This is a genomic window from Paenibacillus sp. FSL R5-0744, from assembly GCF_037972555.1.
Taxonomy (GTDB): domain Bacteria; phylum Bacillota; class Bacilli; order Paenibacillales; family Paenibacillaceae; genus Paenibacillus_AQ.
This window is the reverse complement of sequence record NZ_CP150228.1, coordinates 1,787,814-2,018,499: the sequence shown is the minus strand read 5'-3', so window position 1 is coordinate 2,018,499 and position 230,686 is coordinate 1,787,814. Positions and strand designations below refer to the sequence as shown.

Here is a 230,686-nt window from a genome sequence, read left to right as displayed (position 1 = left end):
CCCCTAAACGGGGTATACCTCCGTAGCTGTGATTCCATTTTTCGTACCTCCTTTGTTCCTGTTCCTTGTTTATTACTCCCTTAGCTAACTTATGACAGCAGGACACATTATAAAACGTTATTTATAAAAAAAGCACTGGAGCAAGATTTGTCATGCAATTGCACAACAAATAAGCTGCCTTCGGAAAAGTACCGAAAACAGCATAAAACTTGGATCTTATTGAATATTAAGATCTAGACTTCACTTTTTTGACGAATCTTCGCGGGTAATCTCAAGGATATCCAACATAAAAACAAAGATGGGAATGCCAAGAAGAAGTCCCCAGACACCTATATAATGCTCAGAAAACAACAACACGATAAAGGTGTAGAACATCGGCAAATTCATTTTTGTGGACATCAACTTGGGATTCAAGAAATAGCCTTCTATAAAATGTAATATCGCAATAATCGCCAGCACATAAGTGACTGTTGTCAGACCGCCGATGTTGTAGCCGATGATTAAGAGCGGAATGAGCGAAATCAAAAAACCAACCACCGGAATGAGACTGAGCAGAAAAATCAAGATCGATAAGGCAAATAAATATGGGAAGTTAAGCAGCCACAAGCCAATAATAGTAAGACAGGTGTTGAATAAGGCAATGAGAATTTGCGCTTCAATTACTTTCCCAAAGGAAATGATGAATTTTCGGCTGAAATACTCCAGATCTATATAAAACCAGGCAATTCGGCTCTCTTTCATTCTAGAAGTGAAACTGACGACCCGGTTCTTCTCCAGAATAAACACAAAACTTAGAATGGTCGATATAACGAAAGTCGCACCCCAGTTGCTAACCTTCAGCACATAATCGATGCCTCTTTTGATGTAGGACTGATAGTTAAGGTCCCTGAGCATATCATACAAATACAATGTAATCTTGTTCTGCGGGAGATCTTCTGGTTTAAGATTGGTAAGGAAGATGGTTAATTGCTTAATCTGTTCCAATACTTTAGGGAGATACTTAGCAAGGGCCAGTACAATCACTGCGATTAAAGCGAGGTATAAAATAACAATAATCACCTTACTGTTAACCTTCATAAATTTACCAATTCGTTTACTAAGCAATGTCTGAAAGCTGTTCATGACAAAAGCAATCAAAAACGTCAGTAACACCAGATTAAGCATCCCTCGAATACTGAACAGCAGCAACCCGATAAGTGCGAGAATAAAAAAACGCCTGGTGGTTATATTCGCGTAGAATCGCTTCAATACATTCATAGATCTTGCTCCATTCGATTGCGATTAATATTGCTGATCATCCATTGGCTATAAAAAGGAAAACTTAGCCCCCACAAAAAAGCCGATGGAAACAAAAAGGAGTGACCAGGTTAGCGCTCCTGCAGTCGTTATGAGTATATATTTTTTGAAAGACATAGCACTGATTCCAGAGATATAGCTTGATACATGCCTCAGACCGGGAATGAAATAGGCAATGAAAATCGCCCAGTTGCCGAACCGCAAAAACCATCTTTTCATACTGGCAAAACGCTTGGGTGTAAGGCCAACCCACTTGCCGAATTTTTCTACCACAGGTTGCCCTAGTCTTAAACCAATGGTATAGCTGATAAGCATTCCGGTGATAGATCCCATGAAACAAACCAATACCGAAAGTGAAAAGTCCAAAACCATAACGGAGGATAAATAGCCTACAAACAGCATTAACACCTCATCCGGTACAGGAAGTCCGATAATCCCAAGTGCCATAAGGGCAAATATGGCTAAATATCCGTACTGCGAAATGATCTCAATAATCCAAGGCATGGGTGTATCACTTCCTGTTGAAGGATTTTTTAAGTGACGGAAATGGGATACGACTGACCATCATTACGGACAGTATTGCCATTAATACGATGACTAGTCCTGGTTTCATGCGTTCATCTAGTAAAGAAATCATCGACAGAATGACTCCAGCAGCAGTAATGGGCATCCCCACGAACCCTTTGGAAGGTGCCGATAGATTAAATCTGGCCAAACGAAGTGCACCACAGATCAAAAAGAATACTGAAGCTGCAGGTCCAATCCAGTGAGCATCTTCTAACCTATACAATAAGATAAGGAAGGTTGGCGCTAAACCAAATGATATAATATCCGCCAATGAGTCCAATTGTTTACCGAATTCACTGGTACATTGCAGTATCCTTGCCAGTAATCCATCGAGTACATCGCATATTGCCGCAAGCAATATCATAAATAAAGCCAGGCTGTATCGTTCTTGAATCGTGAAATACAAAGATAGTGATCCGAGTCCCAAGTTTGCAAGTGTGCACATTGAAGGCAACCAATTCAATTTCATACGATTTCACCCCTTTCATTGTAGTATTTTTGTTGATCCGTTTAACCTTCAAAGGTCACAGTAAAGCTGACGCCGTTCTCCGTATTTTTCACAGAATAAAGACAAGCGTGCATATCTAATATTCGCTTCGCAATGGAAAGCCCCAGACCTGTACCGCCCGTCATTCGACTGCGAGATGGCTCAGACCGATAGAACCGTTCCCAGATTTGCTCTAGCTGATCTTCGGGGATGGATTCTCCTATATTTTGAACAGTGAACACAATAGTCTGGGCATGACTCTCAATATTGACGGTGATAGAACTTCTTTCTTCTGCATGTCTGATAGCATTAGTCATAAAATTCAGCAGAACTTGTTCGATCCAGTTCACATCAGCATATATCGGTAATTCGTTTGCAGGAATAATGATGACCTCCAAATGTTTTTCACTCAGCAAGTGAACCAGCTTGTCCGTCACCTTTTCCGTCAGTTCACTTAACATAAAGGAAGTTTTCCGAAGTTTAATCGTGCCCGACTCCAACCGCGCTAGATCTAGCATATTTTTAACAAGAAACTCCATTTTATCTGCTTCCTCAATAATCACCTTAATGTAGTGATCCTGCTTGCCGGCGCTAACGCCGTCTTCTAATCCCTCGGCAAAACCTTTGATAATACTGAGCGGTGTCTTCAATTCATGGGAGGCATTAGCAAAAAAGTCCTGCTGCATGATCTCCATTCTTTGTTTCTGCTCCATATCCTCAACTAGCTGCTGATTGGCCTCTCTTAACTCTCGTAAAGCAGAATCCAGACTTAGTGATAAGGTGAACATGCTATTAGAAAGACTGCCTAGCTCATCCTTCTGCCGAATCGATGTGTCCCCTGTAAAGTCCAGAGAAACCATCCGTTTGGCTATGTTGTTTAACTTAATTAGCGGACGTGTTACCATTTTCGAAAAAAAGAGAGAAAGAACCAAAATCAGAACAATGCCGCCTATTCCCAGATATAAAAAGAACCAACGCAACGCCTCGTTCGAATCCTTGACTTCCTGTAATGAGGTGACTGTGAATAGTAGTTCAATTTCTCCGGTACTTTGTTTAAGGGGTAAAATAATCACCGAATTGCGACTCCCACTCCAGGGAGCAATCCAGTCTTGCTTCTGTATTTTCAAATTCTTGAAGTCGTTTATCTGCGCCGGTGTCAAAGGAAACCATTCCTCTAGAGCTTCAAACAGTATTCCCTGGCGTGGATTCCATATTTTCAAATCAGGCAATACAATTTCTGTAACAGTACCTGAAGCGTGAATCATCCCAGTCTCTTCCGTATCCCCTATTGTTCCGGTCTCTTTTTTTGTAATACTTATAGGGTAGATTATAGCGGGTGAAGAACTGTCTTCATCCAGTAGTTCGCCTTCGATGCTGAGCTGATCATCTACTTTAATGTTCGCTGCTCTAAGCGCATCTCCGTACTGATTCATGAATAGGGATAAAGAAACAACCATACTCTTTCCGTCATCATCAATTAACTTTATATGAAATGGATCTTCCGAATTCATTTTTCCATCCAGCTTCAAAATAACCATTTGTGTTTTATTCCGCAGCATAAACCGAACGAGCTCCTGGGAGGTTCGAGTGCTTCCCCACGGCTCGCTTATATATCTTGCAGCAAAGCTCTTAAGATGTTTCTCCACGCGGTTCTCTTTTTGCTTCTGATAGAAATTGTCAAACAACAGCAATTGGCTTAGAATGACCATGCCATAAAAGCAGAGGAAAAAGATAACGGTCATCACAAACAGTTTAAAAGTAATTCCCCGTCTTCTCATGCCTCTTCCTCGAACATGTACCCTGTGCCAATCACCGTACGAATAAACCGAGATTCATAACCCAATTTACTTCGCAGCTTCTTAATATGACTGTCCACAACTCTAGAATCTCCTTCAAATTCAATTCCCCAGATCCGACTAAGGATCGTATCTCTTGAAATGACAATCCCTTTATTTCGTATTAAAAGCCATAAAAGATCATATTCCTTAGGGGTAAGCTCCACTTCCGCATCTTCTACCTCTAAGCGATGAGCTAAGGTGTTAAACATCGCGGAACCAAATCTTATTATGCTGGATTCAGGCTGATGGGAGCCTTCAACACGCTTCATAAGTGCATTTGCCCGGGCTACCAGCACCTTTGGACTAAATGGCTTTGTAACATAATCATCCGCTCCTAATTCAAAGCCGTAGATTTTGTCGTCATCTGTAGACTTGGCGGTTAACAAAATGATAGGTACCGCTGATTTTTCACGAACTTCACGGCAGACTTCATAGCCATTCATAGCAGGCATCATGATATCCAAAATCAGCAGATCCGGCAGCAGTGAGTCAAACCAAACCAATGCATCTATTCCATTATCGGCTTCGAGTACTTCCCAATCATTCTGTATGAAGTAATCAGACACCAGTTCACGAATACGAATTTCATCCTCAACGAGAAGAAGCTTCTTTTTCAATCTAGACCCCGCTTTCAAACCATTTATAAATATTAGCATAGTCGAGTGTTATGTCCTTTATGTGTCCACAAAAAAACTCCCCCTGTCATGAGCCATGCAGCTCTAGCAGGAGGAGTTCATTTTATCCCTGATCACTCGGAACAATACGCACAATTTTCAATAGGTTATTCTTTATTTCCGTCCGGCTCTGATGGATTTTCTTCGTTCTCAATGGGGGGTTCCCGATGGATATTAATTCGAGTGATCCGCAATCTTGTCGATTCCTCGACTTCAAATATCACATCTTCTACTTTAACCCGTTTTCCTTTGGTTGGATTCCCCTCCAGCTCCTTAAACAACCAGCCACCAATGGAATCCACTTCATCATCCTCGATCACAACACCTGTAAGATCGTTGACATCTTCAATCAGCATCCGGCCTTCAACGGAAATATAATCACCATTACGCTCCACACTCGGACGCTCATCTTCGAATTCGTCATGCAGATCGCCTACGATTTCTTCCAGAATTTCTTCTGCTGTCAGTAGCCCGGCTGTACCACCGTATTCATCGACAACTAGCGTTAGCTGAGCTTTATTCTTCTGCATAAAACGAAGCGTATGGCTAATCTCCATCGATTCCGGCACGTTAAGGATTGGTCGAACCAGCGTCGTAAGATCATTCTGCTGCTCAGGTGGAGCAAACAGCAGGTCGGTAATATGAATAAAACCAATAATACGGTCCTTATCTTCAAAAGCAACCGGATAACGTGAATGTCTTGTTTCGGTAATAATCTTCATATTTTCTTCGAGCGAAAGATTGCTGTACAGCACATCCATATCCGTACGAGGCAACATGACTTCACGAGCGAGAAGATCAGAGAATTCAAAGATGTTATCCATCAGCTTCATCTCATCTTTATCAATGACACCACTCTTAGCACTCTGATTCATCAGGATACGAATTTCCTCTTCCGAATGAGCTGCCTCACTCTCATTCGCGGGCTCAACACCCACTAAACGAAGCAATGCGTTCGCCGATGCATTCAGTATCCAGATAAAAGGCATAAAGAGATTATAGAAGAACATCAGCGGTGCCGAGAGCAGTAGCGCAGATCCTTCTGTTCTTTGAATCGCAAGTGATTTCGGTGCAAGCTCACCAAGTACAATATGTAAAAATGTAATAATCGAAAATCCGATAACAACAGAAACAGTAGAAATCAGAGTACCGTCGGTAATCCCCATTTTATACATTAACGGTTCAACGAGCAGCTCTGAAATGGCCGGCTCACCGACCCAGCCTAATCCCAGTGACGCGAGTGTAATCCCAAACTGGGTGGCAGATAAGTAAGAATCCAGTCTCTTATTTACCTTGAGTGCATATCCAGCCATTTTATTACCTTCACTGACAAGTTGGGTCAGACGAGACTGCCTGACCTTAACTAATGAGAACTCCGCTGCTACAAAAATACCGTTCAATAATACGAGCACCAGAACAAGCAAAAGATTAAGCATTAATCTCCCTACTTCAAATTCCGTATGCGCCACTTTAACAACGCCTCATTTCTACAGATTGATCGCTTTTCTAGTTTTGAAATCAACTTCCGGATAATACATATCCGCTACTAACAGGTTAGGTCCGCAACAACCTGCTGCATCGCAGTAACAATTCACCTTCTGGTTCAGCGGATGCTTCGTCTGCCAATCGATAAATATATCATCCAGTTTTTGGTTGTCTATGTTACCAAAGGCTGCGATATCAGCGAAATCTGTAACGAAAACATCTCCAGTAAACATATTAACGTTCACACGATTCCGACCATCCGGATCGTTACGAAGCGTAACATTCTTCTCTGCGCGCATTCTACTTAGCAATTTCTGATCTTCTTCAAGGAAGCTGCAAGCAAAAAACGGAAGCGTGCCGAACAACATCCATACCTCTGGATCACGCTGGTCCAGTAACGAATGGATCGCTGTCCGCATTTCATTTAAAGATAACACTGGCAAAGCGGAAGCAAAGCTCGAATTGTACATCGGATGAACTTCATGGCGTTTTGCTCCCATGTCGAGAATCAGCTTATGAATTTCAGGCAGCTTAGTGTGGGTACGGTAATTAATCATAGTTTCCGCAGAAATTAACATACCATCCTCACTTAGTTGGCGAGAGTTCTCAATCATTGTATTATATAGCCGGTAAGCGGCTTCCTTGGCAACCGCATGACCACTGTTCGCAAAACCGACTTCATGAAAATCGTCACCGTTCACATAATTAAATGAAATATGCATAACGTCCAGATATGGAAGCAGCTTCTCATAACGGGAATACGGCATCGTCAGATTAGAATTAATTTGGGATCTGATTCCCCGCTCTTTGGCGTATTTCAACAATGGCACAATGATATTATCCACCGTTCCGGCGCGGAACATGGGCTCTCCGCCCGTAATACTAATAGTTTCTAGATGCTCAACTTCCTCTAAACGGTCTAGCATGTTCTTAAGCGGTAGCATATCTCCTTCTTTGGAGGTTAGACTATCACCAACAGCACAGTGCTCACACCGCATATTGCATAAATTGGTTACAGTGAATTCCACACTCGTTAGCACATGGCGGCCATGCTTACGTAGAGAAGTGATTGGATCCCATGGATCGTAACTTGGCGACAGCTCCCTCGGTGAAGATGTTAATGGTCTTAAAACATTCATTTGTACTAGCTCCTTTAAATCTTATTCCTATTATTAACCCAAAATCATGAAGAAAGAACGATGACTTACCCTATATCATACCACGTTAGTCAAAAAAACTGCACTTATGATGTCTTTCTGGCCTTCTATACTTGCCCTACATTTCAAAAAAATAAAAGCAGCGAGACGAAAAATAGGCTTCCGATATATCTTCGGACAAGCCTAATCTTCTCTCCACGCTGCTATAAATAATCAATTTGGCGTTTCCAGAGAACCGCCTTGTTCTGCGACGTCAATAATAACAACGGAGAGGGCTTTACTAAGATCTCGTTCAAACGGTACGACTTTCTCTCCTTCAGGACCCGTAAGCACACGTACGGCGGGTCTGTGAGGCGTACTTGGATCTATTTTGACCACAACCCCGCTCTCCCCCGTACTGAGCTTCACCGTAAGCCCCAGCGGATAGATAGCTACGCGATCTCTAAACAACTCTAAATGCTTCTGCTCATATAAAGTACCGGAACCAACATAGAGCGCCTCAACGGCTTGATGTGGCAGCATAGCCTTTTTGTAGACCCTATTGGAGGTCATGGCATCGTAGGAGTCCGCTACACCCAGCCACTTGGCATATTCATGGATTTGGGGTCCTGTTAATCCGCGAGGATATCCGGAACCATCAATGCGTTCATGATGCTGCAAGGCACAATGTGCTGCGAGCAGCGGGATATTCGGCTCCTCCTTTAGAATCTGAAACCCAATCTCGGTATGAGCCTGCATGTGGCGGAATTCTTCATCACTGAGCCTGCCGGGTTTCTGTACGATTTTTATCGGGATTTGTGTCTTCCCAATATCATGCAGCAGTGCGCCTAGCCCAATCACTCGAAGTTCCTCTTTACTATACCCGTGAGCAATACCAAGCACTAAAGTGTACAAGCAGACATTCAGGGAATGGACATATAAATAGTTATCAGCAGTGTGCATATCCATCAGCATGATCATCGGATCTTCTTGTAAAGACATATCGTCTAAAATGTTATCCATGATCTTAGAAAATTTTTTGTCCAGATGATACAGACCCTTGGTAATTCCTGAAGCCCCAGACATTTGCTGAAATTGATTACGAATCACCTTTAGGGCCTGATTGCGCGTCTCATCCTGTAGAATACCAGTAATCACAATATCGTCCGTGACAGAATCCTCTATGTAGATATAGCCGATATCAATTCTTGCAAGACGCTTGATCAATGCATCCGTAAGCTCTACCCCGTCCGCGAGTAGAGTTAGACCTTCATCATTATATATTTTTTTACCTAATTTCATGCCTGCTTGAAGCTGATTCACGGATACTAAACGCACTAAACTCACTCCTGCCTTTAACGGTAAAATGCTATTCTGTATTGAAATCCTTGGGTCACACGCTTTGTCTATACCGTTTCTATGGAAATTCAGACAGGTGTACCTTAAAGAAAATCAGATGTGTCTAGGTCTATGCCAATGGGCATTAACGCATAATAAACAACCAGAATACAGCAGCAAGAATAAATCGATAGATCGCGAAATGCGTTAATCGAATCTTTTGAATCCATTTCATAAACAAAATGACCACTAAATATGCCACTACAAAAGAAATCAGAAAACCAATTACAAAATAACCAATCGTCTCACTTGTGAAGTTTTTATACGAATCCAGCAGTTCATACCCGGAAGCCGCACACATAATAGGAATGGCTATGAGGAAGGAGAAATCCGCAGAAGCCTTATAGCTGACCCCGCTTAACATCCCCCCGGAAATAGTAGACCCGGAACGGGAGAAGCCCGGCCAAAGTACCGAAATAATCTGATACAATCCAATCGCGAGCGCCTGTCCGTAAGACAAATCATCCAGTTCGTGAGCAGTAATTCGTATTTTGCGTCTGTTCACCCATTCTGCAACAATCATTAGAATCCCTCCGGCCACAAGTGCCCAGAGTACAGTCGAAGCTCCAAAAAGACTTTTGATAAAATCGCGGGCAAAAAATGCCACAGCAAGTGCTGGGGCAATCCCGAGAATCACATGAATTAAGTTCAGACGGGATGCCGGCATAACGCCTCCTCTACCTGAACTACTACGTCCAATCCCTAGCAAATTGAGTACTCGCTTGCGGTAAACAAGTGCAATCGCCAAAATCGCCCCTAGTTGAATTACAATTTCATAAGTCTTCATAATCGAATCTTGCTCAGCGAAACCTAATAGCTTCGTGGTCAAGATCATGTGTCCGGTCGAAGATACAGGAATAAATTCAGTGATTCCTTCGACAATTGCTAAAATAATAGCTGTAATCGTGTCCATAATGTCCTCCTATTTTTGGGAATCTAGCACTTTTAAATGGAGTCTATAAGTGTAGATTATGAGCTGTCGGCCTTATTCAGACTTAGCCTCCCAGCGAGTGAGCATGCATTCATCGAGGCTGTTTGGACGCTGTAACTCCATCCGCAAGAGATCGCGCAAAAAATGTGGCAATAGAAACAAAGCATCCTTCCCATTCGCGATCGTCTCATAGCCGGCCCTGAAAGTAAACATGTCCAGCGTACCAACATTATACTCTCTTTCATCCTCCAGTGGGTTTCCTTCGACAAAAACTGCAACACTCTTATCATACGGTATCATTAGTGGGTCGTACAAGATTTTTAATCCATCTACTGCCAAGCTGCCCAGATGATTCCCGCGGAAACCGTACCCGTAAATGACCTTACTATAAAACTCCTCTGTAAGGCTCTGTTCCAAAGCTGTGCGAATATCTATACCCTTCAGCTTAATGATGCAAGTATTGATGGGAGAAGGACAAAGTGCGTGCAGCATCCCTGTCGTAACCTCGCCTTCGGGCAATGGTCCTAGCAGCTGACCCGTGTTAACTAATGACATACTAGTTCCTGTAAATCTACGTACTGCTTGTGCCAAAAGATTGCCAAAGGGGGACTCTCCCCGTAAGTTCAAAGGAAGCTCACGGTCAGTAATCGCAGCGATCGTCTGAAGAGATTCTTGGCCATGCTTCAAATGAATAGCGACTGCAGGACCTATAACCTCCTCCTTTAGAAGGGGGTCAATAGGAATACATCCACCCGTCACTAAGCTGAAATCAGACTGAGGATCTAGTCGCTCAAATTGTAGACGCCCGAGATACCGACCGAATTTCCCAGCACCGCATACGGCAGTACCATTAATCATAATAGGCTCTTCTAACAGATGATGCGTATGTCCACCAAGAATGGCATGTACGCCCTCTAACCGTTCTGCCAGAATTTTATCCGTAGGAAGTCCGAGATGAGATAGAACGATTAAAATATCCACCTGTGACGCTAAAAGTAGGCATTGTTCCCGGAGTGCTGTCTCAGGATCTAAAGCATCCCAGCCCAAAAGGGAATAGAACGAAGTAAATGCCGCTGTTGCTCCGGTCACTCCAATTCTAATTCCATCCTTCTCCAAAACTGCATGACGCTTCATCCAGCTTGGTGGCTCTCCTGTCGAAGACTCTACAAAATTACAGCATACTACCGGACACTGTAACCCGGAAAAAATAGATGACAACATCTCCTGAGAGAAGGTGAGCCCCTCATTATTGCCAATGGTTACAGCATCATATCCTGTTAAGTTTAATACGTCGATGTTAGCCTGACCCATAGTGCCTTCTGTCTCAACAGCTGCACGATCCATATGATCACCAATATCCAGCAGCAGTACAGGCTCTTCTCCCGCTGCAGCCCTTTGTGCGGCGATTTCCGCTGCCACCGGACTTACCATTTCAAAATGGCTATGTATATCATTGGTATGAAGTATGGTCAGTCTTTGTGGCACATGCCCCATAAGCAACATTCCTCCTACCCTTGGGCTGCTCTTTAATGAAGCAGTCGGTGCGTGATCTTATAGAGCCTAGCATAACATTTTCAGACACATTATGGTATATTGAAGACATCAGATCATACATCAGAGGAGAATAAAAATGCATATTACTATCCGACTATTCGCGGGTCTGGCTGAGACAATCGGCTCTTCTTCTCTGTCCTTCCAAGCGACTGAGATTACCTTAACAGCTGGCAAGCTGAAGGAGCTTCTATCTGCCTCTTATCCTAATGCAGCATCCCAAATTGGGGCTTCTTTAATTGCCATTGACCGGGAGTATGCTCCTGATGATTCTATCATCACAGCGTCTTCCGAAGTCGCACTTATTCCTCCAGTTTCCGGGGGAGAGAATGGCACAATATATGAAGCTACTACTGATGGTCTCTATAGCATAACGGACCAGCCTTTAAATGCAGAGAAGCTTCTAGATGCCGTTCTTGACGTCAATCACGGAGCATCCTTATTATTTATCGGCACTACACGTGAAATGACCGGAGAACAACGTACAACCGCACTTCATTATGATGCCTATATTCCTATGGCCTTAAGTAAACTAGAGGAGATTGGTAAAGAAGTGAAGAACCGCTGGAACGCAAACTGCGCCATATCTCACCGCATTGGGCTTGTAGGTTTAAAGGAAGCAAGTGTTATCATTGCCGTCTCCACACCTCATCGCGATACCTGCTACGAAGCCAGTCGCTTTGCCATTGAACAATTGAAACAGACGGTTCCCGTTTGGAAAAAAGACATTAATGAATCGGGCCAACATTGGGTGAACTCTGATCAAAAAGCCAGCGATACAATCCACAAATAATCTTTTCTCCTTTTTGATTGAAAAATCTGAACTTTGTTGATATTCTGGATAAAATCGGATAAAAGGTGGCATAGGCATTGAGAGTACACGTCTCGGATCTAAAACCTGGTAATCACCTTAACGCGGACGCATATAGTTCTAGGGGTTTACATGTACTACCAAAAGGATCACTGCTCCAAATAAATGATATCGCCAAGCTGATGCAGCTTGGAGTTGATTATGTTGATATCGAGACGTTAGAAGAAGAGGTATCACCCCTCAGCAGACCTTCAATTATTCAGACGGTGACCACTAGTTTTGATACCATGATTGACGGCTTCGAGTCTCTTTATATGGAAGCGTTATTAAAAGGAAGCTTCAACCAATCCGTGGTAAACGACATTCTTCAGCCTTCGCTTCAAACTTTGGACAAGCATAAAGATGTAGTGTCCCTCCTGCTTTTGCTAGATCGGGAAGATAACTATACCTATAATCACTCCCTTCAGGTAGGCATGCTCTCTTATTATATTGCGATATGGCTTGGTTATTCCAAACAAGAATGCTATGAAATTGGTCGTGCAGGTTATTTGATTGATATTGGAAAATGCCGAATTTCACCCTCTCTCTTGAATAAACCAGGGAAGCTAACGCCAGATGAGTTCGAGGAAATCAAACTACATACTAAGTACGGCTACGAAATTATACGTAATTCCATGGACGATTCTTACACAGCTTTGGCTGCGCTCCAACATCATGAGCGTGAGGACGGCTCTGGCTATCCGAGCGGTCTAACCAAAACTGATATTCATCCTTATGCACAAATTGCAGCTGTAGCTGACATTTATAGTGCGATGACTTCTAAACGAGTCTATCAGTCGAAGCAAGAGCTTATTTCCGTCCTGCGTGAAATTAACAATCTAAGTTTCGGTAAACTGAACGCTAAAACCGTTCAAGCCTTTATCCAGCATTTAATGCCCAACTTCATCGGCAAGCGTGTGTTGCTGAACACAGGTGATATTGGCGTAATTATTATGAACAATCTGGTCGATATTTTCCGACCACTGGTAAAGGTTGACGGAATGTTCGTGGATCTTTCCCGCGAACGGAACGTTGCCATTGTAGAAATTTACATGGACTAAGGCATTTCGATCTCTCCCAAACCCTCCCTTCCAAGGGAGGGCCCCAAGGGCTCCGCCCTCTGGACACCCGGAAGTTTGATGTATACTTGTGGCGATGGTGGATAGAAGGAACGCCTTGTGTAACCTCACCTTGAGGCTCCTGCTTTGCTGGCGCAAAGATCGGGGCCTCAAAGCTATCTTTCGAAATCCATGATCCCCCATTTTCTTTCGGGGGATTTTTTCTGTTGTATTTTGCACAACAGAATTTATGAACGTAGAGCTGGATTGTAGTTCTGTTGTATTTTATGCAATCAAAAATAAAGAAAACGTCTTTTATAAGCACATTTTCCTAATACTGTTGCACAAAGTGCAGTAGATGCTATTTTATGAGTGGATTCGGAGCTTTCTATTGTAAATACTGCAATAGAAAGCTCCGAATCCAGGTTCCTTATTCCTTACCTTCTTTAATCTGTACCTACCTAAATTCTTCCTTCCTACAAATCCCCAACAAATCCTCCCATTGCCCATAATCCTTAGTCAGTTGTACCCCTCCTATCATTAATCTCTTGATGATTGAATTACACTTTTCTTGGCGAGACTAATATGTGGTTTAAATATTTCTAGGAGGTAAAAAGTATGCTTCCAGTCCATGAACGTCTTGCCGAGCTGTTCACTCTAAGTCGTCTACGCCAGCTTACAGCCTCCGAAGAAACGGAACAACAGCAATGCCTTCAGGTGAATGCCACTTACTGTTGGGAGATGGCACGACTACAGAATGAAATACTGTTAGCGGAACAAACAACGGATACACAGTGGCATCAGGATATTTGTGCCCAAATGTTTGAGCTACGTATAACAGGTAGATTACCTAAACGCCCGAAATAATTGGACGTACGATATAAAACAGCCCACTCCTCATTTGCTTTCGCAAGGGGAATGGGCTGTTGTTCTTTGCTATAGAAAGCGGAACTGCGCTTCTATTAATCCGTTATACACACCATCACGTGATGTCAGTTCTCGGTGGGTTCCTTCTTCTTTAATCTCACCATGGTCCAGAACGACTATTTTATCCGCATGGCGAATGGTAGATAGTCTATGAGCGACGATAAAGGAGGTCCTGCCCTGAAGTAAGATTTTGAGTGCCTCTTGAATCTTCAGCTCCGTCTCTGTATCAATACTTGCCGTAGCTTCATCAAGGATCAGAATTCGTGGATTCGCCAATAGTGCACGGGCAAAGGAGAGCAGCTGACGCTGTCCCATGGACAAGGCACTACCACGCTCTTCTACCTCTGTCTCATACCCTCCAGGAAGCTTCATAATAAAGTCATGGGCATCTACTGCTTTCGCGGCATTTTCCACTTCTTCATCGGTAGCATCCAGTCGACCAAATCGGATATTATCGCGAATCGTTCCTGAGAAAATGAAGGTGTCCTGCAGCACGATTCCGATCTGCCTTCTCAGACTATCTAGAGTAACTTCACGGATATCTTCACCGTCAATCGTAATTCTTCCGCTCTTAATATCATAGAACCGGCCAATCAGGTTAATAATCGTACTTTTCCCCGAGCCAGTATGACCCACCAGCGCGATCGATTGCCCAGCTTTTACATCCAGATCGATGCCCTTTAAAGCCGCCCGACCTTTTTCATATTCAAAAACAACCTTATTAAAGTTAATATCTCCACGAATCGTTCCTAGTGGTTTAGCCCCTGGATTATCTTGAACCGAAGGCTGCTCATCCAAATATTCAAAGATCCGTTCTGAGGAAGCCATCGCTACCAGCAGTTGGTTATACATCTGCCCCAGACGGTTGATCGGGTCCCAGAAGTTGCTGACATAAGAACTAAACGCTACCAACAAACCGACAGTAAGCTCGCCAGATTGGATGAGATACGCCCCTAACCAAAAGAGGATCATCGTTCCAAAACCACCAGTGATCTCGATCATCGGCCCGAAAGCTTGGTTCATCGCAGAAGCTTTATTCCAGGACTTTTTGCTATCTGTATTCATAAAATCGAAATAATTCATGTTTTCACGTTCTTGTGTATAGGCCTGTGTGACTCTGATCCCCTGAATCGATTCATTCAAGTGAGAATTAATTCTAGAGTTCTTCATCCGCACATCCTGCCAAGCGATCCGAATCTTCTGCCGTAGCTTAGTAGAAATAAAGAACATGATCGGAACCGTAACCATTACTGCAAGACCAAGTTTCCAGTTGATCAATAACAGAATAATGGTAATCCCTAAAAGCTGTACACAGTCAATCATCAGATTGACTACCCCGTTCGTGAACAAATCCTGCAGTGAGTTGATATCATTCGTCACACGTACTAATACCGAACCTGCTGGGCGTTTATCGAAGAAGTTAAAAGAGAGCTTCTGAATATGCTTGAACAAGTCAGAACGCAAGTCATAAATGACTCTTTGTCCAATGATGTTCGTGTACTTAATCCGGTACACACCTGCAATCCATTGAATGAGATATAAGACAATGACACCTGCCGTAAGCGAATAAAGAAGTGTTAAGCTTGGATTCCCAACCTTAGGCGCTATAGCACGGTCGATAGCTAAACTTGTCAAGAAAGGAACGGTCAGCTTCGTAATGGTTCCCAGAATCATCATGATAGAAACCAGTGGAAGCATCTGTTTGGCGTAAGGCTTCATATAGCTGAATAATCTGGTGAACTGCTTCCAGTCAAACGCTTTGTCGATCACATCATCATCTTTGTACACGAAACGTTCATCAAGTGTCTTCTGCTCGGCTGCTTTACGCTTTGCTCCCGAAGCGGTGTTCTGTTTGGCTTCAAGTTTCATATGCCTCACTCCTCCCCTCTTCCGGTAGCTCTGGCCAGATAGTCAGCATATTGTATCCGGTATACATCTTGGTATGGACCCGGAACTTCAATTAGCTCCTGATGAGTACCACGCTGCTGAACATGACCTTCGTTCATAACAATGATCTGATCCGCATGTCGCAAGGAGGATATCCGATGGGCAATTATAAGTGTTGTACGCCCATTCATGACCTCCTGGAATCCCGCTTGAATCTCATGTTCCGTTTCCATATCGACCGCACTGGTCGCATCGTCGAGGATGAGGATACGCGGATTCTTAAGCAGGGCTCTTGCGATCGCAATCCGCTGCTTTTGTCCGCCAGAGAGACCCATCCCGCGTTCACCCACTACAGTGTCATAGCCGTCTGCCATCTCCATAATGAAATCATGCGCCTTTGCCAGCTGTGCAGCACGGATAATCTCCTCCATGCTTACATTTTTCAAGCCATATGAAATATTGTTGCGGATGGATGAGGAGAACAGGAATGTTTCCTGGAATACAGTGGCAATCTGTGACCGCAGGCTGCGCACACTGTACTCTCTAATATCAATGCCATCCAGCGTAATACTCCCTTCATTGACATCATAAGCACGCATCATCAGTTGAGTAATAGTGGATTTACCTGAACCTGTGCCTCCAAGAAATCCGATAATTTCACCTGATTTAGCTTCAAAATGGATGTCAGTAACAGCAGGCATTTTGTTCCCGTACGCAAAGGTGACATGATTAAAGGCAACGTCCCCCTTAACCTCGGAAGGTACCAGTTCACGGGCATCCTCTTTATCCTTAACATCAATTTTTTGATTAAGTACTTCAAGTACACGTTCTCCCGAAGCTTTGGACTGTGTATAGTTATTAATATGAAAGCCTAGACCCCATACCGGTCCAATGATGTACCAAATCAAACTGAAGAAGGCAACCAATTCACCTAGTGACATTTTCCCGTTAATGACGAGTGTACCACCTACGCCTAACAGGATAGCTATACTTACCGATGCTAAAAGCTCCATGACCGGAAAAAACTTACTCCAGAGCTCAGCGGCAAAAATCTGATTATTCTTATAACGTTCATTACGGTGTGAGAACTTTTCAACTTCGTGAGCCTCTCTAGCAAACGATTTGACAGTTCGCACACCCGTGATATTCTCCTGTACAGCCGTTGTCAGAGAACTCAGCGCAAGGCGCATCTCTTGGAAGGCCGGATGAATCTTGGACTCAAATCTTAAAGCTACTGCTGCCAGAAATGGCATAGTAATCAAAGTAACCAATGTTAGCTGCCAATTAATGGTGAACATCATGATAGAACCAAAGAGCACCATAAAAAACACATTTAGCAACTGAGCAAAACCAAAGCCGATAAAGTTCCGAATCGCTTCCAAATCCCCGGTCAGCCGGGACATCAGATCTCCTGTTTTCGCGGTATCATAATAACGGAAAGATAGAAATTGTAATTTCTCATAACAAGCGTTACGTAGCCGATATGCTAGAAAATTACCTAACCGCCCTCCAAAAAAACCATGTGCAAATTGCAGGCATGCTTTTACGATTACTACAGCTAACACACTGAGAGCCAACACGGGCACCTCTTTAAACTTGAGTGGAACAATTACTTCATCGATCAGCTTCCTTAACAAATTGGGGGTAATTAGCCCCACTGCAGTTGCGGCGGCCAAGCATACAATCGAAAGAATCAAATAATGTAGCTTCTCTCGGTAATAGCCTCGCAGTTGCCTGAGAACATCCATATCTCTCCTCCTTAAAGCTTTACGAAGTAAAGCTGCTTCGTAAGCATAGACTTAGCTTTACAAAATAAAGCTATTTTTTAGCGCTTTCAATTTTAGTGACTTTAAGCAGTGTATCATCCCTAATTTAAAGCGGCAAAGGGTAGAATTGAGCGTTTATCCTGTTATTTCGGAAAAAAGACCCATATATAGGTGATAAACGACCATCATTGTCTTAAAATACTCGAGTTTCCTCCTTAATGCTGTTGAATTAAGAAACATCATGATCCTTGATCTGATCACCCTCTCCAAAATAAACTTTTATCAAGCTTTTTTGCATAAAATTTGGATTTAACCTTCTAGAATGAAAACCCCCATCTCAATTTCCAATAAAAAATACGTATTCGAGTGACTTGAGCATAAAAGCATCAAGATCACTGCGAATACGTATTTTGTATTACTTATTAGAATGAAGCCGGAACCTTGAAGATCAAGGTTAACCGATACTTCCTTCCATTTCGAATTTTATCAAACGGTTCATTTCAACCGCATATTCCATCGGCAGTTCTTTGGTGAACGGTTCGATGAAGCCCATAACGATCATTTGAGTTGCCTCAGCTTCTGTTAGGCCGCGGCTCATTAGATAGAACAGCTGCTCCTCAGAAACTTTGGATACCGTTGCTTCGTGCTCAAGCACGATGTTATCGTTCATGATTTCATTGTAAGGAATCGTATCCGAAGTGGATTCGTTATCCAAAATGAGTGTATCACATTTAATGTTCGATTTCGCACCTTCTGCCTGACGGCCAAAGGAAGCAAGACCACGATAAGTTACTTTACCGCCGTGCTTACTGATCGATTTCGATACAATAGTGGATGTTGTGTCTGGAGCCAAATGGATCATCTTGGCACCAGCATCCTGATGCTGGCCTTTACCCGCTACCGCGATGGACAGTACTGAACCTTTAGCTCCACGGCCTTTAAGAACAACCGCAGGGTATTTCATAGTCAGCTTGGAACCGATGTTGCCATCGACCCATTCCATCGTAGCATTCTCTTCTGCAACCGCACGTTTAGTAACGAGGTTGTAGATGTTTGGAGCCCAGTTCTGAATCGTAGTATAACGAACGCGTGAGTTCTTCATACACAAGATTTCAACAACCGCACTGTGCAGAGAATTCGTGCTGTAGATTGGCGCTGTACAGCCTTCTACATAATGCACGAAGCTATCTTCGTCAGCGAGGATCAAGGTACGCTCAAATTGTCCCATGTTCTCGGAGTTAATACGGAAGTAAGCCTGCAAAGGAACTTCACATTTCACACCTTTAGGAACGTAGATGAAGCTTCCGCCTGACCAAACTGCACTGTTAAGTGCTGCAAATTTATTATCGGTTGGAGGGATGATCGTCCCGAAGAACTTCTTAAGAAGTTCTGGATGTTCACGCAGTGCAGTATCGGTATCTGTAAAAATAACCCCTTGATCTTCAAGGCTCTTCTGCATGCTGTGGTATACAACCTCAGATTCATATTGTGCCGATACGCCGGCGAGGAACTTCTGTTCCGCTTCAGGAATACCCAGCTTATCAAAGGTTTCCTTGATTTCGGAAGGAACTTCTTCCCAAGTCTTCCCTTGTTTTTCGGAAGGTCTTACATAATATTGAATATCCTCAAAATCTAAATCATCCATATTGCCGCCCCATGTAGGCATCGGCATTTTACGGAACTGTTCAAGGGATTTTAAGCGGAAATCAAGCATCCACTGTGGTTCATTTTTGATTGCTGAAATTTCTTTAACAATTTCGGCCGTCAAACCTTTACCAGACTGGAATATCGACTTATGCTCATCACGGAACCCGTATTGGTACTCTTCCATATCAGGCGCTTTCTTAGCCATGGTGTCAGCCTCCTTGTTCTACTGTTATTTATGTTGCTCTTCTTCGTCAATTCCTTTACGAAGCGCGTTCCAAGCCAGTGTTGCACATTTGATCCGCGCAGGGAATTTATTCACACCCGATAGGGCTTCAATGTCTTCATAATCTCCAAAATCCACGTCTTCACCCTTCATCAGTAAGGAGAAGTTATCAGCTAGTTCAAGTGCTCGTTCAACCGTTTGACCTTTGATCGCCTCAGTCATCATCGAAGCCGATGACATACTGATCGAGCAACCTTCACCGTTATAACGGGCATCCTTGACGATTCCATCCTCTACCTTAAGCTGAAGTGTAATACGGTCACCACAAGTTGGGTTATTCAGTTCAATTTTCAGAGCATCATCTTCAAATGAACCACGATTCCTAGGACTTTTATAATGATCCATAATTACGCGTCTGTACAAGTCATCCAAGTTCATAGCCGAAGTACTCCTTTGTCTTGATTAAAGCGTCCACCAGTCGATCTACATCCTGCTCGGTGTTATACAGGTAAAAGCTCGCACGTGCTGTTGAGCTGGCTTCCAGCCAGCGCATCAGCGGCTGACAGCAGTGATGACCAGCACGGATAGCAATTCCCTCCGCATCTAGTACTGTAGCGACATCATGCGGGTGAACGTCACCCAGATTAAAAGTCACAACGCCAACTTCACGATTGCGCGGACCATAAATGGTCAAGCCATCAATTTCAGATAAACGTTGTTCTGCGTATGCGGCAAGCTGCTTCTCATGGCTGTGAATCTCATCCATGCCGATTTCTTGTAAGAAATCTACGGCTGCACCTAATCCAACAGCTCCTGCAATGATCGGCGTACCGCCCTCAAACTTCCAAGGAAGTTCTTTCCATGTCGATTCATAGAGACCCACATCATCGATCATTTCGCCACCGAACTCAATAGGTTCCATGGCTTCAAGGAGTGCTCTTTTCCCGTACAAAGCCCCAATTCCAGTCGGTGCTAGCATTTTATGTCCGGAAAGTGCATAGAAATCACAATCCAGATCCTGCATATCGACCTTCACATGAGGTGTGCTCTGTGCGCCGTCTACGACAATTACCGCACCGTTTCGATGAGCAATCGCCGCAAGCTCTTTAATCGGATGAGTTACTCCCATAACATTAGACACATAAGCGATAGCAACGATCTTGGTTTTATCCGTAATCGTCTTCTCAGCATCTTCAAGCGTAATCGTTCCGTCAGGTTGCAACGGTATATATTTTAAAGTAGCACCTGTCTTCTTAGCTAGCTGCTGCCAGGGGATCAAATTACTATGATGCTCCATCAGGGTGATGACAATTTCATCGCCTTCACCCACTGCAGATGGCCCGTAAGAAGAGGCAACAAGATTTAGGGCAGTGGTTGTGCCGCGCGTAAAGATGATTTCTTTAGTGCTGCGGGCGTTAATAAACTTAGCTAGCTTCTCCCGGGCTCCCTCGTAGGCATCTGTTGCACGGCTGCCTAGAGTATGGACGCCACGGTGTACGTTGGCGTTATCCCACTCATAATACGACTTGACCGCCTCAATCACTTGACGAGGCTTCTGTGAAGTAGCAGCACTGTCAAGATAGACCAGTGGATGGCCGTTCACATTCTGGTTCAGTATGGGAAATTGCTCCCGGATGGCGTTGCTAATCATTGACCTAACTTCCTTTCCACAAGAGATTGGAGCTGATTGCGCAGTCCCTCTAGTGGAATTTGCGACACAACAGGAGCCAAGAAGCCATAGATGATCAGAGTTTCTGCATCATGCCGTGTAATTCCGCGGGACATCAGGTAAAAGACTTGCTCGTGATTGACCTGTCCTACGGAAGCGGCATGGCCTGCTGTAACATCATCTTCATCGATCAGCAGGATCGGATTGGCGTCACCACGGGCTTTTGGACTCAGCATCAATACTTTCTCTGTTTGCTGACCGTCGGCTCTTGTAGCACCTTTCTCGATCTTGGTAATTCCGTTGATGATAGAAGTAGCATTATCACGCATAACCGCACGAGTGATCATGTCACTTGGGGTATTTTTGCCGAAATGCTGAGCTTGAGTAGTGTAATTCAGTTTCTGTGATCCCGTACCTACAGCAATTACTTTAGCATCCGAGCTAGAGCCATTACCTTTGAGCACAGATTTGGTATCACTTGCTGTATCACCATAGTTCATCTCTCCAACAATCCATTCGATCGTTCCGTCATTCTCAACAACAGCGCGGCGGTAAGTCACATCTGTTGTATCCACGCCCAGCTGATGCACTGTAGCATAGCGTACTTTAGCACCTGCACCCACGAATACTTCTACAGCACCATTGTGCAAGCCAGCTTCCTCTTTATCCGACACGTAGTTGTCTACGTATGTCAGGGAGCTGTTAGTATCCGCTACAATCAAAATGTGAGGAACAAATGAAGCTTCCGCATCATCTGTTAACAGCACCGCCTGAAGTGGAGTTTCAACCACTACATTCTTAGGAACATAGAGGAATACTCCCCCGTTCCATAGTGCTGCATGAAGCGCAGCGATAGAATGCTCGTCAGGCTGAATCGCCTTATGAAGGTAACGTTGTACCAAATCTCCGTGCTCTTTAACAGCCGTTTGCAGATCGGTAAAAATAACACCTTGTGCTGCAAGTTCAGGAGCTAGTCGTGTATATACTGCACCAGAGTTACGTTGAATAATCAGACTGCCTTCTTCCTGATCCTTGATCAAGGAGGAAATGGAAGCAGGTGCATCCTTCAATGAAGCAATGGTTTCGCTTGCTTTGTAGCTACCATAATTATTCACATTCCAACGATCAATCCGTGTCTTCTCTAATTTAGGCAGTGTCAGAGTAGCTGCCAGTTCAAGTGCTTTCAAGCGGCTTTCTTTCAGCCAACCCGGTTCGCCGCTACTATGCGATAATTCGCTCAAGCGCTCGGCATCCACCGGAAGAATGGTCTGTGTCGTCATAAGTGTTCTCCTCCTTCCTGGCGTTTCTTACGCGTCTTGCCCTACTGTTTCGTCTTCAATTCCAAGTTCTTCTTTAATCCATTCGTAGCCTTCTGCTTCCAGACGTTGTGCAAGCTCAGGACCACCGGATTTTACAATTCTGCCCTGCATCATAACATGTACAAAATCAGGCTTGATGTAGTTCAAGAGACGTTGATAGTGGGTAATAACCAGGAAACCGCGATCTTCACTCCGCATGGAGTTTACGCCTTCGGCAACAATTTTCAAAGCATCAATATCAAGACCAGAGTCAATTTCGTCCAGAATCACGATTTTTGGATCTAGCATCATCATTTGTAGAATTTCGTTACGTTTCTTCTCACCACCGGAGAAGCCTTCGTTCAGGTAACGGTGTAGGAACTCAGGATTCATGTCCAGTTCTTTCATCTTCGCTTCCATAAGACGGATAAAACGAATCAAAGAAATTTCGCTTCCCTCTTCACGACGGGCATTAATGGCAGAGCGCAAGAAATCGGAGTTTGTTACTCCGGAAATTTCACTTGGGTACTGCATAGCAAGGAAAAGACCTGCACGTGCGCGTTCATCAACCGCCATCTCCAGAAGATCTTCACCTTCAAGTGTTGCTGTTCCTTCAGTTACTTCATATTTAGGGTGACCCATAAGAGCTGACGCCAAGGTACTTTTACCTGTACCGTTTGGTCCCATGATGGCGTGAATTTCGCCACCTTTCATTTGAAGGTTAATCCCCTTCAAAATCTCTTTTCCCTCAATCGTCGCTTTAAGTCCCTCAATGACAAAATCTGCTGCCATAATATTATTCCCTCCATTGATCGATTTGCGAAATCAAAAGTTGTATTGAAACAGGATGATCCTGATTCCCAGCACAATTAGATTTTATATCACATTATAATTATTATAAATTGAATCACAGTGATTATCAATGATTCTCAACAATTTTATAACAAACCCTGTCTTTTTACAAATATCTCTTTTTATTTATCCTTTAATGCACCGCATGTTTCGCTATTTTCCGTAACCACCTAACGCAAAAAATAAGACCTCCCGCAGGAAGCCTTATTTCATATACTTTATCGTTTAGCTAAGGTAGGAACGCAGCATCCATTGATGTTTCTCAAGATCACCACGAATTTTAATAAACATGTCAGAGGTAGGCTGGTCCTTAATTTCCTCAGCAAGCTCAATGCCTTCTGTCAACTCTTCAGAAATAGTAGCGAAGTCTTCAATCAGAGACTGGACCATACCACGTGTGTCCTCTTTACCAGTAGCTTCTTGAATCGTTGCCAATTCCAGATATTCTTTCATCGTTGCAGCGGGACTTCCTTTGATGCTTAGCAGACGCTCTGCAACTTCATCCATTTGAAGCGTCACTTCATTATATAGATCCTCAAATTTCACGTGAAGAGAGAAGAATTGTTCTCCTTTTACGTACCAATGAAAATTATGGATTTTAACATACAATACATTCAAGTTAGCAACCTGACGATTCAAAATTTGTTCCAGTGATGTTGTATTTACTTTATTAGATGCTTTAGCCATGAGATGATCCCATCCTTATCCTTTATATTTACCGGGCTACTTAATCCTTCATCCGGCAGCAACTTGTCTATTCTTAATTTACCCCTTAGCATGTAAGACGAAACAAGGAGAACCCTTCCATAAAATCACTGTTTAAATTATTTACACTAAAGACGCTCTCTATAATGTTCAAATTCTGATTCTTGCAAAAAAACACAAGAGGCCATTGGCCTCTTGTGTTTTGGATTTTGTAAGATTGTTCAGTCAGACCATGAGAAGTAATGCATCCGCACCCGTCATGCCGGGTACGATACCTAGACGCTCCGCTTCTATGGTTACAGACTCCAATGGGGCAGCTAACAGCTGTGACAGCGTACGTACACCAACCGCCCGGGCTGCGATAATATGCCGATCACTGAGCTTCTCATTGAGCAAACCAACATCCAGCGCACCACACATAATATACCCTCGGCTTGTGCTGATTGAGAGCAGCGTTGTTTTCGGAAGCTTAACTTCTACCCCGATCAGCGTATGTTCACCTACGGTAATGGGCTCCATAGTAACCAATAGCAGCACCTCCTTTATTCACCAACCACGATGTATATGTATGCTTCACCGCCTGCTGATGTGCAGTTGGTAGTCCTAGGCTTTTCGTAAAAAACACAGTACCTTGGTCCCATTTTCTCTAGTGTCAGGTATATGATTATTACTTGTTTAATGTTATAGTTTATTTACATTCTTATAATTGTAAAGAAATGTTCAAACGAAAAGCTGGGGGATCTATGGACGAGAAACTACAACACACAGACGGCAACTATTTATTTAATGTCGACATCCTGATTAATGCCCGTACCAACCCGCTTGCATTGCAATATCTGCTTGAAATGTTGAACAATAATGACAAAATCACAGATTTCAACATTAACTCCGGTCTTGAATTGGGGAGAACCATTGACAGCTTGCTTCGTTCTGCCAAACTAGCCTTGAATCAAAGCTCTGCTCCTCCAACTTCATTTAAGCTGCCACCAAAGACCACTAAAAAGCAGCTCGATAAACCGATTGATAAACAGGCAATATTGCCTGCACAACAGTCAGCTATTGAGACGCCAGCTGATGCATACGGGAAAATTCGACAGTATATTCAGAACAACCAATTAGTACGTTTACGAGCGAATCGGTACGGAAAACAAGTGTCCATGCCCTGTCGTATTTTAAATTTTGATGAAGCAGCCAACTCTATTAGTGTCTATCACGTGGATGAGAAACAGGTATACAGCTTTAATTTAAATGAGATCGACGAATTTCTGTAAACGTATACGTTACAGATAAATAAGCATCCGCCCCTTTATGGAACGGATGCTTATTTATCAACTTCTGTAACTTGATTGCTTAGGATGCCTCTTTGCTGCGTGAGAATGCTTCCACAGCCAGACATAACCAGCCTGCTATGAAGCATACACCACCAATAGGTGTTATCGCTCCGAGCACCTTAATCCCGGAAATGCTCAGTACATATAAGCTACCAGAGAACAAAATCGTCCCTGCTATTAATAGCCTTCCTGCCCAGCGTAACCGGGTACTTTCTCCCCATTGACCTACAGCCAGTGCTATCAGAATTACACCCAGCGCATGTACCAAATGATACTGTACACCCGTCTCATATACCTTCATATATTCTTCGCTAATAACAGGTTTTAATAAATGAGCGCCAAAAGCGCCTACTCCTACTGCCAGCATTGCTAGCACAGCCCCCCAGGCCATAAGTTTCCGTTGCATTCGATTACAACTCCTTAATATTAGACTTCTTCTATCATAAACGATTACCGATTGCTTTTTCCAGCAGCCATTTACGAATTAGCCACAATCAGGGGTTGCTTTTTTAGCATCAATATGAAAAAGTGGATATTAACAACATTTCATTCTTATCTCTCAAGGAGTGCAACCTATGGACCTTAATTCTCTCTCAAAATCTGACGCGCCTACAGCAGAGGTAGGAAATACCCAACCTGATCTGAGTCAGCCAAGTGCTGGTTCGTCGTATTCGTACCAGAAAGTAGATCATGACCTGCAACACTCTGGACCTGGTATTGCTTCTTTCATCATCAGCCTCGTGACCATAATGGGTTATGCAGCTCTCTTCGTTTTCATTATTATGAAGGCTTCTTCCATGGTTAACGAGAACTCGAATCTATTAGCCGAATCATCGCAGTCCATCATGCTTCTTGGAATGACTGTTATTATTCTTTCAGCTCTTAATGTAATTGGTGTTGTCATCGGCATTATTGGACTTTCCATCCGGAAGAGACGTAAGGTTTTCGGCGTTATAGGCACTATCATCAACGGTGTGATTATCTTACTCTTTATGCTGCTTATTACTATTTTCTTAGTCAATGCCGGGACGTTATAACGTTCATTTCTAATTCCAAGACAAAAGGGCTGTTCCTGAAATCAATCAGGAGCAGCCCTTTTGTTATTTATAAATGATAGCGTTTCTTTATTTTGCAAGTGACAGCTTCGAAAGTACACGCTGTTTAACTGTAGCATCGCCTTCCACTGCTTTTTCAACATATTCAAAAGCTACAGGATCATCCGTATTTAACTTCTCAATAACGCTCTCCATACCTGCTGTGATCTCAAAAGCCGTAGGACCTTCTTTGGTCTCAATCTCAACAGAATGACTATCTATTTGGCCGACGTAAACGCCTGTTCCTTTAAGAATTTTAGCTTCTGGATTTGCAGTAGGTTTGGGTGCGGGAGTACTTGGATTCTCTGTTGGTGCAGTGGTACTTGTACCTTCTGTAGGTACGGGTGTGCTTGTGGTCTCCTCTGTTGGCACTGGAGAAGCTGTTGCACTTGGTTCTGCAGATGGCTGTGCTGAATTATTAGTAGCACCGCAAGCGGTTAGGGCTAGCGTTAATGCTGCGATTGCAGCTATAGCGGGTAAGGAACGTTGTTTTTTCATGTTGACTGCCTCCTCTATGTTTAGCGGTTGTTTGCAAAGTCATTTTCTATAAGCCTACTCCTATAAACGTATCAACTCTGCTAAGGTTTCATAATACGTTATTTTTAGTAACTTCCAATCTTTAATAGGCATCCGCCGGATGCAGGCTTAAGCGAGATTAATACAATAGTGTTGAGCCTGATTTATCCCTAAGGAGTGGTCCCCTTGAGAATCGATATCGGCTGCGGATCCAATAAAGAAGCAGGTTATCTCGGGATCGATCGCATCGCGGGTCCCAACGTAGATATTGTCTGTGACATTAGCCAAGGCATCCCTTTGCCGGACAATACCGCCGAGTTTGTAATGGCTAGTCGTGTATTACCTTATATCGACGATTTATCCGCGGTTATGTCGGAAATTCACAGAATTAGCACCCACAAAGCCATTGTTTGTATACTGGCCCCGTATGCCCACAGTTTTGTTCATATGTCCAATCCTTCCTTTAAGCAGAAGTTTGATGAATATACTCCGAGGTATTTCACAGGATCCTTTTTCCAGCCCCCATCCGGTCCAGTATGCCCATCGATTCCTGACTATCCCATCCCGGTGCCGCCGTTCGATTATCGATTGCTGCGGATGGAGCTTTTCTATCAATACCCTTATGAAGATCCTCTTTATGAAACAGAAGAACTAGAAATACTAAAGACGCTTCAAGCCAATGTTGTGCATGAAATCATGTACCATTTCACCGTAATCAAAGAAAATATTTCTATTCATGAGCTGGAATTGATGAGTAGAGGGCTTTACGCTGAACCGCGTGTTCTTATGAAACGCAGGCTAAAATCACACGATAGACAAAATTTCCTATAATTTATTGATGGGACATACAATTATACCCGAATTACATCATAGGCTAACATACAGGTATTAACTGTGCCGTCCTGACTATGGGACGGTTCACTTTTTTAAAAGAAAATTAACCTCGAAGGAGGTGAGAATCATTCCACTAGTCGTACGGGCAACGATCAATGCGACCGGTGCTATCACATTTACGGGCAACACACTTGGACTTAGTCGCTCTGATACAGTCGGAGTACCTGGGACACAGGACAGCATCGGTGGCTTTACCACTGTCAATACATCGTCTATTTTTGGAACCTACCCTAACGGAACGACTAGTCTTTATACAAGCAATAGTTCAGCAGCCATACTGGTCCTTCCTTCAGGTAGCACAGTGCTGTATGCAGAGCTGATATGGGGTGGCACCTATATAAATGGAACCGTAAACCTCAGTTCGGCGATAAACAACCCAGTCACCTTCATTACCCCTGCCGGGACTTCATTTAGCGTTACACCTGATTCTGCAACGAGTAACGTAGTCGATTTGGGAGGTGGTGCTTCTGCATATGTCCGTTCCGCCAATGTAACCAGCATTATACAACAAGGTGGTGCCGGTACCTATACTACAGGCGGCGTTGTAGGCACAATTGTAATTCCAGGAGACTCGACAGCCAACCATGCCGGCTGGACTTTAGGTGTTATCTACCAGAATACAGCCCTCCCATTCCGCAATATGTCCCTTCGGGCAGGTGCAATACTAGTACAGGCAACATCAGCCCCGGTTTCAACTACGATAACTGGGTTCGCAACACCAATAACAGGTGCGCTTGGAGGCAGAGCATTATTCAGCGCACAGGAGGGAGATGCAAACCGTTCAGGCGACCAGGCCTTGTTTGGTCCAACTGCTGCTACACTCGTAGCGTTATCTGGCCCAAATAACTTTGCTAACAACTTTTTCGCATCACAAATCAACAATGATACAGGTAATCTCAATACAACTGGAACATTTGGAACACGCAATCAGACGAACGGGAATCCAGGAACCAACATCATCGGTGGCCGACAAGGCTGGGACATTACTAATGTTGACGTGTCAGCCAGACTTGCAAATAATCAGTCTTCAGCGATTTTACAATTAACTACCTCTGGTGACGCTTATGTGCTTAATGGAAATGCCATACAAGTAGATATAAATGCACCCAAAATAAACCTTACTAAAAGTGCCAATGTGTCCGGCCCTATAGTCGGGGATACGGTAACTTATACTGTAACTGTCAGTAACACTGGTACAGCGAGTGCAGCTAGCGTCGTTTTATCAGATGCTCTGCCAGCAGGCTCAACCTTTGTCACTGGAAGTGTAGTAGTAGCCGGTGTTGTAAGACCCACCTTTGATATTACAGCAGGCATCTCCTTGGGGTCATTAGCTTTGAACTCTTCAATAACGGTTACATATCAAGCTAAAGTCACTTCATTACCACCAAGTCCACAAAATATAGCCAATACCGCCAATGCTGCTTTTACGTTTCAAAGTGTAGCAGGAGGCCCTATCATGACCGGGGTTATTCCATCCAATACGGTAACTTTACCCGTATATTCCCCTATTCTTAACATTGTAAAAACTGCCAATACTGCAAATGCGACGGTCGGAGATCAGATCACCTATTCCCTTCAAATCACCAACACTGGAAATATTGGTGCTATAACAACCCTTACCGACAATATTCCTTCAGGTAGCTCATATATTGCGGGTAGCTTTACCGTCAATGGAACACCTGTCGCTGGAAATCCTGCTACAGGTATTGCTATTGGAACGATAGCTGCTGGAGGCAGCTCTACCGTTCAATTCCGCGTAGTGGTGAACAGTCTCCCTTCACCGCCACAACTGGTCGACCAAGCGAGCACCACTTACACCTTTCAAGTTCCAGATGGGCGAACCGTAGCTGGATCAGCCTCATCCAATTCGTTGTCTATTCCAGTTACAACTCCCAACGTAACAGTGCTCAAAAGCGCTGGATTTGCTGACGTTGCTGTAGGAGATACACTGCTCTACACCTCCGTTATCAGCAATAATGGAATTGCAGCAGTTACCAACGTATCGCTTTCAGACATTATCCCTGCTGGGACTTCACTAGTCTCAGGTAGTGTTACGGTAGGTGGAACGCCACAGCCATCTGCTAATCCCGGTACAGGAATTTCTATTGGAACCATCACGCCTGGAGGTTCCGTTGCGGTCACCTTTCAGGTCAACGTGATCTCATTGCCAACTCCCGCTCAACTATTAAACAGATCCTCTACATCCTTCAGCTCAGGATCGTTTACTGGCATTTCACTTTCCAACACGACTACAACTCCTGTATATCAACCTGTAATCCAGATTGTCAAAAGTTCGAACGTTTCCAGTGCCACTGTAGGGGGCAATATTCTCTACACGTTGAATGTTCAGAATTCTGGAAATATCGGGGCATCTGTAGTCCTCAGTGACAATATTCCTTCAGGGAGTTCCTTTGTCTCGGGGAGTGTCACAGTTAATGGAGTTGCTAAACCAACAGACTCTCCACTTACAGGAATTAACTTAGGAACTGTAGCTTCAGGGGCTAGTGTTCCTGTAACCTTTCTTGTCTCTGTGCAATCTTTGCCTTCACCACCTGTTCTGAACAATCAAGGCAGCAGCAGCTACACCTACCAACTACCAAGCGGTAGATCCTTATCCGGAACCAGCCAATCAAACACCGTCAGCATCCCAGTCTCCGCTCCAAATATTACGCTAACCAAATCCGCAAGCCTTGCTGATGTCACAGTCGGTGAGAATCTGACTTACACAGTCCAAGTGTCCAACTCAAGCAGCGTAGCTGTGAATAACGTTGTCGTCTCTGACCCCATTCCTTCGGGAGGCACTTTTGTAGCAGGCAGCGTTATTGTTGGCGGTTCATCGGTACCAGCCGCAAATCCAGGTACAGGAATATCTATCGGTAGTATTGCGGCTGGCAGCTCTATTACAGTCTCTTTTAGAGTGAATGTTTCTTCTTTACCAAATCCATCACAATTTACAAACAGAGCTAGTGCGTCTTTCTCATCCGGTGCCTTCACTGGTTCTTCACTTTCGAACACGGTAGTAACCCCTGTGTATCAACCTATTATTAGTATGGTCAAAAGCGCGAATACCGCTCAGGCATCCGTAGGAGGATCTTTGTCTTTCTCGATTCTTATCAGCAATACCGGGAATATTGCAACCACTCTACTATTAACTGATAATCTTCCACCCCAAGCTTTATTTAACGCGAACAGTGTAATCATCGGGGGAACACCTTTACCCGGATATAATCCAGTAACCGGAATCCCTGTAGGCCCATTGGCACCAGGTGACAGCGTATCTGTGAGCTTTCTGGTTACGATAACAGCGTTACCTCCTTCACAGATGTTACTGAACTCCGCTTCGGCAACATATAGCTTCACCCTCCCGGACGGGCGTCAACTCGGAGGAAACGTAGTATCAAATACGCTCTCTGTCCCTGTATCCGCACCTAACGTCAGTGTCGTAAAAAGTGTGAATGCAGCTACTGCCGTTACGGGAGATATCCTTACATTCACCTCAGTATTGACGAACAACAGCATAGCTACTGTAAGCAACATCATTCTCAGCGATCCTCTGCCTGAGAATGTAGCTTTTATTCCCGGAACCGTAATTGTAGGCGGCATTACTCAGCCGCTAGCAGTTCCGTCCGCCGGCATTCCAATCGGTAGTCTGGGTCCAGGCGCCACAGCTACCGTAACATTCGAGGTGAGGATAACGATGCCGATACCATCACAAATTAATAATCAGTCGTCCGTCAGTTTTACATCCGGTGTATTCTCCGGTTCTTCTTCATCCAACATTACTAGCACACCAGTCATTCAGCCACAGATCTCCTTATTAAAAAGTGCCGTCGATGGAGATGGTGATGCCGATGCTCTCGTTGTAGGTGATACCATCATCTACACAGTGGTTGTAAGTAATGCAGGTAATCTTGCTGCAAATGTAACCTTAACCGACAACGTTCCTACTGGAACTGTCTTCAATCCTAACAGTGTTATTGTAGGAGGCATGCCCCAACCAGGTGCAGCACCCAATACCGGCATAGCTGTAGGAAGTGTAGCTCCGGGAACCAGTGTCCCTGTTAGCTTCTCTGTTAATATCGTTTCCTTACCATCACCACAACAAATCAGCAATCAAGCTTCTGCAAGCTTCACCTATACTCCGCCTGACGGTAGACCCTTAAGCGGAACTGCTGTATCTAATACCGTCACACTACAGGTCTCAGCTCCTAATATCGTGGTAGTCAAAAGCTCCACCTCAACTTCCGTAGCGATCGGAGATACGGTCACTTATAACGTAAATATTTCAAATAACGGTATAGAAGCTGTCAATAGCATAATCCTTAATGATCCAACACCAGCAGGTGCTGCTTTTGTAACGGGTAGCGTATCCGTGAACGGAGTACCTTTCCCAAACCTGAATCCTTCTTCGGGGATATCAATTGGTACCCTGGCGCCTGGAGCTTCAGCTCTGGTTGCTTACAGTGTTACCGTGACCTCTGTTCCTCCTACTGCTACACTTATCAATAAGGCATCCGTAACCTTTACATCAGGTGTTTTTTCCGGTTCGACCTTCTCCAATACCGTTACCATCCCTGTGTACCAGCCGAACATCTCGGTCGTCAAAACAGCAAGTACGAATAACGCTACAACAGGTGACGCTGTCAGCTATACCCTGACCGTGAGTAACACAGGAAACTACCCGGCAAGCTTAATCATTACGGACAATATTCCTGCGGGTACTACCTTCGTTCCGAATAGTGTGCTCATTAATGGACTCCCCTTAGCGCAAGCAGATCCATCTACGGGGATTCCAGCTGGAGTTATTGCACCCGGTGCTACTACTGCAGTAATATTCACTGTTAATATCACCTCACTGCCCAATCCTCAGCAGTTGGTCAATCAGGGTACCGTAGCGTATAGCTTCACTTTGCCTGACGGCCGCACACTTGGTGGTTCCGTCCTATCCAATACAATTTCTATCCCTGTCTCTTCACCAAATCTGGCTGTAGTAAAATCTACGCCTACCACATCAACTACAGTTGGAGACACGATCAACTATTCAGTTACAATTACCAATAACGGAATCGAAACGGTAAATAACGCTGTGTTCACAGACGCACTTCCTGCGGGTACTACATTCGTATCTGGCAGTGTTTTAGTAGATGGCGTACCTCGTCCAGGGGGTAGCCCTTCCACCGGGGTAACCTTGGGCAGTATTGCACCAGGTGTAACTGTAACTGTGGCATTCACAGTGAATACAGTCTCATTGCCACCTTCAGGCCTCCTAAATAACCAGTCAACAGTGAGCTTCACCTCTGGAGTTCTCTCGAATGTTGCCTTCTCTAATATTGTATCAACGCCTATTTACTTACCGATTCTAGCCGCAGCAAAAAGCTCGAATTCAATTCAAGCGACCGTCGGAGATACTATTACCTACACGATTAATGTAACCAATTCAGGGAATTACGGGGCTTTGGCTACTCTGAGTGATACTATCCCATCTGGAACAACATTTGTGCCAAACAGTGTGCTTATTCAAGGTGCCCCAGCTCCGGGAGCAGATCCAGCGGCTGGCATTCCACTCGGTGTCATATCCGCAGGTGCAACACTATCTGTTATGTTCTCAGTACTCATTTCAACATTGCCAGCAAGCCAGCAACTGATTAACCAAGCATCGGTAGCATTTGCTTACACCTTGCCTGATGGGCGGACGTTTAACAGTTCGATCAATTCCAATTCGACAACGATTTCGGTATCCTCACCGAATGTGATCGTAACTAAGTCATCACCAGCAACAGATGCCGTTGTTGGCGATACAATTACTTACAACCTTACAGTTACCAATAGCGGAATCGCCAATATCAGCAATGTAAACATCAGTGATCCAATACCAGCAGGTTCTTCTTTTGTTGCTGGCAGTGTGATCGTTGATGGCACTCCGCATCCTAATGCCAATCCAGCGAATGGCATCTCGCTCGGCACAATTGCACCGGGCGTTTCGGTCAATATCTCGTTCAACACTATCGTCAATGTACTGCCTAATCCTGCCACGCTCACCGATCAAGCTTCCGTCAGCTTCACATCTGGAGCATTCTCGGGATCCTCATTCTCTAATACACTTGTTATTCCTGTGTATCAGCCTATCATCGTTGTAGTCAAAGGGGCAGACAGAACCGCCGCAACTGTCGGAGATACGATTACTTACTCCTTGAATGTGACTAATACTGGTAACCTCATAGCAAATGTAGTCATAACTGACACGATTCCTAGCGGAGCTATCTTCGTTCCAAACAGCGTGCTCATTAATGGGGTGCCACAACCAGGCTCCGACCCGGCTACTGGATTAAATATTGGAGCAGTTGCTCCGGGAAGCACGGTAACAGTGACCATAACCCTGCAGGTTACAGTAGCCTCCCTCCCGTCACCGCAGCAGTTAGTAAATCAGGCTTCAGCAACTTTCTCATTCACACCTCCAGATGGTCGTCTGCTCACCGGAACTTCACTTTCAAATGTCCTAATCATCCCTGTCTCTTCTCCGGATGTAAGTGTCGTTAAGAGCACTACTTCTATTGATGCCGTTGTCGGCGATATCATCACCTATACGATTGTTGTTACCAACTTAGGGATTTCACCAGTCAATAACGTCATCATGGTTGACCCTATCCCAGCAGGCAGCCAGTTTGTAACAGGCAGCATCACTGTAGACGGAACCCCACGACCTAATGGCAGCCCGGCTTCCGGTATTGCCATCGGAACGATTGCTGCTGGCGCTTCCTCAACCATCACCTTCCAGGTTCAGGTAGTAGCGTTATGATTCCCGGCTCACGTACCCAACCTGTCGTAACCAATCAATCTATGGTACTCTTCAACTCGGCAGCGGGTGTTGACGGCATTGTCTATTCCAATACCGTTAACACCCCGGTCGTGGGCCCCGTGCTTTCATTGCTGAAGAGTACAGACAAACTCCATGCCTCGTTAGGTGACACTCTGGTGTATACCATTAAAGCTTCTAATAATGGAAACACAGATGCTTCGCTAACCGTGTATGACATTCTTCCAGAGGGTGTATCCTTTATTTCCAACAGCGTGCTTAGAGACGGAGTGCCTCTCCCAGGGGCTACACCGTCTTCGGGCATACCGCTAGGTTCTATTGCTCCGCAGAGTCAAGTGAGCATCGCCTTTCAAGTGGTTATCATTTCACTTCCCTCTTCACTAGTGCTGCAAAATAAAGCACTGGGCCGTTTTTCTTTTGCCACACCCGAGGGAAGAATCGTTAATGGAGATTTATATTCTAATTCCGTACTAGTTTCTTTACGCTCCTACCAGCTCTCTACCTTGTTGTCTGCAAGCACTCCGACCTCTTTTATAGGTGATGTAATTACCTATACATTACGGCTTACGAACGAAGGTAACAGCCTATTAAACCAAATCATCGCAACGATTTCTATTCCTAACGGATCTGTGTTCATTCCAGGGAGTGTCATTGCAGGTGGCGTCTATTATCCAGAATCAGAGCCTACGCAAGGAATATTAATTGGTCAACTTGATAAAGACCTAAGCATTGATATTACTTTTCGCGTTCGAGTTACTGAGGTCCCCTCATCCTTGGACCTGACTAACCATGCAGCTGTCACTTATACCGTCGACGACGATCCCAATACCACCGAGAGTAACACCCTCGTTGTCTCACTTGTTTTGGCAGGCGTCACCATCAGCAAGAGAGTAGATCATGTTACAGCAGCTCCAGGTGACAACCTAAGATATGAACTAACGGTAACCAACAGCGGGAACTTGGCCGTAAATGCGGTTCTGACCGATGCTATCCCTTCGGGCACTCTTTTCGTATGGGATAGTGTTCTCTTAAACGGAGTGATGCAAAAAGGCGCCCGTCCTGCTGATGGCATTCAGCTAGGCACATTAAGAGGCGGAACTTCAGCGGTCGTGGTCTTTCAAGTGAGCATTCCTGCAGCTATAAACATTCATGCCCACGCAGCTGTCCAAAATCATGGCAGTGTTCAGTATACTTTTGTGCTCCCGGACGGACGGACAGTAAGACAAACCTCTCGTTCCAATATCGTTACTACCTTAATAGTCCTGCCTATCATTTCTCTCGAAACTCATGCAAAGCCTACCCTTGTAGAAGAAGGAGAACATGTCCAATGCTGGATCTCCCTAACGAATAGTGGGAATTGGCCAGCAGAAGTATCCCTTGATCGGCTCACACCGGAGGAATGTCTTATTGATCCTAGCAGCATTGTGATTGATGGGATTCCAAATCCACAATCTTCATTTAACGGTATTTTGTCGCTAGGGACAGTCAAAGCTGCTACCACTGTAAACATCCATTATTTTGTGAGGGTTAGTGAACATGTACTGGGTCGTTTCCTTAAAGGCTTAGTAACCGCTCCATACTTCTTCAATCTGGATGGACGTGAATACACTGGCGAGAGCCAGTCGAACAGTTATATATTGACCGTGGAAGAGATCAGTGAATAAGAAATCACATATCCCCCATCCCCATGAATATACTTTAGTTACAACCCCAAAACATAAATATTTATATTCCATGGGAGGTGGTCATCCTGTCGCAATCATCTGGTCCCTTTTCCTTTGTCGTCTCAAAAGAAGACTGGTCCCTTCATCGCAAAGGCCATCAGGATCAGGAACGTCATCAGCAAAAGGTCAGAGAAGCTATCAAGGATAATTTGCCGGATCTCGTGACCGAAGAAAATATTATTTTGTCAGGCGGTAAGCAGATTGTAAAGGTTCCGATTCGCAGTCTGGATGAATATCGAATTATCTATAACTTTCGTAAGCAAAAGCATGTAGGACAGGGCGACGGGGAAAGTCAGGTCGGTGATGTACTTGGGCGGGATTCACAGTCGGCACAGCCCGGCAAAGGGGAAAAAGCAGGCGATCAACCCGGTCAGGACACCGTGGAAGCAGAGGTCAATCTGGAGGATCTGGAGGACATCTTGTTTCAGGATATGGAGTTGCCACATCTGAAGCCCAAGAATAAGGAAGAGATCGAGGTTAAATCCATCATCTTCAACGATATTCGTAAAAAAGGCATGATGTCCAACATCGATAAGAAACGTACCCTGCTGGAGAATCTTCGGCGTAATGCAAGCAGAGGGAATCCCGGCATTCACAGTATAAGTCCTGATGATCTGCGCTACAAAACATGGGATGACATTCGAACGCCTCACTCCAATGCGGTCATTATTGCGATGATGGATACGTCAGGTTCGATGGGTTCTTTTGAAAAATACTGCGCCCGCAGCTTCTTCTTCTGGATGACACGCTTTCTACGACGCCAGTATGAAAAGGTAGAGATTGTCTTTCTCGCCCACCACACGGAGGCTAAAGAGGTCAGCGAGCATGATTTCTTCACCCGCGGCGAGAGTGGAGGAACCATCTGTTCCTCAGCTTATCAAAAAGCGATTGAGATTATCGACAGCCGATACCCGCCAGCGCAGTACAACATTTATCCGTTTCACTTCTCTGATGGCGATAACCTCACCTCCGACAACGAACGCTGTGTAAAGCTAATTGGAGAACTGCTAAAACGAAGCAATATGTTTGGTTACGGGGAAGTGAATCAGTACAACCGCAGCAGCACACTAATGTCCGCTTATCGTCATCTGAAGCACGAGCAATTCATGCATTATGTCATTAAAGACAAAAAAGAAGTGTACCAGGCGCTAAAGACCTTCTTCAGTCAAAAGGGCACTGTTAATTCATAATTTCTACGTTTAATTATAGCCCACAGCTAGACTGCCTGTTCTATTGTCCTCCCCATATAAAAAAACCTCCATTCCAGAGCTTGGTAGGGGAGGTTTTTTTATTGAAATCTATTCAACTGTCCTAAACCGTTCCACAATACTTTTATTACCACTCAGAAAATAGATGGCAAGAGTCATATTCCAAATGAGTTGTAAACTCTACTACCTATTGAACCTTCTCTCTATCCTTGCCTTTATCAGATTCACCGGCATTTCTATTCGCTGCTTCCCGGTCCTCCATCATCTCGTCCACTGTCTTTACCTTCAGGCGGGCTGCGCCTTCATTGTTGGCATTCGTTGGAATAAGATCTCCTGAAGCTAAGCGTTCCTTCGCTTTTGCAATGGCCTCGCTGTATTGTGACAACCACTGCTCCCCAGCTACAAGCATCTCATCGACCATCTGCCAGATTTCTTTCGGGTTACATACGGCGCCTACCAACGGATCCATCATAAATGCTTGACGTAGCAGCTTGTCATCGCCGTGCACAGCAGCTTCGACGGCTAAACGTTGCACCGAGATACTAACGTTGCACACTGCGGCTGCTCCTAAAGGCAATTCACCTACAAGCGGCATCGATATACCGTTCCGATCCACATACCCTGGTGCTTCGATGATCGCATCATCTGGCAAATTAGAGATCACGCCATTGTTCACAGTGTTAAAGTGACCTCTATACACTCTGCCCGTTTCCAAGCCTTCAATAATAAACGAACCATGTTCTTCTCCGCGATTCTCCACTGTATACTCCAATGCCGAGTCCTTCATCCAATTTGGAAAATCCGTTTCGAACCAATTCCGCCCTTCGGTGCAGACACGTAGATATCCACCAGTCTCACCGTTAATCCAGCTTCCCAGGTCGATCCAATCCATAATTTCATCGCGGCGTTTACGATACCATGGCACATATTCACTTAGGTGACCATTGGATTCTGTACTGTAATATCCAAAGCGTCGCAGCATGTCGATCCGAACTTTTTCTGTGCGACTGAATTCTGGATGACTCTCAAAAGCTTCTAAAAGACCTTCGGTCAAATCTTTGCCCTTATGACTCGCCGAAATATACCAAGTCTGGTGATTGATACCCGCACAAATAATATCGACTTCCGACTTTTTCAGCCCATACACATCTGCAATTTGTCCATGCCCATGCTGCACCCCATGACACAGACCAATCGTCCGTACACCACCGTATTTGTTGCATGCCCAAGTCAGCATAGCCATAGGGTTCGAATAGTTAAGTAGGAGTACATCCGGCGCAGCCATTTCCCTAATATCACGGCAAATATTTAGCATTTCCGCAATCCCGCGCTGACCATACATGATGCCTCCTGCACAAAGGGTATCCCCTACGCACTGATCGACTCCGTATTTCAATGGAATATCCACATCTGTAGCAAATGCTTCCAGTCCACCCATACGAATAGTACAAAATACATACTTCGCATCCTTCAAGGCTTCTCTTCGATCCGTCGTTGCCTGGATTTGAATATTTAATCCATTCTCTTTAATATCACGTTGGCACAGCTCGGTAACCATCTCCAAGTTGTGGCTATTAATATCCATAAATGAAACTTCAATATTATTAAATTCCGGCACGGTTAGTAAGTCCCGCAACAATCCACGGGTAAATCCAATGCTGCCTGCCCCTATAAAAGACACTTTAAATGACATCCTTATCATCCTCCGGTAATGAATTGATTGTTCCTGTCCATTGTAGCAAGGGCGCTAAGGAAAGCGTAACCAATATCATGACCTCTTTTGAAGGAAGGTGTCAAAAATCCTAACTTATCTATTGAACATCCATCTCTTCATAACTCCAAGAATGACGCTCAATGGAATTACGATATTCTACGGGCGTGTTGTCAGTATATTTTTTGAAGAGGAGATGAAAATATTGTCTGCTACTAACCCCTACATAATCGGCAATTTCAGCAATTGGAATATCACTCTGCCCCAGCAGCATCTTTGCTTTCTCCATTCGCAGCATATTCAAATAATCACTGAGTGTCCTACCTGTATGTGACTTAAAAATACGATGCAGATATCCGGGATGCAGATTGACCGCGGCAGCGATATCCTTAACCTGAATACTCTGGTCGTAATTCTGATGCAGGAATTCGATACTACGCCGCACATAGAGCTGCGAAGGCTGTTGACTGACATGAAGCTGATCCTGTCGCAAGCTAGATAATCGAAGCAGAAGCTCACAGAACAATAAGTCAACCATACTTCCGCCTTTCCCGCCACTTTGATCAAGCTCTAGTACAAGTCCTTTTAGAACATGATAAATTTCCTCCGGATCAGGCATAACTAGACTGGAAAAGGGCACCTGTAACCATTCAGCAAGTGCCGCTTCTTTCCGAGCGAGCTTGCCGATAGATGGAGCAACCCCTGTATATTCCATAAATCCAAACTCCACATTCAGCATTCGGCAGGGCGTCCCATCCTCGACAATCAGTCTGTGCGGTACATTTGCATCGAGGATGATCAGTTCTCCCCGCTTCAACCTAAATCTCTCTTCTTCACCTGCTTTTGAACGGACATCCACGACACAGCTTCCTGAGATCAAATACATGATTTCAGTTGAATTATGCTGATGGTAGGTCATATAGTAGTTGTTCCATTGTTTATAATAGTAAGCAAAAAAATGAGGACTATAATCCCCTTCGATTAATGCCTGCTGAAAAAGACTCCCACTAAGACTTAGATGCAATTTCGTCAATCGATCACTCCTTTCTTCTATTAAAATGTTAACCCAAGTGTATCTCTCAAACTACTTCTAAGACAAGAAGAGCTACTTGAAGTCATTAAGTTAGAAAAAACGAGCAAAACTCCATTACACAGGAGAGTTGCTCGTTTTATTGTTTTTACTAATAAGATTTAATTCTCATACTTGAAAAGAAACCATAGATTGCTTAAGATCTGCTGCTAAGCTCTCCAGCTTTTGGGATAAGGAAACTAGCTCCTCACTTACAGTAAATTGCTGTGAAGACATCGAAGCTACCTCCTGCGTCGAAGCCGTCGTCTGCTGCACAATGGAACTGACACTCGCCATGGATTCACCTAATTGACGCTGAAACTCTATCAGTTCATGAATAGAAGCAGAGGATTCACTAAGATGTCCCATGAAGTGTTCCATTTCCTCTTTGACACTCGCAAAAATCGTTGACGACTCACGCACGGAAGAAATCTGCTCACGGAACTTTGGAGCGGTCTCATTGATATCTTTAACCGTGTTCTCAATGTGTAGACCAATCTCTTCCGTAATCTTGGAAACCGATTGGATCGACTCATTCGATTGGTTAGCGAGCTGTCTGATTTCATCAGCAATCACTATAAAGCCTCTGCCTGCTGCACCGGCTCTTACCGCCTCTATAGTGGCATTTAGCGCCAAAATATTGGTCTGCTTATTTACGGCAATCATAGGACTAAGAATACTACGAATTAAATGAGTACTCTCTCTTAGCTTATTGGAGTTCTCTTGTATTCGATTGAACATCTCCACCGTAGATTCACTCTGCTCTACTAGCAGCTTCATCAGCTCTGTCCCCTGATCACTAACCTCAATAACCCGCTCCGCCGAAGCGTCCATTACTGTATTTAGTTCAGTTACTTCACTCATCTTACTGCCAATGATTTCGACATTAGCATGGCTTTTTTCTGCTTCGACAGCAAGGCTTGCTGCTCCAAGTGCAATCTCACCCGTAGCAGATGCAACCTCTCTAGCATGAAGTGATGTTGTACCTGACGCTTTGACTAATTGCTCTGAAGTACCAAGCACTTCATCCGCTGACATTTCACTCTGGCTTGCAAGCAGAGAAATTTGCTCCATCATTTTGTTAAAGCTATGCCCGAGCCGACCAATCTCATCCTTACCCTTAAAATTCGTTCGTACACGAAGGTTTCCTCGCTCACCTTCTTCCATTAAGGTCGCCAGTTTACCTAGTGGACGCCCAACCAAACGAACAAGAACATAACCAATTAGCAGAGCTATCACGGCAGCTGCCAGCACCACAGAGAACGTGATATAAAGAAGCTTATCTGCCGACTTCGTAAAATCACTAACGGGTGCATATCCCATGAGCGTCCACTTTGCAGTCTTTAAAGGCTGATACACGACAAGCTGCGGACTTCCGTTCTCATCGGCTGCTGTAAATGAATGTTTCTTTTCTACATCTTGCCCTTCTGATACTTTTATGTAAGAGGGTTGACCCAGTTTAGCATGATCCGCACCATAAACTATGTTACCTTCTGAGCTCAAAATTCGAATCTCACCTGTAATTCCAATCTGAAGATTAGACAACATTTCGGTCATTGCTTTGCCTTTAACTTCGATCAGCATGTAATACTCCGCTTCAGGATGTACAAGATTGCGAAGCAATCTCCCCATAGTTAAAGTAGGTTCAGTATAAGAATCAAAGAAGCCCTTCTCACGAACTGGAAACCACACTGGCTCCCCTTTAGCATCTGCAATTTGTTTCAGTCTTTCAGCAATACCTTCATCACTACGAAGGCCACTAATTCCTGTAGATTTATACGATTCTGTTTCTTCCAAGCTCTTAGATACCAGTCTGACGCCATACATCCGCTCATCTGATCCTTTAACTAAGTCTAGCTTTCTACGAATCCGATCTTCTGCGGAAACTTTGGCTACCGTTGTAAGTTCTCCACTTTTTATGTTTTCCAAATCACCTTTTAATGTGGAGTCGAGGGCAAACTGCCTTGAGAGCGCTTCGTATTCTGTTAGGACAAAATCCAGCTTGTCCGCTGCTTGAACTATAGACTGTGAGGAGGCCGCGGCAACCTCATCTGTAATGATATCTTTGGCAGCAAAATATGAAGTCAATCCTAGAACAGAGGATAAGAGCACTATGGAGCTGAAAAGAATAACGAACAATTTTATCCCAACTGATCTAAACTGTAGGGTCCATAGCTTTTTCATTAAGTTCACTCCCTATGATGGAAAAAGGGTACAGCCTTCCATTTCTGTACAAAGGCTGTACCCAGTTCATTCTTTAGTATGAAGCGAAATTGTTACCCCTTACTAGCTCCTGCAGTCAATCCATCAACAAGCAGACGTTGCAAGAATACAAACAAAATCATAATCGGGATAGAGATCAGAACAGCACCGGCAGAGAATAAGGTGAAGTTAGTGTTTTGGTTCGTGTTAACCATATCCCACATTCCGACTGCGACGGTCCAGTTCTCCTTTGTCCGCAAAATAAGTCTGGCGAAAATGAAATCGACCCAAGGACCGACAAACTGAGTCAGTGCCATATAAGTGATCATAGGACGTGACAAGGGAAGAATCACTCGCATAAAGATCCCGAAATTACTCGCCCCGTCTATTCGAGCCGCCTCATCCAAAGAACGAGGAATCGTGTCGAGGAAGCCTTTGGCGATAAAGGTTCCCCCCAGCGGCGCCCCGGCTGCATAGACGATAATCAAGGCAATATGCGTATCCAGCAAATTAAACTCCTTAAGGAGCATATAAATGGCAATCATACTCATAAAACCAGGGAACATACCAAGAATCAGAACCGTAGATAACGCTGTTTTACGCGCTTTAAAACGGAATCTGGATACTGCATAACTGGTTAACAAGGTAAGAACTACACCGATAAGCATGGAGAATATAGCTATCTTCAATGTATTCGCATACCAAGTTCCAAACATATAGCTTGGTGACGTGAACAATTCTCTGTAGTGATCAAAGGTGAATTGCTCAGGGATAAACGATTTACTGTACAGTGATTTACCAGGCCGGAAGGAAGCAAACAGAATCCAGAGGGCCGGATAGAGTGCCGCTATCGACAAAGCAATCAAGATGATGTAACTACCACTTAAGCGAATAAAGTTCGCGATCTTTCTGCTCATTGGATCATATCCTCCTCTTTGAATGATTTCGTCCGGCGGTAATTGTACAGGGAGAATGAAGCAACAATGATAAAGATAATAATCCCTATTGCCGAAGCCATGTTGTTTTTATTCTGATCAAGTGTTAATTTGTATAGCCAGGTTACTAGCAAGTCCGTGGAACCGGCATATTGATAATCACCATTTACAGGACTACCGCCTGTCAATAGGAAGATCGCATTAAAGTTGTTAATGTTACCTGCGAATTGCGTAATTAAAGTAGGCGCTGTGGAGAACAATACCATTGGTAACGTAACGATACGGAACTTCTGATAACCTGATGCTCCATCCACCTCAGCGGCTTCATACATATCCCGAGGAATTGTAGTCAGTACGCCCATAATAAGTAACATCGAGACTGGAATACCAACCCACATGTTAACAATAATTACGGTAACCTTAGCCCAGAATGGATCTGTCAACCATGGTAATCCACCCATTCCAAAATACCCAAGGTATTGGTTGATCGGACCGAATTGACCGTTAAATAAATTGCGCATGAGCAGTAAAGAGATTAACTGCGGTACTGCGTAAGGTACAATCAGAATAACTCTCCACATTCCTTTGAAACGAATACCTTTTTGGCTCACCAATAAGGCTACCAATAGTCCTCCGAAATATGTAGTGATCGTCGAAAGAACTGCCCATATAATCGTCCATGTTAATACACCATAAAAAGTGTGGCTCCATGTTTTGAGAACTAATAAATTTCGGAAAGTCTGAAATCCAACCCAGTCAACCAATTTAGCGGGTGGAAGATGATCAGGTGCGGAATAGTTCGTAAACGCCAGCAGGATCATGAAGATGATTGGCATGATCGTAAAGAATAAAACACCAATACCCGGCAAGACCAAGAACGTCTGAGCGAACTTATAATCCAGTATATAGCGAACACTTTGTTTAAAGGTGTTTGCCTGAAGACCGTTATCGCGTTTCTCTCCAGTCTTATAAGCATCTTTAATGTTCAAATACCAAGCGAGGATTATGATGATAAGCATTAAAATGGTGATCAAGCTTTGAATCAAAATATAAATCGAGTGATCCCCAGCTACCATCTTAGCGATGCCTTTTACTTTTACCAAACGGCTAGGGTTTTCTCCTAGTGTAACAAAACCCCATAGAGCAGTAGCAAGATTCTGAATAAAATAATAAACAGCGGCGGCTTCTACAACTAAAAACATGATTCCTTTGATGAATTGGCGGTTATATATTTGTCCCAATCCCATGAAAATCGTCGACAGTACTGCGGCCCTCGTGCGATGTCGCTGCATTTCGCTTCCGTTCTCCTCTCCGAGTGAAAATAAGAAGCTGCCCTCCGCTAAACATGCGACGGGCAGCTTGATTCACTGTATGCTGTTAAGACTGTGATTTATGATCCTTATTGCGATGAACTGTTGTTCAAATCTTTGATTTGTTGAACGGCTTTGTCCATTGCTGCTTTTGGATCTACACCCTTATCCCAAATTTCTGGAAGCGCTGCATTTACAGGGCTCCAAACGTTACCCATTTCAGGGATAGAAGGCATTGGTTGGGAACTCTTAGCTTGTGCTGCAAAAGCGGACACGAATGGATCATTAACGATTTGTGGATCAAGAAGCGCCTCGTTGTTTGTAGGAACAGAACCGATCGTTTTGTTCAGTAACAATTGAGCGTCTTTGCTTGAAGCAAAATGAGCGTACAATTTAGCAGCATTCGGATATTGAGTAAACGAGTTAACTGCGAAAATTTTGATACCAGAGAATGTAATAGCTGTTTTGCCATTTACTGTAGGGATCGGTGCGATACCAAGGTTATCTCCAAGAGCTGCTTTGTATCCTCCAAGCTCCCAAGGACCAGTGATATCCATCGCTACATCACCTGAGTTGAACAAGCTGCGTTTGATATCACTATTGATATCTCCGCTCTTAATTGGCAATGCTTCTTTCATTTTCACAAATTCTTTAAGTCCTGCAACAGCTCCTTCATTAGCAAGTCCGATGTCATCTTTATCTGTACCGTCCTTACCGAATAGATATCCACCATCAGAAGCGATAAACATGTAGTTGAAGTACAGGTTTCCTACTTCCCACATAATTCCGTATCTGTTCTTGGATTTATCTGTGAATGTTTTGCTGAAAGCAAGAACATCGTCGAAAGACTTAGGTGCTTCTTTAACAAGTGATTTATTGTAGAACAATGCATAAGTTTCTGCTGCTCTTGGGTAGCCATACAATTCGCCATCGTACGAAGATCCGATAATTGAAGCTTCAGTATTGCTAGCTTTTGTTTCTTCACCGAAGACGTCATTAGGAAGAACCAAGCTCGCACTTGCCGCTTTACCTAAGTTGTCGTGAGGGATAAGAACAACGTCTGCTGCTAATCCTGAAGGACCATCTTGCGTAAGTTTAGTTACTTGATCTGGTGGTGCCAACTCTTCAATCTTGACTGGAACGTTATATTTTGCTGTGAACTGCTTAGCAATTTCATCTGCGAATGGTCTTTCTTCCTTACTTTCCCATACAACTAGTGTCGCTCCATCTTCAGGTACAATTTCTTCTGTTGCTGCTGCATCTGTGGTCTCTGGCGCTGCAGTCTCTGTAGTGTTGTTAGCAGCATTAGTAGCTTTTGCTGCATTGTTTCCCCCGGCATTCCCATTGTTGCTCGAACCACACGCTGTAACGGACAGTGCCATAGAGACAGCAGCGGTGATAACCATCACTTTTTTTAACTTCATTACTTTAACCCCTCCCAATTTTAAAAAAGCATAAGATGATAAAATAGTAGAGCTAGAAATTTGCGCAAACGATTTCAGAAAAGCTAAAAAAAAAGTTATTCTTTTAGCTCGCTCCTTCTTGAGATGCAATTCGCAGTGCAAGAAAGCGCTTCATTCATGAATACATCATACAACAGTATCGTTTGTTTTTAAAAACGTTTGCACATACCATATTTGACCATTTTCCATTAATTTATAAACACTATAGGCATTTATCTCCATTTTTCACATGATATCTTTTAATTAATCGATAATTCATGTGTTTAAAAATGGAATTGTTATTTTATTTGCCCCTCATATCCCACAAATTCACTTTTCCTATAGATTTACAATTATCTGAGAGTAGAAACGCTCATATACTCAAGTGAAAATTTGTGCAATGGTTTGAACAAGAGTATTGAAAGCCCTTTTATTCCATGCTATAATCCAAATCGTTAAGAGGCAACCCAACATGAATCATTTCATCTATTGTCTGCCTCCTGTTCTATATAACTAAAAGGCAATGTTACTTATGAAAGGTACAACCTCGGACAAGCTACTTCGCGGCGGTTGTGCCTCTTTGTTATGTGCAAGTTTGCCTCATCATTTGCGCATGTTGCATAAAAAATTGTGCAACCAATAACAATAGCGACATTCTAAACCCCACGCGCTGTGGTGAATGGTTCGGGAAAGTATCGCTTACAAAACTTAAGCGTATGCTTTTGAGGTAGTTTTGCCGAAGCTGGTCTTACAAAACTTGAGGAGGACTTATTCATGTTACTGGAAGCTGTGTACCATCGCCCGCGGTTAAATTGGTCTTATGCCTATAATGAGAGTACGATTCACTTGCGTCTCCGCGCTAAAAAAGGGGATTTAACAGAAGTATTTGCTTTTGCAGGGGATAAGTACACTTGGGATACCACGAAAGAGCTAATTCCCATGACCCTCTTCACCTCTGATGCGATGTTCGATTATTGGGAATGTGCTTCAGTTCCCATCTATCGCCGATTGAAATACGGATTCTTACTGCAAAAGGATAACGAGAAGGTTTGGATGACCGAAAATGATTTTCAAACGAACCGGCCAGAAAATCCAAACAAGCTTTTCGAGTTCCCATTTATTAACCCTGTTGATGTGTTCACTCCACCTGCCTGGGTAAAGGATGCTGTATTCTATCAGATCTTCCCTGAACGCTTTGCAAATGGCGACCCTAGCCTTGATCCAAAAGATGTTCAGCCATGGGGAGCAGAGCCAACACCAACCAACTTTTTTGGCGGCGATCTGCAAGGGGTTATTGATCATCTGGATCATCTTAACGAGCTTGGCATCAATGCTATTTATTTCACACCACTCTTCACTGCAACTACTAATCATAAATACGATACAGAAGATTACATGAAAGTTGATCCGCACTTCGGGGATATTGCAACGTTAAAAAAACTCGTCGAACTCTGCCATAAACGTGGTATTCGTGTGCTGTTAGACGCAGTATTCAATCACTCCGGTGGAACCTTCGCTCCATTTTTAGATGTTCAGGAAAAGGGAGAAGACTCCATTTACAAAGACTGGTTCCATATTCGTGAGTTTCCGCTTCAAGTTGTAAACGGGATTCCTACTTATGATACTTTTGCCTTTGAACCACATATGCCAAAGCTTAATACCGAACATCCTGAAGTTAAAGAGTACTTACTGAAGGTCGCTGAATTCTGGATTACAGAAGTTGGAATCGATGGTTGGCGCCTCGACGTAGCCAATGAAGTAGATCATGATTTCTGGCGTGAATTCCGCAAGGTGGTAAAGCGCGCTAATCCGGAGGCCTACATCCTTGGAGAAATCTGGCATGAGTCTGCTCCGTGGCTGGAGGGTGATAAATTCGATGCCGTCATGAACTATCCCTTCACTGATGCTGTCTTAGACTTTTTTGTTCATGGTAACCTTGATGCAGAGGGGTTTGCCAACTCTATTGGTAGACAGTTATCGCGCTACCCACTGCAAGCAAGTGAAGTTGCCTTCAATCTGTTAGATAGTCATGACACTCCACGATTACTTACTCTGGCTGCTGGGGACAAAAATAAAATGCGATTAGCTGCACTATTCCAGTTCACCTTTATGGGTACTCCTTGTATCTATTATGGCGACGAGTTCGGAATGGACGGTGAAGGTGATCCAGGTTGTCGTAAATGCATGGAGTGGAACCCTGAGAAGCAGGATCGTGATCTGTTCGAATTCTACCGTCAGCTCATTCAAATCCGCAATGAGCAACCTGCACTTCGTACGGGGACGTTTACTTTCTTGGAGGCAGGTCGACAAGGCAGTAAGATAGCCTATGAACGCCGATTGGATCTTGAGACTATAGTTGTACTGATCAATAGCGAAGAGACCGCTCAAACGTTCCGTATTGACGTAGACGAGCGAAATTGGGAGAACTTGTTCACGGCCGATACAGTGCGTGCTGAGCGTGGCAAGCTGAACGTGAAGATGCCTGCTTATGGTTTCGCTATACTTAAAGCAATCAACTAAATTTAAATGCCTTTGGCCGTATAAAACATAACAAAACAGGGTATCTCACTAGCTATGATAGCTGTGGGATACCCTGTTTTCTATTAGAGATGACTAAGAATGACTGTCACATTACTAGCCAATTACTAATACTTCGGTGCACTAACAATCAGCACACCGAAGTCCAGTTTACTTGCTCAGTAGTGTATAAATAATCTGTGCGCTTTCGGCGCGGGTCATCCACCCTTTTGGAGCAAATTGATTGTTCTCTCTGCCTTGGAGAAGCCCTAGACCTGCTGCTGTCTTCACGTAGCTATCTGCCCACTTGCTAATGCTAGATGCATCTGCAAATGTCGTGACACCCACTGCTGGTTCGATCTTCTTACCAGACTTCACTTCAAGCGCACGGATCACCATAATAGCCATTTCCTCACGGGTAATGGATGCATTCGGCGCAAAATTATCCTTGCTTCGACCACTAACAATGCCCAGCTTAGACGCTGTTGCTACGTATGATGAATACCATGCATCTGACTTGATATCAGTAAATTGAACCGGCCCTTCCGCATTTAAACCAAGTGCACGAACTAGTAATGCGGTAAATTCCGCACGACTAACATTGCTCTTCGGATTAAATTCGGTTGTCGTAACCCCCGAAACAATTTGTTTTGCAGCAAGAGACTGAATCGCATGGAATGCCCAATAAGTAGTTGGAACATCCTCAAACGACTTCACAATCTCAAGTACGGCATATTTACTAAAGTGCGTGACTTGTGTAGATATCACGTCTCCATTCAGCTGTCCACCTACGTACTCAAGCTCGCCATTATCGCCTAAATAGTAGATGCCCAATAAATCTTTATTCGATTGGCCTTTAATCTTAAACGATATCGTAATTGGCTCATCGAACTTCTTAACTACAATCCGGGTACCATCTTTCTTCAGAATGCTAAGTCTCAGTTCAAACACATCAGAAAGCGAAGTTACGGTCCCCACCTCTTTGTTTAAACCATCGATTAATGCTTTTGTAGCAGACTGGACCAATGGTTTCAGCTCCAACAGGATTTGAGCACCTTCCGCATCCACACCTGAAGCTAAACTTGGTATTGTGCTTAACAGTTTGTTAGGGATAGTAACCAATAGATCCCCCACTTTAAATACTAGATCATTAGATCCCAATGTTTTTGCTGCTTGCAACGGTAACAATACCGCTGTCTTACCTGCAACAATAACAATCTCTACCTTACCCTCTTTCACGTTCTTTAAGCTATCCTCACTGACAACTTGCATATCAGCAGGAGTTGTTGGGCTAACCGCCACGCTTCCAGAAGTTGGTGAATTTGTCACTTCAGGCGACGGCGTTGGTGTTGGTGTTACTTCTGGTGTCACTGTTGGTGTCGGTGTTGCTTCTGGCGACACTGTTGGTGTTGGTGTTGTTTCTGGTGTCTTCGTTGGTGTTGGCGTTGCTTCTGGTGTCTTCGTTGGTGTCGGTGTTGCTTCTGGCGACACTGTTGGTGTCGGAGTTGCCTCTGGTGACGCCGTTGGTGTTGGTGTCGGTGTTACATCCGATGCCTCTACCAGAATAACCGTACCCCCATCATCTCTACCTGGTAGATCAATGATTACTTTTTGATCTTCGGATACCGTGTATGTTTTACCGCTGTACTCATCCTTCACAGATGAATTGGCAGCAAACGGTACCGGAATCGTTGCGGATTCCTCACTTGTCTTAGTGTTAATAACCGTCACGACGTTCTCATTATCGTAAGACTTATTGAAGGCTAAATAACCTAAATCATCTGAACCTGCCAACTTCGTGCGCGTCCCTTTGGAATACACTTTGGAGTATTTTGCACGGATATTCAACAGCTTCTGATAATGATCATGAAGTGGCTTTTCTGCAGTCAACTGATCCCAAGGCATATCTTTACGGTTCTCACTGAACTCACCTTTAGACATGTCTCCTGCATTTTTGCCCGATTTCCCCAGTTCTTCTCCATAGTAAATGACTGGCTGTCCCTTGGCTGTGATTTGCAGAGCGGCTGCGATTTTCAGCTTGCCTTTATCTCCATCCACATAATTAGACAAGAAGCCATCCTCATCATGACTACTCAGGAATTGAGCCATCATCTTCGTGTTATCAATCTTTAACTCTCGTTCCTGCAAATAGGAATCAACACTGTTAACTTTACCATCAGTAAAGTCTTTCGCAGCATCATTAAATCCAAAATCAAGCAGTCCGTCCATCTGGCCTGTTTCAAGCATTCCACCATTGCTATCAATGGTTCCGCCGAAGTATTCACCGGTCATTTTGAAGTTTGGATCAATTGAAGTCAGTGCATTTTTAAATGCTTTCCAAGTTGTATCTTCTACATGTTTGACTGTATCCACACGGAAATAGTCAATCGTATCTCCACGTTCCGTCCGAGCGTTATCTAACCACCCTGTTTGCCAAGCGATAATTTTTTCACGAACGGCTGGATCTTCCGTTTTGAAATCCGGCAATCCTGCAAGCTCGCCTTTGATTGGATCTGTATCCGCGGATACACCATCCGTACGAAGCATTCCTTCAAAACGTGCTTTATCCTCAGCTGTAATCGTCGGCTCTTTATCCTCAACCTTTAAACCGTAGCCCGTATGATTGAGTACAACGTCGACCATGATCTTAATGCCCTTGTCATGTGCCTTTTCGATCAATTCCTTGAAGGTCTCCATATCACCAAGATGCTCGTCGAGCTTTGTAAAGTCCTTGGCCCAATAGCCATGATATCCGTATTGTTTGAATCCATAACCTTTATTAAAATCAATATTATCTACAATTGGCGTAATCCAAAGCGTGTTAATACCAAGTTCTTGCAAATAATCGAGATTGTCGATCATTCCTCGGAAATCACCACCGTGGTATGCTTCCAGTTGATCTTTATCTACATTCTCATTATTTGTTGGATCTCCGTCTTTGAAGCGGTCTGTAAGCGCGAAGTATATACGAGCCTCATCCCAATCAAAATCCAGCTTATCACCTGTGTAGGTTCTCGCTTTTACCTCGAGTTTAGCATTTTCTTTATGTGTATTTCCGTACTGGTCCACGAGCGTAATCGGAATATTTTTAATCCCCGCTGACACCGTGTCCTTCACAGCAACTGTCTGCTTCATCAGCTCCGTATCCAGCTTAACTTTGCTTGGTCCTCCAAGATTGGTTAAATCCATGTATCCCTCTGAATATGTTACCTCTTCTGAAGTCACTACATTGATGGTTACAACCGCATTCTGATTAGATGCAACTGCTTCCGGATTCACGGATGTCGTAATCTTAACGTCAGGAATATGATACACAACAATAGATTCATCATTCACTGTATTCTTAGGATCTGTAAATTCAGTAGTGATTCCGTTTTTCGTGATCAAGAACGTATACTTATACGTACCTTCTACTAAATCAGTCAACGTGTAAGTGAACCACTCGTTAGCGGAATCATAAACCATTGGATATATTTTTCCATTCACTTTTACTTTTGCAGCTGTGATCGCATCCATATTTCCATTACGGAACAAGGCATCATCGCGATATCTAAAAGTAATCGTTCCATCCTTAAGGATAGGACCGCTAATACTTGGTTTGATATCAAACTCCTTCACCCCGCTAGTTACATTCACTTTAGTGAATAATTCACCAGGCGTCAGCGGAATGATACGGTCATCCCCGTAGGGGTCCTTAATCGACCAATCGGTACCTTTACGAAGGACGAACCCTACACTTGTCGCATTCTCAGCAACCTCAATCAAAACACTCGCTGTGCCATTCTTAAAGGTTGTAAAATCAATCTGATCATTTTTAACTCCTGTATTCCAGACCCAGATGTTCCAATCCTTATAATCCTTATCACTACGGGTATAAGTGAACAGAACATATCTCTTATCCGTAACCTTAACTGTAACGGTTGTAGAAATACCGCCATAAGTAATGGTAATTACAGCTGTTCCATTACCAACTGCCTTCACTTGACCTTTATTGGTTACTGTAGCCACTTCAGGCTTATTGGAAGTGTAAGTAGCCAATTGCGTAACATTTCTTCTGCTGTTGTCGTCGTACTTCGCAAAAACAGCTGTTTGATGCGTATTGCCTGCTGCCAGCGTGTAGCTTGTACTATCGGTCTCTATAGAAGTAAGCGTAGCGGCTTCAGCTTCCATTTTGATAATCACTGCAGTCAAAGGATCTAGCTTGATTGAATTAGCAGTTAAAATGAAACCACTCTGTTGACTAACCGCAGTAACACCAGCTTCATCATTGTCAACAAGCACCTGACCACTCGTCAAATCCTCTGATAAAGTAAGAGTTCTAGCTGTGCTATCGCCATTCATGAAGACATAATAGATACCTGTGCCATCAGTAGCTTTGTTTGAATAACCAATGACAAGATCATCAGTCTTCATTTCTGGTGCAGGAATTAGGTTAACATTGGAATCAACCAGATCCTTGTCGCCCAATCGGAATGCATCGGTAGACTTTCTCAATTCCATCAGACCTGACGTATATTTTCTTGTTGTATTCTGTACTGGGAATTGTGATTCATCCGTTGCTTTAGTCCAATCAAACATGTTGACAGCATCCGAAGAATCATACGAATCATGAATAAAATAACCAAAGGATTTGCCTTCACTATCAAACATTTCAGTGTACTTATCCTGAGGAACCGAAGTGCTATTCCATTGCTTGGTACGCCCATATTCCTGGCCTGCATGAATGAAGGCAGTGCCTTGGGAGGTTAGAACAAGCATGTTTCCAAGTCTAATCCGTTTCTGGATTTCAAGCTCATTCTTCTCAATGGCAGGATCTTTCTTGATCGTTTGTGCAATAACATCGTGCAGCGTCAGGTTATCATGCGCTTCGATGTACGGAACGATATCACCTGGATCATCAGCAGGCGTATTTGAGGGCTCCGCCTTAATATTGTTAAAGATTGTCGCTATTGGACGCGCTCCGCCTGTAATAAATCTAGGTTGACCTTCGGAACCATAACCAGATTTCAATTCATTGCGGAATTCGTCAGAGAAAACACCGACGCTATCCGTTTTATCCATCCAGTCCTGATCTGCCCCTTTTCCAGCAAGGGAAGGATCAGCTGCGGCACCACCGAATGTTCTCCAGCCTTCACCGATAAAAAGTGCCTTCGGATTAATTTCTGCCGCGGCATCATAAGCATTCTGAACAGCCTCCGCTGTCGCATCGCCCATCATATCCCAGCGCATTCCATCTATCTTGTACTCTTCAAACCAGTATTTCACGGAATCAACCATCAACTTCTCAGCCATTTTATGGTTAGTGGCCAGATTGTTTCCGAAACCTCCGATAAAGTTGCCATTTGCATCTTGGAACGCGTAGTAATTAGGTACGATGTCGTTTAAGAATTCTTTTTTAGCCATATGTGTGTACACTACATCCAGAATGACACCCATTCCAGTTTCATGTACGGCGTCAATCAAACCTTTTAATTCTTTAATCCGTGCCTCAGGATCAGCAGGTTTCTGCGAATAAGCACCATCTGGAGAGAAGTAGTTGTGAGGATCATATCCCCAGTTGTATTCATTGTTTTTAGCGGAATATTCTGTTTCTCTAGTCCCCATCTTCGTCTCATCCCCGTAATACCAAGCCATTACAGGAAGTAATTGAATATGAGTTACACCGAGAGATTTAATATAATCGAGCTTCTTTTCAAAAGCGCTATAAGAGCCCCATCTTTCGCCACTCAGACTATCTTCGATCGATACATCGGATGTAAAGTCTCTGACGTGGACTTCATAAATGATTGCGTCTTCGCGTTTTTCGTAGCCTTTAATATCAGCATAACCAAAGGTATCCGGGTTCGTCTGGCTTAAATCAACGATAGCCGCTTTACCGACTGTATCCCCGCCAGCACCAGCTGCACCTGTGGTATCCATAGTAAATACCGCCATTGATTTAGCATAAGGATCAAGGACCTTATTGGTTACACCGTCATTCGTCACTTCATATTGATAAAAGAATCCTCTTACATCGTTTGTAGTCGTGCCTGTCAAATCAGTCGGCTTCAAATCAACCGACCAGACCCCTTGATCTCCACTCGTTAAGTCAACACTGCCCACAAGCACGTTGGAGTCATTCTTATCGTACACATTTACGACAACCGAGCTAGCTTTAGGAGCCCACAATTTTAACGTGGCTGTTTTGTCAGCGTTGTACGTAGCCCCTAGATCATCTCCTGTATAATTGTACATTTCATCAAGCATTCTCCAACCACTAGCCGCAGAGACCGTTTTGCCTGAATAAGTAACGCTAAGCGGAACTTTATCCAGATCAAAGGCTTTTGTATCAACTTCAATTGAAGTTTTGCTAGTAATGGTTACAGCCGATACAGGAATAGCAACACCGTCTTTATCTTTAACGGTAATCTCATTCTTCAATGCTGCTGCATCCAAGCCGTCAGTTAACGTGAAACCAAGAAGGATTTTGCTCGTCGACAACACTTCAGCAGATACTAAACCGATAGGTGTTTCACCAAATGGTGAAACATATACATTGTTGTCTCCTTCTTTTATCCACAGCTGGTTGTAACGATCCAGTAGAGTAAATCCTTTGTCACCGCCGTCTTTATTATCGCCATTCAACGGGTTCACTACGAGAAACCCAATTTTTTTTGCAGCTTCTTTCAATGGAATATCAATATAAGCACCAAAGCGACCTACTTGATCGGCTTGGAATGGAATTGCATCTTTAGGCCAATCCTTAAGTGAAACTGCTACATCTTCCCACAACCATAATCCATACTGACTTTGATTGGAATCTGATCTCATATAATGGATCCGAACGGTATTTGCCGGAAGCTTAACCGGTTCATAAGGCGTAACTACATCAGAGCCTTCTGTGATCCATACTTCATTAGTTTGTGGAGTATTAATTGAGAAGTTCTTATCTCCTCCATCTTTAGCACCACTTGCACGCTGAAGTGCGATGAATGAGATTTTCTTAGCCCCATCCTTAATCGGCACATCAACATATGCACCATAGGAATCCATTTGTCCATCAGGAAAAGGGGTCGCACCCATAGCCCAATCAACAGAAGGGCTTACAACATCACCCCATAACCACAATCCCTTATCGGTGTAATCACTAGCTTTGTAGTGAACACGAATGTGCCCTGCTGGAACAGGTGTAACCTCTACAGGTTCAGTAGGGACTTTATATTCTGCGGTCACTCTGTGATCTGCAGTATTGTACTTGAAGGTTACCTTAAGATCTAACGGTAGGCTCAACGCTAGATCGCTTTCTGGATAAGACATATCCTCTGCTTCTGTGGCTCCTGGAACAGAAACCTTATATGTGTAATCTCCCTGAGGCACAGTAACAACTGTACTGTACACACCATCAAAATCAGGATCTGTTAATGTGGACAACGCCTCTGCTGGCAGGTTTCCTGTCAATTTAGGCGTAATTGGCGTGTAATACGTAGAATCAGCTATTTTATGAGTGATGTCATTATAATAAAAGGTTACAGTCGTTTCTTCTTCTAACTTTATGTGGATATTCTCTCCATCATTTTTCCCTTGAGGGTTTGTATACTTTGCAAATCCATAGTTCTCATCCCAACTATCATTCAGAGCAACCTTGTAATTATATTCTTTCGCTGGCAGAGTCCCAGTAAAAGAATACAACCCATCGCCTGAGTAAGTCATTTGGGTGACTACTGATGTCTCATCCCAATCCTTGCCGGGATTTTCCGCCCCAGTAGAAATAAACTGTGATTGCAAATCACCGACCAAAACTACCTTTGTCGTTTCTGCTGAAACCTTAACTGGGTGTAAGCCGAGACTAGAGAACACAAGAGCAACGATCATAAAGATCGCGAACGTCCTCTTACCCCATAAAGTTATTTTCATTTTTGTATAACCTCCCATAATTATGAATTCCCTTTGTGCAAGCGGATACATAATTTCTCGAACCCCGCCAATTATTCTGGGGTTATGAAATCATGCGTCTTCCTTCTGTGGTTGGAGAAGGTCTATGTGTGCGGCTCGTCAAACCGGATTAACAGCATCATCCTCCCATCAAAGTTAAAGATCAACACCAAAATCATGAATTTAGTGCAAACGTTTGCAAATAGTCGTGCACAAACCTAAGTACATAAAATTCATTCCTTAACACAACTGATATCGATCCAAAATCACCCAATGTAAACGCTTGCTATATTTTGATTTACATACTAATGCTGTATTTATGGTATTGTCAACCAGTATTTTTATGTGTTTAACGAACTCAAATTATCATAAAAGTAAAAATAAAGAAAAGTGAACCTGATAATCCCATTTAGGATTTATCCGTTTTTTTGACTGTCACTCTAATTCCATTCCTCGAATCAAATTGTTCCAAAAAATTTAAGCCATACGTTTGCATTTACGAAATGCTCCTCTCGATGAAATTGGATATCTTTTATACATATTAAGATCAATCTTGCTAAATCATTCATACTTTTTTGGTGAAAACAAACAATTTTACACATAAATTTCTAATACTCTTTCCAAAAGTAGCAATATTGCCCTTCCAAATGACTTTATCTATTTACAATTTAGAACTCTTAGATTAATATTACTGTGTAAAGCAAACGGTTCCATAAGGAGGTTTCTATGACAGTTACCATTAAGGATGTGGCCAAGAAAGCGGGAGTATCTCCCTCCACGGTATCCCGGGTATTGTCCAATCACCCCAGAATCAGCCTGGAAACTTCCCGCAAGGTCAAAGCTATTATGGAAGATATGGGCTATACACCTAACATGATGGCTAAGAGTCTAGTGTCGAAAACTACAAATAGCATATGCTTCAGTCTTCCTAAACCAGCTGAAGAGCTGTTCTCAAATTTATTTTTTATGGAATTAATCCGAGGGATCGTTACACAAGCTAGCCGTTCCGGCTACGACGTGTTAATTAGCTCCGGAGCAAACGAGAAGGAAGAATTGGAAGCCGTTTCAAGACTTCTAAAGGGTCGTCGAGTAGATGGTGTTATTCTGCTTTACTCTCGTACAGATGATGCTGTTATTGATTTTCTAGAGAGTAACGATTATCCATTCGTACTGGTAGGCCGAAGTGATCGATATGAGAATATTTTATCTGTCGATAACGATAATGTGATGGCAGCATATGATGCTACAAACCACCTCATTTCAATGGGTCATGAACGTATTGGCTTCGTAAGTGGACCGCCTAATCTAATTGTTTCTCGCGATCGTCTCGCAGGATACCGTAAAGCACTGCTGAATAGCGGTCTTGAAATGCGTGATGAATGGATTGTAGAAGGTGAATTTCTACAGGATAGCGGATATAGAGCGATGTCTTTTTTCATGAATTTGCCTAATCGGCCTACTGCTCTAGTTGCAGTGGATGATATGGTATCGTTCGGAATTTTACGTGGATTGAATGAGCTGAAATACAAAGTGCCTGACGATCTCGCTATTGTGAGCTTTAACAATATTCCATTATCTGAATTATCCAGCCCTCCGATCAGTAGTATTGATATTGGAATTTATCATCTTGGCTACACTGCATCTCAGGTACTTATTCAGAATATCAAGAGTCCGAATCACGATGCTGGTTATACAAACCGATTTGTTATTCCACATCGCTTGATCGTGAGAGAGTCATCCATGTACTCACATGCTAAGAACAAAACCGAATGAATAAGTGAAGCGATCAACGCTTCATTTATTTTTTGAAAATCTGTACAAACGTTTGCGCTAAATTACTAAAACTTCTTGATCCAGTTCTTTTCAGGGTGAATATTCGAATCTGAGGTTAAGATAAACTTAACATCTTTAGCAAAGCTTATACGAATTGAGAGCAAATTCAGATACGATTACCCAATGGATCACGATACTGTCACAAATTTTAGGAGGTACTACAATGACGGAAATTAAAGCCTGCTTGTTCGATTTGGATGGTGTTATCGTTGATACTGCCAAATACCATTATATCGCATGGAAAGAGCTTGCAGATGGATTAGGGTTTCTCTTCACAGAACAAGATAACGAACGTCTTAAAGGAGTCAGCAGAACTGCCTCGCTAAATATTTTGCTGGAAATCGGCGGACTAACTATCGATGAAGAAGAGAAAGCTAAGCTTGCAGAACAGAAGAATAATCGATATGTCGAATATATTGCGAAAATGGACAGCTCAGAGATTTTGCCAGGTGCGCTTGATTTTCTGAAAGAGTGCCGTGAGAATGGCATCAAAGTTGCCCTCGGTTCTGCTAGTAAGAACGCAATGACGATATTAAATAATACCGGATTGACCCCTTACTTTGATGCAATCATCGATGGCACACACACAAGTGCTGCTAAACCTGATCCGGAAGTTTTTCTTTTAGGAGCTAAAGCACTTGGCGCTGATCCTAAACACTGTGTTGTCTTCGAAGATGCAGAAGCAGGAATTGAAGCTGCGTCGCGTGCTGGAATGTTCAGCGTTGGTATTGGTTCACCGGAAACGCTCAATGCGGCGAACATCGTCGTTCCATCGCTCGCTCATATGAGTGTGTCACAACTCAAAAAATCTTTTGCTTAAAGTCTAACGAACATTAATCAACTGAAAGTGTTAATGTGATTCGCCCTGCTACATCTAACCTACAATCAAATGAACTAAGTATTAATCATTAGATTTCTGGTGATGAGGTGACGGAGAGGAATTTTGGAACTGTAGAAGCGTAGCGTTCGCCTTTATAATCAGATTTCATCCGCAAAACGCGGCTAAAATATAGAAATCTGATTATAACAGCGATCGAAAGTCCAAAGATTCCTCGCAGTCGCACATATACCACCGGAATTTTAATGGAAGAATGATTTGTTCATTATATATCCCCACAACATATTTAAAGGAGCCGGTTATCGTGAAACAATATTTAACAATTGATGAATGGTCCATTATTGAAGAATCCTTTGATCCACAGACACAAGAAATCTCTGAAAGTGTATTTAGCCTTGGCAACGGATTTATGGGTGGTCGAGCTAATTTTGAAGAGCAATACAGTGGAAGTAGCCTACAAGGCAGCTACATGGCTGGCGTTTACTATCCTGACAAAACACGGGTCGGCTGGTGGAAGAACGGCTATCCTGAATATTTTGCTAAAGTACTGAACAGCACGAACTGGATCGGTATTAACATCGACATTGAAGGAACTCCTTTAGACCTGGCAAAATGTACGGTTTCCGATTTCCGTCGTGTTCTTAACATGAAGGAAGGTACGCTTTCCCGTTGTTTCACTGCCACACTCGAAGATGGTAAGGAAGTTAAAGTTGAGAGTATCCGATTCGTCAGCATGAATCGTCAAGAAATCGGTGCTATTCGTTACTCCATCATTCCTGTGAATTTCTCAGGCAAGATTACGATCACTCCTTATCTCGACGGTGACGTGAAGAACAAGGATTCCAACTACGACGAGAAATTCTGGAATGAAGTTGAGAAGCAAGCAGGCACTGAAGGTGGACACATCACCCTTAAGACCAAAAAACTCGATTTCCATGTAACCTCTGCTATGGCTTTTGATATCCTTGTCAATGGTGAAAAAGTCAACGCTGATGCTGAAGCTATTGAACAAGAGAAATATGTAGCCAGCAAAATGAATGTATCCGTACAATCTGGCGATCAAGTCGTCATTTATAAATATGTTGCTAACGTAACCTCGCGTAATCACGGTCTTGGACAATTGGTCGATGCCGCTCAAACTGCTTTGCAAGCTGCTAAGGAAGCTGGTTTTGTAACCCTTCTGACAGAACAAATAGAAGCTTGGAGAGAGAAATGGAAAGAAAGCGACATCATTATTGAAGGTGACGTTTCGGCACAGCAAGCGATTCGTTTCAATATTTTCCAGCTAAACCAAACCTACAATGGTGAAGATGACCGTCTGAACATTGGACCTAAAGGCTTTACAGGTGAAAAATACGGCGGCAGCACTTACTGGGATACAGAGGCGTATTGCGTTCCCTTCTATCTCAGTACAGCAGACTCCTCTATTGCTCGCAACCTGTTGATCTACCGTTACAAGCATTTGGAGAAGGCTAAGGAAAATGCTCGTAAGCTTGGTTTCGCAAAAGGCGCATTGTACCCAATGGTTACAATGAATGGCGAAGAGTGTCACAATGAGTGGGAAATTACATTTGAAGAAATTCACCGTAACGGTGCCATTGCTTATGCGATTTACAACTATGTGAACTACACAGGAGACAAAGCTTATCTTGGTCAATATGGCCTTGAAGTTCTGGTGGAAATCTCCCGCTTCTGGGAAGAACGTGTTCACTATGCAAATCGTAAAGACAAATACGTGATGCTTGGCGTAACGGGACCTAATGAATATGAAAATAACGTAAATAATAACTGGTACACCAACCGGATGGCTTCCTGGACTATGGAATATACCTTAGAAGCTCTGGATTATCTGAAAAAGAACGAATCCACACGCTATGCAGAACTAGTTGACAAACTAGGACTCCAAGAGAGCGAAACTGCAAAATGGAATGATATCATTGCCAAAATGTATTATCCTGCAGATGAAGAACTGGGTATCTTCTTGCAACAAGATGGCTTCTTAGATAAAGAGATTATTCAAGTCAAGGATCTGGCAGCTGAGAACCTGCCGCTAAACCAAAAATGGTCTTGGGATCGTATCCTTCGTTCTTGCTTCATTAAACAAGCGGACGTTCTGCAGGGATTATATTTCCTAGGGGACCGTTACGATCTGGATACCAAAAAACTTAATTTCGACTTTTACGAGCCGATCACTGTTCATGAGTCCTCCCTATCCCCTTGTATCCACTCTATTCTAGCCAGCGAACTAGGATATAAGGATAAGGCTTATGAAATGTACTTGCGTACTTCAAGACTGGATCTTGATAACTATAACAATGATACCGAAGACGGCTTACACAGCACTAGTATGGCCGGTACTTGGATGTCAATCGTACATGGCTTCGGCGGATTACGTGTTCATGATGGCAGACTGACTCTAAGCCCATCGAACCCAGGTCACTGGACAGCGTACTCTTTCAAAATCATGTTCCGCGGCTCCCGTCTAAAAGTAAGCGTTTCGGACGCACAGGTTACGGTTACGAATGAAACTGATATTCCAGCTTCTATTACTATCTATGACAAAGAATATACCGTGAACGGACTAAGCAGCATCACTGCTGACAGCAATTCCGTCACAGTATAAACCGACACCACAAGAGACCCTTTGGAGCCAATAGCTTTTTAGGGTCTCTTTATTTTTTTCCTAAATGGATAACTTATATAAGGAGTGATTATTAATGAAAAGAACCTTTTGGAAGGAAGCTGTCGTTTATCAAATCTATCCACGCAGCTTTCAAGATAGTAATGGTGACGGTATTGGAGATCTGCAAGGCATCATTTCACGTCTGGATTATTTGCAGAAGCTCGGTGTCGATGTAGTGTGGTTGTCACCAGTGTATAAATCGCCAAATGATGATAATGGTTATGACATCAGCGATTACGAAGATATTATGGATGAGTTCGGCACGCTAAAAGACTGGGAGGAACTACTGACTGGACTGCATGATCGTGGCATTAAGCTAATGATGGATCTTGTAATCAACCACTCTTCTGATGAACATCAATGGTTCGTAGAGTCCCGTTCGTCAAAGGATAATCCATACCGTGATTACTACATATGGCGTCCAGGTGGACCGAATGGCGAACGTCCAAACAATTGGAGTTCCATATTCAGCGGTCCGGCTTGGGAACTAGATGAGACTACCGGTGAATACTATCTACATCTGTTCTCACGCAAGCAACCGGATCTCAACTGGGACAATCCAAAGCTGCGCGATGAATTATACAAGATGATTACCTTCTGGCTCGACAAGGGTGTGGATGGATTGCGGATGGACGTCATTAATTTGATTTCTAAAGCAGAAGGGCTACCTTCCTTCCAAATCGAGGGCGAGGCGCCAGAGGAACTTGCTTGGGGTGGCGATTACTTTATGAATGGCCCCCGAGTCCATGAGTTTTTACATGAAATGAACCAAAAGGTTCTTTCAAGCTATGACATTATGACCGTCGGGGAAACGCCAGGGGCTTCAGTAGAGGATGCCGTTCTTTACACAGACGAAGATCGTGAAGAACTTCAAATGGTATTCCAATTCGAGCATATGGACGTAGATTCCGGCCCAGGAGGCAAATGGGATGTAGCCCCATGGACATTAACTAAACTGCGCGACATACTTCATAAATGGCAGGTCGGTCTGGCTGACAAGGGTTGGAATAGTCTGTACTTAAACAATCATGACCAGCCGCGTATGGTTTCACGATTTGGTGATGATGGGAAGTATCGCGTAATATCTGCCAAAATGCTCGCTACCTTACTACATACACTTAAAGGCACCCCTTATATTTACCAAGGTGAAGAAATTGGGATGACGAATGTAAAATTCACAACGCTGGAAGATTATAAAGACATCGAAATTCTGAATATGTACCGTGAAAAAGTAACTGAGGGTGGCGCAGATCATGAAACGATTCTGAACGCTATCCATGTCAAAGGCCGAGACAATGCCCGTACCCCAATGCAATGGGATGCATCTGCTAATGCTGGATTTTCAGAAGGAGAACCATGGCTCAAAGTAAATCCGATTTACAAGGAAATTAATGTGGAGCAAGCATTGGCGGATTCTGATTCAATCTTCTACTACTACCAGGAATTAATTGCTTTACGCAAAAAAAATCCGATTATGGTATATGGAGAATATAAGCTGCTACTGCCTGATCATGAGAACCTTTATGTTTATACAAGAACTTTAGAGGATGAACAATGGCTGATCCTGCTGAACTTCAACGAGGCCCCTCAAACCGTTGATCTCTCCGCTGAGCTGAGCACCGTTACTGATTTAATCATTGGAAATTACCCGGATGAATCACCAACACGAGAAATTCTGCGTCCTTACGAAGCAAGAGTGTACAGATTACAAAGCTGACTCTCTCCACCTTCCTGAGTTATACTATATAGGATGATTTTGTTAAGATTATTCTTCCATCAGCAACCTGTCATTAGAGAGCAAGGAATAACAGGATTTGCAAATGGTGGCATGTTAGTATGAACTCAAAGGGAGATGGCAGGCTTGGAATGGCTTATCCGCATGAAAGAAGCTTTAGATTATATGGAGAGCAAAATGGAGGAAACCTTTAATATAGAAGATATAGCAAAGGTTGCTTATTCCTCCCCTTTTCACTTCCAGCGTATGTTCTACATGCTCACCGGAGTATCAGTCAAAGACTATATCCGTAAACGCAAACTAACTCTGGCGGCACAGGAACTCGCTATTTCTAAAGTTAAGGTGCTAGATGTCTCATTAAAATACGGATATGACTCTCCCGAGTCGTTTGCCAAAGCATTCCGCAAAGCACATGGAATTACTCCTTCTGCTGCGCGGGAGTCAGGGGTACAGCTCAAAGCCTTCCCTAGACTCTCCTTCCATCTATCACTGAAGGGAGATAAAGAAATGGACTACAGAATTGAGACAAGAGACGCTTTTAATGTTATCGGACTAGTAGAGGAAATGACAACGAAAGATGGGGAGAATTTACGCCGTATCCCCCAGCTGTGGATTGAAGCTAATGAAAATGGTACGTCGGATAAGCTGATTGAGATCGGTGTTGATAAGGACATCCTTGGTATTTGTAAAGATTTCAATCACGAAAAAGAAACCTTCTCCTATTGGATTGCTGTCGAAGCCTCTCCAGAGACGGACGCTCAGGGCTTTGCTTCTACGACGATACCAGCTGCGAGTTGGGCTGTGTTCACCTCAGTAGGGCCAATGCCGAATGCTATTCAGCAAGCATGGTCACGGATCTTTCAGGAGTGGTTCCCTGCAACAGGCTATGAGCATACAGGAGGACCCGAGTTTGAGTTATACCTTCCGGGAAGACCTGATGCAGAGGATTATCGCTGCGAGATCTGGATACCGGTTATGAAAAAAAATTAATGCTTACTTAGACTATTCGGAATTCCGGATAGTCTTTCTTTCTTTCAGAATTTCTACGATTTCATTTTGAGAATCGGCTTAATCTTGGTATAATAAATAGATTATGTGATTCAATAATGACTATTGTCGTCCGATTATCGGTGAAGGAGAAATTCATGTCTACTGTAAAAATATTTTCAGACAGCACTTCCGATTTGCCTCAAGGCTGGAAGGATACTTTTAATATCGGCATCGTTCCCCTTTACGTAGTGTTTGAAGAAGGAACCTACAAAGATGGTGAAGATATCACACCAGAAGAAGTGTATCGCCGTGTCGCAGCAAGCGGAGTATTGCCAAAGACGGCCGCGCCTTCGCCAGCTGACTTTATCGCCGCTTTTCATCCGGTAATTAGCCGTGGAGATGATATTGTATATATCAGTCTCTCCTCATCATTATCCTCTACATATCAGAATGCACTTTTGGCTGCTGGGGAATTCCCAGAGGGGCGTGTACAGGTTATTGATTCACAGACCTTATGTGGAGGCATCGCTCTTCTCGTTATGAAAGCTGTCAGAGCCGCTGAAAAAGGTTACAGTGCCATTGAGATTGCAGCTATGCTGAAGCAGAGTCGTAATCTTGTAGAAACAGAATTCGTGGTAGATACGCTAGATTACTTATATATGGGTGGACGCTGTTCAGGTATGCAGAATTTCATCGGTAGTCTGCTAAAAATTCGTCCTGTTCTTAGACTTGTAGACGGCAGCATCGTACCTACTAGTAAAATTCGTGGCAAAAAAGAAAAAGCCGTGGAACAAATGCTCCAGAACGCCTTGGTTAACGTCGAGCGGATGGATAAAGAGCTGCTCATCGTTGTTCATACCTTAGCGGAAGAAGATGCTCGCTATCTAGAGACAGCGATACGAGAGAAAACTCAAGTGAATGAGATCGCTATCCTCAACGCAGGTTGTGTTATTGGTAGCCATTGTGGCCCACATACTGTAGGTCTCATGTATATGCTTCAAGATTAATATTCTAACGCAAATCTCCGGTCATTGCTTCGTAAGTCAATGAACCGGGGATTTGTGCGTTTACCCCTCCTGATTTGAAGTTGAATTTAACTCGACCTCTTTTTTTATGAAGGGTAACATAAACCGGAATGTTGAACCTTTATTCTCTTCACTTTCTACAAAGATTGTCCCACCCATCAGCTCAACCAGCTGCTTACAAATAGCGAGTCCCAACCCTGTACCGCCATATTTACGGTTGATGATCGGGTGCAGCTGTGAGAAGGATTGAAATAATAAATTGAGTTTATTATCGGCAATCCCAACACCTGTATCACGGACAGAGAATTCCAATAAATATTCTTTTGAATCCGAAAGTGGAATGTTCTTAACCGATAGTGTTACGCTCCCATGTTCTGTGAATTTCAGAGCATTTCCTACAAGATTGACAATAATCTGTCGCAAACGGATCGGATCAGCCAGTAACGTTGTTGGAACACTCGTATCCGCCCACCACCGCAAGGCCAGCTTCTTCTCTTCGGCTTTAGGCGTAAATAAATCAATAATGTCCGATATCATCTCTCGAAGTTCAAACGATTCGGTTTGCAGTGGCATTTTACCCGCTTCCATCTTGCTGAAATCAAGAATGTCATTCAAGATCTGTAAAAGCGTGTAACTACAGCTTCGTAAAATCTCGACATACCCCCGCTGTTCTTCTCCAAGATCAGTTTCAAGTAAAAGATCTGACATCCCTATCATTCCATTCATCGGTGTCCGAATTTCATGACTCATCATCGCTAAGAAGTCAGATTTGGCTTGCGCCGCCTGTTCTGCAGATTCTTTAGCGCGAATGATTTCTTTCGCATTCGTGATATCACTAAAAGCAATAACTGCTCCTGAGATCATCCCCCCATCCATAAGAGGCGACACCCGATAATTGACAAAAAAGCTGGTTCCATCCTTACGCCAGAAGATCTCATCGTCTTTCCTGCGGATAATTCCATCTGCAATTGTAAGACTAATCTGACAATCAGGGGTTGAATAACGTGAGCCATCGCCTTGGATTTGATGAATATATTCCATCAGCTTCAGGCCAACCAATTCTGTAGGCTGGTAACCTAACATATCTGCTCCCTCACGGTTAATAAAGAGCGTTCGCCCTATATTATCTAGTACGAATATTCCAGCTGAGACGGAGTTCAGAATAAGGTTCGCTCGTTTATCTTCGACTTCAGCAGCAAAAGTAGATTTGAAGTTTGACTCTAGTTCTACCTTATTCGATAATTTAGCATGAAAAGAATCTGCTAATGCGTTTAGCCAGTCATGTAACCCTTCCGAATAATGATGATAGTTGCTGTTATCCACTTGTATGATCGCGAATACCCCAACAATTCCCTCGTCTATCGTTATAGGAATAAAGTTTCCCTTCACAACGTCCGCTTTGGGATTGTTCAGATCTTGCAATTCAAAGCTAGAGGGATTCCCTTGCAGGGCAGCCTCAAAACTAGCTACATCAACAAGGTATATTCTTTTAAGTGCTGTCAGACCTATATCTTGGAACGATGCTTCTGCACTGGATTCTAGATAGAACGTACGATTCGTTCCTACGCAGTGACCTTGCCGATCCAACACAAATATCAAATTAGGATGATGGTCATATAACGATTTATAAGCGCTCTCTTCCGAAAGCAATCGTGTTAGAATGGACGTCCAGTCTTTATCCACAATTCATTTCACCTCAGGCTCTCTCATCCATTATCATTACCCTAAAATGAGCGGAAATCATCTTAAATTTTAAATTCTTCTATTTTGACCATTATAGCAAATATACTTTAATCGGTCGCAGATAAACACTAAATCCCCCTTTAGAACCCGACCACGATGACTTACACATCGTACTGAGATTCTTAAGAGGGATTTCTATAAATATTTTAGGCTATATCTTTATGGTCAATATTGCGAATCGCCATATAGGCAATACCTGCTCCAATCAAGCCAAGCGAGATCGACACCGCCGCTAAATTACCTAAGCGTGCTTGATCAAATCCACCAGAAATTAGGGACGTAACTAACACCGCCGAGACGATGGTGGCAGGAACTGATTTTTTCTTCATTCCAAAGTACAAAGGAATCAGAGCAATACCCGCTGCGTAAAATGCGTTTGCGCCTAACTTGATCAGCTCTGAAGTGATTATAGGAAGGTTTAACTCACCCGGGATAAGCCCTACAAACGAATTAAATCCTATTAGCATAGCTCCAACTACAATGTCTGACACGATGATGGCAACAAATGTGAAGGCGAACACTATCAATATTTTCGCAGTCATTAGCTTTTTACGTGAGATAGGGTACATGAAGAGAAGAGTAATAGTGTTGTTCTTATACTCATCAATCACCAGCTTGCTAATAATAACGGAAGCGAAAATAATATAAGCAGCCTTAACAAAAACGAACACACCTTCAAACATATCTGCGTAAGAAGCGAACGACGGTTCATTCTCATTTCGATCAACGAATAAAACCATAATCATAAACCCAAGAATAGCGAGATTGACGATTGCTGCCCCTGTAAGAAGAGTCTTTAGCTTATTCTTCCGAATCTCCAAAGATATTAATTTAAGCAACGCCTTCACCCCCAATCAATTGTAAAAAATAATCTTCCAGCGTATGTTGTTTCTTGCTGATGCTCTCAATCTCCACGTCTGCTAGCACTAACGCCTTATTCAGATTACGTTGTGAGATACCACCGTCATAAATTCTTACTGTAATATGATCTAGTACTTTGAAGTTATTGAGGCCAAGCTTGTGCTCCAACACGTACACTGCTTTGTTAATCTCATTCGTAACCACTTCGATATATTCTGTATTTTGACCGCGAATGGAATCCATCGCCACCTCTTCTACCAGAGCACCCTGCCGGATCACACCGATAGTATCAGCAATCTGCTCGATTTCCCCCAGAATATGACTAGATACAAGTAACGTCATTCCATATTCACGGCTAAGCATCCGGAACACTTCACGCATCTCTTTGATTCCCACAGGGTCTAGTCCATTAATCGGCTCATCCAGAATGAGTAGCTCCGGTTTCGTCATAAAGGCTCTGGCAATACCAAGGCGCTGCTTCATCCCAAGCGAAAATTGCTTCACCGGCTTTTTATCAATACCCGTAAGCTTTACCAGCTCCAGCGCTTCACCAATCGCTTGCGGATCATAATAGCCCATGTATTCTCCATGCAGGATCAGGTTTTCCTTGGCTGTGAGTTTATCATAGAACACTGGATATTCAATGATGCAGCCCATCCGTTTGAGCATTTCATACGAATGATTTGTCATTTTTTCATTAAAAAATTCAATCTCGCCACTCGTCGGCTTAACGAGGTTCGTGATCATTTTCATGACCGTTGTTTTGCCGGCACCGTTCGGTCCAAGAAAGCCATAAATTTCACCTTGTTTAATATTCATATTCACATTGCTAACGGCTTCTTTGCCTTGGTAGGTTTTCGTTAAATTTCTTGTTCGAAGTATCGTAGTCATTTCCGTGCTCCCCTTTGTTTTCGTCTCGTCTTCCTTAGTTCTTATTGTACACAGCAGAATTTTCTTTTTTATTACTCGATTCTTACAAAAATCTTAAGCTGCACACAATTTCATTCTTTAGAAGCTTAATCTACGAAAAGAAAGGGTAAATACTGTTCTCACAAACGGTTGACTAACCAGTGTAATGGTACCATTCATCTGCTCCGTTAATCTTTTGGTGATCGTCAGACCCAGACCACTCCCTTGATATGATCGATTTCTCGAATCCTCCAGTGTATAGAGCCGTTCGAATACTTTATCCTGGTGAACTTCACTAATGCCTTTTCCCCTGTCCCAAACATCTATGTATACTTTGTTCTTATCACTATAGAGTTTCAAACCTAATACGCCTCCGGCATCCCCGTAAGCAATCGCATTCGATAACAAATTGGTCAATATCCGGTCAAGCGCCTCTTCGTTTCCCATGAAATAAAGCGAGTCATCAGGGATTTCTATCTCCACCTCACTGCCCTTGGCGCTAAGGATATCATAGAAAGAGAGAATATTACGTCTGCACACCTCACCTGCCTCAACACGTGTAAGATTGATTTCCCGATCCCCTGATTCCAGCTTAGCCAAGTCAAAGAACTTGTTCATCAATTGGATCACTTCATTTGCTTTTTGGTGAATCGTATTCATCATACGTTCCCGTTCTTCGGCTGGCATATGTTCATCCTGCTGAATCGTCTCAATATAACCGAGTACTACCGTTAGCGGAGTCTTAAGATCGTGGGAAATGTTCGACAACATATTACGCATGGACTTCTCCAGCTTCACGCGCTCAATGCTTCCTTTATGATTAATGTCGAGCAGCCGATTTAGATCAATCAGCACACTTTGCAGCTCCACATTACTACTGAATAACAGCAGTCTTTCGTGTGAACCTTCAGCCATGATGCTACTTAGCTTGTCATGAATATATTTCAGGTCTCTGGAAGCTTTACGTGAATGCTGATATTGCCATACAATGACGACGAGCAGGAGTACAATGACCACACTAAGCGCCATGCTCATTATAGCTGCTCTCCCAGCTTATATCCGATCCCCCACAACGTCTTGATGTACTCTGGATGCGAGGGGTCATCTTCTATTTTTTCGCGTAATCTTCTCATATGTACATTAATAACGTTCTCATCTCCGAAATAATCATCTGCCCATACGCTAGCATAAATCTGCGCTTTGGTGAAGACCCTGCCCGGATGCGTAACGAACAGCTTAAGAATATGAAATTCCTTAGACGTTAACTTCACCTCTTCCCCGTTCTTTAGCGCAGAGAAATTATCCAAATCTACAGTCAGGCCACCAATGGAAATTTTTTGCTTCGCAGGAATTGGAGCTTCCGGTTGGATGGTGGGGGTAGCATAACCCGCTCTTCGAATCGCAGCCTTCACTCTTGCAGCTAATTCGATCATTGAAAATGGCTTGGTAATATAATCATCCGCCCCAAAGCCAAGTCCAAGCGCTTTATCCACATCGCTGTCCTTGGCTGACATGATCAACACCGGAACTAGACTTGTCGCACGGATCGTCTGGAGAATATCAGTACCGCTGCGCTTGGGCAGCATGAGATCTAATAATACAAGATCAAAAGGATTACTAGTACGGAATGTCCTTTCCGCTACTTCACCATCGAACGCCGTTTCCACTTCATAGCCCTCTTTTACTAAATAGGACCTAACCATTTCACTAATTGCTTCGTCATCTTCAATTAACAATATTCGGTGCATGAATGCTGCCTCCAATGATCTGAGAATAAAAATTAGTTAAAAACTTAAGGTATTTCTTTAAGGTAAACATGACTGCGGTGAATGTTTGGACTTCCGGTCGCTGTTGTCCCCAGATTTCTTGATTATATACCGTGTTTCACGGTTGAAATCCGGTGAGCCTATGCTTCCGGAGCGAGCTTTCCTACGGAAAGCTTTCAGGCGAACGCTATCGCTCCTACAGTTCCAAAATCCCCCTCCGCCACTCTTCCTTTTTAGAATGTTTTAGTTCAACTTATTTAAATTATTCATAATGCCCCTTAACCTCAGGCAGTTCCTTATAAATGCTTCCGGCCTGCACGATCTTAATGATCGCTTGGGCTAGTTCAGTCATCTGACCGTCATCCTCAGTATTCTGGCATTCCGTCCACTGATAATGACGCTCTCCACTATTAATCTGAACCGATAAATCGTAACTTACAACAGGTTTCCGATTACACTCAGTAGATAATTCTTTTTCATCTAAGTAATTCGCTAGAACCATTTCTTTATAGATTTGTCCACGTTCCTGTTCAGAAAGCTCAAAATCGCTAACCTCGACTACTTCCCCATTCTGGAGATCTTTGACCAACTTCTTCTCTATCGTATTAATTTCGTTCTTTTGGTTCACACCATATTTTAAAACAAACTCAAACTTATCTTGTTTCGTGACGTCAAAAGGAATCTGTAGCAGCTCGATCTTTGCTTGTTCGCCCTCGCAGCCCGTTAAGGTATACGACAGAAGTTTATCCGTTTCGTTTCTAACAAGGTTCTGACAAGTGTATGTGGTTACTTGGGGACTACCAAACGTATCTTCGGAATTATCATGCCGCATTTCAATCCCTTGGTCAGTATATTTCAAGTCATTAAAGATCGGATCACCCTCAATTGTGTAATGAACCACACGCTGCTTACCCGCATTATTTTGGATAAAAGCATCCAACTTCTTAAGATTCTTAACAATCATTCCATGGCTGTTTATCACATCTTCTTGTTCATTAATGGTAGTTGTGAATTTGTCTTCTCCATTGGATGGCTGGTTAAAGCAACCGGTTACTATAAGCGCTATAAAAATCAGAAGAATACCGCTCGATCTCATCGATCATAACCTCCTTAAACACTCCATAAGTAGAATCATTTGTTAAAGTATACCAATAATAACGGGGGCTGGGTATCCCTTCAGAGGGATATCTGATGATAGGGAGATTGATAGGAATTTAAACTAGATAGCAAAAAAAGCTGATTGGATATCCAATCAGCTGTGCTTTTGTACCTCAGAAATCTCCTCAATATCTATCGCACTATATGCTTAACCTCTTTGTGAGTCTACGGAAATTCTCCGGCTCTTAATGCAAGAAATGCATCAGGAACGGTGCTGCTACTGCGCCACCTAACATACTAGTCCCAAATATTGCCCAGTCATTTAAAATATGTGCAATGATCGATGTCCAGATATTCTTTGTTTTCATGTAAGCAAGCGTTAGAATAATTCGAGCGATTCCGATTCCCAGAATGGCCTGAGCAAAATTAAAATTGTACGTTTTTAAGTGTAGTACACCAAAAATGAGCGCTGTTACGATTAATGCAATAAACACGGACGCCTTGCGTGACATTTTAAAGCCAATAAAGCAAAGCTGCATAATCGCCAGGAATGGCAAGATCGTTAACAATTCCTCGCCAATTAATTGAAATCCTGAGAAGAACAATGTCCAGAGCTTCTCACCTGTTGAAAGGGTATCCCCATGACCTAGCACCGCATTTACTGTTACAGCTCCCATCGATGAAAGCAGCGCAGCTACCCCCAACGTTACGATGAAATTAATAATAAAGAATAAAATCCCGTATAATACATGACTTACTTCAGGCTTTTTGAAGAGAATTCCTAACTTCCCTTTGGTTGCCCACACTAATGCGATTAACGGAAACAGCGTGAATAGAAACGGAGCAATCTTGCTCTGCACTTCATTAGGCAGAAAAGGAATCTCTACTGTCATTGTTAAATAGCCTACAACGATACTTGCAAGGATCACTACCCATTTGCCAATAGGCATGAAATACGGCTGTCCATTATACAAAGGATAATCTACGGTTTGTTTTACTTTTGTCATGTTGCACGACCTTCCAACGCTTATTATTATACTGTGAATCCTATCACTGGAATATGAACTATAAATGAACCGACAAGTTCATTTATAATCCCTGATGAAATGCTCAATTTCTGGCCGAAGATGGAGCATAAAAATAACACCTTGCAGCACAAGCTATTCCCGTTTCTTGCTTGATCTGCGAGGTCCTTCACGTCCATTCCTTTTTCTAGAGCTCCCATCTGCTCAGCCAGGCGAAGAATTCCGCGACGTGAGAAGGCGTTATCTATGGTGCTCTCCAGGAAAGGTTTATCAAAAAGCCAACCGTCCTTGGGAACACCTGGTCCTTCGTTCAGGATCAATGCACGATCAATAAATGCGGAGCCTAACCCTGTCCCTAAAGTTAACGAAATATATCGTTCATTTGGAAATAATCTGCTTACGCCTAGGGCAAACAGCTTCGCATCATTCTCAAATCGAATATCTGCCTGCAGCAGGTGCTTCGCCCATTCCTTATGTTGTAATATATAATACTTCTCGTATATTCTCACCATACAACGCCTCATATTTACTAAGCCCCTGAATATAACAGATGCCTTGCTGATAATCAAAGGGCCCGGGAAAGGCGAGACCGATGCGCCAAGTACAGTCTGAGGATTTCCCTAGTGTAACGGAATAGAACTGATATTGATCTTCAAATATAGAAATAAATTGGTCTATAATCACATCGGCATCTTGGTCAGCGAAGGAAGGATGTTGCTTGCAGCTAGCCTGTAGCAAATCTCCATCCACGACCAAACCAGACTTAATAAAGGTTCCTCCCACGTCTAAAGCGATCACGACTTTAGGCTTCAAAGGAGACTCACATCCCAGACCTTGGATACGCCAGCTTTCACTACTCGTGCGCCATAACCATTCTATTGTTCTATTGAATTAATAATTCTCCACGATAATTAATATGATGGTATTTTGATAACTGCAAGCTACTTACGAATCACCTTGAGAAAATCATAAAGATATATAACGGATTCTCCCTCCCGTCATATTGCCCCTCCCCTACCCATATACATAATATGAACTACATTGATCGACCCATCTATATGAAGCCAAACCCCATTTCGTGAGGGTTTATTCAGGTTGGATCTACAGAATTATAGGAGGGAGCACAGAATCATGCCAAGCGAAGAAATTAATGCTTTGGAGCGGGCGATTGCTGAAATTACGGAAATAGCTACTGGCTTCGGCTTGGATTTTTATCCCATGCGTTATGAAATATGCCCTGCAGATATTATTTATACATTCGGCGCTTATGGAATGCCGACACGATTTGGTCACTGGAGCTTCGGAAAAACATTTCACAAAATGAAATCCCAATACGATTTCGGGCTGAGTAAAATATACGAGCTCGTCATTAACTCCAACCCTTGTTATGCCTTCCTGCTCGACGGAAACTCGCTGATTCAGAACAAGCTGATCGTAGCTCACGTGCTGGCGCACTGCGATTTTTTCAAAAATAACATGCGTTTCTCCATGTCCAACCGGGATATGGTCGAGAGCATGTCGGCTACAGCGGATCGGATCGCCGGCTATTCAGTAACCTACGGTACCGATGCAGTGGAGCGCTTCATCGATTCCGTGCTGGCCATTCAAGAGCATATAGATCCCAGCCTGATTCAGCCGCGCAAGCTAGGTAAGACCCATCTGCTGGAAGCCAAAATGAAAGAACTCAAGGATGCCCCTCCGGGTGGCTCCAAACCAGCTAATCCGTACGACGAGTTATGGAATCTAGACAAGAGCAATTCTGGACCACAGGAAGCAGCATCCGGAAATCGTGCGTTCCCACCTGAGCCGGAAAAAGATATTGTCTGGTTCATCCAGCAATATTCCACCGTCTTGGAGGATTGGCAGCGCGATATTATGACGATGCTTCATGATGAAATGCTCTACTTCTGGCCACAAATGGAGACGAAGATCATGAACGAAGGCTGGGCTTCCTACTGGCATCAGCGTATCGTCCGCGAACTGGATCTAACCGTTGAGGAAACCGTAGAATACGCTAAACTGAATTCCTCCGTCGTGCAGCCCTCACGGCAAAGCCTGAATCCATACTACCTGGGTTTGAAAATCTTTGAAGACATCGAACGCCGCTGGGACCGCGAGAAAATATTTGAGGTACGCGAGCTGGAATCGGATACCTCTTTTATCCGCAGTTATCTATCCAAGGAGCTAGTAAATGATCTAGATCTCTATGTATTCGAGAAAAAAGGCCCTGAGTGGAAGATCACCGACAAAGCGTGGGAAAATGTACGAGATCAACTGGTTCTTGCCCGCGTCAACGGCGGCTCTCCTTACTTGGTCATAGAGGATGCCGATTTCGAGAAGAATGGGGAGTTATTTATAACCCACCGCTACGAAAGTATCGAGCTTGATCTGAAGTATTTGGAGCGCACGCTCCCGCACATCTATTCGTTATGGGGTCGGACCGTTCATCTACAGACCGTTGTGGAGGACAAAAAGGCTAGGTTTTCGTATGATGGCAAGAAGGTGCAGCGGAAGTTTATTTAAAAGAGGAATGAAATAAGATAACACTTATTAAGACATATAAACGGGAATTCATTACAGAATTTCGAATTATATAATTCAAGGAGAGTCGTCACATTTAGAGGGCTCTCCTTATTGCGCAAAAGAGTTGTGTATAAAAAATCATCTTCATATACTGTGTTAATCTCATGATCTGTAGAACTTTTATTCAACACATCTTTTTTTATTACTTCTCCGCTTATTAAATGCTTCAAAATATCTATCTTTCAAGGGCTCCCATAACTCATGGTAGTCACATTTCACTCTTTCCACTTCAGATATTTCAACAAGATGGCTTAAGTAGGCATCAAATGCTAGATCACTATAAGGTACAATAGATTTGTATTTCTCTATATCTGCTTCGCTCCAACCATAAGAATACAGTTGATCTTTATCCTCATATACGAATGATGCTACCCATAGATATCTAAAAAAAACATTTACTGTTTTGTCACCAACCATCATTTCAGAAATAAACATATTATGCAATTCTTCAATAAAATCATATAATTTATCCCAAGTTGGTAATTGATCTATTTCTTCCCTTGCGTCAGCCGAAGTCTGAATAATTCCCCCGTTAATGCTATTTATCACTATAGTAGGTCGGTAAACTACACGGTCTCGAACATAACAAACTTTTTCATATAAATACAATCTCGGATTTTTTTCTTTTAAAAAATTATCAAAAAAAAGCTCAACCATCATCGATTTATTTTTCAGTGATCGAATAAATTTACAATAATTCTTGATATCCGTATGTGATATCATAGAAGCAATATCTTTTTCTAGATCCCCTTGTTTATTCCACCTTTCAGGAGATTCATCATCTGAATTTAGTTCACTTTCATCAATTTCAAACTGTATAATATCATTTACAATCTTCTTTTTTATCTTAATGTTATAATTCTCATCCATTAACATGCAGAAGGTAATTAAATGATAGATCACATAATATGTGTTTATCGCCTTACTTATCCTAAATCCTCCTGCTATTTCGTTACTACTAAATTTACATAATGCCTTTAGTTCCGATATTCCTATTATAGCTTTATGAAAACTTAAAGACGCAACTTTAAATATGTATACTTGATTCTCCTCCCCCCCTCGTTCAAGTATTATTTCCTTTCCATCTCGCACAAAATTATATCCTCCAGATTGAGATTTTAAATTATCCAAAATTGACCTCCAAGTTAATGTGGAATTCCACCAATTATATTTTATATTCCTAGTAAAAAATTCACCTCGTTATTATTAAGATACAGTATATGGGATTTTGAGTCTATTTCAGATTAGATATTCCCCTTTTAGTTCCTTAGTAATATTAATTATGAACTAGGATTCATTCTAACAAAACAAATCGTGCGCGAGTTAGAATAGATAATTAATACTATTGCCGATGTTTACTCCGCTATAAGCACAGAGTACCCTCAAGTCAAACAATTCATGACTAACATAGAGGACTTTTCGAAAGTCATGGTCACCAAGCTGGATCGGATGAGCCGCCGACTGCTAGATTTGCTTACGTTGATCGATATGTTCCAGCAGCATCAAGTCGCGTTCATCTCAATCAGTGAATCGTTTGATACGAACACACCATCAGGCCGTTTAACGCTTCAAGTGCTTGGTGCTGTCGCGGAATTTGAACGGGAGCGAATTCGAGAACGTGTCCTGGATAATATGTTCCACGCTGCCAACCAGGGCAAATGGCTGACCCAGAGTCCGTACGGATATCGCTTGGAAGATAAAGTACTTATTATCCATGAGCCCGAAGCAAAAATTGTACGACAGATGTATGATCTATACCTCAATCAGGGAATGGGGTTCTTCGCAATTGCCAGACAACTGAACGAAGATGGCATCCCATCCAGGCACAACAAAGAATGGTCCATTCGTTCAGTTAAACTGCTGCTTACCAACCCTGTTTATAAAGGGACTTTCGTATGGAATCGTGTAGATTCAAGCAAGAAGAAACGAACCATAAAGGATGATAAGGATTGGATTGTCATTGATGATTGCCTACCCGTAATTATCGATAAAAACACTTGGGAAAGAGTGCAGATCAAAATGAACAGACCAAGCATCGCCCCCCCGCGCCCAGACCAGCCCGCACCTGCTTGGAGGCATTTTGAAATGTGGAAACTGCGGGTCGGGGATGGTATTGGATGGTCAGGATCACGTGACAGACGTTATCGGGTCTACCGCTGTTCTGCGAATAAGAACAAAGGAACATGCACAAGTAAGCAGTACAAAGCCGACGAAGTGGAATCTTGGTTTTTGCAGGGTTTAGCAGGTTTATCTAATTCACTTAGCCTTGAGTTGGTTCCCCAGCTTGTGGAGAAAGCCCGTAGCAGCCAGAGCAATCGTGGAGATCAACAAATCACAGCAGCTAAAAACCGTTATAAGCGAAAGGTCGAAGCCTATACTGCTGGACTAATTGAATTGCAGGACTTAAACGAGGAGAAGCAGCGAATGGAGAAGATTGTACAGGAGAATCAAAGTTCGAATGAGCAGGGTGAGAAAATACAGGTGGAAGAGCTAAAGGAAATGCTTGAGAGCAAGATGAAGACGGTATTGGATGCGATTAATGTGTTGCCTGTTGAGGAGGCTAAGGTACTGCTGCGGACGTTGGTTGAGAAAGTTACGGTTTTGGGGGAGGGGGAGTTGGATATAGAGCTGAATGGATTATAAACAATTCAACTTCATATTTAGCATTGACATTATCCTTATGTTGTAAATTAAAGGAATTTGGCGAATTTCACCGAATACTTTAAGAATACTGGATTATGTTAAGGGAGTGATTATATTGGCAGAAATTTTATCCTATAACAACGAAAATGATGCTACAATTTTCAAAATGAAGGAATTAAGTTGGCATGCTAGGCTACGAATAATAAAAGAGTTTCATAATGATTACCCCGAACACTACATCGGAAGAAATTACATAAAGCTTATAAATCCAAAGAAAGCAGTACTTGAAATATCTGATAATTTAATTACTTTTTTTCCACAATTATCAGCTGAAATAGCTGAACTTAATAAAAAAAGAATCTATAAATTAATTGCTCAACGATCTGAAATTTATATAAGTAATTCAATAGAAAAAATTGAGCTTTCAACCTCAAGATTATTAGGAAAAGATCTTCGTGCTACTGTTTCTCTTTTATATTATTCATTTCATAACTTCACTACAGGAAAAATGTATCAATTCCTGTCAGAAAAAAATGGTGTTGACGAATACAATGTAACTTTTAATGAAGTAGATCACTTCACAAGCCAACTTTTTTTCAATGATATTTTCAAAAAGAATTTTAGCCTTCCCATTTTTATTACTGATGAAATAAACAAAGAAAATTACACAAATAATTTATGTACAGGACGAAATAAAAATTCTGCAAATCCTTTTAAAATAGTTCCCCTTGTTTTGTTAAATATAGATCCGAGCATTTCAGGTTATCTGAATTCTTACATAAATTATCTATACAAGGAATTATTCGGGGAGAAATTTTCAACTGATAACATTGATACTTTAGAAAACTTTATTAATTCATCCTTAAAAAATAGGACTAAAGATAAGGCATATAAACAAGAATTAGAGGTGAAAGCATCAATAGCATTTGCATATAAATCATTCATTGAAACTACAGCAATGAATGAGCGAATAACTTGGTCGTTTTTTATTATTGCTCTAAGACTATATTGGTTAAGACAAACTGCTGACTATGATTACGATTTTGAAATAAAAACTTCAACAAGAGAAATTAGTTTGCTTTTAAACGCTATCCAACAATATTATAAACTTTGTGAATTCACATCATTTGCCAAGAAAGAAGAAATAATTATTGATGATATAGAATCAAAAAAGAACCTTCAAAATCCCATAAGTCAACAAAGTCCTATTAATCAACATACAGTTACTATAGAAAAGACATATTTTCAATCTGATATCAAAGAACTGTTGAATTCTGAAAATAACTCATACCTTTTTATGACTGCTTTACATTTAGATAGTGATTTTTGCTACGATGATATCATTTCATCAATAAACTTTACTCATAGTATTACAAATAGAGCTGAATACTATATTTATGAACTGCTCGATCCGCTACCAGTAAATGTAAATGTTAAGCTAGACAATGATGGAAGATGGACATTGTGGGTTAATAAAGATTCCGCTAAACACCAAGTGTTATCTGAAAATGATTTAATTGTAGTTTTTGACCGTTTTTGCGATCAAATTTTTAACAATTATCGTGAATATGGAAATCCCAAATACATACCACAGTTGTGCGTTTCTTATCCCAAATATACAATTCGCGCTGAAACCCATGACTCATTAAAAATCGAAACAATATATAAGATGAGTAATTCAATAATGGATCGAAATGCATGGATAATTAAATCTCTTCTAAGCGATATAAACGAAAAATTCAAACTCACAATAAAATTCCCTAATCTTGTTATTGATCAATATAAAATTTATTTTAGAGTTAACTTTGGGTTCGAGTCAACACTCCTTAACTTGCCTTTCTCTATGCAAATCAATTCAGAGGCTTTCAAAGGTAACTCTAACACTTTTATTTTAAATTTTCATGTCGATATTGATGATGAAAAGTCTCCGAGACATGAAGGTTTCGAATTAATGGAAATATTTAAAAATATTAGCAACTTAAATGAAAACGATTTATATAATTTACTGACAGAATCAGATGACTTATCAAAGGCTTTTGATGTTGCGGGTGTAATCGAAATTGAACCAAACTCCTTGAATAGCTATCTTAAAGGCGATAATCATCAACTTTTTTATTCCTTTACTGAATACCTGAATTCAGTTTCCCACACACTTATTGTTAATAATTCTTTTGACGCTTCCATGAAATTTTTAGAGATATGTTTGTCATATGATAAATGTGATTCATTCGCATATGCTACGAAGGGCCTTTGGTATTTTAGAAATACCGACATGGATGTGGAGATATGCGAACAGCAAGGGAAATACTATTACGAAATGGCGTTGGATAAAGTTAATACTGACCATCCTGATTCAGAAATTGATTTAAGGCAACGTTATTACTATGAACTTGCTTTGTTCTATTTTATAAGAAATGTCGACTATGAAATGTATATGAAATATTATAATGATGGTGTGAATCTAGGTGAACATTACAGCTATAATGATTTACTGTTGCTAAATGAAACATTTAATCAAATAGCCTCTTCAAAACAAACTTCCACAAAAAAGACTAACAAAGCACCTTAGCAATACGAAGGCTGGGCTTCGTACTGGCATCAGCGCATCGTCCGTGAACTGGATCTGACCGAAGAAGAAACCGTAGAATACGCTAAACTAAATTCCTCCGTCGTGCAGCCTTCACGGCAAAGCCTGAATCCATACTATCTTGGTCTAAAAATCTTCGAAGACATCGAACGCCGCTGGGACCGCGAGAAAATATTTGAGGTTCGCGAGTTGGAATCCGATACCTCTTTTATCCGCAGCTATCTGTCCAAAGAACTGGTGAACGACCTCGATCTTTATGTTTTTGAGAAAAAAGGTCCGGAATGGAAAATCACCGACAAAGCATGGGAAAATGTACGGGATCAACTGGTGCTCGCTCGAGTCAATGGCGGGTCACCTTACTTGGTCATAGAGGATGCCGACTTCGAGAAGAATGGCGAGTTATTTATCACCCACCGCTATGAAAGTATCGAGCTGGACCTGAAGTACCTGGAGCATACACTCCCGCATATCTACTCATTATGGGGGCGCACCGTTCATCTGCAGACCGTCGTGGAGGACAAAAAGGCGCGGTTCTCGTATGATGGCAAAAAGGTGCAGCGGAAGTTTATTTAAAAGAGGAATAAGTGAAAAGTGCTCTATTGCTTGAAAAATAAAGCGGCAGAACTGGGCGCATAGTACGTCCCTGGTCTGCCGCTCTTTATTTGGTCTGTTGATTATTCGGATTCATTTAACATCTTTGAAAAATATTTCGGAGCCTCAGTAAATCCTTGTCGGGCATAAAATCTATGCGCATCAGTTCTTCTAGAGTGGCAATGAACTTGAATTCGGTCACAGTTTCTTTTTCTAGCTAAATCAGTGCAATATTCCTCAAGCATCCGTCCAATGCCTTTGCTCCTAATCGCATTACTTACCACAAGATAGCTTATAATTGCAGTATCCCCTGTGAGCCCTAATTGAGGTATGTAATGCATGGAAATGCAGGCGACTACTTTATGATCTTCCTCGAAAACTAATAATTCCTCATCCGGATGTAGGACTAGCTTTTCTATTTTTTCTTGCATGAATGCTTCTGTCTCTGGATAACCCAACTGCTCTAATAATTCGGATATGTCTTTCCAGTCCTCTACTTTTGCTTCTCTAATCATCTGTTTCACTCCCCGAGATTATCAAGTTACACGTCTATTTAATCTATTAGACTACGGGAGGGGATAAGCGTCAATCCTCCTGCAATAAATGAGAAAGCCCGCAGCGTATAACCCGCTGCGGACCTTCTTACGTCGACACCCCGTATCGACTGAATAATTGAACTTTGCAAATGCTGCAAAGGTAAAAGTAACGTAGGGGAAGTTTGGAACTGTAGGAGCGTAGCGTTCGCCTTTGTTTCTGGATTTAATCCGCTAAGGAATAATCAATAAATCCAGAGACAACAGCGACCGAAAGTCCAAACATTCCCCGAAGTTACGATCATCACCGAGCAGCATTTGCCCTTACACATCATTCGGTCGATTTTTTCACAGGAACATAGATCTCCATCACCGTATCCGGACGCGAGTGGCAGCGTTCATCATAGAATTCGAAATCCAGTTTACTATCATCATAATCGTAGCCACTATCCTTAAACCATTCTTCGAAGATATACTTCCATGTGCTTTTTATAACCTGTGCAAACTGTATTTGCTCTGTATCCGTTGATGTATCCACTGGCGGCGTTGTGAACACAGCATATTCGGCTTCTGGCACATCCATCGTCAACATATCATCTTCCACCTTGGAGTAGTCCTCTACAATAACACCTAGAAGATAAGTCGCATTACCATTATCTGAGGAAGGAATACATAAGCCGACTTCTCCGTGTTTAGGCGGGTTTAGTATTTTATACATTTTGGACTCCAGATTCTCACCCTCATAATGACTCCAAAAAGATGCAATATCCTTGGTGTACATACTTCCAGCAACATTAGTTTGGATCCCATACCCAGCGACCTTAAATGCAGGCTTGCGAACAATAACAGGGTTCATTATAAAACCTCCGATTTCAATTAGTGTTTTTCCTTTAGTAAATCCGTCCATTCGTGCGGCATACTGTGTCGGGCTATAGCCAAAAGCCTTGCGAAAGGCCTTAGTGAAACCACTTTGTGTCTCAAAACCATAGTCCAGCGCGATATCAATGATTCTTCTACCGGCAAACAATTCAATGGACGCTAAAGATAATTTCCGGCTCCGCACATATTCCATCACGGACATTTCCTTGCATAAGCTGAACACTCGGCAAAAATGATACACCGAATATCCCACCTCAGCGGCTATTTCTTCCACTGTTATATTTTCTTTGATATGAGCTTCAATATATTCAACACACTTCTCTATATCTTTACTGTAATTCAAGTGCAGCACCAGCCTTCCCCCGTACGGTGATTTCATTATATCAACTGCAAGCGAGTAGGATTGTTCCTGTTTTGCTGAGCTGTATGATGCTGTATGATCTAACACTTTCTTTAGTTAGCTATCATAGAAACCTGCAAATATGCAGCTTTTTACATGGATATCGTCCTCATCTAGCTCAAAAGCTGCAAAAATACAGGAATTTTCCCTACTTGGGGTTTGAAAGTGACTTACACCACAAAAAAACTGCAGATTTGCAGGAATTACTAATTTAAAGAGCTTTGCCATATATAATAATGTACATTTGCAGTTTTTTCCTGTAAGGGCGGCTCCCCCTGCTACTTTTCATGGTTCATGCATTACTTTTCGGACGCGCGACCAAAGCCTAATTCCACACAATCTCACGTATTGATACACGTAAAAAATATCTATCACATAAAAAAAGACCACCAAATGGTGGTCCGCAAATTTACTTGTATTCTTTTACCGATTAAGCAGACTGCCCACATACTTCAGCAGCTCATTAGCGCAAATTGGGCAATAGTGATGCCCATCAATAAGTCTAGCGCACACCTCATTGATCCGTTTAAGCTGACTTTCATCCGGCGTTTTGGACGAGGTGGTGATTTTGACGATATCTTTGAGATCTGTGAATAGCTTCTTCTCAATCGCTTCCCGTAGGCGGTCGTGGTTGTTGTACTCGAATTTCTTCCCTTTGCGTGAATACGCGGAAATCCGGATCAGGATCTCTTCCCGGAACGCTTTTTTCGCATTCTCAGAGATACCGATTTGCTCTTCAATCGAACGCATTAACCGCTCATCCGGCTCCATCTCCTCATCCGTCAGCGGATCGCGGATTTTGGACCAATTGCAGAAGGCTTCAATATTATCGAGATAATTCTCAAATAATGTCTTGGCGGACTCCTCAAAGGAGTAGACGAAGGCCTTTTGCACTTCGCTTTTAGCTAAAATGTCATATTCTTTGCGGGCAATGGAGATGAAGTTCAAATAACGCTCCCGCTCCTCTTTTGTAATCGATGGATGCTGATCCAGGCCGTCTTTAATTGCACGCAACACATCCAGTGCGTTCATGCACTGCAGATCACCTTTGATCAAAGCGCTGGAAATCCGGTTGATAACATACCGCGGATCTATTCCGGACATGCCTTCATCCAAATACTCCGTTTGCATCTCCTTGAGATCTGCTTCTTTGTAGCCTTCGACCTCTTCACCATCATACATGCGAAGCTTTTTGATCAGATCCATGCCTTGTTTTTTACTTTCTTTCAGACGGGTCAGGATCGAGAAAATAGCAGCGGCACGCAGCGCATGCGGCGCAATATGCACATGGTTCATATCACTCTGGGCGATCAGCTTCGCGTAGATTTTTTCCTCTTCCGATACTCTGAGGTTATACGGAACAGGCATAACAATCATACGGGACTGGAGCGCTTCATTCTTTTTATTAGAAATAAACGACTTATACTCGGTTTCATTGGTGTGAGCTATGATCATTTCATCCGCACTGATCAGCGCGAACCGGCCAGCCTTGAAATTGCCTTCTTGCGTCAATGACAGCAGGTTCCATAGAAACTTTTCGTCGCATTTGAGCATTTCTTGAAATTCCATCAGCCCACGGTTAGCTTTGTTCAGCTCTCCGTCAAAACGGTAAGCGCGTGGATCGGATTCCGAACCAAATTCAGTAATGGTCGAAAAGTCGATACTTCCTGTCAAATCGGCGATATCTTGCGACTTCGGATCGGATGGACTAAAAGTACCAATCCCTACCCGCTCTTCTTCTGACAAAATGACACGAGCCACTTTAACCTGCTCAATATCTCCGGCATAATCATTTCTCAGCCGCATCTGGCAGGATGGGCACAAGTTGCCCTCAATACGCACACCGAGTTCTTTTTCAATCTCTGGACGAAGCTCCAGGGGGATCAAATGTAGTGGATCCTCATGCATCGGGCAGCCCTCAACCGCATATACCGCACCCGCATCCGTCCGCGAGTATTGTTCCAAACCTCTTTTTAACAGCGTGACTAGGGTCGATTTCCCCCCACTGACAGGTCCCATCAATAACAGAATCCGTTTACGAACATCTAGCCGGCGTGCTGCAGAATGAAAATACTCCTCCACTAACTTTTCGACTGCACGATCAAGTCCAAAAATCTCTTGTTCAAAAAACTTATAACGTTTGCGTCCGTTTATGTCCTCTACGCCATGCGACTTGATCATGTCATAAACGCGGGAGTGAGCGGTTTTTGCGGGAGAGGGGTCTTTTTTCAAAAGTTCTATATATTGCTTGAAGGTCCCGCTCCACGCCAAACGGTCGTTCTCAGCCCGATACGAAGCTATTCGCTCAAAAATATCCATTGCTCGCTGCCTCCTCTTGCGCTCCTACTTGCTCTCCTATAGCGTTAAAAAGTGTATTACATACCTATGCGGCAAGCGCGGAATAGTTGACCTCTTTTTTGCTGTGCTATAATAGAGAATCATAAAATCGCAGTAAAACCTTAATGAGAACCCGAAAAAAAGAGCTACGGGAGTGACACTATGGCGGTACGACATGAAACGGAGCTGTATGCTCCTTTGAAGGTTTTTTTTGAAAAGCAAGGATACAGCATCAAGGGTGAGGTTCGGACTTGTGATTTGGTGGGTATTCGTGAGGATTTAGAGCACCCTCTAATCGTAGAGATGAAAAAATCGTTCAACCTCGCCTTGCTCCTGCAAGGCGTGGAACGGCTAAAGCTCAGTCCTACGGTCTATCTCGCAGTAGAACGTGTCCGTGATAAAAAAGGGGCGGTAAACCAGCGCTGGGGCGAGCTTAGCGGACTGTGCCGCCGCCTTGGTCTCGGGCTGATCACCGTTGTTTTTTATAAGACCAAGGCCCCGCTGGTCGAGGTGCTCGTCGAGCCGGACGAGACGCCACCTGCGCAGCGCAGCAACAAGCGGCGGCGCGAGCGCCTGCTCTATGAGTTCCGCGAGCGCAGCGGAGACTACAACACCGGCGGCAGCACGCGCGTCAAGCTCGTGACGGCCTACCGTGAGAAAGCGCTGCGTGTCGCGCTTTCTCTGCAGGCAGCGGAGGCGGAAGCCGCCGTCGCTGCCGAGAAGGCCGCTGCGAAGGCTTCGCTCGCAGCGGGCAAACGTGCAGCGGCGAGCACCGCTGCACAGGCTCCGGCGCTGAGCGCAGCGCCGGAGGGGCGTGCTGCCGGGGACACGGCAGCACGGGAGGCAGCGGCGGCTGGCACGCGAAGCGGTGCCCCTAGCGCTGCCTCAAGCGCCCGCTCGGCCGGGATCTCTCCGGCCGAGCTGCGGAAGCGTAGCGGCGTACCGAACGCCGCCGCTATGCTGCAGCACAACTACTACGGCTGGTTCCACCGTGTCAGCCGTGGGCGCTATACACTGACCCCAGCCGGTCAGGCCGCGCTAGTAGAATACGCCGCTATAACTGGCGGCGTACCCCATGACAGCAATCATCACAGTAATTAGCTTGCCTATACTAAACAAAAAATTCTTTCAATTTCAAATTTTTGCTGGAGCCTTTATCTTTTTCTCTGCTTTTGATCTTTCACTCGGACTTTAAACTTATTATTCTAATGCACACGTAACGATGTTCAGGTAACGCCAAAAAGCATCCCGTTGATGGGATGCTTTTTGTGTTCCAATCCGTTAAGCCATAGAAACAGAACTAACCTTCGAAGTATTAGTCTCAAGCTGATAAGTTAAATTAAAGGGAAATCATCCCTATAATTACTCAATATATGCACTAAAATCCGATATATAGGGAATTCCTCCCTATAAATGCATAGATTACTCCACAAAAAGGGCTTTTTCTGAAATTTATAGGGAGAGATTCCCTATAATCTCCATTCCAGAATATAAATCAGCCAGTTATAGGGAGAAATCCCCTATAATGACCTCCCTCGCACTCTACTCCTTGCCTAATGCACCTCTCTGTCCCTTATGACTTCCAGGGTGTGTCATACATTATTCTGCCAGTTCATCTGCCCACACATCTACCTGCGCATATGACCGCTCATTAACCTGTTCGTTACTTTTATACGTCCGATCCATCAGATTCCTTGATCAGCCACCTAACTCCGAGCCGTGAACTCCTTAACCGCCTCGCTCATCAGATTCATACCAAGTAGCAGCTCATCCCGGCCGGGATGGCTGAAGTTAAGACGAATGTGATTTCCGCTTCCATCTACGCTACATAACGGTCCTGGCAAAAATGCCACTCCCTTACCTAGCGCACATTTTAGCAGTGCCATAACATCCATTCCCTCCGGTGGAGATACCCATAGAAACATACCTCCTGACGGCAGGTCGTAGGAGCTTCCTTTCCAAGCTGGACGTTTTAGCAGTTCAACCATTAACTTCAGTCGGGTGTTATATTCTCGGTTCAGCTGCGCAATATGCTCACGAAGATCAAAAGCGGTCACATCCAATAAATGATGCAAGAGCCGCTGATTTAATGCGCTCGATTGCCAGTCTGCCATCTGCTTGGCAGCAGCCATCATCCCGATCACTTCCCGGCTACCTGCAGCCCAGCCCGTCCGCAGCGCGGGCGCAACGGTCTTGCTGAACGAACCGATATATAATACGTGTCCGCCATCACTTATATTTTCCAGCGCATACAAGGATGGATATCTTGTGGCCCAATGTTCACCATACTTCTGGAAATGTAAATCACCATAAGAATCATCTTCTACAATCAGGATGTTATACGCGATGCAAAGATCCAACACCTCACGCCGTCTCTCTAAGCTCCATAGGATGCCACTTGGATTCGTAAAGCTTGGTGTTGCGAACAGCATCTTAGGCTTATGCAGTTCAATTTGCCTCCGCAAATGATCTGGATGAAGCCCGTCCAAATCACCCTCTACAGGAATAATGATGGCACCCTGCATCCGAAGAGTTTGCAAGAATCCTGGAGATGTCGGATTTTCTACTAATACACGATCTCCCGGATCAATATACACCCGCGACAACAAATCAATCGCTTGCTGGCTCCCCGTTGTTAGCAGAACTCCACCCTCAGTAACAGTTACCCCTTTTTCTCTGAGCCAATCCCCGGCAAGCCACTCCCGAAGTGGACCATACCCTGCAGGATCACCATATTGAAGTGCTCCTGCATCTGCAGATATCACCGTAGAGGCTGCTTCGGCAAGCAGCGATAATGGGAACAGTTCTTCCGCTGGTAATTCTTCAGCAAGCGATATCATGGAGCTTCTCCGTGTTTGGGTGCGAATACTTAGAAGCGGTGACGATAGCAGTGTGTGCGCGCGAGCAGAAAATTGGTAAAGCATGCGAAATCCCCCTTCCCTAGTACCAAGTAGAAATGGCTAAGTTATCCTCTTTCGAGGACGATTATCCATTTAACGTGATATGCTTTCTTCTATTTCAAGAATATTCCGCCTTTCCCGTCATTATGTCGTATAGCTTGGGTTATGCGTAGATTTGCCTGTTTTGTCTTGAAAAGAGAGCAAATTTCTCAATGGCCTGCGCTCGCGTCGAAACATCAAGCTTCACATAAATTTTGCGCAAGTAATTGTCAATCGAACGACGACTTACTGCAATTTCAAGCGCTATTTTATCATAAGTAATCCCCTGAACGATTCGCTCCATAATAAACATCTCTGTCTGCGTCAATTGAAGAACATCATCCAGTCCTTTAGAAGTCGAAATCGGCCAGGATCCTTTTTCTATCCATTCTAGCGGCATTGAAAGAAAACCCACACGTAAACCCAGGATCAGCTGTAAAAGCTGATGAGGAGAAGCTCCTTTCGAGAATATCCCGCTGGCTCCCAGCTCTATGAGGGGCTGTAGCAGATCCCTGCCATCCTCATCCGTCATCACGACAAAATGTGAGTTTGGTGAGCTTTTTTTCATATTTAACAGCACACTCTCAATATTACCTTCAGGCATATGATAATCTGCCAGCACTAGCTCGGGATTCTTTTCCCTTACGATGGAAGCGCCTTCGTCCCAAGTTGAATACATTCCTAGAACTTTAAGCTCTCCTCCCTCTTCCAAAATCAATTTTGTCCCCAGCATACTTGTAGGATGACACCCCACAATAACCACCTGCCAAACCTTCATCATTAATGCCCAGACCCCCTGCTTTATATAATCATCCAGAAAGGAAAGCGCCGCAGCGTTTCCGGTTTAAACGCAAGCAAGGAAGTATGATGACTTGTTCGTTTATTCTCTCGCTGGTTACCTTGAGTACGTCTATCAGAAATTCCAATCTATAGAAATTGTATCGCAGTAGTTTAATAGGATGCAATTACTTTTTCTAGTTTTCACACTCTCTTACATTTTTGCGAAACTAGTCAAAGTCTGATAGAATGGGGACTTGAAAAAAAGACCAACCCGAGGTGATCAAATGCAACCGCTAGCGGAAACGTCCCCGGTACACTCGCGCCGTGCTGCTGTGAGAAGCGGCCCTTCCGTAAAATGGTTTTTACTGTTCTGGATCGTGATGATTGGAATCGGTGTATATGCTGTATACAGCTACACAAACCATTTGAAGCAGCAAGTGCTGAGCGAACTTAGCAATCAGAGCCAGCAGCAGCTTACCATTCTGAAGACGGACTATGAGTCGAAAATTGCCGTTCTCACTGAAGAAGTGAAGGAATTGCAGAATACAGTGCAAAGTTTTAACGAACTATTAACCTTCACTAAAGATAATGCAAGTGCCAAGACAGACAATAGTAATAAGCTATATACGCAATTGAGCGAAGTTAGCAAACAGTTAGAAGCTTTGAAGAAAGAAATGGATCTGATCAAATGATGACGCCAGTCAAGAGAGTGAACCGTTTCTTTATGCTTCTGACCGCACCTTTTTTAGGTTTACTGATATGTATGTGGTGGTATCGACCTCCGCTCGAGCTGGATCTTGATGTAGGACAATTCGCACCTATCTCAGGGCCTCTGAATGAAACAGCTGTCCTAAAAAAGGATTTAATCTTAGCCGAAGGCACTGCATCCTACACCATAGATGCAGTCAGCGCTAGCGCTAAGCTATATAAAGGAACCACTACTGCTATGAATAAGTTAGTCGAGACAGCGAAGTCTCAAGCGAGCCGTCCTGAGCTTATCTATAACCGCCGGATATCTGCCAAGCTTGGAATACCTTCGGAGGTCCTTACTAGCGACCGGATTAGAATCGAGCTGTATAAGCTGAATCCAGGTAACTATAAGGCCTATGCTTTGAAGATCAAATTGAAGGATCCAACTGCGATGCAGATGAGTCTTGCGAAGGAAGCTACTGGTGGCGCAGAAACCACTATGCACGCTGTACAAAGTCATGGTGCTATTGCAGGTATTAATGCTGGAGGTTTTGCGGATAAAGCCGGAAAACGCTATCCCTTAAGCACTACTGTGGTTGATGGAAAGTATCTCAATGGTTTCGAGCCGACATTCAAGGATCTCAGCTTCGTAGGTCTGAACAAGTCCGGACAGTTAATCGGCGGGAAATTTTACAGTCGCGCACAGCTAGATCAACTCGAACCCGTATTTGGTGCAACCTTTGTGCCTGTTCTACTTAAGAACAACGTCAAAGTACCGATCCCGGAAAAGTGGAAAACATCCCCCAATCGGGCGCCACGTACAGTAATCGGTAATTATAAGGATGATCAGCTTCTCATCTTTGTAGCGGATGGCTATAATGAGCTTGGCAGCTCTGGTGCTCGGCTAGAGGAAATTCAGAACAAGCTATACAACATGGGTGTCATGGATGCTTATAATCTGGATGGTGGAGGATCGTCATCACTCATCTTCAATGGAAGAGTAGTCAACAAGCCATCAGACGGAAATCTTAGAGCTGTACCAACAAATTTCCTGTTTTTTAAATGATTATAGTAAAATGTCTATGCAACATATCACATTTGCGTTTATTTTTATTGATTTGCAGGGTATAATCTTGATAACGAATACATTTGCTAATGGAGGTGCCAGTATGTCGTTCTCATTAACCTTTTGGATCGTAACTATCGTATTTGTGTTATTTATGGTCGGCATTCTTACCTCATCTTACAACGACGACAAAACAAAAGGTCTATAAGCAAGAAATGTCTCAGCAGCCACTTGGCTCTGAGGCATTTTTTATAAGCCTGAAACAAAAAAACTGCCACATAAGTAGAGAAATCTACGAATGGGACAGTTTCTTTATTTAGAAAACTATTGGCTGTCAGAATTCTAAATGTGTAAATATGTACTTCCTAGGCGTGTCTTGGCAATTGCGTCATTTCTGATAGGCATGCAGCGCAAATATAACGATCTTTATATTCACTCACACCTTCCATTGATCCGCAGAAAACACATTTTGGACGGTAACGCTCCAAGATGATATGGTCACCCTGTACTAAAATTTCAACCGGGTCGCCTTCATTCATCTGATACCTTTTACGCAGGGACTTAGGCAGAACAATTCTACCCAGCTGATCCACTTTGCGAACTACACCAGCAGGTTTCATATCTAACGTACACCTCTCCTGTTCAACTAATAATTTGTAGCTACTATATATTTCGGCTCATTCATTATATTTCGTTATTAAAATGTCGAATCCTGCTGAAAAAAACAAAAAAAATGTCTTTTTTCTAAACAAGATTAGGAAAATCCAGCTGTCGAAGCGCTTCATATACAATAATAGCTGCAGAATTCGATAAATTCAGCGATCTCACGGCATCACTCATTGGCATGCGCATTTTTGTTTCTTTACCCGCTTCCAGAATTTCAGCAGAAAGCCCCTTCGTTTCTTTACCAAAGACAAAGAAGTCTCCATCTTGAAAATCAAAATCGCTATATCTCTTCTCCGCTTTCGTCGTTGCGTAAAAGAAACGTCCCTCACTGTACTTCTCAAGTACCTCAGCAAAAGAGTCGTGGTATTCAATGTTAACAGCGTGCCAGTAATCCAATCCTGCTCTTTTCAATGTAGCATCGTCTGTACGGAATCCGAGCGGGCGAACCAGGTGAAGATGAGTGCCTGTTGCTGCGCAGGTACGCGCAATGTTTCCAGTATTGGCCGGTATTTCCGGCTCAACTAATACGATATGGAGTGCCATTATATGGTTCCTTCCTCTCTAAAGGCTTAATAGCCAGATGTTTTACTCTAGTGCATAACCATAGCTTCTCCAAACAAACTGAAAACCTTCCACCCATAGGCGGAAGGTTTACGATAGAGTTCATTAACCTTGAGTTTGCCGGAAATGGTTCATGAAATCAGAAAGTGCTTTAACACTTTCGTAAGGAACTGCATTGTAAATGGAAGCGCGCAAGCCACCCACACTACGATGTCCCTTTAAGCCGACAAAACCTTCCAGTTCAGCAGCTTTAACAAACCGTTTTTCGAGTTCTTCCGATTGCATCCGGAAGGTAACGTTCATAATGGAGCGACTGCTCTTCTCAGCAACACCACTGTAGAAGCCGTCACTTCCATCGATGTGATCATATAATAGACCCGCTTTTTCAAGGTTCTTGGAATGGATACCAGCAAGACCACCTTGCTCCTCAATCCATTTTAATACTTCGTTAACCATATATACAGAGAAAGATGGAGGTGTATTGTAAAGAGAGTTATTTTTGTAATGAGTGCTGTAACGCATGATAGTTGGAATGTTGGAAGGTGATTCTGCGAGCAATTCCTCTTTAGCAATAACTACAGTCACACCGGAAGGACCAAGATTCTTTTGTGCTCCAGCATAGATCATTCCGAATTGGTTGACATCGATTGGCCGGCAAAGGATATCACTGGACATATCTGCGATGAGCGGAATCGAACCAGCATCCGGATATTCTGCATATTGCGTTCCTTCAATGGTCTCATTGGAAGTAACGTGAAGGTAGGCAGCATTTTCCGCAGCTTTAATCGAACTCAATTCAGGTATAGCTAAGAATTTCTTGTCTTCGGAAGAAGCAGCAACATGAGCGCCCCCTACCAATTTAGCTTCTTTATAAGCCTTATCTGCCCAGCTACCTGTCATAACATAGCTACCTACTTGGCCTTCGGAAATCAGGTTCATAGGGATCATAGCAAACTGTGTGCTTGCTCCACCTTGTACGAACAATACCTTATAGCCCTTCGGATTGCCGAGGAGCGAAAGCAGACGTTCCTGCGCTTCATTATGCACGGATTCGTAGATTGCTCCACGGTGCGACATCTCCATGATAGACATTCCACTTTCTCGGAAATCAACAAACTCCGCTTGTGCGCGTTCCAGTACCGTAAGCGGCAACGCTGCCGGTCCGGCATTAAAATTGTATGCTCTCTTATTCAAAACTACTCCCCACCCTTTCTCTCCTATCAATATGGATATCGCTTATGATAGCAATAATCTCACACACCAGCAAGTATAATTATTCACATAAAAGCTTTGATTACTGCTTATCATGATGTGAAAAAATGATAAGTTCGGCTCCAGGACTTGCTTTCATGCGGTAAAAGACTAATGTTCACAAAAACTTCAGGTGAGACCACATGGCGTTCTCCCCATAGCGCCATTCGTGCTACTGGGAAATCTCCGCTCTCGCGTACTCCTGTTCCACTAGGCTTATGAACCAACTCCCAATTGAACTCAGCCTCTGGTCCTCCCCAGCCACTCAGCTTGCAGTAAAATGACCGATCCGGCTCTTCTGACCAAGTAAGGGTATTACCAGATACCTCTAGCAAATTATTCGTGTATTGAGATTCTGGTTCTACTACTTTGAGCCCATTCGAGAGGCGCAACTCAAAATCCGAACCTATATTCAAACCATCAATTCCTACGAAATTGTGGATGTACTCCTCGGTTTGGATTGGCTTATCCCCTTTGTTATGCAATTCATATGCAATTTTCAATTGGTCGTCCTTTATAGAGATCGTTTTGGTCAAAAGCATCGCGTATCCATTACTTTCCATCGGCTGGACAGTATATGTAATCGAATCATCCCTAACCTCCATATCAACAGCAAAGGGGGTTAGTGGATATTTATTATGAAAGCTATAGCTCTGCGAATCCAGCTTTTGTAACAATCCGATTCCGGGCTTTGGAAACCAGCCTCCGATCGGCGCTTCATCATACCCAATTGCCCGGGAAATGCCAAACTCGTTGCATATTCCACTTCCGCCAGTACCCTCGCCTTCCTTCAAGCTCTCTGGCACACAAAATGTATGGTTACCTTTTTCTAACGTAACTTGTGTGATAAACCCCGTCCAGTCAAAACGAGTCCCTTTATAATCTTCTCCAATATCAGCGATATCCACAGATAATACGCCATTTGACAGCCTGTAACCCATCCTACACAAACCCCTTTCAATCATTCAACAAATAAGTAAATTAGCCCCATTATATCATTTATGAAGAACCTTAGTTTTTATAATTTTCAAAAAAACGTCTGCAGCCGCTATTCATAACGGTGCAGACGTTTATAAAAATTTCAGTTAAGATTACGCCAGAGTCACTTCAATCACGTGAAGCTTCTCTGTCTGCAGAGCAAGTAGCTCCTCACGTGGAATAATAGCACTTCCTGAGCCGCGCTGCAGCGTCACCTCGCTGCCGTTCAACGTAACGGAGTGTATTTGGTACTCTCCGTAGTTAAAGCTTCCAGTGGCTTTATAGACCACTTCAAACTCACGATCTGCAAAGATCGTCTTAATTGATGCTTTACCCTCGGAATCAAATTGTTCTTTTACTAATTTAGGTTCTAGCAATAGATCTCCCAGCTTGCCCTTCACACCAAATACTTCAGTGACCATGGTTAGCAAGAGCCAGCTTGCGGAGCCTGTTAGATACGTGTACATCCCTCTGCCTTGCTCGTTAATATATTCAGGAATACCTGGGTAGATGCGAGCTTTTTCGAAATCCGTACTCAAGCTGTAAAGAGATTCAAGGACCTTATGACCTTCTTTTACATAACCACGTTTGTACAATGCATTTCCATACATGATGGTCATGTGACTGAACATGGCCCCATTTTCTTTATGGCCAAAAGCAAAGCCAAAAGCACGACCCAGATTTTGCTGAATCCCACCGAAACGGGAGTTAAGCCTGTATCCTATCTTGTCATCAAACAGATTACGATCTACAGCTGCTATAATGTGTGGAATTTGCTCCGGAGCCGCTGCATGACCCATAAGCGGGAACACTTGACCCGTAAGCGTCATACGAACGCCTTCAGAAAATTCACCCTCTACCTGTTCACCATCGTTATTATAATAACCATTAAACCAGCCATCGCCATTCTCACTCTGTACCCACTCGTTGCTACGCAAATGGTTAAATAACCATTCCGCTTTTTGCTCCAGATCATCAGCTACTTTATCAATATCGAGAGATACACGAACTCCACTCACCTTATTTGGTGCGGCAGCATAATATCGATCCAATCTCTCATGCTTACCTGATACAGAACCATAATCCACAGACTCGTTAAGGGTATCCAGCAGTAGCTGCATTTCTTCGGCTAATTCAACAGTTTCCTGACCTTTAGAAGTCTTAAGGTTACGCAGCACCCGGGAAATATCCAATAGATTGCTAGCATAGAAAGATGTAAATGCTACACTCTCTCCGCGATCCGCCCCCATATCGAGGCCATCATTCCAGTCCGCGCCTTCGAGCAGGATATTATTATGTTCTCCTACATTAAAGAACGGAACTAGATTTTGCAGCAAAATATGTTCCAGAATTGTACCTTTGTAGATTTCCCCAGAAACTGTTCTAAGATCACTGCCTACAGAGGTATTCCATGAAGAATCACGTTCCTTACAACGACTCATAAACGTATCCCGGAAATAAGTCTGTTCTTGCAACAAGAAATCAAGATCACCACTCTGATCCAGATAGAGCATCGTTGTTAAAAATGGCCATGCCCCATGATCCATCCATACACGAGGGATATTGTTACGGTCAGCGATAAATTCACCTGGCTGTTGACCGATAATGGTTGCGTTACTGCCATCAATTCTCACACCAGCGTAATTGTTGAAGAGTAGGCTACGAACTTCGGCAGGCTCCATAATGAGCAGTGCCAGACAGTCTTGCCAAAGATCTCGCCAGCCACGTCCGCCTCTTCCATAATCATGATACGGTAAGAAGGAGTTACCATACAGTCTTCTAAGGACCGGTTGGATGGTTACCCATTTCATCCATTGATCTGCATCCGAGTCGCCGGTATGAAATTCAACCATATTCACTTTGTCTGCCCAGAACGCTTTAGTATCCTCTAGCAGATGATCAAAAGCTTCAGATGTACCATATTTACTCATCAACGCTTCAACGTTAATTCTATCACTATCAATTGCCATAACTACGACATAAGAATGGCTTGCACCAGAAGACAAGGTAATTGAAGCAAAACGAAGACCACCAACGGCTTCATAACCCTCTCTATCCACGCCTCCACCTTTACCAATCTCTGGCGTAGCATTCAGAATAACAGCTTCTGGCCAGTCAAGACTTCCACCTTCACCGATAAATTCTTCTTGAATCGGGAAGAAACCATCAGGCTGTCTACCATCACCTTCTGCACCAAATACACCGTAAGAAGTGTGATTAATGCGATGACCACGCTCATCGAAAGATAGTGCAGGTTGAACCTCAACACCATATGTTGAGGTGTAAATCCGGTTCAGCAGGGAGGTTACATGTCTGTGATCGCGCAGATCATCTGCGGAACGGGCATACAAGGGAACTACAGCCGTTGGTGTAAGAGTAAGCTCCTCTGTTCCCGTATTCGTCAACGTAACTTTCATAAGTTCTACCTTGTCGTTACCGCTAGGTACGAAGCTGGTAATCTCAGCTTTGACACCCATCTCAGAGTTGCTGCGAGTCACACGATGCCATAGGAATCCAGCCTCAAGTACTGCATCATCAGCAGATGGGGTGTAGAACGCTGCATTTTGCTTAGCAGAGTTTCCAGCTGCAGACCAAGCACCCTTGCCTTCGACGTAAACCCAGAAATTACGTGAGGCGCGTGAATTATGCAAATCTTCAACAGATAATGGCGGTGTTAAAAATGTATTATGACCTGTCGTCGCCTGACCATGAAGCTTCGGGGTTACAGTCGACATCATCCCCCCCTCATTTACTAGAGGGAAGTATAAGAAACTACTATGATCCGGTTGCTGAAGCTTGAACTCCCCATCCTTTCCGGTGAATTCAAAGCCTTGAATTTTTTTGCGGTCCATTGTCCCCATCCTCTCATTTACACATCTACTTAAGCTTTAACCGCACCTGCCAATGCACCGTCAACAATATACTTTTGAATGAAGGTGTACAGGACGATAAGAGGTGCAGATACGATCATGATACCGCACGCCAACATAGGCCAGTTGTTTCCGTATTGACCGCGGAATTCTTTAAGCCCGAAGGTAATTGGATAATGTTCCGGACTTGGCAAATACATGATTGGACCTACAAAGTCATTCCAAATGGTAATCGCCGTCAGGATAACACCTGTTGCGATAACAGGTTTCATCAGTGGCATAATGATCTGGAATAAATACCGCATATACCCAGCACCATCCATACCTGCAGCTTCGTCCATCTCACGGCTGATCCCTTTAATATAACCTACGAACATCATGAAGACGATCCCTGTTCCTCCTGTTTTCAGGAGAATATAACCCAGCTTCGTATCATAGCCCACGAATCCAAGCTCTTGTTTCAAGGTAAGCATCAATTTGAACTGTGCAACCATAGGGTTAGGCAAGAACTGTGACATCAAGAAGAACAAATAAATAAACCCGCTCCACTTCACATAATTTCTCGCCACCGGGAAAGCTCCGAATAACGACACGATTAGTGTTAGCACTGTTGCTACAACTGTGTACAGCAAACTGTTAATGAAATAATTAGAGAAATTACCTTTTAACCAAGCTTCCTTGTAATTATCCCATTGAATACTTTTCACAAGTCCGATCGGGTCTAGCAAATAGTCCGAAAAAGACTTGAATGAAATGTTTATTACAAACAATAGTGGCATGATATACAAAACAAGCAATACTGCAATCAGAATATAGGAGAGAGTTTTGGCGGTTTTGGAATCTTTCATTAATACTCCACCTCTCTCTTACGCATTTGTTTAACTGCAAATACAACGAAGACCAGAATCATAAGGAACTGCACCACAGAAAGCGCGGATGGAAGTCCCATCTGTAGAGAACCACGGAACGTCTCTTTATACACGTCATAAGCCATCGTTCTTGTGTTAAAGCGACCGTCCGTAGTTGCGAGAATAATATCAAAGGTCGACATCGCACCGATAATGGACAAAATAATATTAATGGTGAACGATGGAGCAATAAGTGGGAACGTAATGTTCTTAAATGATTGCCACTTCGTGGTTCCATCAATATATCCAGCTTCATACAGATCTTTCGGAACGGATTGAAGACCTGCAAGGAAAATCAGCATGGAGTAACCCATATACATCCAAATTTGCGTGAATATTATATAACCAAACGCATGGGTGAAGCTTCCAAAGAACATATCTTTATAACCGAACAATGAATCATACAGTTGATTTACGGGACCACTTAGCGGATCGAACATCAAGCCCCATACCAGTGCAACTACCGATACACCGAGCACAACCGGCAAAAAGAAAACTGCGCGATAAAAATAATCGCCTTTCAGCTTCTGATTAATCACTACGGCCATAAGGAGACCGACACCGTTTTGTACGATTGTAACAATGACCATGAAATAAACGGTTCGTATAATGGAATCCCATCGTTCGCCTGAATTTCCGGAGTTAAAAACACTGTAATAATTGTCAAGGCCTACGAAATTCAATTTGCTTCCTGGAACGTTAGTAATATCTGTAAATGAATAAATGACCGTCATCATAGAGGGTCCAAAATAAAAAATAACGTACAACGATAATGGAATCATAAGCAGCAGAAGCGGTAAATATCTTTTTATACCTTTTCCGAACGGATACATTTCTCTCACCTACCCAATCCTAATTCAATAAAATGATCGGGGTCTGTACGAACAGACCCCGATGTTGTAGTACATGATGGTGCACAGTATGTTGTAGATGTCTGTTTATTAGGATAACAGCTTATTTAGGAGCTGCCGCTTCCCATTCTTTTTGTTGTACATCTGCAAGTTCTTTAGCGGATTTGAATTCGCCGCCTGGTGCCAGGTATTCAGTGTGAACGCCTTCAGCAGCAATGTGCTCGCCTACATTGTCGCGGTTAATCATTATGATTTCATAAGCAAGTTCAAAGTCTTCTGCCATGTATTGGGCAAGTTCGTTGTCAATGAAGTCACTGCCAGTTGCGATGTTATCTTGTGTTGGTACGAATCCGGCAGCCTTAACATATTCCGTGTAATTTTCTGGTTCAGAGAAGAATTCCAACCATTTCAATGCGCCTTCTTTGTTCGGACCTTTTTCTGCTGCATACCAAGTTACATCGTATTTGCCGACAAGAGAAGCGTTCTTAGCAGCATCTTCAGTAGCTGGGATTGGGAAGTATCCGAATTTCACATCAGGATTTGCCGCAGCGATTGTAGGTGCATCCCAAGTTCCGTCAGCAATCATAGCTGCTTTACCTGTTGCGAAGTACGAAGGTGCTGTTGCATAGTCAATACCCAAGAAACCATCGATGATGTAGTTATCTTGAAGGGTCTTCATTTTATCCAATACTTCTACAGCCTCAGCATCGTTGAACGCCGAAGTGCCTTTCCAAACGCCTTCAATCCATTTTTGTTGGTCGCCGCCACCTAGAATCTTAGCTTGCAAACCGAACACTGGCAGTTTCAAAGGCCATACGTCTTTACCAGCCACTACGATTGGTACAATGCTCTTGGATTTCAAAGTATCTAGAACACTGATGAACTCTGTCCATGTTGTTGGAACAGTCAAACCGTTTTGTTCAAAAATTTCTTTATTATAGAAGAAACCTGACATTGCTACTTTACCGGTTGGGATCGCATACACTTTATCGTTGTAAGTACCCGCTTTGGCAATATCATTCGCATTGTAGTTTTTAACGAAAGCTTCGTTGCTCAGATCAGCAATCAAACCGGAATCAATCCATTGTTGCCAGTCTGGCACTTTCGCACCTGGTGTCCAATCTTTAGGAGACAATCTCATACCGGACAAATCGGCAAGGACGTCTACGTCACCAGCTGTAATTCTTGCTCTTTGTGCTTGTTTAAATTCATCGTCCGGACCTGTCGTCGTGTACTCAATCTTGTATTCTGGATATTTCTCTTCAAACTTCTTATTAATGTCTGTAATGACCTTGTTAATGTTTTCTTGTTTCCAGTGCAAGATTTTAATAACCTTTTTCTCACCGTTTGCGGGCTTGCTTGTTCCGTTGCCCGAAGTAGCCTCACCATTTGTGTTGTTGCCGCTTCCACATGCTGCTAATGAGAGCACTAGCGCTGAGCTCAACAATACCGCAGAAAGCTTCTTTACCATTTTTGTTACCCCCCAGATGATTTGTATGACCTCTTAACGAAACACCATCTTAATTCCTGAAATTACGAAACTTTAGCGATTATAATACAGAAAGCGGTTTCGTTGTTTTTATTATTACATCGTTATTTATCTTTGTAAAGTCTTTTTTTATTCTCTATCTTTGAACTATTTTTGAACTAGAATCCTCCAAAACCCTTTAAAATCAAGGATTTATGTGTTTGATCGCCAAAGATCCCATTGACTATCTACCTATATAATTATAAAATCATTTACGAAAACGTTTCGTAATTCATATTTGAAATCCATAAAAAGTTTAACTCAACTATACTTTTATCATAGATTACGGAGTATTTCGCATTATAAGGAGGACTAAAGTTGGCCTATAACATTAAAGACATAGCGAAAATAGCTGGAGTTTCTGTTTCGACAGTATCTAAAATCATAAATAACTACAGCGATATTTCGGAAGACACCAAGACTAGGGTACAACAAATTATAAAGGAAACTGGATATACTCCCTCCAATTCAGCAAAAACACTAGCTACAAAATCATCGAATCTAATTGGTGTTATTTTTGCAGGAATGCTGAACGTTGACTTTACCCACCCTTTTTTCATCGAAGTTCTAAATTCCTTCAAAAAACAAATGGGACTGTTAGGTTATGACCTGATCTTTTTCTCTAACGAAAAATTTCAAAGTGGCGATACTAATGATTATCTTGCCCGTTGTCTGCATTTTAATGTGGATGGCTGCCTACTTATTACCGGACAAGAGCTAGAAACCTCCATCAGCGAATTGGATAATAGTTCTATCCCATGCATCGGCGTAGATTTAAAGCTGTCGGGCGACAATTCGGGTTATATCATGTCTGATAATTTTAAGTTGTCTACCAAGGTGGTCGAACATTTTTACTTATTAGGCTATCGAGAACTTGGTTATATCGGCAGCTCCTCTGAGTCAGAAATCTCCAATATACGTGAAAGTGGTTTCCGCAAAGCACTTGAAGATTTAGGACTACCGATCAACGAAAACTGGTTCTTAAACGGCAGCAACTTCTTTGAAGCCAGCGGTTATGAGACCATGCGTAGAATGATTTCGAATGGAAACTTGCCCAGAGCGATATTCGCGGCTTCTGATCAGCTTGCTATTGGGGCTATGCGTGCCCTAAAGGAATCTGCTATTGCTGTTCCTGGAACCGTCGCGATTATTGGCTGTGATGATATCGAAGCCTGCAATTACACAACACCACTCTTGACTACGATTAAGCAAAATAAAGATAAGATCGGTCGTCTAGCCGCGTTAATGCTGTATGATCTAATAAACAATCAATCAGGCACGAGCTCTTTCAGCGTCGAGCCAGAGCTCATCATAAGAGAATCCTGCGGAGCTCCTGAGCGGGGTTTAGTATAGATCCCTAAGTGATACCTCTACTTAATTAAAGCGGAACTACTGGGCAGAATATTAAACTATAGAAGCAAAAATGAGGATATCCTTAGCCATATCAATGGCCAAAGATATCCTCATTTTTGTTAGGATCAATACAAAAGGTGTTCCTAAGTCATTTCCATGACTTAGGAACACCTTTATTTGTTAAAGCTTTATATGATTTGAGCAATCTTACAGATCGAAGTACAGAGAATATTCATGTGGATGAACACGAATCGCAACCTCTTGAGCCTCGGAACGTTTCAGAGCAATATAGTTATCAATGAAGTCCTTAGTAAATACGTCGCCTTCTGTAAGGAATTCGTAATCAGCTTCCAAAGAATCAAGTGCTTCGCTCAGGCTACCTGGAACGCTGCGAATCTTTTCTTTGTCTGCATCGGACAATTCGTAGATGTTCTTATCCAGAGGACCGTAACCCAGTTCTTGTGGGTTGATCTTGTTTTTGATTCCGTCCAGACCTGCCATCAGCATTGCGGAGAATGCCAGGTAAGGGTTAGCGGTGGAGTCCGGTGTACGGAACTCGATACGACAGCCCTTCGGTGTCACAGCTGCTACTGGAATACGAACTGCTGCAGAACGATTTCCTTTGGAGTATACCAAGTTAACCGGTGCTTCGTAACCAGGAACCAAACGTTTAAAGGAGTTGGTGCTTGGGTTAGTCAAAGCGATCAAAGCTGGTGCATGATACAAAATACCGCCGATGTAGTGAAGAGCCATTTCGCTCAAGTTAGCATAAGCGCCTTTTTCGTAAAACAAAGGAGTGTCTCCGTCAAAGATCGATTGGTGTACGTGCATTCCGCTGCCATTATCGCCAAACAGTGGTTTTGGCATGAAGGTTGCTACTTTGCCGTACTGACGTGCAGTGTTTTGTACAATATATTTATAAGTCATGAGATTATCAGCAGTTTTCTTTAAGGTATCAAAACGGAAGTTAATTTCCGCTTGGCCTGCAGTTGCTACTTCGTGGTGATGACGCTCAATGCGCAGTCCCACTTCAGCAAGCAGACGACACATTTCACTACGGATATCCTGTTGGGAATCCACAGGTGCTACAGGTACATATCCACCTTTAACGCCAACTTTAAATGCAAGATTGCCGCCCTCTTCTTTACGACCCGTATTCCAAGCCGCTTCTTCAGAGTCTACGAAGAATGAGGAGCTGTTCATACCGCTCTCGTAACGAACATCATCAAAGATAAAAAATTCAGACTCAGGTGCGAAGAATGCTGATGTTCCAACTCCGCTCTTCTGAAGGAATTCTTCTGCTTTCACAGCAATACCGCGAGGATCGCGCTCATAGCGTTCACCATCAGGAGTGAAAATGTCGCACATAACGTTCAGCGTTGGATGAGCTGTAAACGGATCAATGAACACACTGTTCGGATCAGGCATCATAACCATGTCTGATTCTTCAATACCACGGAATCCTTTGATGGAAGAACCGTCGAATGCTACCCCATTTACAAAAGTTTCATCTTCCACTTCAGAAGCAGGCAGAGAAATGTGGTGAGCACGGCCACCTAAATCTACGAATCGAAAATCTACCCACTCGATATTATTTTCTTTAATTGTTTGCAACACTTTTTCAACCGACATGAATTTTTCCTCCCCCAAGTTCCGAACATTAAGCCCCTCACAGTATGCAAATGTTCTTGTTTCATTTTTATTTGCTGTCGTCATTATAAATCTCATACCTAACATCGTCAATGCTTATGTCAGGTATTTCTTTCAGCAATGTAAGATATTCTAACGCTTTCGTGAAATCCATTATTTTCGCTAATATTCATAACATTTCTAACTTATCCAATAGCAAAGAAGCCCTACTATCCCGCTGTACCGCGGGTTTAGAGGACTTCCAAGGTTGTTATATTCTTAAAAATTATAGCGCCGAAACGGTTTCTGGCGAAGTTGAAAACTTACGTCCAACAATCGGAGCAAGCTTTTCTAGATCCTTAAGCAGATTATCGAACTGCTCAGGGAATAACGATTGAACACCGTCACCTGTCATAGAATTGTCCGGATCTGTGTGCATTTCGATGATTAGACCATTTGCACCAGCTGCAACCGAAGCTTTAGCCATAGGTTCAACTAACTCACGACGTCCAGTGCCGTGACTTGGGTCAGAGATTACCGGAAGGTGGCTTAAGCTTTGTAGAACCGGAATAGCCGATAGATCCAGCGTATTGCGTGTGTAAGTCTCAAATGTACGAATACCACGCTCACAGAGCATTACATCCTTATTTCCGCCTGCCAGAATGTACTCCGCTGCATTGAGCAATTCATCATAGGTTGCACTGAAGCCGCGTTTCAGAAGGACAGGTCTTCCACAAGTACCCAGCTTGCGCAATAAATCAAAGTTCTGCATGTTCCGTGTACCGACCTGGAGGATGTCAGCATGCTCTGCACAAATATCCACATACTCTGGTGTCATAACCTCTGTAATGGTTAATAGGCCATGACGCTTTCCTGCTTCAGCCATCATAGTCAAACCTTCTACACCTACGCCTTGGAAGCTGTATGGACCTGTACGGGGCTTAAACGCGCCTCCACGCAGTACCTGAGCACCTGAAGCTTTAACCAGACGGGCAATCTCATCAATCTGCTCTGGAGACTCAACGGCGCATGGTCCGCCCATAATCACCAGATTCTCTCCACCAATCTTCACACCCTTGATATCGATAATGGAATCCTCTGGATGAAAATCACGGCTAGCTAGCTTATAAGACTTGGAGATCTTTACGACGTTCTCCACACCCTTCATTTGCCGCAAATGCTCTGCAAGCTTAGGAGTGACACTTCCTACTAAACCGATAACAGTGTGATCTGCACCTTTAGAGAGATGTACCTGCAGACCCTCTTTTTCGATAACTGCAATAATATCTTTAACCTGCTCTTCTGGCGTTTGATTGGATGTAATGACGATCATTTTAATAACTTCCTCTCTACACTTAAAATTTATAATAATTTCGCTCAACACACTCACACTACGACGCGTGTAAGCTTTTAAGCTTTTAAGCTTTTATGCTTTTAACCGATAAAGCGATTTTACTCTAAAAATCCTTTACCGTCAATCCTATTTCCTGATTTATAAGATGAAACCGCTTTTTCTAAATAGAAAAGCGCGTAACCTCGATAGACGAGGTTACGCGCTTTTGTCCTAACACAAATATATAAGTTCGCTTACAGCGCTTAAGTAGTACTTGCGCTCTTATTCTTAACCGGAGGAAGTAATTTCGCCATATTCACAGTACGTTTGATCTCCCATGTCTCGGGATTCTCGGAATCATACTGCTCCAAATAATTAATAACTTCTTTGGTAATTGGTGTAGGTGTAGACGCGCCAGAGGTAACCCCCACAATATTTACACCCTTCAGCCAGTCGGTGTTTAGTTCTGAGATATCAGAAATCCGATGAGCAGGAACACCTGCGATCTCTTCCGACACCTGTGCCAGACGATTAGAGTTGTTGCTTCGTGGATCGCCAACGACAATCACTAGATCGCATTGACCCGCCTGTTCCGCTACAGCCTCTTGACGCACCTGAGTAGCCATACATATCTCATTATGCACTTCAGCACCTGGGAAGGTCTCTAGTAGCTTTTTCATAATATTTTTAATGTCCCACTGGCTCATAGTGGTCTGATTCGTAATTACAATCCGTGAAGAAGGAATGGATAGAGTTGCAATCTCATCTTCTTTTTCAATTAAATGCACATGCTCTGGCGCAATGCCGACAGCACCTTCCGGTTCCGGATGGCCTTTCTTGCCGATATAAATAACCTCATAACCGTCATCGACTTTCTCCTGAATGAGATCATGCGTCTTTGTCACATCAGGACAGGTAGCATCGACCGTAGTCAATCCTTTATCCCTAGCCATCTTGCGTACCTCAGGTGAAACTCCGTGAGCAGTGAATATAACGGTTCCACTGTCTACTTTATCGAGAATATCCAGACGATTATGACCGTCCAAGGTAATAATGCCATCGTCCTCAAACGAATTCGTAACATGACTATTATGAACAATCATGCCCAGTATATAAATCGGCCGGGGAAGATCGAGATTTTGCGCAGCCTGCCGTGCCATTACCATAGCATCGACTACTCCGTAACAATATCCCCGGGGAGAAATTTTAATGACTTCCATGACTTCACCAACTTTCTGCTTTCGTTGACTTCTGTAATAGGACACACTTTAAATTATACCCTATTCCAGCGGCGGAGCAAAGAGAAGCGGCAACCAGATCACAAAAGTAGTTCCTTCGCCTTGGCGTGTAACAACTTCCACAGACCCACCATGCTCGTCAATAATCCATTTAGCAATGGATAAACCAAGCCCAATTCCTTCTGTAATTCCACGTGATTCATCTGCACGATAGAAACGGTCGAAAATATATGGAACCTCATCTTTATCCATACCTATCCCCGTATCGGTGATCCGAATACCAACCTGATTCTGATAGAAAATCGTATCTAAACTTACCTCGCCAGAAGGCGTGTATTTAAAAGCATTATCAATAAAAATAAATAACATTTGTTGTAAATAATCCTTATTACCCACAACATATTTTCCATTTAAGACGGACATATCCCCTGTAACCCACTCCGCTTGACGAGGCAGGAAGGATGCCCTACGCGCGATCTCAGTCATCATTGGTTCCAGTGCCACCGGCTCTATCTCGAAGGTTCGCCCTGTATCAGCACGAGCGAGCGAGAGCATATCTGCTACAAGTCGGCTCATTCGCTTAGACTCGTCCGCGATATCCTTCACCGATTCCATCGAGAGCTGGCGAATTTCAGCCTCGCTCATCTTCCCTTGGCCCGGCTCCAGCTCCCATACTTTTTGCAGCAGATCGATATTCCCACGAATGGTTGTGAGTGGTGTCCGCAGCTCATGTGAAGCATCCGATACGAAACGACGCTGAGCCGCATACGAATCCTCAAGCTCTGTGTAGAATCCTTCCATACGCCCAAGCATGTTATTGACAGTCTCAATTAGACGACCTATTTCGTCCGGAGGTCCATCATATTCAATTCGGGAGCTTAGATCTGTCCCAGTCTGGATACCGTTTGCAGCTTCAATCACCTTTCCAATAGGACTCATCGCTTTACGGGCCAGGAATAAACCAAAGGTAAATGCCGCGATCAAGGTAGCAAAAGAACCGACAAGCAATATATTTTTCAAACGCTCCAAGAGCTTATTCTGCTCATTCACATAGGCAGCGACTTGTAATACAGCCACTGGATTATTATTATAATGTTCTAGTTCGATAGGCATCTCGTAGATCAAAAACTGATTGCCGTCCACAACAACATTACGAAATCCTTTTGCAATTTTATCTTTAGCAGGATAATCAAACCGTAGGCCAAAGTTAATCATATTGGTCGATTGTGACAAGCTTTTGCTGCCATAAGTATAAATTTGCGTATATAAATTGGAGTTTTCAGGACCGACTCCGCCAAGTTTCAGCTCACCATTATAGCGATCAACGCTAAATAAAAGTTTCGTTTGCTCAGATTGCACTTTCAGACGATCCTTCAAGTCCCCATACGTATTAAAATAGACAAAACCGTAAATTGCGGCTGATAAGGCCAGCAGCATAACGGCCAAAATCCCTGAATACCAAGCAGTCAGCCGCAATCTTATAGACATGTTAGTTGTCACCTCTTAGAATGTAACCGGCACCCCGGATCGTTTGAATGAGGCGTTTACCGCCATGCTCCTCCGTCTTTTGGCGTAGCATAGCTATGTATACCTCAAGTACATTAGATTCACCGCTGTAATCATAACCCCATATTTTATCCATGATCAGATCCCGCGAAAGCACCCGTTTCGGATTCTGCATAAAGAGATGTAGCAGCTCAAATTCCTTCGCTGTCAGCTCCAGTCTCTTGCCGGCGCGTGTCACTTCACGTGAATCCACATCCAAGGTAATATCCTCGTAAGTAACCGCTTGCTCACTGCCGCCATTTTGCTCACTCTTACGCCGTAGTAACGCTCGTACACGTGCAAGTAATTCTTCCAGCGCAAATGGTTTAACTAGATAATCGTCCGCACCCAGATCAAGCCCTTTCACACGATGCTCAATTTCATCCTTGGCCGTAAGCATTAGAACAGGCACATTACTGCCTCCTTCACGCAAACGACGACAGACTTCAAATCCGTCTACCTGTGGCATCATAACATCCAAAATCACCACATCCGGATCGCTGCTTAGGATTGCTCGTAAACCATCCGCTCCATTCACCGCTGTCTTTACATCGTAACCTTCAAAAGCTAACCCCCGGCGCAGCATGGAGATAATTTTTTCATCATCATCAATAATAAGAATATTCGGTCGCATCAAGCAGCCCCCATTGTTCATTTCTATTTATTTATATTGTAGCAGTCACACCATGTTTAGACAAAAAACGGAAGGGTTGCCCCTTCCGCGTTATTCACCGTCCGGTGTTATTGCTGCTGACTTTGCCCAGTAGTCGTATCAAAATCATTTTTGTTGCCGATTGTTACGGAAAGATCCATGTTTTTACCATCGCGCACCACATTCAGCGTTACTTTGTCACCGACTTTTAACGTTTGAATGAAAGCGATCAGATCTTGGTTTGTTGCATATTTTGTTCCATTTGCACCTGTAATGATATCGTAAGGGCGCAAGTCAGCGGCATACGCTGGCGATTTAAAGATAATGTCTGCAACTACAGAACCTTCTTTAATATCCGTGCCCATTTGCTTAGCTACTTCATCTGTAATCGTCATAAGCGTTGCACCAATGAATGGTACGGGTTCTTTTGGAATCGCTTGGTTCGCTTCGAGTTTATCTACGACTTCTTTAATCGTATTCACAGCGATAGCAAAACCTATACCTTGGGAATCTGTGCTAACAGCTACGTTCATACCAATTACCTGTCCATTCATATTGAGCAACGGACCACCGGAGTTACCAGGGTTGATAGAAGCATCCGTTTGCAGCAGGTTTTTGTAGTTGCGTGTTCCACTACCGTCTTCTTCGTTGATATCGATGCTGCGTCCTTTTGCACTAAGAACACCAGAGGTTACTGTATGGTCGAAGCCTTGCGGGTTACCGATAGCAACCACTTCTGAGCCTACTTTCAAGCTATCCGAATCTCCCAGAGCAACTGTAGGAAAATCAGTATCTCCTTCAATCTTCAGTACTGCCAAATCCAGATCTTTGCTAGAACCTAGCAATTTCGCTTCGTATGGTTTGGTCACGCCATCCACTGTAACTTGGATAACATCGGCATTTTCAATGACGTGCTGATTGGTCAAAATATATCCGGATTTCTCATAAATGAAGCCTGTTCCAATTCCATAAGGGATGAGCTGCGATGAAGAATTTGAACCTGACTTCGAGTCCTGCTCATTTTGTGAAGAACCACTTCCACCGTATTGATCCCCGAAGAAAAATTGAGAGAACGGATCACTCAAATTCGGACTGGATGAACTTCCATTACGTGAACCGGATTTCACTAGCGTCTCAATCTTGACTACTGCTGGTCCAACCGCATCAACTACGCCAGTCACATCACGAGATCCTTTCACCAATGATGTAGTGGTAGTATTAGGTGTAGTACTAGCACTCTCATTCGTCGTCTTCGCCGTTCCATTCGATCCTGAGCTTGCAATGGTTGTTGCATCCCCTGTGAACCAGTTGCCTCGATCTGCCATGAACATAGAACCTGAGAGAACGACCATACCCGCTAAGAAGGAAACAAATATAGTTTTCACTGAGCTTTTTGGCTTTTTATTAAACTGCCAGCCACCGCCACCTTCAGAACCACCTCCGCCGTTTCCTCCACGTCCACCGCCATTACCATCGAAGCCTGTACTGCGATATGAACTGTTATATGGGAGTTGTTTTACAGGCTGTGGAGGTGTAATCTCGACCCGCTCCGGCTCCATCCGGTTGTAATGCTGAGCACTTCCGTCTACGTTACTTTCATCTTTGTTCAATGATTTAAATGGTCCATAAGAATAGTAGTATGATGATCCGGATTCGGATGACTGATTATTATTGCTATTATGGTTATTATTGTCCCAATCCCGATCTGGTGCTGGTCCATTGTCTCGATTAAAGTTGTTTTTGTTATCGTCCATGTTTATTTACCTCCTGCATCCTGTCGCCTGACAAGGATTAATTTGTTTTCTTGTTTCTTAATTTTGTACTTTAAACCTTAAGGTCACATTAAAAACAATTTAAGCGGAGATAAAAGATATAGGCAAATAGACGGGATTTGGTTCAAAAGGCGCACGCTGTTGGTCAGGACTGGGTTTCAGGCTACACCGCTGTTGAAATCATGTTCCTATGAATTGACCCTGCAAGTGGAACATGATTTCAAGGACGGACGTAAACTTTTCGCTCTGATACCCAATCCCTAGGCAGGTATGTAAAAAAGAAGCTCGGGCGCAGAAAACAACGCGGCCCGAACTTCCAACATACAACCTAGAACAAAACCCTAGAACGACGTCCATGAACGAAGTCCAAGAACAAGGAACAAACAACGATTATAATTAACCAAAAACCACAAGAAATCAAGATTTAAAGGGAAGTTTTCCCTATAACTTACTTTTAAGCCCCCATAAACTACTCCAAATCATCTTGAACAACAAACCTAACCCTGAGCCCAACCCTTCCGATGAGCATAAATAGCCAACTGGGTTCGATCATCTAGCTCGCATTTCATCAGTAGGTTACTGACATGCGTCTTCACTGTCTTGATGCTGATATGTAGTTCCTCGCCGATATCCTTATTGGTCTTGCCCTCAGCAATGAGCAGTAAGACCTCCTTCTCACGCTCCGTCAAGCCGGAGGAATCACCTTGCACTGTACGCTGGCGAATGCCACGTGTCAACGCTTGCGATACATCACCAGTCATAACTGGCATACCGCGAAATGCGCCTTGCAGTGCGTAGATCAGTTCCTCTGCCGATACGGTTTTGAGCACATAGCTGACTGCTCCAGCTTCTATAGCGTCCACGACGAGGTCATCCTCTAAGAAGCTGGTCAAGATAACGATTTTGAGACCAGAAAATTCCGATAGCACTGCACGAGTAGTCTCCACACCATTCATCACAGGCATCATCAGATCCATTAGCACGAGATCGGGTAAGCCTTCATGTCCGCCAGCACGCAGCATCTCCAGCGCTTCCTGTCCATTTGCTGCTTCTCCTATAACCTCAAACGTCGGCTCCAGCATCAGATATGTTTTAAGACCCATCCGCACCATATCATGATCATCCACGAGCAACACTCTTATGACGCTCATGCTCTATTCCTCCTCGTCCTCTGTATCTGTTCCTAATGCTCTTTTTTCCTCTAACTCAGAGTTCCCTTGCACAAACTTAGGGATATGTACGCGTATGGTCGTTCCCGCACCCTTTCGGCTGATAATCTCCACTTGTCCACCCAGTTTCTCCGCACGTTCGCGCATGGTGGTAAGACCGTATGATCCCTGTTTTTGCTGTATATGTTCAAAACCTTGACCGTCGTCGCTAATACTCAGCACAACCTGTCTTGACCCTTCACGCAGTGATAAACTGACCAGTCTAGCTTCAGCATGCTTGACAATATTCGCCATAGCCTCCTGGATAATCAAGAATAACTGATGTTCAATAGCCTCAGATAATTCTCCTTGCAGCTCAAGCTCCTTCATTCCTTTTAAGCCGTTCTGGCGGCAATAATCTGGGAACCATTTTTCCAGTGCTTCGAAGAGATTCCTGCCTTCCAGCTCCACCGGTCGCAACTGTGCAATAAGTGCTCTCATCTGCTTTTGTGCCATCTGTGACATTGCAATCAACTGATCCATTACCAATTGACCTTGAGCTTCATTAACCTTCAGCACTTTAGGCAGCGAAGAAGCCGACATATGGATGGCAAAAAGCTGTTGGCTCACCGTATCATGCAAATCCCGGGCCATACGTCTTCTTTCCTCCAACACCGCACTCTCCGCTGCCTGTTCCTTCTCAATAACTTCTTGTTCACCTAAACGCTGCAGAAGCTTCATCTTGTTCTCAACCGTATCCATCATGACATTAAATTCATGGTACACTCTCGCAAAAGACTGGTCATCACTCTCTGGCATACGTACGGACAGATTCCCTTTTGCCACCTGCAGCATATTTAGATCCAGATGATCAATCCGGCGCTGAATGCGCTGACCTGCCATATAGCCGATTACAACAGTGAACAACACGATCCCCAGACATAAGTACAGCCACATGCGATAATCCATTACTTCGATATACCCAAGGCAAGTGCCTGCATACATCAACCCCGCGCTTACGGCTCCAGTGAGCAAAAAGTAAAACAACAACAACCATTTGGTATTACTAAAGATTGTTCCCATCTAACCCACCGTTTTAACTTTAATGTCACCTATAAAAGCACTTACGTTAATGCGGACTTTTTTGCCCGCTTCTTTATAATAAGGCGTCTTGCATTGAACACTGCTCATAAATCCACTCCGAGACTGATCCAGAACTTCCATATCGCCGATAAATGAACTACTGTTCACTGAGATTCCAAGATCCATATCATTCGGAATGTACACCTTGATGTCGCCTATAAAAGCGGAGATATTAATCCTCGTCTCTCCATAAGCAATTTGCGCGTTCGTCAGATCCAGTACAGTATCACCTATAAACTGCGAGACATTTGTGTTCTTCAGTTGAAAGTGCTCGCGACCCATGTGAACATCCCCGATAAAAGCAGAGCGATTGGTTGACTCCTTGTTGTTACTCTCTGTCTTATGGAACTCCTCATGCCATTCCCCATGTCTTCTAGCGTGACGCTCGTGACGTTCCTGACGTCTGCGCTCATGACGCTCCTGTTTCTCCTGCCAACGTGATTCAGCGGTGGACTTAAAAGCTCCAGTTCCGTCCTCATCCTCTTCTTCATCTTTTTGCAGATTAATATTCCATTCTCGCCCACCAGAAGGTTTGCCGAATTTCTGCTCGAATTGTTCATCTAGCGTGGAATCCAGCGGTTTTGGCGGCTCCACATCTAGCGAGCTTTTTCCTGGAGGAAAGTAATCAGGTGGTGACGGTGGCGCAGGTGGCACTGGTGGTACTGAACCTCGTGGTTTAAAAATCACATAAAGACCGCCACCAATAAGCATGATTGGAATGAACATTTTGAAAAAATCCCCGGCTGAAATATCGAACCAGTCCAAATTTCGTCCAAGGAAGAATACTCCGATCGCCAGAAAGAAAAAACCGCCGATAGGTGAAGATCCACCTTTTTGATGTTCGTCTCCCGTACCCAGGAGTCGCTTCATCCCCATGAGGATCAAGATAACAGGCCAATAATTTGAGATTAAATACCCTAAGCTGAAATCGGTGTAACCCAACTGTCTAAGTAGAAACATGGCTCCAATCCCTATCAGGATCAAGCCGCCAAAAATCTGACTTGTGAACCTTCTTTTCATATTCCATTTCCCCTTTAAATTAGTGGAACGCTCTCTTCTTCAATCTTATAGCCTTAGTCTACAGGAAGTAAGCGCTCATAAACAGCGGCGAGAGAAGGAACTTCCACTCAGTCTCTAGACCGAGACGAATGGGTTAATATTCTATTTACTTCATTATATATGAAATATAAAAAAAAGACTGTCCCTCAGTTATAAACTGATTTGGGACAGTCTCTTTATTCAGCAGTCTTCTGCTTCAGTAGCGCATTATTGTTGCGGTTTCTGAGCTGGTTTAGAAGTATTTCCACTTTGCTTAGTTGTGCCGTCATTCTCAACAGCAAACTCAGCATTGTATTTTTCATTCGGTGTTTTGTAGTTTTCTTGAACTTTAGACTTTTTATTATTAGCCACGGAATTCACCTCCCTTATCCCTTATGCAGCATAGATAATGCTTACTAAGAGAACATCTCGGATGAGGCTATTGCTCTGCCCCAGTCCGTATTATGGCAAGGTGATGTCACTATTATGCATGACCAAGTGAAATTAAGTTCAATCCACCAAATTCATTGAAATATAACCGCTATATCTTAAATGGATTCTTCCAGCAGGGATTGTGGTACAGCATTGTAAGTCTCAATCGCCTGAGTAAGCTTCTTCAGCATCACTTCTGTACATGTACCGTTTCCTCGCTTAATGAGCTGAACTACAACTGATTTTTTGCCCCATTCCTTATACACCTGTTTCGTAGTAGCAAAATACAAATCAATCTTTCGCCCTTTAATGGCAGATCCTGTATCAGCGACGATGCCGTATCCATAACCAGGTATATAAAGTATACTCCCTAACGGGATTACCTTAGGGTCAGCAGCAATAGTCGAGACTGTGTTCTTATCTCTACGTACTTTAACACCTGAATAGGTAATTCCGTATTCGGGATGTTTAGATGTTTTACCTGTAGATTCATAACCCGCAGTATAACCCGTCGCCATCACTTTCATTGAAGTAATAATTTGGTCAGGAGCTGGCGCAGCTACGGGAATAGAATTCGGCGATTTTGAAGAGCCTGTACCCCCACTCCCTTTGGTAGTTGGAGCTTTAGTGCTCTGTGGTGACTTTGTAGCTACTGGTTTATTTTTTGTTGTCGCAGGAACGATCGGTACGCTGGAATATGGCTCGTTTGATAACAAGGTAGCACGGCCAGTGGTGAGAATAGCTTGTTGATCTTTGGTTCTCATTGAACCTGAGTTAGCCTGAGTATGTTGCAATTCGTTCGAAAGCGTTTTGCTAATATCTGTGTGCTGTAATGTGTCTTCTGTCCCATTGGCCACAACTGCTTGATGCTTGGATTCAGGAATGATACCTGCAGCAGTCAACAGTAGGACTATTGTGACGAAAAGACACCAAAACCTCTGAAATATGCCCATTTTGTTCATGTGATAAACCTCCCCCTTATTAGCGAAGGTTTCCCGATTCACAAAATTTTATACATAAGGATCAATTTTCGATCCTTACGGGCATATGACAGAGGTCGTTATTAGACGTAATTTTGGTGTTGATTATTACAAGTAATTAGGAGATTACACGGTCAGCAATTTCCTGAGCCAGCAGCTCAATAACTTCTTGAAGCGGCTTAGCTCCCATATCGCCTTCTCCACGCTTACGGATGGAAACTGTCTCGGCATTCATCTCATTCTCGCCAACTACGAACATGTATGGTAGCTTCTCCAGCTGAGCTTCACGGATCTTATAGCCAAGCTTCTCATTACGCAAATCTGCCTCAGCAGAGATACCACGGCGACGCAGCTTGTCTGTAACTTCCTTAGCATAATCGTCGAAGGCAGTCGAAACAGGAATAACTTTAACCTGCTGTGGAGACAGCCAAAGCGGCAGTGATCCTGCAAAGTTCTCTAACAAGAAAGCAACAAAGCGCTCCATAGTACCTAAAATACCGCGGTGTAGAACAACTGGACGGTGTTTCTGACCATCGTCACCGATATATTCCAATTCAAAGCGTTCAGGCAGCAAGAAGTCGATCTGTACAGTGGAGAGAGTTTCTTCTTTGCCTAGTACAGTCTTGATCTGCACATCCAGCTTAGGACCGTAGAAAGCAGCTTCGCCTTCTGCTTCGTAGAATGGCAGACCAGCTTCTTCTACAACTTCACGCAACATACGCTGTGCAGTTTCCCACATTTCGTCATTAGCGTAATATTTCTCAGTATCCTTAGGATCACGATAAGACAACCGGAAACGGTAGTCATTAATACCAAAGTCACTGTATACCTGTTTAATCAACTCGATTACACGAATGAACTCGCCTTTAATTTGATCCAGACGGCAGAAAATATGGGAGTCATTAAGAGTCATCGAACGCACACGGTGCAAGCCAGTCAATGCTCCTGACATTTCATAACGGTGCTGGATACCCAGTTCAGCAATACGGATCGGCAGATCACGATAGCTGTGCATGGAGCTCTTATAAATCATCATGTGATGCGGGCAGTTCATTGGGCGGAGAACAAATTCTTCATTATCAATAGTCATTTTAGGGAACATGTCCTCTTGATAGTGCTCCCAGTGTCCAGAAGTTTTATATAGTTCAACATTACCAAGAACCGGAGTATATACATGCTGGTATCCTAGACTTGCTTCCAGATCCACAATGTAACGCTCCAGAATACTGCGCAGTTTAGCACCCTTAGGCAGCCAGATCGGCAAGCCTTGGCCTACTAATTGATTAAATGTGAAGATTTCAAGCTCTTTACCCAGCTTACGGTGATCGCGTTTCTTGGCTTCTTCAAGCAGACGAAGATGCTCATCGAGCTGCGCTTTTTTAATCCAAGCTGTACCGTATACGCGTTGAAGCATTTTATTCTTGCTATCGCCGCGCCAGTAAGCACCAGCTACATTCATCAATTTAAAGACTTTGATCTTAGAAGTCGACGGTAAGTGTGGTCCACGGCACAAGTCGAAGAATTCGCCTTGTTCATAGATCGAAATCACACTATCTTCAGGCAATGCTTCAATTAGTTCAAGTTTGTAAGGATCGCCTAGCTCACCGAATATTTGGAGCGCTTCCTTACGGCTAACTTCCTTACGTACGATTGGAAGGTTCTCAGAGATAATGCGATCCATTTCCTTTTCAATCTTTAGCAGATCCTCAGGATTAAGCGGATGTTCCAAATCCATATCGTAGTAGAAGCCATCTTCGATAACAGGACCTACACCAAGCTTAACTTCCTTTGTTCCATATAAACGTCTTACAGCTTGCGCCATCAAGTGGGCAGTACTGTGACGCATAACTTCCAAGCCTTCAGGTGAATCCAAAGTTACGATTTCTATCAATGCGCCTTCCTCTAGCGGAGTGGACAGATCCACGACAATGCCATTCAATTTCCCTGCCACCGCATTCTTGCGAAGTCCACTACTAATAGAAGCCGCTACATCATCAATATTACTACCTTCTGCGTATTCCCGAACGGAGCCGTCCGGAAGTTTAATACTTACCATTTTAATTTCCTCCTTCATTTCCTTAAGCCAAACAACAATTTTAAATTTTTCGAAACGGAAATATCCACGCATACAAAAAACGCCCGTCCCGCAAAGGGACGAGCGATTGCACCCGTGGTTCCACCCAAATTCGATTCTCTCAATCTGCTCTTAAAGCAGAGTCGAGTCAGAATCCTTCGTAAGCATGGAATAACGACCATGAACCGGCGGTTCTTACTATCCCATTTCAGAGAATTCATAACCGCAGCTACAAAGGGGTAAATCGATAGTAGGATACCGGAGGAAATTACAGCCTATGTTCCCTCTCTCTGATACGGTCCAGAACAATCCATTCATATCTTTGTCAAAGCTGTTAACGTGAATTATGGAGTAATTATAAATCTGTCCTCTCTGACAGTCAAGTCTGTAGAGGGGGCAAAATTTTGTAAACCGCGGAAACAGTCACCTACACGGACAGTTCTGCAGCCAGGAAATAGCGCTAGAACTGTCCTTAACAGGTTACTCTTCTCGGCGTTTCCCAGGTAAGCGGCCTGCACGTTTCAAAGACTCACGCAGCAAGTATTCGATATGTCCGTTTACACTGCGAAATTCCTCTCCCGCCCAACGTTCCAACGCCTCATGCAGATCCGGATCGATCCGCAATGGAAAGCTTTTCTTGGCCGCCATGATGCACCGCCTTAATACAACGAGCCGGCGTTAATGACCGGACTCGCTCCGCGCTCCGACACGATCGCCACCATCAGATTATTAATCATGGCCGCTTTACGTTCTTCATCAAGCTCCACTACACCGCTCTCTTTAAGCTGTTTAATCGCCATATCGACCATGCCAACTGCACCTTCAACAATGATTTGACGAGCAGACAGAATGGCAGAAGCTTGCTGCCGCTGCAACATGGTGCTGGCGATTTCTGTTGAATAAGCTAAATGTGTAAGCCGGGCTTCAATGACTTCTACACCAGATAAGGACAAACGCTCTTGAAGCTCAGTCGCTAATTCTTTAGCAATTTCATCTGCATTGGCACGTAAGGACATCCCAGATTCATTGAAGTTATCATAAGGGTATTTGCTGGCTACATGACGCAGCGCCGTTTCACTCTGAATCTCTACGAAAGCCATGTATTTATCTACATCAAAGAGGGCTTTAGCGGAGTTAATCACCTTAAAGACGATAACTGCAGCAATTTCAATCGGATTACCTTCAACATCATTGACCTTGAGCTTCACACTGTTAAAGTTACGAACGCGTAGGGAAACCGTCTTACGTACGCTGAACGGAATAACTGCGAACAGTCCACTCGTTGCAATAGTCCCTACATATTTGCCGAAAAAGGTGACTACAACCGACTTATTAGGTTGTACAACCGTAATACTCGTACATAGTATTGCTGATACAACGAACAGAATGACCGGTACTGCAATATACTCCTGAACAGCACCATAGATTCCACCAGCCAAACAAACTGCAATTAATGCGATAACCCAAAATCCGCTGACAGGACGAAGCGTCTTCTCCTTCATAAAAAGCACCCCCATAAGATATTCTTTTGATATGATTATGATATCACTTTTGGATAATAATGTGTATACAAAAATGTAATAAAATAATGAATTTATGTTCACAGGTAAAATAAACCTTCGAAATCTTAACCATACAAAAAAACGCTTGCTGCTCAATCATCCACAAAACGGATTAACGAGCAACAAGCGCTGATTTAATTTATATATTAGTTCTGCATGATGAAATCATTATCAATCTTCGCATTAGCATCATCGAACACGCGCAGAATATCGTAGCGTGTATTCCGCTGTGCCGGGATTTTGCCTGCTTCGCGGATCAGCTGAGTAATCGATTCGATATTGACCTTGTAGGTCGCGCCCGCAGAAGATACTACATTTTCTTCAATCATTGTACTGCCGAAATCGTTGCAGCCATATTGAAGGGAAAGCTTGCCGACCTCTGGTCCCATTGTTACCCAAGAGGACTGGAAGTTCTTAATGTTGTCTAGAACAAGGCGACTAATGGCTACCGTCTTCAGATATTCTTCAGGCGTTTGTCTATCCAGCTTCAGGTTAGTATTGTCCGGTTGGAATGTCCAAGAGATAAAGGCCAAGAAACCCTCTGAATCATACTTGTTGGCAATACACTCGTCCTGAGCCTCACGCACACGAAGTAAGTGTAATGCCCGTTCTTCCATACTCTCACCAAGTCCAATGACCATCGTAGCTGTCGTATTCATACCGATCTTATGCGCTGTCTGCATTACGTCCATCCACTCGCGCCATGAGCCTTTAAGTCGGCTGATCTTGCGGCGTGTGCGATCATCGAGAATTTCCGCTCCCCCACCTGGTAGTGAATCCAAGCCAGCAGCATGGATTTCACGCACAACTTCCTCGAGCGATAATCCAGATACTTCTTTCATCTTCATAATCTCAGCAGGAGAGAAGGAATGCATTGTAATCTCAGGAAAACGTTGCTTAATTCCGCGAAGTATATCGGTATAATAGCTGAAAGGAAGATTTGGGTTCGTACCGCCTTGCATCAGTATTTCTGTACCATTTACAGCGATAGTCTCAGCGATTTTTTGGTAAATCGTCTCATCCGGCAATACATAACCCTCATCAGAGCCCGGTCTGCGATAAAATGCGCAGAAACGGCAGTAGACATCACATACATTCGTATAGTTAATATTACGACCAATTACAAACGTGGCCATCGGGTCTGGATGCCAGCGTTCCATTATGGTGTTTGCAGCTGCACCCATTTTCTCAATTTCGTTGCTCTCGAACAGCCGGATGGTATCTTCCAATTGGAGACGTTCACCCCGTAGGGCTTTGTCCAAAATAAGATCTATCGCACTCATCGTTCGCATCCTCCTTCTAAACCCTTAGGGGTATGGTAGAATCACAAAATTACAGGAAGAAAAAATGTTGTCTCTTTTTTCAAGGTGACAACCCTTTCTCATACAATTGAACAGTTCATTTCCTCATCGTATCACAATCTGAACAGCTTGAAAAATGCTTTTACATTCTTCGCAAATTCCTATCCAGAAGAAAAGCAGCATCGCACTAAGCGATACTGCTAGTTATACTCTATTTCTCCACTAACACTCGATTGAACATTTCTTCCTGTTACTTGGACTCAATTTCTGCCCTAGCGGCCTCTAGTGCTTGGCCAAGATCAGCAATCAAATCCTCTGCATGTTCAATACCGACGGAGAAGCGCAGCAAACGATCATCTACACCCACAGCATTTCGAATCTCCACAGGAATATCAGCATGTGTTTGTACAGCCGGATAAGTCATAAGTGACTCTACGCCGCCCAAGCTTTCTGCGAATGCAATAAGACGAATATGACGAAGAAGCGGCTCTACGTATCTGGCATCTTTTAATTTGAAAGAAAAAATACCGGTATTGCCTGAAGATTGACGATTCTGGATTTCATGTCCTGGATGATCAGGCAATCCTGGATGGAACACTTCCGCAATCGCTGGATGCTCTAATAAGTAGTGAGCGATCGCTAGTGCATTGCTTTCGTGACGCTCCATACGCAGCGCCAATGTCTTCAAGCCTCTCATCAACTGATAACTGTCTGTTGGTCCGAGCACGGCGCCAATAGAGTTATGTAGAATAGCTAATTCAGCTGATAATTCTACACCCTTGGATACAATCAGGCCTGCCAGTACATCATTATGACCACCCAAATACTTAGTAGCGCTATGAACTACAATATCCGCACCTAATTCTATAGGCCGTTGGAAGAATGGAGTCAGCAGCGTATTATCTACAATGCTAAGTAACCCATGGTGACGTGCCCAAGTGCATACGGCTTCAATATCCGTGATCATCATAAGTGGGTTCGTTGGCGTTTCAATAAATACAGCTTTCGTATTTGGACGACGCGAAGCTTCCAGTGCATCCAAATCATTCGTGTCTACATAAGAAGCAGTGATTCCAAACTTGGACATAATCCGTTCCAACAAACGATAGGTACCGCCGTAAAGATCCAGCGAAACGATCAGATGGTCGCCTTGAGCGAACAAGGTAAGCACCGTTTGTATCGCTGCCATCCCAGAGCTACAAGCAAATCCTGCATCTCCAGATTCCAGTTCCGCAGCTGCATTCTCAAGCACTGAACGGGTCGGACTTTTGGTGCGGCTATAATCAAACCCTGTGCTTTGACCGAGTTTTGGATGACGAAATGCCGTTGCATTATAAATTGGAAAATTAATTGCTCCTGTGGCAGGATCTTCTTGAGAACCTATTTGAGCCAGTCTACTTTCAATCCTAAGTTTGTCATCCATGATTAATGCCTCCTAATTTATATTGTAGCGCTATTATCAATAAACAATCGGGTCGATATCATAAGGCGTTTCTTGATATACATAGTAATTGAGCCAGTTAGAGAATAATAAATTGGCATGCGCACGCCACACTGCTGGAGGTGTACGTTCTGGATCATCTTTAGGGAAGTAATGTTTCGGCAAAGCCATCTCCATCCCTCTAGACACATCACGGTCATATTCCCATTTCAAGGATAGAGGATCATATTCGGAATGTCCGGTCACAAATATTTGTTTACCGTCGTTTGTAGCCACTAGATACATACCAGCTTCTTCGGATTCAGCCAGAATCTGCAGATCTGGGTTATTCTCAATATCTTCACGGGAGACATCGGTATGACGAGAGTGTGGTACATGGAATACCTCGTCAAAGCCGCGCAACAGTTTAATGTTATTTTGATTAATCGTATGAGAGAAGACGCCAAAACATTTCTCAGGCAATGCCACTTTACGAACACCAAAATGATGATATAAGCCTGCCTGTGCCGCCCAACAAATATGCATGGTTGAAGTCACATTGTCCTTGCTCCATTCAAAAATCTCTTTCAGTTCTTCCCAATACGATACTTCCTCGAACTCCATTTGTTCTACAGGAGCACCTGTAACGATTAAACCATCCAAACGGCGGTGGCTGATCTCGTCAAAGGTTTTGTAAAAGCTCTTCAAATGTTCAGCAGAAGTATTCTTGGAAATATGGGAACGCGGATGCAATAAAGTAACATCAACTTGTAGTGGCGAATTTCCAATTAAACGCAGCAATTGAGTCTCTGTCGTCTCTTTAGTCGGCATGAGGTTCAGAATAGCAATCCGTAGTGGACGGATATCCTGATGGAAAGCCTGACTTTCGTCCATCACAAAAATATTTTCTCCGGATAGTACTTCTTTCGCCGGTAAACTGTCGGGAATTTTAATTGGCATTGTCTTTCCACTCCTTAGCTGAATTTAGTTATTTTGCCGCACTGCGGCTTGCTGAACATAAAAAGACCTTCCTCGGAAATCGAGAAAGGTCATATCTACAGTCATATGTGCCTCTCTCATCTGCCAGAATGTTCCTGAAGACGATTAGACGTCTGCAGAAATTCCGCAAGAATTAGCACCGTGCGTTTACACGCCGGTTGCCGGGTTTCATAGGGCTAGTCCCTCCACCTGCTCTTGATAAGATTTAGCTGTATTCAATTAAATTACTTTAAAATTCACTTTAAATCATGAACCTCCTTTTCGTCAAGTCCATACAATGCTGAAGAAGCCTCAAAATCACAATAAATTTGCTTGAAAGAGGCATACTCCGTTGTTATACTAGACAAGTATTTCATACCTGAACGAAAAGAAGAGGTGAGAAGAAGGATGGAAGGCGACCCGAGCTCGCAAATATGTGTACAGAATGAGCAACCACACAGGATAATCATCAGCTTGCCGGCGGCGGGAGCAGTTCTTCTTCATGCCCTCGAAACGTCATTTGGCCCTATGTATTGATTGTACCGCCGGCCAAGCTGATTTTTTTCTCTGTGCTTAATTTAGCAGTCCCTAGTGAAGACCTGGGGATAGGAGGAGTGAAATCAGATGAAAATCCGGCTGGTAAATGCAGGGGTTTTTACACCTATTGATGAAATTGATGAAACACTAACACCCCCAACGGAAGGGTTCTATTGGATTGACGCCGATGTTGAGGATTTGGAGCTGCTTCAGCCCTTGTTCAACCTACATGATCTTGCTGTTGAGGATTGCCTTAGCGAAGAGGATCAGCGTCCAAAGATCGAAATATACGAAAGTCACTACTTTATAGTTGTAAATAGCATCCGCTTTGACGATGAAGAAATTTTTCTACGGGCGCTCAATGTATTCCTTGGAAGACATTACATCATCACTGTCACGAAACAAAAGATCAATGAACTACGAATCCTGAAGCCTATGCTCTGGGAGCAAGAAGTAAGTGAACCGGATATGTTCCTTTACTTGCTAATTGACCTTGTCGTTGATAACTATTTCTCCGTCGGCGACCGAATTGAAGCTCGGATTGAGAAGCTGGAAGAAGATATCCTCATGCATACCAAGAAGTCACATCTCAGTGAAATTATCGGTCTGCGAAGTGAAATTCTATGGTTGAAGAAAATGCTGGGGCCACAAAAAGAAGTGATCAATACCCTAAATAAAAAAGACCTCCGTCTGATCGATGATCAGCTGCAGAAATATTTTAGCGACATTTATGAAAATGCGGTTAAAATATCTGAAACCTTTGAGACGTATCGCGATCTCATGGGCAACTTACGAGAGGCATACCAATCCAGTATCGCCAACCGCGCGAATGAAATTATGAGAGTATTTACTGCGATTACAACAATATTCATGCCCCTGACCGTAATTACCGGAATCTACGGTATGAACTTTGATCATATGCCCGAGCTTCATACGAAATATGGCTATTATGGCGTTATAGGCGTTATGTTGACTTTAGGCTGTGGGATGCTCTATGTTTTCCGCAAGAAGGAATGGCTATGAAACGAACCGGACGAATAAGCAAGACGAAGGCCCTGTAACCGTAAGGTATAAGGAAGCCTTCGTCTTTTTGGTATGCGCAAATTTAAAAGCTGGTCGCCATGCCCACTTTATGCGTCTGCTCTCGACGGAAACGGATGCGTATCAATCGCAGACGCTCATAATAAATATCCAATCCTTCAGCAGCGGAAAAATCGTCACCATACACCTTATGTAACACCGGTTTTAGGAAAAGATCCCCGAGCTCCACATAGGCATTCCATATCGCATCCTGCTCATTCTGCGGCATATTGCCAAGCTCTACATGGATCAGCTTCTCGACGGAATAACCTTCTCTTTCTAGCTCCTCTACCGCTTCAATCAGTTCACGCCGGTTCACTCCACTATTCACCTTAAGCTGTTCCAAGCCCAACCCATTCTCGATCCCCTGTAGCAAAATCCTCCGCAAGCGCAGTCGTTCTAGCTGCTTCTTATATTTGACTTCTTTCTGTTTATAAAGCCAAGAGACGAAAGACTCCTCTTCAATTACTTCATGCACCCAATTTAGAGGGAAGGAATGCTCCCTTGCCACCGCAGTAGTTATAGCCAGCCAATCAGCCCCAAACTGCGCTATCTTGCCTTCTCCAACACCCGGAATTTGCATCAGTTCCTCTGGCGTATGCGGTAGAAATGTACTTAACAAGCGCAACAGACGATTACTGGCGAGAATATAGGGCGCCTTCCGTTCACTCGAAGCCTTACCACGGCGCCAAGCACATAACTCTTCATAAATGGCTTCATTCCCATAATGTTCGCTGTAATATTGAAGCTTCAGCTGCTCCTGATTACGCCCAGTAAGACTATCCTCCTCGTGGAATATCCCATCGATTAAGGGTCGATAGCCATCTCCCATCTTCACTGCTAGCTCATGCCTGTATACACAGAGCATCTCATTCCATGAACCACCTTCATACCACAAATTCTCAATGTAATTCTCCCCACCTGAAAAATCACGCCAGCCCAAACTCCAGATCCCCTCTTCCTCTCCAATCCACAGCTGGGCGTACACCTCTTGATCCACTCCAGATATTCTGGATAAACGGTTCATAAACACAATTTGCATATTCATCCCTACCTTTCTCAACATTACAGCAAGCACAATAACCTTCCGGGAAGAGCCTCCTTCGGAGCGAACAAATCCTTTCTCAATCCGACCCCGAACGCAAAAAAGCACCTCTCTCACGATAAACGCGAAAGAGGTGCTCCCTCATTAAATGCTATACTGTTAGATCCTAGAATACCATATATTACCGAACAGTCAATGTCTTTTTATACTAGCTTCTAGCTAGAGCTAATGTAGCCAATCCAATCGCTCCAGCAAGCCCTGCATTGTCTCCAAGACCTGGTGAGACAACATAATTATCGATGTCAATATTAAGCGATGGATGCTGAACATATCCGCTCAATAACTCTTGCAGCTTAGTTCGAATTAACGGGAACAGGTGGCTTTGCTTCATAACACCACCGCCCATTACGATTTTTTGAGGAGACAGAATCAGCACATAGTTCATGAGTGCATGTGCAAGATAGTGGGCTTCCATTTCCCAAGCCGGATGGTCCACTGATAGCTCTCCTGCCGGTTGTCCCCAGCGTTTGCCGATCCCCGGACCTGCGGCTAATCCTTCAAGACAATCGCCATGATAAGGACAGTAACCCTCAAACGTATCCTCTGGATGTCTACGAACTAGAATATGTCCCATCTCAGGATGTGACAATCCATGGACCATCTGGCCGCCAACAACCGCTCCTGCTCCAATGCCTGTCCCAACCGTAATATAAAGACAGCTGTCCAGACCTTTAGCCGCTCCCCATTTACTTTCCGCAAGCGCTGCACCATTCACATCCGTGTCAAAGCCGATCGGAACGTTAAATTGCTCAGCCATTGTGCCTACCAGATTATATTGTCCCCAGTGAGGTTTTGGTGTCGTTGTTATGTAACCATAAGTAGGGCTGTCCAGTACGGGATCAATCGGTCCAAAAGATCCGATTCCGAATGCTTCTACATTCTTCTCTTTAAAATAGTCTATTACTAGTCCCATCGTTTCTTCCGGTGTTGTTGTCGGAAAGCTAACTCGGTCAACAATGGTACCATCCTCATAACCAATCCCACATACAAACTTTGTTCCGCCTGCTTCAATCGCTCCCAATAGCTTCACAGCAATTCTCTCCCTTTCTCTAGTTAGAAGTTGAAACGCTACCCATACACAAATGAATAATATCATAAAAAAAGCAATCACCAGCCCTAATTATACGTCGAATGAAGCGCTATCACAACAAGTATAAACGCCTTTTGCGTCCTTATAAGGACGCAAAAGGCGTTTAAGAGAGAAAGATAAGGATAATGTATAGTGTGAAACTTATACGTTCTTATAGTTTAACAAAACACCCTCCATGCATCTTTGCATGAAGGGTGTCTGATCTTAACCCAAATCGCCTAACTCAATCTGTACAATTCCTCGTTCGTCCTGCACCTCAGCAATCAAATGCATCAAGCTGCCGAACTCTAGCTCCTGAAATTTGCGCGCAGCTGTTTCCCGCTGTAGTTGCCACAAGGCTTCCGTCAGCTCGCAGACCACTGGTACATCGCAACGGATTTCCGCTAGCTCTCGCGATAAATGCAGCATATCCAGATCTGCTTCGATTTTGGTACGAACACCTTTAGGGAGCAGATGCAGATTCTCAATTACACCTTCAACTGTTCCGTATTCGGTCAGCAGTTTCAGCGCAGTTTTCTCACCAATCCCTTTTACGCCGGGATAATTATCACTGGTATCGCCCATAAAGCCTTTCAGGTCAATCACCTGTCTAGGCGTTAGACCCTTTTCCTCCAGCAATTCTGCAAGGTCATACACTTTATAGTTAGAGCGTCCCTTTTTCATAATGACGACCTTAACATTCTCATCAATGAGCTGAAGCATATCATGGTCACCCGTCAAAATATATACCTCAGAGTTTTCACTGTAACAAGAAGCCAGCGTACCAATGCAATCATCCGCTTCATAGCCTGCAAGTCCTATATTCGGCACCCCAAGCTCAGCTACTACATCTTTTACTAGATCGAACTGTGGAATCAGCTCTAACGGGGCTTCAATCCGATTCGATTTGTATCCATCGTATTTCTCGGTGCGGAACGTTCCTTTGCCCATATCCCAGCAGCATACGACGTGAGAAGGCTCAAATGTGCTTACCGCATCGAAAAAATACTGCAAAAAACCATACACCGCATTCGTCGGCAATCCAGCTTTTGTCTTGCGAATATATCCTCCATAAGAGGTCGCATAAAAGGCCCGGAACAGCAGAGCCATTCCATCTACAAGCATTACACGGCCCGTTGTTTCTGCTCTCATGTATAAACCTCTCCCTTAATCGTTCATTGTATTATTATTAAGCGCTTGTCCATGTTATTGCACAAAGAGTATTCTATCAGAAAATACATGATCTGATAAGGGATCATATAGTTACACATATGGGAGCTTATTCTTATCCTTTGAAATTAACATAAAAGACCACGCTCTCAAAATGAGAAGCATGGCCTTTTGTTATTTAGCTAGATACGATTATTGCACAGCGGACACATGGTGTGTCTCACCTTCAGCTACTTCAAGTGTAATAAAGCTAATTAGTCCTCTACCATCAGTTAATTCCTGCTTTGCTGTGATGGCAGTGCCGTTATGGTATAACTTACTAACATTTCCAGGGAAGGCCGCTCTCCAGACAAAAGGCTCTCCAGATTGTAACGTAACTACACTTTCTGTGTTGCCATTATGTTTAACCGTGAGAGTACGGTCGAGAATTGGGATCTCCCCCATCTCCGCCCATTTCAGAGAATTTGCAAGGGCAGGCAGTGTGCTGATTAAAGATGCTCCATTCGCCGCAATTCCCATCAATCCGGTAGCTATGGAACCAATCACGCAATAAGACACTTCTGGGTAATCCCGGCGATCCAGAGTAGGGTCAACCAGCTCCTTCAACTCGTTGAAGGCCTCCTCTTTCTCTCCATACCGATAGAAAATATCCGGCAGATAGGTTTTCCCCTCAACATTGGCTACACGATTGACTTTGACATCCTCCAGCGCCATACGCAGTTTTTCCTGATTGCTGATCGAACCGTAATAGAGTGGAAGAAAGTTGCCCTCAGCATGATAGTCCGTTACGAAGGACCGGTCTTGCAGCATCGCACCGTAGAAACGATCTTTTGCTTCATTCCACCAGTCTTTCTCGTAAAGCTGTTCCAGTTCTTTCGCCTTGTCGGCATACTGCTTCGCTTCTCCAGCTTGGCCTCTAAGACTAGCGAGATGAGCAAACGCTCGGTATCCAGAAATCTGTGCACCGATCATATCACCGCCGAGTAGCGGATGAAGTCCAGCTTCATTGAAAGTCGCTAAACCTCTGCGGCCATACTCCGGATAATACTCCAATAGACCATCGCCATCTTTATCCCAAGTCTTCGTATATTCATTTAATGTTAATTCGAAGAACACCAGCAGCTTGCTATCGTTTAAATAATAGTTATCGCCCGTCCATTGGTATTGTCGCCAGCTTGTGTCGATAATATCGAAGTTTGCAGGGAGATTGTACCAGAAGTCCTGGTCATTATCATAATCAACTGGGGCAGGCACATTGTCCTTAGTGATCTCCCAGTATGTACACCAGTCCCGCGATTCCGAAATGTTCTCAGCAAAACGCATGATCATATTCTTAGTATGAAGTCGAAGCCCCAGTACAGCAGCTCCATTGCTATGATGCATAACATCACGAATGCAAAACGCTTCACGTTCAGGCAATGCTGCCTCATACCATAGCCCAACGGCATCTTCACCAAAATGGGCATATGCTAGTGCCTGCTGTTTGGCCCAGACAAAACCTTCGTTCAACTCTTTGTCAGAGGATTGGAAAGTTACTGCACCTGCTTTAGACTTTATTTCATTCAGATGAGTCATCTCAAAGTCACTCCTGTTATTCTGTTTAGCTTTCCTTAGAACCCGAGAAGGTCAGACCCTCCATAAATGCCTTTTGCGATGTAAAGAACAATAGTATACATGGCAGAGTTATTACGACTGCTGCAGCCATCAACAAATTGGTATCTGTGGCATAGGTGCCTTGAAATCCAGCGAGTCCAAGCGTGAGCGTCTTCCATTTATCACTGTTAATATAAATCAGCGGCCCCATGAAGTTGTTCCAGGATCCCATGAAGACCATGACGCCAACAGCCATCAAAGCCGGTTTGGACAGCGGGAGGAAGATCGTCCGCCAAATTTTAAAGTAACCGCATCCGTCGATGATTGCCGCTTCCTCAAGCCCAACAGGCAACCGAGAATAAAACTGGCGCAATAAGAAAATATAGAATGCTGAGCCAAAGAAAGCCGGAACGATCAATGGATAAAGTGTATCGAGCATGCCCAGCTTTTTGAACAAAATGAACTGTGGGATCATCGTTACTTCGCCGGGTAGCAGCATGGTTGAGAGGACGAGTACGAATAGGAATCCGCTTCCTCTAACCTTTAACCGAGCAAACGCGTAGCCGACAAGCGAACAGGACAGCACCGTACCTATAATGGGCAGAACGGTTGTAATCAAGGTATTAAGCAAATATTGCGGGAATGGAAAGGCGGTGAGTGCCTTGGCATAGTTGGCCCAACGCCAGTGCTCCGGCCAAATACTCATCCCCGAAACTGCAAGCTCCTCTAGACTTCGCAATGAGGCAGAGACCATCCAAACAAATGGATACAGGAACGCAACGCTCCCGATTAGCAGCAGAAGATAGGCCAGCCAGTGCCACTTTTTCTTAGCAGAATTACGCTCTTTTTTGACGGACACGACGCTTCCTCCCTCCGGTTTGCTCTGTTTCGTAGTACACCCATAAAGCACTGCTGCGGAATACAATCGCGGTGAACACTAGGATAATTACAAAGAGTACCCAGGCCAGCGCAGAACCGTAGCCCATTTTGAACCACATAAAGGCATTTTGATATAGGTAATAAGCATAGAAAAGCAATGAATTATCTGGCCCTCCGTTGATCATGAAACCTTGGGTAAACGTCTGGAAGGCGCCTATCATACTTGTGACTGTATTGAAGAAAAGGATAGGCGAGATCTGAGGCAGAGTAACATGCCATATTTTTCTCGCGGCAGTGGCACCATCGATTTCGGCCGCTTCATATAAACTTTGCGGAATGTCTGACAAGCCGGCCAGATAAATGATCATATTACCGCCAACGGTCCAAAGGCTCATAATAATTACCGCAGGCATCGACCAATCCGGACTGGAGAACCAACCAGGACCTTCAATGCCAACCAAACGCAGCAGCGAGTTCACGAGACCGACATTCGGATTAAAGATCCAGATGAACAGTACCATTTGTGCAACACCCTGCACCAGGGTAGGGAGATAATAGATCGTACGGAAAATATAAATACCGCGAAGCTTCAGATTCATCAGGATTGCAATAGCAAACGACAAAATGACCTGCAGCGGAACACTTACCAATGTGTAATAAAAAGTAACGGACAACGATTTATAGAAAAGTGTGTCTTTGAACAGCATCCGGTAATTGTCCAGCCCCGTCCACTGCGGATCACTGACCACTTCCCATTTATTGAAGCTGATATAGAACGAGAAGATCATCGGGCCTACCGTAAACAATAGAAAACCGATAATCCAGACCGAAACGAACATATAAAAGCTAGCCGTTTTGGTATGCATAATCTTCTTCTTCACCAGCATTCTCATCAATACAAAAATAACAATGAAGACCAGCGCAATCACGGTCAGAAAAGGGAGAAGCGGCAGTAATTCTGCCGGCATCCCCATTCCTTCATAGAAATTGTAAATCCCTTCTATTATTCCATTCATAGTATTCTCCCGTTAGTTTTGTTGTAGGATCTTATTAATCTTCTCTGCTACCTGCGGGAATACTTCCTTAACATCCTTTTGACCAATTCCGATCGGGGTCGTATCGTCGATAGCTTTCATCTCGTTACCGATCTCATTCGTACGCTTCTGAGCTTCCTGTGCATGCTGCTTCTCCGCAGCAAGAACGAAGGCATTCAGATTCTTATCCGGATAAATGGCTTCAAATGCACTAGTAGCACTGCTCAGAACAGGAATTCCATAGGCATTTTTGTTGCCGCCAATAATTTTTTGAGTTTCTTCATTCTGTGTCAGGTGATTAATGAAAATCTTAGCCGCTTCCGCGTTCTTGCTGTCTTTGCTAAGTGCCAGACCGTTGACTTCCTTAGAACCGCCACCTCCAGGGAACGGTACTAGATCCCATTTAAAGCTTTCTACTTCAGCCATCTGCGGTAGGTACCAAGGACCAAAGTCGGTGAACATACCGATTCTGCCGCCAAGATACCAGTTCATCATGTTCTGACCTTGTTTTTCTGTATCATTCGGTACAATACCCTCTTGCTTGGAAGCAACCATATACTCAGCGGCTTTAATGGCTTCAGGCTCACCCAATGCTGATTGGGTCAGATCATCACTATAGAATTGCCCACCGAACGAATAGATCCAGTTGCCCAGGTATAGCGGTTCAGAACCAAAAACCTTGGTAGCTCCCTCACCAGATGTTAGCTTCTTGGCGATATCATTGAACTCATCAGTCGTCATTGGCTCCGTTTTGCTCGGAAGCGGAATGTCATTCTTCTCAAAAAGGTCCACATTAATTGCCATAACCTTAGGCTTAATAATGAAAGGCGCCGCGTAGGCTTTGCCATCTACACTCATGGAATCAAGCAGTGTAGGTGAGCTGAAGACGGATCCATCCACTTCTAATTCTTGGAAAGCGTTTGCAAAACCAGGTAAATCCCCTCCGGAGATCAGCATCACATCCGGTGCAGTCCCCCCGGCAATCATCGTCTGTAATTTCGTCAGATAATCCTTTTGAATCCATTGACTTTCTACTTGAATATCTGGATAAGTCTTCTTAAAGTTATCTATCGCTTGCTTAATGGCGTCAGCCTCTGACTGGGCCCCCCAATAAGCAAACGTAATTTTCCCTTTAGGAGTCCCACTGTTACCGCCAGAGTTTGAGGAGCTTTGGGCTGTGTTTCCTCCGTTACCGGAGCAAGCGGATAACGCAATTACAACAAGCAGAGATAAAACAATCAAAGACCATTTTTTCATCATGTTGTCCCCCTTTTGAATGTTTAACTACCTTCAGATGAATGGGTTTCTGCACCGCAGCTGCTTCTGATGATCAGTTTAGATGGAAGTACAATCTTTAACGGCACTTCTCTACCACCGATACGTTCCAGCAGCATCTTTACCGCGCTCTGACCCATCTGTTCTGTATAGATTTTCACCGTCGTTAACGGCGGATTGGCATAGGCGGCCATTTCAATATCATCGATACCGACGAGGGCTACATCTTTGGGAACCTTTAAGCCCGCTTCCTTCAGCGCCCTTCCGGCTGCGATAGCCATCGGGTCCGAACCGATCAAAAAGGCCTCCGGCAAGTTTTGCTTCTCAATCGCATCCTTCATGAGCTGATATCCAGTGGACATAGAAAAGTTATTGCCGATGTGGACATGTTCAGGCATGTACAAATTCTTTTGCTTCATATAAGCTTCAAAGCTACTTTGCCGCTGATCCAATGAATCTGTACCGGAATTGGAGCCAAAACGATTAATGAAATCACGCGAGCTGATTAGACCGATCCTCGTATATCCAAGTCCAAGAAGATGATCTAATGCTGTTCGAGTTACTTTATCGAAGTCGTTAACAACGGAATCAAAGCGATTCTCATCCGGTGAGTAGTCCACAAAGACGACATTCTGTATCCGACTAAAAAATAAATTATAAGGATCAAACTCGAATTTCCCAATCACAATAAGTCCATCTAAACCTGACAGGCTTTCATAGGATTCATGGTTTACCCAGCGGATAGTACGAGTAATATGCAGACCAAGCTGATTGAACTCTTTTTCGATTTGCAGTCTGATGGACAAATAATAGGGGTCCTCTGATTCAAATTGCTCCGAACAAAAGGTTACCAACCCAATTTTATAATCTTTCAGATGTGCCGCATGAGTTACTGGACGTCGCTGACTCCCTTTATATTGCAGTTGTTCCGCAGCGGACAGAATCTTTCTCCTTGTTTCCTCCAATACCGATAATGAAGGATCTCCGTTCAACACCCGGGAAACAGTAGATGCAGATACCCCTGCCAGACTTGCGATATCACGAATAGTTGCCAAAACTAATCACCTTTTCACTTCATATTTGGGAAACACCCCTCACAATCATTTTATAGTTTAGCCAATCATTTGCCAATCTAAATTATGTTTGTTTACTAAACATCAGCGAACTTATGCGTGGTTCTAATATAACAGGGATTATTTTGTTTGACAATACTTATATTTAATCGCTTTCATCATTTATTTTCGCTATTAATGAAGCTTTTATCAGATAATAATTTATATTATATATTCTTGTTTACTATATGTTTCGTAAATATTATACTCATAACGAATGGTAAACAGTAAATATCTATTTTTTGAACTAGGAGGCATTATGAAAACTTTAATCAACAACGACTGTCCCCATGTAACTCTTATTAGCGACAACCCTTTCTTTGAGAGCACTACCACTGTTGAGACCATCGAGGAGAATCTTTTTCTGATTCATATCCGGTTAACAGCCTTGCAAAAAGATTATCCACCCGTGTGCCGTATAGAGTGGTCTATCCCCGCAGTTGACATCCATTCCCTGTGGCATCCGGGAACGGACCGAAATAAAGCTTTTCAGGTAGATTGGGGCGATGGCTTCCAATCCAAAAGTACTTCCCTCGCGCCAGTGGCTTCCCTGTTCAACTTAAGCGGACAGAACCGCATGACCTTTGCTTTTAGTGATGCCTTGAACAATGTGTCCATTAAAGCCGGTATCCATGAAGAGGACTCCAGTTTCCTATGCTCTGTAACCCTGTTCGAAGAAGCCCTACCGAAGATGGACCATTATGAAGCTACACTTCGGATCGACCATAGAAATATTCCATACCATAAGGCGTTGGAGGATGTAACATTATGGTGGGAGACCTTACCCGGCTATAAACCGGCCGCAGTCCCTGATGCAGCCTTACGTCCTATGTACTCTACCTGGTATTCCTTCCACCAAGCGTTGAGCGCCGCCGAATTAGAGGAGCAATGTAGACTTGCTAAGGAACTCGGCTGTGACAGCATTATCGTCGATGACGGCTGGCAAACAGACGACAACAATCGGGGTTACGCTTTTACTGGCGACTGGGAGGTTTATGATGGTAAGATTCCAGACATGAAATCGCATGTCGAAGCTGTTCATCGACTTGACATGAAATACATGCTTTGGTATTCCGTTCCGTTTGTAGGCAAATGCAGCAAGGTATGGGGTCAATTTGAGAATAAGCTGCTTCGCGTAGATGAAAAACTAAACGCCGGCGTGCTTGATCCTCGTTACCCAGATGTACGGGAGTATTTGATCCACACCTACGAACAGGCCGTTACAGGCTGGGATATCGACGGACTAAAGTTGGATTTCGTGGACAGCTTCAGACTCAGTCCAGATCAGAAGGAAGGAACTGCAGAGGGTAGGGATTACGAATCGGTGCCGGAAGCAGTTGACCGCTTGCTCTCCGATGTTATGGATCGATTAAAAGCCATCAAACCTGATATTCTGATTGAATTCCGCCAGACCTATATAGGCCCTCTGATGCGAAAATACGGCAACATGTTCCGAGCGAACGACTGCCCTAATGATTCTATTCAGAACAGAGTCCGTACACTTGACCTGCGTCTTCTGTCAGGAAATACAGCTGTTCATTCCGATATGATCATGTTTAACCCGAATGAACCTTTAGAGAGTGCGGCCATGCAATTGATCAACGTGATCTTCTCTGTTCCGCAAATCTCCCTGCGTCTTAATGACATCGGGGAGGATTATTTAGCTATGCTGCGTTTCTGGCTAGCTTTCAGCAGGGAGCATAGCGATGTTCTGCTCAGAGGAGCGTTATACCCACAGCAACCGGAGTTACTATATCCTTTAGTGACTGCACGAAAAGACGACATACAAATTATCGCTATCTATGCCGATGCTGTTGTTCCTATAGATCAGGATGCTTCCCATTTATTCATTGTGAACGGAACCTATAGCGAAAAGCTAGTCATCCGAAGCTCTCTTTCCCCAGCGTACTACAAGATACAGGTTAAAGATTGTTGCGGACAACTCATCAGCTTACAAACCCAGCAAATCAACAAAGGATTACTTGAAGTGTCAGTTCCTAAGGCGGGGATAATTAGCTTTACCCGAGTACCTAGCTCCCTGTAATTCCATCTAGAATTCTTGTTTTTTCAAATAGAGTATAACAAAAAGGGATGCCGCAACAGCCATAAAATGACTGTTGGGACATCCCCTTTACGGATTTATACTTTGGAAGCATTGCTCCAAGCTTCAGCATATTGATCTTCTTTAAAACCTACCGTAACTTTAACACCATCAGTGACAATCGGACGTTTATTTAGCATGCCATGGCTTGCGAGCAGCTCAAGCTTTTCCTGCTCACTAAGCTGTGCCATTTTGTCCTTAAGACCCAATGCTTTATAGACTTCACCACTTGTATTAAAAAACTTTTTCAGTTCAAGTCCGCTATTGGCCAGCAATTCACGCAGCTCCTCAACGGTAGGCGGCTGTTCTGCGATGTTTTGAAGCTCAAGCTCATGACCTTGAGCTTGTAGCCATTTTACTGTACTGCGGCAGGTGCTGCATTTTGGATATTGATATACTTTTAGTTTGCTCATGTTGTTCTCCTTTAATGGTAGTGATGAGTGCGCTACGCTGGCAAATTATTCTTCCGATCGCTGTTATCCTCAGATTTCTTGATTTAGTCCGCTTGTTGCGGATGAAATCCGAGGATAAAGGCGAAACTCCGTTTCTCCAGAACCAATTCACCCTCTCCGCTTAACATCACTAAGATAATTTTTACCTCAAATTCGCTTTCGGGTCTTGCTCCAATACATTCTCCAAGGCCGCCATATCAGGCGGCAAAGGAGCTTCAAAGATCATTTCCTGCAGCAGCACCGGATGCTTGAACGTCAGACGCACCGCGTGCAGTGCTTGACGCGGTATGGAGGCATCTAGTGCTGTAACGGACTCTAACTGTTCACTTTGAGTTAAAGTCAATTCCGGTAGATTATACAGCTCATGACGATACATGCTATCACCAATCAAAGGACAGCCGATAGAGGTCATATGGACCCGAATCTGATGAGTACGACCACTCTCCAGCTTCAGTTCAACTTTTGAACCTTGTGCGTATACGGTTTTAACCTCATACCGAGTCAGAGAAGGATAACCATCCGGTGTCACGATACGCCGATGCGGCTCCTCAGGATCACGGTCAATAGGTCCGTCGATATCGCCGAAAGGCTCCACAGGAGCCCCATGAACAAATGCAGCATAACGTTTGTCCACTGTACCCGCAATCATCTGCTCAGAAATATGCTGATGGCTATACGGATTCTTGGCGATGACTAACACACCGGAGGTTTCCTGGTCCAGACGATGGACGGGTCGAAAGCGGAAACGTTCATTTTTTTGCGCCCAATAATGAACTACTCCGTTAGCCAGCGTATCAGTGTAATGTCCGTGTGTGGGATGCACGATGATCCCAGCTGCCTTGTTTACTACGAGCAAATGCTCATCTTCAAATAGAATTTCAAAGGGAATCGGCTGCGGTAAAATATCATCCGAAGTCTCTGTTTCCATGCGAATCTGTACAATATCGCCTGCCTTAACATGTACGCTGATATAAACACGTTCTCCATTTAATGTAATCCCTTGTTCTGTTTGCTTAAGGCGTGACAACAATTTACGTGAGACATCCATCCGTTTATGCAGGATCGTCTTCAGCAACCAGTCATCCTCTTCTGGCGGTATAATGTAAGTAATTGGTGAATAATAGCTAGTCATATTAGTCTCGGAACACCTTTTTACTGCGAATGTATTCTACATCAGTAATCCCTGCCCGTGTATTAGCCGTCCTAGCCAGCGCAAAGAAATAATCGGATAACCGGTTCAAATAAATAACCGCTTCCGGATTAATGTCTGCATTTCGTCCAAGTGTAACTGCCCGGCGTTCCGCCCGGCGGCAAACCGTACGGCACACATGTAGAACCGAAGCCAATGGACTGCCCCCAGGGAGGATGAATTTTTCTAGTGGTGGATTCTCTGCTTGAAGTTCATCAATCCAGCCCTCCAACCTTTTAGCCATCTCACTTGTTACCATATATTGACCACCATCACCTAGCTTAATAAAAGCCAGATCGGTTCCGCAATCGAATAGCTCATGCTGAATCTCCAGCAGCTGCTCGCGTACATCATCAAACTGATCGTCCTCCATCAGGCTCCTTGCCTGACCTACAAAGCAATTCAGTTCATCGATCGTTCCGTAGGCTTCAACTCGGACATCGTCCTTACCAACCCGGCCGCCAATCACTGAAGTTTGACCCGCATCACCCGTGCGTGTATAGATCACCATGGCTTACTCCTCCTATCCATTCTTCAAATCACATAATGCTAGTTTAAGCTTTCTTATATAAAAATGGCAAATGAAGAGTATAGTTAGCAACTGACATTTAGGCTTAAAGGAACAACAAAAAGAGGACCCTAGGGTCCTCTTCAACAGCATGTAGCGACGTTATTTTCCAACTGGACGCCCCTTCATGTATTCATTTATCTTGAGATCCAGTAAACTGCTAATTTCAATCACATTATCTGAAGTGAATGATTTTTCCTGCAAAAAAAGCTGCTCCATTTTGCTACGGAGTATTCTAATTTCATCTTCCAGAGAGAGTATGCGAGCAGAAGCATCACCCTTGGGGGACAGTTTCCCACTTCCAGAAAAACACTGCCCTCCATAGGAAGGTAAGTAATAATCGGCACTAAGCACAATCATCCCTCCTAAAAGTATTATTGAGCGCGTGCCACAAAATGTCATTAAAGTAATAAAAGAAACTTCAAAGCAACGCTTAATTCCAGAGTAAAATACGTCCTTGTTAGTTCTATTATAGGGGTTAATTACTCTCAAAGTAAAATAATACCATAGGATTATAGGATAGGCTATAGTCCAATTTTCTCTATTCCATTCTCTCTCGTTCCAGTTGTGTGACAAAAGCACCAATGCGTTCTATAGCTTCATTCAGTTGAGCTACTGAAGTAGCATAGGAACAGCGTAAGTAACCTTCACCACCTAAACCAAAGACACTCCCAGGTACAGCTGCCACTTTATATTCAAGTAATAATCGTTGTGCAAACTGATCAGATGTCAGTCCTGTCTTGCGCACGCTTGGAAAAGCATAAAATGCACCTTGTGGTTCATGGCACTCCAGTCCCGCATCACGCAAACCCTTAACAATCAGCCTCCGCCGTTGGTTATAAGAATCGACCATTCGATCCTTCTCTTCCATCCCATTGGTCAGTGCCTCAAGTGCAGCCACCTGGCCCATAGAAGGAGCGCACATCACAGTGTACTGGTGAATCTTAAGCATAGCGGAGATCAAATCAGGGTGACCACAAGCATAACCCATTCTCCATCCAGTCATGGCAAAAGCCTTGGAGAAACCGCTGACCAAAATCGTACGGTCCATCATACCTGGCAATGAGGCAAAGCTGACATGATTAATTCCATACGTTAATTCCGCATAGATCTCATCCGAAATTACAATAAGATCGTGCTTCTCTACAACCTTGGCGATCGGCTCCCAATCCTCTCGGGTCATAACACTTCCCGTTGGGTTGCTCGGGTAGCACAGAATTAGTACTTTGGAGCGTGGAGTAATCTTCGCTTCCAAACTCTCTGCAGTAAGTTTAAAGTCATTCTCTCCGATGGTTTCGATACCTACAGGAATACCTCCACCAATAGCCGTTATCGGCGAATAAGAAATATAGCAAGGTTCTGGTATGAGGATCTCATCGCCCGGCGTGATCAAAGCGCGCAGAGCCAGATCGATTGCCTCACTTCCGCCGACCGTTGCTATAATTTGATTGGCAGGATCATACTCCACTGCAAAACGGGTGTGCAAATAGTTCGCAATACCCTCCCTTAGTTCAGGCATTCCTGCGTTGGATGTATAGCCTGTAAATCCTCTTTCCAGCGAATAGACACAAGCTTCTCTGACATGCCACGGGGTCTTAAAATCAGGTTCCCCGACTCCGAGTGATATGATATCCTTGCTCCCTGCAGCCAGATCAAAAAACTTACGAATACCCGAAGGCTGAATTTGCTGTACCAGCGGGGCCAAATAAGAATTCATTGATTTGCTGTCTTCTCCAGTTAGCTGCGTTTTATTCGTGATCATATGATTACTTCCTTTATGGAGAGATCATCAGACGGTTGTCTTCCTCATGCTCCTCAAAGATGATCCCATCCTGTTTGTATTTTTTAAGGGTGAAATTCGTTTTAGTTGAGAGTACTGAATCAATTGGAGACAGCTTCTCGGATACAAAATTGGCCACTTCACGTAAGTTTCGGCCTTCCACTTCTACCAGAAGATCGTAAGCACCTGACATCAGATAAACGGATTTCACTTGTGGATACAGGTAGATTCTCTCGGCAATGCCTTCAAATCCGCGACCCCGTTCGGGTGTAATCTGTACCTCAATCAGCGCTGTCACTTTCTCGTCATCGACTTTATCCCAGTTTACAACGGCTGCATACTTAACAATTACATGGTCCTTCTCTAATTGCCCAATCGCTGTCTTTACGTCTTCTTCTTCCTCGCCAAGCAGCGTAGCTAAGAGTGCAGTAGATCTTCTCGCGTCCTCTTTAAGCAGTTCCAGCACTTTCCTCTTTAGTTCGTTCATTTCCTTCATGCCTTCCCTCCGGATAGTTCGCAAATGACGTTGCGCTATTCATGCGTCGCCCCGCGAAAAGAGTTTAATACTAATATGACATGAATTGAGCATCTCTGCAAACAAAATAACCCCATATGATATCCGCATAGAAGACTAGGTTTACTCAGCTAAATGGATTTTTATACAAAAAACGCCCGTTTATACCGGAGCTCTCGGTATAAACGGGCGTCAGCCTTAAGGTTATGTGGCAGGATGCTTCATCCGCTAACCATCTTGGTTACATTAAATGAGACGGTTGATGTTGTCCATTCGAATGAAGATGAGCGTTCGCATTGTGAGCAAAGGATCCAGCTTGTCCGGTTTTTTGCTGAACAAATTGTCCGGCTTTTTGCTGCAATTGCTGTGCAGTTTGGAGCTGTTTGTCTACATCTTGGCGCAATGCTTTTGCAGGTGCAGGATACATATTCAGTTGGGACATCTGCGTATAAAGCTCGCCCTGAAGTCGAAGCGTGTTCATGGTCATGTCGTTAAACACCCGACGAACCGCTGGACATGCCGATTCCGTAGCAGCTGTCGCATACTCACGAACCGTCCGCTTCAAATCACACAAAATGGTGTTCATTAAATCCTCATCTGGCATAAATGCTGCTGGATTCTGTGCGTTCATTTTATAACCTCCTTAAGATTAATAATGCAATTATTGTGGGCTTGTTGGTGCGTACTGTTGATGCTGCTGGAGTAACTGAGTAAGTGTATCCATGTGCTGCGTGTGATTTTGGATATGCTGCAAACAAACTTGTCGAACCTGCTCGTTCTGCGTTGTCGCGGCGGTAGCCGCACATTGCTTAAGAAGCAAGTCCTCATTAGAGATGGAGTCTGCGATATATTCCAATTCTTTTCCACTTAGTGCCTGCATTTGCATTGATTGCATGAGTTGTAGTCCCTCCTTGTAGTTGATCCAAACAGGCTTTAGTATACCGCCAACGCACACCATTTATTTGCCCAACAGCACTAGAGAGTTATGACAAAAATAAGAACATGCTGCGAATGAGACGGTAAAATGCCGCCCATACTAAATTATGGAACAAATGAAGGAGCGATCATTTTCATGAGACTAAATAGCGGCACCCCACCTTGGAGAAGCACTTTACAAGACCCACCAACTTATCCTGTGCTAGAGGATACCATTCACTGTGATTGCTTGGTCGTAGGGGCTGGAATGGGTGGAGCAATGGCATCCTATCGCTTGTCTTTAAGCGGAGCTGAGGCTGTTCTGATCGAAAAAAGACGCGTCGGAAGCGGAAGCTCACATGCCAATACTGGTTTACTTCAGATATCTAACGACAAATCGTTAACCTCATGTATGAACACTTTTGGAGAAAGGAACGGCTTGCTCTTTTATCAGTTATGCCAAGCAGGGGTTAGAAATATTTTGGATCTGCCAGCCAAGCTCGATATCGATCCCCAGATCATTCCTCGCAGCAGCCTTCTATATGCCAGTACACCAGAGGATGTACCTGCTCTGCGAGAAGAATATAAGAACCTCGTTGCTCACGGATTCGATTCTGATTTCTGGGAAGAGGATAAAATTGCTTCGGTGTATTCTTTTTCTAAACCTGCTGCACTTTATTCACGCAGTGATGCAGAAGCGAACCCTTTCCGGACAGTTCACAGCCTGATCGCCAAGGCAGCAATGAATGGTGTACACGTTTATGAGCAGACCGAGGCTAAACACTATGAGTTTACTGAAGATGGAGTAATTTGCCACACAGAGAACGGACGTATTATTGCGAAGAAGGTTATTTTTGCAATGGGTTATGAAACGCAGGAGTTTAAAAAAGACCGAGGCGCTGAGCTGATCAATACGTATGCAGTGATGACCAAACCTCTGAAGGAATTCCCCAAGTGGCATGAGCGGAGCCTCCTCTGGGAAACCGCCCGACCGTATTTGTATTTTCGGACAACACCGGAGGGACGTATTATTGCAGGAGGTAAAGATGAACCGTTGACGGATCCAGAGCGCCGTGATATCAGAGTGATTTCACAAAGTCAAAGGTTATTGGAAGAGCTGGAAGCTTTATTTCCTGAAATCAAAGGCATTGAGATAGAATACTCCTGGGGTGCTGTATTCGGCTCTACGCGTGATGGGCTTCCTTATATCGGCCCTCATCCCAAGTACCCTCATTGCTACTTCATCGAGGGTTATGGGGGCAATGGGACGGTGTACAGCATGATTGCTGCGGAGTTATTAACAGATACGATTGCGGGTAAACATCGGCCGGAGCTTGATCTATTCTCATTGACACGATCAGCCAAACCTTCTCCTTCTTAGAAAACGGACGTGAATAAGCAATATTGAGGTTTTTATAAAAAAAGCTTAGTCCCCTTATGGTCAATAAGAGGGCTAAGCTTTTTATGAGGATGCTTATGCTTTATCGGTACTCAGATTACGTACGAGCTGAATACGGTCTTCCTGCGCTAGACTGTGCTGTACATGGAAACAAGACGGGCACACATACACATTAAGGGAGAATGGAGATGTTAATACAGGTCCACCTAGTGTAGCCGGTGCAGATGGCTCGAAGCTGCTAACAAGCTGTTTACCAGCAAGGATAGTTAACTCATGGCATTGTGTACATTCCGGAGCTTCTTCCTGAATCGCTAAGATGCCCGATACACGCTCTTCATACTTATTCAAATCATAATCGTCACCGAATTGGTTGAGCGTGTTGTAAATAGGAACTACACTGTCTTTGTCGACGTCTCCCCAAAGATCATCATCATTAATAACCTCTTGTTTAGGTTCTTCTACAACTTCTTCTTCGTCTTCTTCAATGCCGTCTATCCCTACAGTAACTGTACGATATCCGTTAAGTTCATTGTTGCAGTGAGGACAATTTTCCTCGGGTCCGAATTCCTCGTCCCATACGATTTCGGTATGACACCAAGGGCACACAGTTGTTTCCATCTTAATAATCTCCTTCATACTTCACGTTTAAATTTAGTTCATCATTAAATAAATAATACCGGCTGCTATAAAAGCAATAGCTGACACAAACAGAACTCGGGTAAGAATCTTCATGATATCCTCCTAATACTCCACAAAGTGGAGCTGCTCATTTCAAAGCTTGTCCAGCTTCATCTGGAATCCTTTGTAGGGAGGTGCAGAACTTTCTATTTTTTTAAAATATAGCTGCACCGATCACATAAGACAACGAAACCGAGATCAGCATCGCTATTAGCCCAACAGCACGGTTATCTGCAGCGATCTCCTCATCAATAGAGAACACTGGGGTTAGGAATTCAAATAAAAAATAGGCAAGCAGCAGCAGCAAAAAACCGACGACCGACCACTTCATCGTCTCATAAATCGAAACACCTGATTCAATGCTGAAACGCAGTACGTTGCAAATTCCGAAGATTTTGCCACCAGTAGCCATGGCTACTGCCAAGTTCCCCTTGCGAATTTCTTCCCAGCAATTATATTTCGTTACCATTTCAAAAATAGACAGAAATACAACAAGCCCAAGAATTGCTACTGCAAAGTAGCCAAGCAAGGCACCTAGCGGATGACCCAGCAAAAGATCAATATCTCCTTGCACACTTTTCCCTTCTTTCTGCCGGGCAATCCCGCTATTGCAGCTCAGCCACGGTTACGCCTGCGCCGCCTTCATTATAATTTCCAAGCCTATAGCTCTTAACATGTCTGTGCTTACGCAAATATTCTTGAATTCCTGTGCGGAGCACACCTGTGCCTTTACCATGAATAATAGAAATTTGGCCCAGATTTCCTAAGAAGGCTTCATCAATAAAACGATCCGTCTCCATAATCGCTTCTTCCAAATTCGTACCTCGCAAATCCAGTTCTCTACGAATGTTCTCATCACGGGAGCGTTTAACGGTTGTCGCCTGCCGAAGGGGCGTTGGTACAGAGGCTGCTTTCGAAGAGAGCAGTTCCAAATCATCCAGGCTTACCTTCATCTTCATGATCCCAAACTGTACTAAAGCCTCTTTAGAGCCGCTTAATTCCACTACAAAACCTTTTTGGTTTAAGCTATCTACTTTCACTTCGTCACCAGGACCAATCGTCCGCGGAGTCTTAGCAGGCTTACGAGTAGCGGCTTTCTTACGCGGTGAAGGTTCGGCTTCATCTAGACGTCTCCGTGCTTCAATCAGCTTATGCTCTTTGACTGAAGCGCCTTCTTCCATAGCTAAGCGTCGTAAATCACTGATAATTTCCTCAGCTTCTTTACGCGCTTTCTCCAAGATTGCGCTGGCATCTTTCTCCGCTTTCTCCAGTCGTTTATCTCGCTGACTTTCCAGCTTCTCCAGCTCTTGCTGCTGTCTGCCGCGTAATTCCTCTACTTCGCGGCGGATACTCTCTGCTCGCTCATGTTCCTGTTCCGCTCCAAGTCGATTCTCTTCGAGAGAGGCAATCATATGCTCTACACGTAGATCCTCTTCCTTCACTTCGCCGCGTGCATGCTCCAGAATCGCACCTGGCAGACCTAATCGCTCTGCAATTGCAAAGGCGTTGCTTCGTCCAGGAACACCAATCAGCAAACGATAGGTAGGACTGAGACTTTGAACATCGAATTCCATGCTGGCATTGATGACCCCTTTACGCTCATAAGCGTAAGCTTTCAATTCGCTATAATGCGTGGTAGCGACCATACGGCATTCAGTCCGGTGAATATGTTCCAGAATGGCAATCGCCAGTGCGGACCCTTCTGCAGGATCCGTTCCTGCACCTACTTCATCAAGCAGAATAAGACTCTTGGGAGTCATTCTACGCAGAATGGAAATAATATTCGTCATATGACTGGAGAATGTACTCAGACTCTGCTCAATGCTTTGTTCATCCCCGATATCTGCATAAATGGCATCAAACACACACATTTGACTGCCTTCTTCTGCAGGGATGAATAACCCAGACATCGACATGAGACTCAACAGTCCAATGGTCTTGAGTGTAACGGTTTTACCACCCGTATTCGGTCCGGTTACAATAATGGAGCTATATTGGTTGCCGAGCTCCACATCCAGAGGAACCACATGCTCCGCGGGAATAAGTGGATGGCGTCCTTTGCGCAGCTTCAAATACCCGCGATCGTTCATACGAGGCTGTGTAGCCTTCATATCTCGGGCAAGACGCGCCTTGGAGAAGATAAAGTCAAGCTCACCAAGAATATCGATATCATAAGTCATTTCTTCGGCTATATCAGCTACAAGCGCTGTCAACCTATGCAATATGATCTCGATCTCCCGTTCTTCACGCAGCCGTGTTTCACGCAGCTTATTATTCATCGCCACAATGGACTCAGGCTCGATAAATAAAGTGGCTCCTGATCCGGACTGATCATGTACAATCCCACCGAAATGCGCACGATACTCCGCTTTTACAGGAATAACAAACCGATCTCCACGAATGGTTACCAGCTGATCCTGCAGCATTTTAGCAACGGAAGAAGAACGAATCATGGAATCCAGCTTCTCACGAATTCGGGTCTCTCCTCCGCGCAATTCACGGCGAATCGTAGCTAATTCAGAGCTAGCTGTGTCAAGTACATCTGCGTTCTCGTCTATACATAAACGGATGGCATCTTCTACATGTTTTTGCTCCGATAAAACATCGCTGAGTGAAAATAGGAATTCAATCTTTTCCTCCTCATGCATAGCTGCCAGGAATCGTTTAACTCTTCGTGCGCCGCCAATGGTAGTTCCCACTGCCAACAGTTCAGTTGTTCCCAACATTCCACCTATAGAGGCACGTTTTAGTGCTGCTCGAATATCGCTTATCCCGCCGAATGAAGGAATACCCTTCAGACGATCTACATTAGCCGCTTCGTCCGTGGCTTGAAGTAGCTTCTTCACACCTTCAAAATCACCGGATGGTCTTAGTTGCTCCGCAGTCATTCGCCCCATTGAGGTTTGCGTATATTGCATTAATTTATTTAAAATCTTGCGATATTCAAGCGTATGCAAAATTTTGTCGTCCAATTACAGTCACAGCTCCCTTCATAGATGTTTCCATTATACAGAATTCAAGCCAATTTCGCTATTTGGTATCGGTTAAAGCATAAAAACAAGTATTAAGGTCACAATAAGAACTGCACATATCCTTAGCTTGGGCCAAAGGAGGTTAGTACAGTGAATTTCTTGAGTCATGTGGGTCGTTTTATTGTAGCAGCGCTTGTTCTGATGGTCGTTAGTTGGATTGTTCCACAGTTCTCGGTTGGTGGCTTCTGGAGCGCTCTAATCCTTGCACTGGTGATTGCGTTACTCGGCTGGGTTGTCGAAGGAATCTTCGGCAAAAAAGCAACGCCCTTCGGGCGCGGTATCGTCGGTTTCATCGTTAGTGCATTAGTCATCTGGGTCGCTCAATTCGTAGTGAGTGGAGTCAGCGTTTCCATTCTAGGAGCTATCCTGGCGGCGTTGGTCATCGGTATTGTTGATTTGTTTTTGCCGGTATCCACGCCGTTTGAGGCAGCAAAGTAACGAAAGCTATTCACAACACAGAACCCCTATTTCCGGTTCTTTTCCGGTAATAAGGGTTCTGTGTTGTTTTTATCCTTATGACACAATCTCCGCTTCATGACTTTCAGCACAATTGACCACTCTGTTCTTACCTTGCTTTTTAGCTGTATAGAGCGCTTTGTCCGTTTTACGAAAAAGAAGCTCTTTCCCATCCCCAAGCTGATAATCACAAATTCCAATGCTGACAGTAATCGGCTTATTTCCAGCCTGCAAATGCTCGATTTGAGCAATATTGATCCGTAATTTTTCTACAGCCTCATAAGACTCTGAAAAACTTTTGTCTGTAAAAATCACAGCGAATTCTTCACCGCCATACCTAGCCGCAAAATCATTTAACTCAATCATACCGCCCACCTTGTCCGCAATTACCTTAAGAACAAGGTCCCCAACCCTATGTCCGTAGGTATCATTAACTTGCTTGAAATTATCTATATCGAAGAGAGCCAGCTGTAGTTGAAGGTTGTTGCTTTCACATTGCTCTAATAATGAATCCAAATATTCATGAAAGGTTTTATGATTATATAGTCCAGTGAGTGCATCTATCTTCAGCAGCTTATCCGAAATAGCCCTCTCCACCATTAGATCTTGGCCTTCCTTCGTTAATCTCTCCAGATTTACACGCGCTTCCCGCGCACGAATAATTACAGCAAGAGCCATCCCTACAAATATTATAAACACACACTCTACTATTAAGAATTCAAGCAGCGGTTTATGTAGGAATGGCCTTTCCAACCCGAAATATACTACCGCATAAAACACAATACTAAATAGTCCCATTAGATACAGGAGCTTACGATCAAAATAAATTAGAGCGACCATAATCGGCATCATGAGCGTCATCTGAGCACCATCGACAAAAGGCTCTAATACAAAATACATAAGGTAGGACACTAAAAATCCACAACTAACCACCCCATATTTAGGGGATTGTTTACTATAACGAAGCCACAGCTCCGCAGTAATCATAAGGACCACAATTAGTAAATTACAAGCAAAGAATAGGTGCCATAGATTCGTGTCCATGGTTGTTTTTATTTGAAGTCGGTCAATATTCGACAAAAACAGCAACTGTGAGATTAATAAAAGAATAACTACCATCCAATAACCTTTTAAGATTCTACGGTGCCAAACCTCCGTATTTAGCGTATCGTTAGTGCTTGAAATATGTATCCCCTACTTTTGTACGTTAATGTAATAGCTTTCATTATAATAAATTTTAGTTATATTTTCATCATTTATTTGCAATTTACGACAAAGTTTGAACAGTCTCCCTTGTTCACGGATTTTTCACATTTAATCAAAGCGCTTACTTAAATTTTAAGTTATGATGTCTACATAATTGTCACATTTCCACTATGCTTGGACTTCTTGGGAGGAGGTTTGGATCATTAAAAAATTCGCAATTCTACTTTCAATTGTGTTCGTTATAGCACTTACAGCCTGTGGAAACAGCAATGATAGTGCTGCTGGCAATGCTAACACATCGGAGCCGGAGATCGAGGCAGAAACAGAACTTACAATTACAGCTACGAATTACAGCTTTGATCAGGAAGAATATCATCTAAAAAAAGGTGTACCCGTCAAAATTATTTTTAAAAACGATAGCGGCAATCACGGCATCCTTATCCCTGAATTCGAACTCCAGCTTAATAGCAAAAAGTCCTCGAAAGTAATTGTTCCAGAGGAAGCCGGCACATTCGAAATGACCTGTTCGATTATGTGTGGATCCGGACATAGCGGCATGAACGCAAAAATCATTGTGGAATAGATGAATCATTAAAAAGCCGATCGTTAGGGAATTGCCCTGACGATTGGCTTTTTATTTAAGTGAGAAATATAAGACATGGTGTGAAACTTATTAAACAAAGAGGGCTGACCTGAAATAGATCTCTCTACACATCAGGTACAGCCCACTTTCTTGCATCCGACATTCAACTGTCCTGTTCGATCAGTTGAATCCATTCATTATATTCATTCTGAAGCTTGGCATATTCCTCTTGAAGATTACGATGCTCATCCGTCATCTTCTGTAGCTCATTCTGATGCATCTCAAACTGGACCTGTAGCAGACGAAGTTGTCCTTGGGCCAATTCATAATTCTCGCCGACTTCACCAAGCTGCTGAAGCACCTCACTGCGTTCACGTTCAATAGATTTCTGCTTAGCCTCAGCTTCACCAGCCTCCTGCTGCCAAATATCTATCTCTTCACGCAGCTTCGCTTCCAAATCACTCCACTGCTGCTGTCGCTCGAATAATTCCTCGTACTTTTGCTTCCATGAAGCGCCGTACGCCTCTGCCTCCCTCAGAACATCCTGCTGCTCTGCAACCGTAGCAGCGGCCTCAAGGCTAGCTTCAGACAATTCCTCTAAGCGTCGAGCTGTCTCTTCGCCTTCTTCTTGCAGCAGTTGATATCTTTCCTGTAGACGTTCTCCATCTTGCAGCACTTCATCATATTGAGAGATCAGTTCCTCATAGCGTTCACGAAGTGCAGACAGTTCCTTCTGAACCTGTCCACCTTGTTCACGGAGTGCTGCAGTTTCGTGTTCTGCATCTGTACGAAGCTGAGCTTCCCGATCTAACTGTTGTACTAATCCATCCGCTTGACCACGAAGGATCTCAATCTCCTTTTGAAGCGCCAAAGATTTCTCTTCGGTCTCCAGTAGGTTCATTTCAAGCTCACTAATATCTTCCATCCGTTTATCCGAGAGCTCCTGCCAATTTGCTGCCTCCGCCATAGATCCAGCGAGTTCTTCCTGAACACGGTGCAGATTGTCATTCGTTTCCTGGAGTGACTTCCGCAGCTGTGATGCTTCATTCTGAGACTGCTGATAACGCTGGCGCAATTCTTCCAGCTCTTCATTCAACAGCGTGCCTAGCTCAGTAGCAGTACGCAGCTCTTCACTGAGCTGTTCTTCACGTTTAACCACCGCTTCATATTGTCCGAGCAGCGTCTGACGAGCATCTCGTTCACTCTTAAGACTGGCTTCAGCCGAACGGAGTCTAGACTGAAGTTGTCCTGTTCCACCACGAAGCTCAGCCAGCTGTTTCTCGAGCTCTTGAATGTTTTGCTTATGTCTATGTTCCTGAGTACCTTGTGACTGACGAAGTTCCTTATTCTTAGCAAGCTCCCGTTGTAAAGCTTCCCGTTCTTCAGCCAATTCCTTGCTTAGCTTCGTTGTCGTGCTCTCAAGCTCCTTACCCAGTGTCAACTTCGTCTTCTCGAGTTCCTTACCTAATGTTGATTTGGTTTCCTCAAGCTGTTTCTCTAAGGTTGATCTGGTCTCGGTTAACTCAAGCTCCAGAGCAGACAAGGAGTCTGACTTCTCCTTAGTCAGCGTCTCACGGATGTTCTCCAGCTCTTGCAAATGCGCTGCCTTCTGCTCTTCCAACTGCTGTAGACGGATGGCTTCTGCATTCGCTAGTTCCTCTCGATGATTCTCACGCATAGCAGACTGTTCAGCCTCATAACTTGCCCGCAGTTCCTGCAACTCCAGCTCACGCGCAAGCAGCTCCTCTTCCAGCTTCTCTCGTGCGGCTTCAGCCGCTTGGGTTGCCTCTTGCAGCTGGTTAGCATGTACTTTACGCTCATTCTCCTGAATTTCCAGATGACGCTTGCGCTCTTCTTCAACCGCAGCAATCAGTCGTGTAGCTTCTTCTTTAGCCGCCGCTTCAAGGCGTTCATATTCTTCTTGTCGCTCCCGCTGAACCTCCAGCAGGCGAGATACTTCCAATCGCAGTTCACTGCGTTCACCTGTCATCATGTTGAGTTCATTTTTAAAATCCTGAACCTGAATAGCCTGCTCCGCCATATGTACTGCTGCAAGCACCGCTATGCGCGGCGTATCCAGTCTGTTGTGTGATTTAGAAATCGTGCGCATATGTTCGTCAACATAACGGGCCACTTGTTTCATATATTCAGTGCTGCTTCCGACGAGTTTATAGGAAGTTCCGTATATCTCCACGGCGACACGTGTCCGGTCCATAGCCACAGTTGTGCCCTCCTTTGTATGTGTGCGGATTCTAAGTTAGTCTTACTGTTTCTATTGTAGCTTTTTTCTTAAGCATTTGGCAAAATCCCTTGTAATCAATAGACTCTCGCTGATATCCTCCGCATTTCACTCTACCCAGAAAAAGCCGCAGCGAATCTCAGTTTCTAAATGGATTCGCTGCGGCTTTACACAATTCCTGCTATTTTCTTAATTCTGCACCAAAAGTTTGTTGAAGGACTGATAATAGCTTATCATGCACCTCTCCAACCTCTTCATCTGTCAATGTATGTTCACCGTGACGATACAGCAGTGAGATCGCAATACTCTTCTTTCCACTCTCTAACTTGCCACCAGTGTACACGTCGAATACCTGCACGGATTGCAGCAAAGTTCCTCCGTTTGCACGGATGGAAGCTAGCAGATCGCCTGCTGGTACAGTTGAATCTACAACTACTGCAATATCCCGTTCCATACCTGGGAAACGTGGAAGCTCATTATATTGCAGACGGCTTTGCGTGTTATCATACAGCGGCTGCAATAGAATCTCAGCTACATAAGTATCCACTAGATCAAGCTCTCTTTGCAGTTCCGGATGAAGCTGGCCCATAGTTCCAATCTTCACACGACCCTCGTCTCCGACTAAATAAACCGACGCGGAACGTCCAGGATGATACCCTTCTGGACTATCTCCCTCGTAGATAATTCTGTCTGTAAGACCCAAATAAGCAAATACTGATTCCAGCGCACCCTTCAAATCAAAGAAATCTACAGGCTGTGCAGAAACGTTCCATTGCTTCACGGTTAGGCTACCGCTAAGCAATAACCCCAGCACCGGCAGTTCACGCGGCTGACGAGTCAACTGTTCCTCATCTGTGAAGAAGACATTGCCGATTTCAAACAACGCTAGATCGCTTTGACGACGATTGGTATTATAGCTAGCAATATCCAATAGTTGTGGCAGAAGGCTAGTACGCAGTACACTGCGTTCTTCACTCATTGGCATAGCCAATTTAACCGCTTGTGAGCCTTCTGATAACTCAGGGAACATTTTGCTTTGTTTCGGCTGGATGAAGGAGTAACCCATCACTTCCTGATAACCGCCATGCGACAACAGGCGACGCAGTTCACGGCGGAGTGATTGCTTATGCGTCAATGCGCCTGGCGTTGTAACACCTTCAATCAGGGTCGTTGGAATATTGTCATACCCGTACAGACGAGCAATTTCTTCGATAAGGTCAACATCATAGCTGATATCGCCACGTCTAGTTGGCACCTGAACTTCGATCAATCCTTGTGCGGTATCCCCGCATTTGAAATGTAGACGACCAAACAATGTCTTCACTTCTAGCAAGGACAGATCTGTTCCGAGATAACGGTTCAGCTTCTCCAAGGACAAAGTAAGTACCTTCTCTTCTCCTGCGACTGTTCCTGCTTGCACAATTCCTTCATGCACAGATCCGCCAGCATAACGCGCAATAAGTACTGCAGCGCGATTCAATGCAGGGATCACTGCATTTGGATCCACTTCTTTCTCGAAACGAAGCGATGCTTCCGAGCGAAGTCCCAGTTGACGCGAGGTTTTACGAACGGTTCCTCCGTCAAACTTAGCGGATTCCAGAACGAGATTTACCGTCTCAGCAGTAACTTCCGTATCCTGACCTCCCATTACTCCAGCCAGAGCTACTGCTTTAGCTCCATCAGCGATAACGAGCATATGTGGCTCAAGCTTCCGTTCTTGGCCATCAAGTGTAGTCAGGACTTCACCTTCATGAGCAAGACGAACGCCGAGTTCTCCGCCTTCTATTTTATCTGCATCAAAAGCATGAAGCGGCTGTCCGTATTCGAGCATCACATAGTTAGTGATGTCTACGATGTTGTTAATTGGACGAATCCCTGCCGCCATCAGACGATTCTGAATCCACAGCGGGGATGCTGCAGATTTAACACCTGAGATATAACGAACTGCGTAATGACTGCAATGTTCTTCATTCTCAATCTTAACGGAAATAGATTGAGCAGCTGCTCCGCTGATCTCAATCATTTCACTCGCAGGATCTGGTAATTTGATGTCGCGTCCAAGAATCGCGCTCACTTCATAAGCAGCACCAATCATGCTTAGGCAGTCTGAACGGTTCGGAGTCAGATCGAATTCCAGAATTTCATCATCTAGACCCAGCAACTTTGAAATATCTTGACCGATCTCTGTACCTTCAGGAAGTACAAGAATTCCTTCTTGCTGCTCTTTAGGAAGCAATTTATCATTGAGTCCCAATTCTTTAGCCGAGCAGATCATCCCTTGTGATAATACCCCGCGCAGCTTCGCTTTTTTGATATCCAGCCCTGGCAGCTTAGCGCCAACAAGAGCTACAGGAACGGTTTGTCCCGCAGCTACATTCTTTGCGCCACAGACGATTTGCAGATCTTCACCTTGACCTGCATCCACGATACATACGTTCAGTTTATCCGCATCAGGATGCTTTTCTTTTGATTTCACATAGCCGGTTACGATGCCGGAAATCCCTTTATTGCGGCGCTCTACTCCGTCAATTTCAATGCCGGCAGCGGTAATCTTCTCCGCTAGCTTTTCGGCGGTTACTCCTTCAATCGATGTATAATCAGCCAACCATCCGGTTGATACTTTCATGTCCGCTCACTTCCTTTATGTTTCAGATGTATTTATCTACTTGCCGTTCGATCTGCTTCCTGTGGGGGTAGTACAATTTAGGATTACTCGATCAAAGCTTCATACCCGTCCTATTTAGAGCAGTCACTACGAAAAATATTGGACTTCCGATCGCTGTTATCCTCAGATTTCCTGATTAGAACCGCTTCTCGCGGTAGAAATCCGAGGATAAAGGCGAACGCTGGCGCTTCTACAGTTCCAAAATTTCTCTCCGTTCCTTCTATTAATAGTCTTTTATTAAGCAAGATCAGTAATCCAATTGCTAATTACTCCTAACCCGTCAGCCAGCTCGCCCACCAAAAATCTAAACGCCCTTGAACTGCTTTACAAAACTCATATCATTGTTATAGAAATGACGGATGTCATCGATGCCGTATTTAAGCATAGCAATCCGCTCAACACCCATACCAAATGCGAAGCCGCTATACTTAGCAGGATCATAGCCACCCATTTTCAGAACATTTGGATGCACCATGCCGGCGCCAAGAATTTCTAACCATCCGCTTTGCTTGCACAGTCTGCAGCCATCGCCGCCACATTTGAAGCAGCTTACATCCACTTCAACGCTTGGCTCGGTGAATGGGAAGAAGCTCGGACGAAGACGAATGTCTGTATTCGGGCCGAACATTTCTTGTACGAATTGCTGCAAGGTGCCTTTCAGATCACTCATCCGAATGTTGCTTCCGATAACCAAACCTTCAATTTGATGGAACTGGAAGGAATGCGTTGCATCGTCATCATCGCGGCGGAATACTTTACCCGGGCAAATGATTTTAACTGGAACTTCACCGTTCATAGCCTGCATAGTACGAATCTGTACCGGAGACGTTTGAGTACGCATAAGCAGGTCATCCGTTAAATAAAAGGAATCCTGCATATCGCGAGCCGGGTGATTTTTAGGCAGATTTAGGGCTTCAAAGTTATAATAATCGGTCTCCACTTCCGGACCTTCAGCCACACGGTAGCCCATACCAATGAAAATATCCTCAATTTCCTGAACCACTCTGCTAAGCGGGTGAACGCCCCCTTGCTGCATGCGGCGACCTGGCAGGGTTACGTCTACTTTTTCAGCCTGCAGACGTTGCTGAGTCTCTTGCTGTTGAAAAGCCTCTTGCTTCGCTCCAATAATCTCCTCAATGGCACTACGCACCTGATTCGCTACTTGCCCGATAACCGGACGCTCCTCAGCACTAAGTCCTCCCATACCACGTAGAACTTCTGTAAGCTCGCCTTTTTTACCGAGATATTTCACTCTTAGGTCATTCAAAACCTGTGGATCCATAACCTCCTGCAACTTAGCCAGCGCCTCAACCTTCAATGCTTCCAACTTCTCTTTCATGGCCGTGTACAGCCCCCTTCAATCATTGTCTAGTTCAACAAAAAAAGGCCTTTCCTCCCGGTAAGGGACGAAAAGACCGTGGTACCACCCTTGTTAGACAAGCTGATCTGTTCCCCTTAAGAGCTTCATTCCCTCTTTTGGCTGGACAGATACCTATCTCACTTTATACAGAAATAACGGTCTGTGACCGGTTTCCCCTACGCTTCCTTACAAGGCAATCTTAAGGAATTCAAGGAACTGCTCCGGAGTGAACTTCGACAGCTCTGTATCCTAGAAACGCTCTCAATCACCGGCGTCTCCTCCCTGTAAGTCAGGCACTGTGTACTCTTCTCCATCACTGCATTTCACAATTCAATCTAATTGTCAGGTATCTCTTTTATGCAAGAGATATGTCTGTTTATTATATGCAAAATCTGTCGTTTTGACAAGTTCAAGCATAATTAGGGCAATTTTTATCTGGCTTTAAGCTGGCTTTAAGGTTCAGAGCCATTTTGGGGACTTTTTTTCAGCTAACGTTCAGCGGAGCTTGATAATTTCCATTATTAAGAAGGCATGGTTGTACTCAATCATAAATCACCTTCAAAATACAAGGACTTTCATACCGGGAGGGAATTACATGCATGCACGAAGAACAAAAGTAGCTGTGATCATACTTAGCGCAGCAGTTCTGAGTCAAGCTTCAGCGTATGGAGCATACGCGGCATCAACGACTACTTCATCCACCAAAACAGCAACTGCCACCACTGTATCCACTCTGGATAAACTCGGCTCGATAGCTTTAAAGAGTAACTTTAGTGTGAAGCTGACCGATGTTGGCTTTTCGACTCAGGATGGCGGCAATATTCTTACATACACTCTCAGCTATAACAATGGGAGCGGAAGCAGCATCAATCTTGTGGACTATTTCTCTAAAGTAACTACTGCAGGAGGAACCGTTATCCAAGGAAGCCCAGTAACCAGCAGTGCAACCATCAAATCTATCCCCTCCAAAAGCAGTCAATCCGTAACCTATTACGCAAACGTCGGTAAATCCACATCTTTAAATGGAGTGAAGATTTCAGTATTCGGTTGGGATTTCAGCAGTACTGATTATCAAAAAAAGCTGGGGACCTTCACCTTGCCTCTGGCTTTTTCACAAGCGGTCGCTAGAGGCCAAAGTAAAAAGATAACCTTGAATAATCAGCCCGTAACAACCAAAACGGAAAGTCTGCAAATTTACAAATATAACGGTAAGGTATACGCCAAAGTAGGTGTGAGCTTAACCAATCAAGGAACCAAAGTGCTAAGTGATCCTGGACTTAAGGGATACCTCGCATCTGCAGGAGGATCTGTATTTGAATTAACGCTTGATGATGCGAGCAGTAACTACAAAGTACAGCCACAGGAAAAAAAGACGATCTACTACATGACGGAAATTCCCTCTTATATGAAGACAGACAATATGACTCTGCAGTTTGCTGGAGAAGATACCTCATTAAAAATAGCTTTGCCCATCGTCACCTATAACCTTCCCGCTGCTACCACACCAGATCTTGTCGTAGCCAGCAATGTCATCAAGAAGCTTACGATCAACAATAATACTGTCGAGACGCAGTTAAAAAGCGCCAATGTCTATGCCGACAACGGCACCGCGAAGTGGACGCTGCAATTCCGAGTAAAAAATAGCGGCAACAAGGCGATTACTGTGCCTGCTTATGAGTTTACCGTTAAAGCCGCTGAAGGATACAGCTTTCCGGTGGACACGAAGGCTTTCGCTAACCTTACACTCAAACCCCTTGAAGAAAAAATAATTGAGCTCAGTGCAGAAGTTCCGCTAACGATAGCTCAAGGAACGCTACAGCTGCAAATGACTGAACCCGCTGTAGAGAGTAAGATCATTTTTCCTGCGGCCTATTATCAGATTCCTTACACACTCCAAACTAACAATTGGCAGGATACAGAATACGCGGTGGAGAACAGTCACGGCACATTTGCTGTCAAGCTTGAGAACATCCAGCGGCTACCTTGGGCAGACAAAGATCAGCTTGTAGCTAAAATCAATATTCGCAACACGAAATCGACCTCTGTGCAGCTTCCTGCATTTACAAGTGTCATTAAAGCTGGTGAGAGTGATATTAGCAGCACTTCCCAAGTTGTCACAGAAAGCACGCAAACCATACTCGGGCCAAATGAATCCGCAGACGTTTATGTCGTGGCCAATGTTCCTTACACCTACCAATTCAATCAATTAAAAATAACGCTGCAAGAAACCTCCGGCGAAAGCAAAAATAATTTTCTTTCTTTAAATACAAATCAGTTGGACAGCCGTGTTCAGGAAGTTGCAGCACTAAGTTCCTTCCAAATTGACCTTGAAAGTAAAAAAGCAGAAGTGTTAGAGCGCCGGACAACGGTTTATCAGGGTGCGAGCTCCAATATCATGTACACAGAACTGGAAATGAACAGTGAGGAAACACGTAAATCGGAGCAGGCTCAACTCGTAGCTTATTACAAAACGCCTGACAATCAATATTACGAAGCCGAGGTCAACCAGTCTACCACTTCCACGAGCCCTAACGGAAAAAATCTGGTTACCGTCTGGACTAAGCTTCCACTTGGAGTAGATCCTTCTCAGCTTGTTCTTTATGTCGGTGAAGGGGTATCCGAAGGAAAACTTACGGCTCCTGGCGGGAAATCAACGGGTTATATCAATACGGTGTCACTGGGTCTAAATAATGTTGCGGTGGAGTCAAAAAGTAATCTTTTGGATGTAGAATTGTTCCCTTATACCCTATCCGTTACAAATGCAGTCGCCTCCGTCACTGGTGGAAAAGATACGCTAAGCACTGTCCTAACCTACAACCTGTCGAGCAGCACGCTTTACGAATCGGGTACCTATGAGCACAAGCTTGTACTAGAGCTGATCGACCCCTTCGGACAAACGATGGAGAAGACATTAACACTGGGCACAGACCTACCATTAGGGAACTTCAAGTCATACACCACAACATTCACAAGCAATCTTTACAAAACTCTAGGTGGCGGCGCGATCCGATTGAATGTATACGACGAATTCCAAGGTCATCGAAATTTGCTGGGAACTGGGACCTATGTTGTCACTTATCAGGCAGCGTCAACGACTTCAAACAACAATTCCACTTCAAACACCGATTCTAGTGCTAACAATCCATCCGACACTTAGTAAGTGTGCGAGGTGTGGCCTAAGTTAAAAGAAATTTGATGATCTATGGAGGAAAGAAATGAAGAAGAAAAAAGTGTTGCTCTGGACCATCGGAGTAGTAGCTGTAGTAACAGCCGGATTGTTGGTGTATACATTTTTACCTGATAAGAGCAGTCAGGCTGCTGAAGTGCCCGTTAATACAGCCACGGTTACGAAGGGCGATATCGTAGTAAATGTATCTGGAGCAGGCTCCGTCACGGCCACTGAAACAGGAAAAGTGAAAACGAAGGACGCTGGAACCGTAGCTGAGGTGCTTGTCAAAGAAGGCGACAATGTGAAAAAAGGTCAGACATTAATTACCTTCGAAGGCGATGATTTGAGCGACAATCTCAAGCAGGAACAAACCTCTCTTACCTCGCTTGAAGAGGATCTTCAGGACAAGCAGGAGCAGTATAAGAAGCTTGCCGTGGCAGGTGCCTCCGAGGATGAATTAGCCAGTGCCAAACGTTCGATTGAAAAAGCGAAAACGGATATCGCTTCTCAAATCGAAAAAATTGCAGCTGTACAAGAGGATATGATCCCTCCAGATCCCCTAACCGCTCCTATTGACGGAACTGTTACAGCAGTTAACATAGCCAGCGGTGAAAAAGCGATGGATGGCTCTGAACTCATCGATATCACCGATTATGCTAATTTAAGCGTCATAGTGCAGGTGGATGAGCTTGATATTCCTACAGTGAAAATAGGGATGCCTGCTACCATTTCATTGGATGCCCTGCCCGACACTGAATTCAAGGGGAGTGTTACTAAGATTGCCAAGGAAGGCACCGTCTCGAACGGAGTCTCCCTCTTCGATGTTACCGTTGGCTTAACCACCTCCGAAGGCGCCCTTGTAGGGATGTCGGCAGAAGTTTCAGTTACAACAGCTGAGAAAAAAGATGTATTAACCGTACCTATTGAAGCTGTTCAAGAAAGAAATGGCAAGTACACAGTTTCTCTCCCTTTAACAGCGGTTTCAGCGGTTTCAGCGGGTTCAACCGATTCCTCAAAAGCCTCTAGCGAGGGCCAAGCACCGAGGCCTAGCGGGGCTCCTGATGCTCGCGATGGTGCTATGCCTAGTGGAGCTCCTGATGCTCGCGGCGGTACTATGCCTAACGGAGCTGCTGGCACAAGAAACCGTGGAAATAGTAATCAGCGAACAGTTTCCGTCGAAGTGGGCATCCATGATGAGAGCAGTATTGAAATTGTCAGTGGGCTTAATGAAGGAGACAAAGTGATCATCCCTACTGTCATCTCTACCAAAACAGGTACAACTAGTACTGAGATGCAAATGCAAGGTGGCATGGGCGGTATGGGTGGCGCCGGTTTCGGCGGCGGCGGCTTTAGTGGCGGTGGTGGCTTCAGTGGAGGTGGTACTGGTGGCACGGGCGGAGCACCTGGTGGTGGCGGAGGTGGCAGTAGATGAGTGCTTTAACGCCACTGATCCAAGTCCAGAATATGACCCATGGCTATACTATGGCCGGAGAAACTATGACAGTTCTAAAAAATCTTTCCTTTACAATCGACTTCGGAGAGTTCGTAGCGATTATAGGTCCTTCCGGTTCTGGTAAATCAACACTAATGAACATGCTCGGATGCCTGGATGTATCGGATGAAGGAAGCTATCTCCTAGACGGACAAGAGGTTCGTAAGTTATCCGACAACAAGCTGGCAGTTATCCGGAATGAGAAGATCGGCTTTATCTTTCAAAACTTCAATCTCCTCCCCAAGTTGTCTGCTGTCGAGAATGTGGAGCTTCCGCTAATATACCGCGGCCTCTCACATCGAGAACGCAGAGAAACAGCGCAGCAAGCACTCCTTAAAGTTGGTTTGGAGGAGAGAATGCATCACCGACCTTCTGAGCTTTCAGGAGGACAGCAGCAGCGTGTAGCGATTGCGCGAGCCATGGCTGGATCTCCCCCGATTCTACTTGCAGATGAACCTACCGGGGCGCTTGATACGCGAACTGGACAAGAGGTCATGCAGATGATACGAGAATTAAATGAGCAGGGTCATACAATCATCCTAATCACACATGACCTCGAAATTGCAAAGCAAGCAAAGCGGATCATTCGTATTCAGGATGGCAACCTCGTAGAAGATCGGAGGAATGCGAGGTGAAATTATTTCAAAGTATGCGGATGGCTCTAAAAAGTATTTACAGCAGTAAAGTAAGAGCTTTTTTAACGATGCTGGGTATTATTATTGGTGTATCATCCGTTATCATCCTCGTTTCTGTGGGGCAGGGAACTACTTCTCAGATTACGGAGCAGCTTAATGGACTCGGAACAAATCAACTGACGGTAAACATCACTGGCCGTGGGGCTACCACCTCCCTCACCTATGAAGAAGCCTTGGCACTAGGAGATATAGAGGGGATAGAAAATGTAGCTCCTGTGATCAGTGGCAACGTTACAGCCAAGCATAATACTGAGAATGTTAGCGTTACAGTTGAGGGCATTACACCTTCTTATGAGGACGTTAAGGATTTTCATGTACAGTCAGGACGTTTCCTGCTTGATATTGATACGGAGTACCGGCAGAAGGTAGCGCTAATCGGCACAGGTACGGCTGAGGATTTATTCGGTACAGATGATCCTGTCGGCCAAAAGGTACAGCTAAACGGGATCAGCTATAAAATCGTCGGTCTTTTGGAAGCAAAAGGCTCTAGTCTAAGTGGCTCCAACGATGATATCTTATTGATTCCTATAGCTACTGCAGAACGTCAGTTAAAAAGCAAAGGCGTACGTTCCATCACAATTGCGACGACTTCAGCAGACACTGTAGCTACCGTAAAAGATAAACTAGAGAGTACACTGGATGCTAAATTTAATTATGCGGATAATGCTTTTAGTGTCTTTGACTCTCAAGAGATGCTGGAAACTGTAAATTCTACGACAGCTACGCTTTCAATGGCACTTGCGGGAATTGCCGGCATTTCTCTGTTTGTCGGGGGGATCGGCATTATGAATATTATGATCGTATCCGTTAATGAAAGAACAAGAGAAATTGGTATCCGCAAAGCAATCGGCGCCAAAAAGTTCGATATTCTCGCTCAATTCATGATCGAATCCATTGTGCTTAGCGGATTGGGTGGGGTGATCGGTGTTGGCATTGGAGTCGCAGGTAGTTGGTTACTAGGAAAGTACACTTCACTTACAGTATCCATTGCTTGGGATATGGTACTGATATCTTTTGTTTTCTCCTTGCTTATCGGCGTGATTTTCGGAATGATGCCTGCGAACAAAGCCGCACGGCTTCGCCCCATTCATGCACTACGTAACGAATAGTAACTTCAAGTCAGTTGCCACAGTCATTATTATGACTAGGCAGCTTTTTTTAACATAACAGAACTCATATTTTTGGGGCTGAGCTGGGTATCATTTACGAAGGCGTTGGGTAATAGGATTTATGGATTTGAATATAGATAAGGCAATAGGCCCATACCATAATCATTTAAATTTTTTATTATTGATATTTATTTGAGGAAGCGATTGCTCTATAAGTAGGACGTCCTATATACTTGTTGTACTACAAACTGCGATCCACACACAATTTATCTTTCCCATGCCTCAATTCCCACTATATTACAACACCTCTTTTTTTTACATAATTACTCTCAACATCTTTGCCTGAAAATAAAACACGCCTGCCACAAATGGAAGTTCCGCAGGTTATAGTTAGCAGCAATAAGATTTGTTAAACATCTTATGCGGGGAGAAGATGACCGTGGCTGGATTTTTCGATATCAAAGTAACACGCAAACTAATCTTTATTTTCGCTGCGATCTCCATTCTACTGGTTGGAATTAGTGTAGCTTCTTTACTCTATCTAAATCACACCATTAACAGAATGTCAGATTCTTTATATGAAGATGTATTTGAGAACTCTGAGCTCATACTGAGCGCTGATCGTGATCTGCATCAAGCCGCAATCGCTCTCCACTCCTCCATGAGCTCGAACCTCACTGACGCTGAACGTGATCAGTTCATTCAGGAATTTAAGGACAATAATCAACAAGCACAAGAACGGGTAGGCCTAGCAAGTTCAGACATCAAATCTATCAACAAACCCTACAGTGATTTGAAACAGGCAAATATACTTACTGAATTAGAGAACGAGCTCCATGCCTTCGAAACATCCCTAGTCCTATGGAAGAGTACAGGAAGTAAATTGATAGCTGAACGGATGCAAATCGGATGGGACCCTGCTTCATATCATGCTGTAAGTCTGAACATGCAGTTAAATGAAGTCAGAACTCATCTAGATCAATCAGAAGACCTGATAGACACCTACGCTTTACAAGTAACAGATGGGTTCCAAGATAAAAAGAGTGCACTCTTTGCGCTATACTCATTGGTCTTCTTTATACTGCTTCTAGTTATTATTTATCTGGGTCGCAAAATCATTTGGCTCAAAAATGAAATGTTGGAGGAACAAACACTCTATCAGCTAATCGGCGAAACCATGTCTGACTTTATTATTTTGACTGATCCTAACGGGTTGATACTGTATAGCTCACCTTCACATTCAAGTATTCTCGGCTATGTTCCTAAAAAGGGTGACCCACTCTCCAACTACATTCGTGAACCGGAAATTGCTTGGGCTAAACTAAAGAGTGTCGTTCAAGGAACCCCTCGTATCTCAGAGCTACGAATGCGTGGAGCTGAAGGGCAATGGGTATGGCTGGAAACGAAGGTATCGCCTGTTCGGGGAAGCAATAATTTCCCAGCACAATTTATGTTAGTGTCCCGTGAAATTACACAACGGAAGCAATACGAAGAACGATTACATAAGCTAGCCTTCTATGATCATTTAACCGCGATTCCCAACCGTGCTCATTTCAAAATGTACATGGAGAATCTCATCAACCAACCCGAGGAACGGAGAAAGAATATTGCACTCGCATTGCTGGATTGTGACAGATTCAAGCAGTTAAACGATACCTTAGGACATCTGGCTGGAGACGAATTTCTCCAACTGCTCTCTCGAGAGCTTTTGCAAACGGTTAAAGGTGTAGGCCAGGCGTTCCGGATTGGCGGTGATGAATTCGCGGTGGTACTGCACCGATTTACCTCTCCAGAAATGTTAGATGAAATGCTACAACGGTTGCTTAAGTTATTCAACAAATCTTGGTCTATTGACAATGGTTCTAGCTTCCACACCTCCGCAAGTATTGGTGTAGCCCTATTTCCTGAGCATGGAGGCAGTATTAATGAACTTCTGCGTGCCGCTGATCTAGCTATGTACCTTTCCAAAGACCATGGAGGGAATGAAGCTAATCTCTACTACGAGCTTTTAGATGTAGGTTTATCCAACCAGATCATCGGAAAACCATAAGATCAACAAAAAGAGCTGTTCCAGGGTACAACTAACCCTGAAGCAGCTCTTTTTTATTTTTTAACTGGTTAACTGCAAATGATCATCTGAGATCTCATCATTCTCCTGATCACGATCTATAACCATGACCTTGATCAGCTCGTCATCCTTGGAACAATCAATGAAGCGATCGCCATCCCCATCTTTCTCTTCCCAGTCATTAAGTCGTAATATATACCCGATAGAATCGGTATCTGGCAAGACCTCAATTCGTGCAACTGCACGCCCATCCTCCAAATACCGAAAGTCGCATTGTCCGTCCTGAATTCCTGTATCCCAAACCCAAAGATTCCAGCCTTGATATTTCCCATCTGGCCGCTCATAGTGTACTTCGATAATTTTGGACCGCGGTGCTGGCTCACCACATTCATCATAGAGCACCATCATCGACAAGCCTTCAATTTCCACCTCGCTACCTGCGACCTTCCGGAATGCTTCTGTCCCCGCTCGGGTATGATCCACTACCACGTTCCAACCGTTATTAGCTTCAGGAAGAGATAGCTTTACTCGATCATTATTGGCATTAAAGATGACTGTTATATTGTTCCAGAGGTCGCCTCCTGCATGATTTCTAAGCAGGTACGACACGATCCCCCCATCACAGCGCAGAAATTCCAGCGAACGCTCAATTTCCTGCCGACCATGTAGACGAAATGCCGGATGTGTACGCCGCAGTTCGATCAAACCTTTATAATATTGAAATACAGGCTTAAACATACTCTTCATGTTCCAGCGGATCGCGTTAATCGTATCACCGCTACGATAGCTATTATGATCTCCAAATTTACTGCGCAGTAGCTCATCACCGGCATGCAGGAATGGAATCCCTTGCGAGGTCAGGATGATTCCATTTGCAAGTAGGGATCGGCGCACGGTCTCATTGCTGAGAATATTCTCCAGATCTACATTCACGTAAGGATTAGCCCGTGAAACGGCATCCTGAAATCCCCCTTGAACGGTAAGCACCTTATCCCATAAATTCAAATTGTCATGGGCCGTTACATAGTTCACCGATTCCACTGGGGAGTCTGTAAATTCGTGGATGGCTCCTTTGATTCCGGCTGCAATAGCCCCTTCTTTGCCGTATTCCCCTGTAATGAAGCCCCGTCCCCATCCATCACTATCACCTTTGATCGCGGAACGAAAGTTATCATTGAAGACAGCATATCCTTTCCCCCGCTGCACACCTTTTAGCGTCTTTGTTGCCAGTGGAGAATCTCCACCTGTCCAAGGTTCGCCATATAACAGCAGATTAGGATTCACCTCAAGTCGAAGCTCTTCCGTTATTTCACGCATGGTCACACTATCCATCAGACCCATAAGATCAAATCTGAAGCCATCAATATGATACTCCGTAGCCCAGTAGGACAACGAATCCTTAATATATTTGCGTACCATCGGACGCTCTGTAGCCAGCTCGTTACCAACTCCTGAGCCATTAGATAAACGTCCCAAGTAGTCACGGCGATAGAAGTAATCTGGTACAAGCGGCTCGAAGGGGCCCTTCTCCACAGCGTACGTATGGTTGTAAACCACATCCATAATCACTGAAATCCCACGACTATGCAAAGCCTGAACCATTTCTTTAAATTCCCGGATTCGTAGACCTGGATCGGTAGGATCAGTGCTATATGATCCTTCCGGTACATTATAATGCTGAGGATCATATCCCCAATTGTAGTCGGTATGTTCAATGGACGAACCACGCTTTATTACACTTAACTCATCTACGGTCTGGAAATCAAACACGGGCATCAGATGTACATGGGTGATACCCAATTCAACAAGATGATCAATACCTATTGCATTTCCTTCCGGATCTCTTAAGCCAAATTCGGTAAATGCTTTGAATTTGCCCTTATAGTACATGCCAGAGCTCTCATGTGAGGAGAAGTCACGCACATGCAGCTCATAAATAACCGCGTCTGCAGGATGCTGCAATGGAGGAGCAACGTCCTTCTCCCAATGCTCAGGATGGGTCCTACGCAAATCAACGATTGCTGTTCTTAAACCATTTGCCGATACGGCTGTTGCATAAGGATCTACTGCTTCCGTCACATTTCCATCAGCAAATACAGCACGGTACATATAAAATTTCCCTTTTAAATCACCTGATAACTTAGTCTGCCAGACTCCGCCGTTCTGACGCTGCATATATATAATACGCCCACTATCTGTAGAGCTCGGATCAAATCCAATGTTACGTTGATTTCCATCTGTTTCGTACATAACTAGAGATACAGCAAAAGCAGTAGGTGCCCAAACTTTAAATACACTGTACTCCACCGAGTACGTCAAGCCCAGGTCTTTACCTTCATAGACCTCTAACATTAATTCTGTATTTATAACATTTTTACTCATGAGTTAACACCATCCTATGGCTCCCTGGCTAACTTATAGGGATGCTTATAAGTCCAAATATTTCCAATTTAGATCATATTAATACTTGCACAGCTCTGCAAGTCGGTAAAGGAGTATAAACTTTCTATGGATTCATACTATTATTATATGTAAGACATATTTACAGGTTTGGGTTCCTTACCGACTTTATACTCATCACTATTACTATCGGCATAGACATCTGTGCAATAAAGCAAATAAAAAGTGAATTTAATTATTCTAAATTGAGTATAACGCTCACGTATGAACTTAAGCCAACGTAAGAAATAAAATTATCGATATACACACAAAAAAACCGACCTCCAAACATCGGAAGTCGGTAATAGTAGTTGGAACGTTATAAAACGTTTAACGGAGTAATGCATATGGAAATAGTTAGTTAGTGATGCTTTGAACAAGTGCAGCTACTTCTTCAGCAGTGCCAAGTTGCAATGCTTTTGCAGCCAGTTCCTTCATGTCGGCAGCCGACAATTTAGAAATTTGACTACGTGCTGGCAGAATTGACGTTGCACTCATACTGAATTCATCAAGGCCAAGACCTAGTAAGAGTGGAATCGCTGTTGCGTCCCCAGCCATCTCACCGCACATTCCTGTCCATTTACCTTCTGCATGCGCTGCATCAATTACATTCTTGACCAGACGCAGGATGGCCGGATTGTATGGCTGATACAGGTAAGACACCCGTTCATTCATACGGTCAGCAGCCATTGTATATTGAATAAGGTCATTCGTACCAATACTGAAGAAATCAACTTCCTTTGCGAACTGGTCAGCCAGTACAGCAGTGGAAGGAATCTCAACCATAATGCCGAGCTGAATGTTGTCAGATACTTCCTTGCCTTCTTCACGAAGCTTCGCTTTCTCTTCAAGCAGAAGATCACGAGCTGCACGGAATTCACCAAGTGTTGCGATCATAGGGAACATAATGCGAAGATCCCCATGAACACTTGCTCTCAGTAAAGCACGCAGTTGTGTACGGAAAATATCCTGACGATCCAGACAAAGACGAATCGCACGGAATCCTAAGAAAGGATTCATTTCCTTTGGAAGATCCAGATACGGAAGTTCTTTGTCGCCACCGATATCAAGTGTACGTACGACTACCGGTTTGCCTTTCATATTCTCAAGCACAGTACGATAGGCGTTATATTGAATTTCCTCAGAAGGCAGCTTATCGCGGCCCATGTATAGAAACTCAGTACGATACAAGCCTACACCTTCGCCACCATTCTCAATTACACCATTGACATCGTTTGGTGTACCGATATTAGCCGCCAGCTCCACGTGCTTACCGTCTGCAGAAATCGTTGGTTTATCACGAAGTTTCTTCCACTCTGCAATTTGCAAGTCGTAAGCTTCCTGCTTGCGAACGTACTCTGCCACTTCTGCTTCACTAGGATTAATAAGAACGTCTCCGTTCAGACCATCAACAATCACTAGATCCCCAGAATTCACTTCTGTCATGACATTTTTAGTTCCAACTACCGCTGGAATTTCTAAAGAACGTGCCATAATCGCGGAGTGGGACGTACGTCCACCAATGTTTGTTGTAAAACCTTTAACATACTTGCGATTTAGCTGTGCTGTGTCAGAAGGTGTTAAATCCTCAGCGATAACAATAACCTCTTCATTGATTTCTGCAGGACTAACATAATGAATACCCAGCAAGTGGTTCAGCAGGCGTTTGGTCACATCACGCATGTCAGCTGCACGTTCTTGTAAGTAAGCACTCTTCATGTTTTCGAACATTTCAATGAATTGTGTAGCTACTTCGTTTAGTGCATAGTCCGCGTTAACCGATTCCTGACGAATTTTATCAATTACGGGATTAATCAGCTCAGGGTCCTCAAGAATCAGCAGATGGGATGCAAAAATCTCTGCTTTCTTCTCTCCTAGTTCTGCTAAAGTACGCTCTTTAATAGTCTGCAGTTCAGCACTTGATTTAGCAAGTGCGTCATTCAACTTGGCTACTTCTGCTTCAGGATCACTGATACTAGTTTTTGTAATTGTATAATCCGGATGTTTCAGGATAAAAGCACGGGCTACTGCAATCCCTGCTGAAGCCGCGATTCCTGAAATTTTATTCATGGATTTCCCCTAGCCCTTCTTTAATCATTACATCAGAAAGTGCGCTCAGAGCTTCAGCTTCTTCGCTACCTTCAGTAATCAGAGACAAAGTGTCTCCAGCTTCTAGACCCAATGACAATACGCCAAGAATAGATTTCAATGTAACTTTTTTGCCTTTTGCTTCTGCATAAGCTTCTGTACCTTTGAATTTCGTAGCTGTATTTACCAAGGCAGTTGCCGGACGTGCGTGAATTCCATCTTCATCAATAATTCTGAATGTTGTTTGCATAATATTATCCAACTCGCTTTCTTTTAATAGAATATTTTTAAATTTATAGTGAAGGCTTCGCTCCCTTTAATGTTTAAAGGAAGCGTCCACCCTTGCACTTTTACTGAATGGTAATAATATCCTTATCGCCAATGGATACCTTACCTGGCTTCTTCAAGGTTACGGAAGAGCCTTCTGGTAAATTGGAGAAAATAACAGGAGACATTACTGATGGTGCATGTGCTTTTACATATTCTAAATCCACTTCCATGATCGGCTGTCCAGCAGCTACAAGGTCGCCCTCTTCGACTAGAACTGTAAAGCCTTGACCTTTAAGCTTAACTGTATTAACCCCTATATGAACGAGCACTTCCTTACCTCCATCGGACATAATGCCGATCGCATGCTTGCTCGGGAATACATTAAACACTTTACCGTAGACCGGTGAAGCAATCTTTCCATCATCGGATAAGAAAGCAAAACCATCACCCGTCATTTTTTGGGAGAATACTGCATCGGGAACCTCAGTGATATCCACTAGTTCACCATTTACCGGAGAGACGATATCTTCTTTGATAATCGCTTCACCAGCTTCACCTGCCTGCTGTTCTTCTTCAGGCTGTGGCGTAGCCGCTACCGGCGTTGGTGCAGGTGTCTTCCCGCTAATTACATCTTGAATCTGAGATTTAATGGTATCGGAACGTGTGCCGAAGATCGCTTGAATGTTATTACCCACCTCAAGCACACCTGATGCACCTAACTTCTTCAGACGAGTCTTATCCACACCTGATTTATCTTTAACCTCCACACGAAGGCGGGTAATACAAGCATCCAGATGAGCGATGTTCTCTTTACCACCCAACGCAGACAAGATATTTCGTGGTAAATCATCACCCGTTTTAGAAACGGCTTCTGTGTTAGTATCTTCAACCTCACCCGTATCCTCTTCACGACCCGGTGTCATCAGATTGAACTTCCGAATAACAAAGCGGAATCCGAAGTAGTAAATTACGGCAAGGGCAAGACCTACTGGAATTACGAGCCACCAAGCCGTACGGTTCGGGATAATACCAAAGAGCACGTAATCAATAAAACCTCCAGAGAAGGTCATACCAATCTTGACATTAAGAATATGCATGGTCATAAAGGACAAACCTGCAAAAACAGCATGTACTGCGAACAGCAATGGAGCTACGAACAAGAATGAGAATTCAAGCGGCTCTGTAATCCCTGTCAGGAATGAAGTCAATGCTGCGGAAAGCATCAAACCTCCGACAAGTTTTTTATTATGAGGTTTAGCTTCATGATAAATGGCCAAAGCAGCTGCTGGAAGACCGAACATCATGAAAGGATACTTACCTGTTGTAAATGTTCCTGCTGTGAATTCTACGCCATCACGAAGCTGCTGCATGAAGATCCGTTGGTCACCACGAACCAATTCCCCAGCTTTATCTACGTAGGTACCAAATTCATACCAGAACGGAGAATAGAAGATGTGATGCAGACCAAAAGGAATAAGCGAGCGTTCGATTGTTCCGAAGATAAACGCTGCGAGCGTTTTATTCGTATCAATCATACTTTGTGATACATAGTTCAGACCGTGTTGAATTGGCGGCCAAACTAAGGTCAATGCCAAACCAAGAATCAAAGACGTTACCGCAGTCATGATCGGAACGAAACGTTTACCTGCGAAGAAACCCAGGTAGGATGGAAGTTCGATTTTGAAGAATCGTTTGTACATGGACGATGCCAATATACCGACGAGTATACCTCCAAATACCCCCGTTTGCAGTGTTGGAATTCCTAAGACGCTAGCATAGGAAAAGTCGCCTTGGCTCAGGACATAATCATTGACGCCAATTACAGTACCCATCGTAACATTCATTACGAGGAAACCAATAATAGCGGCTAGACCAGCAACACCCTCACCACCGGATAAACCGATGGCAACACCCACGGCAAATAGTAAGGATAAATTATCAAATACAATTTGCCCTGAGTTCATCAATACGTTCGCAATTGCCTGAACTACATCGTTCTCAAGTGCCGGAACGTATTGTAGAAAATCGGGGTTTACCAGCATGTTTCCTATTCCAAGGAGCAGACCGGCTGCTGGCAGTATGGCTACTGGGAGCATCAGCGCTTTACCGACTCTTTGTAAAACGCCGAAAAGCTTTTTGAACATCATGGTCACTTCCTTTCATTATTCACATTTTCAGTAAAACAGATGCCAAAAAAGGCATGAGCAACACAGTATAAAGGTTGTTATCTAACGCTAAGGTTAGATTACCCCAAGATGGGGACTAGCAACCAAAATACTGTAAATCACTCATGCCTGATCGAATCAGTTACACGCTTGGTATTCTGTTTTAATTAGGACACCGATATTGTAGCACCGTTTTTTTGTAGTGACAAGCTTTTTTTAAAATATAAGAAAGTATAAGTTTCACTTTATACATTATCCTTATATTTCTCGCTTCGTCTCCATATCCACTTCATCCTCCTTCTTCTGGGCAAGACGTTGCAAATGAACTGTCAAATAACTGACCTCTGCTGGATACACAGGAATTCGAACTCGGTTCTCAATCACCTTAGTTAATTGCCAAGCCAAGGTATACATTTCGGGATACTCTCGTTTCATAAGACCATCCAGCGTAGAAGTCTCCCGCACTGATTCTCCACGGCGCAGTCTTTCTAGAACAAATCGTAGATGAGTCACCAACCGCGAATAATCAAGTGAATCACGTGGAATTCGATATTCGAGATTATTCTCTACGATTCCGATCAAATCACCAATCAAAAGAGAATGCTGTCTGACCTCGGAAATTTGTCTATTACTCAGCGCGCTAACGATATGAAGTGCAACAAAACCCACCTCATCTACAGGCAATTCCACGCCCATGCCTTCATTAATCCGCTCAATCGCATACTCTGCCATCTTATACTCTTCAGGATAAATTTCCTTAGTCTCATACAGAAATGGATTATGAATTGGGATGTCTTGTTCATAACGCCGTATAGCAAATGAGATATGATCAGTGAGTGCAATATGAACATGCTCATTAAGTGGTTGACTACTGCTATGCATAATATATAACAAAATTTCATGTACAATCTCAATCAACTTCTCATCCACTTGGGGAAGAAGCTGTTTATATTGTTCCTGTTCTTCTTGGCTGCGGAGAATAAACATCTTCTCCACAGAGGATAGGTTAATCCGATCATGCAATTTTCGATTAAAACCTATCCCTTTTCCAATTACTACAACCTCGGAATATTGGGGATGGTCCGCAATGATAACGTTGTTATTTAACACCTTTGCTACAGTTATGCTACTCATTTTTGCCACCTCTTTTATCTCTAAACACCTGACTTCCAAGCAGCAAACGCAACATGAAACGGTACGATTAAAAAACTCTCGTTACCATCATATCATCAACATTCCGATATTAGAAGAACACTCGCATTCTATTTTACCCGGAAAGTTCGGCTGGAGAACTTGTATACCAACGTCACGGCAATAACCATATAAGCAATCGTTCCCGCAAGAACAACTAGCGTAAATAGTGACGATGCTTTTGGAAATCCGATACAAGCAACGCTTAGTCCTAATACAATGCTGTTGACGATAAAAAAGAACGGATTTTTCATATTTAGCTCCGTGCTGTACGGTTGAAAGATATAATACATGAACAAATGGTGCACTGAGAAGAACAAGGAAAGACAAAGAATCGTTACCCAAAAGATCACCGCATCCATCAAACCCCAATCTGCACCAGAGAGCAGAAACAGCAGAGTACATGCTAAACATATGGCGACAGCAGGAATAAGATTAAGGCCACTCAATTTAATTAGACGAATCTTAAAATTGTCTAGAATCGCAGCTTGTTCACGATAGAATCCATAGCGCAACAAGCTTAGATCACAATTGTAAAACATCGCTTTGCATACGCGCTCACCTATAGAGGTATAGTTCATTATAAATACAAAAAAGGGAAGTCCACCGAGCAGATATGCTGTAAATTCGGACGAAGTCTCCGGCGAAATAAGCATCATTAGGACAGCCACTATAAAGAGCACACCAATGATCGTTAAACGCCTCTGGATGGGTTGAATCAACAAGCGTTTATGCCTGGAGAAAAAAATAGCATTTAGGTAGGCGTAACCTGTCTTTCCTTGAAAAGCTTTCCCCTTAAGTTCTTCCGACGAAAAGTCCTTCTCCTTGGTCTGAACATCTGCCACCCTCGCTTCTTTCATCATCCGGTTCATATCCAGCAATGGATCATCTATCTTGGTAACGACATCTACAGCACTGCGATAGTTAGGATATTTCCCAATATACACAGCTGCAATTCCTCCAAGTACAACAATCACAAAACTCACTGGGACACTAAATCCTGTCGCATCATTTACAAAAGCATATCCTAGATAAAGAGGCACATAGGCAAGTAGGCCACCTAGGCCAATCACCGTCCACACCCAGCTCATCTTTTTAACTAACACAATTTCTTTTTTGTCAAAAAACCAAAGATTTAGCGCCTCGGTGACTATTCTCCAGGCCGTTAACAGTAGTGTTAGCCATACGCCATGCCATAGCGGTGCCCCAAAAATCCCCGCAAACACGGTTAATGCCGGAAAAAAATATATAAAGAACGTTAGCCCTTTAAGCAAAAGCGTAGCATGCATATACTGTTTCGCCGGAATTCTCATCAGCTTCACACAGATATATTTATCCCGTTTGGGCTCTAATATAAATACATTCGAAACCCCAGCCACTATAAAGCTCAGAACTATAAAAATATGTAAGAACAATGCATACTGTTCGGCGAGCGGCAATTCTTTGTGTGTAAGGACGATTGGCAAATAGATCACAATTCCCAAATAGGCGAACTTGCCTAAAAACCCCCACACTACCCTCAATGCAAGTACTATCCCAGCGAAGACTTGTTTTAGTGCAATGTTAGAGTAAATATCCCCTTTTAAAAGTTTGCCAAGAACAGGCAGCTTTTTGAAATAGTAAATCAGCCGATTGGCTCCGGACGAACCTCTAATCCTCTGAATGCTGCGAAGTGTACTAATCATTGTTGCCATCCTGAAGTAAAGCTATGATTTGCTCCTCAAATTCTGGACTTTGCAGAGTCTCACGCGGAATTTCTTGAAGGGTTCCATGATTTAGAATAACCAACTCGTCACATAAATCGGCGGCTAATTGCAAAATATGCGTAGAAAAAATAATGATGTGATCCTGCTTCATCTCACGCAGCAATTTCTTGATCTCAAGAGCCACAACCACGTCAAAAGAAGTTAAAGGCTCATCTAATAAAATCAAAGGCGGGCGAGTAATGATAAAGCAGAGCATTTGAATTTTATTCTTCATCCCGTGGGAATAACCCTTAATCAGCCGGTGCCGATCTTCTTCCTCAAACTTAATAATTGAAAAATAATCTTCAATGCTTTTATTCGGATCGATCTTTTCACGGTTGATGTCCATATAAAACTTTACGAACTCATAACCTGTCAGAAACTCAGGCAAAATGGGTAGGGAAAATACATATCCGATGTCCTCGTCACGAAGCGGACGGACACTATCCTTCTCACCAATAAAGGCAGCTCCGCTATCCATTTGGATCTCACCACTCAAACAATTGAAAAGTGTAGTTTTACCTGCTCCATTCCGTCCAAGCAGCCCGTAGATCTTCCCTCTTTCAAAGGTGAAGTCTGCATCTTTAATCACCTGTTTACCATCGAAGCTTTTATGGATATGATCTAAAGTTAGTTGCACGCTCGCGCACCTCTCCTATTCTAAAGCTAAGACCCAAAACATAGAGTAAGCCCGGTAGCAATCACCGAGCTTACCTTAAGTTAAATCATTCTATAGTAGTTATTGCTTTAACTAGTCCTCAGGTTGCTCAGCCACAGAAGTTGAAGCTTTGCTCGCTCCCCCCGATGCTGCTGGAGGTTGTATGGAGGTCACTGGTGTGACCGGAACAACCTTGCTTCCAGTTGACCCTGAGGATCTAGTCGTCAGCCCTTTAATCAGGGCCTCTACGTCAATTCCAGAGACGCTCTTCAGCATCTCAGGAGCCGTAGACATCAACTGGGTTACATAGTTGCTGACACGTGCCGCACCTTCACCATTACCGGTATCTACAACCGTAAGCTTATCAATGGATGCCAGCGGCTTCGCGATTTGGCCAGCCAAATCAGGCAGCATTTTGACGATAATATCGAGCACGGCTGCTTCGCCGAATTTCTGGAAAGCTTCCGCCAGCTTTTCTTTGGCTTCTGCTTCCGCTAGACCGCGCAACCTGATAACCTCAGCATCCGCTGTACCTTTAGCCAGCTCTGCATCCGCCATCGCTTGACCTTCAAGACGCTTTTGCTCAGCTGTCGCTTTAGCTTGCGTTTCAATACTATATTGCAAGGCATCTGCCTCACGCATTCTCTTCGCCTTATCAGCTTCCGCCGCTTGCTCTACTGCGTAACGATCCGCTTCCGCTTTTTTCTTCACTTCTGCGTCGTACTGCTTCTCGCGAACTTGAATTTCTTTGGCTTGCAAATCGATTTCACGTTCCTTACGTACCAGCTCAACCTTCATCTGTTCTTCAACAACGGTCTGCTTTGCACGTGCCTCTTGAATATGATAAGCCTGGTCGGCTTCCGCTTTCGCTGTATCCTGATCCCGTTTAAACGCAGCCACCTTAAGCTGGTTTTCCTTGGAGGCTTCGGCGATATTCGTATCCCGCAGCAGTTCTGCTTTTTGCCCTTGCTCTTCAGCGTTTGCCTTTTGAATTCTCGCATCCCGCACTGCTTCTGCTTCAGCGATCTCTGCATCCCGCTTCACTGCAGCTATCCGCGGTTTACCTAATGCGTCAAGATATCCATGTTTGTCTCGGACATCCTTGATAGTAAAGGAAACAATTTGCAGACCCATTTTCTTAAGATCACGTGCCGCCACGCCTTGAACCTCTTGCGCAAAACGGTCACGGTTACGATATACTTCCTCAACGGTCATCGAACCGAGAATGGCCCGCAGATGACCCTCAAGAACTTCTTGTGCTTCGCTCTTCAGCGCTTCAATCGGTTTGCCCATAAATTGCTCAGCGGCTGTCGCCACATCTTCAGTCGAGCTACCCACTTTAATAATCGCTACACCGTCAGCAATAACCGGAACCCCTTGTTCGGTGTATACTTCCGGGGTCGTCACATCGAGTTTATGAGAAAGAAGCGACATAAATTCAGCTTTCTGAAAGATAGGGAGGATAAATGCCCCGCCCCCACGTACTATCTTTATTTTACGACCAGAACCATCGTCTGAAATATGATTTTTCCCCAAGAATGACCCCGTTACGATCATCCCTTCATCTGGTCCAACAGTTTTGTAACGTGCCCAGAATGCGATACCTAGCACAAACAAAACAGCAACGACAACAGCAGGGACTAACAAATACTCAGGAATACCGAACATTAAAGATCCACTCCTCTTCTCTTTTCGAATTCTGACACCAATGCAACGCCTTCTCTAACCTCCACTACAACAACTTTAATCCCAGCCGGAAGCAGCTCATGATCAAAGCTTGCTGCCGTATGCAGGCTATTGCCGGCGCCAAACTTTACCATAATCTCACCATAACCCGTGGCGGGAACAGGAATTGTGATTTCCCCGATCTTGCCAGGCAGATCACTCATAGAGAAACCATTGGACATTTCGCTTTTTTCCATGGGCTTAACCACCCCTAGATACATAAGTACTCCCAAAAAAGCGGCGGCTAACAAAGATAAAGCAATGATCGCCCCAGCTTCCAGAGCGCTGTACCGGGTTAGAAGAATGCCCGCTCCGCCGAACACGGTTATTCCTCCTGCCAGTACGGTGGGATTCAGAAAATCTACGGATACGAAATCAAAGACTCCATGCAAAGCATCTCCGATCACATCACCCACCAGGACGCTGACTATGGCAAATATGACGCCTAGCGCCAAGCAGCCTAAATACAGCGTTTGCATATTTACTTCCTCCTGTCTTCATTCAGGACTGTCATATTACTTTAAACGAATAAAGTAGGTCATTGGTTTCACAAACTTTGGATATTTACCCATAAAAGTTCCATTCTGAGGATAAACGCACGAAAAATGCGGTCAGCAGCAGCGGAGATCAGGGACGATGTTGAGGAGAAATCCACAGTAGAGCATAAACGCAAAGAAGCGATTCATCCATTATGGAAGAATCACTTCTTTGACGTTCTATAACATCTTCTAGACTAAAGACGAAGGGTCTCTTTCGTAGAAGAATTTACTTACAAAGCCATTTTATAAATTTCAACTACATCCTCACGGTCAAGCTTGCGGAAATTACCAAACGGTCCGAAACGAACCGCCTTATCAGCCATACTGCCGATCTCGCTGTCATCAATATCATAATCAGCGAGTGTCTTCGGTGCACCAATGGAATCCCAGAAGCTACGCAGCGCTTCAATTCCTTCCAGCCCTATTTGCTTATCGTTCTTGCCCGCAGGATCAACTCCAAACACGTTTACAGCAAGCTTGCGGAAACGGGCAGGATCAGTATCGATATTATATTTCATCCATTGTGGGAACAAAATGGCCAGGCCTCCACCGTGTGGAATATCGTATACAGCTGATACTGCGTGCTCGATGTTGTGAGTCGCCCAATCTCCTGCAAAACCCATGCTAACCATACCGTTAAGCGCCATTGTGCCGCAATACATGATCGTCTCACGCAGTTCGTAATTATTCAAATCTTCAATAAGCTTCGGTGCGGTTTCGATCACCGTACGTAGCAAAGTCTCACAGAAGCCGTCTTGCACCGGTGTGTTGCCATCAGTATGAAAATAGTGTTCCAGAACATGAGACATGATATCTACCATACCGTAGACCGTCTGATCACGTGGCAGAGTGAAGGTATTCTCTGGGTCAAGAATCGAAAATGCAGGGAATGCATGAATACTGCCCCAGCCCATTTTTTCCTTGGTCACTTCGTTGGTGATTACAGAGCCGCTATTCATTTCTGATCCTGTAGCTGCCATCGTCAGCACTGTACCGAGTGGGAGAGCATCTTGAGCAGCTGCCTTACGTTCAACAAAGTCCCACATGTCACCTTCATATTTCGCCCCAACAGCAACTGCTTTAGCGCAGTCCAACACGCTACCGCCGCCTACAGCGAGGATGAGGTCGATATTATGCTCGTGACACAGCTCTACACCTTTATGTACGGTGGAAAGGCGTGGATTCGGCTCTACGCCTGAGAGTTCAGTAACCACAGCATCTATTGCGTTCAGCTCAGTCATGACCTTATCGAACAGACCGCTACGCTTGATACTACCGCCACCGTACATCAACAATACATTCTTGCCGTACTTAGGAACCTCAGTCTTCAACGCTTCCAGCGTACCCTGTCCAAAAATCAGCTTGGTAGGATTATAAAAATCAAAATTACGCATATGTGTAAACCTCCATTAGTTATTTCAGAATGTTTTGCTCACTCGTATTATAAACCTCTGAATTGCCGCATTCAAATGGATTAGCTTCAAGCCACATAAATATCCCCACAAAGTGGTGCTTTACTTCGATGCAAACTCAGGTACTTTGCGGGGACCCCAAATATATAACCTAAAAAAAAGATGTCCTTAAGCCTACAGGCTTAAGGACATCCCCTTTCCAAACTTTAGATCGCGCCGAAGCTCTTCACGAAACGACGGAAAGCAGCTTGCCCTTCCGGAGTCCGTTTATAGACACCCGCGTGTTCAAGAATATGTGTAAACTTGATGCCGACTTCGTTCTGCACAATCTTGACGGCTTCTTCATGCTGTAATGCCGTTCCGAAACGCTCTACAAGCTCCTGAACCCAAGCAGTGTGCTGCGCAAGTGGATGACTAGGGTCATTCTTCACCGCTTCTAATAGTGCTTGATCTCCTGCAAGGATGCTCGCAATAGAATCGAGCTCTTCCTTCAGACGACCTGGCAGAATTGCGAGTCCCATGACCTCAATCAAGCCGATATTTTCTTTCTTGATATGGTGCATCTCCCGATGGGGATGGAAAATCCCTTCAGGATATTGCTCGTTAGTCCGGTTGTTACGCAGCACGAGATCCATCTCGAAGCTGCCATCTTCTGCCCGACGAACGATTGGAGTAACGGTATTATGAGGCTGCACTTCACCATCAACTTCGCTGAACGCCAACACTTCTGCATCAGGATCACTATACGCCTTCCAAGCTTCATAAAGTGCATTGCCACACTCCAGTAATACCGCTGGATCTTCACCATTCAAACGTAATACGGACATAGGCCATTTTACGATATTAATGCTGACACCCGGATAAGATGCATGCGTGAACGTATCTTCCTTAGGCGCTTTCTGAATAGGGAAGGTGTGACGTCCACCCTGAAAGTGGTCATGCGTCAGAATCGATCCGCCAACAATCGGCAAGTCTGCATTCGAGCCAATAAAATAGTGCGGGAAAGATTCCACGAAGCTAAGTAGCCGCTTCAAGGTATCCTTGGTAAGCTTCATTGGCACATGATCATGATGGAATACAATACAATGCTCGTTGTAGTAAACATATGGCGAATACTGAAAGAGCCATTTCTCATTATTCAGCTGAAGTGGAATGACACGCAGGTTCTGGCGCGGCGGATGATTAACCCGACCAGCATACCCAACATTCTCGCGGCACAGCAGACATTTTGGATAGACCGGCGGCGGGAGCAAGCGGGCCATAGCAATTTCCTTCGGACTCTTCTCAGGCTTGGACAAATTGATTGTCATCTCGATGTCACCGTAAGGCGAATCTTGCAGCCAGTAGACATTCTTGGAAATCCGGTCCATCCGGATATAGTTGGAATCTATGCTTAATTTATAAAAGCGATCTGTAGCCGCGGAGATACCTTTTTCAGCAGCTAAACGGTTGAACTCCGCATTTACGTCTGATGGACGGGCCATTAGGAGTCCCATAATCTTGGCATCCAGCAAGTCACGGTAAGTGTCGCTATTCTCTGGAATCAATCCGATTCCAAAACCATAATCAATCAGTGCATCCAGTGGAACCTGTGGACCTGTAAGTGGACTTTGATCGATCTCGCCGACGAACGGCTCACTAAATCCGAACTGATCTAGCAGCACATTACGGCTATAGTCTTCATCTGATGGAGCAATGAGCTGCTCACGTAGTGCAAACAGAACTAGCTGCTCAATCGCATGTAAGGCTTTCTGGCCAGCAGGCGTAACCTTATTCTCGTTGTGCATTTTCAATTCTCCTTAAGTAGGGTCTCATGCTCTAGTTAAGCTATCTAAAGCCCCTTATTCTCCGTACCCCTGCGGATTGGCAGAATGCCAGTTCCAGGCGCTTTGAATGATATTCTCTAAGTCAGCATGCTGAGGGTTCCATCCAAGGATAGAGCGCGCTTTGTCGGAGGAAGCTACCAGTACTGCCGGATCTCCAGCACGGCGTTCTTGAATAACTACAGGGATTTCTAGTCCTGTAACTTTCTTCGCAGTTTCAATAACCTGTTTTACCGAGAAGCCAAGTCCATTTCCCAAGTTAAAAATATTACTGTTGCTTCCGCTACGCAGATAGGTTACTGCGCGAACATGGGCGTCAGCCAGATCGCTAACATGAATGTAGTCGCGCACACAAGTACCATCTTCTGTAGGATAGTCGTCTCCGAATACGGCGATACTCTCCCGTTGCTTCAAAGCGGTTTGCAATACCAGCGGAACCAAATGACTTTCCGGACGATGGTCTTCACCGATTTTGCCACTAGCATGTGCACCTGCAGCATTAAAATAACGAAGCGCTACATATTTGATACCCAGTACTTTATCAAACCAAGCCATCATGCGTTCCATAGTCAGCTTAGTTTCGCCATATACGTTTGCTGGCTCGGTACGGTCTGTTTCTTCAATCGGCACCTTTTCCGGTTCGCCGTAGGTTGCAGCTGTAGACGAGAATACGATTTTGTTCACGCCAGCTTTTTGCATAGCTTCCAAAAGGCATTGTGTGCCGTATACGTTGTTGTCATAATATTTCACTGGGTCCTTCATGCTTTCACCAACCAAAGAGCTTGCTGCAAAATGGATAACCGCATCAATCTCATTCTCGGCGAACAGCTTGCCAAGCAGCTCCTTATCACGCAGATCGCCTTCGTACAGCTTGCCACCCAGTAGCGCCTCACGATGCCCTGTTAGCAGATTGTCGATGACGACCACTTCTTCGCCGCGATCCAACAGCTCTGCTACAGTATGAGATCCAATATACCCTGCTCCACCTGTTACTAAAATTGCCATTTGATTACACTCCCTTCAATTCTTGGACACCATTACCGATGCCGCAAACGTAGAACTCACCAACCAAACCAGATCTTGTGGTATATGCCTCGCCTACTTCACGAATGAAACGTTCTACATCATCTTCATGTACCAAGGATACAGTACAGCCACCGAAACCTGCGCCAGTCATACGGGAACCCAGTGTACCGGGAATACGCTGTGCTTCTTCAACCATAATATCTAGCTCTTCACAGCTAACTTCATACAAATCACGCAAGGAAGTATGTGAGTCATTCATGAACTGTCCAAACTGCTTCAGGTCATTGTTCTTTAAGACCTCAACGGATTCTAGTACACGTTGATTCTCTTCCACAACATGGCGAGCCCGGCGTCTAACAATTTCATCTGTGATTTTATCTTGATGTGCTTCGAATTGTTCACGATTGAGCTGTGCCAGATAAGCTAGTGAAGGAACTTCTTTTTGCAAAATAGACAAGGCCTCATCACACTGCTGACGACGCTCATTGTACTTGGAATCTACAAGTCCTCTGCGTTTGTTCGTGTTGCCGATAACCAGTTTGTAAGCACCTGTGATGAAAGGTACCAGATTATATTCAAGCGTATCGCACATTAACAGGATTGCATGATCTCGTTTGCCATTAGCAACTGCGAACTGATCCATAATTCCGGAGTTTACACCTACGTACTGGTTCTCAGCACGCTGAGACAAGAGTGCAATCTCAACGGTATCCGTGTCGCCGCCTTCGAGAGTTAGGAAAGCATAAGCAGTCACGACTTCAAGCGAAGCCGATGAGGACAAGCCTGCGCCATTCGGAATATCACCATGGAACAGCAGATCGTAACCTTTAGATACTGGAGTGTTTTTCTTCTCCAATTCAACCATTACTCCAACCGGATAGTCGATCCATTCTCCAGTTTTGGCCTTGCCAATTTCACTATAATCAATAGATGCTTCATAAGGAAAATTAGTAGATGCAAAATTCACTTTGCTGTCACTGCGTGGACGAACAATCAATGTTGTTCCGAATTCCAAAGCTGCCGGCAGCACGTATCCACCGTTATAATCCAAGTGCTCTCCAATGAGATTAACACGGCCTGGTGCATAAAATACTTGAGCTTCTTGCTCGCTTACCCCGTACTTTTCGATGAATTTCTTTTTAAGTTCCTGTGTGCTCATTAATGCCACTCCATCCTTTCGCTGCTTCAGCCAGTGGGAATAAGTAAAGCGTTCTTTATGTATTCATTATAATAGAATCAGTCATCCTCTGATAATGCAATCATGTGTGTAATGTATGGATAAATGTGACTTCCCATAATATAATAATTACACAAATAATTGATACACCCTAAACTATAAGCCATAAAATGACAATAACACAAGAAAGGCTGTCTCAAATGGAGCATACTTATTCCGTAGGATCTAATCCCGTATATTACGATAAACAAAATCTCCATGTACTGTTTGCTGGTCAAAGTCAGACGATTCCTATGCATCAAGCTGGCCCTAAGATTTACGATTATTATTTACTTCACTTTATAGAGTCTGGCTCAGGTGTTTTCCGTACTGAACATCATCAATATGCACTGGGAAAAGGTGACTGCTTCCTTATTCATCCAGGACAGCTGGTCAGTTATGTTTCGGATAAAGATCAGCCCTGGTGCTATCGCTGGGCAGCTTTTACTGGGAGTGAGGCTGATAGCCTCGTGCTGCAGACAGGCTTTACACCTCAAAAACCTGTGGTGACTACAACGGGTGATAGCGTCATCCCAGGTGCCCTTTCCAGTATCATGCAAGCCTTCAAAGCAAACAAAGAAAGTGCACACCTAACTTCTCTAGGGTATCTTTATCTCATTGTAGGTGAAGCCGCAGATTTACTCTCTTCCTTCTCCCGTCTTCCTGGAGCTGAATCGCAGGTTAAGCGTACTGTGAAGCAAATGATCCACTACATGGCCTCCCAATATGCTCATCCAGTATCCATTGAACAAATGTGTGATACTCTTGGCTATAACCGGGCCTATCTATCCCGTGTATTTAAGCAAGAGACCGGATTATCTCCGGTGACCTACTTGCTGAAGCTGCGCATTGAAAAGTCCAGACAGCTGCTGCGTGAACGGCCCGAGCTGTCCGTGGAACAGGTAGCAGCATCCGTGGGGCTCACCGATGCTTTATACTTCTCACGCCAATTCAAACGGTTTTGTGCTCAGTCACCCACCGCTTACCGTCTCACAACGACTAGACATGTAAAAAAGACAAATCAGTAAGGGAAGCCTTTGAAAAAGGGATTCACATATTAGGCAAGTCCAATATGTGAATCCCTTTATTAAGCTGATCTTTCAGTTAGCTTCGGTTATGTTGCATATAGACTCAGATATTCAGGGTAAGCACGAAGATGTATCTCTTTTGCCCTTTTCTGAGCCATTTCCTTCAGTTCTGGCACTTGCTCCGCTTCAACATAGTCAGCGAGAACATCAATCACATCATCAAGGAGCTTCGCTCTAAAATAAAACTCAATCCGTTCCAATATTGCAAGGCCTGCTAAATCAATAACTAGATCCCTACAGTAAGTCCAATCTTTTGATTTATAGAGCGGCCAAAGTAGTACGGAATAATCCATTGCAGCGTCTCCAAAAACCGTAAGGTCATCCCAATCAATAATCCAAAATTCATTATTATCATTGACTAAGATATTCTGCCAATTCACATCATTGTGTACGATGTCCGACGCCTTTCTCTGAAAAGAAGGGTGCTGACTAACCATAATTCTCAAAGCTTCCACTTCTGTATCGAACCAATCTAAAGTGTCCGCCGTTACGAAGTCCAGCAAATGCTTTTCCGCTCTAATAATTTGCAGATCTTCTTCAAATCGATTGATGTATTCGTCAGTAAATGCGGCGGCATAATTGTAGTCCTCATCCTCACTTACAACTGCCATCCTAATTCCTTTATCCGCATGTAATTGATGAAGGGACCTCAGAACCTTTTCAACCACTGGCAGTGGATCGGAAATGGAGCTTAATGGTTTACCTTCGATAAAATCAAACACTAAACCATAAGAATAACCAGATGTTATTTCTTGTGTAATCTCCCTAATCAACCGTGGTGCCTTGTAATTATAAGTCAAATGTTCACTGATCTTAACCCATTGTTTAAGTCCCACTGCTTTTTGTTCTTGCGAGAGTTTTAAATGACGAAAGGTTTGACCATCCGTTATGCGATAAGATTGGTTTACAAACCCTCCAGGATTCCAAATATACTTAGCCTCAATCTTCGACCTATTTAAGCCTATAGATTCAGAGTTGGCTTCGGCCCACTCTTTCACCTTGTTCTCATCTTGAAGCAACTCCATCGATGCAGCTCATCCCTTCACCTACGTCTTCATCCAGTTCCATTCTCCGTTTGAAGAATAGTCTCAATGCGATCCAATTCTGCCTGCGAGAACTCCAAATGCTGAAGTGCAGCTATATTCTCTTCAATCTGACTAACTCTGCTAGCCCCTATCAATGCAGAAGTAACCTTCCCATCACGTAGTGTCCAAGCTAGTGCAAGCTGCGCCAAACTCTGGCCTCTTGAAACAGCAAGCTGATTTAACGCGTGGATCTTGCGCTTCACATCCGGTGTAATTCGGCTTTCATTTAATGCAGCAGAGGGTTTGGCCGCTCTTGATCCTTCTGGGATTCCATTTAAATACTTATTGGTTAACAATCCTTGAGCCAGAGGTGTAAAAGCGATACTGCCAACTCCGCTCTGTTCCAGCACACCCTGTAAACTCCCCTCAATCCAGCGATCGAGCATAGAATAACTCGGCTGATGAATTAAGAGCGGCGTTCCTAAGCTGTGCAAGATTCTAACCGCTTCGAGCGTCTGCTCCGCGGTATAGTTAGATAATCCTATATACAGAGCTTTGCCGGAACGCACAGCATGGTCGAGCGCCTGCATGGTTTCTTCAAGAGGTGTTTCCGGGTCCGGCCGATGCGAATAATAGATATCAACATAATCTATGCCCAGCCGCTTCAGACTCTGATCCAGACTAGCCAGCATATATTTACGCGAACCCCATTCGCCATAAGGACCGGGCCACATGTTGTACCCTGCTTTTGTAGAAATCACCACTTCATCTCGATATGGAGCCATATCACTTGCAAGCACTTTCCCAAAGAGCTCTTCTGCTGAACCCGCTGGTGGTCCATAGTTGTTGGCTAGATCAAAATGAGTAATTCCAAGATCAAAAGCACGAGTGATCATTTCTCTGCCATTCTCGTAAGTATCAATTCCACCAAAATTCTGCCAAAGTCCTAATGAGATTGCCGAAAGCTTAAGACCTGAGTTCCCACAACGGTTATAACGCATGTCTTCATATCGTGCTTCATTTGCTACATATACCACTGCTTATCCCTGCCTCTCATTACGCGCTGTTTCTGTACTACCTTATCTTTAAACTACTAAGCGCAATAATAATCTGGCAACCGACAAGCGATGAGATTATCCCTTCTAACCAAGCAGATCCTTTACACTGCCGAGTACTTTCCCAATCCGATCTGTAATCAGAAGATCAGCTTGATCATCAAAAGGTGTCGGGTCGCCATTCAGCAGCACCGTACGTTTGCCCCGGAAATAAGTGACTAGACTAGCCGCAGGCTGGACCGTAAGAGAGGTTCCACCAATCATAAGCATATCTGCATCTGCTATCGCTTCGACAGAACTCACCAGCACCGAGTGGTCCAATTCTTCTTCATATAGCACAACATCCGGCTTAATAATGCCACCACATTCGGGGCAGCGAGGGACGATCTCAGTGGTACTTAGGAGCTGCTCCAGCCCGTAATAACGTGAGCAGTCCATGCAATAGTTACGATGAATGGAACCATGCAGCTCAAGTACCTTTTGGCTACCCGCCAGCTGATGTAGGCCATCAATATTTTGCGTAATAACTGCCTTAAGCTTGCCCTGTCGTTCCAACTCTGCAAGCAGCAGATGTGCGCCATTCGGACGAGCATCGGGATGAATCATTTTACTGCGGTAAAAATCAAAAAAAATGTCCGGTGAGGACATAAAAAAAGTTCGGCTCAGCATCACTTCAGGCGGATAAGGTGAATTGTGCTGAGTCTGGTATAATCCTGCTGCCGAGCGGAAATCCGGGATCCCACTCTCTGTTGATGTACCTGCCCCTCCGAAAAAAACGATGTTGTCACAGTCTTTAATCCAAGAAGCAAGTGTCTGCAATTGATCCATATGTTGTAGCACATCCTTTCCATTAGTATGCTGATCAGTAGGTGATCCTTAACTCATTATAGCTAGAAATAATCACATCTGCGTCAATCAAGTGATTTCCATCACCCATGTTGGAGATTCCAACGGCGAGGCGTAAGCCTGCACCTTTACCCAATTGCATATCTGCATTACTGTCACCAATAATAATCGTCACTTCAGGAGACAGCCCCAGCTCCCGGCAGGCTAATTCAGCCATTTCAGGTGCGGGTTTTCCGTTTAATACTCTGTCTCTTGTAACTACCGAATGAAAATAATGAGCAATACCAAGCCAATCCAGATGCTCCTGAGTGGTCTTTGCGCCATCTGAGGTAACCACCCCTAGCTTGAGAGACGCAGCCGCGCACTGTTCCAGAAAAGGAAGAAGCCCTTCTAGAGGTTGTACCGTGCGGCGTTTGCGTAATTCATACATAGCGTCCTTAGCTATACTCTTTACACGGGTCAACGCTTCATTCCAAGGAACACCAGCAGTATACAGCTGCCATGCAAGCACACCATAACTTTCTTCTTCTGTAGCCATGGTGAGCGGCCCTGCTGGATCATAACCAATCAATTTTCCTGCAGCATCATGCTGGGTACCTAGCACTTTACTCCGATCCACGATAAAATCAGTTCCCATAATCGCAAGCTGATTTTCCATTCCACATAGTACAAGCTCGGCCCAATTCCCCCAAGTGGCTAATAGATCCAATAACGTGCCATCTTTGTCGAACAATATTCCTGAACAGGGTATGAATTCATCGTTAATCTGTAATTCTGGCATAAGTATCCTCCCTTTGTTGGAAAGACCGAAGACTACCTGATATTCCCAAGCCAATCCAGCATGGCGCGCACAGTGTCATTTTGCTGTTCTTCTTCGGAAATGGTTGCTATCCCGTCTCCTTTTTGTGGTCCATAACTTCCAAACTGAGCGTGATTTCCACCGACGATTGAACTATAAACCGTATTATCTGGCAAATAGGAACGTCCTTTGTTGTAGCTGTCTCTGTCAATAACCTGATCCTCTGTACCCACTACCGACAATACTGACAAAGTAGTCTCACGCAGACTACCTTTTTCATCTGGATAAGAAGCCAGGAAAAACACACCTTCCAGCTGGTCCGCATGCTCAATCGCATAACGTGACGCCATGACACCCCCAAGCGAATGCCCACCTAGAACAAAAGATTGCTTTGGATGCACACGAATAATCTCTTCTGCAGCATCGCCCTTTGTTACTGCTAAATTAAGCGGCATTTTAGCGATGTAGAACGGATGCCCCGCAGCAGCAATGCCCTTCGCCAGTGGGGAGTAAGCTTCCGGTTTCACCAGAGCTCCAGGGTAAAATATGATCGAGGCCCCCTTAGTAATGGAGGGTTCGAACGAAATCCAGTTTTCATTTTGTTCAACTGTAACTCCACCACTTGAAATCAGTGCAGTTTCGGCTTCTTCAGCCGGTGCATACGGAGTTAAATATTTCCACAACAGCAATCCGGCTACAACAAGAATGATTAGTACAATTAAACCAATACGACGCTTAGTTATTCTTTTCTTCAACATGCTCCACTCCCGGATGTTACTGCATATAAGAAAATTATAGTAGAAACCCACTGTTCTAACAACCTTCAACACATCGCCACATTTGGCACTAATGACAACGCTTTCAATAGTGAGTTAATTCACAATTCAATTGAAGAAAATCTTGTATTTTAAAATTAAAGCATCAAGCATCTTTGGGGGGAAGTCATGGTAGGGGAAAACTCGCTAGACACGCCTGGAAAGACCTTTTTTCTAAATTTACGTTTTGTTCTCATTGTTACTGTAATTGTTGGAAACGCCATAGAACCATTGATAGGCTCAATGAGCAGCTTGCATAGCTTATATATGTGGATCTTCAGCTTTCATATGCCGCTCTTCGTGCTCGTTACAGGCTTTTTTGCCAATAAACACCTTACGGGTACACAAGGCCGTCGCATTATCATGCAAATCGGATTGCAGTACATTATTTTTCAAAGCCTCTACTCTGTGCTGGACGCCACCATATATCAGGTGCAGGGTATACATCATTCCTTTTTCGCCCCCTATTTGCTCTTATGGTTCCTGGCAAGTCATGCCTTCTGGCGTATACTGATGATCGGGATGCGTAAATGGGCGCCTGCCACTCAATTCATTTTTGCTGTCGCCGCTGGAATTGCCGTTGGGTACCTACAGCTTGATGGCGTATGGTTCAGCATTAGCCGCACTTTTGTATACCTGCCATTCTTCGTATTAGGTTATCATTTTTCGTTCCAGTCCTTTTCTCGCTTTTTTCAAAAATGGATTAAAATTACCGCTGCCGCAGTCTCCATCCTTCTATTTCTTCTGTTTGCATCTTGGGGATCAGACTTGCCGATAGGCTGGCTTTATGGAAGTATGACCTACATGCAGCTTGGGCTTCAAGAATGGTACGCAGGAATTTATCGTCTGGGCGTTTACGGGCTACAAATCACTGCTGCACTAGCGTTTATGGGGTGGATTCCTTACTCGCTTAGCCGGCTGACTGACTGGGGTTCCCGTACGTTATATGTTTTTCTACTTCACGGATTTATCGTTCGTTTTGCTGCTGTTTCTGGCCTGTACGCTTATATCAACCATTCTATAGGTGCCATGTTATTGGTGCTTTCTGCAATCTTACTGACCATTCTCTTAGCCCAACCAAGTGTAAAAAGGCTGCTGCATCCTATTGTTGAGCCCCCCGTTGGCTGGATGATCACCCTGCAGCGTGTTGCCTTAAGGCGCTCATTATAAGTGGCCTATCCCCTTGCGGATAGGTTTTTTTATACTATTTAAGGTCGGTCTCCTCATGAGAAACTTCACATTGTCCGGTAGAAAAAACGTGCTCTTTGTGATAGACTCACTAATAACAATGACTTCTCCGTTCATTATAGGCGGGAACCGTTTATACCAAAACAGCGGCATTTTTTATAGAATCGGCTTCGCCTTCTTCTCTAGGAAGCTCGTCCCCGTTCATTCTATAAACCGTATATACGCAGGTCTTTGGAGTTCATTGCGTTAATGCGACACTATATTTCATTGCAATTTATTTAGGGGGGAAATGTCAATATGGCAGCTAAGAAAATGCGTTCAGACATGATTAAAAAAGGCTTTGACCGTGCTCCACACCGTAGTCTCCTGCGTGCAGCCGGAGTAAAAGAAGAAGATTTCGGAAAGCCGTTTATTGCGGTCTGCAATTCCTATATTGATATTGTTCCAGGTCATGTGCATCTTCAAGAGTTCGGTAAGATCGTTAAGGAAGCGATTCGTGAAGCTGGCGGCGTTCCTTTCGAATTCAATACGATCGGCGTTGATGACGGTATCGCAATGGGACATATCGGCATGCGTTATTCACTACCAAGCCGTGAGATCATCGCTGACGCCTTGGAAACTGTCGTTTCCGCGCATTGGTTCGATGGCATGGTCTGCATCCCTAACTGCGATAAAATCACACCGGGAATGATGATGGGCGCATTGCGTGTCAACATCCCAACGATGTTCGTAAGTGGTGGTCCAATGAAAGCCGGCGTAGACAGTAAAGGTAAAAAACTCTCCCTTACCTCCGTATTCGAGGGCGTAGGTGCTCACCAAGTCGGAAAAATCAATGATGCTGAGTTGCTTGAATTAGAACAATTCGGTTGTCCTACCTGTGGATCTTGTTCAGGAATGTTCACTGCCAACTCCATGAACTGTTTGGCAGAGGCACTTGGACTGGCATTGCCAGGTAATGGTACCATCCTAGCTGTAGCTGATGAGCGCAGAGAATTTGTACGCAGATCTGCCACTCAACTGATGGAACTGATTAAGTTAGACCTTAAACCAAGAGATATCGTAACTAAAGAATCACTCGATAACGCTTTTGCACTGGATATGGCAATGGGTGGCTCCACCAATACGGTGCTACACACCCTTGCACTGGCTCAAGAAGCTGGTATCGATTATCCGCTTGAACGCATTAACGAAGTGGCTAACCGTGTTCCTTATTTGGCGAAGCTGGCTCCAGCATCCGATATTTTCATCGAAGATGTGGACCGCGCAGGCGGCGTTAGTGCCGTCTTGAATGAATTGCTGAAGAAACCAGGTGCTCTGTACGGAGACTGCATGACGGTTACCGGCAAAACATTAGCCGAGAACGTAATCGGACATGAGATCCAAGATACTTCCGTTATTCATAAGATCGATAACCCTTACTCCGAAAGAGGCGGTCTCGCCGTCCTATACGGTAACCTGGCTCCTGAAGGTTCCATCATTAAAGTAGGTGCAGTAGATGCTTCTGTTGGTGGATATCACAAAGGTCCTGCGATCTGCTTTGATTCCCAAGAATCCGCACTCGAAGGTATCGCTAACGGTAAGGTTAAAGAAGGCCATGTAGTCGTTATCCGTTATGAGGGTCCAAAGGGTGGACCGGGAATGCCGGAAATGCTAGCTCCTACATCGCAAATCGTGGGGATGGGTCTTGGTGCTAAGGTTGGTCTGATTACAGACGGACGTTTCTCGGGGGCTTCCCGCGGAATTAGCATCGGGCACATTTCTCCAGAGGCTGCTGAAGGCGGCCCGATCGCTTTTGTTGAAGATGGAGACATCATTGAACTCGACCTCAACAATCGCAAGATTGAACTCCTGGTTGACGAAGAAGTATTAGCGGTTCGCCGTACGGGCTGGAAAGAGTTTGAGCCTAAAGTTAAGACTGGTTACCTGGCTCGCTATTCCAAAATGGTTACCAACGCAAGTAACGGTGCAGTACTGAAGATTTAATTAGCAAATCCGAGTTCTAGTTGTTCCTGGCATACAAGAGCAGTCTACCTTAGATAATCTATGGTCGGACTGCTCTTTTTTATTGGGCACAAGAAAAAACGCCCCACAATCCATTTCTGGTTTGTGAGGCATCTATATTACGGTTCATTATATAAGACTAAATAATATCATGAATCAATTCGTTACTGTTGCCCCTGGCAATTCCACTTCTGTGAGTGAATCATTAAGTGACAACGCTTCTTCTTGCTGCAGTTTACGTTTTCTTACTGACCTTTCATCATGAGGCAGTTGCTTATTCATCTTCTTGAGTAATTCTGAGACAGGCATCAGGATTAGCTTCGGTACAAGGACCTCACTACGCTCCTTGAGCCTAGCACCACCATCTGGATGAATCACACTTAACAGGATCTTTAAGTAAAACTTGGTGGAGCGTGCGAATATGCCATCGGGCAAATCATGTACACTAAAGCCGAATTTCTCTGGCCCACGGTTAATCATACTAACCCCATAAAGTGCTTTGGCTTGCGCGAGGTTTACATCTTCGGCAATAACTTCTGCCAGCATTGGCAACCCTTTCTCCATTCTGCGGATCATGCGAATCGCAAGTTGAGCAGAAGAACGAGAATGAATACCTAACTCGAATAATTGCCTGTTATCAATATGCAGCTCAATGACTTTATCACCTTTACTCAGCAAGGTTCCATCACCAAGTTCAACAGGCTCTCCCTGATATTTACGCATTCGATAATGCATGAATGGATCGGCCGGGTTAATCGTCTTGAGCTGGAACATCACTTGGAATACCTGCTCCCAAGCCAACCAGAGTCCGACCAGTACTCGTTTACCAAAGGATAAACGCCGAATCGGTGATTTCTCCGCCATCTTGATCATGTCATCCACTCGAATGCTGCGCAGTCCTCTTCTTTGGGCCTCCTGCAGCGTCAGTTCAAGGGCTACAAGCATATTCTCGGGTGCGTCCGGATCGGCACCTAACGTTGTGCCACTATCATGCAGCAGCATCACTTCACCGGGATTCAATCGCGCCAGCATCTTCTCAGTGAGACGCTGCGCACCAAGCTTCTCACGCCAATCTCCAAACATTACCGACCATAGAACAATTTCAACTTGGCGACGCTTGGAAATATCGAACAAATTGACAATCCCCCAAGGTGGACGGTAATAAGTACTACGCTCGCCTATTATGTTGTAGATAATATCATTCGTGCGCTGAATCTGCCGACGAACGGTTGCGGGCCGCATGAGCCAGTTCGTCTTGTGAACATAATTATGAATTCCAATAAGATGTCCCTCTTCATGTATCCGCCTAATAAGATCCGGATAACGTTCAGCGTTAGATCCTACTACAAAAAAGGTTGCTTTTGCATCATACTTCTTCAATAAATCCAGAAGTAACGGTGTAAATCGAGGGTCAGGTCCATCATCAAAGGTCAACGCGAACTCATTTCGCCCAGTTCCTTTACGAAAGACACGGTAACCAAAAATGCGGCTAATCATACCCGGGATAAAAGCATAAAAAGATGAGATATAAAATAACCAGAGCAGCAAAGTCTGCATATGAATTCCTCGCTTTTCCAGAGTTGACTTTGGCTCGCCTTACGTCTGCAAGCAGAACCTGTGATACGGCCAAGTGAAGTTAGATAAAAAATACGTTACCCCCTATTTTAACACATGTATCAAAGAAATAGACGGTTTTTAGGTAAAATCATGTACAATGTATTCAAGCTGACCTATCAACTTATTAAAAAAGGGAGTTGTTTATATCTATGCTGCCGTTATACAAAAAATATTGGCGCACGTTCTTCGACATTGGATTAATTGTCCTCACGGTCTATCTGGTTATGTTCGCCTTCAGTAAATTGTATCAGTTAGCTGCACCTGTATTCCTATCTTTTTTTGTATTTTTGCTTATTGAACCGCTTGCCCGTTTCTTGAACCGACGGGGGCTTGCTAAACCATTCGCTTCAGCGATCTCAGTGCTTCTGTTCTTAATCGTTCTTCTGGGTACGTTATTTGGCGCTGGGCTATTGGTCACCATCCAAGCGCTTCACTTTCAAGATAACCTTCCTAAGTATACATATGTGGTGCAACAACATTTCGTGGAATCCACAACCTACCTTCAGCAAAAAATCGAAAGCTTGCCGCCGGATATTACCGATAAAGTAAATGGCTACTTTAAAGATGCCACGAATGTTCTTACTGGATGGCTTGTTACTTTTCTAAAATATATGGTCGGTGTGCTCGGATCCTTCTCCTCCTTCATGGCTAATTTTGGGATCGCCATTATTTTAGCGTTTTTCCTTAGTATGGAGATTAAAGATTGGCGCAAGATTGCCCATGACAAAATGCCAAAAACATTTAAAACTGCTTACGCTTTTTTGCAGGGCAACGTCTTTAAAGCCATCGGCTCTTATTTAAAAGCCCAGCTTATTCTGATCAGCATTACCTTTGTTATCGTACTGGTTGGCTTATTCATACTAAGGACCGGTAACGAAATCACTATGGCGCTTATCTGTGCTGTATTTGATGTCTTGCCGCTCCTTGGTGTAACGACGATTTTAGTCCCTTGGATCATCTATCTGTTCATTGTTGGCAATACCTCATTAGCAATCGGTTTAATCGTACTCCTGGCGATTGTATTGATTGTAAGACAGCTGCTTGAACCGAAGATTACCGGGAATTCGATTGGCGTATCGTCTGCTTTTCTGATGCTGTCCTTCGTCATTCTGTCCACATCCGCTTTCGGTATGGCCGGTCTGATCCTGTCGCCGATTCTGCTTATTCTGATCAAAGAACTAATTCAACAAGGATATCTTCAGAGCTGGATCTATTTGCCTCAAGAAGAGTTTATCGTTTCGCCCTTTGCTGCAAATGGCCCTTCATCTAAGGGCAAGGCCACTGCTACTCCTCCGGAGCCTCAAGCTTCTGTAGAAGACGATAATAAATCAAATATCTGACCGAACAGCTTAATGGCGAGATGCGGACTATCCGGAGCGACATTCTCTACTGCAACTGATACAGCATATTTTGGGTGATCCACCGGACCGTAGCCGATAAACCATTGATTGTTGCGTGCTACGCCCTTAACCAGCGTCTGTGCCGTCCCAGATTTACCTGCAACAGGCCAGTGTGTGCTTTGTAGACGGGTTCCCGTTCCTTCTGTTACAACTTTGCGCATCATGGACAGTAACTGGCGGGCTGTAGACTCAGAAATCCTCCCTGCTGAGGAAGGGGACAGATGTCCCGGCAGCTCCTCCAGCTTCTGCCCGTTCGCAAATGTGATTCGCTGCAGAATCCTTGGTGCCCTTACTTCACCTCCGTGCAGTAGCGTTACAATAAGATTAGCTGCTTGTAAGGGTGTGACTTGTACATCCCGCTGTCCAATTGCAGTTTGTACCCTGGCTCCCTTGTCATCCGGCAGTAAGGTAGTAAAGATGGTTCCCTTTTGCTCTCCGGAAAGTGGCTTTAGAAGTGGAAACCCAAGTGTCTTCTCGGCTTGCCAGCTGATATCTCTACCGAGTCCTAGCGCCAGTGCAGTTGATTGAAGCTGGATACCGCTTAAGCGCTCTGCCAGAGCAGCAAATACAGTATTACAGGACACGGCGAATCCTTGCGCCAGCGTAAGGGGTCCGTGTCCTTTTCCTGTCAGACAAGACAATCCATATTTCTCAAATTGCCCTGAACAATAAAAAAGCTCATCAGCGGAGGTTACACCCGCTTCTAAGGCCGCGGCGGCTGTAACGATTTTGAAGATCGATCCAGGAACGGCAGCCTGGAGTGCCCGATTGTTCCACTCCCCGCCTTGCGGAGATATCTTCTCTGGATTATAAAAGGGTAAAGATACCATGGCTTCAATATCTCCCGTCCCGGTATCTAACACCACTATGGCTCCTTCCTTCATTCCGGATTTGAGCGCAAGCTCCTCAATTCCCTCCTGAAGCTTTTTATCAATCGTTGTATATAACGACAGAGGGAAATAAGGATTGCCCGGAGCTTTAACTTGAATGGGACTGCCTGGAAGGCGATTCCCACGCGCATCCACTTGAACATATGCTTCCGTGTGTCCTACCCCTTGAAGCAAAGGCTCTAATGTCTTCTCTAAACCGTCCGTTCCCGTCATAGGAACTCTAAGACCCGTAGGAGAAGCTTTAGCTCCAGCATGCATAGTGGCTTCCGATAAATAGCCTAGCCATTGCCGACCTGAAGAAATCCCATCATATCTGCGTGCGAAAGGAAGCACGCCTACTCCGTCGATCCCCAGTGCACTCACTTCTTCTGCCTGTGCCTGAGACAACGCGAGTGGTCCTTTTCCCACTGAAGATGGCCATAGTAAAGGTTCTTTAAGTGACGACCGCTTATTTAACAGTTGTTCATAGCTGACACCCAGAATCTCCGCCAGTCGGTGCATGGGTTTAGCTTCTTCGTAAACAACCTTCGTCACAGATTTCTTAGCCATCTCCTCTTGTGGAAAAAAAGCCGCCGTCCAAATGGTTTCCCCCGCAAGAGGCTCATTCTTGCGGTCATACAGACGTCCCCGACCGCTATCCAGTACAGTCTCCCGTTCACTTTGAATTTCCGCCATCTTCGCAAGTGTATATTTTGTTCCAGGAACCGTCTGTTCCTTCATAATTAGCTGAACCCACGCCAGCCTAAGGATCAACACAGCTACAGCCGCAGATAAAATAAGAAGACCGCTGAATACACGCCGATGTTTGTTATTACGCAATGTCTTCCCTCCTGAGCAGACTCCACACCTATTATGTCCTACCTACATCCATTAGAATCGCCATAAAATGTTCATTGCAACATCAGAAGCTAAAATTTATATTCTGGCTTGTCACCGCTCAAAACAAAGAACCGCTTCTCCAAAAGGAATAAGCGGTTCTTTAATTTAGTATTCTGTTACGGCTACCCTACACGCTGAACTTCGATAATTTCTCCTTTAACTGCAAGGATGCATCCTCCAGCTTCAAAGAAAGCTCTACCAAATGATCACTTACACTTTGTTGCTCTCCACTAAGTGAGGCAACTTCTTGAGAGGCAGCTGATGATTCCTCAGCTATTGAGCTTACGTTGCTCATCGAATCGGATAGAACCTTTTGCGATTGACTCAGGCTGTCCATCGACACAGTTACAGCATTCAGACGGGCGATAAAATGCTGCATCTGATCCTGCACAGATACGAAGATATCGCTAGTGCTCTGCACGGAAGTCATTTGCTGATTAAAGAGCGGTGCAACTTCTGAAAGAACCACAACCGTCTCGTTCATATCTCTCATAACGGTATCTGTTATTTCTGCCACAACAGCAATAGACTCTTTCGATTGATCTGCAAGCTGGCGTATTTCATCGGCTACCACCATGAATCCTCGCCCGGCCTCGCCTGCTCTTGCTGCTTCAATGGTGGCATTCAGAGACAAGATATTCGTCTGCTGAGTAATATTTTGCATCACATTAAGAACCTTCATAACGGAAGATGCCGTTTCTGTCAGCTCGTTAACCTTCATCACAAGCTGATTCGTCTTCAGGCCCGTCCTATTCGTCTCATTAAGTAATTCTTTCAACCTGTTGAAGCCTTCCTCACTGAGTTCACCGATGCTATGTGCGGTGTGATCCATCTCGTGAGTAGCTGAATTAACTAAATCCATCTGTACCGAAATTTGCCCCGTCAACTCATTGCCACGATCAGCTTCCAAGGCTAGACTGCCAGCACCACCCGCAATTTCTTCCGTGGCCGCGGCAATATCCATAGCTGCATCAGCTGTCTTGCGCGAAACACCGCTAAGCTCATCGGCGGTTTCCAGTACCTTCCGAGCGGTTTCATTCGTATGGATAACCAGCTCTGTTATTCGTTCCATCATCATGTTAAAAGAACTGGATAACTGACCGATCTCATCACGTGAGGTGATATTCGTACGCACCCCTAGATTCCCTTCGGCTCCCTCTGACATCAAATTCTTAAGTCTGGTCAGCGGTCGAGATACCATTCTGAACATCCAATACCCTATCAAAATGGCGATAATAGCAGCTACAGCAACAATAATATAAGTAGTCTTGAGAATACGCAGCGCGTCTTTCGTCAAGTTCTCAGCTGGTACAACACCAAGTAATCTCCATCCCGAGGTCTCTAGTGTTCCATATACAGCTAATATAGATTTACCCTTCTCATCCTTTGTTGGCAATGAGCCTGCTGTATTCTGCAGCCCCCCCAAAAGCGTCCCTCCCAAATTCAGATATGTATCTGTGCCCACTTGCTGGGAGGAGGCAATCAATTCATCCTTATTCGTCAGCAATTGCATGTAAGAGCTTGTTCCAAGATCTACTTTACGAAGCTGATTTTCTAATTCGCTAATTCTAATATCGTTAATGACTATGTATCCCGAGCTTTTAGAATCACCGGCAATCGATTTGGCCAAATGGAAAACACCTGACGTATTTCCTTCCTGGCCCTGTAATTCACGTGGAATCCATACACTCTGTGGCTTCTCCTCTAGCTGCTTAAACCATGAGGATTCTCTGAAACTCTCAATAAAAGCGCTATCTTTTGTACCCGCCGAAGAAATCGGAAAATCTTCATTCATCGGAATAAGGTATACGGCCTCCACACCGTTTGATGCCGTGAGCCAATCATTTAGCTGCGCACTAATCTGGTTAGATAGTACCTTACGTTCCTCATTACTTGTAGTGGGATTATTCCCTTGTTTGAGTGCACTTTGAATTTCATTGTCGTACAAGATTCTTCCTAGACCATCCTCATAACGTAACAATTCCACATCAAACTTCTCAGCGGTTTGAACGACTGTCTGTTGATTGGCTGACAGCGCATTCGTCTCGATCGTATGCTCAGCTACGGAATAGGAAGTGTAGCCGAGAGAGAGCACGAGCACCATCGTCGAAACAAAGAAGATGAGAAAAAGCCGCACCCCAATGGATTTGGATGGATGCAGCTGGAATCGTCTTTTTTCTTTTTTCACTTGTACTTTCATCTAATCATTCACCACCGTTGTCGTCTGTTATGCCTACTGGCTTATCGTTTACAAGGTCATGAACATTTGTAACACCCGATCGGAAAGATATGGCAAATACTCATGACCGTACTCATAATAAACCATAAGCTCTTTGGGCGCTAGTACTTTGTTGTACGCGGCAAACTGCGTTGAAGGTGGACAAATCACATCGGATAACCCTGTAACCCATAACATTTTGGCTTGAATTCGCTCCGCGAGATTCTGAATATCGATGTAACCCAGTCTATTAAAAATCTCGTCCTCACGTAAATGATGAGGATCAAAAAAGCGGAAATAATAGTTAATTTCCTCATAAGCTGACGTAGTGATATCAAGCTCCCAAGCCCGTCTATAATCTGAAAGAAACGGATACACAGGAACGGCCATGCTCATACGCGGCTCTAATGCTGCACAAGCTACAGTAAGCGCTCCGCCTTGAGATAAACCAAAAGCACCTACTCGTGCTGGATCAACTTCCTCCATAGACATCAATATTCGAGCAGTCTGCGCTGTATCCAGAAACACATTACGATAGTAAAGGTTGTGCGGATTAGGATCGTCAATGCCGCGAATAATATGTCCACGAATGGTTGTGCCTTTTACTGTAAGATTATCTTCGGAAAGTCCGCCTTGTCCCCGGCAATCCATCGCAAGGACACTAATCCCATGGGCCGCATAAGTCACCTTCTCCATCCAATCCCCGCTGTCACAGGAATATCCATGAAACATCACGACACCAGAACCTTTTTCTGAACCCCTTTTCTTCGGTCTTACATATTTACAATGGATTCTTGCTCCACCAACGCCGGTAAAATACAGATGAAAACATTCCGCCAGCTCGCTGACGAACTCCGCAGGCTCTAGCTCATAATCTAGTGACTGGGCGTCCAGATCATGCAAAGCCCGCTCCCAAAATGCGTCAAAGTCGACTGGTTTTGGGCTGCTTCCGTTATATTTTTTTAATTGTGACAATGTCATGTCGTTTCCCATATTTAGGTCCTCCTTAAGGTTTTTCCACTTAAAAAACAATGGAAACGGAAAACCCGCTTATGTGAGTTTTCCGTTAGTTTCTTCTAATAACAAGAGCTCGCTAGTTGCACTAAACACCACCAAACAGGTTAGTTTAAGTGCACTTTGTGCAATAGAATCTCTCCATATGAGCATCAGTTGGTGTTCTATTGTACTTTGTGCAATCAGTTCGAGCGAAACCGAGCATAAGAGTGATTTTTGCGGATATCCATTGCAGAGAGTGCAATAGATTCTATTTTTCAAACGAAATCGAGAGTTTCTATTGCAGAGAATGCAATGAAAAGCTCAAGCCACATAACACATAACACAAAGCGCGCAACGTGCAGAACCCAGCACACAAAATACAGCACACTACACGCCGCACACTTTTTTCGAACGCTGCTCAGCCACCAAATATCTACCCAACTACACTCTACCTAAAGCTTGTTCCTCAAAGGTTGTTCACCCTATTAAATTTTACCTAAACCCGCATCATCGCCAACCTCTTCATGGGTGTCGATGACATAGTTGACGATTTCATCAACAGTTGTATATGCAACGCCTACATAAGTGTCAGCAGCGCCATAATAGATGGCGATACGGCCCGATTCTGCATCATGCAGAGTGGCACATGGGAACAGAACGTTATTCACAAAACCTCTTTCCTCATACCATTCTTCAGGAGTTAGCACAAAATTTTTCGAGCGATATTTTACTTTCGACGGCTCGTTAATATCCAAAATAACTGCACCCATGCTATATACAAGACCGTTGCAGGTTCCTGTAACGCCATGGTAGAACATCAACCAGCCTTCTGTAGTTTCAATCGGTGCAGGTCCGCCGCCAATCTTGACACTTTGCCACCAGCCTTGGCCACCTTTACTCATGACATGGCGGTGTTTACCCCAAAATACAAAGTCAGGGCTTTCACTAAGGAATACATCACCGAATGGTGTATGTCCGCTGTCACTTGGACGGGACAACATCACAAAGTTATTATTGATTTTTCTAGGGAACAATACACCGTTCCGGTTGAAGGGCAGGAATGGATTTTCCAAGCTGGTAAATGTTTTGAAATCTTGCGTTTTAGCAACACCGATAGCTGCGCCGTAAAAATCTGTACACCAGATAATATAAAATGTATCTTCGACCTTAACCAGACGTGGATCGTAAGCATAACGCGGCTGATAAGAGTTACCTTCTTCATCTATAAATCGGATCGGCTCATCATCGATTTCCCAATCTAGACCGTCAACACTATGTCCCATGCGCAAATGCGGACGCGTTGTGTTATCTTCTACACGAAATACTCCGATAAAACTACCTTCAAACGCAGTAACCGCACTATTAAAAATACGGGCTACTCCTTTTGCAGGATTTCTTTTGATAACCGGGTTATCATTATGTCTCCAAATCGGGTTCTCGTAGCCAGCAGGCTTATCCTGCCAAGGCATGTTCGGGATGTTCACTGCACTCGCTCCTACCAATTTCACTTCATTCATTAGTATTCCCTCCAAATGTATGCAACTTTTCAGTATGCTACTTTATCTAGTGCTGCTATGAAATCTACTACTAAGCTTACTTAACGGAACCTTGCGAAAATCCATTGTAGATATACTTTTGCAACGCGGTAAACACAACCAATGTCGGAATAATCGCGATCATAATCGCCGCACATATTACTTCCCACTGCGATCCATATGGACCTTTAAACTTAAAGAGTGCTGTGGAGATCGTTTGGAGATCTGTTTTCGGCATATATAGGAAAGGAGTGTAAAAATCGTTATAAATATTTACGCCCTTCACAATAATTACTGTTACAATTGCCGGTTTCAGCAGTGGCAAAATAATTCTCCAATAAATCGTCCAATACGAAGCCCCGTCCAGCATCGCGGATTCATCCAGTGACTCGGAAATCGAATCCAGAAACTGCATGAAAATATATACAGCGATAATATCCGTACCGAGGTACATCACGATGGGTGCCCATCTGGTATTAAACAAGCCCAAGTGATTGATGATTTGGAAGGTTGCCACTTGCGTTGTAACACCCGGAATCAGGGTAGCAATCAGAAACATACTGATAAGAACTTTACTGCCTTTAAATTTGAAGCGGGATAAAATATAAGCCATCATCGAACCCGTCAGCGTTGCACCCAGGATAGAGATCACAACGATAATGACAGTGTTTTTAAATCCTAGAAGCATTTTGCCATCAACAAAAGCCTTAGTGTAGTTGGAGAAATTCAGCCAATTCTCTGGTAGCGTTAACGGTCCGGTTGAAGCGTATTCCGGCCCTGTTTTTAATGAGGCAAAAAATACAACTACGATAGGTATCAATGCTGCAAGTGCTCCCAAAATCAAGGTGAGATATTTGAATATACTAGCAGTGGTATATTTTACAGAATGCATAGTTTATTTCTCCTCCTTGATCAGAACGCGCTGCAAAATAGTAACTACTATAACGATACCCAGCAAAACTACGGCCATCGCTGAAGCCAATCCAACTTTGCTATATTTGAACGCTACATCGACTGTCTGAATAACAAATGTGCTACTTCCGTTAGATCCGCCTGTCATGACGTATGGAATTTCAAACACACCAATAGCGCCACTGACCGCAAGAATCAGGTTCAATTGCAGAATACGTTTAATACTTGGCAAAATAATATGCATAAACTGATGCCATCTGTTTGCACCATCAATCTCAGCAGCTTCATAAATATCCGAACCGATCGAGGAAATAGCCCCAAGGAAGATCAGGAAGTTCATCCCCATGTATCTCCACAGTGACGCACCTGCGAGCGAGAAGTTAATCAAATTCGGATTGAGCAGCCACTTCTGCTGTAAACCGCTGAGTCCGAGCAGGTTAAGAATCGTATCTAGCGTTCCATCTGGTTTGAAAAAGAACAAAAAGATAAAGCCGATCGCTACACCGTTTAGCAAGGTTGGGAAGAACAAAATCCCTTTGAATAAATTTTTCATGCGAACACTAAAGCTCAGTATGGTTGCAAAATACAAAGCAAGTGCCATCTGAATAAAGGTAGTGAAGAAATAATACAAGCTGACCTTAAATACGGAAAAATACTCCGGTTTCGTAAAAATGGTTTTGTAGTTTTCTAACCCAACGTACTCCATATTTTTACTTAGGCCATTCCAGCTGGTGAAGCTGTACCGAAACATACTGATTACTGGATAATAAGCAAATGTGAGTAGTAATACGATCGGCACTAATGAGAACAAGCATATGATGGCAATCCGTTGATTTTTGTAACTCAAATTCGAAAACTTGAACACCCGATACACCTCCAGAAAAGCATCCTCATTTATTTATGACTCGTTTAAATGTGAAGGGGGAAATGCCCGTTAGCATATCCCCTCCCACATCCACTACCGTCTATAGCATTTAAGAAAGCTTATAGTTGTTTACTGTGCTGTGACTTTAGCGCGAGCGGCTTTCCACTTGTCGTTGAGGTCCTTCATGATGTCATCATAGGATTCTTTTCTGTTGCCAATTGCGGCTTCAATAATCCGTTTCTTGAAGTCTGGTTGCCAAGCACCGATTTCGGCTTGTTTGTCGATTTCATCAGACCAGCCTTCTTCGCCGGCTTTAGCAGCTGCAAGTGTATCAAAGGTTACTTCAGTACCTTCATATTGTTTCAGAATTTCTGGAAGCTCTGCACCGATAGCCGGGCTCATACCGCCACCTTCAGTCGTTGGGTAGCCAGATTCGTTAATGAACCAATCCACCCAAGCTCTAGCAGCTTCTTTGTTTTTACTATGAACGCTGACACCCAGATTGTAGTCACCAGCAAGTGGTACAAGGATTTTATCTGCATTCGTAGGGAATGGCATAAAGCCAACATCATCTGGATTCGTTGCTAAACCTTTGATTTGACCGATTGCCCAAGATCCAAGGACCATCGTGCCGATTTTTCCGTTAGCCAGATTCGCTTTGGAAGATTCCCAGTCTGTAGTCGTCGGATCTTCTTCAATCAAACCTTTTTGTGCTGCATCGTACAGGATTTTGTACAGCTCATAGTGAGGTTGACCTGGAACATAGTTATCGTCGCTAGCCACTTGACCAATGTTCACATAATCACGGTTACCAGCTACTGTAGCCAGATCCGCTTCCCATTGGGTCAATGTCCAGCCAGCTGCGTAGTTTGTGTACAGAGGCACAGCTTTCGTTTTATCTTTAACAGATTGCAGAGCAGTTAAGAATTGTTCAGGCGTTCTTGGAACCTCTGTAATCCCGGCATCTTTAAAGACTTGTTTGTTGTAAATAATACCGTTAAAGTTGATGGTCATTGGAATTCCGTAAGCCATTCCATCTACTGCTCGTTCTTCCACACCTGTATATTGTTTTTGCATATCTTCGAGTGTACCCAGTGGTTCGAAGAAATCGGGAATATCTTTAATAGCTATGCTTGTAGGTAACAACAGAACGTCGCCATAGTCACTAGTGCTCATGCGAATTTTAATTTGATCTTCGTAAGTAGCAAGCGCTTCAAAGTTTACTTTTACATCAGGATATTTCTCATTGAACTTAGCCGCATACTCTTTGAATACGGTATCAACAATATCCGTTCTTTGCGTAATAACCGTGATATCCCCTTTAATATCCTTGGCTGCTGCATCATCAGCCGGAGCTGCCGTCGCCTCTGTTGAGGATCCATTGCTTCCTGTGTTTTTAGCGCCTTCATTGTTGGTGTTGTTGTTTGAGGAACAACCGCTAAACAATCCTGCCATAAGTGTCAGTGCCATCAAGCCCATCATTGTTTTGCCTTTTTTCATGCTTTTACGACCCCTCTCTTCAATTCGACTCTAATTTGGTTTAATAACAAAAATAATAACTTTTATCATCACTATCAATTTAATAGAGTAATCACTAGTATCAAACTCACTGAAATACTCTTAAAAAAAAGTGATGATATCGCTTACAAACTCATTATAGATCTATTTTTAACGCAAAACGATGGTTTGAATTGCTTTTTCTGGTCTTGTATTTGTTATTTTTGTTTTTATTATGGTGTTTTTATTATCTAATTTATTGAAAATAACCACAAAAAAAGAGAGCTTATCGCTCTCCTAAATAATAGCTTCCTATATAGGACTAAAACTCACGTTCCATTTTCGGTAATTTACAGCCACTTTTGTAATCCTTAGGTGTCATACCACACATTTTCTTGAACAATTTATTAAAATAAACCGGATCACTATAGCCAACCTTATCGGCAATTTCATAATTTTTTAAGTCGGGATGCTCGATCAGCAATTCTTTCGCCTTAGTAATACGAATCCGAATTAGATAATCGGTGATGGTTTGCCCCGTCTTTATTTTAAACAACCGGCTGAGGTAGCTCGCATTCATACCGACGGTCTCCGCCAAACGCTCAAGTTCGAAGTTCTGATCATACTCCCTCTCCAGTATGCTTTTAGTCTGTTCAACTACGTAATGCTCTCCACCATCTGCCGCTTGAGAGAACATCTCCTCCTGCTCTGTGACGTTCTTTTTCTTTGTATCCTCTACTCTCTTGAGCAATTCATATAGCTGAGTCTTATCAATAGGTTTTAGTAAATAATCCATCACCCCATGGCGGATTGCTCGGCGGGCATATTCAAATTCACTAAAACCGCTAAGAACGGCAATAGGTATATCCTCCATATGTCCTCTAACCTGTTCAATCAACATAAAGCCATCCATTCTAGGCATTTTGATATCTGTAATAAGCAGATCAATGTCATCTCGGGATAACTTTTCAAAATGCTCCCAGGCTTCCACCCCGTTACCGTAGGATCCAATTACATGTACATCTAGCTCCATCCTCGATGTGATTTTTTCGAGCCCCCTGCGAATGACCTCCTCGTCGTCCGCAATCATAACATTTATCATTTGAGCACTTCCCTCCAGTTGTATCTGCCAGTTATTATGATTGCTCCATCATCACGAATAGAATTCTTCCTATGTATTACGTCAATGTACGATTACACTCTTTTATAGTCTTGTATTTACTATAACGAAAGTTATTCTAATTTCCCAGCTGCAACTATAAATTGTCCTTGAAATCATCTTCGAAAAAGTATATAACTGAATTAAGTTGTTATTATAAACTAACAAATTAATAATAACTATATAACAAAATTATTTTACTAATTATTCTCTTTTCTATTTTCAATGTAAGGTGGGGATTCTCGATGATATTTAACAACGAATACATTGCAGGCATAACCTGGGGCTTCTCGGGTACACGTGGTTCATGGAAAACGGAAGAAGCGGAACGTTCGATGGAACTCATGTCTTCAGTCACTGGAGCGAACTGGACGGCCATTGCCTTTAGTGCGCTTCAAGCTACCGCTCATTCTACGGAAATTCCCTATGGGGAGGCGCCAACCGTTACCGACGAAGAAGTGCAACAGTCCATCAGTAAAGCGAAGTCACTGCAGCTAAAGGTATGCCTGAAGCCGATCGTTAATTGCGCGGACGGAACTTGGCGTGCTCACATTAACTTTTTCGATAAGGATGTTCCTTGCGAGCCTAAATGGTCTGAGTGGTTCAGCTCTTATACTAAATTTATTCTGCATTATGCTGCTATTGCTGAAGAAACAGGCTGTGAGATGTTCTGTATCGGCTGCGAGCTTGTACAAACGGATAGACGAGAAACCGAATGGCGTACGCTTATTGCCGAGGTTCGGAAGGTTTACTCAGGAATTCTTACTTATAATTGCGATAAGTATCAGGAGGATAACGTGACCTGGTGGGATGCGCTCGATGTGATTTCTTCAAGTGGATATTATCCAGCTAACGATTGGGAAGCTCAGCTCGACCGGATTGAGCATGTGGTGAGATCACAGAATAAGCCATTCTTTTTCATGGAAGCGGGTTGCCCAAGCCGAAGCGGGAGTGCGGCGATTCCTAATGATTGGACCTTGAAGGGTGAACCAAGTCAAGCAGAACAAAGCAAATTCTATCAGGCAATGTTTCAAGGCTGTGAGCGCAGAGATTGGGTTCAGGGCTTTATGCTTTGGGATTGGCCTACTCATCTTTATCCAATTCATGAAGCAGAACACAATGATGATTATTGTATGTATGGCAAACAAGCCGCTGGGATCATCAACGATTACTTCACCTCGAAAATCAATAAGTAATGTGAGGAGTGACTACTTACCAATGATTAATTCACCAGAATTATGGTTGACCCAGCTTGAGGATGAGCTACAGGGTAATATTCTTAGTTTTTGGATGAAACAGACGAAGGACGAAATCAATGGCGGTTTTGTTGGTGAAATCGACAATCAGCTGAACATTGCACCTGACGCGGAGAAAAGCCTTGTGCTTAATGCCCGTATTCTTTGGTCCTTTGCCAGCGCTTACCGGATCTACGGCAAGACAGAATATCTGGCCATGGCAGAGCGTGCCTATGCCTATTTGATGGATCATTTCATCGATAAGGAGTATGGCGGATTATACTGGATGGTGAATGCTGAAGGCAAACCTTCTCAGGAGAAAAAACAGATCTATGGTCAAGCTTTTGCTATCTACGCATTGGCTGAATTCTACCGCGCGACTGGACGGCCTGAGGTGTTAGATGAGGCTATTCAAATATTCCATCTTGTTGAGAAATATGGCTATGATTCAACTTATAAAGGTTATGTTGAAGCTTTATCTCGGGAATGGCAAATCACGGATAACCTCAGTCTTAGCAGCAAGGACTTGAATGAGAAAAAATCAATGAACACGCATCTACACGTGTTGGAAGCGTATACCGGACTTTATCGAGTATGGAAGTCAGAGGAGTTGGCGAGTACGCTGGCTGAGCTAATCGAAACGATGCTGGACCATATCATTGATAACGAAGGCAAGCATTTTCATCTTTTCTTAGATGAGGCATGGAATGTAAAGTCAGATATTATCTCCTATGGACATGATATCGAAGGCAGCTGGCTGCTTGTGGAAGCCGCAGAAATACTTGGCGAAGAAAAGCTGCTACAGCGTGTTCGAACCGTCGCTATCTCCATGGCAGAAGCTGTTCTTGCAGAAGGTATAGATACCGATGGCGGGATATGGAATGAAGCTGATCCGAGCGGATTGCTAAGCAAAGATAAAGATTGGTGGCCGCAAGCGGAGGCGGTTGTTGGATTCTATAATGCTTATCAGCTGACCGGTGACAGCAAATTTAACGAGGCTGCCCAAGCCTCCTGGACTTTTATCGATAAATATATGGTGGATCACAAACTAGGCGAATGGTACTGGGGCGTGGACGAGAACCATCTGCCCCTCCCTCACGCAACCAAGGTTAGTGCCTGGAAATGCCCTTATCATAACAGCAGAGCCTGCTTCGAAATGATCGCACGACTGAATTCAACCCTAAAGGAGACTGTATAATGTCATCGTTATTTCATGAACGCAAACAACAATTAACAGAACGTTATGAAGCGCTGATCACCCGTAACAATGAAAAGCTCCCTTATGGAAACGGTATTTATGACCGTTATGCTTATCCACTGCTTACCGCTGAGCACGCTCCTCTAATCTGGCGTTACGACTTCAACCCTGACACTAATCCTTACTTCGCTGAAAGAATCGGCGTCAACGGCGTTTTCAACCCGGGTGCCATTGCACTGAACGGCAAATTCTATCTCGTTGCCCGTGTTGAAGGCAATGACCGCAAATCTTTTTTTGCTGTAGCAGAAAGCGACAATGGCGTAGACGGCTTCCGCTTCTGGGATCATCCAGTCGTGTTGCCTGAGACAGAAGTTCCGGATATCAACGTTTACGACATGCGCTTAGTAAGTCATGAAGATGGCTGGATCTATGGCCTCTTTTGTACAGAACGTAAAGATCCAGACGCCCCACACGGTGACCTTTCCAGTGCAGTAGCACAATGTGGTATAGTTCGCACAAAGGATCTGAAGACCTGGGAACGTCTGGCCGATCTTAAGACAGGTTCTGCTCAACAGCGCAATGTCGTGCTCCACCCTGAATTTGTGGATGGAAAATACGCCTTCTACACTCGCCCACAGGATGGCTTTATTGATGCAGGCTCCGGTGGCGGTATTGGCTGGGGACTCTCGGATACGATTGAGGATGCCGTGATTACAAGTGAGACAATCATGGATGAGCGCCACTACCATACCATCAAGGAAGTTAAGAATGGCCAAGGTCCAGCTCCAATCAAAACACCAAAAGGCTGGTTGCATATCGCACACGGTGTGCGAAACACTGCCGCTGGGCTTAGATACGTCCTTTATGCCTTTTTATCTGATCTGGAGGAGCCAAACAAAGTCACACATTCACCAGGCGGTCATTTCATCGCACCAGACGGTGAAGAACGTGTCGGTGATGTCTCCAACGTTGTATTCTGTAACGGTGTAATTGCACGCGATAACGGTGAGATCTATATCTACTACGCTTCCTCCGACACCCGCATCCATGTAGCAACAACTACGGTTGATCAAATGTTAGATTACGTACTGAACACACCAGAAGATCCACTCCGCTCTTATGCTTGTGTAGAGCAACGTATCGCCCTCATCGATCGTAATTTAGCGCTGTAAATAAGAGTTCAGAGTCCTTAAAAATCAACAGAGCAGCGATTCTCCTTAATGGAGGGTCGCTGCTCTGCGTTTTTGATCATTCTGTGTCCCCTAGCACGTTACTATGGGTATTTGATAGTGTTTACTAATGCTCTTTCGACTTGTAAATCTGTTCATCGATACTCCCTTATTGTTGATAAATATCCATACTTTTTAGCCGTTTAATGATTAATTCCTATAGATTAAGCTCAAAATAGCTCAGTAATCCCCTAACTCCAAGGAGGCTGAGATATAAATGTTCAAACGTATGGATGAGATCATGATCGAAATTCCTGAAGTTGAGAAGCCAGATCCCAATGCTGCTGCCGCTGTACAAGAACTGCTTGGCGGAAAGTTTGGAGAAATGTCGACCCTTAACAATTATCTCTATCAATCCTTTAATTTCCGTTCAAAAGACAAACTGAAACCCTTTTATGATTTGGTGATGAGTATAACAGCGGAAGAGCTAGGCCATGTGGAGCTAGTTTCGCATGCCATCAACAAATGCCTTCGAGGGTCAACAAGTTATAAAGAGCCAGATTCCACCCCTCTAGGTTCCGTAAAAGATGCGCGTTTATCCTATCACTTTCTGGCGGGGGCTCAAGGTGCTATGCCTTTTGATTCAACGGGGAATCCATGGACCGGAGCAAATGTATTTAATAGCGGCAACCTAGTGGAAGATCTGCTACATAACTTCTTCCTCGAATGTGGAGCCAGAACACATAAAATGAAAGTTTACGAAATGACGGACCATCCAGCTGCACGCGCTGTAGTCGGATTCCTCTTAGTGCGCGGTGGCGTCCATGTGGTCGCTTATGCCAAAGCCATCGAAATCGCAACAGGTGTTAATGTAACGAAACTAGTGCCTGTTCCTTCGTTAAATAACAAATCGTTTAGTGAAGCGAAGAAATATGAGGAGAAAGGTGTGCATACAAAGCTGTACACCTGGAGTGACAGTGACTTCGGCGCCATCGATCAGATTTGGAAGGGAACCCACCCAGAGGATAACCTCCCTCTTGAAGTTATTAAGGGAGCACCTAAAGGCTTCCCGATCCCCGTAGCTCCTGCAGTCGAAGAGGAGTTCGCCCCAGGAATCTCCCCCGAAGACTTTAAAGAAATTGCCAAACGCCTCAAAATGGCTGGAAATATTACAGAATAATATTTAACGTGAATCTGGTGAGGAATTTACGCAGCGTCTTCCTCACCATAGGTTCACTTTTTTTAATTGTACAAAGCCCGATATTCATCCTCCAGCATAGACATCAGAATCATGTTATGAAATTCTCCGTCTACATAAAGAGCATCCCGCTCCACACCATCGTGCTTGAAACCAAGCTTCTCATAGACATGAATGGCTCTTGGATTAAAAGGATATACACCCAGATGGATACGATGCAGCTTCAAGGCTTCAAAGCCATATCGCAGCATTTGAGTCATAGCCTCAGTACCGTAACCCTTCCCTCTATGTTCATGACTACGAATCCCAATTCGAATATTTGCGCTACGGTTGTCCGGATCTATTTCGTTCAGAACCACTTCTCCAATAAGCTCATCCGTTTCCTTGACGATAATCATAAGATCCACACGATCCTCAGCTGGAACACTAATCTTTCGAATCCAAGCCGATGTTTGCTCGCGAGAGATTCCCCCTTGCGACCCTGTTAGACGACCCATCTCATCATCAAGTAAAAATATGTAATAGGCCTCCAGATCGGACTCTCCTACACCACGCAGATGAATATTTTCGCCTTCGATCTTTGGTATTGCAACTGCTTCTGACATAACTGAGTCCCCCTAACCAAAATTCCATGGCTTTCAATTATTTTTAATCGGCTAATTTCTATTCTCTCGGTATATCCACAGAATCACGATGCACTATGTCTGCTGCAATCAGGATCTTCTCCAATGGTGCAGAGGGATGCCCAATCCGACTTAGCAGTTTCTCCACTGCCGCCCGGCCCATCGCTTCTTTAGGGACATGTACAGTAGTAAGCGGCGGAACGCCTCTTGAGGCATCCTCAATATTATCAAAGCCCGTGACCGAGATATCCCCTGGAATATTAAGACCTTCTGCCTTCAGGATATCACTGACCGTAAGTGCTGTTTTGTCATTGGCGCAGACCAAAGCGGTTGGGAGTGTCTTAGCTTTTTTCCGCTTCATGACCCAATTTTTAAAATCCTCTTGGAATACATCTTCCTCCACCCCTTCTAAAAAGAGATTCGCATCATCTTCCAAAGGCAGTCTTATCCCACTCTCCTCCAGCGCACTCCGGAAGCCAATCCATCGATCCCTAAAACTGCGTGAAAATCCAATATTCCCGATAAAATGCATTTGTGTATGGCCTGTCCCCATCAAATGATTAGTAAGTCGAGCCATGGAATCCACATTGTTCGCGAATACAGTATCACTTGGAATTAATGGATCTTCATGGTCAATCAACACCATCGGCAGACCGATGCGATGTACCTCAAGTAGTAAGGAAGTGGAGATTTCGCCCACACCTACCAAACCAAGAATCCCGCTTGGGTTCAGGATATTCACGAAATTATCCGCACGATTCTCAGAGATGATCACCATTCCAAGTCCTTCTTGATCCAGCGCAAGGGCAATACCGTCCACAATTTTTCCCCAATACAAGGAATCCTGAGTTTGCGAGCGGATATTCGGCATTAATACAAGCACAGATTGCTTATTCCGATCACTCCCCCCTACCGGAGGAGTCCGCTTGACACCTTGGACAAAAGCATTTTTTTGCGTAAAATAGCCTAACTGCGAAGCCGCTTGAATCACTCGTTCTCTGGTCGTCTCATTAACGCCAGCTTTACCAGAAAGTGACTTGGAGACAACAAATTTGGATACACCGAGATGATCAGCTATTTTTTGCATGGTGACCTTTTTAGCCATATTAAACCCTCCAGAGATTGTAATAAAATTAATGTTAAACTAAAGTTAAGGCTGAGAAGTTACCTGTGTAGCTACCCGCGCTTCCGTCCATTTTGCATTTAATTCGTCAAAAGACTTTTGTAAATCAGGCGCAGCAAGTAACTCTTGAATATAATCTCCGGACCAAAAGGACAGCTTAGCTCCATTTGCCAGATCGATGAACGCATCACTTTGTACCGTGCCATAAACCAGCTTAGGTTCATAAGATAGAAATTCACGGTACTGCGGCATAAAAGGGTTCAGACTACCATCAGCAGGAAGGAATCCCCAATCATCTGAATACGAAGTCTCTTTTACAAAAAAATTCAACCAAGCCATTGCAAGCTCTTTATTCTTACTGTATTTGCTAACACCCACGAACCAGTCTGGATTGATCGGCGCATAGTGAGTACTGCTATTATCATAAGGAAATGGGAAGAATCCGATATCATCTGGTGAAGCCCCCACATCAAGCACTTGACCAACCGCCCAATTTCCAAGCAAATACATGCCAGCTTGACCTTTAGCGAGTCTAGTCTTAGAGATCTCCCAATTGTTCGAGAAAAGTTCATTCTCTACATAACCTTTAGCAATTAAGGTTCGAGCAATGGAAATGGATTTCCCCCACTCATTATCAAGCTGCCATGGACTATCCTCATTTACCATATTATTTAGATACTCAGGGTTGCCTGTCATATAATTGACCAGACTATTTCCCCATTCACGCAGTGGCCAGACGGCTCCATAATTCATATACAGCGGGATAATTCCAGCCTCTTTTAATTTAGCGCAAGCTTCGTAGAATTGATCCAGTGTCTGTGGAACCGCGGTAATTCCTGCTTTTTCGAAGGACCTTTTATTATAGACAATCCCTACCGTGGTAGTTCCCGTAGATAGCCCATATCGCTTACCATCATAAGTAGCAAAAGAAGTGAAGCGCTCACTAGCCGAAGTTTCTTCATCCAACGGTTCGAAAAAATAATCCAGTTCCTTTGATGGAAGATTCACAGGAAGCAAAAGTACATCTCCGGCGTCCTTGGTGGACAGTCTTACCAGAATGTCCGTTGCGTAATTGGATAAACCTTCAAATTCAACATTCGCTTCGGGGTACTTTTGCTTAAATTGGTCTGCGTACCCTTGAAAGGTTCCGTTCTCAATCAGATCTATTCGATTGGTCATCATGACTATGGTGCCGGATAAGTCAGACTTCACCTCGTTTCCAACTGGAGGCACTGTAGATTCCGTCTGCTTGGTGTTGTTCTCACAGCCACTAATCGATAACAAAATGAGAAGCAGCAGTATGGTACGCGTAGTCCAGTGTAATCTCATCCCCATCAACGGACAGCCTCCTCTTATTTCAGTCAGATAATCTAATCATTTCCGGTTCCAGCAACGGCAGTGACAAAATAACATCCGTCCCTTGTCCAAGCTCACTATATACCTCAATTCCAAAAGCCGCTCCATAATGAAGGCGCACTCGCTGCTGTATATTTTTCATACCAATGCCCCCATTGATACTTTTCTTAGGAGGACTTTCTTTCTGCAGCCCATCGTTCAATCTCTCCAAAGTGATCTTATCCATTCCACAGCCATCGTCTTTAATATGAAAGAACAGCATTTGCTCAGTCATCTCACAACGGATACTTAAATGCATTTGTGGTTTATTATCATCCAAGCCATGATAAGCAGCATTCTCTATGATCGGCTGGAAGACCAGCTTGATAATAGAGTAATTATCTAACTCCTTCGGTACGTCGATCTCGAGTACGAAACGATTAGGGTAGCGACAGTTCAGCAGCTCAACATAATTGCGTACATATCCAAGCTCTTGCTTCATTGTCGTTTTGCCACTCAAATCACTTGTACTATACCGTAGCAGTTTACCTAAAATTGAGATCATGTCCGCAGCTTCAATATCATCATTGAGCTCAGCGGTCATTCGGATCGACTCCAGCGTATTATAGATAAAATGAGGATTAATCTGACTCTGCAGTGCGTGAAGCTCCGCTTCCTTCTTCTGTTCTTCAATTCGGTAGATATCCTGAATTAACTGCCTGATCCGAGCCAACATTCGATTAAACTGATGCCCGAGCAGACCAATCTCGTCACGCCGTCTAACCCTAAACATCACATCTAGATCGCCGCCCTGAACCTTTTTCATCAGTTGAATCATCTGCGATAGTGATTTAGTGAGTGCAAAGGAAAGGATAATGGAGATAATTAACGCAAGTACAATGATACTTAATGTAGCAGCGAGCGTTGTATTACGGGTTACCTTCACATCCCGCATTAGCACATCTACAGGAATCGAAATAATGGCCTTCCAATTGGTCTTGCTAGAGCTTGAGTAAATATTTAGAAAATCTTTTCCGTTGACTGTATCATAGAAACTCCCGGATTTCCCATCGACCCTTTTGAATAGCTCTGAATCAGATACATCCGTGGCAAGAAGTTTTTTGTCACTGTCGTACACGACCATCCCCATCTCATCAACGATCAAAGATCTGCCATGCGTTACTTTATCCAGCTCCGTAACCCGATTCTCCAAATTGCTAATATTCGCTTCAACCGCGATCAGCCCAATCGGATTTAACAAACCATCCACGATTTTGCGAACAACGGTAAAAGCATATCGAGTGCTCTGCAAATTACTCGTAAATGATTGGGTACCAAACAAAAGGGCCTCTCCGCTGGAATCCTTCGTCTGCTGACTCCAGTACTTATAGCTTTGATCGAGGTCGAGCCGTACTCCACCATCCTTGGCAGAATAATAACCATTCCCATGCGCGTCAAAAATATAAACCGTGTTCGCGCCTCGCTTAATATTATTAATAAATGAAATGTTGCCTTCTATGCCCCGCTGAATGGACAACAGTAAATCAAAATCTCCGGGTAACAATGTAGCACTGCCTGATTCGCCACCCATGATCTCTTTCTGCTCATGATAGTGGTTCGAACGAATTAAATTTTGTTTAATATCGTTCACATAGGCTGGCATAGATGAAATACGCTTCATATCTTCGATATAATCATCTACTCCATCCATCATTTGATCGATTAACTTCTCAGAATAAGCAATGGTGTTGCCCTGAATAGATTCTGAATAACTCTTATAAGTAAACACACTAATGAAGGTAAGCGGAAGGGTAATAATTATTAAAAAGACGAGGAGCAGCTTGCGTTCCATACTCATGTCCCCGATAACGGACCACCAGCCAAAGATGCGTTTACCTTTCATACGGTCCTTCTCCTTAACCCTTTTTTACCTAACTTGTTATTATTATTTACCTAACAAAATTATTATACGGGGAAGTCCTTCTTTACACAATAACAAAACCGCTTCCTCATAACGAAGAAGCGGTTTTGTTATGTAAATCATAAAAAAATTAGTTAGGGACCCACTTATTTTATCGTGAATAATGACAGTTTGTCCTTTAACTGTCCTGAAGCACTTTCCAGCTTACCTGACAATGAAACGAGTTGATCACTTACACTTTGTTGTTCATTACTGAGTGAAGCCACTTCTTCGGAAGTCGCTGATGATTGCTCAGCTACAGCACTTACGTTACCCATGGCTTCCGACAACACAACCTGTGAATGATTCAAGCTACTGATCGCTGTTGTCACCGATTCCAGACTAGTAATGAACTCATCCATCTGTCCTTTTACGGATACAAAGATATCGCTCGTGCTCTTCACTGAGCTTATTTGCTCTTTAAAGAGAGGTGCCACTTCAGATAATACAGCTTCCGTTTCGTTCATTTCCGTTATGATCTTGTCGGTGATTCCGGCTACAAGAGCAATAGACTGCTTCGATTGGTCGGCAAGCTGTCTTACCTCACCTGCTACCACCATAAAGCCCTTGCCAGCTTCGCCTGCACGTGCGGCTTCTATCGTCGCATTCAATGATAAAATATTCGTCTGCTGTGTGATACTCTTCATCACATCCAGCACCTTAATCACTGAGAATACTGTTTCTTTCAAATTGTTAACACGTTCTACAAGCGCACCTGTCTTTTCCCCAGTACGGCTAGTTTGATCCAGTAAATCCGTTAATTGCTTGGCACCTTGAGCACTAGCTTCTCCAACCCCGCGTGCTGCCTCATCCATCTCACTATTGGCACTAATCACGGTCTGCATTTGCGTAGCTATCACATCTGTAAGCTCATTACCACGTTCAGCTTCAAGTGCCAGACTGCCTGCTCCTCCAGCAATTTCTTCTGTAGCGGCTGCTATTTCCTTCGCGGAAATAGCTGTCTTACGCGAAGCTTCTCCAAGCTCGCCAGCGGTCTCTAGCACATCTCGTGCAGTTTCTCTAGTTTGCGATACAAGCTCAGTAATACGCTCCATCATCAAGTTAAAGGAGGCTGATAGTTGTCCAATCTCATCCTTAGACACATATTCTGTACGTACACTTAAATCTCCGCTTGCACCTTGAACCATTAGATCCTTCAATCGTGCCAGAGGGCGAGCAATCATACGAACCATCCAAATCCCAATAAATATCGCAAGCAATGCCGCACCGGCAGCCGTAATGAACGTCGTCAACAGAATCGGACGGGCTTCCTTCACTAGTTCTTCTGTAGGAACTACACCTGCGAGCTTCCAATCTGCCCGCATCATCGGATTAAAGACCGCCAGAATTTCTTTTCCGTTTGGATCTTTAGCTTCTAGGCTATTATTATTTTTCTTACTCTCTTTGATAAAAGAAAACTCCGATGACTTTCCATCGTCTAGCGGATTAGAAGAAGCCACTACTGTACCTTGCGGAGACACAAGTTGAATACGGGAGCCGTCTCCCAGCTTCACACTTGCGAAAGATTCTTCCAGCAGTGTATTCTTCAACACAAGCATAATCATGTATCCTTTATCTGCTCCCAGACTTTTAAGAGATCTTACCAAAGCAATATCTTTTTCTTCCGCTCCTTGAAGAGAGGTTGAAAACCAAATATTTTTAGAGTCGTTATTGTTAGCGTCTGAATAATAAGAATTATATTCTTTAGAATCGGCCACAATTTTCTTGAACCATTCTTGTTCTCGTAATCCATCAAAATAAATGCCACCACTGCCAGATGTAACAATTTCCTGTTCAAGTGACTCGGGAATCAATGCGACACTGAGAATATTAGAATCTGTTGTAGTCTGATTGGACAATTTCTTACTTATTGAGCTTGTTGCTTCAAATTTCTCGTAAGCAGTTTGTGCAGTAGCCATTGATCTAAGATCCGTTTGCAACTGCACATCAAAAAAGAGCTGCAATACCGTATTCTCATATTGCTTCAAGGTAATATCCAGCTTCTCAGCAGTCTGAACAATAGTCTGGCGGTAGGCTTCGGATACGTTATTCTTTATCGTTGTTTTTGCCTTCGAATAAGATATAAGTCCAAGTGACATAACTACGATTACAGTGGAACATAAGAATATTAGAAATAACTTCACACCGACGGATTGGATAGGATTAACTCTCTTGATTTGGCTTCCCCAACCCAACATCATTTTCTTAGCGTCTAACTTTGATGTCTTTCCTGTACCTACTTCATTGCTCTGTACATTTACGGATTTTTTATTGTTCTTCTTCATCTCTCTAACCTTCTCTCTTTATGCTTTTCACTAATACTATTTTGATCAGGATCCCCATCATGATCATCTACCCGCTAATATTAGAGGACATATGAAAGCGCTAACCATATTATATATCGGTTTATTAGGCCTTTTTTCTTAGCTTTACTATACTTTTTTTATAACTTTTAACCTATGTATTCTGAAACAAAAAAACTCCCTTCGTTCTACCCTCCTTTTGGATTTATTTGTTAGTTACTAATATATATATCTTATTGTTAGCTTTGTCAAAAGAAAAACAGGGATGCTCTTATAGAAAGAACATCCCTGTATCTTATTAAGATTTTCTCTTACGCATCATATCAAAGTATGCTACCGGCTGATCTACCTTCATGCGGACACGTTGCAGAGGATGACGAGCTGCGTCAAGCGGGTTGCCTGCTTCATCCCACAATTCCGCTACAGTCTGCTTAAAGAATGTATCATTGGGTCCGAAGAATTCAACTTCCTGCCCTGGCTTGAAGTGATTGCGTTGCTGAATGAGCGCCATTCCACTCTCAGCATCGTATTCTAGTACAAGTCCGGCAAAATCATAAGGAGCGGCTTTTTCTTCAGGCTCATAGATATGATCTTCATGATCCGGAGTATCATAGAAGAACCCTGTGTTAAGCGGACGATTCGCCGCTTTATTCAGCTCATCCAGCCACTCTTGCTTCAACTCGTACCCTTCCGGATCAGCCATGTAAGCATCAATAGCTTTACGATAAGCGTTAACTACAGTAGCTACATAGTGAATCGACTTCATTCGTCCCTCGATCTTGAAGCTGTCAATGCCTACTTCAATGAGTTCAGGGATACTTTCCAGCATGCACAAATCCTTAGATCCCATGGAGAAAGGATTATCTCCTTGCTGATGCAGTGGAATCTGAGTTACACCCGGAAGCAAAGGGGCCGGAGATTGTGCTACAGCTTGATCTTCTTCAGATACCCAAGTGCCTTCAGGACGCGCATCCTCGAACAAATCATATTTCCAGCGGCAAGACTGACAGCAGCCTCCGCGATTGGAGTCACGATCTGTAAAGTGATTGGATAATACACATCGACCGGAGTACGAAGAGCACATCGCACCATGAATAAAGCTCTCGATTTCAATGTCAACATGCTTCTTAATCTCAGCGATCTCTTCCAGGCTTGTCTCACGGCCGAGTACTACACGTGGCAGACCCTCTTCTTTCCAGAAGGATACCGCTTGCCAGTTTAGTGTAGACTGCTGAGTACTCAAATGTACCTCTAATCCAGGTACTAAACGGCGTGCTGTATCTACAATGACCGGATCAGCAACGATAATAGCCGCAATGCCAACTTCATATAAGTTACGCAGATATTCTTCAATCCCTGCGACATCTTCATTGTGAGCATAAATGTTCGTTGCAACAAATACCTTAGCGCCGTATTTCTTGGCGAATTCAACACCTTCACGCATTTCCTCAAAGCTGAAATTGTCTGCTCCTGAACGCAAACCGTATTTCTGCCCTCCGATATAAACAGCATCCGCACCATAGTGTACTGCGAATTTTAATTTCTCCAAATTACCGGCCGGAGCTAGGAGCTCCGGTTTGTCCAGACGGTAACGTTTGCCCTTGTATTGCGGCTTTGTCATGGTTCCCATTCCTGTTCTCCCCTCCATCGCCCCACAAAGTGATGTCTGTGCATGCTTACTGCACCTAGTCTTTGCGGGGAACTAAAAAACTTTCATTAAATTAAACTTAATATACTTGCTCTTTATAGAAAAATCCGAAGCTTAGCTCCCGTTCTGGATCCTGCAACGTTCTGATAGCTTCCATCCAATCCTCTTGGAAAGAATATGCTTCTGGATCAGCTACATAGAGATCAATAGCTTTGCGATAAGTCTTAACAACCGCCACATTATACGCTGTTGATTTCAACAATCCTTCAATCTTAAAACTCTGTACGCCTGCAGCCATAAGGATATGAAGATCCTCCAAAATACAAATATCTTCCGAACTCATAATATGTGTACCGTTCTCGTCTTCATAGATTGGGAACTTTTGGTCATCTCGTTCTGCCTCGATCAAAAATAGACCACGTTCCTTACCAAGACTGCCGCCCTCGCTTGGACGTCCTTGATGTGACATATAGCTTTCTACAAGCTTACGCTTGGAATGGTATATATTGGTCATGCCGTGAACCTGAACCTGTGCCTCTACCTCTAAAAGCGGAACCATTTCCGTCATTTCATCCATATTCAGCTCACGGGCAAGAACGACGCGAGTAGCACCTTTACGCCCCCAATAATTCGCGGTTGCGTAATTGGTAGAGGTCATTTCCGCATTCCAATGCAGATTCATGCCCGGTGCTTCCTTCTTCACTGTGGTTAACACAGCAGGATCACCGAACTCAACACCGTCAACACCAAGTTCACCTATCGCCTTCACATAGGCAGGGAGCTCTTCGAGAAGAAGGTTGGACATGAGTCCACCTAGTCCAGCATATACTTTGCAGCCACGCGCATGTGCCATTTCTACAACAGCAGCTGTATCCTCCAGAGAGAAATGTCCGGCAAGACGCATGCCAAAACGGTCATCCCCGATGAGCAATGCATCTGCTCCGGCATCCAGCAAAGCAGCAGCTTCCTCTAAGGATGCTGCTGTCGCCAGCAATTCCGGTTTGTTAATCATGTTGTACCTCCTACTTGTACAGTTATTTCAACCGCACCACTCTTCATTTTAATATTTTATTTCGATTCTTGCTTACTTTTTTCGATATTGGCTAAATGTTCCTTGTAGGTCTTAGCAAACAAATGGCCCTGTGTACCATCTTTCTTAGTCACATAGAAGTAGTATTCAGATGCCTCAGGTTCAAGTGCCGCCTGAATGGAGGCCAGCCCCGGATTACTAATAGGTCCCGGAGGAAGCCCAATATTTCTATACGTATTATAAGGACTGTCAACTTCCAAATCTTTATATAACAGTCTTTCCTTCTGTTTGTCGAGCAAATATTGAACCGTAGCATCAATCTCCAGCTTCTGCTCTTTCTTTAAGCGGTTATAAATCACGCCAGCAACTAGTGGTCGTTCACTATCTACCACAACCTCACGCTCGACTAACGAGGCCACTGTCAACAGCTCATGAAGTGTCATTCCACGTGCTTCTAGCTTTTGCTTCCAATTCGGAATCGTGTCCAGTTTCTTCTGGAACTGATCCAATAATGCCTCTACAACTTCCTGCGGCGTACTATCCTTGGCTAGTTCATACGTTTCAGGGAACAAATACCCTTCAAGCCGATGACGAAGGTTCTTATTCTGCGGGATACCTAGAACATCAATTCCCTTCAAGCCCGCACCGGTATCCATTATTTCGAGAAAAATAGCAGCATCCTGATTCCAAGCCTCAGCAAGCTTCTTGGCAATCTGCTCAACAGTATATCCTTCCGGAATCGTAAAAGTTACGGTCTCTTCCTTAACAACATCACCTGCATTTAGCCTCTCGATGAGCTCGTCATAGGTGTCTCCTGGACTAGCAACATAAGTACCAGCTTTGAAGCTGGAACCTTCTTTGGTCCATTTCAAATATCCCTTAAAAAAAAGACTGTTCCTAATAATGCCATTTTGTTCGAGCAGATCAGCAATTTCCGCGCTGCCCATGCCCTTATCTATCGTAAATGTTACGGCGGGTCCTGCAGGTTCTACCGGCTGCATCCCGTTCCAAATGTACCAAGCGCCTCCGCCTCCTGCTGCTACCAGCAAAAGAATAACAATAAGCACAGTACGGATTGCGGATTTCAAGTCAGGTTCCTCACTTTCCGACTATAAAGTATAAAAGTGTACTACTTAAAATTCAATACATATTTCATGATCATGATTGTTGTATTAATTATATTGATCGTATTCCAAGCAAAAAGAGCGCGGAATTCTCCGCCCTCTTCCGTACTCATCATAAATGTAACGTACATGTTTAAAGTTTATTCTGCATCGTCCACTGGAAAAGTCATCTCATCATATAGCTCAGAGATGTCTTCCCACTCTTCATCGTCCACGATGTTCTCTAGTTCCGGAAGTCCGTTAGGAGAGACAACGATACGCAGAATTTCATATTCCACGTCTTTACCGGTGCCTTTCAGCACCGCATAGCCAATACCACCGACTTCAAATTCGGCGATAATATCGTAAATGGAAGACTTGCCCTGCTCATCTTCCAGTTCTACTGTTTCTCCATAGGCTTCCTTAAGCCGCGAAGTCCATACCGCTTGATCAGCGGATAAATCAGTCATTCTCAGATCCTCCGTCCAACTCGTCAACCAGTGTGTTGAAAGTCTCTTCGACAATCGCCCACTCCTCGTCATTATCGATCATGAACAATTGAAGATCGTCGCCTTCTTCCACATAACGGAACGCATAAACCTCATCGGTTTCCTCGTCCTCGGAATCAAGCGGAACCACCATCATGTACTTAGCGTCCGAGCCATCAACCTCAAACTTCATAATGACCTCGAATTCCTCTTCATTACCTTCCTCATCAGGAATATAGATAATTTCCGGTTCTTCCTCTTGGCCAATCTGTTCGTTTGTCATATCCTCGCACCCCTCACCTTTTACTGTTAGCATCCAAAAAATTTTGCAAAATCAGGGCTGCAGCCATTTTGTCCACAATCCCTTTGCGTTTCTTCCGGCTGACGTCCCCTTCAATCAGCACCCGCTCTGCGGATACCGTCGTCAGACGCTCATCCCAAAGGTGTACGGGCATTGCAAATTGCTCCCGTAGCTTGTCAGCGAACTCTATGCAGATTTCGCCCCGGGGTCCTACTGAGCCGTTCATATTCTTCGGTAGACCAACGACAATCTCTCCAATTTCGTGCTCCGTAACAAGTTCACGAATACGTTCGAACTCATTACCAGTACCGCGGCGCTCAATCGTTTCAAGAGCTTGTGCCGTCCATCCAAAAACATCGCTTGTGGCTACACCGATTCTACGGTCGCCGTAATCCAATCCTAACTTCTTCATCATCTGGGATTATCCACCTTGTGATTGACGAGGTAGAATCTAACCAGCTCTTCAATCAGCTCATCACGTTCTTTTCTCCGGACCAAACTTCTCGCATTGTTATGACGCGGAATGTAAGCTGGGTCTCCGGAAAGTAGATACCCTACGATCTGATTGATCGGATGATACTCTTTCTCCACCAGTGCATCGTATACAGCGAGCAATATTTCCTGGGGAGAAGCTTCCTTTTCGTCGCCCTTCACATTGAATTTGACCGTTTTGTCCATGGAGTCCATTTGTGACACCTTCCTTCTGCAAAATCACCCTAAAAGGGCGGCTTCGCAAAGTTGCTACTGTGCAGCTCACTTGCTTCCTTTATCATAACATATTCATAGCCCAACGAGGAAATCCTGCGCGTGGAATAACGCTTTTTTTGGCATTTCCTCTACAAAAATAATGATATTTTTGGCTTTTAAGCTATTGTCAAGCACAACTATTCATGAAAATCTAACCACCTGTTAATAAAGAGTAGCGGTACTGATGTCAAACTCTCAGTACCGCTATGTTTTTTCGTAATACGTTTAAAATAAGAAATAGTTTCGTAATTTTTATTTATGCTAGGGAAGCCACTAATTCTTCTGCTTTAGCCAGTGCCTCGCCAAGCTTGGAGGCATCTTTACCACCAGCTTGTGCCATATCTGGACGTCCGCCACCGCCGCCACCGCATACTGCTGCGACTTCTTTAACGATCTTACCAGCGTGGAAGCCCTTCTTCACCAGATCCTGTGGTACAGCTACAACAAAGTTCACCTTGTCGTCCATGGCAGCACCCAGAACAAGTACAGCATCCGGGAGCTTGGATTTCAATTCATCTGCAGTAGAACGCAGAGCGTCCATATTTCCTGCTTGAACAGCAACAGCAAGAAGCTGTGTACCTGCACCAACCGTCTTCACACTGCTTGTTAGTTCAGCGGCAAATGTTGCGCTCAGCTTAGATTGCAAGGATTCATTCTCACGCGAAAGCTCACGCACTTGGTTATGCAATGCTTCAATCCGTTTTGGAACGTCGTTCAGAGAAGACTTCAGTAGACCCGCAGATTGCTTGAGCAGATCCAGTTGGCTCTCAGTGAACTGATAAGCGTAACGTCCAGTCACTGCTTCGATACGGCGCACTCCGGAACCAATACCACTTTCGCTAAGCAGCTTGAAAATTCCAATTTGAGACGTGTTGGATACATGGCATCCACCACAAAGCTCAAGGCTGTAATCGCCGACTTGAACGACACGGACAATATTGCCATATTTTTCACCAAATAATGCCATAGCGCCCATAGCCTTAGCTTCGTCAATTGGCTTGTTCTCAATGACTACATCAAGGCCACGCCAAATTTGTGCATTCACACGATGCTCGATGTCGCTTAGTTCTTCCGGTGTAATCGCTCCGAAGTGGGAGAAGTCAAACCGTAAACGAGCACCTTCTACTAGAGATCCTGCTTGGTTGACATGACCGCCAAGAACCTCTTTGAGCGCTTTATGCAGTAGATGAGTAGCTGTATGGTTCTTCACGATATCTTCACGCTGTGCACGATCCACTTCAGCGCGAACCGATTCGCCTACTTTCAATTCTCCAGCTTCCACAGTTACCAAATGTACATGTTGACCATGTGGAGCCTTGAACAATCCTTTTACCTTAGCTGTAACTGAACCGCCAGTAAGCAGACCTGTGTCACTCACTTGTCCGCCACTTTCAGCATAGAACGGTGTTGCCTCAAGAATTACTTGGCACTCTACGCCTTCGCCAGCAGTATCGACCAATTCATCCCCCACAACAATAGCCATGATTTTCGACTCTGTTACCGAGTCATTATATCCAACAAATTCACTTTTAACCGTCAGATCCGCTAATGCACCACCTTGGATCTTCATGCTGCCACCGTCATGACGTGCAGCTCTTGCACGATCACGCTGTTCTTGCATAGCGACATCGAAGCCTTCACGGTCTACAGTTAATCCTTGCTCTGCTGCGAAATCTTCAGTCAGGTCAAATGGGAATCCGTAAGTGTCATATAGCTTAAATGCATCAGCTCCAGCAATCGTGCTGTGCCCATCTGCTTTTGCTTTAGCGCTGATCTCACCCAAGATAGCCAATCCATCAGACAATGTCTCATGGAAACGTTCTTCTTCTGTACGGATAATCTTGGCGATATATTCCCGATTCTCGACAACGGATGGATAATATACACCCATAATCTCACCAACGGTTTCCGTCAACTCATGCAGGAACGGACGATCCAGACCCAGGGTCTTTCCGTAACGAACAGCACGGCGTAGCAAACGGCGGATAATATAACCACGACCTTCATTAGAAGGAAGTACTCCATCCCCTACGGCAAAAGTAACGGTACGCACATGGTCAGCGATAACTTTAAGCGCGATATCCTGCTCAACATTATCTTTATATGTTACACCAGCAAGCTCAGCTGTTTTTTGAATAATCGGTTGGAACAAATCGGTATCGAAGTTGGAATCTACATCTTGAAGAATGGATGCAAAACGCTCCAGTCCAGCACCGGTATCAATGTTCTTGTTCGGAAGCGGCGTATAGCTGCCATCCTTGTTATGGTTGAATTGTGAGAACACAAGGTTCCATACTTCGAGCCAACGTTCGTTTTCTCCACCCGGATACATTTCTGGATCGCTCATGTCGCTACCATAAGCTTCGCCGCGGTCATAAAAGATTTCCGAACAAGGACCACAAGGGCCTTCGCCGATATCCCAGAAGTTCTCATCTCCCAGCTTAATGATGCGTTCTGCTGGCAAGCCCACTTTTTCATTCCACAGCTTGAATGCCTCTTCATCCTCAGCATACACAGTTACGGAGATACGTTCTGGATCGAAGCCGATCCACTCCTTGCCAGTCAAGAATTCCCAAGCCCATGTGATAGCTTCTTCTTTGAAATAATCGCCGATAGAGAAGTTACCTAACATTTCGAAGAATGTATGGTGACGGCGTGTCTTCCCTACATTCTCGATATCATTGGTACGAATACATTTCTGCGAGTTCGTCAGGCGCGGATTCTCAGGAATCTCACGGCCATCGAAGTATGCTTTCAGCGGTGCCATACCTGCGTTGATCCACAACAGCGAAGGATCGTTATGCGGTACGAGAGATGCACTAGGTTCAATCTTGTGACCTTTACTTTCAAAAAACTTAAGCCATTTGGAACGAATTTCACTTGCTTTCATTGTTTACAGCTCCCGTCTCATCTTTTTAATTCGGCTCATGCGCCAGATTGTACAAATTTTTTAAAAAATAAAAACAAAAAAACGCCCCTGAATAATTCAGGGACGATTAATATCGCGGTACCACCCTGGTTATCGCCTTGACCCAATTTACGGGAAAGTTAAAGGGCGATCGCCTTGTCGCGGCTGATAACGGGTGCCCCCGGTGAGTTTGTGATCTCACACTCCGAAATTAGCTTTCCACCGGCCTGTCTTCAAGGTTCTCCCAGCCATTACGAAATGCTTTCGTAAAGGAACCTGTTCTCTGATCAAGCCATCCTCCGGCGTACTTCATTTTCATCAACGTTTTATCCGATTTACATTTTAACATTTCAAGTATAGCCAGTGCCCCTTCATCTGTCAATCTGAGGAGGAGTTAAGGATAACGTGAGAATATATGATTTTTGTAATGGTGAACTCGGGCACTTAAAGAATATAGTAAATCTCAGATAGTATTTGGAAAATTATGTATTATAAATAATACTCTAGAATACGCAATGCTCGGGTAAAACTAAGGAGGATTACAAATCATGCTGCGCAATAAAGTAACTGAGGAGCTATCGATTGTTAAAGTTAAGCCTACATCAATACGCTTTATCGTCAGTCTCATTTTTATTCATATTCTCTTCACTCTAACGGTTAACCTTGTCCTTTTTGCAAATGGAACTTTAAGCGTTATTGCCAAAAGCACAAACGGATGGATCAACGAAACGTTAGCTGCAAATCTGTTCGGTCTTGTGTTAGAAGTGGTTATTTTCTTATGTACAATAGCTAAATTATCGCTGAGGGATTTGGGGTTAAAAAGGAATACATTATTAGCAGGACTTATCGGCACTTTTCTATTTTGGCTCGCAATTAACATTGTTGATTTAGGTATGACATTACTGACTCACTCAAGTTTAACATTCAATAATGATATTTTCACGAATTCGAACGTCGTCTTTGGTGAATTCCTGGGTCAGATTTTCGGAAATGCTTTACTGGAAGAAGTTTTGTTTCGGGGCTTTCTGCTAGTTCAAATCTATCTCTTATTAAAAAAAGTCAATAACCATACTTCACGCATCGGTTGTGCAATGCTTATCTCACAATCCATCTTTGCCGCTATACATATCCCAAATCGGATCTATTCAGGATTAGTAGGAATGGATTTTGTTTATGATTTTATCGTACTAGTAATTCTAGGGGTCATATTCTCATTACTCTATGTCTTAACCAAGAATCTATTTTTCGTGATTGGCGTCCATTCCTTAATGAATGTTCAGATTATGTTTTGGAATAGTAGTTTTACTCATACAGCAACTTTAATCTGTTTGTTGTTACTGACTTGTCTTTTAATTTGTTTCAAAAGGAAGGAATTCCGAGCACAGAAATCAGAGGGGGCAGTGCCAAGCTGAATAAATGGAATCGGAGAATTTTCTAGAATCGCGACTGACCCAATTGTAAACATAATCAGCTAAAGCAAGCAGTCGATAACCAAAACGGAGGGCAGCAATTCTCAAGTAAATATGAGAATCGCTGCCCTGTGCTGTATATTTACGTTTTTAATATAAAAGAGCTACGTTTCCGTCAGCTGGCGCAGGCAGTACGTATCCTTAATAACAATTCTAAATCAGCTTGTGTGCAAACCACTTTTCGCCCCTGAAGCGCCAAAGAAAAATGCCCCCGCGAACGGCCCACTCGCAGTTCATCGCCAGCCAGACACCCATGACACCGTAGCCCAGTACGATCCCAAGGATGTATCCAAAAATCACCCGAAACAGCCACATCGTCAGCATTGAGGTAATTGAGGTGAAGCGGGAATCTCCTGCTGCCCGCAGTGCGGACGGCAAAATAAAGCTGATGGCCCACAGCGGAACTTGGGCAATGGAATTCACCAGCAGCACCACAAACAGATCATCAATGATCTCGGAAGGTGGGGAAAAGATCGATACCAGCGGGTGGAATAGCGGCATCAGAATCAAGGCGATCAACGCCAAAGAGCCGGACCCGATCCAGAGAAAGGACTTGATGAACTTTCTGGCTTCAGAGACATTCCCCCGCCCAATACATTGGCCGACCACCGTTACAATAGTAAGCGACAGCGCGCTGGCTGGAATTTGAAACACCAGAGCCAGCGAGCCGGCAATGGCATTGGTCGCAATGGCATAAGTGCCTAGGCTGACAATAAACACCTGAGTGAGCAGTTTCCCCCCGTTGAAGAACATCTGCTCCGCTGCGAACGGCACGCCGATGAACATGATTCTCCTCAGCATGGTCAGAGGGATTCGGAATAGGTCACGAAAACGCACCCGCAGGGCCGTATCCACCTTGAACAGATACACCAGGGCACAAACCATACCTGCATACCGCGCGATATTAATCGCAAGCGTCATCCCCAGCACACCCATGTGCAACAGGTTAATGAAGACCACGTTCAAGATAACATACAGCAGGTTCATGATGAGCGACAGCATCAAAGAAGCCCGTGTCTTGCCCACACCTCGCAGAGCTCCGCATACCGCCTGAACCACCGCGATGCCCAGATATGAAATACTGCTGCCGATCAGGTAGATGCGGGCATTGTCCAGCACTTCGGGTGAGGCGGTTCCGAACAAAAGGTTCAATATAGGAGTATGGAAGCCCATCAGGAGCAGACCGATTCCCAAAGCGATCAGCGACACCGAAGCGACCGAAGCCGCCGTAGCCTGGGACACCATCCGGTCGTTTCCGCTCCCTTTATACTGCGCGACTACCACTGTCCCCCCGGTTGCAACCGCCACGAACACATTGATCAGAAAAATATTCAGCGAATCCACCATATTCACTGCACTGACCGCCGCCATCCCGGACGAGCTGATCATTGCGGTATTTACCAGATTAAGTCCAATAATGAAGGCCTGGTCAATCAGAATTGGAATAAATAAAGCTATAATTTGCCGATAATCCATCCCCTCCCCAGAAAGATATTTCTCCAGCAATCTTTTCTTCTGAAGACTAGCCCGAAGCTGCATAACATATCACATTCTTTTCTGTAAAATGGAAAAAACTCTTCATCCGAAGAGCTTTTCAACAAATTATACCCATTATACCGTGGGCACTTTACATTCAGTTTACTATAGATACACCTTTAAGTCTTTAATCAGGAGTCAAAAAACAGCAACTGCCCTTCACATATTTGGAGAACATAAACTTCATCAGAAGTATGCAGCTTCAGACCATAGAATCATTCGTCATCAAAAGTATTGGCAAAAGTCTTTAAGCGGATTGCGTTATGCTTGATGATCATGATCGTTCTTTGCATTTACGCAAGAAAAACGCCTGACGGCTTCCTTGGAGGTAGAGTAGAGTTACAAGCTGAGTACATCCGTAATTCCATAATCGTATCTATATACACCTTCGTAGTGAGGTTCCGAGAGACGGACCATATTGCACTTATTCCCTAATAATAAACCTATTCCCGGGTGACTTGGGGCGGATAACGGCGCTGGCTCGCTTACGTTACCGTCGGCACATTGTATTCAGTTTTCCGCATACATTTGGCTCGTTTACGTTACCATCAGCACATTGTATTTGGTTTTTCGCATACATTTGGCTCGTTTACGTTACCGTCGGCACATTGTATTCGGTTTTTCGCATACATTCGGCTCGTTTACGTTACCGTCGGCACATTGTATTCGATTTTTCGCATACATTTGGCTCGCTTATGTTACCGTCGGCACATTGTATTTGGTTTTTCACATACATTCGGCTCGCTTACGTTACCATCAGCACATTGTATTTGGTTTTTCGCATACATTCGGCTCGTTTACGTTACCGTCGGCACATTGTATTCGATTTTTCGCATACATTTGGCTCGTTTACGTTACCATAGCACATTGTATTCGGTTTTCCGCATACATTTGGCTCGTTTTCGTTACCGTCGGCACATTGTATTTGGTTTTTCGCATACATTGGCTCGTTTACGTTACCGTCCGCACATTGTATTCGGTTTTTCGCATACATTTGGCTCGCTTACGTTACCGTCGGCACATTGTATTCGGTTTTCCGCATACATTTCTCCGTAATCTCGAAATTTTATAAATTCTATTCCATAAAAAAACCCGCGCTAGGCGCGGATTCTTAAAGAAACTATTAAGCTTTCTATTATTTTGCACTCTCGGCAATCGTCTTATAAGCCGCTAAATCTGTATACACTTCCACCTTAAGCGGATTGCGTTTATGTTTGGTAATTTTATAGAAGTGATAGACAAACACTGCAATATTAGCTGCTAAAGATAATGCACTCACAACCCAAAGCGCCGTTTCGCTGTGAGAAGATTGTACGGAGAACTTTGAATCGCCAACAAACGCCGGGAACGACATTGTAAACATCATCCAAATCGCCAAGGTTTGTGCACGGTGCTGTAGCCATGCTCCTTTTTTGAAGAAGAATGCTGGAATTGTACAAGAGATCAGAAGAGCTGCACCTGCATAGAAGGAATGGTCAGAAACTGCGTTATATACATAGGCAAAGTTCCAAATGTCATAAGCAATGATCCAGAACCACAGCTGGTCCGGCCACAACATATCCTTACTCTTGTCTTTACTAATAACAATACCCATCCAACCAGAAATCGTAATAATGTTCAGAATACCTGCGATCCCGTTCATAATGTTCCAAGGACCACCTACCATCATTACGCCATCCACCATGCCTTGCAAGCTGTACACTTGGAAATCACGGATAACTGCTTCAAGAATGTTAACTGCAAGGATAATCGCCGGGAACATTAATATATATTTATTTTTGTCCCATCCTTTAACATAACGGATAGCCATAAACCCTATACATCCTGCCAAGGCAGAATATACTTTTACCCAGTGAAACCATGTTCCAGTACTGGAGCCTTCGCCTGCCGTATTCGGCCAGACCGCTATGGTAAGAACAATAGGGACAACGATAAACAGAATAATTGAGAACCACTTGCTTCTTCGAGCTATTTCGTTGAAAATCATTAATCCTGCAAGTACCACTAACCACATTAGAGCAGAGTACCAAGGAATCGATTCGAATAAAAACATAATGTATTCCTCCTTCATATTTTGTATATAAGCTATGTCTTGAGTCCAATATATCCCATCCTCCTTCGAACGATCAAACCGCTCAAAACGTTGATTTATCAAGGTTTTCATAGTCTCATTTCGAGTTGAGTTTACACATCAATAGGACTGGAATTCATCTAAGGTCCTACCCCAAGTAAGGGAATCTATTAGAAACCATGCCTACAGAACTACAAACTGTAAACCTAACTCGAACGTAAAATATCCCCCACAAAGTGGAGTTTTGCTTTAATGCTTACTCAGGTACTTTGCGGGGGGCCCAAAATATATACTTTATGCAATACAAAAAACCTTGCCGACAAATTTCTTTGTGGACAAGGCTTACTACTCACGCATTATCAAAAAAATCTTTCAACTAAGTATTTCGAATATACGATACAGTTCTCCAGTGTAGGAAAATTCATAATTTCTCCAGCATAATAGATCTTATCTCTTCCTTGCATTTGATCAAGCCGTTCATAGAAGCCTTCACGGATCGCATTAGAATCTACATGGGGGAACTGCTTCCAGCGCTTCATCATATACAGACGAATATTCTCGCCGCCAAGCTCGCGAAGTTTATTTTCCACCTTTTCCCTCATCTCGAGATCTGTCATCTCATCATTCTCCGCTACATATACCGTAACTAGATCCGTTGTTCCCATATCTGCCCACCTGTAATACCATGCCATCATATGTCCCTTGCGTTCAGGATTCATATTGCAGGGGATATATCCAGAAAGCTCCGGCAACCCCTTCACTCTGTAAGCATATACCCGAAACCGTTCATAGATTATACACTCAAACAATGCTCTGTCTACCGAAGATAAGTGAATCATATCGCCCAGATGCTCTAAGGAAGCAGTATAAATAACCTTGTCAAAATAAAAGATATCCTGGTTTGTTTCCACCCGAACTTGACCATTTCCCTCTTGCTCCATATGTAGCACTTCACAAGTCAGACGCA

At 43.9% G+C, this 230,686-nt stretch carries 177 protein-coding genes, 1 pseudogene, 1 riboswitch and 1 other annotated feature (2 of these 180 only partly in view); of the genes and pseudogenes, 43 read left to right on the top strand and 135 right to left on the bottom strand.

Annotated elements, in window-relative coordinates:
- The 11 genes from MKY19_RS08700 to MKY19_RS08650 form a co-directional block, all read right to left on the bottom strand.
- A protein-coding gene (locus tag MKY19_RS08700; protein WP_042186387.1) for a spore coat associated protein CotJA crosses the window boundary here: on the bottom strand, positions 1–38 show its start. It extends 181 nt beyond the left edge of the window; 38 of the gene's 219 nt are visible here — the first part of the coding sequence; it begins with the start codon at positions 36–38; its stop codon lies off the left edge, out of view.
- A 202-nt stretch (positions 39–240) separates the two neighbouring features.
- Positions 241–1,257 carry an AI-2E family transporter gene (locus tag MKY19_RS08695; protein WP_339801992.1) on the bottom strand — a complete coding sequence of 339 codons (1,017 nt, stop codon included), beginning with the start codon at positions 1,255–1,257 and terminating at the stop codon, positions 241–243.
- A 48-nt stretch (positions 1,258–1,305) separates the two neighbouring features.
- Positions 1,306–1,800: a DedA family protein gene (locus MKY19_RS08690; protein WP_042186384.1), complete on the bottom strand. Its 495-nt coding sequence runs from the start codon at positions 1,798–1,800 to the stop codon at positions 1,306–1,308.
- A gap of 7 nt (positions 1,801–1,807) precedes the next feature.
- Positions 1,808–2,332, bottom strand: a complete 525-nt coding sequence (gene pssA, locus MKY19_RS08685; RefSeq protein ID WP_042186382.1) for a CDP-diacylglycerol--serine O-phosphatidyltransferase — start codon at positions 2,330–2,332, stop codon at positions 1,808–1,810.
- A 41-nt stretch (positions 2,333–2,373) separates the two neighbouring features.
- Positions 2,374–4,128, bottom strand: coding sequence for a HAMP domain-containing sensor histidine kinase (locus MKY19_RS08680; protein WP_339801989.1), 1,755 nt, complete (start codon positions 4,126–4,128; stop codon positions 2,374–2,376).
- Positions 4,125–4,805, bottom strand: coding sequence for a response regulator transcription factor (locus MKY19_RS08675; protein ID WP_339801987.1), 681 nt, complete (start codon positions 4,803–4,805; stop codon positions 4,125–4,127). The genes MKY19_RS08680 and MKY19_RS08675 overlap by 4 nt, the downstream gene beginning before the upstream one ends.
- A gap of 164 nt (positions 4,806–4,969) precedes the next feature.
- Positions 4,970–6,298: a hemolysin family protein gene (locus tag MKY19_RS08670; protein ID WP_042193528.1), complete on the bottom strand. Its 1,329-nt coding sequence runs from the start codon at positions 6,296–6,298 to the stop codon at positions 4,970–4,972.
- A gap of 51 nt (positions 6,299–6,349) precedes the next feature.
- Positions 6,350–7,486 carry a radical SAM/CxCxxxxC motif protein YfkAB gene (yfkAB, locus tag MKY19_RS08665; RefSeq protein ID WP_149645890.1) on the bottom strand — a complete coding sequence of 379 codons (1,137 nt, stop codon included), beginning with the start codon at positions 7,484–7,486 and terminating at the stop codon, positions 6,350–6,352.
- A gap of 231 nt (positions 7,487–7,717) precedes the next feature.
- Complete coding sequence (locus tag MKY19_RS08660) at positions 7,718–8,821, bottom strand: HD-GYP domain-containing protein (RefSeq protein WP_339269892.1); 1,104 nt, start codon at positions 8,819–8,821, stop codon at positions 7,718–7,720.
- 145 nt (positions 8,822–8,966) lie between these two features.
- Entirely contained in the window at positions 8,967–9,794 is an 828-nt protein-coding gene (locus MKY19_RS08655; RefSeq protein WP_042186371.1) for an undecaprenyl-diphosphate phosphatase, read from the bottom strand.
- Positions 9,795–9,866: 72 nt separating this feature from the next.
- Positions 9,867–11,306: a bifunctional UDP-sugar hydrolase/5'-nucleotidase gene (locus MKY19_RS08650; protein ID WP_339801984.1), complete on the bottom strand. Its 1,440-nt coding sequence runs from the start codon at positions 11,304–11,306 to the stop codon at positions 9,867–9,869.
- A 136-nt stretch (positions 11,307–11,442) separates the two neighbouring features.
- Between MKY19_RS08650 and MKY19_RS08645 the strand changes: the two genes are divergently transcribed.
- The 3 genes from MKY19_RS08645 to MKY19_RS08635 all read left to right on the top strand — a co-directional run bounded on the left by MKY19_RS08645 (position 11,443) and on the right by MKY19_RS08635 (position 14,138).
- Positions 11,443–12,156, top strand: coding sequence for a molybdenum cofactor biosynthesis protein MoaE (locus MKY19_RS08645; RefSeq protein WP_339801980.1), 714 nt, complete (start codon positions 11,443–11,445; stop codon positions 12,154–12,156).
- Positions 12,157–12,233: 77 nt separating this feature from the next.
- Entirely contained in the window at positions 12,234–13,274 is a 1,041-nt protein-coding gene (locus MKY19_RS08640) for an HD-GYP domain-containing protein (protein WP_339246409.1), read from the top strand.
- 615 nt (positions 13,275–13,889) lie between these two features.
- On the top strand, positions 13,890–14,138 hold the full coding sequence (locus tag MKY19_RS08635) for a hypothetical protein (protein WP_042186363.1): 249 nt from the start codon (positions 13,890–13,892) through the stop codon (positions 14,136–14,138).
- A gap of 69 nt (positions 14,139–14,207) precedes the next feature.
- On the opposite strand, the gene MKY19_RS08630 is transcribed toward MKY19_RS08635, so the two are convergent.
- The 9 genes from MKY19_RS08630 to MKY19_RS08590 all read right to left on the bottom strand — a co-directional run bounded on the left by MKY19_RS08630 (position 14,208) and on the right by MKY19_RS08590 (position 24,773).
- Complete coding sequence (locus MKY19_RS08630) at positions 14,208–16,067, bottom strand: ABC transporter ATP-binding protein (RefSeq protein ID WP_042186361.1); 1,860 nt, start codon at positions 16,065–16,067, stop codon at positions 14,208–14,210.
- A 5-nt stretch (positions 16,068–16,072) separates the two neighbouring features.
- The gene (locus tag MKY19_RS08625; protein ID WP_042186359.1) at positions 16,073–17,833 is read right to left on the bottom strand and encodes an ABC transporter ATP-binding protein; all 1,761 of its coding nucleotides are present in this window, start codon (positions 17,831–17,833) and stop codon (positions 16,073–16,075) included.
- Positions 17,834–18,305: 472 nt separating this feature from the next.
- Positions 18,306–19,703: a Fe-S cluster assembly protein SufB gene (gene sufB / locus MKY19_RS08620; RefSeq protein WP_042186357.1), complete on the bottom strand. Its 1,398-nt coding sequence runs from the start codon at positions 19,701–19,703 to the stop codon at positions 18,306–18,308.
- A 24-nt stretch (positions 19,704–19,727) separates the two neighbouring features.
- On the bottom strand, positions 19,728–20,159 hold the full coding sequence (sufU, locus tag MKY19_RS08615; RefSeq protein ID WP_036684339.1) for a Fe-S cluster assembly sulfur transfer protein SufU: 432 nt from the start codon (positions 20,157–20,159) through the stop codon (positions 19,728–19,730).
- Positions 20,146–21,372, bottom strand: a complete 1,227-nt coding sequence (locus MKY19_RS08610) for a cysteine desulfurase (RefSeq protein ID WP_076284184.1) — start codon at positions 21,370–21,372, stop codon at positions 20,146–20,148. The genes sufU and MKY19_RS08610 overlap by 14 nt, the downstream gene beginning before the upstream one ends.
- Positions 21,369–22,670, bottom strand: a complete 1,302-nt coding sequence (gene sufD, locus MKY19_RS08605) for a Fe-S cluster assembly protein SufD (protein WP_042186353.1) — start codon at positions 22,668–22,670, stop codon at positions 21,369–21,371. The genes MKY19_RS08610 and sufD overlap by 4 nt, the downstream gene beginning before the upstream one ends.
- Positions 22,671–22,697: 27 nt before the next feature.
- On the bottom strand, positions 22,698–23,480 hold the full coding sequence (gene sufC, locus MKY19_RS08600) for a Fe-S cluster assembly ATPase SufC (protein WP_042186351.1): 783 nt from the start codon (positions 23,478–23,480) through the stop codon (positions 22,698–22,700).
- 285 nt (positions 23,481–23,765) lie between these two features.
- A complete protein-coding gene (locus tag MKY19_RS08595) occupies positions 23,766–24,227 on the bottom strand; it encodes a DNA starvation/stationary phase protection protein (RefSeq protein WP_042125852.1) in 462 nt (153 codons plus the stop codon).
- A 243-nt stretch (positions 24,228–24,470) separates the two neighbouring features.
- On the bottom strand, positions 24,471–24,773 hold the full coding sequence (locus MKY19_RS08590; RefSeq protein ID WP_042186349.1) for a DUF1805 domain-containing protein: 303 nt from the start codon (positions 24,771–24,773) through the stop codon (positions 24,471–24,473).
- Positions 24,774–24,988: 215 nt separating this feature from the next.
- Between MKY19_RS08590 and MKY19_RS08585 the strand changes: the two genes are divergently transcribed.
- On the top strand, positions 24,989–25,516 hold the full coding sequence (locus MKY19_RS08585) for a hypothetical protein (protein ID WP_042186347.1): 528 nt from the start codon (positions 24,989–24,991) through the stop codon (positions 25,514–25,516).
- A 79-nt stretch (positions 25,517–25,595) separates the two neighbouring features.
- Here the strand turns inward: MKY19_RS08585 and MKY19_RS08580 are convergent, their stop codons facing one another.
- Entirely contained in the window at positions 25,596–25,982 is a 387-nt protein-coding gene (locus MKY19_RS08580) for a DUF423 domain-containing protein (protein WP_076284185.1), read from the bottom strand.
- A 169-nt stretch (positions 25,983–26,151) separates the two neighbouring features.
- On the opposite strand from MKY19_RS08580, the gene MKY19_RS08575 reads away from it, so the two are divergent.
- Complete coding sequence (locus MKY19_RS08575) at positions 26,152–26,613, top strand: hypothetical protein (protein ID WP_052404212.1); 462 nt, start codon at positions 26,152–26,154, stop codon at positions 26,611–26,613.
- 87 nt (positions 26,614–26,700) lie between these two features.
- Here the strand turns inward: MKY19_RS08575 and MKY19_RS08570 are convergent, their stop codons facing one another.
- Positions 26,701–27,168 (bottom strand): hypothetical protein, encoded by a 468-nt coding sequence (locus tag MKY19_RS08570; protein ID WP_076284187.1) that lies wholly within the window; start codon positions 27,166–27,168, stop codon positions 26,701–26,703.
- Between the two features lie 204 nt (positions 27,169–27,372).
- Here MKY19_RS08570 and MKY19_RS08565 point away from each other — a divergent pair, with 204 nt between their 5' ends.
- From MKY19_RS08565 to yhbH, 4 genes are all read left to right on the top strand, one after another.
- A complete protein-coding gene (locus tag MKY19_RS08565; RefSeq protein ID WP_339269879.1) occupies positions 27,373–28,017 on the top strand; it encodes a methyltransferase domain-containing protein in 645 nt (214 codons plus the stop codon).
- Between the two features lie 121 nt (positions 28,018–28,138).
- Complete coding sequence (locus MKY19_RS08560; RefSeq protein ID WP_339801971.1) at positions 28,139–34,876, top strand: hypothetical protein; 6,738 nt, start codon at positions 28,139–28,141, stop codon at positions 34,874–34,876.
- Complete coding sequence (locus tag MKY19_RS08555; protein WP_339269875.1) at positions 34,873–36,558, top strand: DUF11 domain-containing protein; 1,686 nt, start codon at positions 34,873–34,875, stop codon at positions 36,556–36,558. Before MKY19_RS08560 ends, MKY19_RS08555 begins: the two co-directional genes overlap by 4 nt.
- 86 nt (positions 36,559–36,644) lie before the next feature.
- Positions 36,645–37,808: a sporulation protein YhbH gene (gene yhbH / locus MKY19_RS08550; RefSeq protein ID WP_042193520.1), complete on the top strand. Its 1,164-nt coding sequence runs from the start codon at positions 36,645–36,647 to the stop codon at positions 37,806–37,808.
- Between the two features lie 205 nt (positions 37,809–38,013).
- On the opposite strand, the gene MKY19_RS08545 is transcribed toward yhbH, so the two are convergent.
- From MKY19_RS08545 to MKY19_RS08520, 6 genes are all read right to left on the bottom strand, one after another.
- Positions 38,014–39,519: an alpha-glucosidase/alpha-galactosidase gene (locus tag MKY19_RS08545; protein WP_339801967.1), complete on the bottom strand. Its 1,506-nt coding sequence runs from the start codon at positions 39,517–39,519 to the stop codon at positions 38,014–38,016.
- A gap of 118 nt (positions 39,520–39,637) precedes the next feature.
- Positions 39,638–40,561, bottom strand: a complete 924-nt coding sequence (locus MKY19_RS08540; RefSeq protein WP_339804229.1) for an AraC family transcriptional regulator — start codon at positions 40,559–40,561, stop codon at positions 39,638–39,640.
- Positions 40,562–40,735: 174 nt separating this feature from the next.
- On the bottom strand, positions 40,736–42,790 hold the full coding sequence (locus tag MKY19_RS08535; RefSeq protein WP_339801965.1) for a methyl-accepting chemotaxis protein: 2,055 nt from the start codon (positions 42,788–42,790) through the stop codon (positions 40,736–40,738).
- Between the two features lie 92 nt (positions 42,791–42,882).
- Positions 42,883–43,725, bottom strand: a complete 843-nt coding sequence (locus MKY19_RS08530; protein ID WP_339269869.1) for a sugar ABC transporter permease — start codon at positions 43,723–43,725, stop codon at positions 42,883–42,885.
- A complete protein-coding gene (locus MKY19_RS08525; RefSeq protein ID WP_042125830.1) occupies positions 43,722–45,035 on the bottom strand; it encodes a sugar ABC transporter permease in 1,314 nt (437 codons plus the stop codon). The genes MKY19_RS08530 and MKY19_RS08525 overlap by 4 nt, the downstream gene beginning before the upstream one ends.
- Before the next feature lie 107 nt (positions 45,036–45,142).
- A complete protein-coding gene (locus MKY19_RS08520) occupies positions 45,143–46,477 on the bottom strand; it encodes a maltose ABC transporter substrate-binding protein (protein ID WP_339269867.1) in 1,335 nt (444 codons plus the stop codon).
- 792 nt (positions 46,478–47,269) lie between these two features.
- Here MKY19_RS08520 and MKY19_RS08515 point away from each other — a divergent pair.
- Positions 47,270–49,015 (top strand): alpha-glycosidase, encoded by a 1,746-nt coding sequence (locus MKY19_RS08515; protein ID WP_076300000.1) that lies wholly within the window; start codon positions 47,270–47,272, stop codon positions 49,013–49,015.
- 168 nt (positions 49,016–49,183) lie between these two features.
- Here MKY19_RS08515 and MKY19_RS08510 read toward each other — a convergent pair whose 3' ends face one another.
- Positions 49,184–56,905, bottom strand: coding sequence for a pullulanase (locus MKY19_RS08510; RefSeq protein WP_339801961.1), 7,722 nt, complete (start codon positions 56,903–56,905; stop codon positions 49,184–49,186).
- A 744-nt stretch (positions 56,906–57,649) separates the two neighbouring features.
- Here MKY19_RS08510 and MKY19_RS08505 point away from each other — a divergent pair.
- The 6 genes from MKY19_RS08505 (at position 57,650) to MKY19_RS08480 (ending at position 66,009) form a co-directional block, all read left to right on the top strand.
- On the top strand, positions 57,650–58,696 hold the full coding sequence (locus MKY19_RS08505; RefSeq protein WP_042186323.1) for a LacI family DNA-binding transcriptional regulator: 1,047 nt from the start codon (positions 57,650–57,652) through the stop codon (positions 58,694–58,696).
- Between the two features lie 223 nt (positions 58,697–58,919).
- Entirely contained in the window at positions 58,920–59,576 is a 657-nt protein-coding gene (pgmB, locus tag MKY19_RS08500) for a beta-phosphoglucomutase (protein WP_042186321.1), read from the top strand.
- 322 nt (positions 59,577–59,898) lie between these two features.
- Positions 59,899–62,217, top strand: a complete 2,319-nt coding sequence (locus tag MKY19_RS08495; RefSeq protein WP_339269863.1) for a glycoside hydrolase family 65 protein — start codon at positions 59,899–59,901, stop codon at positions 62,215–62,217.
- 94 nt (positions 62,218–62,311) lie between these two features.
- Positions 62,312–63,994 (top strand): alpha-glucosidase, encoded by a 1,683-nt coding sequence (locus MKY19_RS08490; protein ID WP_339269862.1) that lies wholly within the window; start codon positions 62,312–62,314, stop codon positions 63,992–63,994.
- Positions 63,995–64,138: 144 nt separating this feature from the next.
- The gene (locus tag MKY19_RS08485; protein WP_188114583.1) at positions 64,139–65,002 is read left to right on the top strand and encodes an AraC family transcriptional regulator; all 864 of its coding nucleotides are present in this window, start codon (positions 64,139–64,141) and stop codon (positions 65,000–65,002) included.
- Positions 65,003–65,157: 155 nt separating this feature from the next.
- Positions 65,158–66,009, top strand: coding sequence for a DegV family protein (locus MKY19_RS08480; RefSeq protein ID WP_042186314.1), 852 nt, complete (start codon positions 65,158–65,160; stop codon positions 66,007–66,009).
- Positions 66,010–66,069: 60 nt separating this feature from the next.
- Here the strand turns inward: MKY19_RS08480 and MKY19_RS08475 are convergent, their stop codons facing one another.
- From MKY19_RS08475 to MKY19_RS08435, 9 genes are all read right to left on the bottom strand, one after another.
- Positions 66,070–67,710 carry an ATP-binding protein gene (locus MKY19_RS08475; RefSeq protein ID WP_339269861.1) on the bottom strand — a complete coding sequence of 547 codons (1,641 nt, stop codon included), beginning with the start codon at positions 67,708–67,710 and terminating at the stop codon, positions 66,070–66,072.
- Positions 67,711–67,916: 206 nt separating this feature from the next.
- Positions 67,917–68,618 carry an ABC transporter permease gene (locus tag MKY19_RS08470; RefSeq protein WP_339246370.1) on the bottom strand — a complete coding sequence of 234 codons (702 nt, stop codon included), beginning with the start codon at positions 68,616–68,618 and terminating at the stop codon, positions 67,917–67,919.
- Positions 68,602–69,522: an ABC transporter ATP-binding protein gene (locus MKY19_RS08465; protein ID WP_339269859.1), complete on the bottom strand. Its 921-nt coding sequence runs from the start codon at positions 69,520–69,522 to the stop codon at positions 68,602–68,604. The genes MKY19_RS08470 and MKY19_RS08465 overlap by 17 nt, the downstream gene beginning before the upstream one ends.
- Positions 69,523–69,639: 117 nt before the next feature.
- Positions 69,640–70,575: a sensor histidine kinase gene (locus tag MKY19_RS08460; protein WP_339269857.1), complete on the bottom strand. Its 936-nt coding sequence runs from the start codon at positions 70,573–70,575 to the stop codon at positions 69,640–69,642.
- A complete protein-coding gene (locus tag MKY19_RS08455) occupies positions 70,575–71,288 on the bottom strand; it encodes a response regulator transcription factor (RefSeq protein ID WP_076284202.1) in 714 nt (237 codons plus the stop codon). Before MKY19_RS08455 ends, MKY19_RS08460 begins: the two co-directional genes overlap by 1 nt.
- Before the next feature lie 280 nt (positions 71,289–71,568).
- On the bottom strand, positions 71,569–72,402 hold the full coding sequence (locus tag MKY19_RS08450) for a DUF4362 domain-containing protein (RefSeq protein ID WP_339269855.1): 834 nt from the start codon (positions 72,400–72,402) through the stop codon (positions 71,569–71,571).
- Positions 72,403–72,649: 247 nt separating this feature from the next.
- Positions 72,650–73,411: a type II CAAX endopeptidase family protein gene (locus MKY19_RS08445; RefSeq protein ID WP_339269853.1), complete on the bottom strand. Its 762-nt coding sequence runs from the start codon at positions 73,409–73,411 to the stop codon at positions 72,650–72,652.
- Between the two features lie 26 nt (positions 73,412–73,437).
- Positions 73,438–73,941 carry a hypothetical protein gene (locus MKY19_RS08440; RefSeq protein ID WP_339269851.1) on the bottom strand — a complete coding sequence of 168 codons (504 nt, stop codon included), beginning with the start codon at positions 73,939–73,941 and terminating at the stop codon, positions 73,438–73,440.
- Entirely contained in the window at positions 73,901–74,242 is a 342-nt protein-coding gene (locus MKY19_RS08435; RefSeq protein WP_339269849.1) for a hypothetical protein, read from the bottom strand. The genes MKY19_RS08440 and MKY19_RS08435 overlap by 41 nt, the downstream gene beginning before the upstream one ends.
- A gap of 318 nt (positions 74,243–74,560) precedes the next feature.
- On the opposite strand from MKY19_RS08435, the gene MKY19_RS08430 reads away from it, so the two are divergent.
- Positions 74,561–75,952: a SpoVR family protein gene (locus MKY19_RS08430; RefSeq protein ID WP_339269847.1), complete on the top strand. Its 1,392-nt coding sequence runs from the start codon at positions 74,561–74,563 to the stop codon at positions 75,950–75,952.
- A 180-nt stretch (positions 75,953–76,132) separates the two neighbouring features.
- On the opposite strand, the gene MKY19_RS08425 is transcribed toward MKY19_RS08430, so the two are convergent.
- Positions 76,133–77,143, bottom strand: coding sequence for a hypothetical protein (locus MKY19_RS08425; RefSeq protein WP_339269845.1), 1,011 nt, complete (start codon positions 77,141–77,143; stop codon positions 76,133–76,135).
- Positions 77,144–77,344: 201 nt separating this feature from the next.
- Between MKY19_RS08425 and MKY19_RS08420 the strand changes: the two genes are divergently transcribed.
- The 3 genes and pseudogenes from MKY19_RS08420 to MKY19_RS08410 form a co-directional block, all read left to right on the top strand.
- Positions 77,345–78,655: a recombinase family protein gene (locus MKY19_RS08420; RefSeq protein WP_339271552.1), complete on the top strand. Its 1,311-nt coding sequence runs from the start codon at positions 77,345–77,347 to the stop codon at positions 78,653–78,655.
- A 115-nt stretch (positions 78,656–78,770) separates the two neighbouring features.
- Positions 78,771–81,224, top strand: a complete 2,454-nt coding sequence (locus MKY19_RS08415) for a hypothetical protein (RefSeq protein WP_339269843.1) — start codon at positions 78,771–78,773, stop codon at positions 81,222–81,224.
- 6 nt (positions 81,225–81,230) lie between these two features.
- Positions 81,231–81,815 (top strand): annotated as a pseudogene (locus MKY19_RS08410) (SpoVR family protein); the annotation flags it as partial.
- A 101-nt stretch (positions 81,816–81,916) separates the two neighbouring features.
- On the opposite strand, the gene MKY19_RS08405 reads toward MKY19_RS08410, so the two are convergent.
- The 3 genes from MKY19_RS08405 to MKY19_RS08395 all read right to left on the bottom strand — a co-directional run bounded on the left by MKY19_RS08405 (position 81,917) and on the right by MKY19_RS08395 (position 85,964).
- Positions 81,917–82,348 (bottom strand): GNAT family N-acetyltransferase, encoded by a 432-nt coding sequence (locus MKY19_RS08405; RefSeq protein WP_234529879.1) that lies wholly within the window; start codon positions 82,346–82,348, stop codon positions 81,917–81,919.
- 349 nt (positions 82,349–82,697) lie between these two features.
- Positions 82,698–83,624, bottom strand: a complete 927-nt coding sequence (locus MKY19_RS08400; protein WP_231573406.1) for an AraC family transcriptional regulator — start codon at positions 83,622–83,624, stop codon at positions 82,698–82,700.
- Positions 83,625–84,068: 444 nt separating this feature from the next.
- Complete coding sequence (locus tag MKY19_RS08395; RefSeq protein ID WP_042186251.1) at positions 84,069–85,964, bottom strand: PrkA family serine protein kinase; 1,896 nt, start codon at positions 85,962–85,964, stop codon at positions 84,069–84,071.
- 180 nt (positions 85,965–86,144) lie between these two features.
- On the opposite strand from MKY19_RS08395, the gene MKY19_RS08390 reads away from it, so the two are divergent.
- Entirely contained in the window at positions 86,145–87,083 is a 939-nt protein-coding gene (locus MKY19_RS08390; RefSeq protein WP_339269839.1) for a DUF2161 family putative PD-(D/E)XK-type phosphodiesterase, read from the top strand.
- Positions 87,084–87,688: 605 nt separating this feature from the next.
- On the opposite strand, the gene MKY19_RS08385 is transcribed toward MKY19_RS08390, so the two are convergent.
- Complete coding sequence (locus MKY19_RS08385; protein ID WP_042186247.1) at positions 87,689–88,906, bottom strand: PLP-dependent aminotransferase family protein; 1,218 nt, start codon at positions 88,904–88,906, stop codon at positions 87,689–87,691.
- 139 nt (positions 88,907–89,045) lie between these two features.
- Positions 89,046–89,702, bottom strand: a complete 657-nt coding sequence (locus tag MKY19_RS08380) for a response regulator transcription factor (protein WP_042186245.1) — start codon at positions 89,700–89,702, stop codon at positions 89,046–89,048.
- Positions 89,703–89,985: 283 nt separating this feature from the next.
- Here MKY19_RS08380 and MKY19_RS08375 point away from each other — a divergent pair, with 283 nt between their 5' ends.
- Positions 89,986–90,393: a hypothetical protein gene (locus tag MKY19_RS08375; protein WP_339269837.1), complete on the top strand. Its 408-nt coding sequence runs from the start codon at positions 89,986–89,988 to the stop codon at positions 90,391–90,393.
- The gene (locus MKY19_RS08370) at positions 90,390–91,457 is read left to right on the top strand and encodes a phosphodiester glycosidase family protein (RefSeq protein WP_339269835.1); all 1,068 of its coding nucleotides are present in this window, start codon (positions 90,390–90,392) and stop codon (positions 91,455–91,457) included. Before MKY19_RS08375 ends, MKY19_RS08370 begins: the two co-directional genes overlap by 4 nt.
- Positions 91,458–91,822: 365 nt before the next feature.
- Here the strand turns inward: MKY19_RS08370 and MKY19_RS08365 are convergent, their stop codons facing one another.
- The 8 genes from MKY19_RS08365 to MKY19_RS08330 form a co-directional block, all read right to left on the bottom strand.
- Entirely contained in the window at positions 91,823–92,077 is a 255-nt protein-coding gene (locus MKY19_RS08365; RefSeq protein ID WP_039871533.1) for an AbrB/MazE/SpoVT family DNA-binding domain-containing protein, read from the bottom strand.
- Between the two features lie 124 nt (positions 92,078–92,201).
- The gene (trmL, locus tag MKY19_RS08360) at positions 92,202–92,666 is read right to left on the bottom strand and encodes a tRNA (uridine(34)/cytosine(34)/5-carboxymethylaminomethyluridine(34)-2'-O)-methyltransferase TrmL (protein WP_042125678.1); all 465 of its coding nucleotides are present in this window, start codon (positions 92,664–92,666) and stop codon (positions 92,202–92,204) included.
- Between the two features lie 123 nt (positions 92,667–92,789).
- The gene (serC, locus tag MKY19_RS08355; RefSeq protein WP_042186243.1) at positions 92,790–93,878 is read right to left on the bottom strand and encodes a 3-phosphoserine/phosphohydroxythreonine transaminase; all 1,089 of its coding nucleotides are present in this window, start codon (positions 93,876–93,878) and stop codon (positions 92,790–92,792) included.
- 110 nt (positions 93,879–93,988) lie between these two features.
- Positions 93,989–94,876 (bottom strand): hypothetical protein, encoded by an 888-nt coding sequence (locus MKY19_RS08350; RefSeq protein ID WP_339801946.1) that lies wholly within the window; start codon positions 94,874–94,876, stop codon positions 93,989–93,991.
- Positions 94,877–95,026: 150 nt separating this feature from the next.
- Positions 95,027–97,765: a cellobiose phosphorylase gene (locus MKY19_RS08345; RefSeq protein WP_339801943.1), complete on the bottom strand. Its 2,739-nt coding sequence runs from the start codon at positions 97,763–97,765 to the stop codon at positions 95,027–95,029.
- A gap of 29 nt (positions 97,766–97,794) precedes the next feature.
- On the bottom strand, positions 97,795–98,631 hold the full coding sequence (locus tag MKY19_RS08340) for a carbohydrate ABC transporter permease (RefSeq protein WP_042186238.1): 837 nt from the start codon (positions 98,629–98,631) through the stop codon (positions 97,795–97,797).
- A complete protein-coding gene (locus tag MKY19_RS08335; protein WP_042186236.1) occupies positions 98,631–99,524 on the bottom strand; it encodes a sugar ABC transporter permease in 894 nt (297 codons plus the stop codon). Before MKY19_RS08335 ends, MKY19_RS08340 begins: the two co-directional genes overlap by 1 nt.
- Positions 99,525–99,645: 121 nt before the next feature.
- A complete protein-coding gene (locus MKY19_RS08330; protein WP_339269829.1) occupies positions 99,646–101,013 on the bottom strand; it encodes an extracellular solute-binding protein in 1,368 nt (455 codons plus the stop codon).
- A gap of 375 nt (positions 101,014–101,388) precedes the next feature.
- Here MKY19_RS08330 and MKY19_RS08325 point away from each other — a divergent pair, with 375 nt between their 5' ends.
- On the top strand, positions 101,389–102,423 hold the full coding sequence (locus tag MKY19_RS08325; RefSeq protein WP_042186234.1) for a LacI family DNA-binding transcriptional regulator: 1,035 nt from the start codon (positions 101,389–101,391) through the stop codon (positions 102,421–102,423).
- A gap of 207 nt (positions 102,424–102,630) precedes the next feature.
- On the opposite strand, the gene glnA is transcribed toward MKY19_RS08325, so the two are convergent.
- The 17 genes from glnA to metA form a co-directional block, all read right to left on the bottom strand.
- Entirely contained in the window at positions 102,631–104,055 is a 1,425-nt protein-coding gene (gene glnA, locus MKY19_RS08320) for a type I glutamate--ammonia ligase (RefSeq protein ID WP_042186233.1), read from the bottom strand.
- A 283-nt stretch (positions 104,056–104,338) separates the two neighbouring features.
- Positions 104,339–105,385 carry a 3-deoxy-7-phosphoheptulonate synthase gene (aroF, locus tag MKY19_RS08315; protein WP_339269827.1) on the bottom strand — a complete coding sequence of 349 codons (1,047 nt, stop codon included), beginning with the start codon at positions 105,383–105,385 and terminating at the stop codon, positions 104,339–104,341.
- Between the two features lie 263 nt (positions 105,386–105,648).
- The gene (locus MKY19_RS08310; protein ID WP_149645838.1) at positions 105,649–106,605 is read right to left on the bottom strand and encodes a 4-hydroxy-3-methylbut-2-enyl diphosphate reductase; all 957 of its coding nucleotides are present in this window, start codon (positions 106,603–106,605) and stop codon (positions 105,649–105,651) included.
- 60 nt (positions 106,606–106,665) lie between these two features.
- Positions 106,666–108,111: a HAMP domain-containing sensor histidine kinase gene (locus tag MKY19_RS08305; RefSeq protein ID WP_339269825.1), complete on the bottom strand. Its 1,446-nt coding sequence runs from the start codon at positions 108,109–108,111 to the stop codon at positions 106,666–106,668.
- A 1-nt stretch (position 108,112) separates the two neighbouring features.
- On the bottom strand, positions 108,113–108,802 hold the full coding sequence (locus MKY19_RS08300; protein WP_094870519.1) for a response regulator transcription factor: 690 nt from the start codon (positions 108,800–108,802) through the stop codon (positions 108,113–108,115).
- Positions 108,803–108,909: 107 nt separating this feature from the next.
- A complete protein-coding gene (locus MKY19_RS08295; RefSeq protein ID WP_149645836.1) occupies positions 108,910–110,574 on the bottom strand; it encodes a trypsin-like peptidase domain-containing protein in 1,665 nt (554 codons plus the stop codon).
- Between the two features lie 515 nt (positions 110,575–111,089).
- Positions 111,090–111,743 carry a response regulator transcription factor gene (locus MKY19_RS08290; RefSeq protein ID WP_339269821.1) on the bottom strand — a complete coding sequence of 218 codons (654 nt, stop codon included), beginning with the start codon at positions 111,741–111,743 and terminating at the stop codon, positions 111,090–111,092.
- Between the two features lie 3 nt (positions 111,744–111,746).
- A complete protein-coding gene (locus MKY19_RS08285) occupies positions 111,747–112,823 on the bottom strand; it encodes a sensor histidine kinase (RefSeq protein WP_339269819.1) in 1,077 nt (358 codons plus the stop codon).
- Entirely contained in the window at positions 112,824–113,903 is a 1,080-nt protein-coding gene (gene liaF, locus MKY19_RS08280; protein ID WP_339269817.1) for a cell wall-active antibiotics response protein LiaF, read from the bottom strand.
- 246 nt (positions 113,904–114,149) lie between these two features.
- Positions 114,150–114,293: a hypothetical protein gene (locus tag MKY19_RS08275; protein ID WP_156114753.1), complete on the bottom strand. Its 144-nt coding sequence runs from the start codon at positions 114,291–114,293 to the stop codon at positions 114,150–114,152.
- A 176-nt stretch (positions 114,294–114,469) separates the two neighbouring features.
- A complete protein-coding gene (locus MKY19_RS08270; protein WP_256716342.1) occupies positions 114,470–115,315 on the bottom strand; it encodes a 3D domain-containing protein in 846 nt (281 codons plus the stop codon).
- Positions 115,316–115,451: 136 nt separating this feature from the next.
- Positions 115,452–117,389: a threonine--tRNA ligase gene (thrS, locus tag MKY19_RS08265; RefSeq protein ID WP_076300071.1), complete on the bottom strand. Its 1,938-nt coding sequence runs from the start codon at positions 117,387–117,389 to the stop codon at positions 115,452–115,454.
- 498 nt (positions 117,390–117,887) lie between these two features.
- The gene (locus tag MKY19_RS08260) at positions 117,888–118,055 is read right to left on the bottom strand and encodes a toxin-antitoxin system HicB family antitoxin (RefSeq protein ID WP_042186214.1); all 168 of its coding nucleotides are present in this window, start codon (positions 118,053–118,055) and stop codon (positions 117,888–117,890) included.
- A gap of 11 nt (positions 118,056–118,066) precedes the next feature.
- A complete protein-coding gene (locus tag MKY19_RS08255) occupies positions 118,067–118,909 on the bottom strand; it encodes an SPFH domain-containing protein (RefSeq protein WP_042186213.1) in 843 nt (280 codons plus the stop codon).
- 206 nt (positions 118,910–119,115) lie between these two features.
- Entirely contained in the window at positions 119,116–120,252 is a 1,137-nt protein-coding gene (gene mqnC, locus MKY19_RS08250; protein ID WP_042125644.1) for a cyclic dehypoxanthinyl futalosine synthase, read from the bottom strand.
- Positions 120,253–120,520: 268 nt separating this feature from the next.
- Complete coding sequence (locus MKY19_RS08245) at positions 120,521–121,693, bottom strand: aminotransferase class I/II-fold pyridoxal phosphate-dependent enzyme (protein WP_076284218.1); 1,173 nt, start codon at positions 121,691–121,693, stop codon at positions 120,521–120,523.
- A gap of 36 nt (positions 121,694–121,729) precedes the next feature.
- Positions 121,730–122,650, bottom strand: a complete 921-nt coding sequence (metA, locus tag MKY19_RS08240; protein ID WP_339269813.1) for a homoserine O-succinyltransferase — start codon at positions 122,648–122,650, stop codon at positions 121,730–121,732.
- Between the two features lie 113 nt (positions 122,651–122,763).
- A riboswitch (SAM riboswitch) is annotated at positions 122,764–122,894 on the bottom strand.
- Positions 122,895–123,292: 398 nt separating this feature from the next.
- Between metA and corA the strand changes: the two genes are divergently transcribed.
- Complete coding sequence (corA, locus tag MKY19_RS08235; protein WP_042125638.1) at positions 123,293–124,228, top strand: magnesium/cobalt transporter CorA; 936 nt, start codon at positions 123,293–123,295, stop codon at positions 124,226–124,228.
- A gap of 82 nt (positions 124,229–124,310) precedes the next feature.
- Here the strand turns inward: corA and MKY19_RS08230 are convergent, their stop codons facing one another.
- The 8 genes from MKY19_RS08230 to MKY19_RS08195 form a co-directional block, all read right to left on the bottom strand.
- Entirely contained in the window at positions 124,311–125,327 is a 1,017-nt protein-coding gene (locus MKY19_RS08230) for an HRDC domain-containing protein (RefSeq protein WP_339271550.1), read from the bottom strand.
- A gap of 211 nt (positions 125,328–125,538) precedes the next feature.
- On the bottom strand, positions 125,539–126,420 hold the full coding sequence (locus MKY19_RS08225) for an ROK family protein (RefSeq protein WP_339269811.1): 882 nt from the start codon (positions 126,418–126,420) through the stop codon (positions 125,539–125,541).
- A 264-nt stretch (positions 126,421–126,684) separates the two neighbouring features.
- A complete protein-coding gene (locus MKY19_RS08220) occupies positions 126,685–127,611 on the bottom strand; it encodes a 5'-3' exonuclease H3TH domain-containing protein (protein ID WP_042186207.1) in 927 nt (308 codons plus the stop codon).
- A 210-nt stretch (positions 127,612–127,821) separates the two neighbouring features.
- The gene (locus MKY19_RS08215; RefSeq protein WP_339269809.1) at positions 127,822–129,204 is read right to left on the bottom strand and encodes a hypothetical protein; all 1,383 of its coding nucleotides are present in this window, start codon (positions 129,202–129,204) and stop codon (positions 127,822–127,824) included.
- Between the two features lie 25 nt (positions 129,205–129,229).
- Positions 129,230–130,081, bottom strand: coding sequence for a carbohydrate ABC transporter permease (locus tag MKY19_RS08210; protein WP_339269807.1), 852 nt, complete (start codon positions 130,079–130,081; stop codon positions 129,230–129,232).
- Positions 130,059–131,117, bottom strand: a complete 1,059-nt coding sequence (locus MKY19_RS08205) for a sugar ABC transporter permease (protein ID WP_339269805.1) — start codon at positions 131,115–131,117, stop codon at positions 130,059–130,061. The genes MKY19_RS08210 and MKY19_RS08205 overlap by 23 nt, the downstream gene beginning before the upstream one ends.
- Positions 131,118–131,129: 12 nt before the next feature.
- Complete coding sequence (locus MKY19_RS08200) at positions 131,130–132,395, bottom strand: sugar ABC transporter substrate-binding protein (protein WP_081951063.1); 1,266 nt, start codon at positions 132,393–132,395, stop codon at positions 131,130–131,132.
- Between the two features lie 20 nt (positions 132,396–132,415).
- Entirely contained in the window at positions 132,416–133,465 is a 1,050-nt protein-coding gene (locus MKY19_RS08195; protein WP_339269803.1) for a LacI family DNA-binding transcriptional regulator, read from the bottom strand.
- Between the two features lie 316 nt (positions 133,466–133,781).
- Between MKY19_RS08195 and MKY19_RS08190 the strand changes: the two genes are divergently transcribed.
- Positions 133,782–135,566, top strand: coding sequence for a glycoside hydrolase family 36 protein (locus tag MKY19_RS08190; protein WP_339269801.1), 1,785 nt, complete (start codon positions 133,782–133,784; stop codon positions 135,564–135,566).
- A gap of 95 nt (positions 135,567–135,661) precedes the next feature.
- On the opposite strand, the gene MKY19_RS08185 is transcribed toward MKY19_RS08190, so the two are convergent.
- The 8 genes from MKY19_RS08185 to MKY19_RS08150 form a co-directional block, all read right to left on the bottom strand.
- Positions 135,662–136,036, bottom strand: coding sequence for an arsenate reductase family protein (locus tag MKY19_RS08185; protein WP_339269799.1), 375 nt, complete (start codon positions 136,034–136,036; stop codon positions 135,662–135,664).
- 181 nt (positions 136,037–136,217) lie between these two features.
- Positions 136,218–137,207 carry an RluA family pseudouridine synthase gene (locus tag MKY19_RS08180; RefSeq protein ID WP_339269797.1) on the bottom strand — a complete coding sequence of 330 codons (990 nt, stop codon included), beginning with the start codon at positions 137,205–137,207 and terminating at the stop codon, positions 136,218–136,220.
- A 1-nt stretch (position 137,208) separates the two neighbouring features.
- Complete coding sequence (locus MKY19_RS08175; protein WP_042186191.1) at positions 137,209–137,775, bottom strand: cob(I)yrinic acid a,c-diamide adenosyltransferase; 567 nt, start codon at positions 137,773–137,775, stop codon at positions 137,209–137,211.
- A gap of 159 nt (positions 137,776–137,934) precedes the next feature.
- Positions 137,935–138,123, bottom strand: coding sequence for an aspartyl-phosphate phosphatase Spo0E family protein (locus MKY19_RS08170; protein WP_052404481.1), 189 nt, complete (start codon positions 138,121–138,123; stop codon positions 137,935–137,937).
- A 250-nt stretch (positions 138,124–138,373) separates the two neighbouring features.
- Positions 138,374–139,594 carry an aminotransferase class I/II-fold pyridoxal phosphate-dependent enzyme gene (locus MKY19_RS08165; protein WP_042186187.1) on the bottom strand — a complete coding sequence of 407 codons (1,221 nt, stop codon included), beginning with the start codon at positions 139,592–139,594 and terminating at the stop codon, positions 138,374–138,376.
- A 13-nt stretch (positions 139,595–139,607) separates the two neighbouring features.
- Entirely contained in the window at positions 139,608–140,108 is a 501-nt protein-coding gene (locus MKY19_RS08160) for an Lrp/AsnC family transcriptional regulator (RefSeq protein ID WP_042125589.1), read from the bottom strand.
- A gap of 259 nt (positions 140,109–140,367) precedes the next feature.
- Positions 140,368–140,757: a spore coat protein gene (locus tag MKY19_RS08155; RefSeq protein ID WP_042186183.1), complete on the bottom strand. Its 390-nt coding sequence runs from the start codon at positions 140,755–140,757 to the stop codon at positions 140,368–140,370.
- Between the two features lie 30 nt (positions 140,758–140,787).
- Entirely contained in the window at positions 140,788–141,021 is a 234-nt protein-coding gene (locus MKY19_RS08150) for a spore coat protein (RefSeq protein WP_042186181.1), read from the bottom strand.
- Positions 141,022–141,198: 177 nt separating this feature from the next.
- Between MKY19_RS08150 and MKY19_RS08145 the strand changes: the two genes are divergently transcribed.
- Positions 141,199–142,422, top strand: a complete 1,224-nt coding sequence (locus MKY19_RS08145; RefSeq protein WP_339269794.1) for an FAD-dependent oxidoreductase — start codon at positions 141,199–141,201, stop codon at positions 142,420–142,422.
- Between the two features lie 93 nt (positions 142,423–142,515).
- On the opposite strand, the gene MKY19_RS08140 is transcribed toward MKY19_RS08145, so the two are convergent.
- The 3 genes from MKY19_RS08140 to MKY19_RS08130 all read right to left on the bottom strand — a co-directional run bounded on the left by MKY19_RS08140 (position 142,516) and on the right by MKY19_RS08130 (position 146,090).
- Complete coding sequence (locus MKY19_RS08140) at positions 142,516–143,058, bottom strand: hypothetical protein (protein WP_339269792.1); 543 nt, start codon at positions 143,056–143,058, stop codon at positions 142,516–142,518.
- A gap of 214 nt (positions 143,059–143,272) precedes the next feature.
- Positions 143,273–143,692, bottom strand: a complete 420-nt coding sequence (locus tag MKY19_RS08135; RefSeq protein WP_042125581.1) for a DUF350 domain-containing protein — start codon at positions 143,690–143,692, stop codon at positions 143,273–143,275.
- A 31-nt stretch (positions 143,693–143,723) separates the two neighbouring features.
- Positions 143,724–146,090, bottom strand: a complete 2,367-nt coding sequence (locus MKY19_RS08130; protein WP_339246238.1) for an endonuclease MutS2 — start codon at positions 146,088–146,090, stop codon at positions 143,724–143,726.
- Positions 146,091–146,240: 150 nt separating this feature from the next.
- Here MKY19_RS08130 and MKY19_RS08125 point away from each other — a divergent pair, with 150 nt between their 5' ends.
- A complete protein-coding gene (locus tag MKY19_RS08125) occupies positions 146,241–146,588 on the top strand; it encodes a phage holin family protein (RefSeq protein ID WP_042186173.1) in 348 nt (115 codons plus the stop codon).
- 75 nt (positions 146,589–146,663) lie between these two features.
- On the opposite strand, the gene MKY19_RS08120 is transcribed toward MKY19_RS08125, so the two are convergent.
- Entirely contained in the window at positions 146,664–147,725 is a 1,062-nt protein-coding gene (locus tag MKY19_RS08120; RefSeq protein WP_339269789.1) for a GGDEF domain-containing protein, read from the bottom strand.
- Positions 147,726–148,044: 319 nt separating this feature from the next.
- Between MKY19_RS08120 and MKY19_RS08115 the strand changes: the two genes are divergently transcribed.
- Positions 148,045–148,395 (top strand): cupredoxin domain-containing protein, encoded by a 351-nt coding sequence (locus MKY19_RS08115; protein WP_339269787.1) that lies wholly within the window; start codon positions 148,045–148,047, stop codon positions 148,393–148,395.
- A 163-nt stretch (positions 148,396–148,558) separates the two neighbouring features.
- Here MKY19_RS08115 and MKY19_RS08110 read toward each other — a convergent pair whose 3' ends face one another.
- The 3 genes from MKY19_RS08110 to pheS form a co-directional block, all read right to left on the bottom strand.
- Positions 148,559–150,610, bottom strand: coding sequence for a hypothetical protein (locus tag MKY19_RS08110; RefSeq protein WP_339271548.1), 2,052 nt, complete (start codon positions 150,608–150,610; stop codon positions 148,559–148,561).
- Between the two features lie 205 nt (positions 150,611–150,815).
- A complete protein-coding gene (gene pheT, locus MKY19_RS08105; protein ID WP_339801923.1) occupies positions 150,816–153,260 on the bottom strand; it encodes a phenylalanine--tRNA ligase subunit beta in 2,445 nt (814 codons plus the stop codon).
- Between the two features lie 343 nt (positions 153,261–153,603).
- Positions 153,604–154,638 carry a phenylalanine--tRNA ligase subunit alpha gene (pheS, locus tag MKY19_RS08100; protein WP_042186167.1) on the bottom strand — a complete coding sequence of 345 codons (1,035 nt, stop codon included), beginning with the start codon at positions 154,636–154,638 and terminating at the stop codon, positions 153,604–153,606.
- A gap of 60 nt (positions 154,639–154,698) precedes the next feature.
- Positions 154,699–154,985: a binding site (T-box leader), on the bottom strand.
- 269 nt (positions 154,986–155,254) lie between these two features.
- Between pheS and MKY19_RS08095 the strand changes: the two genes are divergently transcribed.
- The 5 genes from MKY19_RS08095 to MKY19_RS08075 all read left to right on the top strand — a co-directional run bounded on the left by MKY19_RS08095 (position 155,255) and on the right by MKY19_RS08075 (position 163,174).
- Entirely contained in the window at positions 155,255–157,816 is a 2,562-nt protein-coding gene (locus tag MKY19_RS08095) for a hypothetical protein (RefSeq protein WP_339801919.1), read from the top strand.
- 58 nt (positions 157,817–157,874) lie between these two features.
- Positions 157,875–159,260, top strand: coding sequence for an efflux RND transporter periplasmic adaptor subunit (locus MKY19_RS08090; protein ID WP_339801916.1), 1,386 nt, complete (start codon positions 157,875–157,877; stop codon positions 159,258–159,260).
- On the top strand, positions 159,257–159,955 hold the full coding sequence (locus tag MKY19_RS08085) for an ABC transporter ATP-binding protein (protein WP_042186162.1): 699 nt from the start codon (positions 159,257–159,259) through the stop codon (positions 159,953–159,955). The genes MKY19_RS08090 and MKY19_RS08085 overlap by 4 nt, the downstream gene beginning before the upstream one ends.
- Positions 159,952–161,124 carry an ABC transporter permease gene (locus tag MKY19_RS08080; RefSeq protein ID WP_156113076.1) on the top strand — a complete coding sequence of 391 codons (1,173 nt, stop codon included), beginning with the start codon at positions 159,952–159,954 and terminating at the stop codon, positions 161,122–161,124. Before MKY19_RS08085 ends, MKY19_RS08080 begins: the two co-directional genes overlap by 4 nt.
- A gap of 439 nt (positions 161,125–161,563) precedes the next feature.
- On the top strand, positions 161,564–163,174 hold the full coding sequence (locus MKY19_RS08075) for a diguanylate cyclase (RefSeq protein ID WP_076284233.1): 1,611 nt from the start codon (positions 161,564–161,566) through the stop codon (positions 163,172–163,174).
- 60 nt (positions 163,175–163,234) lie between these two features.
- Here the strand turns inward: MKY19_RS08075 and pulA are convergent, their stop codons facing one another.
- The 13 genes from pulA to MKY19_RS08010 all read right to left on the bottom strand — a co-directional run bounded on the left by pulA (position 163,235) and on the right by MKY19_RS08010 (position 181,432).
- Entirely contained in the window at positions 163,235–165,574 is a 2,340-nt protein-coding gene (gene pulA, locus MKY19_RS08070; RefSeq protein WP_339801910.1) for a type I pullulanase, read from the bottom strand.
- A gap of 414 nt (positions 165,575–165,988) precedes the next feature.
- Positions 165,989–167,701 (bottom strand): phosphoenolpyruvate--protein phosphotransferase, encoded by a 1,713-nt coding sequence (ptsP, locus tag MKY19_RS08065; RefSeq protein ID WP_149645821.1) that lies wholly within the window; start codon positions 167,699–167,701, stop codon positions 165,989–165,991.
- Positions 167,694–167,969, bottom strand: a complete 276-nt coding sequence (locus tag MKY19_RS08060) for an HPr family phosphocarrier protein (RefSeq protein WP_042131974.1) — start codon at positions 167,967–167,969, stop codon at positions 167,694–167,696. The genes ptsP and MKY19_RS08060 overlap by 8 nt, the downstream gene beginning before the upstream one ends.
- A 100-nt stretch (positions 167,970–168,069) precedes the next feature.
- Complete coding sequence (gene ptsG / locus MKY19_RS08055; RefSeq protein ID WP_339271547.1) at positions 168,070–170,133, bottom strand: glucose-specific PTS transporter subunit IIBC; 2,064 nt, start codon at positions 170,131–170,133, stop codon at positions 168,070–168,072.
- Positions 170,134–170,412: 279 nt separating this feature from the next.
- Positions 170,413–171,288: a PRD domain-containing protein gene (locus MKY19_RS08050; RefSeq protein WP_339246209.1), complete on the bottom strand. Its 876-nt coding sequence runs from the start codon at positions 171,286–171,288 to the stop codon at positions 170,413–170,415.
- A 128-nt stretch (positions 171,289–171,416) separates the two neighbouring features.
- Entirely contained in the window at positions 171,417–173,039 is a 1,623-nt protein-coding gene (locus MKY19_RS08045) for a hypothetical protein (protein ID WP_339801905.1), read from the bottom strand.
- Positions 173,023–173,730 (bottom strand): ABC transporter ATP-binding protein, encoded by a 708-nt coding sequence (locus MKY19_RS08040; RefSeq protein WP_339269771.1) that lies wholly within the window; start codon positions 173,728–173,730, stop codon positions 173,023–173,025. The genes MKY19_RS08045 and MKY19_RS08040 overlap by 17 nt, the downstream gene beginning before the upstream one ends.
- Before the next feature lie 111 nt (positions 173,731–173,841).
- Entirely contained in the window at positions 173,842–175,416 is a 1,575-nt protein-coding gene (locus MKY19_RS08035; RefSeq protein WP_339801901.1) for a flotillin family protein, read from the bottom strand.
- The gene (locus tag MKY19_RS08030; RefSeq protein ID WP_042186148.1) at positions 175,416–175,952 is read right to left on the bottom strand and encodes a hypothetical protein; all 537 of its coding nucleotides are present in this window, start codon (positions 175,950–175,952) and stop codon (positions 175,416–175,418) included. The genes MKY19_RS08035 and MKY19_RS08030 overlap by 1 nt, the downstream gene beginning before the upstream one ends.
- Before the next feature lie 290 nt (positions 175,953–176,242).
- Complete coding sequence (locus MKY19_RS08025) at positions 176,243–177,406, bottom strand: iron-containing alcohol dehydrogenase (protein ID WP_339801897.1); 1,164 nt, start codon at positions 177,404–177,406, stop codon at positions 176,243–176,245.
- A 224-nt stretch (positions 177,407–177,630) separates the two neighbouring features.
- Positions 177,631–179,211: a UDP-glucose--hexose-1-phosphate uridylyltransferase gene (locus MKY19_RS08020; protein ID WP_339801894.1), complete on the bottom strand. Its 1,581-nt coding sequence runs from the start codon at positions 179,209–179,211 to the stop codon at positions 177,631–177,633.
- 54 nt (positions 179,212–179,265) lie between these two features.
- The gene (gene galE, locus MKY19_RS08015) at positions 179,266–180,252 is read right to left on the bottom strand and encodes a UDP-glucose 4-epimerase GalE (RefSeq protein WP_339269763.1); all 987 of its coding nucleotides are present in this window, start codon (positions 180,250–180,252) and stop codon (positions 179,266–179,268) included.
- A gap of 4 nt (positions 180,253–180,256) precedes the next feature.
- On the bottom strand, positions 180,257–181,432 hold the full coding sequence (locus tag MKY19_RS08010) for a galactokinase (RefSeq protein WP_060625251.1): 1,176 nt from the start codon (positions 181,430–181,432) through the stop codon (positions 180,257–180,259).
- 188 nt (positions 181,433–181,620) lie between these two features.
- On the opposite strand from MKY19_RS08010, the gene MKY19_RS08005 reads away from it, so the two are divergent.
- Complete coding sequence (locus tag MKY19_RS08005) at positions 181,621–182,517, top strand: AraC family transcriptional regulator (RefSeq protein WP_339302279.1); 897 nt, start codon at positions 181,621–181,623, stop codon at positions 182,515–182,517.
- 86 nt (positions 182,518–182,603) lie between these two features.
- Here the strand turns inward: MKY19_RS08005 and MKY19_RS08000 are convergent, their stop codons facing one another.
- From MKY19_RS08000 to MKY19_RS07980, 5 genes are all read right to left on the bottom strand, one after another.
- On the bottom strand, positions 182,604–183,602 hold the full coding sequence (locus MKY19_RS08000; protein WP_042186136.1) for an aminoglycoside phosphotransferase family protein: 999 nt from the start codon (positions 183,600–183,602) through the stop codon (positions 182,604–182,606).
- A 29-nt stretch (positions 183,603–183,631) separates the two neighbouring features.
- The gene (gene mgrA / locus MKY19_RS07995; protein ID WP_339801888.1) at positions 183,632–184,639 is read right to left on the bottom strand and encodes an L-glyceraldehyde 3-phosphate reductase; all 1,008 of its coding nucleotides are present in this window, start codon (positions 184,637–184,639) and stop codon (positions 183,632–183,634) included.
- 105 nt (positions 184,640–184,744) lie between these two features.
- Entirely contained in the window at positions 184,745–185,485 is a 741-nt protein-coding gene (locus MKY19_RS07990) for an NAD-dependent protein deacylase (RefSeq protein ID WP_339801885.1), read from the bottom strand.
- A 34-nt stretch (positions 185,486–185,519) separates the two neighbouring features.
- Entirely contained in the window at positions 185,520–186,284 is a 765-nt protein-coding gene (locus tag MKY19_RS07985) for an HAD-IA family hydrolase (RefSeq protein WP_339801882.1), read from the bottom strand.
- A gap of 32 nt (positions 186,285–186,316) precedes the next feature.
- A complete protein-coding gene (locus tag MKY19_RS07980; RefSeq protein WP_339801878.1) occupies positions 186,317–187,060 on the bottom strand; it encodes an alpha/beta hydrolase in 744 nt (247 codons plus the stop codon).
- Between the two features lie 186 nt (positions 187,061–187,246).
- Here MKY19_RS07980 and MKY19_RS07975 point away from each other — a divergent pair, with 186 nt between their 5' ends.
- The gene (locus MKY19_RS07975) at positions 187,247–188,287 is read left to right on the top strand and encodes a fucose 4-O-acetylase (protein ID WP_339269754.1); all 1,041 of its coding nucleotides are present in this window, start codon (positions 187,247–187,249) and stop codon (positions 188,285–188,287) included.
- A 315-nt stretch (positions 188,288–188,602) separates the two neighbouring features.
- Positions 188,603–190,288 carry a dihydroxy-acid dehydratase gene (gene ilvD / locus MKY19_RS07970; RefSeq protein ID WP_042125516.1) on the top strand — a complete coding sequence of 562 codons (1,686 nt, stop codon included), beginning with the start codon at positions 188,603–188,605 and terminating at the stop codon, positions 190,286–190,288.
- A gap of 174 nt (positions 190,289–190,462) precedes the next feature.
- On the opposite strand, the gene MKY19_RS07965 is transcribed toward ilvD, so the two are convergent.
- Positions 190,463–191,863, bottom strand: coding sequence for a polysaccharide deacetylase family protein (locus MKY19_RS07965; RefSeq protein WP_339269752.1), 1,401 nt, complete (start codon positions 191,861–191,863; stop codon positions 190,463–190,465).
- A gap of 209 nt (positions 191,864–192,072) precedes the next feature.
- On the opposite strand from MKY19_RS07965, the gene MKY19_RS07960 reads away from it, so the two are divergent.
- A complete protein-coding gene (locus tag MKY19_RS07960; protein ID WP_149645806.1) occupies positions 192,073–193,263 on the top strand; it encodes an AI-2E family transporter in 1,191 nt (396 codons plus the stop codon).
- Here MKY19_RS07960 and MKY19_RS07955 read toward each other — a convergent pair.
- The 8 genes from MKY19_RS07955 to MKY19_RS07920 form a co-directional block, all read right to left on the bottom strand.
- Positions 193,224–195,032, bottom strand: coding sequence for a penicillin-binding protein 2 (locus MKY19_RS07955; protein ID WP_339269751.1), 1,809 nt, complete (start codon positions 195,030–195,032; stop codon positions 193,224–193,226). The two genes, MKY19_RS07960 and MKY19_RS07955, sit on opposite strands and share 40 nt — an antisense overlap.
- Positions 195,033–195,219: 187 nt before the next feature.
- Positions 195,220–197,292, bottom strand: coding sequence for a methyl-accepting chemotaxis protein (locus MKY19_RS07950; RefSeq protein WP_339801871.1), 2,073 nt, complete (start codon positions 197,290–197,292; stop codon positions 195,220–195,222).
- A gap of 48 nt (positions 197,293–197,340) precedes the next feature.
- The gene (locus tag MKY19_RS07945; RefSeq protein WP_339801868.1) at positions 197,341–198,303 is read right to left on the bottom strand and encodes an alpha/beta fold hydrolase; all 963 of its coding nucleotides are present in this window, start codon (positions 198,301–198,303) and stop codon (positions 197,341–197,343) included.
- 488 nt (positions 198,304–198,791) lie between these two features.
- Positions 198,792–199,823 carry a glycoside hydrolase family 130 protein gene (locus MKY19_RS07940; protein ID WP_339801866.1) on the bottom strand — a complete coding sequence of 344 codons (1,032 nt, stop codon included), beginning with the start codon at positions 199,821–199,823 and terminating at the stop codon, positions 198,792–198,794.
- A 76-nt stretch (positions 199,824–199,899) separates the two neighbouring features.
- The gene (locus MKY19_RS07935) at positions 199,900–200,733 is read right to left on the bottom strand and encodes a carbohydrate ABC transporter permease (protein WP_042186110.1); all 834 of its coding nucleotides are present in this window, start codon (positions 200,731–200,733) and stop codon (positions 199,900–199,902) included.
- A 3-nt stretch (positions 200,734–200,736) separates the two neighbouring features.
- The gene (locus MKY19_RS07930) at positions 200,737–201,618 is read right to left on the bottom strand and encodes a sugar ABC transporter permease (RefSeq protein ID WP_042186108.1); all 882 of its coding nucleotides are present in this window, start codon (positions 201,616–201,618) and stop codon (positions 200,737–200,739) included.
- Between the two features lie 129 nt (positions 201,619–201,747).
- Positions 201,748–203,118, bottom strand: a complete 1,371-nt coding sequence (locus MKY19_RS07925) for an extracellular solute-binding protein (protein WP_339801861.1) — start codon at positions 203,116–203,118, stop codon at positions 201,748–201,750.
- 319 nt (positions 203,119–203,437) lie between these two features.
- Positions 203,438–204,217 carry a response regulator gene (locus MKY19_RS07920; protein WP_042186104.1) on the bottom strand — a complete coding sequence of 260 codons (780 nt, stop codon included), beginning with the start codon at positions 204,215–204,217 and terminating at the stop codon, positions 203,438–203,440.
- A 302-nt stretch (positions 204,218–204,519) separates the two neighbouring features.
- On the opposite strand from MKY19_RS07920, the gene MKY19_RS07915 reads away from it, so the two are divergent.
- The 4 genes from MKY19_RS07915 to MKY19_RS07900 all read left to right on the top strand — a co-directional run bounded on the left by MKY19_RS07915 (position 204,520) and on the right by MKY19_RS07900 (position 209,056).
- Positions 204,520–205,470 (top strand): 1,4-beta-xylanase, encoded by a 951-nt coding sequence (locus tag MKY19_RS07915; protein ID WP_339801857.1) that lies wholly within the window; start codon positions 204,520–204,522, stop codon positions 205,468–205,470.
- Between the two features lie 22 nt (positions 205,471–205,492).
- Positions 205,493–206,707 carry an AGE family epimerase/isomerase gene (locus MKY19_RS07910; protein WP_339801855.1) on the top strand — a complete coding sequence of 405 codons (1,215 nt, stop codon included), beginning with the start codon at positions 205,493–205,495 and terminating at the stop codon, positions 206,705–206,707.
- Entirely contained in the window at positions 206,707–207,879 is a 1,173-nt protein-coding gene (locus MKY19_RS07905) for a glycosidase (RefSeq protein ID WP_339801852.1), read from the top strand. The genes MKY19_RS07910 and MKY19_RS07905 overlap by 1 nt, the downstream gene beginning before the upstream one ends.
- Before the next feature lie 274 nt (positions 207,880–208,153).
- On the top strand, positions 208,154–209,056 hold the full coding sequence (locus MKY19_RS07900) for a manganese catalase family protein (RefSeq protein ID WP_076284263.1): 903 nt from the start codon (positions 208,154–208,156) through the stop codon (positions 209,054–209,056).
- A 62-nt stretch (positions 209,057–209,118) separates the two neighbouring features.
- Here the strand turns inward: MKY19_RS07900 and MKY19_RS07895 are convergent, their stop codons facing one another.
- The 13 genes from MKY19_RS07895 to alaS all read right to left on the bottom strand — a co-directional run bounded on the left by MKY19_RS07895 (position 209,119) and on the right by alaS (position 224,625).
- Positions 209,119–209,679 (bottom strand): GNAT family protein, encoded by a 561-nt coding sequence (locus MKY19_RS07895; protein ID WP_339801847.1) that lies wholly within the window; start codon positions 209,677–209,679, stop codon positions 209,119–209,121.
- Between the two features lie 58 nt (positions 209,680–209,737).
- Positions 209,738–210,802 carry a LacI family DNA-binding transcriptional regulator gene (locus MKY19_RS07890; RefSeq protein ID WP_339801843.1) on the bottom strand — a complete coding sequence of 355 codons (1,065 nt, stop codon included), beginning with the start codon at positions 210,800–210,802 and terminating at the stop codon, positions 209,738–209,740.
- 45 nt (positions 210,803–210,847) lie between these two features.
- On the bottom strand, positions 210,848–212,155 hold the full coding sequence (locus tag MKY19_RS07885) for an ABC transporter substrate-binding protein (protein ID WP_081382962.1): 1,308 nt from the start codon (positions 212,153–212,155) through the stop codon (positions 210,848–210,850).
- A 22-nt stretch (positions 212,156–212,177) separates the two neighbouring features.
- Entirely contained in the window at positions 212,178–214,058 is a 1,881-nt protein-coding gene (locus MKY19_RS07880; protein ID WP_339801839.1) for a sensor histidine kinase, read from the bottom strand.
- Between the two features lie 164 nt (positions 214,059–214,222).
- Positions 214,223–216,400: a methyl-accepting chemotaxis protein gene (locus tag MKY19_RS07875; RefSeq protein ID WP_076284267.1), complete on the bottom strand. Its 2,178-nt coding sequence runs from the start codon at positions 216,398–216,400 to the stop codon at positions 214,223–214,225.
- A gap of 316 nt (positions 216,401–216,716) precedes the next feature.
- Entirely contained in the window at positions 216,717–218,048 is a 1,332-nt protein-coding gene (locus MKY19_RS07870; RefSeq protein ID WP_339801835.1) for a U32 family peptidase, read from the bottom strand.
- A gap of 97 nt (positions 218,049–218,145) precedes the next feature.
- Complete coding sequence (locus tag MKY19_RS07865) at positions 218,146–219,078, bottom strand: peptidase U32 family protein (protein WP_339269729.1); 933 nt, start codon at positions 219,076–219,078, stop codon at positions 218,146–218,148.
- Between the two features lie 56 nt (positions 219,079–219,134).
- A complete protein-coding gene (mltG, locus tag MKY19_RS07860) occupies positions 219,135–220,184 on the bottom strand; it encodes an endolytic transglycosylase MltG (protein ID WP_339801832.1) in 1,050 nt (349 codons plus the stop codon).
- Positions 220,185–220,360: 176 nt separating this feature from the next.
- Positions 220,361–220,669: a DUF1292 domain-containing protein gene (locus MKY19_RS07855; protein WP_076284270.1), complete on the bottom strand. Its 309-nt coding sequence runs from the start codon at positions 220,667–220,669 to the stop codon at positions 220,361–220,363.
- Complete coding sequence (locus MKY19_RS07850; RefSeq protein ID WP_038569507.1) at positions 220,662–220,970, bottom strand: DUF1292 domain-containing protein; 309 nt, start codon at positions 220,968–220,970, stop codon at positions 220,662–220,664. Before MKY19_RS07850 ends, MKY19_RS07855 begins: the two co-directional genes overlap by 8 nt.
- A gap of 13 nt (positions 220,971–220,983) precedes the next feature.
- Complete coding sequence (gene ruvX / locus MKY19_RS07845) at positions 220,984–221,400, bottom strand: Holliday junction resolvase RuvX (protein ID WP_042193474.1); 417 nt, start codon at positions 221,398–221,400, stop codon at positions 220,984–220,986.
- On the bottom strand, positions 221,400–221,675 hold the full coding sequence (locus MKY19_RS07840; RefSeq protein WP_042125473.1) for an IreB family regulatory phosphoprotein: 276 nt from the start codon (positions 221,673–221,675) through the stop codon (positions 221,400–221,402). The genes ruvX and MKY19_RS07840 overlap by 1 nt, the downstream gene beginning before the upstream one ends.
- A gap of 316 nt (positions 221,676–221,991) precedes the next feature.
- Positions 221,992–224,625: an alanine--tRNA ligase gene (alaS, locus tag MKY19_RS07835; protein WP_076300047.1), complete on the bottom strand. Its 2,634-nt coding sequence runs from the start codon at positions 224,623–224,625 to the stop codon at positions 221,992–221,994.
- Between the two features lie 566 nt (positions 224,626–225,191).
- On the opposite strand from alaS, the gene MKY19_RS07830 reads away from it, so the two are divergent.
- Positions 225,192–226,055 (top strand): type II CAAX endopeptidase family protein, encoded by an 864-nt coding sequence (locus tag MKY19_RS07830; RefSeq protein WP_339801827.1) that lies wholly within the window; start codon positions 225,192–225,194, stop codon positions 226,053–226,055.
- Between the two features lie 210 nt (positions 226,056–226,265).
- Here the strand turns inward: MKY19_RS07830 and MKY19_RS07825 are convergent, their stop codons facing one another.
- The 3 genes from MKY19_RS07825 to MKY19_RS07815 form a co-directional block, all read right to left on the bottom strand.
- Positions 226,266–227,651: an MATE family efflux transporter gene (locus MKY19_RS07825; RefSeq protein ID WP_339269721.1), complete on the bottom strand. Its 1,386-nt coding sequence runs from the start codon at positions 227,649–227,651 to the stop codon at positions 226,266–226,268.
- A 1,132-nt stretch (positions 227,652–228,783) separates the two neighbouring features.
- Positions 228,784–229,701, bottom strand: coding sequence for a DUF5692 family protein (locus tag MKY19_RS07820; RefSeq protein ID WP_042186069.1), 918 nt, complete (start codon positions 229,699–229,701; stop codon positions 228,784–228,786).
- 377 nt (positions 229,702–230,078) lie between these two features.
- On the bottom strand, positions 230,079–230,686 hold the 3' portion of the coding sequence (locus tag MKY19_RS07815) for an FAD-dependent oxidoreductase (protein ID WP_339801823.1). The gene runs 655 nt beyond the window's last position; 608 of the gene's 1,263 nt are visible here — the last part of the coding sequence; its start codon lies beyond the right edge, outside the window; it ends in the stop codon at positions 230,079–230,081.

What these genes read in the sequence shown, in the direction of transcription:
- MKY19_RS08695 (WP_339801992.1), bottom strand. Translation starts at nt 1,257, where the DNA reads ATGAATGTATTGAAGCGATTCTACGCGAATATAACCACCAGGCGTTTT.
- MKY19_RS08690 (WP_042186384.1), bottom strand. Translation starts at nt 1,800, where the DNA reads ATGCCTTGGATTATTGAGATCATTTCGCAGTACGGATATTTAGCCATA.
- pssA (WP_042186382.1), bottom strand. Translation starts at nt 2,332, where the DNA reads ATGAAATTGAATTGGTTGCCTTCAATGTGCACACTTGCAAACTTGGGA.
- MKY19_RS08680 (WP_339801989.1), bottom strand. Translation starts at nt 4,128, where the DNA reads ATGAGAAGACGGGGAATTACTTTTAAACTGTTTGTGATGACCGTTATC.
- MKY19_RS08670 (WP_042193528.1), bottom strand. Translation starts at nt 6,298, where the DNA reads ATGCTTAATCTTTTGCTTGTTCTGGTGCTCGTATTATTGAACGGTATT.
- yfkAB (WP_149645890.1), bottom strand. Translation starts at nt 7,486, where the DNA reads ATGAATGTTTTAAGACCATTAACATCTTCACCGAGGGAGCTGTCGCCA.
- MKY19_RS08655 (WP_042186371.1), bottom strand. Translation starts at nt 9,794, where the DNA reads ATGGACACGATTACAGCTATTATTTTAGCAATTGTCGAAGGAATCACT.
- MKY19_RS08650 (WP_339801984.1), bottom strand. Translation starts at nt 11,306, where the DNA reads ATGGGGCATGTGCCACAAAGACTGACCATACTTCATACCAATGATATA.
- MKY19_RS08645 (WP_339801980.1), top strand. Translation starts at nt 11,443, where the DNA reads ATGCATATTACTATCCGACTATTCGCGGGTCTGGCTGAGACAATCGGC.
- MKY19_RS08635 (WP_042186363.1), top strand. Translation starts at nt 13,890, where the DNA reads ATGCTTCCAGTCCATGAACGTCTTGCCGAGCTGTTCACTCTAAGTCGT.
- MKY19_RS08630 (WP_042186361.1), bottom strand. Translation starts at nt 16,067, where the DNA reads ATGAAACTTGAAGCCAAACAGAACACCGCTTCGGGAGCAAAGCGTAAA.
- MKY19_RS08625 (WP_042186359.1), bottom strand. Translation starts at nt 17,833, where the DNA reads ATGGATGTTCTCAGGCAACTGCGAGGCTATTACCGAGAGAAGCTACAT.
- sufB (WP_042186357.1), bottom strand. Translation starts at nt 19,703, where the DNA reads ATGGCTAAGAAAGCGCCTGATATGGAAGAGTACCAATACGGGTTCCGT.
- sufU (WP_036684339.1), bottom strand. Translation starts at nt 20,159, where the DNA reads ATGAACTTGGATGACTTGTACAGACGCGTAATTATGGATCATTATAAA.
- MKY19_RS08610 (WP_076284184.1), bottom strand. Translation starts at nt 21,372, where the DNA reads ATGATTAGCAACGCCATCCGGGAGCAATTTCCCATACTGAACCAGAAT.
- sufD (WP_042186353.1), bottom strand. Translation starts at nt 22,670, where the DNA reads ATGACGACACAGACCATTCTTCCGGTGGATGCCGAGCGCTTGAGCGAA.
- sufC (WP_042186351.1), bottom strand. Translation starts at nt 23,480, where the DNA reads ATGGCAGCAGATTTTGTCATTGAGGGACTTAAAGCGACGATTGAGGGA.
- MKY19_RS08595 (WP_042125852.1), bottom strand. Translation starts at nt 24,227, where the DNA reads ATGGCTAAAGCATCTAATAAAGTAAATACAACATCACTGGAACAAATT.
- MKY19_RS08585 (WP_042186347.1), top strand. Translation starts at nt 24,989, where the DNA reads ATGGACGAGAAACTACAACACACAGACGGCAACTATTTATTTAATGTC.
- MKY19_RS08580 (WP_076284185.1), bottom strand. Translation starts at nt 25,982, where the DNA reads ATGCAACGGAAACTTATGGCCTGGGGGGCTGTGCTAGCAATGCTGGCA.
- MKY19_RS08575 (WP_052404212.1), top strand. Translation starts at nt 26,152, where the DNA reads ATGGACCTTAATTCTCTCTCAAAATCTGACGCGCCTACAGCAGAGGTA.
- MKY19_RS08570 (WP_076284187.1), bottom strand. Translation starts at nt 27,168, where the DNA reads ATGAAAAAACAACGTTCCTTACCCGCTATAGCTGCAATCGCAGCATTA.
- MKY19_RS08555 (WP_339269875.1), top strand. Translation starts at nt 34,873, where the DNA reads ATGATTCCCGGCTCACGTACCCAACCTGTCGTAACCAATCAATCTATG.
- MKY19_RS08545 (WP_339801967.1), bottom strand. Translation starts at nt 39,519, where the DNA reads ATGTCATTTAAAGTGTCTTTTATAGGGGCAGGCAGCATTGGATTTACC.
- MKY19_RS08535 (WP_339801965.1), bottom strand. Translation starts at nt 42,790, where the DNA reads ATGAAAAAGCTATGGACCCTACAGTTTAGATCAGTTGGGATAAAATTG.
- MKY19_RS08530 (WP_339269869.1), bottom strand. Translation starts at nt 43,725, where the DNA reads ATGAGCAGAAAGATCGCGAACTTTATTCGCTTAAGTGGTAGTTACATC.
- MKY19_RS08525 (WP_042125830.1), bottom strand. Translation starts at nt 45,035, where the DNA reads ATGCAGCGACATCGCACGAGGGCCGCAGTACTGTCGACGATTTTCATG.
- MKY19_RS08520 (WP_339269867.1), bottom strand. Translation starts at nt 46,477, where the DNA reads ATGAAGTTAAAAAAAGTGATGGTTATCACCGCTGCTGTCTCTATGGCA.
- MKY19_RS08515 (WP_076300000.1), top strand. Translation starts at nt 47,270, where the DNA reads ATGTTACTGGAAGCTGTGTACCATCGCCCGCGGTTAAATTGGTCTTAT.
- MKY19_RS08510 (WP_339801961.1), bottom strand. Translation starts at nt 56,905, where the DNA reads ATGAAAATAACTTTATGGGGTAAGAGGACGTTCGCGATCTTTATGATC.
- MKY19_RS08505 (WP_042186323.1), top strand. Translation starts at nt 57,650, where the DNA reads ATGACAGTTACCATTAAGGATGTGGCCAAGAAAGCGGGAGTATCTCCC.
- pgmB (WP_042186321.1), top strand. Translation starts at nt 58,920, where the DNA reads ATGACGGAAATTAAAGCCTGCTTGTTCGATTTGGATGGTGTTATCGTT.
- MKY19_RS08490 (WP_339269862.1), top strand. Translation starts at nt 62,312, where the DNA reads ATGAAAAGAACCTTTTGGAAGGAAGCTGTCGTTTATCAAATCTATCCA.
- MKY19_RS08480 (WP_042186314.1), top strand. Translation starts at nt 65,158, where the DNA reads ATGTCTACTGTAAAAATATTTTCAGACAGCACTTCCGATTTGCCTCAA.
- MKY19_RS08465 (WP_339269859.1), bottom strand. Translation starts at nt 69,522, where the DNA reads ATGACTACGATACTTCGAACAAGAAATTTAACGAAAACCTACCAAGGC.
- MKY19_RS08460 (WP_339269857.1), bottom strand. Translation starts at nt 70,575, where the DNA reads ATGAGCATGGCGCTTAGTGTGGTCATTGTACTCCTGCTCGTCGTCATT.
- MKY19_RS08455 (WP_076284202.1), bottom strand. Translation starts at nt 71,288, where the DNA reads ATGCACCGAATATTGTTAATTGAAGATGACGAAGCAATTAGTGAAATG.
- MKY19_RS08450 (WP_339269855.1), bottom strand. Translation starts at nt 72,402, where the DNA reads ATGAGATCGAGCGGTATTCTTCTGATTTTTATAGCGCTTATAGTAACC.
- MKY19_RS08445 (WP_339269853.1), bottom strand. Translation starts at nt 73,411, where the DNA reads ATGACAAAAGTAAAACAAACCGTAGATTATCCTTTGTATAATGGACAG.
- MKY19_RS08440 (WP_339269851.1), bottom strand. Translation starts at nt 73,941, where the DNA reads ATGGTGAGAATATACGAGAAGTATTATATATTACAACATAAGGAATGG.
- MKY19_RS08430 (WP_339269847.1), top strand. Translation starts at nt 74,561, where the DNA reads ATGCCAAGCGAAGAAATTAATGCTTTGGAGCGGGCGATTGCTGAAATT.
- MKY19_RS08405 (WP_234529879.1), bottom strand. Translation starts at nt 82,348, where the DNA reads ATGATTAGAGAAGCAAAAGTAGAGGACTGGAAAGACATATCCGAATTA.
- MKY19_RS08400 (WP_231573406.1), bottom strand. Translation starts at nt 83,624, where the DNA reads ATGAAATCACCGTACGGGGGAAGGCTGGTGCTGCACTTGAATTACAGT.
- MKY19_RS08395 (WP_042186251.1), bottom strand. Translation starts at nt 85,964, where the DNA reads ATGGATATTTTTGAGCGAATAGCTTCGTATCGGGCTGAGAACGACCGT.
- MKY19_RS08390 (WP_339269839.1), top strand. Translation starts at nt 86,145, where the DNA reads ATGGCGGTACGACATGAAACGGAGCTGTATGCTCCTTTGAAGGTTTTT.
- MKY19_RS08385 (WP_042186247.1), bottom strand. Translation starts at nt 88,906, where the DNA reads ATGCTTTACCAATTTTCTGCTCGCGCGCACACACTGCTATCGTCACCG.
- MKY19_RS08380 (WP_042186245.1), bottom strand. Translation starts at nt 89,702, where the DNA reads ATGATGAAGGTTTGGCAGGTGGTTATTGTGGGGTGTCATCCTACAAGT.
- MKY19_RS08375 (WP_339269837.1), top strand. Translation starts at nt 89,986, where the DNA reads ATGCAACCGCTAGCGGAAACGTCCCCGGTACACTCGCGCCGTGCTGCT.
- MKY19_RS08370 (WP_339269835.1), top strand. Translation starts at nt 90,390, where the DNA reads ATGATGACGCCAGTCAAGAGAGTGAACCGTTTCTTTATGCTTCTGACC.
- MKY19_RS08365 (WP_039871533.1), bottom strand. Translation starts at nt 92,077, where the DNA reads ATGAAACCTGCTGGTGTAGTTCGCAAAGTGGATCAGCTGGGTAGAATT.
- trmL (WP_042125678.1), bottom strand. Translation starts at nt 92,666, where the DNA reads ATGGCACTCCATATCGTATTAGTTGAGCCGGAAATACCGGCCAATACT.
- MKY19_RS08350 (WP_339801946.1), bottom strand. Translation starts at nt 94,876, where the DNA reads ATGGGTTACAGGCTGTCAAATGGCGTATTATCTGTGGATATCGCTGAT.
- MKY19_RS08345 (WP_339801943.1), bottom strand. Translation starts at nt 97,765, where the DNA reads ATGGACCGCAAAAAAATTCAAGGCTTTGAATTCACCGGAAAGGATGGG.
- MKY19_RS08340 (WP_042186238.1), bottom strand. Translation starts at nt 98,631, where the DNA reads ATGAAAGATTCCAAAACCGCCAAAACTCTCTCCTATATTCTGATTGCA.
- MKY19_RS08335 (WP_042186236.1), bottom strand. Translation starts at nt 99,524, where the DNA reads ATGTATCCGTTCGGAAAAGGTATAAAAAGATATTTACCGCTTCTGCTG.
- MKY19_RS08330 (WP_339269829.1), bottom strand. Translation starts at nt 101,013, where the DNA reads ATGGTAAAGAAGCTTTCTGCGGTATTGTTGAGCTCAGCGCTAGTGCTC.
- glnA (WP_042186233.1), bottom strand. Translation starts at nt 104,055, where the DNA reads ATGTCGGTTGAAAAAGTGTTGCAAACAATTAAAGAAAATAATATCGAG.
- aroF (WP_339269827.1), bottom strand. Translation starts at nt 105,385, where the DNA reads ATGATCGTCATTACATCCAATCAAACGCCAGAAGAGCAGGTTAAAGAT.
- MKY19_RS08310 (WP_149645838.1), bottom strand. Translation starts at nt 106,605, where the DNA reads ATGGAAGTCATTAAAATTTCTCCCCGGGGATATTGTTACGGAGTAGTC.
- MKY19_RS08305 (WP_339269825.1), bottom strand. Translation starts at nt 108,111, where the DNA reads ATGTCTATAAGATTGCGGCTGACTGCTTGGTATTCAGGGATTTTGGCC.
- MKY19_RS08300 (WP_094870519.1), bottom strand. Translation starts at nt 108,802, where the DNA reads ATGCGACCGAATATTCTTATTATTGATGATGATGAAAAAATTATCTCC.
- MKY19_RS08295 (WP_149645836.1), bottom strand. Translation starts at nt 110,574, where the DNA reads ATGGACGATAACAAAAACAACTTTAATCGAGACAATGGACCAGCACCA.
- MKY19_RS08290 (WP_339269821.1), bottom strand. Translation starts at nt 111,743, where the DNA reads ATGAGCGTCATAAGAGTGTTGCTCGTGGATGATCATGATATGGTGCGG.
- MKY19_RS08285 (WP_339269819.1), bottom strand. Translation starts at nt 112,823, where the DNA reads ATGGGAACAATCTTTAGTAATACCAAATGGTTGTTGTTGTTTTACTTT.
- liaF (WP_339269817.1), bottom strand. Translation starts at nt 113,903, where the DNA reads ATGAAAAGAAGGTTCACAAGTCAGATTTTTGGCGGCTTGATCCTGATA.
- MKY19_RS08270 (WP_256716342.1), bottom strand. Translation starts at nt 115,315, where the DNA reads ATGAACAAAATGGGCATATTTCAGAGGTTTTGGTGTCTTTTCGTCACA.
- thrS (WP_076300071.1), bottom strand. Translation starts at nt 117,389, where the DNA reads ATGGTAAGTATTAAACTTCCGGACGGCTCCGTTCGGGAATACGCAGAA.
- MKY19_RS08260 (WP_042186214.1), bottom strand. Translation starts at nt 118,055, where the DNA reads ATGGCGGCCAAGAAAAGCTTTCCATTGCGGATCGATCCGGATCTGCAT.
- MKY19_RS08255 (WP_042186213.1), bottom strand. Translation starts at nt 118,909, where the DNA reads ATGAAGGAGAAGACGCTTCGTCCTGTCAGCGGATTTTGGGTTATCGCA.
- mqnC (WP_042125644.1), bottom strand. Translation starts at nt 120,252, where the DNA reads ATGAGTGCGATAGATCTTATTTTGGACAAAGCCCTACGGGGTGAACGT.
- MKY19_RS08245 (WP_076284218.1), bottom strand. Translation starts at nt 121,693, where the DNA reads ATGGATGACAAACTTAGGATTGAAAGTAGACTGGCTCAAATAGGTTCT.
- metA (WP_339269813.1), bottom strand. Translation starts at nt 122,650, where the DNA reads ATGCCAATTAAAATTCCCGACAGTTTACCGGCGAAAGAAGTACTATCC.
- corA (WP_042125638.1), top strand. Translation starts at nt 123,293, where the DNA reads ATGAAAATCCGGCTGGTAAATGCAGGGGTTTTTACACCTATTGATGAA.
- MKY19_RS08230 (WP_339271550.1), bottom strand. Translation starts at nt 125,327, where the DNA reads ATGCAAATTGTGTTTATGAACCGTTTATCCAGAATATCTGGAGTGGAT.
- MKY19_RS08220 (WP_042186207.1), bottom strand. Translation starts at nt 127,611, where the DNA reads ATGAGAGCAGAAACAACGGGCCGTGTAATGCTTGTAGATGGAATGGCT.
- MKY19_RS08215 (WP_339269809.1), bottom strand. Translation starts at nt 129,204, where the DNA reads ATGACTCATCTGAATGAAATAAAGTCTAAAGCAGGTGCAGTAACTTTC.
- MKY19_RS08205 (WP_339269805.1), bottom strand. Translation starts at nt 131,117, where the DNA reads ATGAATGGAATAATAGAAGGGATTTACAATTTCTATGAAGGAATGGGG.
- MKY19_RS08200 (WP_081951063.1), bottom strand. Translation starts at nt 132,395, where the DNA reads ATGATGAAAAAATGGTCTTTGATTGTTTTATCTCTGCTTGTTGTAATT.
- MKY19_RS08190 (WP_339269801.1), top strand. Translation starts at nt 133,782, where the DNA reads ATGAAAACTTTAATCAACAACGACTGTCCCCATGTAACTCTTATTAGC.
- MKY19_RS08185 (WP_339269799.1), bottom strand. Translation starts at nt 136,036, where the DNA reads ATGAGCAAACTAAAAGTATATCAATATCCAAAATGCAGCACCTGCCGC.
- MKY19_RS08180 (WP_339269797.1), bottom strand. Translation starts at nt 137,207, where the DNA reads ATGACTAGCTATTATTCACCAATTACTTACATTATACCGCCAGAAGAG.
- MKY19_RS08175 (WP_042186191.1), bottom strand. Translation starts at nt 137,775, where the DNA reads ATGGTGATCTATACACGCACGGGTGATGCGGGTCAAACTTCAGTGATT.
- MKY19_RS08165 (WP_042186187.1), bottom strand. Translation starts at nt 139,594, where the DNA reads ATGATCACGAATAAAACGCAGCTAACTGGAGAAGACAGCAAATCAATG.
- MKY19_RS08160 (WP_042125589.1), bottom strand. Translation starts at nt 140,108, where the DNA reads ATGAAGGAAATGAACGAACTAAAGAGGAAAGTGCTGGAACTGCTTAAA.
- MKY19_RS08155 (WP_042186183.1), bottom strand. Translation starts at nt 140,757, where the DNA reads ATGAACGCACAGAATCCAGCAGCATTTATGCCAGATGAGGATTTAATG.
- MKY19_RS08150 (WP_042186181.1), bottom strand. Translation starts at nt 141,021, where the DNA reads ATGCAATCAATGCAAATGCAGGCACTAAGTGGAAAAGAATTGGAATAT.
- MKY19_RS08145 (WP_339269794.1), top strand. Translation starts at nt 141,199, where the DNA reads ATGAGACTAAATAGCGGCACCCCACCTTGGAGAAGCACTTTACAAGAC.
- MKY19_RS08140 (WP_339269792.1), bottom strand. Translation starts at nt 143,058, where the DNA reads ATGGAAACAACTGTGTGCCCTTGGTGTCATACCGAAATCGTATGGGAC.
- MKY19_RS08120 (WP_339269789.1), bottom strand. Translation starts at nt 147,725, where the DNA reads ATGGTAGTTATTCTTTTATTAATCTCACAGTTGCTGTTTTTGTCGAAT.
- MKY19_RS08110 (WP_339271548.1), bottom strand. Translation starts at nt 150,610, where the DNA reads ATGGACCGGACACGTGTCGCCGTGGAGATATACGGAACTTCCTATAAA.
- pheT (WP_339801923.1), bottom strand. Translation starts at nt 153,260, where the DNA reads ATGAAAGTATCAACCGGATGGTTGGCTGATTATACATCGATTGAAGGA.
- pheS (WP_042186167.1), bottom strand. Translation starts at nt 154,638, where the DNA reads ATGAAAGAGAAGTTGGAAGCATTGAAGGTTGAGGCGCTGGCTAAGTTG.
- MKY19_RS08095 (WP_339801919.1), top strand. Translation starts at nt 155,255, where the DNA reads ATGCATGCACGAAGAACAAAAGTAGCTGTGATCATACTTAGCGCAGCA.
- MKY19_RS08090 (WP_339801916.1), top strand. Translation starts at nt 157,875, where the DNA reads ATGAAGAAGAAAAAAGTGTTGCTCTGGACCATCGGAGTAGTAGCTGTA.
- MKY19_RS08085 (WP_042186162.1), top strand. Translation starts at nt 159,257, where the DNA reads ATGAGTGCTTTAACGCCACTGATCCAAGTCCAGAATATGACCCATGGC.
- pulA (WP_339801910.1), bottom strand. Translation starts at nt 165,574, where the DNA reads ATGAGTAAAAATGTTATAAATACAGAATTAATGTTAGAGGTCTATGAA.
- ptsP (WP_149645821.1), bottom strand. Translation starts at nt 167,701, where the DNA reads ATGAATAAAATTTCAGGAATCGCGGCTTCAGCAGGGATTGCAGTAGCC.
- MKY19_RS08060 (WP_042131974.1), bottom strand. Translation starts at nt 167,969, where the DNA reads ATGCAAACAACATTCAGAATTATTGATGAAGATGGAATTCACGCACGT.
- ptsG (WP_339271547.1), bottom strand. Translation starts at nt 170,133, where the DNA reads ATGTTCAAAAAGCTTTTCGGCGTTTTACAAAGAGTCGGTAAAGCGCTG.
- MKY19_RS08050 (WP_339246209.1), bottom strand. Translation starts at nt 171,288, where the DNA reads ATGAGTAGCATAACTGTAGCAAAGGTGTTAAATAACAACGTTATCATT.
- MKY19_RS08045 (WP_339801905.1), bottom strand. Translation starts at nt 173,039, where the DNA reads ATGGCAACAATGATTAGTACACTTCGCAGCATTCAGAGGATTAGAGGT.
- MKY19_RS08035 (WP_339801901.1), bottom strand. Translation starts at nt 175,416, where the DNA reads ATGTTCGGTATTCCTGAGTATTTGTTAGTCCCTGCTGTTGTCGTTGCT.
- MKY19_RS08030 (WP_042186148.1), bottom strand. Translation starts at nt 175,952, where the DNA reads ATGCAAACGCTGTATTTAGGCTGCTTGGCGCTAGGCGTCATATTTGCC.
- MKY19_RS08025 (WP_339801897.1), bottom strand. Translation starts at nt 177,406, where the DNA reads ATGCGTAATTTTGATTTTTATAATCCTACCAAGCTGATTTTTGGACAG.
- MKY19_RS08020 (WP_339801894.1), bottom strand. Translation starts at nt 179,211, where the DNA reads ATGCACAACGAGAATAAGGTTACGCCTGCTGGCCAGAAAGCCTTACAT.
- galE (WP_339269763.1), bottom strand. Translation starts at nt 180,252, where the DNA reads ATGGCAATTTTAGTAACAGGTGGAGCAGGGTATATTGGATCTCATACT.
- MKY19_RS08010 (WP_060625251.1), bottom strand. Translation starts at nt 181,432, where the DNA reads ATGAGCACACAGGAACTTAAAAAGAAATTCATCGAAAAGTACGGGGTA.
- MKY19_RS08005 (WP_339302279.1), top strand. Translation starts at nt 181,621, where the DNA reads ATGACAATAACACAAGAAAGGCTGTCTCAAATGGAGCATACTTATTCC.
- MKY19_RS08000 (WP_042186136.1), bottom strand. Translation starts at nt 183,602, where the DNA reads ATGGAGTTGCTTCAAGATGAGAACAAGGTGAAAGAGTGGGCCGAAGCC.
- MKY19_RS07990 (WP_339801885.1), bottom strand. Translation starts at nt 185,485, where the DNA reads ATGGATCAATTGCAGACACTTGCTTCTTGGATTAAAGACTGTGACAAC.
- MKY19_RS07985 (WP_339801882.1), bottom strand. Translation starts at nt 186,284, where the DNA reads ATGCCAGAATTACAGATTAACGATGAATTCATACCCTGTTCAGGAATA.
- MKY19_RS07980 (WP_339801878.1), bottom strand. Translation starts at nt 187,060, where the DNA reads ATGTTGAAGAAAAGAATAACTAAGCGTCGTATTGGTTTAATTGTACTA.
- MKY19_RS07975 (WP_339269754.1), top strand. Translation starts at nt 187,247, where the DNA reads ATGGTAGGGGAAAACTCGCTAGACACGCCTGGAAAGACCTTTTTTCTA.
- ilvD (WP_042125516.1), top strand. Translation starts at nt 188,603, where the DNA reads ATGGCAGCTAAGAAAATGCGTTCAGACATGATTAAAAAAGGCTTTGAC.
- MKY19_RS07965 (WP_339269752.1), bottom strand. Translation starts at nt 191,863, where the DNA reads ATGCAGACTTTGCTGCTCTGGTTATTTTATATCTCATCTTTTTATGCT.
- MKY19_RS07960 (WP_149645806.1), top strand. Translation starts at nt 192,073, where the DNA reads ATGCTGCCGTTATACAAAAAATATTGGCGCACGTTCTTCGACATTGGA.
- MKY19_RS07950 (WP_339801871.1), bottom strand. Translation starts at nt 197,292, where the DNA reads ATGAAAGTACAAGTGAAAAAAGAAAAAAGACGATTCCAGCTGCATCCA.
- MKY19_RS07945 (WP_339801868.1), bottom strand. Translation starts at nt 198,303, where the DNA reads ATGGGAAACGACATGACATTGTCACAATTAAAAAAATATAACGGAAGC.
- MKY19_RS07940 (WP_339801866.1), bottom strand. Translation starts at nt 199,823, where the DNA reads ATGAATGAAGTGAAATTGGTAGGAGCGAGTGCAGTGAACATCCCGAAC.
- MKY19_RS07935 (WP_042186110.1), bottom strand. Translation starts at nt 200,733, where the DNA reads ATGCATTCTGTAAAATATACCACTGCTAGTATATTCAAATATCTCACC.
- MKY19_RS07925 (WP_339801861.1), bottom strand. Translation starts at nt 203,118, where the DNA reads ATGAAAAAAGGCAAAACAATGATGGGCTTGATGGCACTGACACTTATG.
- MKY19_RS07920 (WP_042186104.1), bottom strand. Translation starts at nt 204,217, where the DNA reads ATGATAAATGTTATGATTGCGGACGACGAGGAGGTCATTCGCAGGGGG.
- MKY19_RS07915 (WP_339801857.1), top strand. Translation starts at nt 204,520, where the DNA reads ATGATATTTAACAACGAATACATTGCAGGCATAACCTGGGGCTTCTCG.
- MKY19_RS07910 (WP_339801855.1), top strand. Translation starts at nt 205,493, where the DNA reads ATGATTAATTCACCAGAATTATGGTTGACCCAGCTTGAGGATGAGCTA.
- MKY19_RS07905 (WP_339801852.1), top strand. Translation starts at nt 206,707, where the DNA reads ATGTCATCGTTATTTCATGAACGCAAACAACAATTAACAGAACGTTAT.
- MKY19_RS07900 (WP_076284263.1), top strand. Translation starts at nt 208,154, where the DNA reads ATGTTCAAACGTATGGATGAGATCATGATCGAAATTCCTGAAGTTGAG.
- MKY19_RS07895 (WP_339801847.1), bottom strand. Translation starts at nt 209,679, where the DNA reads ATGTCAGAAGCAGTTGCAATACCAAAGATCGAAGGCGAAAATATTCAT.
- MKY19_RS07890 (WP_339801843.1), bottom strand. Translation starts at nt 210,802, where the DNA reads ATGGCTAAAAAGGTCACCATGCAAAAAATAGCTGATCATCTCGGTGTA.
- MKY19_RS07885 (WP_081382962.1), bottom strand. Translation starts at nt 212,155, where the DNA reads ATGGGGATGAGATTACACTGGACTACGCGTACCATACTGCTGCTTCTC.
- MKY19_RS07880 (WP_339801839.1), bottom strand. Translation starts at nt 214,058, where the DNA reads ATGAAAGGTAAACGCATCTTTGGCTGGTGGTCCGTTATCGGGGACATG.
- MKY19_RS07875 (WP_076284267.1), bottom strand. Translation starts at nt 216,400, where the DNA reads ATGAAGAAGAACAATAAAAAATCCGTAAATGTACAGAGCAATGAAGTA.
- MKY19_RS07870 (WP_339801835.1), bottom strand. Translation starts at nt 218,048, where the DNA reads ATGGGAACCATGACAAAGCCGCAATACAAGGGCAAACGTTACCGTCTG.
- MKY19_RS07865 (WP_339269729.1), bottom strand. Translation starts at nt 219,078, where the DNA reads ATGATTAACAAACCGGAATTGCTGGCGACAGCAGCATCCTTAGAGGAA.
- MKY19_RS07855 (WP_076284270.1), bottom strand. Translation starts at nt 220,669, where the DNA reads ATGACTGATTTATCCGCTGATCAAGCGGTATGGACTTCGCGGCTTAAG.
- MKY19_RS07850 (WP_038569507.1), bottom strand. Translation starts at nt 220,970, where the DNA reads ATGACAAACGAACAGATTGGCCAAGAGGAAGAACCGGAAATTATCTAT.
- ruvX (WP_042193474.1), bottom strand. Translation starts at nt 221,400, where the DNA reads ATGAAGAAGTTAGGATTGGATTACGGCGACCGTAGAATCGGTGTAGCC.
- MKY19_RS07840 (WP_042125473.1), bottom strand. Translation starts at nt 221,675, where the DNA reads ATGGACTCCATGGACAAAACGGTCAAATTCAATGTGAAGGGCGACGAA.
- alaS (WP_076300047.1), bottom strand. Translation starts at nt 224,625, where the DNA reads ATGAAAGCAAGTGAAATTCGTTCCAAATGGCTTAAGTTTTTTGAAAGT.
- MKY19_RS07830 (WP_339801827.1), top strand. Translation starts at nt 225,192, where the DNA reads ATGCTGCGCAATAAAGTAACTGAGGAGCTATCGATTGTTAAAGTTAAG.
- MKY19_RS07825 (WP_339269721.1), bottom strand. Translation starts at nt 227,651, where the DNA reads ATGCAGCTTCGGGCTAGTCTTCAGAAGAAAAGATTGCTGGAGAAATAT.
- MKY19_RS07820 (WP_042186069.1), bottom strand. Translation starts at nt 229,701, where the DNA reads ATGTTTTTATTCGAATCGATTCCTTGGTACTCTGCTCTAATGTGGTTA.